Raw genomic sequence first — 230686 nt, forward strand, 5'->3', positions numbered from 1 at the left:
GATAGGGAAGCTCTCTATCAGTATTCAAAAAACTATCTTAATACATATGCCAAATCTGGTGTTAATTTAATCCATTACATTGATCCCGATATGAAATCATTCTTGAGAACCCACCAGCCGGATAAATTTGGAGATGATCTTTCATATAGAAAACTTGTTAAGAAAGTAGCAACAACAAGACAAGAAGTGGCTGGCTACGAGGCTGGTAAATTTGGTGTTGCGATGAGATACATCGTACCCGTAATTTCCGAAGGTGAATTCGTTGGTATTGTAGAGATTGGAATATTGCTTGATAAGGCTTTCCTCGAATCGTTAATCGGTGAGAATGAGGTTGTCATTTTCTACGGTGAGGGTGGTAAGTTGTCAACACCGATGATTGTGAAAGAAAACGAAAATATAGAAATTTCAGGCGAGATGAACATAGAAAAGTGTTTAAGAACCGAGGGGTATTGCGAAGTTAAAAGCGGGTATCAGTACTTGTCTTATCCTATTAAAGATCCAGATGGAGAGACGATAGCGGTTATACTAACGCGAGTTTCAATTAAAGACGTTGAAGAACTTAGCAAACGTTCCATCACGATTGCTTCAGTATCGCAGGTTGCTGGTATTGTAGCACTGTTAACATTGGTGATTTGGCTCACAAGAAGTGTCATAGTACAGCTTTCCAAAGTACGTGAAGGAATTTCCAAATTTGAAACCGGCGATTTAACTGTCCAATTTGATGTCACTTCGAGTAACGAGATTGGCGACCTTGTAAAAGCTATATCTCAGGCAGTTGAGAAATTACGCAATGCTTTCTTAAATATCGAAAACACCTTTGGGACGATGAGGAAAGTTATCGAAAATTACAGCAGCTTGGTAGATAATCTAAGTAATGTTATTGAGCGTGCGGATAAGGTTTCTGAACAAGTTTACACGACTGCAGAAAATATTTCTTCAGCGTTTAAAGAAACGAACATGGCCGTTGCTGAAGTTGCCGAAGCAGCCCAAAACGTTGCTAATACAGCTCAGCAAATATCAGCATTTACGAATTCCGCATTCGATGAAATATCCAACTCGGTGGAGCTTGTAAAGGAACTCGTTGGAAAGATAGAAGAAACGATAAAGACATCAGAACGTTCTATGATGGTTACCGATTCACTTGTAAGTTATTCATCGCAGATACAAAACATAGTTGACACCATAAACTCGATAGCAGAGCAAACGAACCTACTCGCACTCAACGCGGCGATAGAAGCAGCAAGGGCAGGGGAAGCGGGAAGAGGTTTTGCTGTGGTCGCAGATGAAATAAGAAAACTTGCAGAAGAGAGTAAGAGGTCAACAAGTGATATACAAAAGATCCTAAGGAATATCAAAGATGGAGTGGAGCAAGTCGACCAGACCGTGAAGCAGAACGCAGAAGTACTGGGGACATCACGCGAGAGTGTGGTGAATGTACAGAAAGCGTTTGAGAGGATATACAAAATTATGGAAGACATCAATTCAAAAACTCAATCATTCGCAGCCGCAAGTCAAGAACAGAGTGCTTCAAGCGAAGAAATTAGTGCGGCAGTCCAAAGTGTTGCAGATAATGTAAATGAATTGGTTGGAATACTAAGAAATATGATGAACGAAATGGAAAAAACAAGGGAAATGATACCGGAAGTAGACATAGGTCAGGAAGCTCTCAAATTAGAAATAAAGATGTTTGAAGAGACGATGAAATTCTTTAAACTGCGTTAGTAGAATTAAAAACCTGCCAGTGTTGAGCTGGCAGGTTTTTTTGTTATCCTATTTCAACGTTCTTTGTCTCGATTGCTAAAAGAAGAACTATTACGGCTGCTAAAATCGACAATCCAGCGAGCCACGAGAAGATTTCAAGAAGGGATTTGTTCATCGAGAACATATATCCTGCGAATTGTGGGGCTAATATGCCTGCTATCCTTGCGACAACACCTGCCATTCCGTTGCCCGTTCCTCTCATTGTAGTTGGATACAACTCTGGAGTGTAAGCATACACAAGTCCCCATACGCCAAGTGTGAAGAACGATAGCAGTAAAGCGACGATTATCAACTGAACTGTATTTCCCACAAATGCCCAAAGTATTGCACTAACAGACATGCCTATAAAGTACATCGCAAGGGATTTCTTGCGCCCGAGCTTTTCGATGAAGTACGCAGCCGACAAGTATCCCGGCAGTTGTGCAACCATCATGAAAAATGTGAACCAGAGCGATTTTGTTGCATTCAGGCCTTGCTGAGCGAATATCTTTGGTGCCCATGAAAAGAGCGTGTAGTAAACAAAACTCACAACAAACCAGCTTGCCCAAATCATTATCGTTCTTGATAGATACGGACTTTTTAGTAATTCGATAACAGCAACTTTGCTCTCTGGTATAGGTGCGACATCGTAATGTATTTTCGCCTTTAAAACCTTTTCCAAACCGTCTTTCCCGTGCTTTTTGAATGCGAACTTTGGTGACTCTGGTAATTTGAGTAAAATCGGTAAGAGCACTAATCCCACAGCAAATGCCCAGTATGTTATTCTCCAGCTTATCTGCACTGTTGTCACCGAAACAAGACCTATAAGGATACTTCCTATCGCCCAGCTTGCTTCAAGAAGGACAAGGTAAGCACCGCGTAGCCCTTTTCCTAAGAATTCTGCAAGGTAAGCATTCACGGATGGCATCAAGCCGCCGTATCCGATACCAGCAAGCAAACGCAAGAAAAGGAACGTGGCTGCAGAGTTGGTGAATCCAAGAAAGAGCGAAAATACCACGGTGAAAAGGAAATACACAATATTTGAAATCTTTCTACCCAGAAAGTCAGCGACGAATCCTACACTCAGTGCTCCGATGAGCATTCCAATGAAAGTCGCACTCAAGATGTTGGCAGATTGTTGCACAGTCAGTGCCCACTCTTTACTTATCGCTGGGAGTGTAAAAGAAAGTGCGAGCACGCCTGCAGCGTCAAAAGACCACATCAGTGATGTAATGAAAAGCAGCAGTTTTCTTGTCTTGGAGTTTACATACGTCTCGACTATCTCATCAACGGAGAGTAGTTTTCTACTCGAGCCATGTGCCAGTTTTTCAACCATTTGCCGGCCTCCCTTCGCCTGATATGTCTTAACTACATTTTACCTTCGATGTAAAACATTGTCAATTTTTCTGATTTATCATCGATTGCAGGAGGCTGGTTTATGAAGGTTATAAAGCTGAGGAACGTACCACTTTTACTTACGGTTATATTGACATGTGCTTTCACGGTTATGTATTTTGTGAACCAACACTTTTCGAATCAGATTATAAAAGGATGGTCGGAGAAGTATAACGAAGCGATTGTAAAGATTTTGAAAGAGAAAGTGGAGAGCAAGGTTCCGATTTTTTCGATACTAACAGAAATGATACTAACAGAAATATTGCAAAACGATCCGAACTTGATAAATATTATACAAACAGACGATAAGGATTCGCTGCACTATTATCTGGAGTATACCTTTGATACTTATAAACAATACGGGCTTAGTATTCTGCAATTCAACAGACCTGATTTGAAGCTAAAGACACTCTCGTGTCTTCAGACATGAGTAACAGTTAGTATGTCAGACAGTTGTGCTATCATAATCATTGTTCTGACTTGACTCACAAGACAACAGATGTTGTAATATACGTACCATGTTAATCTCGCGAAGGGGTGTTGCTAGTGGCTCATCTTCATAGAGGCAGAGGTTACGTTTATTCCATTCAATACCATATCGTCTGGTCCGTTAAGGACAGACTTAAAATCCTTACCGGCGAAATAGAACGCAAGCTAATCGACATCCTCTACGAAATTGCAAAAGAGCAGGGTGTAAATGTACTAGCTTTACAGGTCAACTTAGACCATGTGCACATATTAGTTGACGCATCGCCCCAGGTCTATATACCAAACCTTGTGAAGGCTCTGAAAGGTGTAAGCGCATGGAGATTGTTCCAAGCTTTTGCTGAACTGAAAACTCGTCTCTGGGGTGGCCATCTTTGGAATCCGAGTTACTTTGTGGCAAGTGTTGGCAACAACGTAGAAGAAAAAGTCAGACAGTATATTCTCTCACAAAAGGAGAGAAGTTAAGTTGATAGTCACGTACAGATACAGGATATATCCAAACAAGCAACAAAAACTGCAACTTTCCAAAACATTCGGCTGCACAAGATTTGTGTGGAACTATTTTCTTGCTTGGAGAGAGGAAAGATACGGAGAACAAAAACTCGCAACCACTGAGGCTGAGTGTAGAAAACACCTAAATAGCGTGCTCAAAGAGCAGTATCCTTGGCTTAGGGAAGTTGATAAGTTTGCTCTGGAAGATGCATTGATAAGATTGGATAATGCATATAACAGATTCTTCAAGGGTCTAAACCTCGTTTTAAGAAGAAAAAATCACACAGGTTTTCATACACAACGTATTCTACAAACAACAACATCCAGATTGATTTCGGAGTTATGGCAAAAGATAAGACCAAGAACCGCTGTTGGGGAAAAATAAGACTACCAAAACTTGGTTGGATTAAGGCACGAATACACAGAACGTTCAACGGTAAGATAAAGACTGCAACAGTTACGTTACTTCCCAGTGGACATTACTATGTTTCAATCGCTGTTGAGGTTGATAAAGTTAACAACAAAACCAAACACCAGAGCCAATCAACTATGCAGTTGCACTTGACCTTGGGCTTAAAAGTTTCTACGTGGATAGCAACGGTAATCGTGTCGAAGCACCGAAGGTGCTTGCTAAATATGAGAAAAAACTAAAGAAACTGCAAAAAGATTTATCAAGAAAGAAAGTAAAAAGCAAGAACTTTGAGAAAGCCAGAATCAAACTTGCTAGGTTGTATCAGAAAATATCAAATATCAGGAATGATTTTCTGGAGAAATTAACCTCGCAGGTGATTAACGAAAACCAAGTTATCATCTGCGAGGATTTGCGTGTTAAAAACCTGGTAAAGAACGGACGACTTGCAAAGAGCATACTTGATGCATCATGGTCGAAATTTTTGCAAATGCTCAAACACAAAGCCGAGAGACGAGGTAGGATATTCATACAGGTATCGCCAAACTTTCCATCATCACAAATATGCAGTGATTGTGGATACAAGAATGAAGAAGTAAAAGACCTGAGTGTGAGAGATTGGGAGTGTCCAAGCTGTGGTAGTGTACACGATAGAGATTTCAACGCGGCGAGGAATATACTTGCAGAAGGTCTAAAGCTGCTTAGCGAGATTAATAAACCCGTAGGGCTGGGACGGCCCGAGCTGAAAGGCGATGCCTGTGGAGGCAAGACCTCTACTATCGGTGGTACGTCACTGGTAGCAAGTCTTGTCTATGAAGCAGGAAGCTCGTGACTTCAGTCATGAGCGGTTCATATTTTCCCTCATCTGCGCGAAGCTGATAGAAAGGTTAAAGAGACTGTTCAAAACTTTTCGGAAGACTTGACGAAAAAAATTCCGGCTGGGAAACGATGTCTTGGTTCAAGAGTTAGAATTTTAAAAATCTAAAAAGTCGAAGAAATGGAAAACTCACACTAAACGGTTATGTTAATACGAAATTGATGATTTGAGAGATGCAAAACTCTTTTTTAAAAAAGTTTGTGCTATAATTATTTAAAAAAATCTGTCACCTCTACGGTCGTCTTTTAGTTTAAGAGTGAGTAGGAGGTGAAGAGCATGAGTGAGAGCAAGAACAATAGTAAAGAAATTTTTTCGGAGATTAAATTCATAAGAATCAGCTTGTTGTTTCTAACCTTCTTCGTTTTGTTTGCTGAGGTTTTTCTGGGATATATGATTTATAAAAAACGAACAGAATACTTTCAAATAAAAGTGGTGTTCGATAAAATTAATTCAGTCTTCCTCGATCATTCAAAGGCCGAAGGTCTCATTGAGGTGATGGAACGCTACGGTTTTGAAACTTCTGAGTTCATAAAAGCGATCAATTCAAACGATTCCCAGACTATAGCAAAGCAATTAAGAGACTTTGCCTCATTTATGCGCGAGTATGAAGCAAAGAGTATGCAAAGTGGATTTAAGTTCTTTACGTGGGTTATAACTGTTATTCTCATATCGATGTTTCTGATTCTCTTAAACTTTAGAAGTAGATACAATTTCGTACAATCATTTTCGACCAAATTGTACGAAATATTAAAGAAAATTTCTGAATCTTTGTATATCGAGAATATACCAATTATACAGTCCGAAACATTTAAAGAAGAGTCGATCATAAACGCTTTGATAAAGGAAGCCAACATGAGGAACGGGATAGTTAGTTATTTTAGAGAACTTCCATATGTTGATACAATTGAAGAATATATCAAACTCGTTGGTGAACAAGTTTGTAGCTTTTTTGAAGTGGAGAGGTTCTCACTTGCTTTGATATCAGATGATGAAGTGATTGCAGAAGAGGCGTACTTTTCAGAACCGGGACAGAGAGCTTTTTTGCATAAAGGTTTCAGACAAAAGCTCGGTGAGACATCACTTGGGAAAATTGCGAAAGAAGGGCTTAAGTATCGTATCATTAACGATTTGAGAGCTGTTAATTCCAAGAGTGCAGAACTCATAGTCAAGGAAGGATTTTTGTCCAATTTAACAGTTCCAGCAGTTGTTGGTGGGGAAGTAATAGGGTTTTTCTTTTTGACATCGAAAGAGGTTAACCATTTTACTGAAGAAGACGGAAAGCTATTCCATATAATTTCTTTGATACTTTCACCTAAGTTGTTTTACGCGTTGGCAATTCAGAACGTAGTGGCGAATTTTGGTGAATCCCTGGTAAAACTCTCAGAGTACAGAGACAACGAAACAGGCAATCACATTAGGAGGGTTTCAACTTATTCGAAGATACTAGCAGAGGCTATGAAGCTTGAGCCAAGGCTAGTCAGGGAAATATATGAGTTTGCTCCATTGCATGACATTGGAAAAATAAGTATACCTGACAGCATACTACTCAAACCAGGCAAGCTTGATGACGACGAATGGAAGGTTATGAAAACACACGTGATGATAGGTGTAAGAATTATCGAAGATTTTGTTGAGAACAGTCGGAAAATCATGTCTGGCAACTCGCTCAAGACGGCGATAAATTTGATTAGAGACCACCACGAGAAATGGGATGGAAGCGGGTATCCGTTTGGAAAGAAGGGAGAGGAGATAAGTATCGAAGGGAGGATACTGGCAGTTGCCGATGTGTTCGATGCTTTGACATCGAAAAGGCCGTACAAAAAGCCATTCTCGTTTGAGAAAGCGGTTGAGATAATAGGTAGAGGGACGCATTTTGATCCAAGAGTAGTCGATGCGTTTGTTGAGAATATAGAAAAAATAAAGGCAATTTACAACGAGCTTAAAGACGTTGAGAGCAACGAAATTTCCGAGCCAGACAAAGAAAAGGCAGGTAACTAAGCTGGATGGGTGATTGGTGAGTTATGGCTGATAGATTTAACAAAATAGAAAGTTCGAGAACAACTCGTAGCAAGAAGGTAGCTTTTCTTGGAATCTTTCTTGGGTTTCTTTTTGTTTTTCTTTATATCGGCAGTCTAACACCGAGTAAGTGGACTTTCCTTATCGTTGCATCGTATTTGCTCTATGGCCCGTATTTGATATTCGATTCATTTTTTATGGGGCTTTTGGAAGTGTTTGGTTTAAATGTGTTGGCCTATTTGTTCATACCAAGAATTGGATATGTGACCACCTTTGCTTTCATATCTTTTTACATTCCTATCAGGTATCTTTTAGAAAGGCATGGAAAGGTACTTTCGTGGGTTGGCAAGTATGTGTATTTCAACTGTGCGTTTTTTATTTGGCTTTTTGTTCAAGGCGTCGTATTGGACATCGACATACTCTCACAGACAGCTCAAGCAATTCAAAAAGTTGTGATTATTGATGAAAAGCTTGTTATGTACGGCATAGTTATTTTTGCTAACGTGTTTTTTGCTGGCTATGAGATTCTGTTTGAAAAGGTTGTTTTGGAAATGAAGAAATGGATTGAAAAATTTCTCGATGTTAAATGATAGAGCGAAAATTCTCGTACCGTGGAGGTGTATTTTGTGCGAAGTATATATGAGATACTTAACATTCCAGAAGATGCAACACACAGTGAGGTTGAAAAGTTGTATAATGAATACCTTGAAAAGTACAATCCAAAAAGGTACGAAAACAGCCATTTAAAACCTATTGCAATTGCAAAGTACAATGAGCTTGTGGAAGCCTATAGCGAGTATTTGGAGAAAAGAAAGCTTGAACAACCTCTTGTAAACAATTCTTCGGTCGACAATTCAGAATTTTTAGGTCAGCATGTTTTAAGGGGATATCGTCCTGGCTATTACAGAAGAAGTAATGGTTGCTGCGATGACGTGTGTAGATGTATTGGATGCATGTGGGTTGGCGATACGTGTTGTGAATGTATGGGTGGAGATTGTATTTCATGTATGTGAGATTTTCTTTTTAAGTAGGTGCTGGGATGTTTGGGTATGTAAGACCTGTTAAAGATGAGCTGAAAGTTAGAGAATTAAACGAATTTCGTGCTTTTTATTGTGGCGTGTGCACGAGTTTGCACAAAGCAAGATACCTTGCAAAATTCTTTTTAAGTTATGATTCTGTGTTCTTTGCACTGCTTTTGACTTCACTCAGGGGTAAGGAGTTAGAGTACAAGAGAAGGTTTTGCGGTATTGAGTTGAGAAATATCAGTTATTTTGAAGGTGAGGAAATACAACTTGCCGCAGGTAATTTTCTGTTGCTTTTGAAGTACAAACTTTTTGATGATGTTGAAGATGAAAGGAACTTTGCTAAAGCTCTGCTTTTGAAAGTTTTCAAGAATATTCCTCCAGTTCAACCTTCCGTGGAGTTTCGTCTCCAAGCTCTTCTGAAAGAGCTTAATGAATTGGAGAAAAGAAGAGAACCATCTATCGATAAAACTGCAGAGGTGTTTGGTGATATCGTGTCTTTGTTCTTTGAGAATTTCCAAGGCCTGCCTTCTGAACAAATAACTGTTTTGGTGCATTTGGCAAAGCATCTCGGAAAGTGGATATACGCGCTTGATGCGTTTGATGATCTGCGAAGAGATTTAAAGAAAGGGAACTACAATCCTTTCGTTACCCAGTATGGTTTTAGTTCAGGTATGGACGTTGAAGAATTTGTAGACAGCATAAGGCCAGAGGTTAGGAAATATCTCTTCAGAGTTTTGGATGAAGTTGTCCTTGCCTATAATTTGCTTGAGTTGAAAACGTACAAGGGAATTTTGGACAATATAGTCTATCTAGGACTGTTTGATGAAACAGAACGTGTTCTAAGTGGAAGAAAGACATGTGGAAAGGTTCATAGAGCTTGATTTTCCTTAATTCTTTCTTTTGCTATGTTGTTTCATACTTTAAAAATATGGACAAATATGTTAAAATATTTAGGTCGTTTGAAAATAAAAGCGCTTGAAACTTGCTCAGCTTTAGGAGGTTTTTTGCATGATAAGATGGAACCTTTATTCTTTTGGAGAGTTTATCCCACATTGGTATAAGTGGGAAGACGGGACGAAGTTTGTAGCTGTTTATGGAACGTACGAAATCGGAGATTGGGTCTTCCAGGATTCAAAACTGGAGATTGAATTAATCGAAGTACCTGATGAAATCAGAGATATGAGGGAAATATATGAATTCCCATGGGAAAGGTTCAAGATACTACCAACAGAAAAGACGGTAGTCGTTAGTCAAGGGAATTTGGAAGATATCGCGGAAACCGAATTCGAAAAATTCGTTTTGGGACTACATGAGCAAAATTGAGATTCATTTTCAATGAAAGCTGAGGGTGATATCACCAAAAAAGCGGGCGTACATCTGCCCGCTTTTTGTTTTACTGTAGTGGTCTAATTATTTTCCTGTCGTGATTTCCATGAAGAATTTTGTAGTCTTTCTGAGTATTTCATCCTCAATTTGCTCTATTTCTTCATTTGACGGTTGGTATCCGACCGCTTTGAATAGGTTGATTGCGAATGTTTCATAGTCGGCACAATCGACATCGAAGAAGTCGTCTAAGGGAGACTCAAGTAGTGAAGTCAGCCTTGTTGAGAATAGGAAGTGGATTTCTTCAATTTCACCACGTATATCTTCGATGATATGGTCTATGTTCTTGTCACCAGATAGTATGTGTTGGTACAATCTCAATATCGCTGTTGAACATGCAAGGGGTAGCCCTGCGCCCATTGTTAATAGTGTGAGTTTGGTGGTGTTTTTCTCCATGATTATTGGATCTGTGCCTGCGATGTACATTCCGGCTAAGATATATGGGAAGTTATTCGTATCCGCAATGGTAACATCTTTTAAGATCGGCTCTATTTTAGTTAATCCCAAAAAGTCTTCAACGATGAGTTCTCCATCATCGTTGGTGGATTGTACGATAGTTTCGAGGGCATCTTGAAATGGGAATTCTATTTTTTCCAAGAGCTCTTCAGATCCTTTCATTTCATTTTCAAACTCATCGTCGTATTTTCTCTTGCCTACGAAGAACTGGATTCTCTCAAAATTTTCGCGAAAATCGTCCTGTACTTTCTCAAAAGTTTGGTAAGCTTCCTCGTAAAGTCCCAACCTGCGCTGGAGTATGCCCAGTTCGTTTAGCACTTCCGGTGTTTCGTACTGTTTGGAAAGTTCGAGCAATAGTCCGTAAGCTTGAAAGTGTTTTCCAAGTCTTGTTAAAGTGTAGGCAAGGTTATACATGATCTCGGGTTTTTTGGCAATTTCGAGGCCTTTTTTGAAAATCTCTTCGGCTTTTTCGTACTGCTGACGGAGGTTATAAACAACTCCAAGTCTCAAGTAGGCTTCGGGCATTGGTTCGAATTTTATCCCTTCAGCAGATAATTCGCTTGATTCGAGTTTTTGCACTATAGAGCGGTATATAACTTCTGCATCGCTTAGTTGTCCCAGCTCCATGTAGATGTCCCCGATTTTCAAAAGCGGGAGCAAGAAGTTTGGGTCTGTTTGATACGCTTTTGTGTAAGCTTCCATCGCTTCATCGTAATCCTTTTTGGCAAACAGCACATTGCCAAGTTCATAGTAAGCAAGTGAAAAGTTTGGATTCAGAGCTAAGGATTGCTTGAATTCAATTTCTGCAAGCTCATAATTTCCAAGTTTAGCTTGCAAGATAGCATTGTAAAAATAATAGCGGTAGTCTTCCTGAAGGTCTCGAGCTCTTTTTAGAACCTGCTGTACCTCGTCGAATTTGCCTTCGTTGATAAGTATTTTGAATTTTTCATAAAGAAAGTAAAGTAAATAGGATTTCCAGTATTCACTCTTTTCTATCGAATATTGCTCTTCAAGCCCTCTTAGTATCACATCGATTGGGATGCTGTTTTGATCTGTTATGAGCAACAGGTCCTCGGCAAGAACGGGTAACTTCACTGGTAAGTTCAGCCTTTTTGCGACTTCCGGCTTAATTGGAAGGTACACTATCGCCTTTATTTTCTCCACCTCGCTTTTTGAAAGCTAATTATCCAAGAGGTCCCAGTTTCCTTCCACCGATTATGTGGAAGTGTATGTGGTGCACTTCCTGACCGGCATCTTTACCGTTGTTTTGAACGATTCTGTAACTTTCCAAACCATTTATTTTCGTCACCATCTTAATTACTTCAAATAATTTCCACATCTTTTGGCTGTCTTCCAGAGAAAGCTCACTAACTGTTGGAACATGCTTTTTGTAGATAGCCAGCAAGTGAACGGGTGCCACAGGTTTTATGTCTTTTATGACTATGAAATCGTCATCTTCGTATACTTTTTCTGAAGGTATCTCTCCGTTTAAGATCTTACAAAATACACAATCAGCCATATCCAGCCCCCCTCGAACGAATCATTCTTCTGAGATTTTTACAACTTTCTTTACGTTGCTCTCAATTTGATAGTATTTCCCATTTCCGACATTTAATTGGTCGATGGTTGTTTTAAAAAGGTAAAGCACAGCGTAGTTTTCAACTTTTGCACTTTTTAAGGAAGAGCTTTTGAATTTCAACACGCTACCTTTCGATGTATTTAATGTTGATACTTTCGATGATATGAGTGATACGGAAGATAAGTCAGAAACTAAGAGTTTATCGAACTGTGAGTTGTAGGAAATTACTTTGGAGAGAAGTCCCACATTAAAAATGTTCGCAGCTGAATTGTTTATCACGACATGGCCACAGTTCTGGATTTGAAGTTCGTCGATTGTGGAGTCAATAATGTAGACAGCGTATGCGCCGTTGATCGAAACTTTGCTAAGCGATGTTTTTCTAATTACTACGAAGTTCGTTAAGTTAGCATCAATGCTCCTGAAGTTCGAAGCATCTACAAAAATCAGAGCCCCTCTATCTGAAGTTATGTCCATCTCAGGACCGATAGCGCTAATGTATGCAGAACCATTTTCAGAAACATTCAACCTTCCGCTTCCAAGAAAACTCACAAGACCAGTTGTGACTAACGTACCTTTGATGTTTAGTTCTGCGTTGAGTGCGCTTATCACTGTGACACCGGATTCTAATATAAGGGCACTTTTTTCTGGGAGCACAGTCTTGCTGATTATCCTGTAAGGTGACTTGGACGAAAGTAGGAACTTTCTGCCAGAGATGTTTGTAATCGGGTTCTGTGAGTCGAGTATGTCGAGTTTTTCGAGTGTTGGAGGTACAAATGCCACATCAGCGACGTTACCGAATTCATCACTGGCAACAGCAAGATAAAACTTGTCGGAAAGTTTGATCTCGTTAGATCTACTTAGAGGTTTTAGGGCTCTTACGTTTGGATCAAGGAAAGTGACCGTGCTGTCAAAAACGTACGTATAAACTTCCGTTGAACCGTTCAGACGAATTTGGTCAGGCACTGTCTTTACCTCTACAGTGAATTTCTGTCCGTTATATGTGATATTTCTCTTACCATCATCCAGAAGCATTCCGTCGATAAACTTGAATGGATAGTTTTTACCATCGACTTTGATTTCACCAGTTAGTTCTATCCGTTCAATCCCCAGTCTCGTAGGAATAACAGTCCCGGCAATCGATGTGACCACCGGGAGAATTAATAACATAAGCGCTATTAAAGATATTGAAGCATTTAGACCAAGCGCATGGGTGTGCAAAGTTTTGATTCTCTTCATCTTATCATCTCTTCTGCCCTTTTTAAATTTTATATCCTTTCACCTCTGAGCACAGCGGAGCATCGTGGACACGTTTCTGGGTGCTGCTCATCTTTTCCAGTGTCTGGATGGTATTTCCAGCAGCGTTGACATTTTTGGCCTTCTGCTCTCTGAACCATTACATTTGCAAACTGGCCATTCAGTCCTGAGACGTTATCAGATAGTGTTACTTTTGAAACTATGAAGAATTCTTCAAGTAAAGGTTCGTACTTTTTGAGCAGAGCCTTTAGCTCATCGTTCTTCGCTTCGATAATTACGTGTGCATCAAGCGAGTGGCCTATCACATCCGACGACCTGGCGCTTTCAAGTGCTTTCAGTACGTCATCGCGTATGAGTAGTAAGTGGTTGAGCTCCTCAAGAAGGTTCTCATCAATAAATTCTTTCCTAAACTCTGGCCAGTATTCAAGGTGCACACTTTCGTATTTCTTCAAGTGACTTTCTTGATAAGCCTCTTCCGCTGTGAAAGGAATGATGGGCGCAAGAATCTTTATCAGTGCTTCAAGTATGTAGTGCAAGACGGTCTGCGCGGACCTTCTGTATATCGAATCTTTTGCCTCTACGTATAGTCTGTCTTTGAGTATGTCCAGATAGATTGCGCTTAGCTCTGTTGTACAGTATTTGACGGTTGCGTTGTAGACTTTGGAGTATTCGAATTCGTCGTAGTATTGCGTTACTTGTTCAATGAATTTCTGGAGTCTGCCAAGTGCCCACTTGTCTAGTGGGAGCAGTTTTTCATACGGTAGTAAATCAGCCTCTGTGAAGTCGTACAAATTACTGAGTAGGTATCTGATCGTGTTTCGCAACTTCCTGTAAACTTCAACCTGCTGTTCGATAATGTTCTTTCCAACTCTGATGTTATCGAAAAAGTCCGTACTCGCAACCCACAATCTCAGTATATCTGCACCGTACTTGTTCACTATCTCCATAGGGTCTATTACATTACCCAGTGATTTACTCATTTTTCTGCCTTGTTCGTCTTTGATGAATCCGTGAGTTACAACCGCTTTGAATGGTGCTGTTCCCGCCTTTGCAGTTGAAAGGAATATCGAGCTCTGGAACCAACCCCTGTGCTGGTCATCACCTTCAAGGTAAAGGTCAACGGGGAACTTTTCACCTTTTGAGCGTATCACTGCTTCCCAAGAGCATCCAGAATCGATCCAGACATCCAGTGTATCGTGAGTTTTTTCAAAATTTTTGCTCTTGCATGATGGACAATGGAAATCTGCAGGAACCAGTTCGTTGACATCGAGCTCAAACCATGCATCTGTTCCTTTTTCTTTAACTATGTTCGCAAAATGTTCGATTACTTTTGGATCAAGTATTACTTCGCCGCAGTCCTTACACTTGACCGCCGGAATGGGCACACCCCAGACTCTCTGACGGGAGATAGTCCAATCTGGCCTTTCTTGCACCATAGCTGTGATACGATTTTCGCCCCATGAAGGATACCACTTAACCTTCTTAATCTCTTCCAGCACTTTGCCACGAAGGTTATTCTTATCAACTGAGATGAACCACTGAGGCGTTGCGCGGAACATAACTGGTCCTTTACAGCGCCAGCAGTGTGGGTAGCTGTGGCTGATCTTTCCCACTTTTATCAAAGCACCGTTGTTTTTCAAATCATCTACTATGACTTTGTTAGCATCCCATATTTTCAAACCTTCGTATTTGCCTGCTTCTTTTGTGAACCTTCCCTCATCATCTACGGGTGAAAGCACGGGAAGGTTGTATTTTAAGCCCGTTTGGTAGTCCTCTTCACCATGTCCCGGTGCCGTGTGGACACAACCAGTACCGTCTTCGAGTGTCACGTAATCTGCAAGAACGATAACCGAAGTTCTGTCGTAAAGCGGGTGCTTTGTGAGTCTTCCTTCAAGTTTTTTTCCTACAAATTTTTCAACGATTTCAAAATCAACGCCCACATCTGCAGCGAATTTCTGGAGAAGTCCTTCGGCAACTATCCAGTATTCTCCGTCGACCTTTATTTTGACGTACGTATAATCCGGATGGAGTGCAATGGCAACGTTTGCGGGAATAGTCCAAGGTGTTGTAGTCCAGATAACAACAAAGGTATTTGGCTCGTCAATTATCTGGAATTTCACGTAAATAGATGGTGACTCGTGGTCGTGGTATTCTATCTCCGCTTCTGCAAGTGCGGTTCTACATGTTGGACACCAATAGACTGGTTTGTTACCGCGGTAGACATTACCGTTTTCTACCAGTGTTTTGAATACATCAAGGATGTGATATTCATAATCTGGGTCGAGCGTTATGTAAGGATGTTCCCAGTCACCCTTAACACCAAGCCTCTTGAATTCTTCTCTTTGAATGTCGACGTATTTCAGTGCAAATTCCTTACATAGTTTTCTAATCTCAACCGGCGTTTTGTTCTTTGCTTCTTCACCAAGCGAGGTTGTAACCCTGTGTTCAATGGGCAATCCATGAGTATCCCAGCCCGGAACGTACGGTACTCGATAGCCACGCATCGTCTTGTATCTTGTAACGAAATCTTTTAGGACCTTATTCATGGCGGTTCCAAGATGGATATCTCCGTTTGCGTACGGAGGACCATCGTGAAGCAGATACGTTGGTGCACCTTCTCTTGTTTCTAATGTTTTCTTGTAAATCTCTTTCTCTTCCCAAAACCTCAGCATCTCTGGTTCCTTGTTCACAAGGTTTGCTTTCATCTGAAAGTTCGTTTGCGGCAGGTTCAATGTAGCTTTATAGTCCAATTTGAGCACCTCCTATGACCATTCTATCGATTTTCACCGATTACACAATACAAAAAAAGGGGTGATGCCCACCCCTTTTCTAAAAGGTGTGGGCATCATTCACATGTTAATCAAACGGCTAATTACTTCTTTTAGTTCTGTTAAATCCGATGACTTTACGATGTAGGCATCTGCAGCCCAAGAGGCCATGTCGCTTTTGTAATGTGAATACGCTGTCAATAAAACGAGTTTCGCTTCACGCCTTATTTCTCTTAACTTACCTGCAAGTTCCAATCCGTTCATGCTACCGGGCATTTCTATGTCGATAGTAACAAGGTCGTAGGGCTTTTCCGAGAATTTTTTCAGTGCTTCGTCAGCATTTTCTGCCTCATCTACTTCGTAACCTGCATCCATTAATTCTTCAGCTATCAAGAGTCTCATGTTTGGTTCGTCTTCAACAACAAGAATTCTTTTGGGCATAATTTTACCCCCTTTCTCGGGGATATTATACCACAAGCATTGTTAATATTTCAACTCACTTTTGACAAACTTAGATTAATTCTTGTTAATGTGCCTTGTACATCACCATAGCGGATATCGAACCAACGTCTATCTTGCCACTAACTTGATACAGTACATTGTTCCCTGCTTTGCGCTTGTCCACAACAACATTCCATGTGCCTTCAGGAAGCGTGAATTGTTGGTCCTTTGTATCACCGTTGTAGATCACGAGTATCTCTTTCCATGGGTCGTTTTCGTCTCTGATTACAAACGCTACCATCTTCCTTGGAGCAGGCAAGAACGTGATTTTCTTTCTTATGTCTTCAGCTGTTCTCTGTCTGAACGCAATGTGTGATTTTCTCATTTCGATGAGCCCTTTGTAATAATTGAAGACATCAATAAATTCTGCCTTTCTCGCGTAATCAAAGCCGTTGATTGATATTGGTGAACTATATGAGTTTTCATCGAATTTCTTCGTTCTTGCGAAGTCTTGACCGCCGTGCAAAAATGTTACGCCTTGAGATGTAAGAAGTATAGCACCTGCGAGCTTTTGTGCATCTTTAAGCATTTCTTCTGTCCATTTCACAGTTGTATCGGCCTGTGCTGCTAAATAATTCTTGTCCCAGAGTGTATGGTTGTCGTGGCATTCGACGTAATTTATCGTTTCTTGCGGGTCTTTTGTGAAGCTTTTGATAATTTCGTCGTATTCGATGCTGCCCACAACACCACGCTTTACACCAGTTTCTTTTGCAAGAGCGCCCATGAGGAAACCTTTCACTGTTGCGTTGAAAACGGAACCGCGCAGTGCATCCCTGAATTCGTCGTTGAACGCTGCGATGCCTGTTCCTCCAACATCTGCTTTTCCAAACCTAACAGGTGCACCCCAACCGCCCCAAGGTTCACCATACAGAAGAACAGTCGGTTCTATCTTTTCAAGCTCTGATTTTATAACGAGCATTGTTGTTTTATCCATCAAGCCCATTTGGTCGAACCTAAAGCCATCAACTTTGTATTCTGTGACCCACCATTTCAACGTATCGATTATGTATTTTCTCATCATCGGTCTTTCGCTTGCAATAACGTTTCCACAACCGCTTTCGTTCAAATACGCACCCGTTTTATCGATCCTGTAGAAGTAGTACGGAACAGCTTGATCGAATGGGGACATCACACCAACGCCCCAAGTGTGCGGGAAGACCATGTCAAGGATTACCCTTATGCCGTTTTCGTGGAGTGCCTTTACCATCTGCTTCACTTCAATTATCCTCGTATAAGGATTGATTGGATCTGTTGAATATCGACCTTCTGGTACAGTAAACAGGTACGGGTCGTAGCCCCAGTTGTAGCTCTTTTCGAAGTCCTTGTCAGCTTCATCACCTGTCCAGAAGTCGAACATCGGCAGGATGTGGACATGTGTGACACCGAGTTCAACAAGATGATCAAGTCCTGTGGTTACTCCATTGGGACCCCTTGTGCCTTTTTCAGTAAGGCCCAAGTACGTTGCTTTGTTCTTAACTCCAGAATTATCGAGCCCTGTTATATCTGCGATGTGGATTTCGTAAATTATCGCATCTTCTGGTGCTGCCAAAGGTGGTCTTGCGACCTTTTCCCAATCTTGCGGATTTGTTTTGCTGAAGTCGATTATTGCACTCTTAGCTGAATTCTTAGTGACCGCTTTTGAGAAGTAGTCAACGGCTTCTCTGTATTCTCCGTAGCTGAAGTACCTAATTTTGTAGAACCAACCATCCCAGTTACCTTCAAGAACAACTTCCCATGCCCCATTTCCTATGTATTTCATCGGAACAACTTTCGTTGGTTCTTTGTCATCCCAGTTCTTGTAAAGCAACAAATCAACAGTCTTTGAAACAGGTGACCAAACTCTGATCGTTGTCTTTGTAGGTGTGTATTCGAAACCAAGAGGTCCATCGTAGTAGATTTTATCGAGTATCTCCATCATCACGACTCTTGCAGCCTTGTAACCTTCGATTTCTACTTGCACATCTTTGTTGACATCTTCGAGTTTGATAGGTTCTGCAAGCACAACCTTGACGTGGTTTGTTTTTGAAATATCGGTAGGATTAGCCTTCTCAACGCGTGCGATCTTGAGAGGTTTCCCATCTACCGTTACTTTTGCACCTACTTTTGTTGTGTCCACCTGGCCTGTTAAGTATGCTTCGATCGTATTTTGGTCTCTTGCCTGTGCAAAGAGAACCCTTGGACTTGTGTCTGGTTTTGTTGTGTAAATCTGTTCAATTCCTTGCAAGAGCCACACCTCCGCCTTTCCGTCTTTGATTGTTATAAACCTATCCATTGCAACGTCTTTTTCTTTCCACTCTCCAAGTCTAACTATAATTCCTACTTTCGTCAATGTTTCTTGGAATTTTACCTTTGCCACCACTCCGAAATCGTCTCTTTCGGTGAATTGATAAGCGGCTCCATCTTTTGAGATAGGTTCTACCCACCAAATCCACAAGTTCCAACCGTCGTAGTTACCGTCCCATCTGTGGTAATGGATGATGAGCTCTGTTTCAGCAAAACCTACTGACAATGAAAGCAAAACAAGAAAAATCACAGAAAGTTTTTTCAGCATACCTATCCTTGGATCGTTGAACATACCCGCGCACCTCCCTAAGTAGGGTTTTTAATCTGATAAGAAAACGCCAAGATCCATAACCGAAAGTATTATACATGATTATATGATTATTTTCTACCTATTCTTGGAACTATTTCCAGAAGAATCGGTTATGGCAATGTGCGTTCTTAAAAATTCTTAATATACCAAAAATCTTCCTTAATTAATTGCTGAGAAAATTAGAGCGAACTTTAAAAATTGGAGGTGTTATGTATGAGAAAGTTCTTCTTAACTGTATTACTTGTTTCGCTCTTTGCGGTATTTGGTTTTTCAAACACGTTAGTTATCAAAGGTTCAAACACACTCCTTGACGTTGCACAGTTGTGGGTTGAAGAATTCAGCAAAATGAATCCCGGTATCAAGATCACACTTGAAGGTGCTGGAAGTTCAACAGGAATTGCAGCACTCTTCAACGGGACGACAGACATAGCAAATTCTAGCAGATGGCTTAAAGACTCCGAAGTTCAGAAGATGCTTGAATTGAAAAAATGGTTTGCTCCAGTTCTTGTTGCATGGGACGGTATTGCGATTGTTGTTCACAAGAACTTACCTATTAATAACATCACCATCGACCAGTTAAGGGATATCTACACTGGTAAGATCACAAGGTGGAATCAGTTGAATCCTAACTTGCCAAACGCTGAAATAGTCCCATTCTCAAGAAACACTGCATCAGGAACATTTGAAGTCTTTAAAGAAAAAGTCCTCGGCGATGAAAAAATGTCACCAAGAGTTAGAATGCTTGAATCATCGATGGCAGAACTTGAGACCGTTGCAAAGACACCTTACTCAATTGCTTACTTTGGAGTGGGGTATGTTGATCAGAGCGTTAAAGTAATCTCTGTGAACGGAGTAATGCCAACAAAACAAAATATCCTCTCTTACAAGTATCCACTCTCAAGACCATTGTTCGTCTTTGTGGATGTAACGAAGGGATGGCCAGAAGAAGGACCAGTTGCCGATTTCCTGAGGTTCATAGTATCAAAGAGAGGTCAGGAACTTGTAGAAAAGGCAGGATTTGTTGCAGCTCTTGGTCAGTAAGAATTGCTAAAATACATAGTCAAAGAACGTTTTGAAGATTTGTTGAGGAAAGGGGATGCGATGTGCACAGAGAGATAAAGGACAAGACGCGTAAAGCATTGATGGGAATATCTTCAATTACAGCGATCGCTGCTCTCTTTGGGATATATTACTACCTTGTGAAAGAATCTTTACCAGCTATCCGCTCCGTTGGAGCGGAGCTCTTTTTGTCTGATCAATGGTACCCGGTATGGGAGCCTGCAGAATTTGGAATGCGCACACTTATCATCAATTCAATCATTGTAACCGCTTTAGGAACACTTATAGTTGTACCTATAGCGTACTTTATGGCAATATATTTGCACGGATTTGCTTCTAAGAAGGAAAAGTCTGTGATAAGGCGATTAATCGAGTACCTTTCTGGTATTCCATCGGTGATCATTGCTTTCGTATTCTTGACCTATCTAAGCCCAGTTTTCCCTAAATTGGGTATATACTCACCGCAGAACTTGCTACTTGCACTGATAGGATTGTTCTTTTTAACGATACCGATAAGCACGGTTTTGATATTGGAGTCTTTGGATAATGTTCCAAGGGAATTGGAGGAAGCAAGTGCAGCACTTGGGGCATTGCCGTTGAAAACATATACGAGAATTACAACAAAGGCGGCCTTACCTGGTGTTTTGAATGCTATCGTTCTTACAGCTAACCGAATCGTTGGTGAAACTATCGTCGTGCTGCTTCTTGGTGGTGGAGCTGCGATGGTACCCAGAAAATTGACCGACCCGATGAAGACGTTAACGGCTGCTATAGCGAGCGAAATGCCCGAGGCAGCAAGGTTCTCTTTGCACTACAGTGCGTTGTTCTTCGCTGGATTAGTTTTGATAATCTTTTCAACGATATTTGAACTAACCTCTGTTGCGCTGCTAAGGAGGAGTCGCAAATGAGCCCTGATAAAAAGAAACTCAGATCAAAGGCCTCGGAAAACAAGAAGGCACGTATTGTTTTAAGAACACTGACGTACGTAATTTCGGTTCTTATCGTTCTTGTCTTTTTACTAGCGTTCGTTCCAGGTTTTAAATACTGGTCTTGGGAGTTCTTCTCTCAATTTCCTAAAAACCAGATGACGGATGGTGGGATATTCCCAGCGATTTTGGGTTCGGTACTGTTGACAGCTGTGTCGTTGGTGGTTGCCGTTCCACTGGGAGTATTACTTGGTATTGTGCTATCTGAATACAATTTAACCTACATAAAATTCGCGGTGACGGTCCTAAGTGGTGTTCCATCGATCGTGTACGGACTTTTTGGATTGGGGTTGTTCTGCATAACCATGAATATGCGCACTTCGATACTTGCAGGTGCGTTGACTTTATCACTTATGGTTCTACCCGTTATTTCGTCTTCGGTTTACGAAGTTATGCAATCCATACCAAGAGAGCTCAGAGAAGCTGCGTATGCTCTTGGTGCAAGAAAGAGTGAAGTAATATTCGACATGTTGGTTCCTTCTGTAAGAAACAGTATTTTAACTGTATCGTTCGTGAGTGCCGGTCGTGTTATTGGTGAAACCGCACCGTTGATCTTAACTGCTGCGGTTTTCTATTCACCACAGCTACCGAGAAATTTACTTTCCCCTGTTATGACACTACCAACACACGTATATTACTTGGCTGCTGCATACGGTAGTAAAGCACGCTGGATGGCGGAAGGTACAGCGTCTGTTTTGATACTATTCGTGATACTTGTTTATACAATAGCATTCATGTTCAGGAGGGAAAAGAAATGACAGATTATGTAATTGAAGTGAGGAATTTCAACGCATACTACGGTGAAAAACTTGCAGTTAAAGATGCTAATTTGAAAGTTCAAAAAAATAAGATCACAGCTATCATGGGGCCATCGGGTTGCGGTAAGTCAACGTTGTTAAGAAGCATGAACAGGATAAACGACTTGATTCCAGAATTTAAAGTTCAAGGTGAAATACTCTTTCACGATAAGAACATATATGATCCCGAGGTTGATGTTTACACACTAAGAAGAAGGATAGGAATGGTCTTTCAAAAGCCAACACCGTTCCCTATGTCCATCTTTGAAAATATCGCGTACGGTTTGAGATTGATAGGTGTTACGGATAGAAGGGAGTTAAAAGAAAAGGTAAGGACCGCACTTGAGATGGCTGCATTGTGGGACGAGGTCAAAGATGACCTTGAAAAGAGCGCGTTAAAATTATCAGGTGGTCAGCAGCAAAGACTTTGTATAGCAAGAACCATTGCAATTGAGCCAGAAGTGATACTCTTTGATGAACCAACAAGTGCCCTTGATCCCGTTGCCACGCAAAAAATAGAAGCTTTGATTGAAGAATTAGCAGAGAAATTTACAATTGTGATCGTTACGCACAACATAGGACAAGCTTCAAGAATTTCAGATTACGTCGTTTTCATGTACCGTGGAGAGATAATTGAACAAAACGAAACCTCAAAACTGCTAACAAATCCGCAAAACGAAATCACACAGCAGTTCTTAAGTGGTAAAATAGGATAATGGAAAGTACAAAATAGAAGGAGGAATACATATGACCGATGAAAGACACCATTTCGAGAAAGAGTTTTCAATGCTCAGGGCAGAGCTTTCAAAGATGGTTTCACTTGTAACTGACTCCATAGAAATGGCCTCCGTAGCTTTCGAAAACCTAGATGCTGTTAACTAAAAGTATTGAAAATTTCCAAAAACCGTATTATCTTCTTATTAGTGGAACACCCCCCACCATCAATTCTCACAAAAAGGAGGTACTCCACTATGCAAAATTCTGTAGTCTCTTGCCCCAAATGCGGCTCTACCAACATCTACAAAAACGGTCATGATAAGTACGGTAACCAACAATACTTTTGCAAAGACTGTAAGCGCACTTTCAGACTTGTTCATTCAAAAAAACACAAGCTCTTCTCTTTCCCTTATCCTAAATGCCCTGTCTGTGGAAAAACTATGCAAATCCACAAAATCAAAAAAGCCTTCGTTAAGTTCCGTTGCCGTTCTTGCCATACCAGAGACGAAATCCCAACTAACTTACCTCAATTTGTCCCTCTTCCTTTCGACTCTTTCAAGTTCTTCCGTTTCCCTATCTTTATTGTCCTTAAAGCCTTCGTCCTTTATTTCAAAGCTGTGTCCTTGCGTTCCATCAGAGACTCACTTAATATCAAAGTCTCTCATGTCGCTATCTACAAGTGGATCCTTAAGTTGTCTTGTTTCTTTTCCATCCTCGTTCCTGTAGATGCTTTCAAAGTCCATGGTGATGAAACTGTCGTTTTGTTTAAATCCAAAAAGTACTACGTTTGGTTCTTAGTTGAGCACGATTCGAATCTTATTGTTGCTTGGCATGTATCCAAATATCGCGATATGGGTCAAGTGAAGATATTGTTAGAGAAGTTCTTTGGTAACAACGAAAGAACAATCGAACTAATTACAGATGGACTTGGTGCATATGGTGCAGTGAAGATACTATACAAGAATATCAATCATATTGTTGTGAGACTTGGGCAAAACAATCAATGTGAATCGAAGTTTTCGTTATTCCAAGACTTTGTACGAGCCAAGCGTGGATTTAAGAATATTGACAATCTTCCAATGTACGTGAACAGCTTTTGTGTAGTGAGAAATCTCTTGAAACTGAACAACAATGATATTGCGCGTGTTATCTGTGTTCTATTGTCTTCCATCACTACAAGTTAACAGCATCGGTTGTGATTGAAATCGCGATTTAACAGACTTTTGGATTACTTGTATGTTAACACCAGCTATATTATACCACCAAGTTCTTCAAATTTTGCAATACTTTTTTGAAGATTTTCAATTTTTGACTCAAGAGACTTGAATTTAATAAGGGCTGTTCGCCTAAATGTCTATTTTCTATGCTTTCGCATCTTCAAGAAGCAACTCTTGATTTTTTAACCGAAAACTTCTGGAATGAAAATGCGAATATTTTCAGCAAAAATTTATTTAAGAATGACTCTTTAATTCTTTTTTCACAAAGCCAAAATTTGATTGGTTATTACAGTTATGACTGTAAATATTTACATAGCTAAAATACGAACGAATCATAAGCCCGCCCTGATGGGCAAATCACTTAGGTAGGAGGGGTCGTTATGAGAAGGTTTTTCCTGCTGGTGTTTCTGGCGGTTTTTCTTACAACAGCTTTATTTGCTGATGTTGTCTACAAACGTGATGAAACGTTGTACGCAGGTGGTGGTATGTGGTCTCCACCATCCAACTGGAACCCGATCACACCATGGAACGCAGTAACGGGGACTGTAGGATTGATTTACGAAACGTTGTATGGTTACGATCCTCTCAAAGACGAACTCATACCGTGGCTTGCCGAAAGTGGAAGATGGCTTCAAAAGAACGCCTTTGAAATTAAGCTGAGAAAGGGTGTAACTTGGCACGATGGTACACCGTTTACATCAAAAGACGTGAAATTCACACTGGAACTTGCAAAACAAATCCCCGAAATTTCCTACAGCTATTTGTGGAACTGGATTGCAAAGGTAGAAACTCCGGACGATTATACGGTTGTTTTTACTTTCACAGTTCCAAGGTATCACGAATGGAACTACCAACTTTACCAGTTACCGATTATACCACAGCACATCTGGTCGAAAAGGTCAAAAGATGAAATTCTTTCCGGCGCAAATGAGAAGCCAATTGGAACAGGACCTTACATGGCCGAAACATACTCAGATGATCGTATGATTTACCTGAGAAACGATAGCTGGTGGGGAAACAAGGTTTTCGGACAGCCAAAGCCAAAGAGGATTGTATACTTAAGAGTGCTCAGCAACAACGTGGCAGTCGGAATGATACTCAAAGGTGAACTCGACATTTCCAATTTCTTCCTGCCAGGTATCCCAACATTAAAGAAGAGTTATTCTCAAATTCATACGTGGTTTGATAAAGAACCCTACATGCTTTCCGACAACACAGCGTATTTGTTTATCAACACAACAAAGAAGCCCCTAAATGATCCAAACCTTAGAAGAGCTTTGGCTTTCGCAATTGATCCGAACGTCATTGCCAGAACAGTATTCGAAGGACAAGTTGTGCCAAGTAACCCTGTTGGATTCCTCCCAATCAAAGGTTGGATGAAGTACTATCCTGAAAATGCTGTCAAACAACTTGGATTTAAGTATGACCCGAAGACAGCAAGAGAATTACTTGATAAAGCAGGATACAAGGATGTAAACAAAGATGGCTACAGAGAAGCACCGGACGGAAGTAAGTTCAAAGTCTCTATAATTGTTCCGTTCGGATGGACCGACTGGATGGAATCCGCTAAGCTTATCGCCTCACAGTTCAGAGCCGTCGGTATCAATGCAGAAGCTCAGTTCCCCGATTACAGTAAGTACTGGGAAGACTTAACAAGCGGAAAATTCGATATGGCGATCAACAACTTCAATTCCCAGATGAGCGTCTCTCCGTGGACGATGTTCAACTGGGTCTTTAATTCCAACATCGACGAATATATGTACAACGGTAATTTCGGAAGATACAACAATCCAAAACTCTTCGATTTAGTCACACAACTTAACATGACACCAATGGATGATATTGCTGCTAATAAACGTATTGTGGAACAAATAGCTGAGATCTTCCTCAAAGATATGCCGGCGATACCTCTATGGTACAATGGTATGTGGTTCCAGGCAAGTACGCAAGTTTGGAAGAATTGGCCAAGTGAAAAGAATCCATATGCTTATCCAGTTACCTGGGTCGGAAGATGGCAGACCGGAGGAATACTCATGCTGATAGGCATATCAAGTAAATAACCTAACAATGCAGGGGTGCTCTTGATGAAGAAATATCTGAGAACAAAGATATTTGTTTATATCCTTACGTTTATCTTCGCTGTTACTATCGATTGGTTGATTCCCAGGCTCATGCCTGGGAATCCTATACTTGTTTTAGTTTCAAGATTTGCAACTTTGCCAGAATCCTCGAAAATCGTTTATAGCTATCTCACAAAAGCATTTGGCTTGGACCTTCCAATGTGGAGGCAGTACCTGAATTTTTGGATCGCATTCTTTAAGGGCGACCTTGGAGTAAGTATCTATCTTTACCCAAAACCTGTCGTAGATGTTCTCAAAAGCGCTCTTCCGTACTCGCTTGGGATACTGATACCTTCCATACTGGCAAGCTGGTTCGTTGGTAACAATCTCGGTGCCATTGCAGCACGCCGAAAAAGATTGGATTCTATTATGTTACCTATCATGTATTTCATAACCGGAGCACCGTACCTTTGGATAGGAATCTTGCTTGCATACTTTCTTGGTGTTGTGCTCAGGATTTTCCCAATAGCCGGAGCTTACAGTTTTGCTCTAAGACCACACTGGTCTTGGCTTTTTGTCGGAGATTTTCTGAAACATTGGATTCTACCATTCCTTTCGCTTTTTATAATTCAACTTGGCGGATGGGCAATAGGTATGAGAAATATGATTATCTACGAACTTGAGAGTAACTACGCAAGGTATCTGGAAACTTTGGGTGTGAAAAGAAAACTTATCAGAAAATACACATTCAGGAACGCTATATTGCCCCAGATTACTGGTCTTGCTCTCCAGCTTGGAACGGTAATCGCTGGTCAAGTAACCACGGAAGTTGTCTTTTCATATCCAGGGATAGGATATATACTAACTCAGGCGATACTAAACCAAGATTATTTTTTAATTCAGGGCTGTTTCTTGTTCATCATAATCGGAGTGCTCGTAGCAAACTTCACCGTTGACCTTGTATACCTGGCGCTCGATCCACGGGTCAGATTTTCTTACGGTGGTGAGATTTGATGAGGGAAATTTTGTTTTTCGCATTGAGAAACAAAAAACTCAGAATAGGGCTGTCCATTGTTGTCTTCTTTCTTGTATTAGCTATAATAGGTCCGTACATTTCCAAGTACAAAGATCCGTTAGAGTACGTAGGTCCCGGCTATCAACCACCAAGTAGAAATTACTGGTTGGGTACAACCACGTTTGGGCAAGATGTGTTCACGCAGCTGGTTTTTGGACTGAGGTCTTCGTTCTTCATAGGGTTTCTTGGTGGGGGATTGGCCACTTTGATTGGTTTAATTATAGGATTTTTCGCAGGTTACGAAGGTGGTTGGATCGATGAGTTGCTGATGATGGTTACTAATATACTTCTTGTTGTACCGACCCTTGCGTTGTTGATTATCATTGCTTCCTATCTTCCGTACAGGGGTATATTCATCCAAAGTGTTATCATCGGTTTCACCGCATGGCCATGGACCGCCCGAGCCGTGAGAGCGCAAACTTTGTCATTAAAGGTACGCGAGTACGTGAACCTTGCCAGGATAACTGGTCGGAGTCATTTGAAAATCATTCTCTACGAGATAATGCCCAACATGATGTCGTACGTGTTTATGGTCTTCATACTTCAATTTGGCGGTGCGATACTTGCCGCTGTGGGTCTTGATTTCATAGGACTGGGGCCAACAAAGGGTATTTCGATAGGATTGATGCTCCAGAACGCTGTGCTTTGGAATGCTATTCAGTTAGGTATGTGGTGGTGGGCGATAACTCCCGGATTGGTGATAACCTTGATCGTTGGTGCTCTGTACTTTATGAACACCGGACTGGATGAAGTGTTCAATCCAAGACTTAGAGAGATGTAGTCGCTTAAAGGGGTCGTGATGTAGATGCTAAGAGTTGATAATCTCAAATTGTACTACAAGACATTGAGAGGGTTTGTTAAAGCTGTTGACGATGTGAGCTTCGAGGTAAGGGATGAAGAGTTGCTTGGTCTTGCAGGTGAGTCAGGATGCGGGAAATCAACACTTGGAAATGGCTTAATATTGCTCAAGCCACCGTTGAATTATTTCGGTGGGGACGTCCAACTTGACGGTGAAAAACTTCCGATAGATGATTTCGAGAAAATGAACGACTTTCGGTTCAAGAAAATCTCTATAATTCCACAATACGCGATGGATGCACTGAATCCTACCAAAAAGCTTGGAACTTACGTAAGTGACGTTCTAATTAGTAAAGGTATAGAACCTGAAAGTGTTTGGGATAGGCTAATTGAAAGGCTAAAGTACGTCAATTTGTCCGAAAAGGTTTTGAAAATGTATCCAATAGAACTTTCAGGAGGTATGAAACAACGTGCGGTTATGGTTATCTCTACTTTGCTTAATCCATCCTTGCTGATAGCTGATGAAATAACTTCAGCGCTCGATGTATCGACGCAAAAAGCGGTTTGTCTTATGATTAAGGGTTTTAAAGACGATGGGATAGTCAAATCAATGATATTTATAACTCATGACCTCTCGGTGTTATACCAAATTGCCGATAGGATAATGGTCATGTACGCCGGTAAGGTAGCTGAAATAGGCAGAACTCGTCAACTTATCGAGAATCCCGCACATCCCTACACAAGGATGCTTCTGAATTCATTACCAGAGGTGGGAGTGCGCTATACGGAAAAACTCCTGACCGGTATAGCAGGGCAACCACCACAGCTTTTAAATCCACCTACCGGTTGCCGATTCAAAGAACGATGTCCGTTGAGGGGGAAAGAATGTGACGAAGAGCCTCCAAAAGTTCAGATAGAAGAAGATCACGTTGCGTACTGCTGGAAGGTGAACGCGAATGCTTGAGATAGTGAATTTGACGAAAGCCTATCCAATCGGTCCATTTGGAAGGGAAAAGTTTTACGCAGTTGACAATGTGAGCTTTAAAATAGAAGATCAGGAAATAGTCTCCCTTATAGGGGAAAGCGGCAGCGGAAAGACGACCATTGGAAAACTTATACTGAGATTGATCAAACCAACTTCTGGAAAGATATTTTACAATGCTTTTGACATATCATCCTTCAAAAACCTAAAGGAATACTACCGCCATGTGCAGGGGGTGTTCCAAGATCCTTTTAGCTCGTACAATCCGATTTTCAAGGTAGACAGGGTCTTTGAGATGGTTAGGGAGGAATTCTATCCGGATGTCAAGCGCAGCAGTTGGCAAGAGCGATTGCAAAAAGTCATCGAAGATATCGGTTTGAATCCGAAAGAAGTTTTGGGTAAATTTCCGCACCAGCTAAGCGGTGGACAACTTCAGAGACTTCTTATAGCGCGTGCTTTGCTTATGGAAACGAAATTTTTGGTAGCTGATGAGATAATAAGTATGCTTGATGCTTCTACCAGAATCGATGTATTGAACACTCTGATAAAGTTGAAGGAAAAAGGACTTTCAGTTCTGTTCATTACTCACGATCTTTCACTTGGTTACTATACAAGCGACAAGACTATAATTCTTTATCGAGGAAGTATAATGGAGCACGGCGAGACTGAAAAAGTCTTCAATAACCCGCTCCATCCGTACACAAAAATGCTCCTGGAATCCGTTCCCACACTTCACAAGAAATGGGAAAAAAGCAGTATTGCTCTTGAAGGGAAAAACGTGCCAAAAGGATACTGCAAGTTCTACGACAGGTGCCCACTTGGAGATACCAACTGCAAGAATGTGGAACTAAGAGAAGTAGAGAATGGTCATTTCGTAGCATGCACGAAAGTCTGAAATGAAGTCCGGTCTAAATACTACAAACTTTAGGGAGGGATCTTTGTGTTTCCAAATTCATTCATGTTCGGTGCTTCGCTTTCGGGTTTCCAGTTCGAAATGGGAAATCCTAACGACCCAAGTGAGCTTGATACTCAAACCGACTGGTTCGTTTGGGTCAGGGACCTTGAGAATCTTTTAAACGGCATCGTGAGTGGTGATTTGCCAGAAAGCGGTGCAGGTTATTGGAAAAGTTATGAAAAGATACATCAGCTCGCAGTTGATTTCGGGATGGATACTCTCAGGATAGGTATCGAATGGTCACGAATATTCCCAAGTTCAACAAGGGAAATTCCTTTTGGTGAGGGGATGCTCGAAAAGCTTGATAGTATCGCAAATAAAGACGCAGTTGAACATTACAGAAAGATCATGGAGGATATGAAATCAAAGGGATTAAAGGTTTTCGTAAACTTGAATCATTTCACGCTACCGTTGTGGTTACACGATCCATTGGCGGTTAGGAAAGGTAAACCTACGGATAAGCTCGGTTGGGTAAGTGATGATGCGCCGGTTGAGTTTGCAAAGTACGCCGAATACATCGCATGGAAATTTGGTGATATTGTCGATTACTGGTCAAGCATGAATGAACCGCATGTTGTTGCTCAGCTCGGTTATTTCCAAATACTGGCAGGCTTCCCACCAAGCTATTTCAATCCTGAATGGTACATCAAGAGTCTCAGAAATGAAGCAACTGCACATAATTTGACTTACGATGCTATTAAAAGACACACTGATAAACCCGTTGGTGTTATCTATTCTTTCACCTGGTACGATACACTCAAGCCAAACAACAGTGAAATATTTGAGAACGCTATGTGGCTTGCGAATTGGAATTTCATGGATCAAGTAAAAGATAAAGTCGACTACATCGGTGTCAACTATTACACCCGCGCCATGATTGATAAACTACCTAAGCCTATCGAGATTCAAGATTTCGAACTCAACTGGTACGTTGTGAGAGGATACGGTTATGCATGTCAAGAAGGTGGCTTTGCACTCTCAGGTAGACCAGCAAGTGAATTTGGTTGGGAGATCTATCCTGAAGGACTTTATTACTTACTCAAGGCGATATACGAAAGGTACAACAAACCTTTGATTGTAACGGAAAATGGTATTGCCGACCAAAACGATAAATACCGTGCACAGGTGCTCATATCGCATCTATACGCTGTAGAAAAGGCGATGAACGAGGGTGTTGATGTCCGAGGATACCTGCATTGGTCGATAGTTGATAATTACGAATGGGCAAAGGGATACAGCAAGCGATTTGGCCTTGCCTACACGGATTTCGAAAAGAAGTTATACATACCAAGACCTTCTATGTACGTCTTTAGAGAAATTGCCAAGACAAGGAGTATTGACCAATTCAAGGGGTATGATCCGTACGGACTCATGAAATTTTGATAAAATAAACAAGGGGTGTTCCAATGCCCAATATTTACGATGTTGCGAGAGCGGCGGGCGTGTCGATCGCAACAGTCTCAAGGGTATTGAACGGTGCAAAAAACGTCAGTGAAGAGACGCGAATAAAAGTCCTCCGTGCAGTCAAACATCTTGGTTACAAGCCGATGCCTTCTTTAAGGAAGGCATCGGAGTTACTTTACACAATAGGCGTTTTATTACCAGATTTAAGGGGATACCACTACAACGAAATCGCTATGGCAATTGAAGATTACGCAAGCAAGCATGGTTTTGAAGTGATGGTATCCGTTCCAAAGATGATGCCAGAAGCAGAGAAACACGTACTGGATCAGTTCTTCAAAAGGAAAATCGACGGAGTCATATTATGCGAACTTTTTGGTGGTGTAAATTACATAGAACCTTTCATCAAGAGCGGTGTCCCGATAGTGACATTGGACTACTACATCGAAGAAATCTTGTGCGATTCCGTGAACATAGATAATTTTTCTGGAGCAAAAATTGCACTGAAATATCTATATCAAAACGGCCATAAGAAGATCCTGTTCCTGAGAGGTCCACATTACTCACCCGCAGCTGTGCAAAGAGAGAAAGGTATACGAAAGTTCTTGGATAAACACAAGGATGTGGAAATCTATCTCAGCGAGAATGAAGGGTATGAGCCGGAACACGGGTACGAAGCGGTTGCGACACACCTGAAAAAATTCGGCAAAAACTTCACAGCCGTCTTTTCTATAAACGATTGGTCAGCTATAGGTGCCATGCGCGCGCTCAGGGAATCGGGCCTTTCGATTCCGGATGATGTTTCTATAATTGGATTCGACAACGCTCCTTATTCGGAATTCTTGTATCCACCGCTTACAACCATTCACCAGCCGAGATGGGAGATGGGTCAAACCGCAGCACAGTTGCTAATTGAGAGAATTCTAAAGACTGGACCAAACATCCACCGAAACGTCGTACTTCCAACAAACCTCGTAGAACGTGCTTCTGTAAGGAATATCATGCAGAAGTAAAATCGTTTTCGATTTTTTATCAAACCGAGAGGTGATCGATATGAAAAGGCGTAACTGGAATTATCTTCTGATTATTTTATTGGTCATTTCCGCATTCACTTTGATATCGGCCCAGTGCGATAAAGATAAAACTAAAGAAGGAGAGAAGAATATGGTTCAATCAACCAAAGGCAAGTCTGTCTTTGAATTGAATAAAATGATTGGGAAAGGAGTAAATATAGGAAATGCTTTGGAAGCACCGGTTGAAGGTGCATGGGGAGTTAGAATAGAGGACGAATACTTCGAAGTCATAAAGAAAAGGGGATTTGACTCTGTAAGGATTCCCATAAGATGGTCGGCGCACATTTCCGATAAACCGCCGTACAAAATCGAAGAATATTTTCTCGAAAGGGTTAAACATGTAGTAGATAAGGCACTTGAGAATAACCTTACTGTGATTATCAACACCCATCATTTCGAAGAACTCTACCAAGACCCAGACAAATATGGTGGAGTGCTGGTTGAAATCTGGCGCCAAGTTGCCAGTTTCTTCAAAGACTATCCTGAAACGTTATTCTTCGAAATCTACAATGAACCTGCGCAGAACTTAACAGGCGATAAGTGGAACAAGCTCTATCCAAAGGTGCTTGAGGTTATTAGAGAGAGCAATCCGGACAGAGTAGTTATCATCGACGTTCCGAACTGGGCTCATTACAGTGCGATAAGCAGTTTGAAATTAGTGAACGATAAACGTATCATCGTTTCATTTCACTACTACGAACCTTTCAATTTCACACATCAGGGTGCTGAATGGGTCAATCCTGTTCCACCAGTTGGTGTGAAGTGGAACGGGGAGGATTGGGAAGTAAATCAGATCAAAAATCATTTCAGATACGTTAGTGACTGGGCAAAAAAGAATAACGTGCCTATCTTTCTTGGCGAATTTGGTGCTTATTCGAAGGCGGACATGGATTCAAGAGTCAAATGGACGGAAACTGTGAGAAAAACCGCTGAAGAGTTTGGTTTTTCCTATGCGTATTGGGAATTCTGTGCAGGGTTTGGCATATACGATAGGTGGGCTGAAAAATGGATCGAACCGCTGGCAACCGCTGTGGTTGGGAATAATTAATAATTAATCCTTAACAATTAAGGAACTGGAGGGATTTAGATGAAAATACACGCGACAAGTCTTCCAAACATTCCATGGGAAGATAGGCCTGAAGGTTGTAGTGACGTTATGTGGAGGTACTCGAAAAATCCAATTATACGCAGAGACCAAGCCAAAGATTCGAACAGTATTTTCAACAGTGCAGTTGTTCCTTTTAAAGATGGATTTGCCGGAGTTTTTAGAGTGGACGACAGGCAAAGGAGGATGAATATTAGAAGAGGATTCAGCAATGATGGGATTCATTGGAAGATAGACGATAAGCCTATTGAGTTCATTCAAGAAACTCAAGACGAGATAGAAAGCGAATATAAATACGATCCGCGTGTGGTTTTTATCGATGACCGTTACTGGATAACGTGGTGCAATGGATATCATGGACCAACGATAGGTGTGGGATACACTTTCGATTTTGAGAAATTCTATCAAATAGAAAATGCCTTTCTTCCATACAACAGAAACGGTGTTCTTTTCCCACGGAAGATTAACGGAAAATACGCAATGCTCAGCAGGCCTTCCGATAAAGGCCACACACCTTTCGGAGATATTTTCTACAGCGAAAGCCCTGACATGGTGCACTGGGGGGTTCACAGGTTTGTTATGGCTGCTGGCTATACACCTTGGCAGTCTTTAAAAATCGGAGCTGGACCTGTGCCAATAGAAACCGACGAAGGATGGCTGCTCATCTATCACGGCGTACTTCTATCCTGCAATGGATATGTTTACAGTTTTGGAGCTGCTTTGCTGGACCTTGATAAACCCTGGAAGGTGATAAAACGCTCGAAATCGTATCTCTTATCGCCTCAAACGCTCTATGAATGCGTCGGCGATGTGCCAAACGTCGTATTCCCTGTCGCTGCATTGGTCGATGCGGATACCGGTAGGCTTGCGGTATATTACGGTGGGGCAGACACGGTTGTTGCACTGGCATTTGGATATGTTCACGAAATAATCGATTGGCTGAAGTGTCAACCACCCACCACTGAAGTGGCGGGCTTGTAAAAGCCCTGGTTGACTACCCTCAGCTTTTCGGCTACGTTAGGCTGGTCACGGCACCATGGAATGCTGCTCAAGTTCCATGCCCTGCCGTCTGCTACTAAACAGTCCTAATGGGTAGGGACAGTGTGGCAGACACGACAAGCCAGCCTAACTTTGGGGATGAGCACCTAACTCCGATAGGAGGCTTACCGCATGGTATTCGTGATTTCAAAAGATGGAAAACCGCTCATGCCAACCAAAAGACATGGAAAGGTTAGAAGGCTCTTGAAACAAGGACTGGCAAAGGTGGTAAACAGAGAACCATTTACCATCCAGCTTTTGTACGAAACAACAAGCTATACACAACCTGTCACAGTTGGGATAGACATAGGTTCTAAGACTGTAGGTGTGTCTGCTGTTACTGACAAAGAAGAAATATTCTCTGCAGAAGTCCAGCTTAGACAAGATATCAAAAAGTTACTACTTGAGCGCAGGCAACATAGAAGGTTCAGAAGATACAGAAAAACAAGATATCGCAAACCCAGATTTCTAAACAGACGAAAGGAAGATGGTTGGTTGCCTCCAAGTTTGCAGTGGAAAGTAGATGCTCATGTGAGAATCATCAACAAACTTGCTAAGATGATACCAATAACAAAAGTCGTTGTGGAAGTTGCACCATTTGATATCCAGAAAGTACAAAATCCAGACATAGAAGGAGAAGATTACCAAAACGGTCCGCAGAAAGGATTTGCTGATGTAAGAGAGTACTGCCTTTGGAGAGCTGGATACAAGTCTGAACTGTCTGGTAAAACTGGAATACTGGAAGTCCACCACATTATTCCAAGAAGCGAAGGTGGGACTGATACGCCAAGCAACTTAATAGTGCTAACGGTGGAAGAACACAAGATGTTGCACGAAGGCAAGATAAAGATACCTAAATCAAGATTAGAGCAAATAAAGGTGTTTAAGCACGCAGCACACGTTTCAACGATTGGATGGCACATAGTCAACAAACTCAGGCAAAACTACCATGTCGAAATCACGTATGGTAGTATTACAAAAGAAAGACGGGACATGTATGGACTTGAGAAGTCGCACAGAGATGATGCATTTGTGATAGCTGGCGGGAGTATTCAAAGAAGAGCAAGCGAATGGTATTTTGGTAAATTCTTCAGAAGGCAAAACAGGTTGCTGCATAAAGCTAACCCAATTAAAGGTGGGAAAAGGCCGGTAAACACAATTAAACAAGTGAGAGGGTTTAGAAGGTTTGATAAAGTTGAGTGTGAAGGCAAAATAGGGATTGTAACAGGTCTAAGGAGTAGCGGATACTTTTCGATTAGTGAGCTTAGTGGTGAAAAGATAAGCGATAGTGTAAAGTATACGAAGCTAAGGGTTATTGAGAGAAGTAAGACACTGATGTTTGAAAGGATGGTAGAGGCTGCTTGGTCGTGACTAAAGTCGTGTGTGTCCGCAGCCAAAATTCCTATGAAAATTGAAGTCGAATATCAATGAACAAAAAAGTGGCGGTCTCCCGCCACTTTTTCATTATCTTTTTCAATCATCCAAGCGCTCTTGGGTCGAATGCATCTCTGAGTCCGTCACCGACGAAGTTAAATGCAAGAACGACTACAAATATGAATGCGCCTGGAATCAGTAACCACGGAACCTTTTCAAGTATGTAAACATCCTGAGCTGCGGTTAGCATGTTACCCCAAGATGCAGACGGCTCTCTTATACCAAGCCCAAGGTACGAAAGTCCGGCCTCACCAAGTATGTATCCCGGAATTGACAGCGTTGAGCTCACGATAATGTACGTTGCGAGGTTTGGTATGATGTGTCTCCACATGATCCTTGTGTCTGGAAAACCGAGAGCGATAGCTGCCTCGACGTATTCTCTCTGTCTTTCCGCAAGTATCTGTCCTCTGATGATCCTTGCCCTACCTGGCCAACCAAGGAACGCAAGGATGAATATCAAAAGCATGTACGTTTGTGAACTTGGAAGGTCTATGGGCAACACAGCTCTCAGCAGGAGCAACAGATAGAATCCTGGGATTGCCATTAAGATTTCACAGAATCTCATTATGACTTCGTCAACAATTCCTCCATAGAAACCTGCGAGAGCACCGAAGAAGAGTGAAAGCACCAGTGTAACAAACAAGCCTATGAATCCAATCGTCAGTGAAACCCTTGATGCGAATATGATTCTGCTCCAGACATCTCGACCGTATCTGTCTGCACCAAATATGTTGATAGAAACATATTCGTTGTTATCGTAGTTGTCTACGCCGAAGAGGTGATAGTGAAGTGGGATGATCCAGAATAGATATCCAACACGTTCCGGATCAGTACTATCAGGACCCCATGATTTGACAAACCATTTAACTGGATAGAATTTGTAGTCGTAGGAAACAATCTGTGCTTCATCGAGTGATATTTCATGTTCGTTGAAATCTGCATCGTAATACTTGATACCAACAAGGTCTTGTTCGAGCTTAACAGCCGTTAAGCGGTTCATTGCTTCTTGTTCGTTCATGGCATAGAACCCAAACTTCCAACCCTCGTTTTGAGCGACGAATGACCTTGCTGTTCTTGATTCAGTTATTCTTTCGTTCTTGCCTTTTTCCAGGATGCTGTTATCCACACCAAAGACAAGAGCATCGACATCCTCAGTTTCGTCTTTGTACTGCACCCATTGACCATCGACTTGTGCATAAGCAATGGTTCTGACAACGAGCTTTATAGATTCAGCAAGGACAAATTTTTCATCAAGTTTTCTACCTTTTGGAAGGTACTTTGGAACAATCGTTCCGTCTTCCTTAATTTCAACCACATGCTTGTCAATCACTGCAAGCTCTGTCCCGTCTTTGAGTTTCAACTTAATCCTGCTTGGGAAAAGCATTGTCTTGAAGTTCTGTGTGTAGTCAAGCTTGTCAATATAGCTGACCTCAGGTAAAACATACGGCGACATTGTTGTCTTGAGGTCCGCTACGTTGTATTTCATCATTACTGTTGTTGGCTTCTTCAAAGAATGGTTGAGATTCTGTTTAAATGGATCATACGGTGCCAAAAAGTCTGCAAAAATCATTGCGATGTACATGATTATGAGAACCCACATACCAAACATCGCTAGCTTGTTCTTCTTGAAAGCTCGCCACATCAGTTGCCCACGCGTAAGGTAGACTTCTTCGAAGTCAATACTTTCCGTACTATCAGCTACATTTTCTCCAGTAACTTCTTGCTGAGGAACCTGATTGATGTTCTTCTTTTTATCTTCAGCCATATCTCAAAGCCTCCCTCACTACTTACTCGTATCTTATGCGCGGGTCAACCGCGGCAAGTAAGATGTCACCAACTAAGTTTCCTAAGACAAGCAATACTGTTCCGATAACTGTACTTGCCATAACAACATAGTAGTCTTTTTGCAGCAAGGCTTGATAAGTCAACCTACCAAGTCCTGGCCATGAGAAGATTGTCTCAGTTATAACGGCTCCACTCAACAAACCTGAAAGACTGTAACCGAACATAGTGATTAACGGGTTGATGGCATTTCTTAAAGCGTGCTTGTATATAACAACCCTTTCGGGCATTCCTTTCGCTCTTGCAAATTCAACGTAATCTTCGTTGAGAACATCAAGCAACGAACCCCTCATGTACCTCATCAAACCGGCAAAACCACCGAAAGTCAAAGTAAAGGCTGGTAATTGCATCCTCCGAAAGATGTCTTTAAACGCATTCCATACGTCGAGTCGGGATGTTTCCGGACTGTACATACCACCGATTGGAAACCAACCGGTCCGCGCAGCCATGTACAAAAGCACAAGCGCAAGGAAGAAACCGGGGAGTGCAAGACCACTAAATGCAACAACTGTAAGAATCTTATCGGTAAGCGTGTACTTTTTTAATGCGGATACAATACCTAAAACAACGCCGATGATCCAAGAAAGGACAAAAGAATAAAGTGACAAAACAAACGTTCCAAGCAAACGTTCACCGATAAGCGAAGCAACAGGTCTTCGGTAGTAGAAAGAGTAACCGAAGTCACCTCTAACTACCTTACCAAGCCAGTAGAAATATTGAACTATAGCCGGTTTGTCCAATCCAAGCTCTTTTTCCATAGCCTTCAATGTTTCTTGCGAAATAGAGGGATCAAGTTTGTACTGATCCAAAAATGTTCCAGGTGATAACTGAATGAGTGCAAAAACGATAATAGTTATTATCCACAACTCTGGCAGCATTATAATAAGTCTACGTGCGATATATTTTATCAACCCAGTTCACCTCTCCCTTTGTTTATCTAATGGTTACTCGACATACTTTGTTAATTTAACTTTCTTACTTTCCAAAAAGCCTAAAATCTAATAATGGGCGGGCGAGGCCCGCCCTCTCAACACAATCAGCTTAAATTATTGTTCTTTCCAGAGCCAGTCAAGGTTCCATGTTGTTCCGCCAAGCATTGTTATCTTAACGTTCTTAATGGTGTTCCTCCATGCAAAGAGCCTGAGTGAGTTGACTGTGTAAATAAGTGGGAGATTTTCAGATGCGAGTTTCTGGAATTTCGCCCAGTAGTCTTTCACGACGTTGTCATCAAGTATTCTAACGTTTTCAGCAAATATCTTGTCGATTTCCTTTTCAAAGTCTGGTAGCCAATAAGCATTTGGATCAACCCAGTCTGCTACCTTCGGTGAGAGGTTCCAGAAGTGGAGTGAACCGTCAATTGCCCAAACGTTCCCACCACCCTGTGGTTCATCGGAACCTGTCAAACCAATGATGATGGCATCCCAGTCACCTACGTTGAGCATTCTGTTAACAAGTGTGTTGAAGTCGCCAGGAACGAATGTTATATCCATACCGAGTTGTTTAAGAGCTGCTGTTATGATGTTACCCATACCTTCCCTGACCGTGTTACCGGCGTTTGTTTCAATAATGAATTTAACTGGTCTACCTTTGCTGTCGATAAGTCTTCCGTTCTTGTCCCAGCTAAATCCACCAAGTCTGAGCTCTGCTCTTGCTTTGTTGAGGTCGTATGGGTATTTCACAGTAACTTTATCGTTGTAGTATGGCGATGCCATAGAAACTGGTGACCATTGTTCAACTGCAAGTCCGTTGAAGAGAGTATCTATCATCTTTTTCTTGTCCATCGCGTACGCAACTGCTTTTCTGAAGTGGACATTTCTGAACCATTCTCTCTTGGCAGCATCTTTGTTGTTCCAGTTGAATGTTATGAACTGCGTACCGTAAGCTGGACCGTATGCCAAAACCGTGATGTTGAACTTCTTTTCATTTTCTTTGAAGTAGTTGAATTCTGTTCCCCTTGGCGAGTAGATGTCAACTTCACCTTTTTCAAATGCGAGTTTCTGAGCATCTTGTGTGGAGATTATCTTGTAAACAACTTCGTTCAAGAATGGAAGTTGCACGCCGTCCTTTGTCTTTTTCCAGTAGTTTGGGTTAGCAACAAATCTGACGTACTGGTCTGGAACGTATTCAACGGGAATGAATGGCCCCAAGCCAACGATTTCTTTCTTGTTGATTGCATCGACTGTCCAGAATTCTGCAAATTTCTTTTCCTTAACCCATTTTTCTGCTATATGTTTCGGGAATATGTACATTCCACCAAGGTACCTAAGAGCAAGCCTGAATGGTTCTGGATAGTACATTCTGACGGTGTAATCGTTGATCTTCGTTGCTTTTGGTAGATAACCATTTGTGCTCTTTATAACGTCTTTAAACGAGCTTGGAATATCTGGGTTTGTGTAGATGTCGTTAAGTGTGAAGACAACGTCATCTGCTGTGAATGGTCTTCCATCACTCCACTTTACACCTTTCCTGAGGTACCAAATGATTTCCATGCCGCCATCTTTTGTTAGCCTTGGACCATCCCATTTCTCAGCAAGTGCTGGGTAGAATTTACCATCGATGGCTGACCTTTCAATAAGTGTTCCACCCCAGCTCATGAACATAGCAATAACATCCGAAGAACTTGTTTCCTTGGAAACTGTGTCGTTGACGGTCCTTGGACCGCTGAGTGTTGGAATAATGAGTGTTCCACCCTTTTTACCTGTTGCGTCATAACCAAGGTAGTTCGCAAATGCAAAGAAAACAACAAGCGTCAACAAAAGCGCTACGAGAACCTTCCTCATACCTACACCTCCCTTTTATCTACCAGGTGACAACTAACCTGGTGGTTTGAAGAAACGGATTTCATCTCTGGGTATTCTTTCTCGCATATAGGCATCCTAAATGGACACCTCGGGTGGAAGAAACAACCACTTGGCCTTGCTATCGGGCTTGGAACGTTTCCTGTAAGTATTATCCTCTTTCTCTTCTTCTCAATCGCTGGATCTGGAATTGGTGAAGCAGAGAGCAAGGCTTTTGTGTATGGGTGGACAGGATTATCGAAAACTTCGTTAACATCCCCCATCTCCACGATCTTTCCTAGGTACATAACAGCAACCTGATGGCTGATGAACCTGACAAGTGCGAGGTTGTGGGAAATAAAAACGTACGTCAGGCCAAGCTCTTCTTGGAATTTTAAAAGCAGATTCACTATCTGAGCTTGAACAGAAACGTCGAGTGCTGACGTTGGCTCATCTAAATATATAATCTCTGGATCAACACTAAGTGCCCTTGCAATAGCTATTCTTTGCTTCTGACCTCCACTGAACTGGTGTGGGTACCTGTCCATGTGAAACGGTTTTAAACCAACCATGCGTAAGAGTTCTATTGCTCTTTTGTCCGCTTCATCTTTACTGCTTGCGATCTTATGGAAGAGCATGGGTTCTGTCAAAATCTGGCCGACCGTCATCCTTGGGTTCAGCGAACCAATTGGATTCTGAAAGACTATCTGCATTTTTCTTCTGAAAGGCAGGAGTTCTTCTCTTGATAGTTTGGAAATATCTGTCCCCATAACTTCGATTTTTCCATCTGTTGGATCTATGAGCCTCAACATAACCCTCGCAGTTGTTGTTTTTCCACAGCCGGATTCACCGACAAGTGCATATGTTTCTCCTCTTTTGACTTCAAAAGAAATATCATCAACGGCCTTAACATCAGCAACGTGCTTCTTCACAAGGAAGCCTTTGTATATAGGAAAGTATTTTTTTAGGTTCTGTACTCTTATGATAACTTCATTACTTGGCATTTATATCCCCTCCGACTTCTACTGGGTTGAAGCATCTAACGAAGTGTCCAGGTTCGAGTTCTGTGAATGGTGGCAGCTCTTTTGCGCACATGTCAAGCCTTCTTGGACACCTTGGGGCAAACGGACAGACGTCGGGCACATCTATCATCCTTGGTGGCTGCCCTGGTATTGATTCAAGTTTATCCTGTTTTATATCAACCCTCGGGATGGATTTCAAGAGCATATTGGTGTATGGGTGCATCGGTTTGTGGAAGAGGTCCTCAGCCGGGGCTAATTCCATCTGTCTTCCACCGTACATGACCATGACCCTATCAGCCATAGCTGAAATAACGCCAAGGTCGTGTGTGATAAAAATCGTTCCAGTTTTCAATTCTTTTTGTAAGTCTTTCATCAATTCGAGAACTTGGGCTTGTATAGTAACATCGAGTGCTGTTGTTGGCTCGTCGGCTATGAGTATCTTTGGGTTACATGATAGTGCAATAGCTATTACCACCCTTTGCTTCATTCCGCCGCTGAATTCAAATGGGTACGAGTTCATTCTCTTTTCCGGTTCCGGGATTTGTACCTTCTTCAACATCTCAACAGCAAGTTTCCAAGCCGTTGCCCTATCTACATCTTGGTGCTGCATAATCGTTTCCATGAGCTGGTCCCCGATGGTGTAAAGTGGATTCAACGAAGTGAGCGGGTCTTGGAAAATCATGGATATCTCTTTACCTCGGATCTGTGTAAGCTCGTCTTCATCCATCTTGACGATATCTTCCTCTTTCCCACGACCCCTGTATATAATCTGACCGTTAACTATTTTTCCAGGGTGGTGGATAAGCCTCATAATACTTCGAACGGTGATACTCTTGCCAGAACCTGTTTCACCGACAATTCCAAGAACTTCGTTTTGGGACAGTTCAAACGACACATCGTTAACCGCTTTTAGTACACCTTCTTCGAGATAAAACCAAGTGCTCAAGTTTCTAACGCTGAGAATGGGGTCCAAATCTACCAGTCCTCCTTCAATGCTGTATCTTTAGAATTCGATTTACTTTTTTAATTAAGAGTTTTAGCCCTGAATTTTCTCAGTTACACTTTAGGCGACAATAATGCATGTAGAAAGTCGACTAACATGTATTATACCACAATTTGGTTGTAACTTACAAGTTTCTTAGAATTGATTTTTTAGACAAATGGGAACATTTTGCAATAGTTTTTTTCAAAAAATGGCACTTATTCTTTATCAAAAACAAGTATGCTTGTTGTCTGCTCATCTATTAGAAGAACTATTAACTTGATTTTTGTTGTGTAAGAAGCTGCACAGTTAGTGTAAGTTTTCTGAAAACATCGTCACGAATATCCCTGATATCACCAAATTTGCTACTGATTTCCTCCTCGAAGACGGGGATTCTAACAACTCCGCCAATAGTTCTTACTTCCAAGAAATACGTAGTTGCTGCATCCTCGCCTGAAAGTGTTGAAAAGAGGATTCTGTCTTGGACTACGCCTGCAGAAATAATCGATTTCAACGGCAAAATATTGTATCCAACCATATGAAAACTCTTATTGAGTATATTAAGCCTGACCTCAGTAACATAAAGTACGTTGTTAGCGGTTGAAAGTACAACGTAGTAAACAGGATAGAAATACTTTGTTACTCCGCGCCTTGATTTTGCATAGTATTCACTTTCCATCCATGGCCGGAATGAAAGAAATTCACCAAGAACAGAATGTCCCTTCTCTCTGATTTGGTTTACAACAATTGTCTTCAATTCTTCGATGTTTTTATCGTATCTGGAAGTTGGAACAAAACTAAAAAGATAAGCGATGATTTCAAAAATACCGGACGCAATTAAGATGATGCTGAGACCTATTCTCGTAAAATCAACGATCGTCATGTAGTCTTTGAGTATCGATACAAAAGAAAAATCCAAGTAAAGAAGAGCAACCCCCACAGCAAGCGTTAAAGCGTAACCAATTGGGAACTTTTTGAAGAAACTCTTGTCCGTCTTTTCGAGCATATGTATCCCCCTACTTTTAGTTTTTTCGGCTTGTTTACTCTTCTACATTCTTCAAAAATTCTTCGTACTTTCTATCGATTTCTTCTTTCTGTTTTTTGATCGTTATAAGCTTTTCCCTGGCTTTCGTGAGTAGAAGTATGGCCTTCGCGTAAAGTTCTATCTGTTTTTCAATATCGAGTTCTGAAGAGATAAAGTAGTTCTTAATTGTATCAATAAGTTCCATGAGTTCTTTGAAAGTGAGTTTGTTGATCTCTTCTTCAGCCAACGATAATATTTTTTCAATGTCGTACGTTTCCGCTACTTTCATGTTTATATGCCCTCCTAACAAAGTTTTGGGATTTAAAATATCAAATCACTCTTGAAGTTACCTGACCATCTACAAAATTGACCTTCACAATGTCTTTACTTTTTATTTGCTTAACGCTGCTAACTATCTCGCCATCTTTTGTAACTAACGCTCCACCTACAGACAGTGCTCTCAAAGGGCCTCCCATAGTCTCAAGCTCCGCTCTAACTCCTTCCGTTTTGTTGTAAAAAGCTATGTAGCTTTTGTCCATAAGGGTAGATATGTTTTCAAAGGTTTTCACTTCGTTAATCTTTCTTTCTAAGTTCACTGTTAGTTGTTTGCTAATCGTACTAAACGAATTGTCTACAAATTGCCCAAATTCAGAGAGTCTCGAGTCCAAGTTCCTCGAAACATTGGTTGCAAATTCTACTGAAAGCCTCTTCTCCAAGTCGGAGATATTTATCTTGCTTACAAAATACTTAGCGTATTCTTTTATATCACGAACCGATCTTACTAAATTATTTTTGAAAGAATCACTCAGGAAACCAAACGTTCCAGACTGCAACTTGCTTTCTGTTATATCAACAATAGCTCCCAGTTTTTGACTTAGTTCGTTATAACTCCTCTCCATGTTGTCAATGTAAGTTTTCAACTGGTTGGAAATTTCTTTTGCAACAGCTGTCGGAGTTGGGAAGCGTCTCCAGGCAACGTAATCGGCAACAGTCTCGTCCTTTTCATGCCCAATTCCTGTTAAGACAGGTATGTACTTGTTCATGTACGCTATTCGAACAGCGAGTTCGTAGTCGTCGAAGAACATCAAGTCACTTGGTCCCCCACCACCTCTGATTATCGCTATCACATCGTACCTCACGTTGTTGGTCCTACAGAAAAGCTCGATCCTGTTCATCGCTGCAATGACTTCCTGCGCTGTCGATACACCTTGCATTGAAGATTCGTAAAGGTGTATCACAGGCCGATAGGTTTCTGGAACCAAAAGGTTCGAAAGAAAGTCGAAGTACCCCTGAGCGGTTTTTGAAGTAATCACAGCAATCAATTTGATGGGTTCGAGTTCTGAAAGTTCGTGAGTCACTTCCATGAGCAATCCTTGCTTTCTCAACTCTTCTCTTATCTTTTGTCTTCTTCTTAATATATCCGACTCACCTTGCGGTGCAATGGAATCAGCCCAAAAGCTGAACTGAAACCTGTCTGGATAAAAAGAAAGCCTGCCTTGGAACTCCCATTTTTTGTGCTCCAAATCGTTTATACTTTTAACTCCAAAAGCATAAAGGTATGACATTATGCCTTTCAAAAGGTGTTTCCATACAACAACGGTGAGCTCAAACTTCTTCCCATCTTCACCTTCTTGTGAAACAGTGATATACAAAGTACCATTGTACGGTTTCACCTTTACAACATCGGCAACGAATCTGTACCTTTGCGAAAGAATGTTCGTTTCTTTGAGCCTGCTATGGATATATTCAACAAAATCCCTAAGTGTTTCGAAATTCAAAGATTCATTGGATTGGAATCTTAAGTTCTCCATCGCTTCCCACCACGACACTCAACTTTTTCATCTGTCCTTTGGAATCCAAGATTTCAAATTTCCACTCACGTTCTCTTGTCACGTACTTACTATTCAAGGTCTTGACTTCTACATATCCTTCCTTCACTGTGACCTGTTTTAAGTTATAGACACCTTTCTTGTAATCAAACGTGCTACCATCATCTTCGTAGAGGTATCCAGTTACCTTTGCGCGCTCCGATGTCCTGAAAACTTTCCAGACTATCTTATCCACTTTAGATAAGTCAACGTACTGCGTTGGTTCAATCGTAGGAATGGCTGAATTCACTATTTGAAACGCCGGTATATATTCAATAGGAGTATCTACAACATTCCAACCCTTTTTGTAGACTTTGTTATCGAAAATTCCTATACTTGTTTTTGGTAACCAAACGACACGCTTTTGAACGTTTGGTCTGTACACTGGAGCAACCAAGATGCTATCATCAAATAGGTACTCATCCTCTATTCCGAACGACTCTGGTTGTTCAAAATCGTAGAACAGAGGTCTCATGAGTGGTTTGTCTTTAAGAACACCAATCATGTACTGTGTGTAGATGTACGGAATCAGCCTATATCTCCAGTTTATTACTTCTTTGAGAATTGATTCGGTTTCAGGTCCAAATTCCCAAGGTTCTTGCCTTCTTGTTCCGATAGCTGAGTGATTTCTGAACATCGGCGTGAACAAACCGAATTGCATGAATCTGATAAGCAATTGTGCATTCACATCCCCACCAAAACCACCAACATCACATCCGCTATAAAACACGCCAGCAAGGCTTAGAGAATTGAGCCTCACTATTTCCTGAAGGATGTGTTCCCACCAACTGTGGTTATCTCCAGTCCACACTCCTCCAAATCTCTGGATACCGGAGTAAGCTGAGCGTGTTAATAAGAAAGGCCTTTTGTTTTCTTTTTGAAGCATTTCGGACGTAGCACGCACCATGTTGAGACCGTACACATTTTTCACTTTCCAGTGCGGAGTTCCATCAAGGTGTACAATGTCATCGCCATGTCCCCTGCGCCCTATTTCACCTATTGTTCCCAGTAAACCAGCAAGGTTGATGCCGTCCTCTAACTTCGCTTCTTTCAGTTTTTCTCTGGCCTCTTGTAAATCCTTTTCCGTTGCGAATATCGCAATTTCGTTCATATCGTTCCAAAAACCATCTACGCCATCGTCCAAGTATTTCTTTGCATTCTTTGCCCACCAATTTCGAACGTTCTTATTTAAAAAGTCAGGGAACCTAACCCTACCAGGCCAAACCGCACCTTCAAAATCTTTCCCCGAAGGATCCTTTAAAAAGTACTTGTTCTTTCCTTCTTCGAACACAAAATACCCTTCTTCCACCCTCACTCCGGGATCGAGGATCGATACCACCTTAAATCCGTCTTTGTGTAGTGATTCTAGCATCTTTTTGTAATTTGGGAAGTTCTTTTTGTTCCAAGTGAACACTTTGTACTTTTCCATATAGTCTATATCAAGATAAATCACGTCGCAAGGGATTTTTTTCGCTCTAAACTTCCGAGCGATATCTAAAACTTCCTTTTCACTGAAGTAGCTCCATCTGGATTGCTGGTAACCGAAAGCCCAAACCGGGAAGGCTATATTCTTTCCGGTCAATTTAAGATACTGCTCCACGATTTTTCTCACTGAATTTTCGATAATTATGTACTGAACAAACCCCTTACCTTTTGATCTGAAGGTTAGAGTATTATCGTTATTCGAGTTTACGTCTATTTCTAAATATCCCGGGAAGTCCGTGAAACAGCCATATTTGGTTTTCAGATCCTTTGAGACGTATATATAAAACGGGAAGGATTTGTAAAGAGGGTCTGCACTCGGATGGTGTGTGAAATTATCGGTATTCCAGAACGTGTACTTGCGCCCATTCCTATCAAGGGGACCGACCTTATCACCAAATCCGAAGAAGTACCCGTCTGAGTCGTACTGCCTTTTTAGAACAAAAAATACCTGACTGTTGTACTCTTCAATTTGTGCTTGAAAATCTCTGAATAATGAAATAAATTCATCGGATTTTGACAAAGGTATTTTGTTAGTGAACCTACTCAGCACCGCACCACTTTCGATGTCTGGTTCTCCGTATACGAGTTTGTATATCAATTTCAAAACCTCCCACTTTTCGTCTGTTTACCTGATGCCTTATATTCCCCGATACTCAAACCTCAAAAATCATGTTGTCTATCAACCTTGCCTTACCAACAAAAACGGCAAGTGCCACAATTACTTTTTTCTCTATTCTTTCAACAGGTCGCAAAGTCTCTTCATCGACTATTTCCACATAGTCAACCTTTAACAGCGGGTGGTCAAGGATACAGAGCATTTCACTCTTGATTTTTTGCACGTCGCGTTCTCCAGATTCAATAAGCTCTTTTGCTTTCAAAAGCGATTTGTACAGTCTTGTTGCTTCTTTTCTTTCCTCAGGATTCAGGTACACATTCCTTGAAGACATAGCCAACCCATCTTCTTCTCGAACAATGGGCATCTCTACCATTTCAACATCCATATTCAGATCCCGAACCATCCTTCTCAAAACCCTGAACTGCTGGGCATCTTTTTGCCCGAAATAAGCCCTTGTTGGCTTAACTATATTGAAGAGCTTTGTCACAACGGTGCACACACCTCTGAAATGCCCGGGTCTGCTTGCACCACAGAGGTACTTTGAAAGCTCAATTTCTTCAACGTACGTTGAATACATGGGTGGATACATTTCTTCAACAGCTGGATTGAACACATAGTCTACACCTAGTGGTTCCAATAACCTCAAGTCCCTTTCAAGGTCTCGAGGATACCTATTGTAATCTTCGTTTGGACCGAATTGAGTAGGATTAACAAAGATGCTTACAACTACAACGTCATTTTCTTTACGAGCAGCTTCGACCAAGCTTAAATGTCCCTTGTGTAAATAACCCATTGTTGGAACAAAGCCTATGCTCTTTCCTTCTTCAAGTAGTTCTTTTGTTATTCTCTTCATTTCTGCTACAGTGTGAACAAGGCGCATTTTTTCGCCTCCTTTCTGAATCCTAACACGTCACGCAGCACGTATCTGTATCACAGTCCGCAAGTGCCTACCGCACAACACACATAGCCCGATCTACTCATTAAATCTGTATAGACTTTGAGTACGTATTGCGTTCTGTTCGGTAAACAAGGCCTTTGAGTTCCAAGGTAGTCAAAACCAGCATAACATGTGAAAGGGGTACATTTAACCTTTCCGAAATATCTTCTATTGTCGTTTCATCATCAAGAACGTTAAGAACTTGCGTTTCATCATCGGTCAGTTCGGCTATTATCCTGTGTTCCTTAAATCCGTAGTATTCAAGTATATCATTTGGATCCGTCACAAGAAATGCACCACTTTTGATCAAGTAATTCGTTCCATGAGAAGTTGTTCTAAAGATGTCGCCCGGAACTGCGAAAATGTCTCTGCCTTGTTCGAGTGCGTACTTTGCTGTGATAAGCGCTCCACTATCTATTCCCGCTTCTGTGACCAGAACACCTGCAGAAAGTCCAGATATTATCCTGTTTCTTTCAACAAAAGTGAACTTCTGTGGTGTTTGCCATGGTAAATACTCGCTAACTACACAACCATTCTCAATTATCTGCTCGTAGAGTACCTTATTCGATTTCGGATAAACAACATCAACACCGCAACCGAGCACAGCAATGGTAGGCTTGTTCGACTTTAGAGCACTTGAGTGTGCTATCGTATCAACACCGTAAGCCATACCACTAACGATTACAAAATGTTTAGAGAGCTCGCTGGAAAATTTTTCGGTCACCTGCTTCCCGTAGTTGGTCATCCTGCGTGTTCCGACAACTGCAAAAAGGTTATACGCTAAATATTCCCATTTACCTTTAACAAATAAACATACCGGTGGGTCCGGTATGTTCTTGAGCAAATCTGGATATTCATCATCCCAGTAAGTCATCAGCCTAACGTCCGATTTTTTCAGGTAACTTTTCAATTTCCCTACCAAGTCGAGTAAAACAGAGGAAGAGTTTGCCGACTCTTCGAAAAGTTTTGTGTCGTATTGCAGGTATTCTTCTATCTCGGATACTTTTTTTCTAAATACTTTCGAGAACGCAACAATATTTACCGAAGTATCAAAATCTAGCCGCATTCCCTATCCCCCGAGTTATCCACGCGTTACTAAAACGCGTTACTAAAATAAGTAGAAATTAAACTCATCTTAAAATACAGAAGCATACTAATTGCCATTGGCACGCTGGCTAAGTATCTCTTTAATTCTTTCTTCCACACCTGATTTTTTACCTGGCAAACATTTATCTGGTTTGTCACCTTTCACTATGGCTTTTGCATATCCTTCACATCCAGGGTAGCCACAAGCACCGCAATTTATCCCTGGCAACGCTTCTAAAATAAGCTTGACCGTTGGGTCTTCTTCAACTTTGAACTTCTCTGAAACGTACGACAGAAACAAACCGAATGCAAAACCGAGTCCTCCAAGCAGGACTGCTGAGTAAACAACCACCACACCGTTCACCTCCGAAAGTATGTGAAATAAAAATCATAACCATTCAAAAATGAAAGAAAAACAAGAAAATTAATGAAAGCGCCACACAAACCAAATATTAAATACAAGCTCGTTGTTTTATATTATTATACACCAAAACGATACGTGATGCAAATCTGAGCTAAGTACTATTTCTTTTCTTCTTTCTTTGCTTTATATATTTACGGATTCAATGCCCTCGTACGCTCTAACTTCCCAGTGAAGCTGCAAAATATCCAAGTGTTTAGTGATGAGCTAAACACAAATTTGAGCCAATCGTATCATTTCATTAACACTTGGATACTTGAAACTTTACGTTGGATATAGCAAAATATATGTGCAGCGACCCCCCTATCCCCCCTTGGAAGAGTTGAAAAACTTTTTCAAGACCCCCCGGATTGATAGACCGGGGGTATTTTTTTATTTCACTCTCCTGTGTGGTATAATTTCTTTGTGTTGGTCAAATAACATTGGAAAGGTGTTAATATGGCGGGGATAGGTTTCGAACTCAACAAATTACTGAGCAGGAATTCGTTCTTCTCTGACATATTTGGTTTTTTCTATTCAGCAAATGTAAGTGCTGGACCTTGGATAATGTCCTCAATTACTCTTGTTGTCATACAATTACTCATCCCTCAAAACGAAATCCCATTCTTCATCTCTGCAATTATATACACGTTCATTTTCTCCACAATACTCTTTGGAAGCGTATCCACTTCTGTAACAAGGTATCTGGCCGACTTGATATACAAAAAGGAATTTGAAAAGATTTACGAACTGTACGTTTCATCTCTGACGTATGCGGTTATTTCCTCTGCAACTTTCTTACTTGTTTTTTTCTTGCTCAACAAAATCACTGAGATTTGGAAGATATTTCTTTTTTCTTACTCTTTAACTGTTCTGACTATCATCTGGGTCCAAGTCATTTTCATAACAACGATAAGGGTTTTTACCCCTGTTGTCGTAAGTTTTCTCGTTGGTAGCTTACTAAGTTTACTGGGAAGTGTTTACCTTTTTAGGCTGAAAGGTGAATACTTTGCTTATCTGGGCTACAACTTAGGATTGATGTTAATAGCCTCTATGCTGCAGCCGTTTGTAAAACGCTACTTGTTTGTCAAAAATCCTGTCAACCACCCACCACTGAAGTGGCGGGCTTGTAAAAAGCCCTGGTTGACTACCCTCAGCCTTTCGGCTACGTTAGGCTGGTCATGGCACCATGGAATGCTGCTCAAGTTCCATGCTCTGCCGTCTGCCATTAAACAGTCCTGATGGGTAGGGACAGTGTGGCAAGACGTTAAAGCCAGCCTAACTTTGGGGATGAGCACCTAACTCCGATAGGAGGCTTACCGCATGGTATTCGTGATTTCAAAAGACGGAAAACCACTCATGCCAACCAAAAGACACGGTAGGGTTAGAAGACTATTAAGGCAGGGCCTGGCAAAGGTAGTGAACAGAGAACCATTTACCATCCAGCTTTTGTACGAAACAACAAACTACACACAACCTGTTACCGTTGGAATAGACATAGGCTCTAAGATTGTAGGCATATCTGCTGTCACAGACAAAATGGAAATATTCTCTGCAGAAATCCAGCTCAGGCAAGACATCAGTAAATTATTGCCTGAGCGCAGGCAGCATAGAAGGTTCAGAAGATACAGAAAAACAAGATATCGCAAACCCAGATTTCTAAACAGACGAAAGGAAAATGGTTGGTTGCCTCCAAGTTTGCAGTGGAAGGTAGATGCGCACGTCAGGATAGTAAACAAGCTCAGCAAAATAATACCGATAACAAAAGTCGTTGTGGAAGTTGCACCATTTGATATTCAGAAAGTATTAAATCCAGACATAGAAGCAAAAGACTATCAAAACGGTCCGCAGAAAGGATTTGCTGATGTGAGAGAGTACTGCCTTTGGAGAGCTGGATATAAATCTGAGCTATCTGGAAAAACAGGGGTGTTAGAAGTCCACCATATCATTCCAAGAAGCAAAGGTGGCACTGATACACCAAGCAACTTAATAGTGCTAACGGTGGAAGAACACAAGATGCTGCACGAAGGCAAGATAAAGATACCTAAATCTAGATTAGAACAAGTAAAGGTGCTTAAGGATGCAGCTCACGTTTCAGCAATTGGATGGTACATAGTTAACAAACTAAAGCAAAACTATCAAGTAGCAATTACTTATGGTAGCATTACGAAAGCAAGACGTGCCACGTATGGGCTTGAGAAGTCGCACAGAGATGACGCATTTGTAATAGCTGGTGGGAATATTCAAGAAAGAGCAAACGAGTGGTATTTTGGTAAACTCTTGAGAAGGCAAAACAGGTCGCTGCATAAAGCTAACCCAATTAAAGGTGGCAAACGGCCATTAAACACAATAAAACAAGTGAAGGGGTTTAGAAGGTTTGATAGAGTTGAGTGTGAAGGCAAAATAGGAATCATATCAGGTTTAAGGAGTAGCGGATACTTTTCGATAAGTAGTCTTAATGGAGAAAAAATAAGCGATAGCGTAAAGTATACAAAGTTAAGGCTACTTGAGAGAGCCAAGACACTGATGTTCGAAAGGAGGGAAAGGGCTACTTGTTCATGGCTGAAGCCACGTGTGTCCGTAGCCAGACGTTATGAAATACCTCAGAATTTTGCAAAAAGATCCACACATGGACGTAGCACTTTACGTAGGTCAAGCGCTCGAAGATATAGAAAACTATTTTGAAGAAAAGATTGCGAAATCCAAATCCGCGTACGATATAGAATCTTGTCTGATAATTTACAACTACCTAAGAACAGGTATTCCAAAAGGTGTTGTTAGAAAAGATCTGGAGGAACTTCTACGAAAGAAAATGGAAAACATAAGCGATCGGTTAGCTGAGTACTATGAAATCATGTATTATTTAACAAGCGACGAAAACTATTTTGTCAAAGGCTATGAAAAAACAAAAGACCCAAGGCTTTTGAGAAAATACCTTTTAGAAAAGCTTAGAAAAAGGGAATATTCTATCGTTAAAGCGTACCTTTCGGAATCAACCAGAAAACTCGTCTGCGAAGGGTAAGATGCGCCGTTTCCACCATCTTTCAGTATACAGGGAGGTGCTCCCAATGAATGAAATAAATAGAGAAGATTTTTTTGAAAATCGTTTTATCTTAGAAACACTCCCGCCGAGGGGAACGAACCCCGATAAGTACATCGCATTTTGCAAAGAAGCTGTGGATTACGGTGCACAAGTGATCGCAGTTACAGACCTACCAATGGGCAGTGCGAGGGTCTCGCCTATAGCACCTGCACACATGCTATCGGAATTGGGTTTCAATGTGTTAATGCATTTTTCAAGGACTACGAGAAATGCGATTCGAATAGAAGGAGACTTAATTGCTGCCCACATGCTTGGGATTAAGAACCTCTTGATTCTTTCAGGTGATGATCCAAGGGTTGGAACCTACCCGTTCTCATCGAGTATTGAAGACTTCAGCATATACGACGTGTTCAAATTAACTAAATTGCTCAACGAAAAGGGAGAAGACCTTGCAGGATTGAAGATCTATGGTTCTTTTTCATTTAACCCGGGTGGTGTTTTCAGTCCATTTGAAAAAGACTTGAACCAAACATTGGAAAGAATGGAGCTTAAAATACAAAACGGTTGCAGCTTCTTCGTCTCGCAACCCATTTTCAACGCCGATACTATAATCAAATTCCTCGAAAAGTCTGAAGCTGAGGAAATCTTTAAGAAAACCAAAATCTACATCGCCCTAATGGTCTTTGAATCGTTCCAGCAACTCGAACACTTCTCAAAGGTCCCAGGTGTCTACGTTCCGAAGGAATACTTCAGGCAAAAAGATGATTCGCACTTGGAAGAGTACTCAAAACACCAGTGTGTTTCCATTATCGAAAAACTTGCCCCATACGTTCATGGCTTTTATCTCACCTCAACAACAAGAAAGATGGAAACGATAAAAGTCGTCTCAGATGCTGTAATGTCGCAATATTAAGGACCAGAAGAGAGTGGAATAAAGAAGGAGTAGATACGAATGTACTACGCAGTGGCAATATCCAACTACTCTGAGAACAAACTCTTCGTATATGCCTCTTCAGAAGATATAGCCCTTGGTGAAAGGGTTGTTGTACCTTTTAGAAATAAAAAAAACCTAGCGTATGTAGTTCAGAAATTTGAAGGTATCGAAGAAATAACAGAAAGCAATTTAGAAGAACTTATAGACTTGGAAAGAACACACGTTGTTCCGTCCAAAATTCCCAAAATAACTGAACGATGTGATTACATCTCCTTCATCGACAATCAGCGCACAGCTACTTTTGTCAACTGCGCTCTGGGTTTAGGATATCCCATTGGTCGTCTATTCGACTTATCCTTCCCCCCTAGCTTTGACAAGTATTTCTCTCTTTTCGTCGAAAGCAACAGTCCACTGATCAACATACCTAAGATGAGATACGACGATTTCAAGAAAATGAGTAAAGCCAAAGAATACATCGAAAGCGGACTGGTCAGGATATACCGTGATTTTGAGTCTAAAAAACCCAGACCAAGAAGTAAGGAAGAATATGTGAGAATTATTATTCCGCCAGACGAATTGCCAAGACTTCGCCTGACGTCAAAACAATCGATAGTGGTCAATTATTTGCTTTTAAAAGGCACTGCAAAAGTTGATGAATTGCTCAACGATTTGGAAGATGAAAATGTCGAGAGGAGTGTTTTGGTACAACTGAAAAACAAGGGCATTGTTAAGATAAACGATGAACCAATCGCTGATGAAGAAAGCGGACAGTTGGTCAGAAAATTGACAGAAGAACAATCAAAGATTGTAAAGAGCATTTTAGAGGAAATTGATGGCATTACCATGCGTTCAGAAAGCCTAAAACACATGGTTTTCGGACCAACAGGAAGTGGAAAAACGGAAGTTTATTTGGATGTGATCAAACATGCTCTGAACTTTGGTAGTGTGATCTATCTAGTTCCGGAGATTTCACTAACCGAACAAACCATTGCAAGACTAAGGAAACACTTTCCAGATGTTCCGATAGGAGTTTACCACAGCTATCAAACGGATGCGAAGAGGGTAGAAATTTGGGCTAAGGCGGTAAAAGGCGAGCTCGGTATCCTCGTTGGTCCCAGAAGTGCGTTTTTTGTTCCAATGAGAAATTTGAAACTCGTCATAGTTGACGAAGAACACGACGAAGGTTATTACAACAACAGCGAACCTTTTTACGATGTCAGAAAACTGCTCCAGTATTTTCCAATCCCAGTTATATTTGGCTCTGCAACTCCTCACCTTGAGACATACAAACTTGCAAAAGATGGTATCTACCAATTCCATGTGCTAACAAAAAGGTTCAACGTAGAACTACCTGAAGTTGAAATCATCGACATGAGAAAAGAGAAGAAATCGACACCATCTATATCGAAAACGTTGCGCGAAGAGATCGAAAGCGTTTTGAACGACGGTATGTCTGCCTTAATATTCACACGAAGGAAGGGGTTTTCAAGGGTCCAATGTGCTGTATGTGGTTACATAGCAAAGTGCGATAACTGTGACGTATCGATGACGTACCACTCAGATGCGGGAAAACTAAAATGCCATATATGTGGTTCAGAAAAACCTGTTCCGAGCGTGTGCCCTGTCTGTGGTTCGCAAGTATTCACCGATAAAGGTACCGGGACCGAAAAGGTCGAAAGAGAACTCAGAGAACTCTTCCCGGGGAAAAACATCGGTCGCATAGATGCAGAAATAATCGATACACCTGAGAAATTGAAAAAGGTTCTGGAAGACCTCCGAGAAGGAAAGTTGGAAATCGTTACGGGAACGAAGATGATAACAAAGGGGCTTGACATCTACCGCATAGGTCTTGTCGGAATCATCGACGTCGATGCACTGATATTTTATCCTGATATAAATGCGCCTTTGCGAACATTTCAACTACTTGTCCAAGTAATCGGCAGAGCAGGAAGAAAACAAAAAGGGAAAGCGGTTATACAAACCTACGATCCGAGCAATCCGGTCATCATTTACGCGAGTGCGCAAGACGTTACGGGATATTACGAACGAGAATTGGCGCTAAGAAAAGAACTAAGCTATCCACCTTTTGCCGATGTCGTTCATGTCATGTACTCAAACCAGTCGGAAGAAATAGCCAGAGAAACGATAGATGCTGTCTACAAAGATATTTCAAATGCTGAAGGACTGTATATTGAAATACTTGGTCCATCGGAACATCCGATATTTAAAGTGGCGAATAAATATCGCTACCAGTTTTTTGTCAAAACTGTGCATTCGTCAAGAATAGTCCGGTTACTGAACGAAATTAAGACCAAATACCCAGGTGATTGGATTGTAAGGCTCAATCCTCCGGAAATTTAATCGAACCAATGTCGAAAGGGAATGCCTGAATTAAATCAAAAAGCCGCCCTTCTCGAAGGCGGCTTTTTCCTTCACTTTCTTGATTTGCTCAAAATCGTCCCAACTGAAATCGCGGTCAGGATAATTATAACCCCCCAGCTTGAAAGCATGAATGCCAACGCTTGGGTACTCATCATTTCTCACCTGCCCTGTCTACTTGCATATTTTTTAACGCGTTGTAAATTGTGATGAAACATAGCACAAACAGGAAGACCATAACTGCCCTTGCAGCGAAAACCCAAGGAATCAAATTTGGATAATTCTTCGCAAAGTCAGGTACCAATTTTAGATAACCATTTCTGGCGTACTCAACGGTTGAGAATACAAGCAATATCACTATAAATGCAGGTGTGATTAGTTTCATGACTATGGAATAGAACCATCTCGGTATCTTCCAGTAGCTCCCCTTGTTGACCTCTTCCAATCCCTTCTCTTTGAAAAGCCAGACCGCCGTGATTATTTCTATAAGTCCCAAAAGAACTAACAAGTAAGAGCCAACCCAGTTATCCAGTTCCGTTAGATATAACAGTTCACTCGTTTTTGTGAGAATTGGCTCCAACGCTACAGGCAAACCGGCGATAACGTAGAGTGCAAATATCAACGTCGAACCTTTCTTTCTATCGATGTTAAATTGCTCTTCTAGGAAAGCGACCAGATAGTTGAACATCGCTATTGAACTTGTTATGCCAGCAAAGAAGAGCAACAAGAACCAAAATGTTCCAACGATGCTGCCTCCAACCATCGATCTGAATACATTAGGCAGAGCTATGAACGAAAGCCCCACACCACTTTTCAAACCATCCGGTCCAAGGAACGTGAACGCTATAGGTATCACTATCGTTCCGGCAAAGATTACCTCCGCAAACTCATTAAGCGAAGCAGTTGCAACAGCGGATGTTACGATATCATCCTCATCTTTCAGATAAGACGCGTAATTTTGTATTATTCCCATTCCAAGTGAAAGTGTGAAAAATATCTGACCAGCTGCCGCGAGTGTGGCCGACCAGTTCAGCTCATCCCAACGCGGTGACCATAAGAAGTCCAGCCCTTTAATCGGCGTCCATTCTGTTTTAACAGGTGTGCCGAGAGTGAGAGCTCTGATAAGAAGAATTAATGCAAAGATATATATTGAAGGCATCGCAATCTTTGCGAGCCTTTCCAAACCTTTTTGCACGCCACCGCGTGCTATGTACCACAGTATTGCTAAGGTTATGAGCCAAAAGGTGAATACAAGCCATGGACTTTGGATATAGTTTACAAAGTAAGCTCCTGTATCAACCGAAGGATCCATATACCCACCAGTTGCGGTCAACCAAGCATACCCAAGTGTCCAGCCAATAATATGGTTGTAGTACGAGTTCAAAAGCACAACAATCAAAAGTGCAAACGCACCAGCTAACGAACCAAGAAATAGAGCCACCTTTTTAGTAGTACCTTCTTTGGCTTGAAGATAAACCATCGGTCCTATCGTACCATAACCGTACCGGCCGCCGTAGCGCCCCATAGACCACTCTATAATCAGAAGAGGTATTCCCATGAACAACAGTGCAGCGAAATAGGGTATCATAAAAGCGCCACCGCCGTTCTTGGCTGCTTGGTACGGGAATCTCCAAAAATTCCCCAAACCTATGGCGTTACCAGCCATCGCAAGAATCAGTCCTAACTTACTGCCCCAGTGTTCTCTTTCGTGTGAGCTCAAGTTAGTAACCTCACCAGCTTTCTTTACCGACTTGTTCTTAGCCATAACTACCCACACTTGACTCCCAAAAGTCTTGAGGATTAACAAAACAGAGAAAACAAAACAAGAAAAGCAAATGGCTTCAAGTTTATATCATGAGGAATTACAAGAATATCTTATCTTAAGTATTACGAACTTTCAATTACAAAACAAAGTTTCAATCTCCTAAAAATCGACAATTTTGAAGTTGTTAAAAAGTAGTAATTTTCTTCACCAAAATTCTCATAAGTAGAAAAAAGCCACCTTTCACAAATTCTTTACAAAAGGTGGCTTTTCTAATTTATACTTGTGTTTGTTTAATTTTTTATTTTCTTTTCTTAAATGTCTAAACTAGTGACCTTCGAAACATGAATCAATAAATTCCTGTATTACTGATCAGTTCCGAAGATTTCATTCAAGTATTTCATAAGGTAGCCTCTGCGCTCTTTCGCAAATTCTTTCATCCACTCCACAGATTCTTCCCATGTATCCGTTTCTGGTTTTCCCCAACGTTTGGAATGAAAAGCTATCTCTGTGCTTATTCTCTTTGCATGTTCGTCTATAATATTAATCACCCTATTCTCATTAAACACTACATTGATTATATAATCAAACCGCTCGAGGAATTTCTTTTTAAATTCTTCGTTTTCAAGTATTTTTCTGAAAAGAATGGTTGAGGTTGCTCCGACTGTTAGTATATGTGGTGCATTCGGGTCACCATACATCGCAGCTTTTAATGTGTTGTGCGACGGTTCCCAAAAGGAAAGGTCCATATCGTACATCATCCATCTCCACTTTCCATCACCGAAAGTCCCATTCTCAGGCTTTAATACCCTCCAGAGCCTTTCGTTATTACCAGGCCAATCCATATTGCCTGCTATGATTTCGGCTATATAGTAATCAATATAGCTATCAATATCAATAACCTGAGAAATGAAAACGTAGTTTTCAGGTTTTGATAGATCGTTGTCTCGAACAAACTCCGCAAGTTTGACAAAGCTTTCTTGGCTGCCTTCCTTTCCATCCTGGATACTTAGATCACCGTTTATAATCACTGTGTTTTTTTCAGTCACACCATGTTTAACTTGCAAATACCTTTGGTCGTAGTATTCCATTAAATACGTTATGCCCCAGTATTCCCCGTTGATGTAATGTACAACAGGATAATTATCTTGTGTATCAAATTTCAGACCTTTGAAGATCTCTTGAATTGCCGAATCTCTGATATATGTGTCTTCCCAATCGTTGCCAGAATTCCTCAAGACCAATTTCTTGTAACCAGTTCTCCCGAAAAACGGATAAGTGAACTCCCCTTCCTTGTTCCTTGCATATAGTCTCAATGATTTTATCGGGAGGCTCCTTGTAAACTCACCGTGAATTCTCAAACCTATGTCAGTTCGATACAGGAGTTTGCCGTTTTCGAAATATTCCATAACAGCTGCTCGTTCCCATTCATTTCCTCTTTGATGATAGTTTCCAGTCCAATATGGATTGGTGGGATCAAAAAGTTTCCCTGGTACATAAATTCCTTTTTCCTCATCAAAAAGATTCGAAGGTTCTGTGATTATCGATACAACCGGCAAATCATGATGAATTCCGACGAAATAACTCCGTACTGCACTATCTGTGACCTTTCCGTCTACAACTTCGATAATCCTTAGAACCGTTGCCTTTTTGAAATCACCTTGTGGCTTTTGCCAAAGTGGCGAGGTCGGTATGTACATCAATGAGTTATCGTTACGTTCGGCTATAGGTATACCATTTCTATACCGAAATGTTCCTTCTTTTCCCGAGACCGGCTCACTGCCGTCGATAGTATAATAAATTAGCCCACCAACCGTAGATTTGATTTCTAACGTGAATGGATTATTGTAAAACCCCGACTCGTGAGAAATTACGAGTTGAGAATAACCCACCGATGAAATTACTGCGGTAAAGAAAAGTATAGCGATCAAACAACTAAAGATGTTGAGTTTACCAAGCATATCATCACCCCCCGGGCACGATTTTTGATACCACAGAACCTATCAAAAGAGCTTATCTGTATGCCCTTATCCAAAACTCGTAGACAACGGCTGTTCCGTCTAACCGAATTTTCGGTTGCTTCGAGATTTCCTCTAAAATAACCGCAGGAATTTCGTACTTTGGTTTAATGAATATCGTGTACCCTTCGCCAGAAACCTTGTATCCCACCTCATATCTTTCAGCCAGGTCTTTCTCCATGAATCCTTTGGAATAAATCGACTCAGAGTTCAAAGTCGATATTTTGAAGCCACCACTTATGTAGCTTCTGGCAGCTTGTTCAACAGCCTTAAGCTCGTTGTATATCTCTTGAGCACTCAATCCTGAAGTTTGTAAAGAAGTGGCGTCCGATTGCGTTGTGGTTGCAAGTGACATCAACAATATGCCGGTTGTTCCCTCGGTTTCAAGTACCTTCGTTGTGGTTGTAGTAGTTCTTATCTCTTCCGCACTTCTGGGAACAGTTTGAGTATAGGTTTCTTGTGAGGAACTCTCTTGGTAAGTGGAAAGAGGAACACTCGAGAAAGTTTCCGTTTGCGTATGAGGTTCTGCGAAGGCTCTGGTTTCGCTAACTTCTGCAGGCTGTTGAGAAAATTGCCAATCCCATTTTATTTGTCTTTTGGAAGACACTGAAATGATAAATACTAAACCGATCAGTAGGAAAACGATAACTAACTTTGCAACCTCTTCCAAACCAATCCCTCCAACATCTTCTGAATTATCATCATGCGTTTTATTACTTTGAGAGTTCAGATTTTGGCAGGAATTCTCTTATAATAAATGCGTTTGTTAAAGCAATAAAGACAGAAGTACCAGTTATAGAAAAAAGAACATTCTTAGCTAGCAGGATGTCGAAATCACTGTCTCTAGAGAAAAGCTGTGCCATACGAAGTAAATACACAGATTTATAGATCGGAATCACGTTCAAAATCCTCTTACCGAACTCTGGTAAAGACGAGACGGATGTCAAAGAGCCACTTGAAAAAAGCAGAAGAATACTGAAGATCGTTGAGATGAGATTTGACGTCATCGAGCTTTTAGAAAGTACCGATATTGTGATTCCAAGTGATGTGTGGAAAAGGGCGTTTATCAGGATGATTATTAGGACCATAGTCCAATCCACCGAAAAACCGTTTACAAAAAAGATCGCGTATGAAATTAAACCGGCAACAAAAGATATTACGAAAGTAGTCGTGAACTTTGCGAAACAATAACCTAAAGGCTTCACCTTCCCAAGCGAACAATAAAGAAGCAAACCCCGTTCTTTGTCGTTCACAACACTTCCTGCTCCTATAAGCATGCCTGCAAACATCGTTATTAGAAGCATCAAACTCGGTGCAAATACTTGGCTGAAGTTCACTTCCCTATCCGTTACAAGACTTGGAGCAGGTACATTCGAAGAAGTGTACATCTGTTGCAACACCTTCGGATTAAAGAAAGGGCCTCCACTTAAATCTTCAAAAAGTTTCTTAAAAACGAGGTACGCCGCTGCTGACAGTTGTGTGTCTACAGGACTTGGAACGTACTTGATTTGTGTTTGTCTTGCCGAAAATAGAGATGTGGTAAAATCTCTTGGAATAATGACAACCGCATGAAGTTCACCACTTTTTAATTTCTCTACATAATCTGCACCAACGTATTGTATTGTTTGACCATGAAATAGGGACATAACTACACCAACTGTGAATTTCGAAAGTGGAGACTTATCCTCGCTGTACACCCCTATCTTCAAGTTATTGGCACCGAACGAATTAAAAAACACACTACCAAGCAGGACAAAAAGAACCGGCAATGCTAGCAACATCACATAAGTCATGGGACGGGAAAAGATCCTCTTAAATTCCAATTTCAGTAGTACCATTCTTAGCCACCTTTCTTAAAAATTCTGGCAGACAACCTTAGAGACTAAAACTTGTATCTCAAAGCTAATCCCAGTTCAATGTTTGTGAACGTTCTTTCATAATCTCCTTCAATGTACTGAAGATCAGGTGTGAAAGGTCCAAACAAGGAAATGCCAATGTTGTAGCTAACAAATAAAAGCATATCTGGAAAGTTTCTCAAATCGATCGGTAATTGGGCAAAAAGTCCTAAGGAACCTATCAAATTCACGTTTGATACACTATTATAATGCCTGAAATCGTTGGTTGTAAAATCGGCAAAGTTTGAAGAACTTCCAACAAGCAAACTCACCGTTTCCAGTTCAGCTCCTATCTTTCCGGAAAGACCAAAAACAATACCCCTTTTCATTCCACCGATAATCGTCTCGATTAACTTCGCACTAATATCGTAACTTCCGCCGATAGCGCCGTACCTGAGCTCCGAAAATGGAAGATAATTAAGAACTGTACTTTTCAATGTAAAACCATTAGAAAGCAAAAAAGGATTTCTTGGGTTTGCATTCGACTCGAATGAATAAAAAACAGCGACACTATCAAAAAATGACAATTCATGTCCAGAATTTTTGATAAATTTCTGTGCCATAGGAGAAGGTTGAATGTAACCCAGTCCGTACCAGTCAGCAAACGAATTCGTGTACGAAAATACAAAAATAGAACATAGAAAAATGGAAGTCATAAGAACCAGCATAAGAATGTGCTTTGAAAAAGTGTTGTGCTTTATACCCATACTTTTTCCCTCCTGTACCAATAAAATGCAAAACTTGGGATGCACCAATTTTTAATTATATCATAATTTGCGCTGAGTACTTTCCCCCTTGAAATTTTTCGAGTATATGGTACAATCTTAACGCAAAGACAGAAAAAAGAGTTTTAACGTTCGCTTAATTTTTGAAGATGTAATTGATCGCTGATGATTATGCGGAGAGATGGCCGAGTGGTCGAAGGCGCTTGCCTGCTAAGCAAGTGTGGAGGTTTCTCCACCGAGGGTTCGAATCCCTCTCTCTCCGCCAAAACCGGGAGGTTTTGGGTGATGAGCTTGACTTATCTCATCACCCATTTTTGAATGCTTAGAAATAAGACGTGCCCGTAGCTCAACTGGATAGAGCGTCAGACTGCGGATCTGGAGGTTGTGGGTTCAAGTCCCGCCGGGCACGCCAAATATGGCAAATACAAAGGTATTCCAAAAGCTACACCTTCTGTGGTGTAGCTTTTTTCTTTTTATGGTATAATCTTTATGGTTCTTTGTCATTTCTTCATAAAATGATTCAAAGAGGGGGATGGTTCTGAAGAACGCAATAATATTTTCGATAGGCAACGAACTTGTTGAGGGGCTTATCTTAGATACAAATTCAAAATACTTAAGCGAAAAGTTGAAAAAACTAGGATATTACGTTATTCGCATAGAGACCTTACCAGACAGATTCGATGTTCTAGTCGAAAGGTTCAAAACAGGCCTTCTTGAAGTTGATTTACTCATAACAACCGGCGGTTTGGGACCTACAGAAGATGATTTGACAAGAGAGGCGCTAGCAGAAGCACTTGGACGAAAGCTCATTTTGGACGAAAATATAGCACAAGAGCTGATAGAACGGGCCTTAAAATACTACGGAAAAGCCCCAGAGAGTGTAAAAAAGCAAGCCATGGTTATCGAAGGAGCGAAGGTACTGGATAATCCTGTCGGAACTGCTCCTGGTCAAATGATTGAGTTTGATGGAAAAGCTGTTGTTATCTTGCCCGGTCCTCCCGCTGAAATGATACCGATCTTTGAAAACATCACCGAGAAATTAAAAGCCGATGATGCGCTGTACACAAGAAGAATAAAAACGATAGGCATTCCCGAAGCTGTATTGATGGATGATTTCAAGGATGTAATCTACTCCAACCCAAATATTACCGTGGCAACTATGGCTTCGTATGAAAGAGGGGTCGAGGTCAGGCTTACCGGAAGTAAATCTTTGAAGGAAGAAATAGATAAAATCGCCCTCAAACTGATAGAAGCCTTGGGCGAGAACGTCTATGCAACTGACGACGATAACATCGAGGATGTTGTGTATAAGCTCTTAAGTGAGAATGGTTTGACAATTTCTTTTGCCGAGTCTTGTACTGGTGGTATGATTTCTTCAAAGTTTGTTGATATTCCGGGAGTTTCAAAGGTGTACAACGGTTCTGTTGTGGCCTACTCGAATGAAGTTAAAATATCCCTCTTAAACGTTCCAGAAACCATAATTAGCACTTATGGAGCTGTTAGTGAAGAGTGTGTCAAGTTCATGGCTGAGAACGTTAGAAGAATCCTTAAAAGTGATTTTGCCGTTGCGGTTTCAGGCATAGCAGGTCCTACTGGCGGCTCTGAAGCAAAACCTGTGGGGACCGTTTGTTTTGCTTTTTCGTCTGATTCGTTCACACACACGGTAACACACAATTTGAGAGGCAATCGAGAGATGGTGAGAAAAAGGAGTACACTTCTTGCATTTGATATAGCGAGGAGAGGGATTTTAAGATGGCTAAGACAAAGAGAAACTTCCAAAGAGTAACCATTAAAGACGTGGCTCAGTATGCTAAAGTTGGTGTTGGAACTGTTTCAAGAGTTCTCAACAACAGTCCACACGTTGACCAATTCACAAGACAGCGGGTATTGGAAGCGATAAAGACTTTAGGATACGTTCCTAATCCCCATGCAAGGCGATTATCCACGGGTTCAAGTGAGCTTATAACCGTCATCACTCCCGAAATGAAGGGAGACTTTTATCAAATCCTGATGTCTGCGATAGATGAAGTGCTCTTCAAATACGGTTACTCTTCGCTTTTGTATCCACTCTACAACGAAAAAAAGTACGAAGCGTTGAAGAAATCTTCCGATATAATCCTCTCCACTGATGGCCTGATAGTTGATGCAGTAAGCGTTGACAGAGTGTTAAGTAACATCATTAATCCTCAAACTCCTGTTGTCTGCATCGAACAAGATTCAGAAGACTACGATTCGATAATGGTGGACAATTATTACGGTGGCGTTATAGCAGGAGATTACTTTGCGGACTTAGATATGGATATCTTTGTGGTAACTCACAGGAAAAGTCATGAACTCGAAAGCACGGTTTTCGACGAGCGACTCGAAGGTTTCCAAGAATCGCTTGAAAAAAAGGGTAGAAGTATAGACAAAGTTTACTACGTCCCACTTGACTGGGAAAGCACTTTCGAAGTTGCTCGCCGGATATTCTACAGGTTCAAGCGGTGTGCCATCTTTACAACAACAGACTATCTGGCCGTTCCAATAATAGAAGTCGCAAGAACAATGGGATTAAAAGTTGGCGAGGATGTTCGGGTGTGCGGGTTCGATGATCTACCCATCGCTCAAATTCTCGAAATCACCACGGTTAAACAGCCAATCGCAGAAATGGGACGATTGGCAGCAGAAACTGTTGTAAAGCGCATTGCCGGAAAGTTGAAAGAAAAACCAAAGAAATACATCTTAAAACCCGAGCTTGTAGTAAGAGCTACGTAGAGTATTTCTTGGACAAAACAAGAATTGGAGGTTGAAAGAAATTGAAAATAGCAGTGCTACTTGGTGGAATATCAAGGGAACGGGAAATTTCTATCAGAAGTGGAAAGAGAATAGCTCAAGCGTTGAAAAAGTTTGGACATGAAGTGGATGAGATAGATTTCACTTTGGCGTATATGGAAAACCTAAAACAACTGAAGAACTACGACGCTATTTTCAATATTTTGCACGGCACATTTGGTGAGGATGGGCACCTTCAGGCTATTCTCGACGCGCTTGAGGTACCTTACACAGGTTCTGGAATGGAAACGAGTATGATTGCATTTGATAAATACATCTGCAATCTATACGTCCAAGATGTAGCACACGTGCCGAAGTTTTTACTGCTAACTCGACAAGAATTCACCCAACATGGAATTGAAAAGGTAAAGCAACAGATAGGACTCCCATGTGTAATAAAGCCAAGGAAAGAAGGTTCGAGCATAGGGACTCATATATGCTTTTCAGAAGCAGAACTATTGAGTAACTTGAATTGTGAATTTCAAAACTACGAGGAAATGATAGTTCAAGAATATGTGAAAGGTACTGAAATCACCGTTTCAATAATAGATATCGACGGTGTCCCGTCCGTCCTACCAATTTTAGAACTCCGCCCAAAAAAACTTTTCTACGACTACGAAGCCAAATACACAGATGGGATGACGGAATTTGTAATTCCCGCACAAATCGGTGAAGAAATGACAAAAACCGTCGAGAATATCGCGCTGAGAATCTACAATAAACTCGGTTGCAAACACTTTGCTAGGGTTGATGGTATCATCAGCAACGGCACATTTTATTTCCTAGAAGTTAACACCTTACCAGGCATGACTGAACTGAGTGATTTACCCATGTCCGCAAAGGCCTATGGCCTGAGTTTCGAAGAATTGGTAAATACTATCATCAATGAAGCATACAAAAATCCACCTTTCGAACATTGGATAAGGAAAAAATAATAGAAGGGATGGAAAAATGCGCAATTCATTCATTGTGAAAAAATCCAAATTTGACCGTAAGCTATCAAACAAGATTTCAATGTACATCGTGATGGTAATTTTTTTAATGTTGAGCCTCTTGCTCGGACTTATTTTGGACACTTTACTTGGGACCATAGTGCTTTTCACTATCATTTTTGGTCTCTTTTCCTTGTTCCAAGTGATCTTTGGCTTATCGGTTGTCGGAAAGATAATCGTGAGGCTTATGAGCTTGAGAAACAACAACAAAACCCAAGACATCGAAATTGAAACCGCTGGGCACATATTAAGTGAGATAAAGGAGTCTTTGAATTTGAAATCTGACGTTGATTTAATGCTAATAGAATCTTCCTGTATAAATGCTCTTTCTGTTGGGCGCGGAGAACACACTCATACGGTGTGCATCACGAAAGGAGCTTTGGAGAAACTTGAAATAGATGAATTGAAGGCATTACTTCTTCACGAGTTGTACCACATAACCCAAAAAGACACGGATTACCTAACAACGGTCAGTGGAACTTTTGGAAGTCCGATGCTTATCTATAAGCTTTCACGCGAGAAGTTATTAAAGCTGAAAAGGAATTGGAATGATAATAAAATTAGCACAAAAGAATTTATAAATAGCTTGCTTTTACATTCCTTAATAATAGGATTTTCTATTCTCTTTATACCACTAAGTTTTCTCTCTAATGTCTTTGTAAGCGTAAGAAAAGAATTCGATGCTGACCTTTTTGCCTCAGAATTGGCTGGAAAAGATGCCGTGATCAGCTTGCTTTCCAAAGCAAAAGAAAACTGCCAGAAGTTCGATACAGAATTTTCTTTCATAAGGTATCACTTCTTCGTTCATCCACACTGTGCAGATGCAAAAGGTAAGGTGAATTTCATATCGGGCACATATCCTTCAATTGACGAGAGAATAAAGAAATTACAAGACATCTGAAGAAAGAGAGGTTTGAGATAATGCCAAATTTAGTAGCTCACCTAAGGATAGGTATGATTTCCTACCCCATTTTTTTGTTAATCTACGGCATAGTAGCAAAACTTTTGGGCTACGAATTTTCTCCAGCACCTGTTGAAATTGCTATCAGCTACGCTGTGTTTATCTTGGGAAGCGATCTGCCGGACTTGGATAGTTCGAATGCACCACTTAGGAATTTCACAAAATCAATTTCTTTGGCCTTTGCTATATACGTCTTCACAGCTTTTATATACGATAAATTAGGCGCAATTGAACAATTGTCAGTAGTTCCGAAAGAAATTGTATTAGCATTTTCTGTTGCAATATCCATGCTCATAGGCCTTGGGCTTATTAACCTATTTCTCTCATTACCAATATTTTCGCACAGGGGTTTTGCACACTCAGTTACATTTGCAGCAATCTATGGTTTTCTTGTGTACCTTTTCGCATCACCGAAAAGCAGCTCAGCTATATTCTTCGGTATCAGCGCATTTTCAGGAGTTATGGTCCACATGATAGCCGATTACATAGGCAACCCAGCAAAGATTTTCAAACTGTACTAAAAAAGGAGGAAAGAGAAAATGAAATTCTTAGACGGTGTGAATGTTACGTACGTACACAAAAATGAGAAAAGCAACCTCAGTAAATTACTCAACCAGATAACAAAGTCCGAAACAAAAATCGAGTTGAAACCTGTGAACGGTAAGTACTACGGCAATTTCCGAATAGAATTTTACGCACCGATTGAATCCATCCCAACGATAAAACTCACAGGTTTTCTTACGTCAGATAACCCTATCGAATGGCTTATGGAAAAAGACGACCAATCGGCAATCGTTATCGACAAGATCTTCCACGTGGTCGATACCGAAATAATCGAAATCGACGAGTCGAAACCCGTGGTTGCCGTTATCCTTGACCAATACAAAGTCTACGCACTTGTGAACAGCGAGCTCACAAAGGATTTTACACTTAATCAACTCGTAGAAGCTGCGCTCAAAAGACTATTTGAAGTATATTTCGACGATGAGTTTAGACCTGAAGAATACGATGTGGAGGTCCATCCAGAACTGACAGACTACTTCTTGTGATTTATCGGGCAAAACTGTGAGAAAAAGCAACCAACAAGTCACAATTTAAAGTACAACATTTCTATTTACTCTGAAATAGATACAATTTGACTTTTTTTGGTTTTTGGTGTAAACTTTATCCTGGAATTTTTGTTTTTTATCCCATATATTGGAACCGGTTCAAACAATTGGACAAAATTAACAGCGAAAGAGCATCAAAGAACAAAGAACCTTTGAAAAAGGGGTGCGAAACTGTGCCGAAGGCGGTGAGGTCAAAAGCTATGAATTCTTTAAATGCGATCGATGTGAAAATTCCGAAACAGTTTGAATATCATTTGAATCATACACTTGCAGAGCGCAACGAATATTCTACAGTTCTACAAAAATTTTTTGCGCTGTCCTATTCAATCAGGGATTTGGTAGTAGAAAAGTGGCTGAATACAGAGGATATAATTTTTAAAAGAAAAGACCTGCGCATTGTGAACTACCTTTCTATGGAATTTCTTATAGGAAGGCTTCTTTACAACAACATCCTAAACTTACAAGTCGAAGACGAAGTAAAAAAGCTGCTTGAATTTCACGGTCTTTCGCTCGATGAAATAGCCCCACTCGAGGAAGATGCCGCACTAGGTAATGGCGGGCTTGGTAGACTTGCAGCATGTTTCCTTGATTCTTTAGCAACGCTGGGTTATCTCTCTTATGGTTACACAATAAGGTACCAGTATGGACTTTTTAAACAGGAGATCGAAAGCGGATACCAGAAAGAACTACCTGACGACTGGCAAAAGAACGGCTATCCATGGGAATTTCCAAAACCTGAAGAGGCCGTCAAAGTTCGGTTCTTCGGCAGAAGTGAATCGTACGTTGATGAGAACGGACATCTAAGATTCAGATGGGTAGACACGTACGATGTCTTGGCTGTTCCGTACGATATATACATAACAGGTTACAACAGCGATATCGTTTCTGTTCTCAGACTGTGGCAGCCAAAGGCAATTAATGAATTCAACTTCACGGAGTTTGAAAAAGGCAACTACGAAAAGGCGGTTCAGGAGAAAAACCTTGCTGAAACGCTATCAAAAGTACTGTATCCAAACGATGCGTTCTTCCAAGGAAGAGAACTAAGACTTAAACAAGAGTATTTCTTCGTAAGTGCCGCCCTACAAGATATTATCAGAAGGCACAAGAAAAGGTTTGGAAATGATTTGAGAAGTCTTGCGCGAGCAGAAGTTATCCAACTCAACGACACACACCCAACGCTCGCTATACCAGAGCTGATGCGTATACTCCTTGATGAAGAAGGATATGGTTGGGAAGAAGCATGGGAGATAGTCAAAAACACGATCGCCTACACAAACCATACGGTCATGCCAGAAGCACTGGAAAAATGGGAAGCTCCGTTACTTCAAAACATGTTGCCAAGGCACTATCAAATCATAGAGGAAATAAACGCGAGGTTTTTGAAAGAAGTTGCTGAAAAGTTCAATGGAGATTTGCATAAAATCATCAATATGTCGGTTTTTGAAGAAGGCCACGTAAAGAAGGTCAGAATGGCAAACCTTTGCTCAATTGCCTCGTTCTCAATTAACGGTGTTTCTGAACTGCACACCGAAATACTGAAAAAAACGGTACTGAGAGACTTTTATGAGATGTACCCAGAGAAGTTCAATAACAAAACAAATGGTGTAACGCAAAGAAGATGGCTACTCGAATGTAACCCACCTCTTGCAAAACTAATTACAGAATCGATAGGAGATAAGTGGATCGTAGACCTATACGAACTTAGAAAACTGGAAGTTTTCCTTGACGATTCCGAATTTTTGGAAAAACTCGATCAAGCAAAGATGTGGAACAAAGAAAGGCTTGCAAGGTATGTGAAAGAAAAAATCAACGTGAACTTAGACCCGGCATCCATTTTCGATATCCAAGTTAAAAGAATTCATGAATACAAAAGGCAACTTCTCAACATCTTGCACGTCATACACCTTTACAACGAAATCAAAGAAGGTAAACATCTGAAAGTCCCAAGAACGTTCATTTTCGCTGGAAAAGCGGCACCTGGGTACAAGATGGCAAAACTGATAATCAAGCTAATCAACAGTGTTGCAGACGTTGTAAACAATGATCCAGTAGTTAGCAAAGAGCTACGAGTGGTATTTATCCCAAACTACAACGTATCGGCAGCGCAAATAATAATTCCAGCTGCTAATGTGAGTGAGCAAATCTCAACAGCTGGCTTTGAGGCATCAGGAACAGGAAACATGAAATTCATGATAAACGGGGCATTAACAGTTGGAACACTCGATGGTGCAAACGTTGAAATGCTTGAAGAGGTTGGAGAAGAAAACATCTTTATATTCGGTTTGAAAGCAGAAGAGATAGAAGAAGCAAGAAAGAAAGGAATATACAACCCATTCGGGATCTACTTAGAAAACGAGAAGATACGCGAAGTACTCGATATGCTTAAAAACGGCTACTTCAACAAAGACAACCCTGAACTTTTCGTAGACATATACGAAAACCTGCTATATGGTAAATACGCGCCAATGCCAGATCAATACTTTGTTTTAGCTGATTTCGAAGCATACGAACAAACACACAAAAAAGTTGAAGAACTTTTCTTGAACAAAGTGGAATGGAACAAAAAATCACTGCTAAACATCGCAAGAAGTGGAAAGTTCTCAAGCGACAGGACGATTGAAGAATACGTTAGGGATATCTGGAAAACACAAAGAGTATAAGTTCATGAGTTATAAAAAATAAAAACGCGGGGACCGAAATCCCCGCATTTCTTATTCAGTAGATTACTTGAGCTTACTTCAGTTTCTTGTGGCAGAACCACCAGTCGTAACATTCGTATTCTTGGAGCCTTTTTGCAGCGGTCGCACAATCTGATGCTGGTGGAACGATTACTTCATCGCCAACTAATTCGTTATTTGGCCAGTTCGCTGGTATTGCAACACCGTTTGCGTCGCTAACCTGCAATCCTTTCACCATTCTGAGAATCTCATCCATGTTTCTTCCAAGTTCCTGTGGATAGTACAATACGGCTCTGAGAATTCCTTTCGGATCGATAATAAAGACCGCTCTAACTGTGTTTGTCCCCTTACCCGGATGTATCATTCCAAAGAGTTCGGAAATCTGACCTCTGTCATCAGCAATAACTGGGAATTTAATCTCGATTCCGAGCTTTTCCTTGATCCATTCGACCCACTTGATGTGTGAGAAAACCTGGTCGATGCTCAGCCCAATAAGTTCTGTGTTGAGTGCTTTGAACTCGTCGTACCTTTTCTGAAATGCAACAAATTCCGTTGTACAAACCGGCGTAAAGTCTGCTGGATGGCTGAAGAGCACAACCCATTTGCCTTCGTAGTCTTTCGGGAAGTTAATAACACCGTGCGTTGTCTTTGCCGTAAATTCAGGAACCTTATCACCTATGAGTGGTAAACCCATAACAACACCTCCTCTTTCACTTTTGCTTTTTCGCTTTTTGTTGGCCCTCTTTCAAGGGCCCTTGACCTACCTATGTTCTTATATCGATTCTTATTTTATACCTTGTCTAAATAATTTCAACGTCTTTAATATTTCTTTTTTGTAACTGCAATATTATGGTGACTTGGATTATTTTAAATTACGTCACAGATGAGATATCAAATCCAGAATAGAACGTTTGCATTCTTCGGGTAACCTGTCGTATCCCTGGCTTTCTATATCTTTCGATTTTAGGAAATCTAGCCTTTTTTCGAGCGAAATCTTAAGTAGCTCCCTGTATTCGTAATCAGAGGTTCTCACCTCAAAACCTGAAATTTCCATTATCTTTAGCCCACCAAACCATTCAACAAAATTCGCTTTTCGTTCAACAATGTGCTCGAGAATTTCCAAGGTGAGTTCCTTTGGAACCTTCTTATTTAAATAGAATCCTGTGTTGATTATGTAGCACTCCACACCTTTTTCAAACAGTGCTTTGAACTTTTGGTAGTCTTCCGAGAGCGGATAAGTTCTAAATGGGTTGGCGTATGGTTCGAAAACCAGCGCTTCAGGATCGACTCCTGGAAGTAGTTTTTCTGCGGATGTTCGTTTCGTTGCAAGCGTGGCTCCCATCGTGGAAGCAAGCACAGGGTCTTCTATTTTGACAATCGGTGGCAATACAGGGTCTTTCATTATCCAAAATATCGCATTAACAGGCTCTTGAATCTTGTCAACCCTGTTTGGTGACCAAAGTTTTGATTTTATTGCTCTTCCGTTACCATTCCTGATATCCTCCATAACGGGAACGACCCTTCCTAGTTCGTCGATTGTGGCGCCACAGTTTTGAATGGTTAGAAGGTATTTGTTATCATCACTTGTCAATGGATAGTCGGAGGTTTTATCAAAGTACGAAGGCTCAAGCGCTATGGATGAAAGGTCTTGTAGGTTTATAACCAACGCGTCATCGTGAACAATCGTGATCTTGTATTTCCCGTTGTGCTTTGCATGTGTCAGCGTGGATTTCCCTGAACCGGATAACCCAAAGAACGCGGCAACATACTTGCTGTTATCGAATTCGTACTTCTTCAAACCACCGTGGCAAGCCACGTACCCTTGTCTATTCCCAACAGACCAGCCAAGTGTGAGAGTGCCCTTTTTAAACTCCCCGAAATACCTTAAACCTAAAAGGGCAGCGCAGTTGTTGTTAGGATCAAAGAGCGCAAGTCCACCAGGAAAATCGGGATGAGACCAATCAGGATCCGCGAAGATATAAATGTCAGGTTCTTTAATCAGCTTAGACCTTTCGTACATCGCAGCGTATTCTGGTGTTAAGTCCTGGAAATTCAGCAACCAATTATAAACAGTGTTCTCGAAACCTTCCGGAATAAGTATGTGGTTTTTCACAATGAAGTCTTCGTGCAACCCCGTATAGCTAATGGCATGGTACATCTTTCTATACCTAGTTCCATAGACAGCCTCCCTAAGCACTTCTGCAAGTACATCTTCATTAACACCTGGCATACCTATAATCTTCCTTGCCCCTGCGAACCTTCCAACCGTTGCACCATCGTTGAAAAGAAGAATGCGCGTTCCTTCATCCAAATTCAACAGTTCTGGTTTGTAAACAGGCAGGTCTGTGACTATCGTTCCAGGCGATTTCATAGCCTTTTTGTAAGCTTCTCTTCTTGACGTAAGAAGCTCAACATTATTCCCATAGAAAGCTGCCTCAATCGTTGTTCTAATCTTAGAAAAATTTGACTTGTTTACCTCTGCCCACTGCCATCGTCCCTTGGTCGCCACCGAAAAACCCTCCCCTCTGAGATCTACAAAGACATGTGAATTAACTCTATTAAAAAATTTTCTAACACCGCATATAAATTTTAGTACTGTTTTGTTGAAACTATAAACATCGCATACTCGAAAATCAGCAAGATAAAACGAGCATACACACATTTAAGCCATTTAAATTAAATCGTCAAACATTTTCATCGAAAGGATGAACTTATCAGGTGTATATTTGTTCGGAAAGTTGTCAAAAAAATTAGTTAAATAGCTAAACGATTTAAAAAATTAACAGTCTAAATATATAGAAGGCAAAGACAAGGGGGTGCTGTGAGATGGTGTGTGCAGATTACTCTTATAGCATGTCTGGGTCAAGTAAAAACGATCTTGGCAATTTGAATATTAGCACTGAGGATATCTTAAAAAGTGTTGTCGAGATAGTAACCGGAATGGTCGCTCTTATTCCGGAAATCCCGGAATTGGAAGATATGAGTACAACGGAGCTATATGTTTTCTTGTTCTCCGCAGTTTCTGACAAGGTTTCAAATGGGATTTTGGCAAAACAACTGAATATTTCGAAAGCCGCGGTTAGTATAGCAACCAAATCACTTCTAAAAAAGGGACTTATTAAAACCGTTCAATCGCAAGAAGACAGAAGGCACTTTCACATTGTCCTGTCGCAAGAAGGCAAGAATGTTTACAATAAACTGCTTGAGGCTTTTGGTCGTATCTTTGAGCAGCTCTTAGTATCACTTCCTAAAGAGGAGATAATGAAACTACAGATTGGTTTTGAAACAATGGTTAGGTTTTCAAGAATGATAACCGAATTCAAAAGCAAAGCTAATAACAACGATTAAATGCATAGGAGGGATTAATTATGCTCTTAATAACAGGTGCAACAGGACACCTTGGAAATGTCTTGGTTAAGAAGTTCATAGGGAAAGGTGAAAAGGTAAGGATTCTCGTCCATCCGAGTGATAGCCTTCTTCCATTGCAGCTTGTTCCGGTTGAGGTTTTCTACTCAGACGTTCGTGCTGATTTTTCAAGTGCTCTGAATGGCATTGAAGCAATTTTCCACCTTGCTTCCGTGATATCAATAACACCCTCTAGGAAAAAAATTGTCTATTCGGTAAACGTGGAAGGCACGAGGAATGTTATTACGCTTGCAAAGAAAAAGAAAGTACCGCTGATATACATCAGCAGTGTCCACGCATTCGCAGAAGTTGAGAAAGGAAGTATGATCACTGAAGAAACACCTGTCGATGAAAATCTTGTCGTTGGGGATTACGCAAAATCAAAAGCGATTGCAACTAAAGAGGTTGAGAAGGCGTTCAGCGAAGGCCTTGATGGGTTTATTGTCTTCCCCACGGGGATATTTGGACCGTACGATTATAAGTTCTCCCACTTTTCTCGAGTTCTGATAAAGTACAAAACTGGAAAGCTGCGCTATACGATAAATGGAAAATTTGATTTCGTTGATGTTCGGGATTTGGCTGAAGCAATTGTCAAGTTGTATGAACTACTAAAGTCTTATAGCAACTGTAAAGTTTCAAAGCAACGTTTCATAGTTTCAGGAAATGATATCGATTTTGCGCAGCTGCCAAAATTGTGTGGTCTTGAGACATTTAAAGTGTTGGACGATACTTCAGGGGATATCCTCAGTACACTTTCCCTAATTGCTAATGTACTTTTCTCCATCCCAACGGAATTCGTGCCCTATGCACTCCATACGTTACGCTTGAACTACGCGTTTTCAAAAGCGAAACTTTCATCCACAATTCCGTATAGACTTAGAAAAGTTGAAGATTCAATACACGATTTTTTCAATTGGTTGAACGAATTGAACAATCCAAAGAATATGTGTTATAATATAGTTTGAGCTATACGGGAGGTGGATTTTTTGGCACGATTAAGGGTTTACGAACTCGCAAAACAGCTGGATATGGATACAAAAGAATTACTCCATGAATTGGAAGAGCTCGGCATTGAAGTGAAGAGCCACATGAGTTATATAGATGAAGAAACAGTGAATATCCTCCTCGAGATATACAAAGAAACACTCGACGAGGAGGAAGATGTGACGTTAACCAAATCAAAGGAACCCACGAAGGAAAAAGTAGAGGCTAAAAAGCCTCCCGTCCATATAACCGAGGAAGACTTAAAGCTGGACAAATTCGCGGAAAAGATAAAGGTTCCGCAGAATAGAATCATCCAAGACTTCTTCATGAAAGGTGAAGTCCTCAGACCCGGACAACAGATCTCCGTTTCACTTGCAAAGAAGATTGCAAAAATGTATGACGTGCGTCTCACGTTCGAAGAAGAGGAAGGTAAAGAAGAACAAGTCAAGTTAGAAAATCCTCTTGATGAGCTTAAGAGGCAATTTGAAATACTCTATCAGGATAAAGAGAAGCTCATTCCAAGGCCACCAGTTGTCACAGTAATGGGACACGTCGACCACGGTAAGACAACGCTTTTGGATTACATAAGAAAGACAAGAGTGGCAGAGAAAGAAGAGGGTGGAATCACCCAGAGTATAGGTGCTTACCAAGTTGTCGTCAACGGAAAGAAGATCACGTTCATCGACACACCTGGGCACGAAGTCTTCACAGAAATGCGTGCAAGAGGTGCACAAGCAACGGATATTGTTGTCCTCGTAGTTGCAGCAGACGACGGTGTTATGCCACAGACGATAGAGGCCTATAACCACGCAAAGTCTGCTAATGTGCCAATAATTGTGGCCATCAATAAAATAGATAAACCAAATGCGAACGTAGAACTCACAAAACAAGATTTGGTCACAAAGCTGAACCTCATACCAGAAGAATGGGGTGGCGATACGATCGTTGTCCCCATATCTGCAAGGAATGGTACAAACGTCGATACTTTGCTTGAAATGATTCTTCTAGTTGCTGAGATGCAGGATATAAGGTGCATACCTGAATGGCCTGTGAGGGCAGTCACGATAGAGACTCGGCTCGACAAAGGCTACGGACCTGTTGCGAACGCAATAGTAAAAGATGGTGTACTCAAGGTTGGAGACTACGTCGTGGCTGGAAAAGTTTACGGAAAGGTGAAGGCACTCATAGACGACAAGGGAAAACGTATCAACAGTGCCGAACCGTCAACTCCTGTTATGATAGTTGGCTTTGAAGAGTTACCAGACCCGCACAGCATCATTTACGTTGTAGAATCAAAAGAAAAGGCCGTAGAGACCGTTGAAAAGGTCAGGGAAATTGAGGCACGAGAACTGAGAAAAAAGAGACAAATAAAGCTCGAAGAGATCCTTAAAAAGATGCAGGAAGGCGAAAAGAAAGAATTAAGGCTCATATTGAAAGCTGATACCGTAGGTTCACTCCAGGCTCTGCAGAACGCGATATCTAAGCTTAGGACAAATGAAATCGACATCGACATCGTCCACGCTGCAGTTGGTGCCATAAACACAAGCGACGTCATGCTTGCCTCGGCCTCCGAAGCTATCATACTTGGTTTTAGAGTGAAAGCTGATTCACAAGCTTCGAAGTTGGCCGAATCGGAAGGCGTTCAGATAAAGACATACACGATAATCTATAAACTTCTCGAAGACTTAAAAGCCGCACTTGAAGGTATGCTTGAGCCTGAGGAAGTTGAAGAAAAAACAGGAACTGGGGAAATCAAGAAAGTGTTCAAGATCCACAAGTACGGAAATGTAGCAGGTGTTCAAGTTTACGACGGATATGTTGAAAAAAGTGGTTTTGTGAGAATATACAGAAATGGTGCGCTTGTTTTTGAAGGAAAGATAGAAAGTTTGAAACATTACCAGCAAGATGTTAGCAAAGTCAGCGCACCGCAAGAATGCGGTATCAAATTCCAGAACTTTGACGATATAAAGGAAGGCGACGAACTGGAATTCTACATCATAAAGAAAGTCCCAAGGAAATTAACTGCGCTCGTTGAAGATTCCGAAAGTTCGACTCAAGAATAATCAAAAAATCGAACGCCACCTGTGAAAGGTGGCGTTTTAACATTTAAATTTTAAGTAAATACACACATTTTCCTCTAAGAGGTTTGCACAATTAAGTTTTAAATTTTCCGATGTCTTCTCTTACTTTAGTAAATGCTTCGCTAACGGATACAGAAGATAATTCTATCTTCTTAAATGAACTTCTAACAAAATCTACCGATTCTTCAAAGGTATGAACCAGTTTAGCGATCTCTTCTATAGAAGTTACCAATCCATTTATCGCATCAGCTATCTCTCCGACAGTCTCCCCCTGGCCGCGTCCTTCAACTGTCAAGTTGTCGAGTACGGTTGAAATTTTCTCCGCTTCTTCAATTATCAAATTATAGCTTTCTGAAGCAGAAGTAATCTTGTTTGCACTATCAGTTATTTTCTTGAGTGTTTCCGAATAATCCGAGTTTATGTTCCTTATATCCTCAAATATACTCTCAAGTATACCTTTCGCTTGCTCTACGAACACTTTACTTTGCTCTGCGAGTTTCCTTATCTCATCAGCAACTACCGCAAAGCCTCGTCCTGCTTCACCTGCCCTTGCTGCCTCTATCGCAGCATTTAGTGCAAGTAGGTTAGTCTGCTCTGCTATGCCCGTTATACCTTTCAAAACATCATCTATCTTTACATTCTTCCCAGAAATCTCACGCACCAGTTTTGAAATCTCTTCGCTCGATGCTCTTGCGCTTTCAAGAGCGGAAACACTTTCGGTCATCATTTCCTTCGATTTGACAGCATTTCTTGCCATCAATTCTAAGGATTTTGCAGCACTTTCCAAATCACCAATGAATCTATGGATGCTTTCGATCATCGAAGAAGCGGAGGCACCAATCTCTTCTGTACTGGCAGTGACATTGTTTATCGCTGCGGATATATTTTGGAAAATATTCCTGAGTTCTTCTATATTGCTTTGGAAATTTTGTGAAACGGTTTCGATCACACTTTGATTTGCTCGTATCTCCGAATCGGCCAGCTCTATGCTATTTTTTACGTCACTGATCAGTTTTACCAAACTCATTCGCAGAACTTCAAATAACTTTAGCATTTCTGAGACCTCATTTTTCCCTTTGACAGCAACTGCTTTCGTCAAATCTCCCTGGGACAATGTTTTCGATACTTCTGACACTAACTTAATTTTTCGTAGTATATAGACTATGAAGAAAACAAAGATGACCTCGAATACAGTAATTATGAGTGAGATTTTTAATGAATTAGAAATTGCGAGCTTTCTAATAAAATCGGCATCGTAATCAGCTCCAAGATAGACCGTCTTTCCTGCGAAATTGCGAAGCCTATAAAAGACACTTTTCAGATATCCCCACTGCTGGTAGTAAGCTATATTTGTAAACACATAGTCTCTTGTTCCAAAATCCTTCTCAGAAACGGCTGGTTCATCATCTTTGCTACCTATCTCTGAGAAAAATTCCGAATTCTTTGGATAGCCATCTACTAAGTACGTGATACTACCGTCTGGATTAAAGAAAAAAGTGTAAAGGTATTTCAAACCTGTTTTTACCCTAACTTTGTTTAAATAGGAGTGGATTTCTTCGTACTCAGGTATTTCATCGGACATCGTTGTAACTACACGCTCCATATCAGACGGTCTTATACCAACGCTAACTGCTCGCAGAGTTGTAATCCCGTCTTCACCAAGTTGTTTTTCTACAAGATGATATGAGACGTAATAGCTGAGCAAGAAACCTAAAAATGAAATAAAAAAGCCAGAATTATCTGGCTTTTTTCAAGTGTCAAAATCATTCTTTGTGAAAATACTATCTCAGATAAACGATAAACTCCGTTCCTATCATGCGCTGAGACTTAACTTCTATTCTGTAATCGGCAATGTTCGCAAGATGTTTCACTACAGCAAGCCCAAGGCCAGAGCCCGAAGCCATTTTGACAGCTGTAGACGTGCGGTAAAATCTATTGAAAATTTTCGGAATATCCTCATCGGGGATACCGACACCGAAATCACGCACTGAAATGTAATCTTGCGTAATCTTCACAATAACTCTTGAGTTTTCGAATGAGTATTTAACGGCATTTGAAATAAGATTTCTCAGTATGGTTCTAATTATGAACTCATCAGCTACGAGAGTATCAATACTAATTTGCTTTTCTATAGTGATTGACTTTTTTTGTGCAAGTTCGATGATATCATCGAGAACGCTATCAAGCAATCTTTTCACATTAATAAAAACTGGTTTGGGCGTGTACAAACCCAACTGCGCCATGGTTATATACTCAATCTGCTCTACGATTCTTTTAAGTCTGAGTGCCTGCTTTTCCACGGCAAGAAGCTTTCTTAGATTTTCTTCATCATCTTCATCTTCTATCATCTCAGATATAGTACTGAGCAACACACTAAGTGGATTTTTCAGCTCGTGCGCAACGAGAACTGACATGTTATCTTTTGCTTCTTGAAGAATTCTTTCCTGAGTTATATCTCGAAGGATTATAGCAGAAAGCTGCTTAACATACGTGATGTGGAAATGAATCCATCCGCCCTTCTTTCCTGAAAACACCTTATCCTCAAATTCCAAGTTGCCTTCCAAACCATCGGAATGAATAACATCAACGAGCAAAGTTCCTTTTTCTAAAATGAGAAGTTCGAACAGATCAGTACCTTCACACTCTCCAAAGAACTCTTTTGCCTTTTTGTTTGCGTACGCGATTTTCGAACCATCTAAGACAAGAAGCGCTTCTTGTACGTGATCCAAAAGCTTCAACGTAGTTTCACAACTCACTGATTTAGTGACTTGTTGATTCATTTGATTCGTTGATTCTCTCGGTTCCATCTGATTCAACGGAGGTATCCCCTTTCTTTGAGAATTTGTATCCAACTCCACGAACCGTTACGATCCAATTTTTACCAAGTTTTTTCCTCAAGCTGTTTATATGCACATCAATGACCCTATCGTAGACTTCGAACTCATCCTTCCACAACTCCTCAAGGATCTGCTCTCTGGAGTAAACTCTATCTGGTCTCTGAGCAAGTAGTCTTAATATTTCAAATTCCTTCGATGTCAGTTCTATCTTTTTTCCATCGTAGAACACAGTGTAATCTTCCGGAAATATCTCTAACTTACCGTAGCGTATAACCTCTTTAAGTCCTTTAGTTCTTCTGAAAAACGCCTTAACTCGTGCGACGAGTTCTCTCGTGTTGAAAGGTTTGCCGACATAGTCGTCGGCACCGAGTTCGATGCCTATTATCTTATCCAGATCAGTGTTCTTTGCGGATATAACGATAATACCGACATCCGGGAGCTCGGCCTTTATCTCCTGTATTTCGTTCAACGCGTTTCCGTCAGGCAACATGAGGTCCAGAACTATCAATTCCGGACTGAACTTTTCAACCTTTCTGTACATCTCACCGATGTTGTAAGCGACCTCTACCTCAAATCCTTCATTTTTCAGCATCCTACTTATATTTTCAGCAAGTAGACGTTCATCCTCAACAACGAGCACCCTCATAGCAGGTTCTTTAGCTCCTTTCCGGTTTCTATAAACACAATCTCTTCGCATATATTTGTCAAATGGTCAGCGACACGTTCTAAATCCCTGGCAAAAAGCACGTTCAAAACCAACGTATGGGGCTCAAACCCTTCAACGTCGTTGGTAACTTTTTTATCCAAATCATCGATGATGTCATCCATTTTCCACGTTTCCTTGGCAAGCTCTATGTCCCTTCTGGAAAAGGCCAACACGGTTTTCTGGAGCATATTGATAACCTCTCCGAACATCTGTTTAACCAAGTTCGAAGGTTTAAACTCCGGTAGATTCTCAGAAATCCAGAGCGTCTTTTCAGCAAAGTTGCACGCGTGGTCGCCTATTCTCTCAAGGTTGTTGGCCAGTTTCATTGCTGCAATCGTGTATCTCAAATCTTTACCAAGGGGATTGAACCTTGCGATTATATCTAAGACGAGATTTTCTATTTCTCTGTTGATATTATCTATTTCATCATCAAGGTCCAAAATCTTCTTAGACATCGACCGATCTAGGTTTTCGAAAGCTACGGATGCTGTTAACTTGTAGTGATGGAAGACAATAGAACACTCATAACACGCGCAATATCATTCCCGTTCAGTTTCAAGAGATTTCTCACTACACAAAAGCTATTTACGTACATTGGAAGATTCTCAATATTCTTAAATCCACGCTTGGCTCGTACAAAGTCTTGGAATAAGGAAAACTTCGATTCACATTGATTGTTTTGCCCAAGTCTCACAACAATATGATTGATATTCTTGTATAGTATCTTCACTGCACCATATGCACCAAGTCCATCTGTAATTAGTTCGATTGTTCTTTCGTTGTTACCAAAGAACTTCTCTAACAATATCTTCACTTGACCCATATCGCGATATTTGGATACATGCCAAGCAACAATAAGATTCGAATCGTGCTCAACTAAGAACCAAACGTAGTACTTTTTGGATTTAAACAAAACGACAGTTTCATCACCATGGACTTTGAAAGCATCTACAGGAACGAGGATGGAAAAGAAACAAGACAACTTAAGGATCCACTTGTAGATAGCGACATGAGAGACTTTGATATTAAGTGAGTCTCTGATGGAACGCAAGGACACAGCTTTGAAATAAAGGACGAAGGCTTTAAGGACAATAAAGATAGGGAAACGGAAGAACTTGAAAGAGTCGAAAGGAAGAGGGACAAATTGAGGTAAGTTAGTTGGGATTTCGTCTCTGGTATGGCAAGAACGGCAACGGAACTTAACGAAGGCTTTTTTGATTTTGTGGATTTGCATAGTTTTTCCACAGACAGGGCATTTAGGATAAGGGAAAGAGAAGAGCTTGTGTTTTTTTGAATGAACAAGTCTGAAAGTGCGCTTACAGTCTTTGCAAAAGTATTGTTGGTTACCGTACTTATCATGACCGTTTTTGTAGATGTTGGTAGAGCCGCATTTGGGGCAAGAGACTACAGAATTTTGCATAGTGGAGTACCTCCTTTTTGTGAGAATTGATGGTGGGGGGTGTTCCACTAATAAGAAGATAATACGGTTTTTGGAAATTTTCAATACTTTTAGTTAACAGCATCCACCTATGATGCTGTTAACTTGTAGTGATGGAAGACAATAGAACACAGATAACACGCGCAATATCATTGCCATTCAGTTTCAAGAGATTTCTCACTACACAAAAACTGTTCACGTACATTGGAAGATTGTCAATATTCTTAAATCCACGCTTGGCTCGTACAAAGTCTTGGAATAACGAAAATTTAGATTCACATTGATTGTTCTGCCCAAGTCTCACAACTATATGGTTGATATTCTTGTATAGTATCTTCACTGCACCATATGCACCAAGTCCATCTGTAATTAGTTCGATTGTTCTTTCGTTGTTACCAAAGAACTTCTCTAACAATATCTTCACTTGACCCATATCGCGATATTTGGATACATGCCAAGCAACAATAAGATTCGTCTCATGGTCAACTAAGAACCAAACATAGTACTTTTTGGATTTAAACAAAACGACAGTTTCATCACCATGGACTTTGAAAGCATCTACAGGAACGAGGATGGAAAAGAAACAAGACAACTTAAGGATCCACTTGTAGATAGCGACATGAGAGACTTTGATATTAAGTGAGTCTCTGATGGAACGCAAGGACACAGCTTTGAAATAAAGGACGAAGGCTTTAAGGACAATAAAGATAGGGAAACGGAAGAACTTGAAAGAGTCGAAAGGAAGAGGGACAAATTGAGGTAAGTTAGTTGGGATTTCGTCTCTGGTATGGCAAGAACGGCAACGGAACTTAACGAAGGCTTTTTTGATTTTGTGGATTTGCATAGTTTTTCCACAGACAGGGCATTTAGGATAAGGGAAAGAGAAGAGCTTGTGTTTTTTTGAATGAACAAGTCTGAAAGTGCGCTTACAGTCTTTGCAAAAGTATTGTTGGTTACCGTACTTATCATGACCGTTTTTGTAGATGTTGGTAGAGCCGCATTTGGGGCAAGAGACTACAGAATTTTGCATAGTGGAGTACCTCCTTTTTGTGAGAATTGATGGTGGGGGGTGTTCCACTAATAAGAAGATAATACGGTTTTTGGAAATTTTCAATACTTTTAGTTAACAGCATCTCACAACCAAAGGGGGGAGATTTCATGAGGAAAGTATTCCTATGGTTTTTTGTTCTTCTCGCACTTGTATCTACTATAGCGTTTTCGCAAGTGACACAAACAACGCCTTTAGCAAGGTTGTATTACGAGCTGAAAGCACTTCTTGAAAACCCGAACGTTGATCTCAAAGAAGCACTCGACACGTTACTTCAAAAGTACGCCCCCATCGTTGAACCAATCTTACCTCCAGGTGAATACGAAGAGTACAGCCTTGGACTTTCAGAACTCGACAAGGCACTATTAGAAAACGGTATTTGGATTACGAGAGCTACTGTCGAAATATTCAATCAGGAAGTTGTAGAAGGTCCGTTCCTTTTGAACTACGATAGAGAAACTGGTCAGGCAACCGGATTAATTACAAAGCTCAAAGCAGGTAAATACAACGTGATCGTCAAAGTCCTCGGTTTAATCGACAAAAAGGACGAAAGAGTGGTTGCATACGGTCGAAGAGACGGAGTAGAAGTTGTGAGAGATAGGATATCTCTCGCAAACATTCCATTAACGGTTTTAATAGGTTCCGGTGGAGTGCTCATCAACGCGTTGATCGATTTCCAAAATACTGAGTTTGTGCCTGGAGAATTCGAAGGAATTGAACCAACAGACGGTGCTACTGACGTGCTTCCAACAGTTACTTTGGAATGGCAATCGAAACGCGCAAAAACGTACGACATTTACTTTGGAGAAGAAGGTAACCTACAACTGTTGGAAAAGAACTACTTTGATAACAAATACGAAGTCAAAGGTTTGAAACCTTCAACAACATATGAATGGAAAATAGTTGCCAGAAATGCTTTCGGAGAAACAGAAAGCAAAGTCTTTAAGTTCAGAATTGGCGATGCTCCAACTGTTCCAGATAACCCCGTTCCGTACGACGGTGCACAGAAGGTATGGATTGAGCCTCGTCTGATGTGGCAATCAGAAAGAGCTTCGAGTTTTGATGTGTACCTTGGAAAATCTCCTGATGAGTTGCAACTTGTTGCTACCGTTGATGAACCGGAATATGACACCGAAAGGCTTGATCTCGGAACGGTTTACTACTGGAAAGTTGTTGCGAAAAACGCGTATGGTGAGACCGAAGGACCTGTTTGGATCTTCTCAACCGGTGATGTTCCAACCAAACCAGAATTAATTGAACCGAAAGGTGAAAAAGTTTGGATACAGCCAACATTTAAGTGGATAAGCGAGGATGCGAACGAATATGAATTGTACCTCGGAACAGATGCGAGTAGCTTAGAGCTTATAGCTACAACCACGGAACCCGAATTCACATTACCATATGAACTTGAAATGGACACTGCATTTGCTTGGAAAGTAGTTGCCAAGAATGATTTTGGCGCAAGTGAAAGCGAAATTGAAACATTTAAAACTGGTAAGGCTCCAGTCTTCTTGAACATTTTGAGCCCGGCTGATGGTGAAGAAGATGTCTGGAAAGACCCAGAACTTGCATGGGAATTCGACTGCGCAGATACCTACGATGTGTACCTTGGAAAATCCGAAGAAGGCTTAGAACTTATTGCGGAAGATATTAAAGATAGCAAATTGGTTGTGAACGACCTTGAACTTGGTACAACGTACTATTGGAAAGTTGTTGGGAAGAATAGATTTGGCGAGGCCGAAAGTCCAGTTGTTAAGTTCACCGTTGGAAATGTTCCAGCACAGCCGTTTAATCCATATCCTGAAGACGGTGCAGTCGATCAATTCAACAACCTGGTGCTCAGATGGGAAAGTGCAAAAGCGGATTCGTATGATCTATACATAGGATTCTCACCAGACGAGCTCGAATTGTTTGCTTCAGACATGTTAGAAAGCGCAGTGGAAGTTACAGACTTACTATTTGGTACAACGTATTATTGGAAAGTTGTTGCAAAGAACAGATTTGGAAGCACGGAAGGACCTGTTTGGAAATTCACAACAGGTCAAGTACCAGAACAACCGAGAGCAATTTATCCAAAAAATGGTGCAATAGAAATCCCCGTTGATGTAACCCTCAAGTGGGAAAGTGAAAGAGCGGAAGAATTTGAGCTCTACTTTGGAACGGTATCGCTGGAATTAATTGCTCAACTCAAGGAAGCACAGGCAGAATACGAACTTCCAACACTTCACTTTGGAACGGAGTACAAATGGAAGGTCATAGCCAGAAACAAATTCGGAGAAGTTGAAAGCGAAGTATTCTCATTCAGGACGAAACTCCCGACAATCCAAAAACAAACTTTGCTTGGTCACTCAGGTCAAGATACGGCAAGAAAAGTTGTCAAGACAAGCGATGGCGGTTACATACTGGTTGCAAGCACACAATCGAGCAAACTCGAAGGTTTCAAAGGTGAGTCTGATATACTCGTTATAAAGCTGAACAAAGAACTTGAAATTCAGTGGATGAAACTACTTGGTGGTACTGGCTGGGATGAAGCTGCGGATGTCAAAGAGGTAGCAGACGGATACGTTGTGCTTGGGTACACATTGTCGAAAGAAGTTGATGGTCAAGTTAACAAAGGTGGATGGGAATACCTGCTTGCCAAACTTGATAAAGAAGGAAATACTAAATGGCTAAAACTCTACGGTGGAACGGGTAACGACATACCATCCAAAGTCATCGTAACATCCGACGGCGGTTTCTTAATCGTTGGTACAACCAACTCAGTCAACGGTGATACTCGCGGAAACATCGGAACATGGGACAGCTGGCTACTCAAACTTGATTCACAAGGAAACATCGTTGTAAGTAAGACATTCGGCGGTTTGGATAGAGATAAGGCTATAGATGTAATTGAACTCGAAGACGGTTATCTTGTTGCAAACGTTACATACTCGCTCGAAGGAAACATTCCATACAACCATGGAACATCTGACATCTGGATATTCAAAGTGAGCAAAGACTTAAGCGCAATAAGCATAAATATTGCAATTGGAGGAACAGATCAAGACGAGGTCTCGAGAATAATCAAAACAAGGGATGGTAACTTCTTAATTGTAGGTTACACAACATCTGTTGATGGAGACGTGCAACAAAACGCTGGCTACTGGGATGTACTTGTTGCGAAGATTAACCCAGAAGGTAAAATCCTGTGGCTCAAGACGTTTGGTGGTGCTGAAGAAGACATCGCTTATGCTGGTGCGGAATTCGTAGATGGAGGCTTTGCAATTGTTGGATACACGTTCTCAAAAGTCGATGGTCAAAAAGGTGCCGCAGACGTTTGGTTGATTGATATTGATAACGATGGCAACCTAAGATGGTCAAAGACATACGGTGGAAGCTTGGCAGATTACGGATATGACGTATTTATCGAAGAAGACGGCACAATACTCGTGGTTGGCACCTCGTTCTCCAGGAATGGGGATCTTGGAATCAACCTTGGTGGTAGCGATATTTGGCTGTTTAAAGTAAAATAAGTAATCTTAACAGCAATCGGCGCTCGAAAGGGCGCCGATTTTTTCTATAGCAAACTCAAAATCTATCTTGAAAAATTCCTGTACAAATGATAAAATAACTTACGCCCAAGGTAACGTGCCGAGGTGGCGGAATTGGCAGACGCGGTTGACTCAAAATCAACAGGGGTTCAAACCCCGTGCGGGTTCAAGTCCCGCCCTCGGCACCAAAAATAAAAAACAAAAAAGCGGTGGAGCAATCCACCGCTTTTTTCTTGTTTCCGGTCGGAGTTATGGCTATCCAAGTAACCTTAGAACATTCAAGGCGTTCACGTTAGATTGACCAAGTATACCCGCAGTTGCCTGCTGCTGCAATCTTGTCCTTATCAAATCCATCATACCACGTGCCATATCTGTGTCTGTCAAAACACTCACGGAGGAGGTGAGGTTTATCATCGTGTTGCTCAGTTCCCTTGCTGCACCTTCAAGCCGGTTTGTTACACCGCCAACGTAACTTCTCGTTCGCGAAACATTCTCTATTGCTGAATCGAGTGCTCTAAGGGCATTTTGAGCATTTTCAGTACTGTTAAGATTCACATTTTCAAGTCCTAAAGACCTAATGTCCATGCCTGGGAGGGTGATCCTCATTCTCTGTCCTTCATTTGGACCAAGTTGCACTTGCATGTCCTTAATATCACCACCAAGAACTCTTCTGTTGTTATATGTAGTCTGATCGACCACCTTGTCTATACCTTGTGCCAACTGTGAAAATTCCTGCTGTAAAGCCGCACGCTCATTTTCCGAAAGGGTCCCATTCGAAGCTTGAACTGCTAACTCCCTCATTCTTTGGAGGTTGTTTGAAATGCTTTGAAGACCGCCTTCTGCAACGTTCATAACGCCGATTGCATTGTACGTACTCATCATAGCTTCGCGATAGCCGTTGATTTGCGAACGTATGCGCTCGGCTATCGCTCCAAAAGCCACGTTCTGTTGAATTGGTACAGTTGCCTGTGTTAAACTCTGCATCTGGCTATTGTGATGCGTTTGCAAATTTTGAAGGTACCTAATAGCCCACATTCCTACGTTGTTATTAATCCTCATGACCATCCCTCCCTACCGGCATGGACGGGGAACAAATGGAGCAAAAATCTAATAAACTTTATCTAGCCATTTCTTGTGCTCTAATATATTAGACCATCGATGGGTGAAAATCGTTCAAAAATTTTTTGGAATAGTAACAGCCGAAAAAACACGCTTAGTTTATGGGGAAACATTAGGAACTATCACTCTATGATATGGGACGTAGATATCCCGATTGTAAGATTGGAATCGGCAGAGGTTAGAATTCAGCAATAAGCATATTCAAATTGGCAGTTTCGAATTGATTTGTGGCGAAATGTGTGAAGTGAAGAGCTTGTACCAAGGTATAAGGTACTGTGGATAAATTCCTATATTTTGGTAATTTATTGGCGATAAGATGAGAAAGACATTGCCTGCAGAGAAATCCTATCTCGTTCAATGAGTAGAAAAGTCAGGAAGACTGCTAATAGGATTCGGTATGAACATTGGAGAAACATATAATTGTAACCTATCCGCTATGAATAGAGGCAGGGATGTTTTTTTATGGGTGAAAACAATCTGGAGAAAGCAAAACTCACGATACGAAAGCTAATCGATCTCAAAGAGCTAAGTGATGCAAAAGCTCTTGCAATTGACTATGTTAGGATTAATCAAGAAGATCCGGATGGTTATTTACTGCTTGGGGAGATCCTTGCTCTACAACAAAAATATAGTGAAGCTTCAGAAATACTAGAGAAAGGCGTAATAAGGGACTTCAAGAATTCATATATTCACAACGGATTAGGGGTTGTTTACAGGCAACTTGGAGATTATATTAGTTCACTAATTCACTTTTATCAAGCAAAAAGATACTCGAATGATTTGGAACTTACAGAGTTTGCAGAAGAGAATATCAATGAGGTCAGCAAATTCCTGAGCAACGAGGAAAAAACGAATATAATTCAGGCTCTGGAGAACATAAGAAAGGTTTTGTTTATTCAGGATATCCCTTGTATCCGCACCAAAAAAGTTGCAAAAGTGTTGGCGTCGAAAGGAATACAAACGGACCTATTATATCTCTCAGCTCATCCATCGCAGCTTTACCGAGACTATGATATACCATATAAGAACATTTATCGCATCGGTGACTTGCATAAAACTGTAGAATTTATCAATAAAAGTGATTATGATGTCCTATACAGTTCCAACGAACCAGATTACCTAACTGTGCTATTCCTCTCTACGAACAAGCCTGTTGTTCACGATACACACGATATGATGTCACTAAGAGGTAAGCTTAGTAACGAACAAATAGTTCTTGAGTATATAGCAAATACTATGGCATCAGGTAACATATACACACACGAACTTGTGAGAGACATAGCCCTAAATAGATTTCCCATTGAAGGTAAGCCGATATTAGTAATTGAAAACTACGTTGAAAAGTCGATGATTCCACAACAAAGAAAACAAAAACTAAGTGTTAATGACGGTGAAATCCATTGTGTTTACGAGGGTGGCCTTGCTAGCGTTCCAGGGCACCATAGGTTCTTAGAAGAATACTTTTTGAAAATCGCCAGAGAAAGAGTACATATTCACATCTATGGAAATGTTGATCAAAATTACATCAGGAGCCTGATCAAAAAATCAGAGTACATTCATTACGAAGGAACGCTAGCACCAAATGACCTTTTAAGTGAACTTACAAAATATGACATAGGACTAGCAATTTTCAATGTTAACGATACCAATAGGGCGTTTTTAGATAGCGCCTCACCGAACAAGGTTTTTGATTACTTAGCTGCTGGACTCCCCATTGGGTTCAGTAATTTGACCTCTTTTAAACTGTTTAATGATAGGTACAAGGTAGGAAAAATTCTAGATTTTAAAAAGCCGTTATTGCCACAGCTAAGGAAGATCCTAGAGATTAAGATACCTGAAGATTTTCTAGTCAAAAACAAGCTTACCTTCAATGATCAAGCTTGTAAGATTTTGAATTTCCTAAAGGATGTGAAACATAAGTATAAAAGTAGTACTACACGATAGGTATTTGAGAGTATCAAGAGTTTTACTGGAACCTGAAAGTATATTTTAACTAAGAACTGCAAAAAAAGTATATTTTAACTAAGAACTATAAAGAACTGCAAATCGAGCGAAACTTTCCTTGGTAGAAAAGAAGTTTGCCTTTCATAACATGTAGTTTTTGGAAGGGAACAACTACAAATGGCTAACTAATAGATAAAATTCCCAGAACTATGACGTAAGAGTTTCTAAAACTCCTTACTCAACCTAAGTATTTCGGCCTGACAAGTTCTCGGTTTTGTAGGCCATATAGTGTGCAAAACAGTAGTCTTGCTTCCTAAAACCGTGCACAAAAAGGAGGCTAATGATATGTATTTGCATCTTATCTGTACGAATCCTAATTCTGTTTACATAAGAGCATTTGTTGAGTTCATTTCTAAAAACTTTAATGTTAACGAACACCTCTTTTTAACTAGTTCTCCTACGAATAATTATCAAACTGAAGAATTCAGAAAACTTGGAATTCGGATAAGCAACATCAAATTCTCATCGTCTATTGATGTAGAATATTTATCGATGCTTGCAAAAGATTCTGACAAAATACTTATACACTCAATGTTTGCTACTGACTGGCTTTCTTGGCTGTATAATAAACAAGAGATCCTTAAGAAGTCGATATGGGTTGCTTGGGGAGGAGATATCTACAATTTTTGGTTGAAAGGAAGAAAATATCACTCCTTCGAACTATTGATTGAATATTTCAAGACGGAAATAATAAAGAATATACATGGTATTGCTTGTTTAGTTCAAGAAGATTATAACTTTGTTAAAGAAATGTATATAACGAATGCCATTTACTATTACGTTTTCTATCCGAATCCGGTAAACTTCTACACACTTGACGAAGCAACCAGTAAGATAGGTACTAAGCAAAATAATGGAAGGCGAATGCTTCTTGGCAATTCCGCAACATGGACTAACAATCACATGGAAGTACTAAAAGCTCTGGCAGAATTTCTGGATGAGGACTATGAAATAATATGTCCTCTCTCTTATGGTGATTTACAATACGCAAACCAAGTCATTCAATTCGGTAAAAGATTATTTGGTGAACGGTTCATCCCACTTACAGACTATATGAAACCGGAAGATTATGCTGTGCTTCTTTCTACTGTTGATGTAGGAGTTTTTAATCATAATAGGCAGCAGGGATTGGGTAATATCCTGGCTCTTTTATACTTGATGAAAAAGGTTTATATTCGTAGTGATGTGACTACTTGGGCATTTCTTAATAGGCTGGGAATAAAAGTCTTTGATACAAAGGAGATACTCAACGGTAGCGTAACAAACCTGTTTGATTTTGATAAAGACATAGGCTTGGAAAACAGAGAAATAGTAAGCAAAGAATTCTCCGAACAAAAAGCGGTCGAAGTTTGGCAAAAATTGTTGGAGTAAAAAATTGCTGCATCGTTTTTTTGAGAGGTGACTGCCTGAGATGAAGGGGATAGTCTTAGCGGGAGGTTCAGGAACGCGCTTTTATCCTGCCACAATAGCGGTAAACAAGCAACTCCTACCATTGTACGACAAACCACTGGTATACTATCCGCTCTCTGTGTTAATGCTCGCAGGAATTCGAGAGATTCTCGTTATTTCAAGTGCTGAGTACCTGCTACTTTACCAAAAACTCCTTGGTGACGGTTCGCATATAGGCGTTCGTTTCGAGTACAAAGTTCAGCAACAACCAAGAGGCATTGCTGAAGCTTTTCTGATTGGAGAAGATTTCATCGAGGATGATCCAGTGTGCCTTGTGCTTGGAGATAATGTGTTTTTCGGTCAAGCTTTTACACCGATACTGCAACGGGCAGCGAGATTAAAAGAAGGTGCGATAATTTTTGCCTACCCTGTGCGAAATCCAAAAGACTTTGGCGTAGTTGAGTTCGATGAGAATTTCAATGCGATAAGTATTGAAGAAAAGCCAGCAAATCCAAAATCAAACTACGCGGTGCCAGGATTGTACTTCTACGATAACAATGTCGTGGAAGTAGCAAAGACAATAAAGCCATCATGGCGAGGGGAACTGGAGATTACGGATGTGAATAAGGAGTACTTAAGGATGGGGAAGTTGAAGGTAATTCCATTGGGCCGAGGCTTTGCGTGGCTTGATACAGGCACACCGGAAAGTTTTCTTGAAGCAGCGAATTTCGTTGCAACGATACAAAAACGTCAAGGATTATACATTGCTTGCTTAGAAGAGATAGCATACCGAATGGGGTTCATATCAAGAGAGCAATTAATTGAGCTTGGAAAAAGGATGGAGAAAACGGAGTATGGTAGGTATCTATTAGAAATAGGGAGAGAAGAACGATGATAAATGTGACAAGAAGTGTAATGCCGAGTTTGGAGAAATACGAGGAAAAGATAGAAAAGCTTTGGGAAACGCGGTGGCTGACGAACAATGGAAGCTATCTACAAGAACTTGAGCAGAAATTGTCAGAGAGGTTTGGGACAAATTGTGTGGTGGTCTCAAACGGAACGCTCGCACTTTTGATTGCACTTGAGCTTTTTGAATTTCCGAAAGGCTCAGAGATTATTGTAACACCATTCACATTTGCAGCGACTGTTGAGGCTATAATCTGGCAAGGATATGTTCCTGTGTTTGCTGACATTGATCCGCAGACGTTCAATATTTCACCATCCGAAATAGAAAAAAAGATAACAGAAAAGACAGTGGCGGTCATGCCGGTGCACGTGTTCGGAAATCCATGCGAAGTTGAACGAATCGAAGAAATAGCTAAGAAGCATAACTTGAAAGTAATATACGATGCTGCACACTGCTTTGATGTGTATTACAAGGGTAATTCGATATACAAATACGGTGATGTTTCAATAGCGAGTTTTCATGCAACAAAGGTGTTCCACACAATAGAAGGTGGAGCGATAATGTCTGATAATAGTGAATTAATAAGAAAAGTAAAGAGATTAAGGAATTTTGGATTTGATGAGAATATAAACATAGTTGAAGCGGGAATAAATGCGAAGATGAATGAGTTTCAAGCCGTGATGGGGCTTTTGAACCTTGAAATTGTTGACGAAGAGATAGCAAAAAGAAAGATGGTTTTTGAAAAGTACAAAGAGCTGCTTTCAAAAGCTCGAGTGGAGTTTCAGAAAATGAATCCATTCACCACAAAGTACAACTATATATACATGCCCGTTTTGTTTGAGACCGAGCAGGTAAGGGACTTGGTCTTTGAGGAGCTTAAAGTGGCAGGGTACAACACGCGAAAGTACTTTTATCCTTCGCTGAATAAGGTATTTTCAAATCAGTCATGTCCTAACGCTGAGGATATAGCTTCACGGATACTACACTTGCCTTTGTACGGTGATTTGGAGGGTGAACACGTTGAGAACGTATGCAACATCATCATGAAAATAGCGGGGGTGAAGTGAAGATGGCTGTCAGAACGTCATTCTATACAAGGGAAGAGCTGGAAGAAATAGGATTTGCAAAGCTTGGGCAGAATGTTCTGATAAGCAGAAAGGCTTCTATATATTCACCTGAGTTGATGGAAATCGGGGATAACGTAAGGATAGATGATTTCTGTATAATTTCTGGAAAGATAAGATTGGGCAATTATATCCATATTGCATCTGGATGCTATCTTTTTGCTGGAGAGTATGGTATAGAAATGGAAAACTTTTCTGGTCTGTCAAGTAGGGTTACAATATATGCTGTGACTGATGACTACAGCGGTAAATATTTGACAAATCCTACTGTACCTGAAGAATACAGAAATGTGATTGGGGGTAAGGTTCACATTGGAAGACATGTAATTATAGGTACTGGGGCAACCGTGCTCCCAGGTGTGGATATTGGAGAAGGTGCGGCCATAGGTGCTATGAGCTTGGTTACGAAATCTATACAACCATGGAAAATAGCGTTTGGTATACCTGCGAAAGAAGTTCGTGAGAGAAGCAAAGAACTGCTTAAACTAGAGCAGGAGTTTTTGAAGGGTAGGTCGGACGCAAAATGAAATACCTAATCACCGGGGGAGCAGGTTTTATCGGAACGAATTTTATCTATTACATGCTTGAGAAACATCCCGAGAATGAGTATGTGTGTTTGGACAAACTGACGTACGCAGGTAATTTGGCTAATTTGAAGAAAGCAATGGAATACAAGAACTTTCAGTTCGTTAAAGGTGATATAACAGACAGGGAATTTGTGTTTAACCTGTTTGAGCAAGAAAAGTTCGATGTTGTTGTGAACTTAGCAGCAGAATCGCACGTTGATAGGTCCATAGAAAATCCAGGCCCTTTTCTTACTACGAACGTGCTTGGAACACAAGTGTTGCTTGATGCGTGCAGAAAGTACGGTGTGGTAAGATTTCATCAGATTTCAACCGACGAAGTTTATGGGGATTTGCCACTTGACAGGCCTGAGTTGAAATTCAAAGAAAGTGATCCTTTGAAACCATCTTCACCGTACTCAGCTTCAAAAGCGTCAGCTGATTTGCTCGTGCTTGCATATCACAGAACGTACGGTTTGCCTGTTACCATCTCAAGGTGTTCAAACAACTACGGACCGTACCAGTTTCCAGAAAAACTAATTCCCCTGATGATAATAAATGCGATGAACGAAAAAGAGCTACCGGTTTATGGAACAGGGCAGAATGTGAGGGATTGGATATACGTAACAGACCACTGCGAAGCGATAGAATTGATACTTGAGAAAGGCAGAGTGGGGGAAGTGTATAACATAGGGGGAAATTGTGAGAAGAGAAATATAGACGTTGTGAAGATGATAGTTCAAAAGTTAGGTAAGTCAGAAGAACTGATAAGGTTTGTGAAGGACAGGCCAGGGCATGATTTGAGGTATGCGATGGATATTAGCAAGATGAAAGAGGAATTCGGATGGGAGCCGAAGGTTGGATTTGAGGAAGGAATTGAGAGGACGATAGAGTGGTATAAAGCTAATAAAGAATGGTGGAAGGAAATCATTAACGGGGAGTACATGGAGTATTATAATAGAACATATGGACACATGTATTAAGAAATTTGAGTCGAATTACTGAAACTTCAAAATTATTCTTCCGGCGCATTTGTTTTAGATCGTTCTAAACAAATTATTGGTATGTGATCTGTTTTGAGCAGGAAGACCAAGGGTTCCAAAGTTAACTAAATTATTGAATGTCTTTTACCTATTTCTTCGGTTATCGAAATATCCTAATAAGAATAACCTTGTCTCCGAATGCCATGTACCTATTCTCTGTCTAAACTACGCTGCTTAAAATCACACGTTCTAAAAGATATCTTCTACTTTTGTTTTTTCTCTTTGTGCAAAGCTACCTTGCGTCAGAAGCTCGACTTCTTAAGCGCAGTCTCATTTTCTTTAGGAGATTTGGATAAGGGCTTCTATCTAATCTCTCACTGGGCGTTTTGCTAAAAAAACTTCTTTGTTTTCCGATAATACTATCGGAAGCTTCAAAGGGCGCTAAGGAAAGTATGTAACCATTTTTAGGAAAACCACACATGGAGGTGGAGAGATATGAGGATTAACCACAACATTAACGCTTTGAACAGCTGGAGAAACATCACGATGACCAACATGGATATGGGAAAGACACTTGAAAGGCTCTCATCAGGTTTGAGGATCAACAGAGCAGGAGACGACGCAGCAGGTTTGGCAATCAGTGAAAAGATGAGAGGACAAATCAAAGGTCTTGAGATGGCAGTAAAGAACGCACAGGATGCCATTTCATTGATCCAGACAGCAGAAGGAGCACTGACAGAAGTACACTCGATACTCCAAAGGATGAGAGAACTTGCAGTACAGGCATCAAGTGATACAAACACAAATGTTGATAGGAATCAAATTCAAGCAGAGCTTGACCAATTAAGAGAAGAGATTGATAGAATATCAAGAACAACTGAATTCAACACAAAGAAATTGCTTGACGGAAAGCTTGAAGGATTCAGGTTCACACCGGATGCAAAGGTCGTTACTGGCGGAAACGTTGATGTTAAACTTGGAACAGTAAGTTCTGCGGCTTCTGAGGGTACATATATAATCGAGGTAGGACAGCTTAGCGGAACTGTCGATAGCGCAATAGATGTTAGGATTACTTATATTGGAAAAAATAGGGTTGAATCAACTACTACAGTGATAGGTGCTGGAAGTGTTGTTGTGAATGGTATAACATTCAAGTGGGACAAGAACGCTTTTGATATTTCTAAATTTGGTGGAGCATTGCCACTTAACGAAGTCACTGATAGTGCGGTTGTAAGAGTTGAAGGGATGTACACAGCGAATAATCAACTTGTCTTCCAGATAGGTTCAAACGAAGGACACAACATGATAGCTGGCATAGATGACATGAGTGCAACAGCACTTGGATTGACAACAGCAACGCTAAAGGTTACTGACCAAGACAGTGCGGAAAGAACGATAATGGTAGTAGACGCAGCGATACACAAGGTAAGTACAGCAAGGGCAGCGCTTGGTGCTATCCAGAACAGGTTAGAACACACGATAGCGAACCTTGGAGTAGCGGCAGAGAACCTGACAGCAGCAGAGAGCCGAATCAGAGACGCAGATATGGCAAAAGAGATGATGCAATTCACAAAACAGCAAATCTTGCTCCAGTCGAGTATGTCGATGCTTGCACAGGCAAATGCTCAACCACAACAGGTGCTTCAATTGATGAGGTAATTCCAAATGCAATAAACCAAAAAGCGGGTTTCCCAACCCGCTTTTTGGCTTTATAAGTAAGCATATTGATTAAAGAAAAGAATTTCTTTGCCGATAAAAATAACGGATGAGGTTTTAAAGCGCCCTTTGAAGCTTCGGAATGTCTAAGGAAAACCACACATGGAGGTGGAGAGGTATGAGGATTAACCACAACATTAACGCTTTGAACAGCTGGAGAAACATCACGATGACCAACATGGATATGGGAAAGACACTTGAAAGGCTCTCATCAGGTTTGAGGATCAACAGAGCAGGAGACGACGCAGCAGGTTTGGCAATCAGTGAAAAGATGAGAGGACAAATCAAAGGTCTTGAGATGGCAGTAAAGAACGCACAGGATGCCATTTCATTGATCCAGACAGCAGAAGGAGCACTGACAGAAGTACACTCGATACTCCAAAGGATGAGAGAACTTGCAGTACAGGCATCAAGTGATACAAACACAAATGTTGATAGGAATCAAATTCAAGCAGAGCTTGACCAATTAAGAGAAGAGATAGACAGAATAGCAAGGACAACGGAATTCAACACAAAGAAATTGCTTGACGGAAAGCTTGAAGGATTCAGGTTTAATGCAGATATAAAAGTTGTGACTGGTGGAAATATTGACGTTATTGCAGAACGTAATGGAACCTCAAACGTTGTTGAAGGAACATATGTTGTTGAAGTTGGACAGCTTGCTGGTGGTGTTTCAAGTGAAATAGACGTAAAAGTTATTCAAATAGGTCAAGATGGTACTATACTTGGTTCTGTTGTGGCAAACATAACTGCAGGTGAGGCAACCATTGGCGGTATAAGGTTTACTTGGTCAACAGCAGGCATAGCTACCATTGGGAAATTCGGAGCTCTTCCATTGAACGAAGTAATTGACAGTGCAGTTGTAAGGGTAGAAGGAGTATACACAGCGAATAATCAACTTGTCTTCCAGATAGGTTCAAACGAAGGACACAACATGATCGCTGGTATAGACAACATGAGTGCAGCAGCACTTGGTTTGTCGACGCAAACACTCAAAGTTACGGACCAAGACAGTGCCGAAAGAACGATAATGATTGTTGACGCAGCGATACACAGGGTAAGTACAGCAAGGGCAGCGCTTGGTGCTATCCAAAACAGGCTCGAACACACGATAGCGAACCTCGGTGTAGCGGCAGAGAACCTGACAGCAGCGGAAAGCCGAATCAGAGACGCCGACATGGCAAAAGAGATGATGCAATTCACCAAGCAGCAAATCTTGCTCCAGTCGAGTATGTCGATGCTTGCACAAGCGAATGCTCAGCCACAACAAGTGCTTCAATTGATGAGGTAATTTAGAATTAATGTTTATCGTTTTTAGGAAAACCGCACATGGAGGTGGAGAGATATGAGGATTAACCACAACATTAACGCTTTGAACAGCTGGAGAAACATCACGATGACCAACATGGATATGGGAAAGACACTTGAAAGGCTCTCATCAGGTTTGAGGATCAACAGAGCAGGAGACGACGCAGCAGGTTTGGCAATCAGTGAAAAGATGAGAGGACAAATCAAAGGTCTTGAGATGGCAGTAAAGAACGCGCAGGATGCCATTTCATTAATCCAGACAGCAGAAGGAGCACTGACAGAAGTACACTCGATACTCCAAAGGATGAGAGAACTTGCAGTACAGGCATCAAGTGATACAAACACAAATGTTGATAGGAATCAAATTCAAGCAGAGCTTGACCAATTAAGAGAAGAGATAGACAGAATAGCAAGGACAACGGAATTCAACACAAAGAAATTGCTTGATGGAAAGCTTGAAGGATTCAGGTTCACACCAGATGCAAAGGTTGTTACCGGTGGAAATATTAATGTTGATATAACCCCAACAACTACTGCAATTGAGGGAACATATGTCATTGAAGTTGGACAGTTCAGTTCAACTGTCAACGCAGAAATTCAGGTAAGAATAACTCACATAGGTAGTAACGGAGCTATTTCTCAATCTAATTCAACTATCGTAGATATAACAGCTGGAGCTGTTACTATTGGAAATATTAGATTCACTTGGAATCCTTCAACATTCAAGATCGATAATTTTGGAGGTGCCTTACCACAGAACGAAGTCATTGATAGTGCAGTTGTAAGAGTTGAAGGAGTATACACAGCGAATAATCAACTAGTCTTCCAGATAGGTTCAAACGAAGGTCACAACATGATCGCTGGTATTGATAATATGAGTGCAGCAGCACTTGGTTTGTCAACGCAAACACTCAAAGTTACGGACCAAGACAGTGCGGAAAGAACGATAATGGTAGTAGACGCAGCAATACACAGGGTAAGTACAGCAAGGGCAGCGCTTGGTGCTATCCAGAACAGGTTAGAACACACGATAGCGAACCTTGGAGTAGCGGCAGAGAACCTGACAGCAGCAGAGAGCCGAATCAGAGACGCAGATATGGCAAAAGAGATGATGCAATTCACAAAACAGCAAATCTTGCTCCAGTCGAGTATGTCGATGCTTGCACAGGCAAATGCTCAACCACAACAGGTGCTTCAATTGATGAGGTAATTCTAAACCTGATTAGTGAAAAGCTAATAATCAATAAGATTTGGGAAAGCGGGCGAAAGCCCGCTTTCTTGCTTTTGTATAAAGTTTTAGGAATGTTCTTAGTGTAAAATGAATAATATGTTAGAAAAGTTATATCAAGAATTGGGGGTTTGGAAATGTCTGAGAAGAAGCGTTGTCTACTGAGTGTTGCAATGATTATGAAAAACGAAGAGCACAATCTCGACAGGGCTCTTGGAAGTATTAAGCCGTATGTTGATGAGATTATAGTCGTTGATACGGGCTCAACTGATAACAGCGTTGAGGTCGCTAAGAAATATACAGACAAGATATATTTCCATGAATGGAAAGATGATTTTTCTGAAGCACGTAATTATTCCCTGCAGTTTCCGACGTGCGAATGGGTGCTCATTTACGATGCCGATGAGGAGGTAAAAGAAGATTTTGCAGGAATTAGGGAGTTTCTTGAAAATCTTCCAGCCGACGTGAACACGGTATATCTTCCAACACTGAGTTATCTGGACTGGGATTTGAAAAAAACAGAAATTGCTTCTACGGCAAGGATTTTTAGAAATGGTACGGTAAGGTATGAAAACATAGTTCACAATCAGCCAATTTATAAAGGAAAAGTCGTAGAGGCACCGTTTACGATATATCACTACGGATATATATGGACAAGAAAACTCCGAAGGAAAAAGTACGAAAGAACGAGGAATTTGATCATTAGACTTTTGGAAGAAGGAAAGGATATGCCCAGCCAAGAAAGGGCGTATTATTTGTGCCAGCTTTATAAAACAGAACTGATTGGTGGGAATAAATACGAGCTTTATCCTATCGTTGAGGAAGTTATGAACATTATTCAAAAAGACCAAAAGATGCCCGCTATAGCTTTTGAGGTCCTGTTCATGCATGCACTCGATTTAAATGCAAAAGGCTTTCGTCATAAATCCAGGGAGTTGTTGAAGTTTTTACTGAAAGTTGAACCAAAAAACCCAGATCCATACTACGGCCTTTTAGCTGTTGAAGAAGCAGAAAAGAGTTATGACAAGATAATAGAATACGGCGAGGAATTCCTCAAAAGAATAGAATATGTTGAGAAGAACCCTCAAGAATTCTCATGGACTATAACTGCAATAAAGTATACCCCCATGGCTCATACACTTCTTGCTTTGGCTTATCTTAGGAAGAAGGATTTAAAGAATTTCAGAAGGCACTTTGAGAAAATATTCGATAGGTCTAAGCTTACCTCAGGTGAAGTTGAAAGGTTGGCAAATGCTATTTTGAAAACGGTTGTTGAGGTTGACGATGAGGTTTTCGCTGAGATTGTTGGCGAGTTAGAAGCCCTGCTTGCCATTTTGAAAGAGTTTGGGGTAGCCATCAATGTTATAGACATTGTAGAGCGAATCGTCAAGCTAAACTTAAAATTCAACGTGGACCTACTGAGGCCGTTCTTGAAAGGTCATTTTGGTGAGCTACTTTTTGAAAGACTTAAGGATGGAAAAGATAAATTAATAGAATACATCTTTGGAAAGAATGAAGAAGAATGGGGCCAAAAAATTGAACAATTAGGTTTGGAAGCACTTATTTTCTTCTATGAAAATGTACCGGATGACAATGTTTCAAAGCTCCGAGTATTAAGCAAACTAAGGAAATCGGAGAACCAAGTTATCAAAGGTATTACTCACGGACTTATTGCTGACACATATCTCGCAAAAGCTAATTTCAAACTTGCGTTAGAGTACTACAAGAGCGCAGCGGAAGTTTTACCGGAAATATCAAGGTTTATCAAACCAATACTTGATGATTTGAAAACAAAACTTGATCCTACTGTAGAAGGTGTATTCCACGAATTAAAGAGGTTCTATTTGGAAAACAAAGAACTGATGATGGAAGTTCTCAAGCAGTTTTCGAAAGAGGAACTATCGAAGTTGTATCTCATATCGGATACTGATTTTGCAAAATATGTGAGTGCAGTGAATATTTGGAAAGCGGATAAGAAGAAGTCTGCTGAGCTGTTAGAAAGTATTATGAATAAGGATGAGTTTCCGTTCCTCGAGCACAGATATGCGAAGTTATTTGAGGATTCGAGTGACCAAACTGATTTGGCAAAAGCATACGAATATCACTTAAAGGCTTTGAAGAAAAATGCTGCACTGGGCGATATTGCGTTAGGAATTTTTAAGTTCGATAACTTCTATCCAGCCGAGAATTTCGGGAACAAAAGCGACGAAATAGTGTGGGTGGGAAATATATCTGAGAAACACTCTGGACTTGGTGTTATATCACCGCTGAGGGTTTGGAGAAAGACGGAAGAGTACTACTACGTTCAGCCGTTCCACATAGATGAGGCGATAAGTGTATATAAAGAACGTTCGAAGAACTACAATTTACCTGTTTTGGAAATCAAGAAAGAGGATATTTTAAAAGTTCTGAGCGATGTTAGCTTTAGCGATACAAAGCTTTTGGAAAATGATGAGAGATATCGTAATTTACTGAGAAGTGTTGCGGTAGAGCTTGAAATTAATCAGGTTGAGGATTCAAGGAATGTTGTTAGTTTTGAATTTGTAAACATCTCTCAGGATTTCTCAAGTCTTGTGAAGAATTTTGAAAGTGGAGTGTTGTTCTATTTTGTTCCAGAATTTGGTAATCATGATGACTTGGTTTGGCACTATCCTATTTTCAGATTCATCAGAACGAAGAAGCAAATCGAAAGTGAGTTAAAGAGGCTTGGTGTGAAGACGGTAAAACACTACATGTTGACAGGACCATTGAGGGCAGTGATATACGAAAAATAATAGGATTATTTTACTTTCCATGGAGGTGAGGTTATGCGTATTAACTACAACTTGTCGGCACTTAACGCATGGAGGCAGATAACACTCACGGACTCAGACATGAAAAAGGTGCTCGAAAGACTTTCGTCCGGTTTGAAGATCAACAGGGCAAGCGATGATGCGGCTGGTTTGGCGATCAGTGAAAAGATGAGAGGCCAGATCAAGGGTCTCGAGATGGCGGTAAAGAACGCACAAGACGCGATTTCACTCATCCAAACAGCGGAAGGAGCACTCAACGAAGTTCACTCTATCCTCCAACGTATGAGGGAACTCGCAGTTCAGGCGGCAAGCGATACAAACACGGATGTCGATAGGTCGAGTATACAAGCCGAACTTGATCAACTCCGTGAGGAAATTGACAGGATCGCTCGTTCAACTGAGTTCAACACCAAAAAGCTTTTGAACGGTAACCTTGAGAGCTTTAGATTTACGCCCGATGCAAAAGTTGTTTCCCAAGGAAACATTGACCTTAACGTGACTGCGGTCAGTTCTGCAGCAAGTGTAGTTGAGGGAACATTTGTTGTTGAAGTGGGACAGTTCAAAGGAAACGTAACCAGTGCTTTGGATGTTAGGGTTGTGCTTGTTCAATCAACGGGAGTAACTACTGTTGTAATCGACTACTCACAAGCTTCTGTCGTTGTTGGCGGAGTTAAAATCAGCTGGAACACTTCAAGATTTGATATCAAGCAATTTGGTGGTGGATTACCTCTGGAAGAGGTAATAGACACTGGAGTTGCAAGAGTTGAGAAAATCAACACGACAGGTAATCAGCTTGTGTTCCAGATTGGTGCAAACGAAGGTGCTAACATGGTAGCTGGTATTGATGCAATGAATGCGAAAGACCTTGGACTTCTGACCTCTACACTCAAAGTTACGACGCAAAATGACGCTGAAAGAACCATCAGCGTTATTGATGCGGCTATTCACAAAGTTAGTTCCGTGAGGTCACAGCTTGGTGCAATCCAAAACAGACTCGAACACACGATAGCGAACCTCGGCGTAGCAGCGGAGAACCTGACGGCAGCGGAAAGCCGAATCAGAGATGCCGATATGGCAAAAGAGATGATGCAATTCACAAAGGCGCAGATTTTGATGCAATCTGGTATGTCGATGCTTGCGCAGGCCAACACGCTACCACAGAACGTGCTTCAATTGATGAGAGGATAATAACAGTCTTAATACTTAACATGCGGCGGGGCGATATGCCCCGCTTTGTTTTGGTGGTATAATAGTTTTTGATATTCGTTAACAATGGAGTGAATGAGATGAGGTGAATTTCATGGGATTACTTGAGGTTTCCGGTCCGGTTATGATCGGTCCATCGAGTTCACATACACTCGGTGCGCTCAGAATTGCACGGTTTGTGTACAAGTTGATGGGGATTCCAGAAAGTGTAGTGTTTGTATTGCACGGTTCGTTTGCCTTAACGTACAAGGGACACGGCACGGACAGGGCATTGCTTGCAGGTATTCTTGGGCTTAAGCCGGATGACCCCAAAGTCAAGGATGCCTACAAACTTGCCGAGCAAAAAGGCTTGAGGTTCGAATTCGAGTTTGCCGACCTTGGTGATGTTCATCCGAACACCGTATTGATTAAAGCGCAGAAAGGCAATCTTTACAACGAGGTTGAAGGTTCTTCCATCGGCGGTGGTGCGATAAGGATTACAAAAATAAACGGTGTTGAATGTTCACTCGCTGGAGACTATCCGGCGTTGGTTATAGTCAATAAAGATAAGCCTGGTGCTTTAAAGGGAATTTTGGATTGTATAAGTGTGAATATAGCGAATGTTTATCTGCGCAGAGTTAATGCGCTTGAGGGAATTGCACTGACAATTATCGAGCTTGATGAAAATCCAAGCAACGATGTTTTGGAATGCATAAGAACTCTTAAGAACGTCATTGAGGTGTACGCTGTGCGACTTGAAGAGGGTGAGCAGATATGAAGTTTTCTGAGCTTGTTGAGATTTGGAAAAATACTAACCTTGAGTTTAGTGAAATCATCTTGGCTCAGGATATGATAGACACCGGCAGAGACCCGGAAAAGGTGAAAAAGCAGCTGGGGAAATTGCTTGAGGTAATGCTTGAAGAAGCAGAAAAGAACTTTGGTAAGAAATTTGAAACGCTCACAGGTTTAACGGGAGAGAATGCGCACAAGCTTGCGAGTGCAAAACCTAGGATGATGAGTGAGTTCAACTACGTGGCAACGGTGGTTGCTCTTTCTATGGGCGAATCAAATGCATCCATGGGACGAATCGTTGCGTGTCCGACGGCGGGTTCATGCGGTGTTGTTCCGGGGGTTGCGTACGCACTGTGGAAGGTGAAAAACACAGAATTTGACGAGCTTTTAAAAGCTTACATCGTTGCCTCTGGAATAGGCAACGTGGTGGCAAAGAAGGCAACACTCTCAGGTGCAGCAGGTGGCTGTCAGGCTGAGATTGGTACGGCAACGGCTATGGCATCCGGGTTGTTGACTTACTATTTTTCAAAAGATGCAATTAAGGTAGGACATGCGGCTGCGCTTGCTTTAAAGGCACTCATGGGGCTTGTGTGCGACCCTGTCGGCGGATTTGTCGAAGTGCCTTGTGTCAAAAGAAATGCAAATGCGGTGAACGTTGCGATCGCGTCAGCGGAAATGGCGTTAGCTGGTATAGAGAGTGTCATTCCATTTGATGAGGTTGTTGAGGCGATGTACGAGGTTGGGAAATCATTACCCGAGTCGTTACGAGAAACAGGTCTTGGTGGTATTGCTGCCACAAAAACGGCACGGGAGATTGTTGAAAGACTCAGAGAGAACTGGAATGGAAAAGAATAAGGGAAATATACTGAAATATATTGAAATGCTTTGAAAACGTTGTGAAATGCTTTGCTTTCTTGTGTATGGTTATTTTTGAAATAATTGAGAAAGCAGTCTTTCAGAGTTAAAATAAATTGTAAGTTCGGACATCTTTTGAAGGGGGTATTCGGTATGGCTGAAGTGATTAGAGCTCCAAGGGGAACGACGCTGACTTGCAAGTCATGGCTCACAGAAGCAGCAATGCGTATGCTAATGAATAACCTCGATCCAGAGGTTGCACGTGATCCTGCAAATTTGATAGTCTACGGTGGCAAGGGTAAAGCGGCAAGAAATTGGGAATGCTATTACAAAATAGTCGAAACGCTAAAAGAATTGGAAGATGATGAGACGCTGATTGTTCAAAGCGGAAAGCCTGTAGCGGTTTGGAAGACACATGAATGGGCACCAAGGGTACTTATCGCCAATTCAAACCTTGTCCCAAAATGGGCAACTTGGGAGTACTTCAATGAGCTTGAGGAACGCGGACTGATAATGTACGGTCAGATGACGGCTGGTAGCTGGATATACATCGGAACACAGGGCATACTGCAAGGCACGTATGAGACTTTTTATGCAGTTGCGAAGAAGTATTTCGGTGGTACACTGAAAGGAAAGCTTGTATTAACTGCTGGGCTTGGTGAGATGGGCGGTGCCCAGCCACTTGCGGTGACGATGAACGATGGTGTCGTGATCGCTGTTGAAGTCGATAAGCGAATGATCGACAGAAGATTGCAGACAGGTTACCTCGACACCTGGACAGACAGCCTCGATGAAGCATTGAAGATGGCCAAAGAGGCGATGAAGGAAGGAAGGCCTTTGTCCATAGGGTTACTTGCCAATGCTGCAGAGGTGCACCCAGAATTAGTGCGAAGGGGAATAATTCCGGACGTTGTAACTGACCAAACGGCAGCGCACGACCCACTCAACGGGTATGTACCAGCCGGTATTTCGTTCGATGAAGCCCTTAAACTCAGAAAAGAAAATCCGCAGAAGTATTTGGAAATGGTGTACGATAGCGTTGTGAAGCATGTAAATGCGATATTAGAGATGCAAAGGCAAGGTGCGAAGGTCTTCGAATATGGTAACAACATTCGAAGACTTGCGTTCGACCACGGAGTTAAGGAAGCGTTCAATATCCCCGGTTATGTGCCAGAGTATATAAGAGACCTTTTCAGCGAGGGTAAAGGACCGTTCAGGTGGGTTGCATTATCGGGTAATCCGGAAGATATTTACAAGACAGACCAAAAGGTGCTGGAACTTTTTGGAGAAGATGAACATTTGAGAAAGTGGATAGAGATGGCGCAAAAGAAAGTGAAATGGCAAGGATTACCAGCGAGAATATGCTGGCTTGGTATGGGGCAGAGGGCAGAGATGGGACTTGCGATGAACGAGATGGTGAGGAAAGGTGAGTTGGAAGCTCCAATCGTAATTGGTAGAGACCACCACGACACAGGTTCGGTTGCAAGTCCGTACAGGGAAACGGAAGCGATGAAGGATGGAAGCGATGCGATAGCCGACTGGCCGATTCTTAATGCGATGCTCAATGTGGCAAGCGGTGCGACTTGGGTATCGTTCCACCACGGTGGTGGAGTAGGTATTGGGTACTCACTGCACGCAGGTGTTGTCATCGTTGCGGACGGAACTGAATTGTCCAGAAAGAAAATAGAAAGGGTACTAACAAACGATGTTGGAATGGGTGTTGTAAGGCATGCGGATGCCGGTTACGAAATAGCTATCCAGACAGCGAAAAAGCATGGAATTAAGATGCCGATGTTGAAGAACGAGGAAGGAAAGCAAGTTCATTAATTTGATAAGGAAGGTTGAGAACAAGCGATGTATGTAGGACCAGAAAAGTTCAAGAAATTGGAAAAGATAGACTTTGACGGCTCAGAGCTTATTGCATTTTTGGAGAGTAAAAAAGAAAGGCTCGATGTTTACCACCGCCATGTGGCGGTGGTAAGTTGTCATCTTAACCATACTGAACATTTTTCAAATTTCCCATTTTATTTCAATTTCATTGTCACACCTTCTAATGAAAAGGTTATCGGGATCTCAATTTCATTGCCGATGTCTTTTACTCCTGCGATTTACAAAATGAACGATTTTGGAAAAAAGGAAGAATTTATCAGACTTTGTGGGGAACTTATCGGCAACACGAATGAGCAGTGGATTTGCCAGTGTGGTATAATGAAATTGCCTTTGAAAACGAGGTTCGTAGCAGTCGCGGGCGACGAGACATTTTTGAACAAAGAGATGTTCAGTGAGAAAGTCTTTGGAGCAGAATCGTTTTCATTTGCTAAGCGAGTGAACGGGAGAGTATTGGAGTTTTTGGAAAAGTACAAAGATGGGCAGTACAAAATATGCAGAACGATAATAAACGATAAGGGTATCAACTTTTTTGTTGTAGATAAAAAGGTGCCTGATGAATTTCGTGCTTTGTACTCTGAGGTTATCTCGCTTCTAAGAAAAAAATACGGCCTATCACCAGCCAAGTACTATCCAATTTCAGAGCGCGTGATAGGTTCGTTTACGCTGGAATTTGAAACGATGTTTTCCAACGCACCTTTTGAAAGGGTCGACAGGTTGTTGGAAGATTATGAGAGAATTAAATCGGATATTGCGAAGTATTTTTAGATTACAAAGAGTGGAGTTGAGCAGATGAGAGTAAAGCGCATATTTTTGATTTTTTCTGTGATTTTTGTTTCAAGTATGCTTTTGGCTGTTGATTTTCCTACACCAACACCGTACAAATACATCAACGATTACGTTGGCGTTGTTGAGCAAGAATACGTTCAAAAAATCGTCTCTGTTGGGAAAGAACTCGAAGACAAAACAACTGCACAAGTTACAGCTGTTATCGTTGATTCATTGCAAGGAATGTCGATTGAAGAGTACGCTGTCGAGCTGTTCAGAAGGTGGGGAATCGGGCAGAAAGGAAAAGACAACGGCGTGTTGCTTTTGGTTGCGATTAAAGACCGAGAAATGCGCATCGAAGTTGGATACGGGCTTGAGGGTGCTATTCCTGATGGTAAGGCAGGAAGGATTAGGGATGAATACATAATCCCGTATTTTAAAGAAGGCGATTATTCAAAAGGTGTTTACTATGGATACCTTGCGCTTGCTCGAGAGGTTGCGAAAGAATACAATGTTGAATTGACGCTGGATGTTAACGCAGAACTACCGGAGAGTTCCTCAGATTCCGTAGGTATTGATGAAATTGTGTTCATAATCGTACTTATTGTTGTGTTGATTCTCATATTCTCACGAAATGGTGTAAGATATATTGGACCTCGTGGGCCTATGGGACCTGGTGGATTTGGTGGTTTTGGTGGCTCGGGAAGAAGTTCAGGCGGGTTTGGAGGTTTTGGTGGCGGCCGCAGTGGCGGTGGCGGAGCGAGTGGGAAGTGGTGAGGTGCTGAAAATAAATGGGCAGCATTCTCAAAGTTGAGAAAATAAATATACTCATATTAGAGGGGCTTGCGATATTCTTCGTCATGCTTGTACATTCCGGTACACCGAACCAAGTCTATGCTTTTTTTAGCTACGGGCTTGGCGCTCTTGTTTTTGCAAGGGGTTATCAGTGGAAAGAGCGCACAATAAAAGAAGTATTATCATCGAGGATTTTACTTGTTCAAACTTATTACTTTGCAGGTTTAATAAACACCATAGTCTTCTTACTTATCGCTCCACCAAGCGTTGTGAAGTACCCTAAATATGAGTACTTTTTGAATTTATTAATCGGAAGGATGGATAGACTTGATCAGGTGGCGGTTAACGCGATACCTCTTTGGTTTTTCTTAATGTTGTTTTTAGCTGAACTGATGTACTACTTTGTAAGCAAAAACAACGTTCTGTTAATTATTTCCATCGCCTTAGCGCTTGTTTTGAGGATGGTTCCTCACGAACCGCTCGTCTTTAAAATTGATGCTGCTATAGTTTCTCTGCCGTTCTTTTGGCTTGGGAAAATTTGGAAAAAATACAATGTTAAGGTGAGCCTCTTAGGTTTTGTTCTTACTACCGGTGGTTTGCTTCTTATAAGCCAAACGAACGGTGATATATCTTGGAACAACCAGTGGTTTGGCAAAAATGGTGTCATAGCGTTCTTTGGTGAGTTTTTTGCAATCATTGTGATAATATTCCTTTCTGAAGTGGTAAAAGTTCTAAAGGTCGATGGATTTTTCTACAAACTCGCCTTCAATGCACTCTTTGTAATTGCCTATCATATGTTGTTGGGAAGCCTACTGTACGTTATCCTTTCTGCATTTGGGATAGTTATTCCTGATGTTATGAAAGTTTTAAACAAAATGTGGTATATCTATTTTGCATTTGATTTGGCTGTTGTGTATTTGGCGATAAGATATATTCCAGCAAGAGTTAAATCATTTTTGATAGGGGACTTTAGGAGGGTTGTAAAGCGTGTCCGATGAAGCGCTTGTGTCAGTTATAATACCAGCGTACAACCTTGAAAGATACATAGAGCGTTCTTTGAAGAGTGTCTTAGACCAAACATATGAGAATATTGAAATTATATTAGTTGACGATGGCTCAACCGATAGGACAGTTGAAGTGGCGGAGAAAGTGCTCAAAAATTCTGGGAAACCATTCAAAATAATCAGTCAGAAAAATCAAGGTGTGAGTGTTGCAAGGAATACAGGTTTAGCTAACGCGAGAGGGAAGTATATAAAGTTCTTGGATGGAGATGATACGCTCTTTCCATATGCTATAGAAGAGCTTGTTGATGCTTTAGAGACAAATGATTGTCAGATGGCATTTGGAGGACAGGATGTGGTAAATATCGAAGGGAAACAACTTTATGCATACAACGAAACGTACACGTACAACGAGGGAATTTACAGTGGTAAAGAGGTGTTGAAAGATTTTATTACAAGTGTCACGTATGCACATTTAAATACATCTATATTTCGAAAAAACATCATCGAAAACTATACCCTTAGATTCACACAGGGTGCAAGGTATTCAGAAGATAACGAGTTCATAGCGAAATACCTTTATTATTCAAAACGGGTGTATGTCTTTGATAAGGCATTTGCGGAACTTCTTTACCGAACATCGTCAACTACCAAAAGGCCGACTTTAGCAGCATTTCATAACGTTGGTTCGTTGTTGAGGTTGAAAAAGTTTTTTGAGGAAAATGGAGAATCTGAGATTGTTGAAATACTTTTAACAAAAAGCATACCTATTGCTTATTCGTGGACACTTGGTAATCTTGCGTTTAACGGATATCCTTTGAAAGATTGGATGAAACTTGCTAGGAATGAATTAATACGTCAGCAGATAGTGAACGCGCTTCTTGAAGTGAATAAAACAAAAATGGGAAAACAATTAGCTTTCCTTAAAAACATATACAAGATTTCACCTTTTTTATGTTACAGCCTTTTGAGGTTAGCTGGCTGGATATTCAAACTGAATTCGAGACATTAGGATTCGAAGGTTCAATAGTGGATTGAGGTGATAAAAATTGGGCGGTAAGAAATATTTGATAGCTACTGCTTGCAATAAAAAATACGAGGATTTTCTTGTAAATCACTGGTTTAGCTCGTTGAAAGAGAATGTGAATCTGTCAGAAACCGATGTACTTGTAATGGACTACGGCTTATCTGACGAGGTTGTCCAGAAACTTTCTCAACAGGGAGCTATTGTCAGGAAAGCCAGACGGACAGACGGGCATATAAACAACACAAGGTTCTTAGAACTTGCGGACTTTCTTAAAGGAAACACTTTTTACAAAGGAATTGTTCTTTGCGACTCAGGTGATATAATCTTCCAAGATGATATATCAAACCTCTTTAAAGAGAACACGACGCAAATCAAAGCTGTTACAGAAGACATTTCTCCAAATATGGAAATGGTAATCAACGAAAAAAACGTTGATGGAGCTGATGACATAAAAAGAAAGCTTTGGAGAAAGAGATTAATAAATGCGGGTTTTGTTGTCTATCCAAGGAATGTTTACATCGACTTTGTTGAAAGAATGTTCTCTAAAGTGAAGGATATGTACGCTTGGGGAGTTGACATGATTCTTTTGAATTATTACGCCTACGAATCAGGTTTTCTCCAACTCCCTGTAATATACAACTTCATTCCAACAACGGCAAAGGTTAAGTACCTCGTTGAGGATGGTGTGTTCTATGTAGTTAACCATGGTAATAAGATCAAAGTCCGAGTTGTGCACAACGCTGGAGGACATAGGATTTTTAGGCCGATTTTAAACTTCGGATATGGAAAAGGTCACAATATACCAAGACCTGCTACTATATTTATGTTGAGAACTTTTTACGTCACTCTCTCAGCATTAAGAAGATTCGGTGCACTCTTTCAAAAGGAATAGCTCATCTAATTGATTAATTCTCTCAGCAGTTCTTCCAAGTTTTTCCCAGCTGCCAGCTTTTGTGCCAATCTGATTACGTTTCTTTTCCAGAAGTTGTATTCATCTTCTGTGATTTTTGAAAGTTTCTCGTCTAATTCCAACAAATTAGAAATTCCGAAACCGATGTTGTATTCTCTTACAAGCTCAAATATGGCAGCTTCTTTCCACACAATCAACGGCAATCCGCTCACGATGTAAAGTGAAGCTTTGTGAGGCGAATTATATTTTAGATACTCTCCGGTAGTCCCAGCTATCGTTTCTACTTCTTCCCCGTCCCACACTAATCCGAAATGCCCTTCGAGTTTGTAGGGAAGTTCATCGGGATGGAAAGCTCCTTTGAGTTCAAGGAAGCCTTCTTTCATTTGTCCTTGGTAGCCCTTGCCATAGAGATAAATAATATAGTTATTAAAAGACAACTTCTGAAGCATCTTTTCTATAAATTTTGATTTCGCAAGATTACCAGCGAATGCGATTGTGTACTTTCCGAGTGGCTTCTCGGGTATTGAAGAAAGTTTTTGCTGATCCAGGTGGTCAAGTAAATAATCAAAAAATCCAAGTATTAAGACTTCCCCCCTGAAACCCAATTCGTTTCTTAGGTAATCTGCCATGTTTTTAGAATGCACTATTGCGTGTGTAAATTTGTTAAACACTCTTCTTTCCCTTGTCTTATCCATTTTCCTCCCCAATCTTATACTTTCAACATCGTGAATCACAATTATTCTTTTTCCCTTTCGGAATGCAGATTTCAGAAAAGGGGTGATGAACCAATCTAAACCTGTTCCGTTTTGAAATACAACGGTCGATTCTGTGAGTTGCTTGTTGCCCCAAGAACGAATTAACAGGGAAAACAATTTGTGAGGCATAAACACCTTTTGGGTATCTTCTGTTTTCCCTTTGAATACGTCTATCCTTTCAAATCCCATATTCATTATTATTCTTTCAACATCCATCTTTGCTTTAAAACCTGCGTTGAATTTGCTTCCCCAGTGAAAATACGGGACATAGTAAACCAATTAGCTCACTCCTTCAACCATCGTTGAACTTTTTCTATACTTGCCTCAATGACTTGGTCCATATTGTAGTACTTGTATTCCGCAAGCCTACCTACAAACAAGTATTCTCCACTTTCTTCTAATTTCCTCACTTGTTCCATATATTTTTCTCGCTTTTCCATATTATCCTGCGTCATCACAATATAGTACGGCTCTCCACTTGCGAGTGGGTATTCAAAACATACTGTTGTCTTGTCGCTCTTTTCGTTTAGAAAGTGCTTGTACTCTGTTATCCTCGTCCAGTCGTAATCGTTTGGGTAATTCACAACCGCAACTGGTTGGTAATATTCTTGGTCGTAAGTCTTCAGCTCAAGCCTTAGTGAACGGTATTCAAGCTTTCCATATGCGTAATCGAAAAATCTATCAAGCTCGCCAGTGTACACCGTCAGTTCAGGTTTGAACAGTTCCCTCACTTCGAAGTAATCTACTCCCGTGAGCACGGCTATGTTTGGGTGATTCAGAATGTTTTCCACCATCTTCGTGTATCCAGCCTTTGGAATCCCCTGATATTTGTCCGAAAAGTATCTATCGTCTCTGTTTGTTCTTATCGGTATTCTCTTTGCCACTTCAGGCGACAATTCTTCAGGGTCTCTTTCCCACTGCTTTATCGTGTAGTTTTTGAAAAACAACTCGTACAGCCTTTCACCAACTTGCGAGACAACAACGTCTCTGAAATTTTTGGGAGGATTATTGAACTTTGATTTCTTTACTTCTTTCTCCAAAAATTCTTCCACTTCGTAGGTTGCTATGTTAACACCAAATACTTCGCATATGGTATCTCTGTTGATTGGAAATGGGATGAGTCTTCCTTCAACGTAGCTTAACACTTTGTGCTGATAGTAATGAAAATCACAGAACCGGTTCACGAAATCCCAGACTTTTTTATTATTTGTGTGAAATATGTGTGGGCCGTAGGTATGGATAGTGATTCCATTTTCGTCTTTGTAATCGTGGCAATGTCCAGCTATATGTCTGTGCTGTTCGATAACAAGAGCCTTTTTTCCTGCTTCAGCAAGCACTCTTGCGGCTGTTGCACCTGCAAGGCCTGCGCCTACTACAACTATCTCAAATTTCATCTTATCACTCCTACATAAAAATATGGTATAAATAATTTAGCTTAAAAAAATTGAGGGCAGGACAACTTATGTCACCTTGGCTTTTAAGCCATTTAAGGAGTCTGTTGCCTGCCTTTAACCATGATTAGTTGGTTGGGCTTTCAGCCCTCGTCAGCATGGAGGATTGGTTCAGCAGGCTCCCTGCCCTCATCATTCGAAAGGAGGATTTTTCATGGATAACTTCCCTGTTTTCGTCGGCATCGATGTTTCCAAGGATAAGTTCAACGTCTGCGCTATCTCTAATCCCAGTTCCATCATCTTCGAATCTTCTTTCGATATGTCCCAGCAAGGCTTTTCCTCCTTCGCAAACAAACTCTCTGCCTTCCCAAAACAATCCATCATCATCGCTATGGAATCTACTGGCTGTTATCATCTCAACCTTCTGGCTTTCCTTTCTTCCAACGACTTTGCTTGCGCTGTTTTTAATCCTCTAACTGTTAAAAACTTTGCTTCTCTTCGAAAGACCAAAACCGACAAAATCGATGCTCGCATTATCGCTACTGCTTTGTTTTACCTACAACATCAAATTCCTTCTTCTGCTTTTGTCAACTCTGAGCTTCGTGATATTGTCAGAGCACGCGAAAACATTATCCACCGCATCGCAAAAGTTAAAGACAATATCGAAAAACTGCTCAACGTTCTTTTCCCTGAACTCGAAAGAGTTACCAATATCTACAGTGACACTATCCTCAATCTTCTTTCTCATTTCCCTTCTGCCAAGGCTATTCAAAAGGCTCGTAATCTGGATGTGTTCTTTTCCAAAGACCGTGGCAGAAGTACAAAACTTAATGCTCAAAAACTTAAAGAACTCGCTAATAACTCGATTGCTCAATATTGGCCGATGAAAGAAAAGATTCTTGTGCAAAATATCAAAGAACTACAATTTTTACAGCAACAGCTTGAAGAATACGACAAGATGATGAAAGAATATTGCGAATGTAGTGCGATAAACCTTGATATCGAGATACTCACGTCAATACCAGGTATTGGTGAAAACAGCGCGATGCATTTCTTGGCAGAAGTTGGAGATATCTCAAGATTTAGTACATACAAAAAACTCATTGCGTATTGTGGACTCGATCCAAGCATTGCCCAATCAGGCAAAAGCAAAGTAGAAGGACACATATCGAAAAGGGGCAATGCCCACCTAAGACGAATACTATGGCTAATGGCAGTGAGTGTAGTGATTCACAACGAATATTTCCGAACATACTATGAACGAAAAAGGCAGCAAGGTATACCGTACAAAAAAGCGATAATGTCAGTAGTACACAAGTTATTGCGAACGTTGTACGCAATGTTGAGAAAGAAAGAGAAGTTCAATATTGATTATGCTATCTCACACTCAAAACAAAAATTTAATTTTGCATAGTTGACTCCTTATTTGAAATATCCGAATCGAACTTCTGCCATTGACAAGAAAGGTCAGTATGGTAAAATATATCTTGCGTTATATGAGTTGGGAGGTCGTCTAATGGCAGGACTGCGGACTCTGGATCCGCCAGTGGAGGTTCGAATCCTCCCCTCCCAGCCAACAAGTCAGTGAAGCTCCCGAAGGGGAGCTTTTTATTTTTTTATTCCAGTTCGGCCAACAAGTCTTTGATGCCGCTGACTACAAAGTCCTTTTCAAATTCTAATTGCTGGCCTGTCTCCATGTTTTTGACTAATACGATATCCTGTTCGATTTCGTTTTCACCGATGATTATACAAAGTTTAGCACCTGTTCTAGCTGCGTTTTTCAACTGAGCACTTAGTCCGCGTTCCATGATTTCCAAATTAACAGCGATACCTTCCCTGCGCAGTTGTTGTGCTAGCTTCATTGCTTCTATCTTGACTTCTTCACCACCGAAGTGTGCGATGTAAACTTCGTTTATCTTTACATCGTCAACATGTACATTCTCAGCCTTTATCGCAAGAATTAGCCTTTCCATACCCGCAGCAAAACCCAGCGCGGGAACATCTTTGCCGCCGATTTCCTTTATCAGGTTATCGTACCTTCCTCCACCTGCTATTGCGCTCATTGCACCGAGTCTGTGATGGTGCACTTCGAAGACTGTTCGGTTGTAATAATCAAGCCCTCGTACAAGTCTTGGGTCTTCCACGTACTTTATCCCAAGTGCATCAAGTAAGCTTTTCAGCTCTTCGTAGTGTTTTCTTGCGCTATCTCCAATGTAGTCTATGAGTTTTGGGGCTTGTTCTGCATACTGAACATCCACTTTACAATCGAGCAGTCTCAGAGGGTTGCGCTCGTATCTTGCCTTACAATCGTCGCAAAGGTTCTCAAGGTGCTGAGCATAGTATTCTCTGAGTGCTTGCCTGTAATTTGCTCTATCTTCTGCATCGCCAAGTGTGTTTATATGTATCTCAAAATCCACAAGTCCTATATCCCGCAGGAATCTATCCACAAAAGCTATCAATTCGGCATCGGCAAGAGCCGACGGACTTCCGAATATCTCAGCACCAAATTGGTGGAATTGTCTTTGCCTGCCCGATTGCGGGCGTTCGTATCGGAACATAGGGCCTATGTAGAAGTATTTTTGAGGAAAACCTTGAGTGATTAGACCGTTTTCAACAAACGCACGTACTACCGGTGCGGTTCCTTCCGGTCGCAACGTGATACTCCTACCACCTTTGTCTTCGAAGGTGTACATTTCCTTCTGAACTATATCCGTATCTTGTCCAACACTTCTGACGAACAATTTTGTATCTTCAAATATAGGTGTGCGGATTTCCGTAAATCCGTACAGTAAAGACAACTTCCTTGCCCTTTCTTCGATCCAGTACCAGTATTTCATCTCACCACCGTACAGGTCTTCTGTTCCCTTTATTTTTTGGTACACTTCTTTTCCACCTCCGAGAGTCTTTTAACTATCTCATTTTTTGCATCTTCGTCTACTACCTTCCATTCTGGTCTGACAGGTAACAGCAGTGCTGTTTCGTATATGTTCAGTGCATCGCAGAATTGCCCTTTCTTTTCAAGAAGTTTGCCATACATCAGATATGTAAAAATATGCTCTGGATTATTATTTAGTGCCTTTTTCAAATACTGCTCTGCAAGTGAGAGGTTTGGAAAAAGTGGAACTTCCAAGTTGCGCACACCTGCTAAGAAAAATGGTTCCCATTCATTTGGACCGAATTTCATAGCTTGTTCAAGGTGATAGTCGATCTTGTTGACAAGCGTGAGAGCAAGCAGGTTATTTTTTTGAACTCTATGAGATAGCACAACCGCCATTGCGTAGTGAAACTTCCAAAATTCTGGATATTTTTTGAGCATATCATCGGCCAATTTGTAGGCTTTCTCGGAGTAGCTGTAATCTACGCCAGCCCAGCTGTATAGTTCGCTTAGAGCGATTATATAATCGGCCTTCTCTATCAACGATAACTTTTCAAAATCCAACAAGCCAAGAAACTGTATAAGTTCCTTGGCTTGACGGTTGCCTATCATGTATTGAATTTTGTACGATACTTCACTCATCTGTTTTGAGTTCGAAAACAAAGAGCCGGAGAAAACTATCAAAAGTGCAAAGAAGATTAACAATTTGCGGTCTTTTACTATCTTCATCACCAGCTATCAATAGCTTTTTCAATCATCAATCCCCAGTGCCCATTTCTTTACCGCGTAAGCCACACCGGCTTCGTTGTTCGATTTCGTGATGTACCTTGCATATTGCTTCACTTCGTCGTGCCCGTTTTCCATTACGATGGGATATCCAACCATCTTCAAAAGGCCGATGTCGTTGAAGCTATCACCGAGGTACATAGTTTCTTCCGGTGCAACTTTAAAATACTCGAAAAGGTGTTTTATAGAAAGTTCTTTGGATGAATTTGGTCCGAAAATTTCGTAAAATGTTTCGTTTCCAATTGTGGTGTTCTTAACGACACTCGTTTGACTCTCAAGTCCATCAAGTGCCTCATTAATGGCTTGTCTAATTACCAGCTCTTCCCCAACGAGCGCAACTTCTGCAACAGCATCTTTTGTTTTTATGTATTTTAACACATCATCGACAATATTCAACCTCCATTGGTTTTGACCAAGGTAAAGAGAAAAGCTTCCAGTGTACGGCATATCAATGTACATGTCCTTTTCTTCAAGAAAGTCTCTGTAGAGTATGTAGAATAGCTTGTGCCTTCTCGCAGTTTCTATAACTTTAGTTGCAATTTCTGAGCCCAAGGCAGATTTGTATATAATTTTGTTTTCCATCCACTGGTAAATGAATGCACCATTTTGAAAGATAACAGGCACATCGAGTCCCAACTCTTCTACGTACGGTTTCGCCGAATAAAAGTTGCGACCTGTTGCGACACTTACGTGTATTCCTTTTTCCATGGCTGCTCTCAGTACTTCGATATTTTCCTTTGGTATATGCTTTTCATCGTTTAAAAGCGTACCATCAAGGTCTGTAACGATAAGTTTTACCATCCTTTAAACCTCCGGATTTTTCTTTAGCAACATAAGTTCATCTTGAAACAACAACTTTACTAAGGTCACCGACGATAATTTGTACGCCCTTCGGCTTACCGTCGTTTTCTACAATCTCGACCTTTTTGCCTATGAGAGAAGAGTCTATTCTGAAAGATAAGTTAGATATTTTGACTTCGTCCATGACGATAGAGTTCTCTATTTCACAGTTTTCGATCATTACACCGTTGCCTATCGATGTGTAGGGACCTATGTATGCATTTGAAATTGTACAATTATCTCCTATAATCACAGGTCCTCTAATAACGCTGTTGACAACTTCTGAATTCTTCCCTATACTGACCCTACCTTGAATGACAGAGGAGGCTTCAACTGTTCCTTCGATTTTAAATTCTTCGATGATATCGTCCAATATCTTGTGATTTGCTTCTATCAAATCCTCAGGCTTGCCCGTGTCTTTCCACCAACCGTAAATGATGTGTCCTTCAACTGTACCTTTGTTTTGAATAAGCCAATCTATTGCGTCTGTGATTTCGAGCTCTCCTCTCCAGGAAGGCTTGATGTTCGCTATGCCTTCGAAGATGTCTTTCCTGAACAAATAAAGCCCGATTATTGCGAGATTTGAAGGTGGTTCTTTTGGTTTCTCGATGGTTTTGACAATCCTGTTACCTTCCATTACTGCTATACCAAAGCGGGAAGGGTCTTGAACTGGGGAAAGCATGATCAATGCGCTGAGGTCTTTCTTCTCTTCGAATTCTTTTACAAAAGGTCTGATGTCGTCCATGATGAGGTTGTCGCCGAGGTACATCATGAAATCCTCGTCACCGAGGAAGTCCTTTGCCATGAGGACAGCATGCGCCAAACCCTTTGGCTCTTCTTGGAGGATGTAAGTTAATTTGACACCGTGCTGGGAACCGTCACCGAGCGCACTTATGAAATCCTCTCTGTTTTCGGGACTTACGATGATGCCGATGTTGGTGATCCCGGCGCTTTTTATTTTTTCAATCGTGTAGAGAATAACAGGTTTGTTTGCTACCGGAATGAGGTGCTTTGCTGTTGTATACGTGAGTGGTCGTAATCGCGTTCCTTTCCCTGCGCAAAGGATAATAGCCTTCACCTTTCTCACCCCTTATGATTTTTTGTAGATAAGTTTACTATTTTGAGAAGAGCTTGAGCAAAACTATTATATTACAAGAAGGCTGAAATTCAAACATTTCTAATTGAAAATGTGCGTGGTATTAGTGAGCATACTGAAGGATTTTTAAGAAAAGATGAGAAGTTCTGAGAATAGGTAAAGGTAAATCGTTTTTTGTACGCTCCATTGAACTGTTGTAATTTGTTTCTCTAAAAAAACCATGATAGCATTAGTATGGAAGAAAGTGCAGTGCATAAATCTTCGAATTCTGGGAGGGAACGAAATGACCAGTTCTCAGATTCTAAAGCTGGTAGAACAAGAGGGAATAAATTTTATCGACCTTAAAGTTGTCGACCTGTGGGGCAGATGGAGGCACGTGACGCTTGCGAAGACCAATTTTTCTGAAAAAACTTTTGTCGAAGGTGTAGGATTTGACGCTTCCAACCTCGGCTATGCTGAGGTCTTCAGTAGTGATATGGTTATAATCCCTGATCCGGAGACTGCGATAATAGAAGAATACGATGGTGAAAAAGTTCTCTCAATGATTTGCGATGTCTATGAAGTTGAGAATATGACACCATGTTCGCATGACCCAAGGACGATTTTGAAGAAGACTCTTGAATCAATAAAAGACATTGCAGATGAGGTTTACCTTGGACCAGAGTACGAGTTCCACATATTCGAAGATGTGAGATACGATGTAAAGCCGAACAGGATAATGGTCGAAATCGATAGTGGGGAAGGTTTTTGGAAGTCAGGTGAAACGGGTGAGTATTTTATTGGAAGAAAAAAAGGTTACCACAGAATTCCGCCGTTTGACAGGTTGATGGAAGTAAGGAATGCGATTGTTAAAAAGTTGCTTGAGTACGGTGTACCTGTGAAGTACCACCACCACGAGGTTGGAACGTGTCAGGTGGAAATTGAACTGACACTTGTTGACGCGTTGAAAGCGGCAGATTACACGATGCTTGTCAAACACGTTGCAAGAATGGTTGCGAAGCAATACGGTTACTTGGTGACGTTCATGCCCAAACCGTTGTACGATGAAGCGGGCAACGGTATGCACGTGCACCAATTCTTGAAAAAGAACGGTAAGAACATATTCAACGGAGACAAGCTTTACAACCTTTCGCAAGAGGCTCTCTGGTATATCGGTGGTGTGTTGAAGAACGCACCAGCACTCATGGCTTTCACCAATCCATCAACGAACTCGTATCGTCGCTTGGTTCCAGGATTTGAGGCACCAACGAACGCTGTGTTTGCACTTGCAAATAGAACATCAGCTATAAGAATTCCGGCGTACGTAAAAGATCCCGAAAAGCGCAGAATAGAGTTCAGAACGATAGATGCAACATGTAATCCGTACCTTGGCTTTGCTGCAATGATATTGGCAGGTGTCGATGGCATCAGAAAGCATACAGATCCAACAGCAGAAGGCTTTGGACCTTTCGAAGGGGATGTGTACGAAAAGGAACTGAAACCACTACCAAAGTCGCTAGAAGAAAGCTGCGTTGCTTTGAAAAACAACCATCAATTTCTAACCACATTCCCAAAAGAGCTAATCGAACATTGGGTAAAAACAAAGTTAATTGAAGAAAGACAGGTCAATTCCGTTCCACATCCGAAAGAATACGATTTGTATTTCGATGTGTAATGCGTTAAGATAGTTTTGTCCCAGAGAAGCTTCCTCATACCAGTACCCCCAGCCCTCGGCGCTTTCAGGCCCGAGGGTTTTGTTTTTACACAGTATTGACAATTTATCAGTAATGATATATAATCATTTTGGAAAGTGGAACACTCTTATCTTACTTATCTTAGACGTGTTAATGGAGGTGTGAGGTTTGCGTAGAAAATGTGGATGTAGTCACCAAGGGCATGGTCCTCACAGATGTGGAGAAATGGGATTTTCGGTTGGAGACTACTTAACGGCAGCTATTTTGAAAGAGCTATTGAAAAAACCAATGCACGGGTACGATTTGTACGAGAAGATAATCAATTCCGAGTATTATCCATTTAAACATGACCAAAGTGTTGTTTATAGCTTGTTGAGAAAACTTAATTCGCTCGGGTTTTTAAGGTACTCTCTTGAAGAGGGAAATGGTGGAGTGAGGAAAGTTTACGAAGTTACTGAAGAAGGTTCCAGATATCTAGAAGAACTTACTAACTATATAGCTGATCTAAAAGACGCTTTTGAGAAATTTCTCAATTATTAACAAAGATATTTTAGAATTCAGGAGGTGGCGTTATGAGGTTTGTTATTCCAACGGACGATGGTAACGTAGTTGCGGATCATTTCGGAAGAGCTATGTATTTCATGAAAGTGGAAATTAAAGATGGGAAAGAGATTTCAAGAATTTTGGTAGACAACCTCCATGCGAGAAGTCACGGAAACCATGGGCACCATGGACACTACGAACCCGGGCATCACGAACATGCACATGGATATGGACATGGACGCGAGTTCGGACATGAGCATGAACACGGACATGGACATGAAGAGGTTTTTGCCTCAACGGGAGAAATAGATGCGGTAGTTGCCGTGAGAATTGGTCCGCATATGTTTGAAGACCTTAAAGAAAGAGGCGTAGATATTTATCTTGTAAAGCCTCGCACTTCAATAAACGAAATTGTCTCTAAGATGCTCTCAGGTGAGTTAAAAAAGCTCGAATTAAGAAAATAAGAGCAACGAATCAATAGAAAAATCCTTGGCGGAAGCCAAGGATTTTTTTGGAGATTTTCAATAACTTAGAGAAAGGTTTAATCAACTGTTTCGTGTTTATCAGTGTTGATTGCTCTTGATTTGCTTTCGCTTCAAATAATCTTTGCCTAACATATCTGCAGTGATAATTGCCGCATAAACCATATCTGGTGTAACCTTAAACGGCATATTATGAATTGTTTCGCCTTCTGCGCACGCGGCTTGTGAAACAATTCGTATTTTCTCTTCTGTGCCATCTAAAATTCCCATTTGTTCCAAGGTTACTGGTAAGCCTACTTTAACACAAAAATCTAAAACTTCTTCTATTTCTTTCTCCGAACTATTTTGCAAAACTAGCTGGGCAAGTGTTCCAAATGCTACTTTTTCGCCGTGGTATAGATGATGGCAATCTTCAACCAACGTAAAGCCGTTATGAATTGCATGAGCGGCTGCTAAACCACCGCTTTCAAACCCAACACCGCTCAGATATATGTTAGCCTCAACAATTCTTTCGAGCGCTTCTGTAACAACTTTTGCCTCTGCAGATAATTTAGCCTTGTAACCTTCGTTTATTAAGGTTTCATAGCATAATCTGGCTATTGTAATAGCGGTGAGTGTTGGTTCCCCGCCAGCCATAGTAATCGCATGTGAATCATAACACGCTTTCGCTTCAAAGTATGTTGCAAGGGCATCACCCATACCTGCCACAAGTAATCTAACAGGTGCTTTTGAGATAATTTCCGTATCGACGATTACAATATCTGGGTTTTTGGGGAATAGTAAGTATTCCTCGAAAACACCATCGTCAGTATAAATCACCGATAGAGCACTACACGGTGCGTCGGTCGATGCAATTGTTGGAACAATAATGACAGGAGTGTTTCCATAATAGGCGACGGCCTTTGCTGTATCAAGAGCCTTTCCTCCACCTACTCCTATAACTCCCGAGCATTTATGTGTTCGTAACAAGCTCACCAATCTACTTATCTCGTTCTTTGAGCACTCTCCTTTGAATATTTCAAATACTCCTTCGATGCCGTGTTGGTTGAGACTTTTTTCGATAGTTTCTCTCGTCAAGTTCATCACAAACTCATCGGCAATGATGAAATATCTTTTTCCAAAAGGTTCCAGATACTTTCCGATGTAGTGTAAAGCACCAGCTCCTTGGATGTATTTCATAGGTGACTGGATAATTCTTAGCATACGCTTATTCCTCCTTCTCTTCAAAGTTATAAAGTTCTGTTGAAAAACGAAAATTACTATCTTCAAAATATCCTTCAGCTCGATGTTTTGGTGCTTTTTGAGAATTTAAAAGCATACGTACTTGATTGAGAAAAATTGGTTGACCAGATTAAAAATGGAAGCGGAATAATTGTGATATTTTTCACATTACATTCTTATTTTACCACTGCTGATAGCGTGTGTCAATAACTTTAGTGAAAAAAATCACTTATATGATAAACAAAGTAAATTATGTTGAATAAACAGCTTGAGTGAGACATTTGACAGACTTTGCAAAATTTTTTTGAATTTCTCACTCAGCATATAAGAAGTAGTTGGTAAAGTTTCGTAAGTTTCATGATAAAATTTTATTTGGATACACAAGTTATTAGACGAGAACTGAGCGTTATTTGTGATGAATTCTTATTATATGAGTATTTACAAGACATTGTGAGGGGCGATTTTTGTGCGGGTTTTCCTATTTTTGCAATTAATAGCGCTTGTTATCTTTGTGTATACTATGTATTTTCTCCCTTCTAATCTGTATTTTATTTCCGTCGTTTCTATATTCATCATTGTGAACACGGTCGGGCTCACCTACTATATTTTCAGAGCTTGGGCAAAGGAGTTGATTGCATCTTCTAAATCGAAATGGAGCAGATTTTTGTATTTTCTCTTAGTCGTAGTTGCTATCGTTGGCATTACTTTCTTGTTCTTGAACATATCTGGGATGTGGATTTCTAAGTATTCCGAAGATTCACTTGCAAACTTCACCAATTCGCTACTTGTCGTCTCAACATTTTTACTGGTTTCGTTTGGTATTGCTTACCTCACACTCAGGAGGGAATTAGAAAGACAGCTGCGAGAGTACGAAAAGCTTAAAGGTGCACAGCAGAAGTTGAGTATACAGGTTATCCGATACAAAACGAATCCACACTTTCTTTACAATTCGTTGAGTACAGCGATATCGATGCTGGATTTAGGTGAGGCACCAGAAGCTGTTAAAGAATATCTCTCAAATCTTGCGGAACTCTTCAGAACGGTCTTTCAAGCACCGGAGGTTTGGACGTTGAAAGATGAACTTGAGTTAGCAGCTCGGTACTTGGAAATTCAGAAGCTTCGGATAGAAGGGCTGAACTACGAAATCAAAGTCGATGCAGAATGCGACAAGGTTAGAATTCCATCATTGGTGCTCCAGCCTATCGTTGAGAACGCTGTAATCCACGGGATCGCTAAGTCTAAGGACGGAAGAAAAATACTTATCGAATGCTTTATTGAGAATGGTCGTGTCGTTATTAAGGTCATCGATGATGGGAAAGGTAGTGAAAACATAGTTCCCGGCACGGGTTTAAAACTTGTTGAGGAATTGCTGAAAGCGTTTGCAAGGAACGTTGAGCTAAAGGTTGAAAGCTACCCTGAAAAGGGTACCACAGTTATACTTTCTTGGCAAAGGGTTTAAAGTGTTTAGTGCTTTTTAGGGGGGAGCATATGACTTGCGTTATAGTCGAAGATGAGAAGCTTTTGGCATTGTTATTGGAAAAGATGGTGAAAGAGGAAGGATTAGATGTGCTTGGCGTTGCCAAAGATGCGGAGGAAGCGATAGCAATCATTAACGAGAAGAAGCCTGACATCGTATTTCTTGACATAAACTTAGGAGAACAAGATGGATTCTATGTACTTGAACATGTTAGCCACAGGCCATACGTGATATTTACAACAGCGTATTCCGAGTACGCTGTAAAGGCGTTTGAAGAGAATGCGGTAGATTACTTGTTGAAACCTATAAAGAAAGAAAGACTGCAAGAAGCCATTGAAAAAGTCAGAAAATTGAGCTCTTTAGAAAGAGTGGGTATTTCTCAGAGTATAGAAAAAGTGAAGGATTTGGCGCAGAAGGTAAAGAGTGGAAAGTTTATTGTGGAGGTTGGTGATGAGATTCTATTTTTGAACGTTGACGAGATAGTTTTTCTAACTTCTGAAGAAGGTGAAACGATAGTTGTTGCAGAGGACAGGAAACTGAAGACAAGAACTTCTCTCAAAGATTGCGAAGCCAAGCTTCCTGCGGAAAAGTTTTTAAGGGTACATAAGTCTTACATAATCAATGTTGAGAAGATAAAGAAGATAATCCGGAATTACTTTGGTACGATAGCACTCGAGCTCTCAAATGGAGAAATCATCCCAGTAGGTAGAAATTACAAAGATTCGATAAAAAAACTGCTCGAATGAATCGAGCAGTCTATATTGTTATCTGATTTTAGCTCTCGATATTTGACAACAACTTGATTAGACCTTTCATCTTTCCATCCTTCATGATAGTACCGGATAAAACAAAAACATTTCTTTTTTCGTCATACGATATCGAAAAGAGCATGCCGTAGTCTGTATCGATGGTTTTCTCAACGACCTGTAGCTTGCCTGAGCTTTTGTCGTATTCAAAAAGGCCGTACCAAGGGAGTTTCTTTTCGCCATCGTATTTATAACCTGCAAAGTAGAGCATATCTATTCCATTTTGTCCTTCACTTTGCAAACTGTTCAACACAGAATGGATTCTCACGTTCTCACCAAATGTTTTTATATACTCCACTTGACCGTTTATTGTAAGCTTTGCGATGAATGCACGTTCGGTTCCCAATCTTTCAGAGTTAGCATCATTGAAATTTTCGTACACGTATCCGGAAACAAAGATAGCTTTCTCTGTGATAGACAAGTCCATAGGCCAGAGAGTATGTGAATTGGTTAAGACGGTCTGCCAAATTAACTGCCCAGCCGAATTGTAGCTAACAACATACCCGTCGTACCTTGTTCCGTCTGTGAATGAATTACTTGATCCGGCAACGAGTATTTGACCTTTCATTGGATCATAGCCGACAGCGTAAGCTCTATCCCAGCGTGTACCACCGAAGCTTCTATCCCAGATGATTTTTCCATCACTTGAGAACATAACAGTCCAGTAATCATGTTCGCCGAAGTTCGCTGTTACGTCGTTACCCTTGGCATAGTTATCACCGACAAATACGAAGTTGTTCCCAGCTCTTACCATTCGATATGCCCTGTCCCAATCCGGCCCCCCGTAAGTTTTTTGCCAAATAGTGTTTCCATTCTTGTCTAAACGCAAAAGCAAAACATCATATCTTCCTCTGGTACCTAAGCTTTTCGAAGAGGTTGTTCCAAGAGCAAAAAAACCCTCATCGATTTGAACAATATCATATCCAAAGTCGTCATTCTCAGCACCGAAGGTTTTAACCCATACGATGTTACCGTCATCATCGACTTTGGTCAAAAGTATTTGATATTTTTCACTTTCGTCATCTATGGTGGAACCTATTCCTACAAACCCATCAGGCGTGCTAATAACTCTTGATATCCGTGATTCGAAACCTTTGTCGATTGTTATCTCTTTGTCAATCTTTGCGGTTAGCTGAGTTGAACTGGAAATACCTTTTAAAAAGGCCAAAAACGTCGAGCTGCGTGAGAAAATGAATCCAAAACTAAGAACGAAAATCCCCAGAATTAAAAATAGCAGAGTAATTGAAATAAAGGTTTTTGATTTAGCATGTCTTTGCGATTTTTTGAGCTCTGGCCCACTGGAATGGGTTGAAGAACCTAGCGGATTAAGAGCCTCTCGATTTCTGAACGCTTTGTTCCTACGTGATTTACTATATTTTAAAGCCTTTCTCGTAGTATTTAGTTTGTCTCTGTCAAGTCTCAAATTTCTATGCCCCTTTCTTTGGCTATTTCTTCAAGGAGTTTTCTCTCTTTTGATGAGACTTTCCTTGGGATTGAGACCTTCACTTCTACTATTAGATTGCCACGTCTACCTGTCCTTGCGTTTGGAATGCCCTTGCCTTTGATAACTATACGTTCGTTGGGCTGTGTCCCTGCAGGTATCTCCACTGGAACTCGTTCGCCGTTTGGCAATGTAACATATACGATGCCACCGAGTATAGCACTGATGTAATCAACGGGAACAGTTACTATTATATCATCACCTTCGCGTTTGTAGTCGCTTGTTTTTCTAACTTTAACGTGGACATACAAATCTCCGTAATCTCCACCGTTTGTTCCAGCATTCCCTTTTCTCGGAATTCTGATAACCGCTCCATCTTCTACACCTGCTGGGATGTTCACGACCGCGTTTGTTTTTCTTCTAATTCTTCCTGCTCCTTTACACACATGGCAGGTTTCTCCCGGAATTGTACCGCTACCACCGCAGACGTCACAGGTATATTGGTTAATAAACACACCGAACGGTGTTCTTCTCTCTTCCCGAACAACGCCAGTTCCATGGCACTTCGAACATGTCACCCATTTACTTCCAGGTTCTACTCCTTCTCCCTTACAGTTCTCGCACAATTCATACCTGTCGTACTCAACGGTTACATCTCTTCCAGTAAAGACGTCAGCTTCTGAAATGGTCACTTCAAGGTTTATATCCTCTCCTCTTTTGGCATACCTTCTACCACCTGTTGTTCGTTGCGTTTGCGATGTACTTGTTCTATGCCCTCCAAAGAATATGTTGAATATATCATCATTTAAGAAGTCCCTGAAGATATCACTTATATCTTCAAATCCAAATCCGTTGCCCCTACCGGACGGCTCGTAAACGTAGCCACCTTCACCTACGTATCCAAACTTATCGTACATTGCACGTTTCTGTGGGTCGCTCAGCACCTCGTAAGCTTCCTGTATCTCTTTAAATCTTTGCTCGGCTTCCTTTTTCTTATCTCCCGTATGCCTATCTGGATGCCACTCTTTAACAAGCTTCTTGTAAGCCGCCTTTATCTCATCTTCTGATGCATTTCTTGGCACGCCAAGTATTTCGTAGTAATCTTTTCTTGCTGGCATATTGTATCACCTCTGCTTGTCATTTTTTATTGCTCATTCTCTTGCTTGTTCTCTGTCATGTTCTCAGATGTTTTTGCCTTCTTCCTTGGTTTTACAGCAACGCGCACTTTCGTTGGTTTTACAACCTGTCCGTTGAATGTGTAACCGTCTTCAATAACTTCAAGGATTGTGTATTCTTCAACATCATCGCGTTCTTCTTTCTCAAAGGCTTCATGGTTGAACGGGTCGAATTTACCTGTTGCGTCTATAACCCTTAATCCTTCGTTCTCCAAGGTCTTCAAGAGTTTTTCATATATCTTCTCTACTCCAAGTTTGAACTTTTCCAGGTCATTATCGGATTCGTAGTACTTAAAAGCCCTCTTGAAGTCATCTAAAATTGGTATAAGTGCTTTGATGATGCGAAGTGCGGTTGACTTTGAGGCATCTTTCAGCTGCCTGTCGACGTCCAATTTGTAGTTTTCAAACGTTGCTTTGATTATGCGTGCTGCATTCTGGATTTCTTTTAGTTGGTTTTCAAGTTCGGCTATTTTCTCCTTTAACTGCTTGTTTTCCTCGAATAATCCGTTCTGATTCATCTCTTCGTTCTCCTTTATCTCATTTAAATTTTGCGAATTATTGTTTTGCATTTCTTTCATTTCGTTTATTTTCTTTTCTTCACACATGGTCTCAACCTCCTTCTTATCTGGATTGATTTTAGATATTTCTCGATACAACAGTGAAGTATTCACTCAATCTGTTGAGCATGAATTCAAAGCTGTCGATGACTAAGTCATATCTCCCGTATTTGTCAAAGATGACAGCAACGCGCCCAACAGGTGTATCTTCTGAATAAAACTGACCGAGCATTACCGAGAAGTCTTCCAAGAATCTAAGGCCGTGTTCTTTACCGATGAATATATCGTTTTCAAGCTCAAAGAGTTCTTTGTAGAATGTGTCCGACGCGACGTATGCAAGGATGTTCTGCAATTTCTTCAGGTTGATTCTTTCATTTGAAAGTAAGTTTGGTAGTCCCTCTGTTATGTAATCTTCGTAACTCTCAACTGATAGTCTTTCAGTTATTTCCAGGAAACCTCGGCTGAGCGTTCCGAAATCGTTCTCTTTGAAGTTGTTTAAATTGCTCAAGTTATTTATTCGAGCGAGAATATCCCTAAGCTTGGATCTGAATTCGTTCAAAGTTAGTCCTGTCATTACTTTGTTGAGCATTTCTTCTATTTTTTCCGTATCGTCGAGTTCACTGTGTTGGATCGGGATTGATGAGCTTAGACCAAGCGATGTTATTATATTCGCGATCGAAAAATTCTTGCTTACAGGTGTGACAACTATCCTTTTTATCCTTAAAGTTAACGGACTCGGTTTTTCGATGACAACCATACCTTTTGTTGAAGAACTTAAAAGTTTTGCGGCACCTGTAAGGACCTTTTCCATATCACCGATAGGGAAACGTGCCGCAACTTCGACGTGTGTGCTCTTTGATTTTATTTCTTCTCTAATTTTCCTAAGTTCGTTTACATAAAACCTGAGACCTTTGTCCGTTGGGACACGACCAGCTGATGTGTGCGGCTGGTATATATAGCCTGTTCTCATCAACCGATTCATGTCGTTTCTGATAGTGGCACCAGACCTTTCAATCGTAGCACTTTCCAAAACCCTTTTTGAACTCACTGGGGTTTTGGTATTGATGTACTCTTGAACGATACAATAGAGAACTTTCTTCTGCCTTTCGGTGATATCGTTTCCGAGCATACTTAACTATCACCTCGCTTTTTTGTATATCCATTCTTGCTGTTCTATTATTATCAAACTTATTAGCAATCAACATCCAAGTCTGCTAATATATTACCACAGATTTGTCGATTTGTCAATTTCTTGAGAGCTTACAATACGGTGTTGTTCGGATTTTTGTTACATAAAACTCTTCTTGATGAAAGGATTATTTTTGATAAAATAGAGACATAAAATTGTGCGGAATGCGAACTTTCTTATCGATGAAGATGAGGTGGTCCCTGTGAACTGGAAGGTTTATATATCTGGAGTAGCCGTTTCTACTATATTTGGATTGTCTTTTCTTTTTACCAAAAACAGCATACAGCACATCAACGTCTACACGTTTTTAGCTTACAGGTTTGCGGTGGCAAGTATCGTTATGCTTTTGCTCGTTGGTGTTGGAGTTATCAGGTTGTCAAAAAAGCCATATTGGAAATTGTGGAAGGTGGCTTTATTTCAGCCGATTCTGTACTTTGTTTTTGAAACAAACGGGTTAAGATTTGCGACTTCTTCGGAAGCAGGGATGTTGATCGCTTTGATTCCGATTGTAATTACCGTTCTGAGTCCTTTGCTATTGAAGGAAAGAATAAAATGGTACCAATTTCTGTTCGCTTTTCTGAGCTTTTTTGGTGTCTTTCTTATCGTTGCGAGTGGTGGTTTTGAGCAAGGAGCGCTTGTCGGAAAGCTCTTGATCTTAGGTGCTGTGCTTTCTGCAGCTCTTTACAATATCTTCTCGAGGAAGTTGTCTGCACAGTTCACACCTGTGGAGACGACGTTCTTCATGATGATAACGGGTTTTGTGTTCTTCTTTTTGGTGAGTATCTTCACAGGTCAGTTCAAGGTAACACTCCATCCGGCTGTTATAATGGGAGCATTGTACCTTGGTGTGCTTTCTTCAACAGTCGCGTTCTTTTTGGTGAATTTCATGCTCAGCAAAGTTCCGCCAACGGTCTCTTCGCTTTTTTCGAATTTGACAACGGTGATTTCAGTAATTGCTGGTAGTGTCATCAGACATGAGAAGATTGCGGCATTGCAGATACTTGGAATGGTTTTAATACTCGTATCACTTGTGGCTAACTCCTATTTGAAAAGTAAAGAAATGCACTGAAGACGGTATAAATCAAATGAATTAAAAAGCCCTCGGTTTTTTCCGAGGGCTTCGTTTTAAATTACAGCTCTTATATTTCTTCTTCGTCAAGGTTTTCTGGGATATTAATTTCGATTTCTTCTGTTTCAACTGTTGCAGGCATTGCTTCTTCTGTTGAGTACGGTACCCCTTCGCGACCTTCGAGGTATGCATCGGCTATTTTACCAGCGATGAGTGCAATAGCTCTTATTGCATCGTCATTCGATGGGATCACGTAGTCGATTGGATCAGGGTCGCAGTTGGTGTCAACCATTGCAACTATTGGAATTTTGAGGTGGTTGGCTTCCTCAACGGCGATCTTTTCTTTTCTCGGGTCGACTATGAAGATAACATCTGGTAAACTCTTCATGTTCTTCACGCCACCGAGGTTCTTTCTGAGTTTTTCGAGCTTTTTTCTGAGTTTACTCTGTTCCTTCTTTGGCAGCTTGTCGAGTTCACCGTTTGCTTCCATTTCCTCGAGTTCGATGAGTTTCTGAATTCTCGACTGGATTGTGGAGAAGTTTGTAAGAAGTCCGCCGAGCCATCTGTTGTTAACGTAGAATCCTCCGCATCTTTCGGCCTCGTTCTTAACTACTTGCTGTGCTTGTTTTTTCGTTCCGACAAAAAGGATCGTTCCACCCTTGCTCGCGACATCTCTTACAAAATCGTAAGCTTCGTCGAGTAGTTTAACTGTTTTCTGAAGGTCGATGATGTAAATACCTTTCCTTGCACCGTAAATGTACGGCTTCATCTTTGGGTTCCATCTTTGCGTCCTGTGTCCAAAGTGAACACCTGCTTCCAAGAGCTGTTTCATAGTTACCACTGGCATACCTACACCTCCATGATTTGGTTTTATCCTCCGCCCCCTTGACCCACCGACCTTGCACATGGTCTTTAAATTCTCAATTTTGCAAGGCACCGAGGTGGGAAACGGGTTGGCGTGTGGATTGGGGTACTTTTCCAAATTTACGCACTCGAATTTTATCATATATTTCCGTTTAGTCAAGAGTTGAGCGAAGTTAATTCCAATTAGTTGGAAAATGACTTTGCGGTTGTGGTATAATTGTGATAAAAGAGCCTACAAGTAAGAACTAATTTAACTTGTTCTTAGAAGTCGGAAGGAGTCAGAGGTGAACATGTGATAGCCGAAAGGAGAAAGTTCTTGGCAAAGTTGCTTATCGTTTTGGTATCGTTGTGTTTACTGCCATCGATTTTGTTCTCTGCGATAAAGATAGGTTACTACGATAACTATCCACTGACCTTCAACGACAACGGCAAACCAAAAGGATTGTTTATAGACGCACTTAGAAAGTCTGGTATTTTGAGTAGTTATGACGTAGAATTTATTTTTGGTGAATTTGCAGACCTTATGCAGCAGCTGAATAAAGGTTACATAGATATGGTGGTTTGCGTTGCGCATACTCCTGAGCGAGAAAAATTGTATTCGTTTAACAAAGAACCCGTGTTGATGAATTGGGGTGTGCTTGTTAGTTTTAAAACGCTCAGCGATATCAGCGAATTGGATGGGAAAACAGTAGCCGTTAATCGTGGCGATATATACTTTCAAAGATTTTTGGAAATCGCCCAGTCGTTTGATGTACGTCCAAATTACGCAGGATTCGATACATACGAGAGTGTAATAAAAGCTGTGAACGATGGTATCGCAATTGCTGGAGTGGTTAGCAGACTATCGTATCTTGTCAACAGCGATAAGTATCCCAGAGTGAGAGCCACATCTTTTGTTTTCAGCCCTGTTCAACTCAAATTTGCAATACGCAAAGGCTCGGAAATTGCCAGTAAGGATGTGTTAGAAAAGATCGACAAAACGATAGCGTTGATGAAATCGTCTGGTGAGTTGGATAATCTCTTTAACTCGTATTTTAGAACGCAAGTTAGCAGAACAACTTTAGGTTTACAAACATATATGATTTTCATCTTCGCTGGTATCTACATAATAACCATCTTGATTTTCAAAAGCATTTTGAACGCTCAAAAAGTACGCTACGAACAAGCACTTGAATTAAATAGGCAAGCGCTTGCACAGAAAGTAATCGATGAGACAAAAGGTGTCTATGCTTACAGTATAGGGACTGAGATACTAAAGAAATACATGGAACTTTCAAAAAGAGAAAATCATCTGCTCGGTGTTGTTTGTGTGGAATTTGAAGGAAAGACGTGCGAACAAGAAAAAGAAAAGCTGGAGAAGATACTAAACGAAGAGACAAAAATGGGAGATTTTGTGATCCATATAGCGGGGCCCACGTACGCTATTGTCCTATACGAGTACGGTGTGTTCTTCGCAGAGCACTTCAGAAGAAGGATAGTTGACTTAATAACAAATGAAGGACTCATGTGCAATGTTTATGTGGGTTTTGTCAAACACAACATAAATAGTGATTCGACCGCTGAATCACTTATATACGAAGCAGTTGCGGAAATGGAGAAAGAAAAAGATTTTTGGAAAAGGGTTAAAGAATAAACCGAAAGAAAACTATTTCAATTCCTCCCAAATTTTTCGAATCTCCTCATGGTGTTCTTTAAATATATCGAGCACTTTCGGTGAAAAGTGCTCTGGTGAAGTCCTTCCATCTCCTTCGAGAATGATCCTCAGTGCTTCTTCATGCGACATACCTTTTTTATACGGTCGATCGGAGCGCAGAGCATCGTATACGTCTACTATCTTGACAATTTGCGCTTCGATTGGTATTTCCTCTCCAACCAAACCAAATGGGTAACCAGAACCATCATGATTTTCGTGGTGGTACAGTGCAATGTTCAACGCGGTTTCAAATCCAGGTACATCCAATATCCTTTTTGCGTAAACAGTATGTTTTTTCATCTCTTCCCATTCTTCTGGTGTTAATTTTCCCGGTTTGAGCAGTATCTCTTTCGGTATGAAGATCTTACCAATATCGTGCAAGCTGGCAAACATATCCACATCTTCGATCTTCTCATCGGCTAAGCCTAATTTTTCTGCGAGCAATTTTGAGAGTCGCTTAACTCTATAGATGTGTTGACCAGTGTTTTCGTCGTATCCTTCAGCTATAACAGCTAGTTTTTCAGAAATGCTGACCAATAACCTTCTGAATTCTTCGCTCTTGAGCCTTAGCTCGTCGTAGGAACGCATTAGTTCTTCATTAGTTGCTTCGAGCTCTTCCATTGTTGCGCTAAGCTCTTGGAGTATCGCTGACAATGTTTCGTAAAACTCCTGTGTCTCAACCAGGTTAAAATTACCAGCTGGTGGTAGGGTACCCGTATTTCCAATTTCTCTTACGGCAATCGATAACTTACTCATATCTGAGGCAAATGGCTTTACGGTTGCGTTAGTGGAAAGGATCGTGAAAACAGTGACACTTACAACAAGTGTAAGCATGAATGTAAGAACATAAAACAAGATTTTTCTGAAATCAAAAACCACTTTTAGATAGATCGGAATTTTAATTTCTCCGTAAGAAGAGAAATCATATGCTTTATAATAAATATCTTGTAACCAACCTGCCTTGAAGTACTGTCGCGTAAATCCTCTCGCAATCACTTGATCGGGTGTCTTCTTAGAAGTGTCCAGTCTGTTCTCATAATCAACATATATCGCAATCTCCAAGATATTTCCAGCTGTAAGTCCTGACAAGCCCTTTATGAATCCATCGTACAACTTTTGATTTAAGTAGAAGGTGAAAAGCAGATATCTGTTGTCTGTCTCAGAAAGTTTTAGCCACACGTATTTTACCATACGAGCTGTACCGGGAACGAAACCGGTGATATGTGGCAACGAACCTGCAAGAAGAACGTTAGGTTTAAAACCGATGTTTTCTACGTTTGATAGGTAACCTGTAGCTCTTATAATGTCTCCCTTTTCATTTATCAAAGCTACGTTTAAGTCAACAAAAAGACTTGGTATGTTATTCAATACAACTCTTGAAAGTTGTTCGTTTATTTTTTCTAAAGCTTCATTTTCATTTAGATTCTCAATAAGCGTTTTAGCTATCTGAAGGTTGGCCTTGACGTAATTTTCTAACTCATCATCGTGATGGGAAATCACCGTATTGAGTGTTTCAAGGAAATTTCGAAGCGATAGGTCTATTTTTTCGAAATGCGCTTTTGAGTTTTCCATGCTGTAGAACTTTACCCAAAACAGCGCAATGGCCAAAACAAGGCCAGTGACTAAGAACGCAATTACAATATTACGAATAAGAATTTTCCTTTTCAACTGATCAACCCTGAGCATTCTCACACCTTCCCATCGCTTGTATCCATCTGATTCAAAATTTTCAATCTGTCGGGATTTTCGTAGTTCAAACAACATCCGCTTCCAAAGAGCCTAATTTCAAGTTTTTGAGCTTCTTCGTACGCGTTTATCTCTTCGAATTTACTGCAGAGGTTATCTTCCGTTAAGTATTTGCACTGGTTTTTCTCATAGTCCCATTCGCCGTAGTAACAAACGGTGTGCCTACAACACCAACCACACTTCACACACGGCGGGCACGCCGTTTGTTTTGCCTCATTCAGCATCTGTTCAAGTGCGCCTAAGAATTCGTCTGATAAAGGCTCAGAGTTACCCATAAGTTTATTCTCTCTCCTTGAATTTCAAAAATATCGGAGCACCAGTAAACGGATCGACCTGCTCTCTTATTGTTTTTCTTATCGCGTTTTGGAAACTCTCAGGCACTTCTAATTTATTCACAAAGAATAAAAACGTTGGTGGTCGAATATCTACTTGTAATCCGTAGTAGAGTTTCAGTCCATGAGGTGGTCGGGCTATCATCCTTTGAATGGCGGCATTCACAGCACTTGTTGGTACCCTTCTGTGTAGTGAATCGTAAGCGGTGTTTATAGACCTTACGAGTTCCTTGTAGCCCACGTGGTTTATCGCACTCGTAAAGACAACAGGTGCAAAGTCAACAAAATACAATTTTTCGCTGAACTGGTCCATAAAATCTTTGACCCTTTTATCCGCATGTTTGATCAAGTCCCACTTGTTGAAAACAACGACGATGCCTTTACCATTCTTCTCAGCAAGCCCTGCTATTCTCTGGTCTTGTCTTGTTATACCCTCCGTCGAGTCGATAACTAAAACTACCACATCGGAGCGTTCTATTGCGTCTATAGTTCTGAACGTGCTCACACGTTCTATGAAGTCTTCAATTCTACTCTTTTTCCTCAATCCAGCAGTATCAACAAAGAGGTAGTTTTTATCCCCGATTTTGACGATCTCATCTATTGTATCGCGTGTTGTTCCTGCTATCGGTGTTACAAGTGCACGCTCTTCCTTTACGATCATATTGAAAAGGGAAGACTTGCCAGCGTTTGGTCTACCAACGATTGCTACTCTTATGAGATTCTCCAACTTCGGTGCACTGCTCAAATCGTATCCTTTCTCTTCAAGCTTTGAGATGATCAATTCTACCAATTCGTCGAGGTTTTTGCTCTGTTCTGCGGAAACAGGGAAAGGTTCACCAAATCCCAAACTGAAAAGCTCGGGATAAACCTTTGAGTAGTTCTTTTCGCTCTCTGATTTGTTAGCTACTAAGATAACGTCTACCCCAGATTTTCTAAGCATATCGGCGATAGTATGATCTTCGGAAGAAAGTCCATTCTTTCCGTCTACCACAAAGAGTATCAAATCGCTTTCTTGCAGAGCCTTGAGCGTGAATTCTCTACTCTTTTCGTAGATCTCGTCTTCTTTTCCTTCAAAGATTCCGCACGTATCAACAAGCTGGAACGTTTTGTCAAAATAGACGACGCGGTCAACGACCGCGTCCCTGGTTGTTCCTCGCTCGTCCGCAACTATTGATTTCTTTTTGCCGATAAGCTTGTTGAAGAGCGTTGATTTTCCAACATTGCTTTTACCAACTATCAGCACCGTTGGTAACTTGTTTGTGGTGAACGATTTATTTGTCTGACCTTCAGTCTTTACTTGCTCCCCTTTCTGGTTCTTCGGATTCAACAGCATTCTCCAATTTTCCCTCCATACTCACTTGAGCTGTACCTTTTTGTTCTTCGTCTTTTGCTGTTTTCAAAGCAATTTCGTCATCGTGTGCTTTAGGACTTACAATGATTTTGTAAATATCTTTTTGTGGTTCAAGTTTGATGATTTTTCCGCTTACTTCGTCGCCTATGTTTAACGTTTCGTAGACTTGTGTTTTCGGTATGTACACTTCAACGCCTTCACAAAGACCGATGTAGCCTTTATCTAGGACTTTGATAATCTTTGCGCTTACCGTATCTCCTTCTTTGTGATTTTTGGCAAATTTCTCCCATGGGTTTTCTTTTGCTCTTCGGATGCTGACCTTGATCTTTTTATTTTCTTTGTCGATTGAGAGTATCTGGAATTTCACTTGTTCTCCTTCTTTTACAACCTCTTCTATTTTATCGACGAAGTTCCAGCATATTTCTGAAATGTTGCAAAAACCCGTTATATTTGGTTCAAGCTCGACGATAACTCCGTTTGGAAGTACCTTTACAACCTTACCAGTAGCAATGCTTCCTTCCGGATATTTTTCCGCAACCTTGTCCCACGGGTTTCCCTCAACGGATTTGTAGCTAAGCAGAATTCTTCTTTTCTCAGGAACGATTTCAAGTATTTGCAATTTAACCGCATCGCCAACGGCAACAACGTCAGTGACTTTTCCGGGTTTGCCCCAGAAGATTTCTGATATGGGCACGAGACCTTCAATACCATCATCAATCTTTGCAAAGAAACCGAACGGCTTTATCGATGTGACGATACCTGTAACTTGCTGTCCTACTTGGAATTTCTTAGTCACATTTTCCCATGGATCTGGCATCAGAGCTTTTAAACTTAGCGTTATTCTTTTTCTTGTTGGGTCGATTTCTTTGATTTGCAATTTTACGGTTTTACCAACTGAAAGTACGTCTGATGCCTTGGCATTCGTGTTGTAAGAAACTTCCTGATTTGGCAGGAAACCAGTCAAAACACCACCGATTTTGACAAATGCACCACGTTCATCGATGTTTTCAACAATACCTTCGACAACGTCACCTTGTTTTTTCGTTTGGAAGAATTCTTCAACAAGTTTTTGGAAAAGCTTTTTTCTTGAAACGACGATGTTGGTCTTTCTTCCGCGCTGCTCAAAATTAATGACTGCAAAGTGCATCTTTTCCCTTGGTAATTCTTCACCTTCCTTTAAATTAGATTCACTACCTGGAAGGAACGCTTCCACAACGTTTTCAAGAAGAACTCTGTATCCACCTTTTATCCTTTCAAGGATCCTACCTGTGACAGTCTTTCCCTCGTTGAATGCGTTTAATATATCTTCCATAACTTTTCTTTGCATCGGCTTTTTCTCAGAAAGAATGGCAGTTCCTTCTTCCTCGTTGAATTTTTCTATCCTAACAAGGATTTTCTGCCCCACTTTGTATTCAGAAAGGTCTCTGTAAAGCTCTTCAAGTGGTACAACACCTGTGCCCTTCCATCCAAAATCTACGTTTAATCCCGTTGGCGTAACCTCAGTCACGGTACCTTCAACTACGCGCCCCTTCCCCACGCGATTCTGTTCCATAGCCTTTTCAGATTCGTTGAGGAGTTCTTCAAAAGAAGGTTCTAAGTTTTCTTTTGACTCTTCAAAGTTTTCCTGCCCTTCCTGGACAGCGTTGTTGAGTTTCTCAAATTCCGCCATGAAAAGTTCCCTCCCACCGTATTTTTCAAGTATGTATTTGACGATGTTGCTAACATCGCTATTCGATGTTGAAGTACCACTTAAAATGCCAATCTTTGAACTGGAACTTGAAAGGGTCTCCAAAAGCTCAGCATCAGTAGAAATTACATGTTTAAATTCTTCAAGGTCTTCAATATGTATTGCTTTTGCATTGCCTTGCTGGTAAGCGATTTCGTAAAGCTTCTTTGTATTTGAACTGTTCTTTCCACCGACAACGATGACTAAGTCGCATTTTTCTCCAAAGACTTTGGCAAATTTTTCTCGCTCAATAGTGACATTGCATATGGTATTGTAACTGACAATTTGGCAATCCGGGTTTAGTGTTTTCATCAATTCTATGAATTTTTCATACCCTTCCTTTGAACTCGTTGTTTGACTAATAACTGCCCACTTTCCTGGTTCAAGGCGAACTGGGGTCTTGGTGATTATGGAATCCTCAACATGCCCTTTTAGTGCTACCATTTCCGCATGTTGCGGGTTACCATAGGCAACGATTCTAAATCCATCGCTTCTAAGCTTTTCAGCAAGCTTAAATACGTTTAAAACTATAGGACATGTTAAGTCTACTATCTTAAATTGCTGCGAAAGCTCTTTTATTGTCTTCGGAGGTAAGCCATGTGCTCTGACAGCAAAAATCTCACCAACGGAACTTACATTGTCCTGTGTTTTCAAACCAAGTTCCTTAAGGTGCAACATTACGTTCTTGTTGTGCACTATCTCGCCATCTGTGAGAACACTTCTTCCTTCCCGAAGTAGTTGTTCAACCTTCTCAACGGCTCTTTCAACACCAAAACAAAATCCAACAGGACCGATAAAAATTTCTGGCATGGAAATTTTTCTCCTTTGCCATTTTTTACCTTGTTAATTTACATCGCTCTTTAACGATTTCTAATATTTTCTCCACCACTTCCTCAACGCTCAGGTTCGAAGAATCGATCTCAATAGCATCCTCTGCTTTGACCAAAGGGGCTATCTCTCTGGAAGAATCTAGTTTGTCTCGTTCTATTATCTGTCGAAGGAGTTCGTCGTAACTCACTTCCAAACCTTTCATTTTGAGTTCTTCGTATCTTCTCTTTGCCCTAACTTCTGGCGAAGCGACTAGGAATATTTTAACTTGCGCATCCGGCATGACGACGGTACCGATATCACGACCTTCTGCAACGATGCTTCTGTTTGCACAGATCTCTTTTTGCAGCTTTGTCAAAAATTTCCTCACTACGGGGCTTGCCCCGTACTGGGAAGCGTAAACACCCGCTTGAGCAGTTCTGATCTCATCTCCTATTTTCTTGCCGTTCAAATAGTACTCCCCATCTTTGTATTCGATTGAAACTTCGTTAAGTATTTTTTCGATTTCTTCAGTTGAATCAGGATTTACACCGCAGTTATGTAAGTAAAGTCCAACGATACGATACATTGCCCCTGTATCAAGGTACTCAATTCCCAGCCTCTTGGCGAGTTCTCTTGCAACGGTAGTCTTTCCGGAGCCGGCTGGTCCGTCTATTGCTATCTTGCAGTGCAATTTATCATGCCTCCTCAACAGTTTGGACAATTTTGAAGACTCTATCAAGCCTTGTCATTTCAAATATTCTCATAACGGTTTGTTTCAGCGAAGCAAGAACGAGTTCTTTTTCAGCCATTCTGGCATCTTTGTAAAGCGCTACTAAACTACCAAGCCCTGCACTGTCGATGTAGTTAACCTCGGACATATCGAGTACAATCTTTGGTAACTTAGTCTCGGCAATGGCGTCTTTGATGAATTTCTTAACCTCTCCTGAATGATACGCATCTATTTCGCCATGTATAGAGATGATGAGTTTGTCACCTTGTTCCTTTTTCTCAAACTTAATAGCCATACGCACACCTCCCATTTACGCTGAATGTTGCGATATTTACTGCTTTAAGGAAATTCCTAACTCATCGAGTTGCCTTTGTGAAACTGGTGATGGTGCATTTGTTAACAAACACGTTCCGCTCGATGTTTTCGGGAATGCTATAACTTCCCTGATACTGTCAGCACCAGCGGCGATGGTAACCAGTCTGTCCAAACCAAACGCTATTCCACCGTGCGGTGGTACACCGTATTTGAGTGCTTCCAAGAAAAAGCCGAATTTCTCTTCCATTTCTTCTTTCGTCAAACCTATTATATCAAAAACTTTCTCTTGTATATCCTTCCTGTGTATCCTTATACTTCCACCACCGACTTCGAAGCCGTTGATAACCATATCGTACGCATGTGCCCTGATTTTTGAAAGTTCAACGCCGCTTTCTAAATCCTCGACATACGGCATTGTGAATGGATGGTGTCTTGCAACAAATCTGTTTTCTTCTTCACTCCACTCGAGGAATGGGAAGTCTATGATCCACATGGCATCGTAGCCTTCAACTTTGAAGTGTTCTTTTCCTATCTTAAGCCTCAGAGCACCTAATGCTTCGTTCAGTCTTTCCCTGTTGCTGTGGGCTGCAAGGATAAGAACATCCCCTTCTTTCATTTCAAAGGCTTTCGATATTTCAGTGTACTCTTTTTCTAAGTACTTCGCTGTGGTGGAGGTGATTTGACCATTTTCAATCTTAAACCACAGTACACCACCTAAGCCGAATGCTTTCACAAACTCCGAGTATTCGTCTGCTATCTTCCTACTCATCGGTATGTTAGTTTTAAAGCCTTTTACAAACCCTCCGTTATTCAATACATCTGCCACGATTTTGAATTGGGTGTTTGTAAAGTAGTTGGTTAAATCTTGGAGCTCCATCCCGTATCTTCTGTCAGGTTTATCTGAACCGTACTTCTCCATCGCTTCTTCGTATGGTATTCTGTCAAATTTCTCAGGTAGCTGTATCCCTACTTTGGAATATATGTACCGAATGAGGTTTTCCGCAAGTTCCAAGACATCTTCCATGTGGACAAACGACATTTCGATGTCAATTTGCGTGAATTCGGGTTGTCTATCAGCTCTTAGATCTTCATCACGAAAGCATCGTACGATTTGGAAGTATCTATCCATTCCACCGATCATGAGTATCTGCTTGAAAAGTTGTGGGCTCTGAGGGAGAGCGTAGAAGTTCCATTTTTTCAATCTTGAGGGCACGAGGAAATCCCTGGCACCTTCAGGCGTGCTTTTTGTTAAGTATGGCGTTTCGATTTCTAAAAAGCCTTGATTTGTGAGGAATTCTCTCGCATGGAATGCCATTTTGTGCCTGATTATAAGATTATTTGCCATCTTTGGATTTCTGAGGTCTAAGTATCTGTACTTCAAGCGCATTTCTTCAGAAACATCATCACCAGGATAGAACGGCGGAAGTTCAGATTTTGAAAGAATTTCTATCTTTTCAGCAAGAACTTCTATCTCACCTGTTGGATCGGAGGTCACGGCCTCTTTGGGTCTTGCACGGACGGTGCCTTCTACATTGATGACATCTTCTCTGGAAATAGAATTTACAATTGAATAGGCTGGTGAATCAGGGTTCACAACAACTTGCGTTTTACCGTACCTGTCCCTAAGAACGATGAATTTTACACCGCCAAGGTCTCTAATTCTATCAACCCAGCCCGCAAGTTTTACTTGTTTTCCTTCATCTCTTAAGCGAAGCTCCCCACAAGTATGCGAACGATACATCTATTTACCTCCCTTTGTTTTCCATTACTTTTACTTTTTCGAAGCTTTGTACGATTCCCAGTCTTGCAGGAACCGCTTTATTCCAACATCTGTAAGAGGATGTGTGAACATCTTTTTGAGTACTTCAAATGGTACAGTTGCTATGTCCACACCGATAAGTGCAGCCTCAACAACGTGCATCGGATGTCTGATGCTTGCAGCTATCACTTCCGTTTCAAATCCGTAGTTAACAAAAATCTGCATGATCTCTTCCAGTAATTTTATCCCGTCGTTTCCGTTGTCGTCTATTCTTCCAATAAAGGGACTGACGTACGTTGCACCGGCTTTTGCCGCAAGGAGTGCTTGGTTTGCACTGAACACGAGAGTCACATTCGTTCTAATTCCTTCGGCTGATAGGATTTTGACCGCTTTAATTCCGTCTGGTGTCATTGGGATTTTCACTACAACATGGTCATCGATGGAGGCAAGTTTTCTGGCTTCTTCGACCATACCTTCCCAGTTCAACGAGATGACTTCAGCGGAGACAGGCCCTTGAACAAGTTCGCAGATTTCCTTTATCCGCTTTTCAAAATCGGCTCCTTCTTTTGCGATAAGCGTTGGATTTGTTGTAACTCCATCGACAATACCCCATTCGACCCCTTGCCTTATCTCTTCAAGGTTGGCTGTATCAAGGAAAATCTTCATATCAGTTCACCTCCATCAATGCATTTTAGTGATTGCGAAACCTATGCTATGATTATACCACAGTTCTTTTAAGTTTTGAAAGACCAAAGTTATCCTTTTCTATTTTTGTTGATTTCATCGTAGACTTCCTCTTTTCCAAATTTCACACTCTCGCTATTAGCGAATGTGTATCTATCGTTACCGTGGTACAATAGCAATGATTTTGACAAGCCATTTTCGTAGTAAGACTTGTCGTAGTGTATTCCAAGTATTTCTCCAACATAGAGAATATGGTCGCCGTAGGTTCTTGAGTCAACGATTTTACATTCATAACAGGCTATGGCGTTTTCTAAAACAGGTACGGTAGCGACCTTTCCATCGAAATACTTCAAACCGAACGTTTTGACCTTGTCAAGCTCTCTACCCGAAGTTCTACCGACAAAACCAGCGGTCTTGTAGTCTTCGAATTTTAGAAAGTTAACCGAAAATGCGCTACTTTGCTTTAGAAGTTCGTTTGTATACCTTTTCGGTGAAATGAGCACTCCGTAAAGTGGTGGATCAAACGAAAGTTGCGTATGCCAGGCTGCGGACATGAAATTTACTTTCTCACCGGCTTTGACACCTACTATGGCAACGGGGAATGGGTAATGGTAGTAGTATTTACCGCTGCTTGGTTCGAAGATTAACGAGCTCATTAAGACTCCCTCCCGTCGTTTAATTGCCAGTATTTTTGCTTTATTATCAATTCTAACATACAACGGTGCATTTTGTTAAAGATGTGGTATAATTTCCTGAGAAAGCAAGGAGGTGTTCACTTTGGGAGAGAAATTTTTCAACACAGAAGAATTTAAAAAACTAACGCTCAGGCAAGCTTTTGAATTTGCAAAAGATAATCCAGACCTACTTGTGAAAACATCTCTGGAGGTTATCGAGAAAGAAGACAAAGTGCTGAATGCATTTATAAGTGTCAACAAAGAAGCTCCTAGAGGTGTTCCTATCGGAATAAAGGATAACATAAACGTTCAGGGGATAGAAACAACCTGTGCATCGAAAATACTGAAGGGCTACGTGGCTACTTACGATGCTACGGTTGTGAAAAAGCTCAAATCTACAGGTTTTTCTGTTGTCGGAAAGACCAATCTCGATGAATTTGCAATGGGAGCAAGTACCGAATATTCTTCGTTTGGACCAACAAGAAATCCGCATGACATAGAAAGAGTTGCTGGGGGAAGTAGTGGCGGTTCGGCTGCAGCTGTCGCTGCTGGCGAAGTAGTGGCAGCCCTTGGTAGTGATACGGGAGGTTCTATTAGACAGCCGGCAGCCTTTTGCGGTGTTGTCGGCTTTAAACCGTCGTACGGCTTAGTTTCACGTTACGGACTTGTTGCGTTTGCCTCCTCTTTGGACCAGATAGGACCTATCACAAAAACTGTTGAAGATAGCGCTATATTGATGAACATAATCGCTGGAAAAGATGAAAACGATTCTACCACGGTTGAGAGGCAGATAGATTTTACACAATTCATCGGCAAAGAATTGCCGAGGATGAAAATCGCCGTTGCGAAGCAGTCATTTGACGAAGGAGTAGAAGAAGGTGTCAAGCAAAAGCTTGAGGAGTTCGTTAGGTTTGTTGAAAATTTCGGACATTCTGTGGAGCTCGTCGATATAGACGAGATCAAATATTCCGTTGCGACGTATTACATAATCGCACCATCGGAAGTAAGCTCAAATTTATCTAGATTTGATGGGGTGAAATACGGTCTAAGAATATCAGCGGAAGGACTAAGGGAGATGTACGAAAAGACTAGAGGGATAGGCTTTGGGGATGAGGTTAAAAGGAGGATACTCATAGGAACGTTCACATTGAGCGCAGCCTATTACGATGCATATTTTGAAAAGGCCCAGAAGGTGCGAAGGAAAATAGCCATGAAGCTCAACAACGTCTTCGAACAGTACGATTTTATCGTTACTCCAACTTCCCCTATCGTTGCTTTCAAAATAGGTTCTGTAAGTGACCCGCTTGTTTATTATATGATGGACATATTCACAATTCCTGCGAATCTTGCAGGTTTACCTGCCATCAGCGTGCCATTTGGCAAGGTAGGACATCTTCCAGTGGGAATCCAAATAATGGGACCAAGGTTTTCCGATGCCAAGGTCTTAGGTTTCGCTGACCAGATTGAAAGGCATTTGAAGGATAAGTAATTATAACCGAGGAGGTTGAATGAGAGCATGGATAAACTAGATAGATATAAGCCCGTTATAGGTCTTGAGATACATGTTCAGTTAAGTACCAAGACGAAGGCATTCTGCAGTTGTAATGCAGATGTGTTCGATTTGGAACCGAACACTTCGATATGTCCGGTTTGTACAGGTCAACCTGGGGCATTGCCTGTGCCGTCTTTAGAGATGTTTGAATTGGGAGTTAAGCTGGGATTGGCTCTGAATTGCAAGATAAACAAATATTCGAGATTCGATAGAAAAAATTACTTCTATCCTGATTTGCCGAAAGGCTATCAGATTACGCAATTTTTCTACCCGCTTGCAGAATACGGATTTTTGGAAGTTGAAGGTAAAAAGGTCCGAATAAGAAGAATACACTTAGAGGAAGATGCAGGAAAGCTTATGCATGCTGGTGATAATATCACCGAAGCTGACTACTCACTCGTAGATATGAACAGGTGTGGTGTTCCGTTGGCTGAGATTGTCACAGAACCCGATATAGAATCGCCTGAGCAGGCAAGAATATTTATGGAAAAGCTTAGAAGTATCTTGAGGTACATCGGTGTCAGCAGTGGCGATATGGAAAAAGGTGCTATGCGCTGTGATGCAAACATCTCTGTATTAGACACCTTAACAGGAAGGCAGAGCAACAAAGTAGAAGTGAAGAACATGAACTCGTTTAGATTCGTTGAAAAGGCGCTTGAGTACGAATACGAACGCATCGTAGAGCTCATGGAAAAGGGTTTGGAAGTGGAGAGAGAAACAAGAGGATGGAATTTGAATACAAAGACAACGGTCAGCATGAGAAGTAAAGAAGAAGCGCACGATTACAGGTACTTTCCAGAACCAGATATACCTCCTGTATTACTTGAGGATGAATTCATTGAGCAAATTAAATCAACGATCGGTGAACTACCTGAACAAAGACTTCGCAGGTTCGTTGAAAATTATGGGCTGAACGCAAAAGAAGCGTGGGCATTGGTTGAGGATAAAGAGGTTGGTGATTTGTACGAAGAAGCAGTTAAAAAGAGTGGAGAGCCAAAGGAAGTTGCCAACTGGTTTTTAACTGAGCTCTTCAGACTGTACAGTGAGCACGAACCAGAAAAGCTACACGTAAACGCTGATACATTTGCGCAAATTATCGGCTTGGTGAAAGATGGCACTATTTCAAGAAACATGGCAAAAGAGGTGTTCCAAGAATCCGTTCTCACAGGTAAGATGCCAAAACAGATAGTTGAAGAAAAGGGTTTAAGACAAGTTGACGATGCATCGTTGATAGAAGAGATTGCAAAGAAGGTCATCGAAAGCCATCCAAAAGAGGTTGAAACCTTCAAAGCGGGAAAAGAGGGTCTCTTCGGTTTCTTTGTTGGACAAGTTATGAAGGAACTAAAAGGAAAGGCCAATCCTAAAACCGTAAACGAGGTACTGAACAGACTACTGAAAGGATGAGTCGGGAAGGGAACGCGTTTGACAAAGCTTGAGGGGGGAACTGGGATGTTTGGAAAGAGGCAGCTAAGGAAGTTGCTAACAGTTGGTGTATTCTTGTTTCTCTTTTTCACAGTAGCTTTTGGAGATTTAATGGAAGATATTACCAATATTGTGAAAGGCATAAGTCCTGAAATACATGGGATGTACAATGCACTTTCGCTGAATATGTGGAATGCATCACTAATTTACGAAGACTCCAAGCTGGCAATAGGATTAAGACTGCACGATGAAAGTACCAGAAGCGAATCGTACAAACTGGGATTCATAACGATGAAACGGCCGGTTGACAAAAGCTATTTCAACTTTATGGCTTTTGTCGGGCAAGTGCATGGTGTTGCACTAACGATTGGGTACGAGAGCTATTCGATACCTGTCACGGGATTTGAAAAAACGTACTACATCTCTACAAACCAAGTCCTGCAGTCAGAATACTCAAAGACTTGGTTGTCATTGCCAAGTATTCCATTAGGTGAAACGGTTATAGGGCCGTTTGCGTTAAACTATGAAGGCTTCTCACTTTCAAAACTGGGAAATGAAGAACCGAAAATTGAAATAAACATAAAGAGAGGTTATGCGTTGATCGATACGCTACCTCTTAGCTTTGTTCAAATTGGTGGTATATACTCATTTGGCATGTTCTTGTTTGCGGATAAGTCGCTTGAGCAGGGAGCAATCGTGAACTTAGGTTGGGATTTTGACGAGGGCAGATTGGTAGGTGTCCTTGGTGGGAGATTATTTATAGACTTCCAGGATTTCAGATTTTTCTTTGCAACGTTTGGAACGTACATCCCGTCGTCGCAAAACGTCAAATACGGTGTCTGGTTTAGGTTTCTCTCACCGATATCAGGAGATTTGATAATTCAGAATAACGTGGCTTACTTCAAATTAAGATTTTCTGAATGACTTGAATAAACAACTCGGAGAGGCTGAGTATACCGATGCATTTTAAGAAAGTTCAAGATGGTTTAGGTGTCTATATCCATATTCCATTTTGCAAAAGTCGCTGTGTATACTGTGATTTCGTGAGTTATCTGGATAAGAACTATGATGAATACACCGATTACCTGTTGAGAGAGATAGATATGTATAAAGAATACCTCGGTCAAGGTGTTGCGACTTTATACGTAGGTGGTGGTACTCCGAGTATCCTTCCGGTCCAGAACCTTGCAAGGATCGTCAAATCACTAATCGTTTATTCTAAAAACAATTCCTTTGAAGAGTTTACAATTGAAGTAAATCCCGATTCATTTGATGTAAACTTAGCAGTAGAGTATAAAGCGCTTGGCGTGAACAGATTGAGCATGGGATTGCAGAGCACGGATGATACGGTGCTTAAAAAATCAGGAAGACTGTACGATTTTGAGACTTTTTTAAGAAAGTACGACATAGCTCGAAGGTACTTTGACAATGTAAATGTGGATTTTATCGTTGGATTACCTGGAGAAACGTGGGGAACGATACAGGAAAATGTTCGTTTTGTCAGCGAGTTTGTACCTGACCACGTTTCGGTTTATATGTTGGAGGTCCATTCCGAGAATGGTGCTGGGATACTTAAAAAGCCAGATGAACAGGCATTTCAGAGGTATGACGAGTTCTTAAATTCACTGAAAGCTCTTGGATACGAACGATACGAGATTTCTAATTTCACTATCAACGGAAAATATTGCCTCCACAATTTAAAATACTGGTTCAATGTAGATTACATAGGTCTTGGCGTTGCGGCAGGTGGTCACATTGGTTTTCTGAGGTATAATAACTTCGAGCGGTTAAACGATTATTTTTTAGCTATTTCCGAGGGCCGACTACCGAGGTCCTACGAAGTATTCAATTCACCCGAGAGAGAGGCATTGGAAACGTTGTTTATGTCACTAAGAACGAAATGGGGTTCTGACATAGAGTATTTGAAACGTAAGACAGGTGTGGAATTTACAGATGTGTTGGAAGTCCTTAAGAGAAAATTTGATTTCTTCGATGGTCAAAAGCTTACCGAAAAAGGTATGGATTTTAGCAATCTTTTCTTTGTGACACTTCTTAGCGTGTGGGAGGAGTATTTCAAGTGAGGACAGAACTCAAAGTTACGATAGTTACCTATCTGATATTGTTCGTGGTTGGAGCAATTGCGATGTACAGTTTAGACATAGCAAAAGAGCAAGTTTTTAACACTTCAAGCAATTTTTTCGTGAAACATTTGGTTACAATGGGTGTTAGCTTGTTCCTCATGCTCCTTGTGAAGAATATACCATTTAGTTTTTACGAAAGGAACGATAAATGGCTTTATCTGGCGGGTATAATCTTGCTGGTTGCAGTCTTTGCATTTCCACCCATAAATGGTGCGCACAGGTGGTTACACATTGGCGGATTCACAGTTCAGCCCTCTGAGTTTGCTAAGATAATCCTCATATTGTACTTGTCAATTTACGTTAAGAAGCATAAAGGGAAGATGTCAGAGTTTTGGACAGGAATGGTTGTACCTATGCTATACGCAATAATATATGTAGGTTTGATTGTTCTTGAGCCGAATTTGAGTACCGCGATGTTCACGTTTTTGATAGCCGTAGTGACTTTATACTACGGAGGCACGAAGCTGAGGTATTTTGTTATCGCTGTTGTGCTAGTAATAGCGCTTGTCATAATAGGTTCTATAACGGGGTTGCTTCACTCTTATCAACTTGGCAGACTGCGTTATTTCTTCAGCGGGGAAATCGCACCGCAAGTTGATATAGCACTGAAAACTCTGAAAAACTCTGGCCCAACCGGTGTTGGAATTGGGAACAGCTGGTTGAAAGTGTACGTCCCTGAAGCGGAAAGTGATTTTGTACTGGCTGTTATTGGTGAAGATTTTGGATTTTTCGGAATACTTCTTGTTTGCATCACCTACTTGTTCCTGAGCTACTCACTTATGAGGTTAGGTAGTTACATCGAAGACATTGCAGTTCGTGTCTTTACTTGGTCTTATGCAACTGTTATACTTTTCCATGTGACAATAAACTTAGGCGTTTTCGCAGGATTCTTCCCTGTAACAGGAATTCCACTGCCGTTTATAAGCACTGGCGGAAGTTCAATGATGGCACTCTTAATTGGCTTTGGTATTATACTCTCGGGCTTGCTCAACACAGGGGAAGGTAAAGAGAATCAAAATAGTGCAAGGTCATCAATAGAAGGAGAGAGTTTGTGAAGTATGGAAAATACGTCTGCATCAAAAAGTAAAGTACTGAAAATCGCAGTAGCTGGTGGTGTTACCGGAGGTCATCTCTATCCGAACCTCGCTGTCTTGGAAGAATTCCAACGCAGAAGGAATATCGAAGTTCTGTATTTCTGCGTTCAGGGGAAGATAGAAGAACGGGTGCTTCCAAAATTTCACCCAGAGTTCAAAAGGTACAGTGTAAAAGTAAAAGGATTGAGAAGGCCTATATTCCATCCAGAAAACTTGGTAAGGTTTTCGAGATTGTTGATTAACTCGGTTAATATAAAAAGGGCTCTTGAGGAATTCGCCCCAGATTTTGTCTATGTATCTGGCGGATATGTAAGTTACCCAGTTGCTCTGGCTGGAAGAAAACTCGGTATTCCTGTTTACGTTCAAGAACAAAACACAATTCCAGGGAAGGCCAATATAACTATCTCAAAATTTGCCAAAAAGATCTTCGTTGCATTTGAGGAGTGTGTAACGAGATTTCCTGATGAGGTGAGGAAAAAGATAAAGGTTACCGGCAATCCCGTATGGACAAGGGAAGGGAGGGTTGAATTACCACGTCCAACAGTTCTTGTCATCGGTGGTAGTGGTGGTAGCGAGTTTCTCAACAAGATTACCTTGGAAGTTTCATGGTTGTTACCAGATGTGCACTTTATACTTTCAACTGGTGGGAAGAAGGTAGAAGGTGAAGTTCCAGCTAACGTTGAGATAGTGGATTACATAGAGAATATGTATGCCTACTGGCGCAGTGTGGACCTTGCGATTACCAGAGCTGGTGCAACGACTATATCAGAGCTCATTTATTTCAACGTCCCTGCAGTGGTGGTACCTTGGGAAGGTGCAACTGAATCGCACCAAGTTACAAACGCTAAGATTATCGAAAGACATGGGTTGGGAGTTATGATGAGAGAAATCGAATACGAACCAGAAAAACTGGCTGATATGATAAGAACATTGATGAAGAAAGGTAGGAATTTCAACGAGCGGGAAAACCCCGCAAAGATAATAGTAGATGAGATAGAAAGTAACATGTCCCTGTAATTCGCAAAAAATGAAATAATCTACAGCATGGAGGCATAGAAGATGGGTTTTGAGGAAAGTAAAAGAGAGAAAAAAGAAAAGATACACTTTATCGGTGTTGGCGGCATTGGGATGAGTGCACAAGCGATGCACGAACATTTCTGTGGAAAAGAAGTCTCAGGAAGCGACCCGTATAGCTCGGAAAGAACACAGTATTTGAGAACCTTGGGTATTAGAGTGTACGATAGACACGAAGAAGGTAACGTAAACGGTGTTGATGAAGTTGTGATGACGCCAGCAGTTTCCAAGGATAATCCTGAATACATTGCCGCAGTTAGAAATAACGTGAAGATAACGATGCGTATAGACCACTTCAGAAGGATCTTAGAACCGTTCAAGGGTTTTGCAGTGACTGGAACAGATGGGAAATCGACAACCACATCGATGCTCGCAAACAGTTTGATAAACCTTGGCGCTGATCCGTACGTTTTCTTAGGCGCACTGCACAATAAATTGGAACATGGGAATTACAGAAAGGGCTCTGAAAAAACAAAAATTGCGGTCTATGAACTCGATGAGAGTCAGCCAGGTTTTGAACAGTTCCGCCCGGAGTATCTTATAATCACAAACATACGTGAGGACCACTTAGAAAATTATCGAGATCTAGAACACTACTACAGTTCGTTTGAAACGCTTATCAAAAATTCAAAATTCGTCGTTACATTTGCAGACGAGGGCAAATACAAAGGTCATGCAACCTTTGGCATATACTCCGGTGATTTTAAGATGGTGGAGCGAAAACAGGAGGGCTTCAGGCAAGTTGTTACGATAATTACGCCTTGGGGTGAGAAGAAACTTTTCCTGCCTGTTCCCGGATATCACAACGCTCTGAACGCTCTTGCGGTTGTCACATTACTGGCGAGCACAGGTTATAACATTGATGATGTATTAAGTTCGTTCCATGATTTTGCACTTCCCGGTAGAAGGTTTAACGTGAGCTACGAAGATCCGAATAGAAGAATTACGGTCGTCGATGACTATGCTCACACGGCAGAGGAAGTTGAGGTGCTCTTGAAGACGGCTAAAGAGGTATATCCTGACAGAAAGGTTGTTGTGATTTTTCAACCACATCGCTACACACGACTGAAAAGGGAAGCCGACCGGTTCAGTAAGGTCCTGCAACTGGCTGATGAAATATACGTTACTGAAGTCTATGGGGCTTTCGAAAGCAAGAACGGAGCGAGTGCAAGGAAAATAGTGGAAGCTATACCAAGGGCTGTCTTTATTGAGCAATTAGACGAGCTAAAGAAGATGACGTTCGAAGACGGAGCGGTTTACATGTTCGTTGGTGCCGGGGATATTTACAACGTATCGCAAGAGATAATAAAGAATCTAAGCGTTCAATGATTCTGTAAGTCCGAATTTTTTGAGTTGGTCCCTGTAAATAATGGGGAGGGTGGTCGGTGGTTTTAAAGGAGATTTTTATCAAGGGATTCAAGTCTTTCGCAGACCCTGTTCGCATAGAGATATCCGATAGAGTAACAGTTGTCGTTGGACCCAATGGTTCCGGGAAGTCGAACGTAGTCGATGCTATCCGCTGGGTGCTCGGTGAACAATCGATGAAAGAAATACGCGCCCAAGAGCGTGAAGACGTAGTATTTTGGGGAAACGAAAAGAGACCACCTGCGCAGTATGCATACGTTGAACTGGTTTTTGAAGACAACGGGAATAAGGTCTCCATCGCAAGGGAACTTTCACGCGATGGAGTGAGTAAATACTTGCTCAATGGCGACGAAGTAAGACTCAAAGATTTAAGAGAACTCCTCATGTCTCACGGGTTTGGCAAAAACCCGTATTCTATTATTGGACAAGGGCAAATAGATAAGATAGTGTCTTCAACTCCCGAGAGTCTGCGTTCAATAATTGAGGAAATCGCAGGGATCGGTATATACAGAGAGAAAAAGAAGGAAGCACTCGCAAAACTCGATGCGACTCAAATAAATTTGAGCAGGATAACCGATGTGCTCTTTGAAGTGGACAAAAATAGAAAATCTCTTTACCTCAAAGCGAAAAGAGCAGAACGTTACCTTGAATATTCTCAGGAATTGGAAAATGTGAAGAGAGAATATTACGGTGGGGTTTATCAAATAGAGACACAAAGACTTGCAGATATGGAAAGCTACTTTAACGAGCTTAATGTTTTGTTAAAAGAAAAGCTGAAAAGGCTTGCTCAGCTGGAAATGAACTGGGCAACCTTACGCGAGGAGTTCAACCAGATAGACGTTGAAATGGAGAGCTACACGAAAACGTTGGAAGAATTTAAAACAAGGGAAGATCAACTAAGGGAGATTAGAGAAAAATTCAGCAAGAAGCTGAACGAATTGGAAAGTAGATACATTGAAACAACAACTCGACTCGATATGTTGACCGATGAAGCAAATTCGTTGAAGAACAGATACGAAGAAATAAAACTTATAGTTTCCAAGATAACAGAGGAACTGAATGAAAAAGAAGAAGAGCTTTCCAAACTCGAAAAAGAGAAAAGTGAAATATACACTCAGTATTCCGAACAGGAAAAAGAGATACTCAAGAAGAAGCAAGAGTACGAAGAAACAGAAAGAACGCTTTCAAGAATCCACAACGAGATAATTCGGTTGAATGAAAGTAACCAAGACATCAAGCATAGGCTTGAGATGATTCAGAGCCAAAGAACATCGAAGGAGACCAGAAAGCAGGAGTTAGAAGAAGAAATAAACGACCTTGAGAAGCATTTGCTTGAAATTGTGGAGAAAGAGAACGAACTTGTTAAGGAGTTAGAACTTGCTAAAAGTTCATTGGAAGAGTACAATCAAAGCAAAGAACAAAAGGTTCGACAGTTGGACGCAATTGTGCGAAGACAAAAAGAAGTCCAAGCGGAAATCGATGTGCTGAACAGACAGATTTCGGAATATCAAGGGTTTGGCTATTCGATCCGGAAGATTTTCGAAAATAAAGACGTGTTCAAAGGTTTAATCGACGTTGTTGCCAATCTCATTGACTTTGATAAATCGCTTTCTGTAGCGTATGAGACGCTTTTAGGAGGAGCTGTCCAGCACGTTGTTGTAAAAACGGCGGAAGATGCAAAACAGATAATCGAATTCTTGAAAGCCGGAGAATACGGACGTGCCACGTTCATACCTCTTGATCTGATCGATGCCTCGTTTTCACCTATAAACGGAATCGAACGTGAACCAGGATTCATCGGATATGCTGCAAATCTTGTGAGTGTATCAGCTGAGTATAAGAATTTGCCACTTTATCTTTTTGGTAACGATATCATCGTAAAGGATATCGATTGTGCCATAGAAATAAAGCGTAAATACGATATTAGGTCGAGAATCGTCACGTTAGATGGCGAGCTCATCTCTGGAAGAGGCTCAATCAGCGGTGGGAAGGCGAAAGAAGATTATTCAAATTCGCTCATAGCAAGAAAAGTAAGATTAAAAACGCTACAAGAGGAACTTGACGGGCTAGTTAGTGAGAAAGGAAAAATTGAAAAAGAAATTGATGCAATACAAAGTGAGATTAAACAACTTCAAGAGAGCATGGGAGTAATAAGGGAAGAACTGGCAAGTGTGTCGAGCAAATCACTTTCATCAAAGCGCGTGCTCGAAGAGCTTCAAAAGGCACTCAAAGACGTTTCGAACGAGCTTGCGGATTTGGTAAAGCTCGAAGCTGAATACAACGGGAAGTACGAAGGAAACCTCGCAAGAGTTGAGTACCTCGAACAGGAAAGTAAGAATTTAGAAGAGAAGCGGAAGGTTTTGCAAGCTGATGTCAGCGAATTTTCAAAAGAACTCGAAGAGCACAGGAAGAAGTTGGAGACACTGAACGAGCATATCGCTACACTGCGCGCTGAAATTAAGAATCTCGCTGAAAGGAAGCTCCAATACACCGCTGAAAACGACAGAATAAGTAGCAGGCTATATGAAATCGCCAAAGAAGTCGCCGACGCCAAATACAGTATATCTCAGCTCGAACAGGAGATAAACGAAACTAAGAACTTTCTTATAGAAAACGAAAGAGAACTTGAAAGTCTGAAAGCAACAGCCCAGGATATTTTCACAAGTATAAGGGAAAGGAAAACCGGAAAAGAAGAAAAACTTCAACAACTCCAGATATTAGAAGAAGACATTAGCAAGTTGAAAAACGAAATAGAATCCACAAGGGAAAGAATCCACGAAACTGATTTGAGATTGCAAGAGATCAGATTCAGGATTTCTAATGTTCCTGAGGAATACAGGAATCCTGTGGAAATTGAACCTGAGAAATTGGATGAACTTGCACAACAAATGAAAGAACTGGAAAACAAAATAAAAATGCTTGGCGCAGTCGACTTGAGCGCTATTGATGAGTACAAAGCGGTTGAAAACGAGTACAACGAACTTGTTAAGCAGAAATTGGACTTGGAAGAGGCGAAAAGGAAACTGGAAGAGCTCATTGAACAAACGGACATTCAAGCAAGGGAGCAGTTCTTAACTACCTACAACAGAATCAATGCAGCCTTCAAAAGTTACATAGAGAATCTCTTCTACGGTGGTACAGGGAGCATGAGATTAATAGACGATGGGAATATATTTGAATCAGGGATAGAAATTGTAGTTTCAAAAGCAGGTAAGAAAGTTCAAAAACTTCAACTGCTCTCTGGTGGGGAAAAAGCGCTCGTTGGCATTGCACTCATCATGGCGATGCTTGAGTCGAACAAGGGTGTTTTTTACGTGCTTGATGAAGTGGACGCACCGCTTGATGATTACAATTCTGAGAAATTCAGAAGGCTGTTACAGCAACAGAACTCACAGTTCATAGTTATAACTCACAATAAGTTGATTATGGAAGCTGGAGATATCGTGCATGGAGTAACCATGGTCGATGGGGTTTCAAAAATCATTCAAGTAAAGATGGAGGAGGTAACAGCATGAGGTACTTGTACTTCTTACAACAGTTTTTCGAAAGACTTCCAGCACCCGCGTTCATTAAAGACAATAAAGGACGTTACTTGTGGATAAATAAAGAACTTGAAAATGCTCTGGGGCTGCCGGAAGAGAAGATCGTTGGAAAGCTGGAAAGTGAAATTCTGGGAATTGAGGAGATTGAAGAAATTGACAGGAAGGTTAAAAGAACGAGAAGAAACCACTCGCACAAGATAGTCTACAACGGAAGGTACTATAACATTCAGCGAATGCCTATAAGACTTGGAGACGGTAATTATGGAGTTGCTGGTGTTATGTTTGACATCACTCAAAAAGTTCTTGAACAGACGCTTTATAAACTTCTCACTTTTGTCGAGGAGAAAATCATGGAAGCTTTAGGTGAGGCAGATGGAGACATAGTTACGTTTGTGACTTCTTTTTCCAGAAAGTTCCATGCGCAGTATCCACACATCGCTGTTGTTCTTTTAATGGACAACGAGTATCTTATTGGTACAAACGACGAAAAGCTCATAGAGAAAGCAAAAGAAATCGATGAGGTTAAGACTTTTGTTTACGACAAAAAAACTTATCAGGTCGTTCCTATCGACCGGTTTAAATTTGTTGTGCACGTACCAGAACATTACGTAAGCATGGCAAAGGCGTTAGCAGGATTCCTTGGTTCTTATGTGCTCGCAGCACTTAAAGTGCTAGAAAGCCAAAGGGTCTACAAGGATGTTATTGAAAAGTTAAACTCGATAACAAAGCTCATAGAACTCTGGAACGAAACACAGTCGCTGGAAGAATACCTCAAGATTATGCTTGATGAACTTGTGAAAGTCATTCCGGAAACCCAAAAAGCCTCAGTATGGCTTTTGGAAGGCGACGATTACAAATGCGTTGCCGTTTATAATTATGGCGACGAAGTCAAGAACCTTGTCATCAAGGCTTCGGAAGACAGCTACGGACCACGTATTGGTGAAAATAAAGTTGTGGAGTTTTTGGATGCTTACAAATTCAATAGAGAGAGTAAGTACAAAGACCTATGGGAAAAGTCGGGAGTTACCTCTCCAAACTTCATACCACTGGTTGGTAGTGTCAAAGTTGGAGATAAGAAAATAATTATAATATCGCTCGATAACTTTGAAGGCAAGCGGTTCTCTGAAGCAAGTAAAAAGATTTTGCAGATCTTTGTTGAACTGCTCTCGACATTTTTATCTTCTAAGGAAAAATAAAAGGAGAGCAGAGAGAATTGCCGTTCAGACTGGAAAAGTTACTTTCGTTAAGGCAAAAGGAAGAAGAAGCTCTAAAAAACGAGCTTAATAAAGTAAGAGTAGAGATAAGAAGGCTGGAAGAAGAAATAGAAGAAGTTAAGAATTCGAAAAGATTTACCGAAGAGCAACTTCGCACCGGCGTCCAAACTGGTGCGCAAGTTGCTTTTTTAATGTACTTGATACATATGTACGATGAGCATTTGAAAAAGCTCAATCTAAAGTTGTCTAACCTGCGTAAGATTGAGGAAGAGACTTTAAGAGCATATCTTGAGAAACGAACTGAGCGAAGGAGTTTTGAAAAGCTTAAGGAAAGGTATCTCAGGGCACAGCTGATAGAGGCTGACCGCAAGGAGAGGATTATCATAGATGAAGTTGCTCTTCAAAAATACATACGAAATTTGGAAGGGCAGGTGCGTGAGTGACGGAGAGGGGACTGGTTCTCAGATATGTTTGAACTTATGAAGATAATATCTGCCTTTCTAATCTTTCCTGGTATCTTCGTAACACTCTTCTCAGTTCTGACCGTTTATTTTTTTATAAAGGAAAAGAATTCAAAGTACAATAAAATCTGGATTTTATTTCTTCTTTTATCTATTTTCTTTTATCTAACTTCTTCGACTTGGTTTGTAAACCTATTTTCAAAGGTTTTGTACGTTCCGGACACATCCGATGGCGGAGATTACATCGTTGTTCTTGGCGGAGGAATCGACGAATACTCAGGAAATGTTGAGATAGGAAGACATACTTTGAGGAGGTTGTATAAAGGCTACTTGCTTTACAAATCAAAACCAAGAAAGATAATAGTTACAGGTGGGGTTGTTTCGAAGGGCATTCCGGAGGCACTTGTCATGAAAGATGTGCTCCTTTCTTTAGGCGTTCCAGAAGAAGATGTCGTAGTTGAAGACAAGGCGAGGAATACGTACCAGAATGCGAGATTCACACACGATATAGTTAAGGACAAATCCATAACCCTCGTAACAAGTACAACACATATGAGAAGAAGTTTGATGGTTTTTAAAAAGTTCTTCAAAGAAATTTACCATGTACAGAGTGATGTGCCTATCGATTTTCGAAATTCATTCCTTGACTATATTCCGACGTACGGAGCTTTTTACGGGTTCTGTAACATAGTGTATGAACTCATTGGACTTCTTCAGTACACGATTTTCAAACACTAGATGCCTTTTATTTTCTTACTAAGAGTAGAAAGGAGTGGGACCAATGTTCCCATTGTACGATACGATTCCCAGTTTGAGGAAACCTGTTGTGAATTATATGATAATCACCGTCAATGTGTTGGTCTTCTTGTATGAGCTGTCATTATTTTGGAACGAGGAACTACTCCAGGAGTTTTTTTACACCTTTGGTTTTGTTCCAGAACGTATGTTCTACGCGTTCCCAGTCTTACAAATCTTCACGCACATGTTTGTTCACGGCGGCTGGTCGCATATAATTGGAAACATGTGGTTTTTAAAGATCTTCGGTGATAATGTCGAAGATGCGATGGGGCATTTTAAATTTTTCGTGTTTTACATCACTGGTGGTATTTTTGCGCTCTTTTTCCACGTGGTTTTTAACCCGTTCTCCCCTTACCCGATGGTAGGCGCGTCTGGTGCAATATCCGCAGTCATGGGTGCTTATTTTGTTCTTTTTTACTATTCACGCATAGTCTCACTTGTATTTTTCATTCTGCCTTTCATAGTGGAAATCCCTGCGGTAGTGTACCTCTTTGTTTGGTTCTTGCTACAAGTGTTGAACGGCGTATTTGCCGATGTCACAGGAGCAGGAGTTGCTTATTGGGCGCATGCAGGAGGGTTTATCTACGGTGTGCTGGTTGGAATGAGGATCAGAAGGAAAAGATACTGGTACTGATTAATTAACACACTGAAAAAGGGGAGAGGAATGTATGGCTTTTAAAGACGGTAATTGGCTGACCAAAAGAAGGAAAAAGATAGTTATCGTCAGTACAGGCGGAACAATCGCTATGGTGAAGAAAGGCAGAACTGTTGTACCTTTCGATAAAGGGAACGCACTTGTTACGGACATCCCTGAGCTTTACGAAATAGCTGATGTTGAACTTTACGAATTTTCAAATATCCCAAGCCCACACATGACTCCTCGTTTAATGCTTGAACTTGCAAGAAAGATAGATGAATTCTTGGAAGAAAGAGGTTACGACGGCGCGGTTGTAACACACGGAACAGATACATTAGAGGAGACTGCTTACTTTCTTGACCTCGTTCTGAAAACAGAAAAACCCGTTGTTCTGACGGCTTCCATGAGAAACATCAGTGAGCTAAGTACAGACGGGCCGCGAAACGTTCTTTCATCGGTGCTTGTTGCTTCGTGCGATGATAGTTACGGAATGGGGGTTGTTGTCTGCTTGAACGACGAGATCCATGCAGCACGTGAAGTAACAAAAACATACACGAGCAACGTTGCAACATTCGATTCGCCTGGTTACGGTCCACTTGGCTTAGTTGATGAAAACAACGTCGTGTACTTTAGAAAGTCGCTTACAAGAGAGAAAATACCAACTGACAGAATAGAGGAGAAAGTGGCCGTTGTCAAAACCTTCACAGGTGATGACGGTACAATTCTGCGTGCCGTGTACGAGATGGGCTACAAAGGTATCGTATTGGAAGGATTTGGCCGTGGCAATGTGCCTCCGGAACTTGCAGATGTTGTCGAAAAGATAGTGAAAAACGGGATTCCCGTTGTTATCACGTCACGCTGTTTCAAGGGCAGGGTCTATCCAATTTACGGTTACACCGGCGGAGGCGCTGACTTAAGGAAACGCGGTGCCATACTCAGTGAGCACCCACTTGCGCAAAAGGCAAGGATAAAGTTGATGGTCGTTTTGGGAATTACGCAAGACATAGAAGAGATAAGGACATACTTTGAAAAACACATAGGAGGGGTGATAAGTGAAATTGAGCATTAGGCAACAGGCGTTGCTCATAGTACTTTTGTACGCCGCGATATTTTTCGTTGCATTCACACTCTCAAAGACGTTACTCTACGTCTTCGTCTTCTCGCTCATATCTATACTAGTTGTGAATTTCATTTACAAGAACATGATGAGATTGAGAATTCCACATCCGATTTCGGTTACTGCGGCATTGATTATCTATTTTGGCGTCCTAATTTATGCGTTCGTAAGAATCATCCCTCTAGTGGTTAATCAAATAGGCTCTTTCTACGAATTCATGAAGAATATTCTTGATTCAAAATACTGGGAGAACTATTTAGCTGATAATCCAGAACTATCAAAGGTTATAGGTAATTTAGCCGACTGGGCAAGTCCAAGGATCACAGAGTTGTTCAACAATTTCCTCTTGGAGTTCGCCAAGAAGCTTCCTGGTATTGGTGTCGTTATCTTTTACAGCGTCCTTTTCACAATTTACGTGACCATATATACAAAATGGACAACAAAGTCACTGCCGGGGCTTTTTCCAAAACGCGTACAACCATTGGTGGAAGATTTCCTGTCGAAGTTGGGAATGTCACTACAAAGCTACGTCGATGTGGTACTTCTTGGAGGCCTTATTGTGGGCCTGAGCTTTTATTTTCTCTTTTCAATTTTTCTGCCAGAATATACCGTCTTACTCTCTTTTTGGGGGTTTATAACCAACTTAATTCCCATAGTAGGAGTAGTTATCGAATGGATACCTATTCTAATAGTTACACTGGGATTGGGACTTAAAAACTTCATAGTTGTCAATCTAATTGTCGCAGCCGTTCATTTTGGAGCGTTTCTGTTCTTCATATTCATAATGAAGCACAAAGCTAACATCAACCCTGTTCTGATGTTGATATTCATCTTCTTGGTAGGCTTAGTCTACGGACTTGTTGGAACGTTTTTTGCCGTTCCCGTCGCCATATTTTTCGTCACGTTATGGAACGAATTCATTAAAACTGAACTGGATGAAACAAGGATATAATCACGGGTTATTCAAACACATGCGTTTGTTCTGGGAAGAGTTTTGACTTCACCTCTTCCCTATATTTTTTTACAGCGTCCAACATAACTTCATAGGTATTCGCGTAGCTCTTAGCAAATTTCAAATTCATCTGAGACAAGCCAACGACGTCGTGGAACACGAGAACTTGCCCATCACAAAACCTTCCAGCTCCAATGCCTATGGTTGGGATACCAACACTTTCCGTGATTTCCTTTGCTACACTTTCCACAACGAGTTCAAGAACGATTGCAAAACATCCGGCTTTTTCAAGGGCTTTTGCATCTCTTAGAAGCTTCTCCCTACTTTCAGGTGTTTTTCCCTGCACCCTGTGACCACCGAGCAGATTGACCGATTGAGGTGTGAAGCCAAGGTGCCCCATGACAGGTATTCCCGCTCGTATGATTTGCTTAATTGTTTCTACGTATTCTTCGCCACCCTCGAGTTTTACCGCATTGGCTCCGGCCTTGAGCATCAGTCCTGCGTTTTCGACAGCCTTTTCAATGCTCACTTCGTACGACAAAAAAGGCATATCTCCAACGATGAACGCATCGGATGCCCCTCTGCGCACAGCCTTTATGTGCATCAACATCTCTTCCATCGTTACTGGTATAGTGCTATCGTAACCAAGCACCACATTCCCCAGAGAGTCACCGACCAATATAATGTCAACACCTGATTCCGAGGCTATCTTAGCGGTTGGATAGTCGTAGGCGGTTAACATAACGATAGGTTCTTTGCCCTTCATATCTATAATCTTCTTGGTTGTCATCGCCATTTCTCCTCACCCCTTGAATTTTTGGAAAACAACTCCAACCAAGAAAATTATACCACTTCTGTGATATAATGGCTATATCGAACGTATAACAGCGGTTAAAGGGGTGAAAATCATGAGATGGAACTTAACGAACATCTATCCTTCGTTTGAGTCTGAAGAATTTAAATCCGATTTGGTGAGATTTGAGAAAGAAACTGCAGAATTCCTGAAGTGGATGGATGAAAACCTCAATTCAGCGGAAAATGCCGAGGAAAAGCTGGAGTATATCATCAGCAAACTGAACGAACTTTCTTTGATTGGTGGAAAATTGTACAACTTTGCCAGCCTAACGTTAAGTGCCGATGCAAATAACGAAACTGCTGCAAAGTACCTTGATGTTATCAGGAGTAAGTTCGTTGATCTTTCACTTGCGAGAACGAAATTTAGGAAGTTTTTGAAATCGGTGGAAATTGAAAAGCTTGAGGATACTCCTTCTGAGGTAATTAGATCCCACGTGTTTGTGATTAAAGAACAGAAGATACTTTCTAAATACATGCTTTCGGAGAATGAAGAGAAAATAATCAGTATGATGAGACTAACTGGTGGAAACGCTTGGAATAACTTGTACGAAAAGACCACGTCAAACTTACTGTGCGAAATGGAACTGAACGGTGAAAAGAAGAAATTACCGTTGATGAGAGTGAGAAACTTAGCGTACGATAAATCAGCTGAAGTGAGAAAAAAAGCGTACGAAGCCGAGATACGAGCTTGTGAAAGTGCTGCAGATGTTGTGGCTCAGTGCTTGAACAGCATAAAAGGGGAGTTTTTAACAGAAGTAAAACTGAGGGGATACACTTCTCCGCTTGAGCCTATGCTCTTTGAAAACCGGATAACTGAACAGACGTTCAATGCTATGATGGACGCAGTCAAAGAAAGTATGCCAAAGCTGAGGGAATACTTCAAAAAAAAGGCTAAGATCCTCGGACACGAAAAAGGTTTACCATGGTACGATTTATTTGCACCGCTTGGTGGATACGAACGTAAGTGGACCTACGAAGAAGCAAGAAGGTTCATAGTCGATAACCTGTCAGCATTTTCAAAAGAACTCGGTGATTTTATCGACAGTGCCTTTGAAAAGAGATGGATCGATGCAGAGACAAGGCCGGGAAAACGAGGAGGGGCATTCTGCTCTTCTGTGAAAGCACTAAAAGAGTCAAGAATACTCATGAGTTTTGACGGAACTCTTGACAACGTACTCACACTTGCGCATGAGCTTGGTCATGCATTCCACAACTACTGCTTGAAGGACGAAACACCACTGAACAGTACAACTCCAGCCACACTGGCTGAAACGGCTTCGATTTTTAATGAAACGCTGCTCTTAAACATGATAAAAGCAAGTGCAAAAAGTGAAGAAGAAAAACTCGCATTACTCGATAAAGAACTCTCCGATGCGGTACAGATAATCATAGATATTTACAGCCGGTTCTTGTTCGAAAAAACGGTCTTTGAAAAGCGTACGGCCGGTCCTCTCAGTGTCAAAGAACTCAAAGAAATAATGCTCAACGCACAAAAACAAGCATACGGTGATGGTTTGGACGAAGAGGTTCTCCACCCATTTATGTGGCTTGTAAAACCGCATTACTATTCACCAACGTTCCATTTTTACAACTTCCCATACACATTTGGTATGCTCTTTGCATTAGGCGTGTACGCAAAACGCGACGAACCTGGATTTTTTGGGACATACAAAAAACTGCTCTCTTCAACAGGAAAAGGCACAGCTGAAGAAGTCGCTGCGAGTGTGGGAATAGATATAACCAAAAAGGAATTCTGGCGCTCTTCGTTGGAGGTAATCGAAAAGGCTGTGGAAGAATTCCTCGAGCTCTAAATATAGCCTAATACACAATTAATAACGTGTGAGGTGGGGAAGTTGAACGCTCTGTCTGGTTATGGTTCGGTTGAGCAAAGGCTTTTTGGATATACTCAGGATGGCACACAGGTACACGAATACACACTCATCAACAAAAACGGGTTGATGATGAAAGTCCTCTCGCTCGGTGGCATTGTTCGGGAGTTATGGGTGCCCGATAAAGACGGAAGGTTCGTTGATATTGTTCTTGGATACAACAGTGTGGAAGAGTACGAACAAAACACGGGCTATCTGGGAGCTGTTATTGGTAGGTTTGCCAACCGGATAGCTTACGGAAGATTCCAAATCGATGGTGTTACTTATCAATTAGCGCTGAACGACGGTGGCGGGAAAAGGCCGAATGCACTACACGGTGGTTTTAAGGGATTTGACAAAAAAGTTTGGAAAGCCTTTGATGAAGTGACCCCTGAAGGTCCCAAACTTCAACTAAGACTAAGAAGTCACGATGGAGAAGAAGGTTACCCTGGAAATTTGGATGTTACGGTTATTTACACGCTAACAAACGAAAATGAATGGAAAATAGAATACACAGCGAAAACTGACAAGCCGACAATCGTCAATTTGACACAGCATACGTATTTCAACTTAAACGGCAGAGGCAAAATCTACGATCATAAAGTGTTTATTAACGCAGAGAAGTACACACCGGTCAATGAAAACCTGATACCTACTGGTGAAATTTCCACTGTCGAAGGTACTCCTTACGATTTGAGAAAGCAAACAACCATAGGAGAAGCAATAGAACGTTTGAAAAGCGTGTATCCGAACTTGAAAGGTTTTGACATCAACTACGTTCTTAGTGAAAGTGATGACAGATGTGAGAAATTTGTAGGAAAGGTATTAAGTGAAAAGAGTGGAATTTCAATTGAGGTTTACACAACGCAACCTGGAGTTCAGTTTTACACAGGGAACTACTTACAGGGGTTCCAAGGAAAGTACGGTCAGTATTACGACGAGCATACAGGCTTTTGCCTTGAGACACAGCACTTTCCAGACTCACCTAACCATAAAAACTTTCCAACAACGATCTTAAGATCAGGTGTGCTCTACCACCATATCACACACTTCAAATTTTCTGTAGCTTAAAACAACAAAGCCCCCAAATTTTTGTTTTTCGGGGGCTTTGTTTTAGTTTTTAATTTAAGTGCAAACTATCACGCGTTACCGGCTATATCGAGTGTACTTATCAGCACAGAAGGTGTTATTATTCCCATAAATGCGCGTATATCACTTCCTACTTCCTCGATGTTCTTTATCATCTCAAGGAAGTTCCCGGATATCGTTATCTGTTCAACTCCGTGCGTGATTTTCCCGCCTTCAACTTTGAAAGCTTTAGCACCAAGCGAGAAGTTACCTGATATTGGATTGGCTCCCGAATGCATACCTTCCACTTCGATTATCACAAGCCCATCATCCAAAGTCATCAGCAATTCTTCAAAGGATTTCTTGCCCGGTTCAATGTAAAGGTTTATCGGCTGTATACCGGTTCCCATTGCGTTACCTGTTGGCTCAACGCCATCTTTTTTTGCTGTTTTTAAATTGTGCAGGAATGTTTTGAAAACACCGTTTTCGATAATTGTCTTCTCTTTTGTAGGGACTCCTTGTGTATCAAACGGTGCACAGCTTATACTTAGTGGATGATACGGCAAGTCTTTAACCGTGAGTACCTCACTTCCAATCTTTTCACCAAGTTTTCCTTTAAGAGGTGACAAATTTTTCTGCGCATTTTCTGCGCTGATCATCGAAATAAGCATGCCAAGTATGTCTGAAAAAACGTCGTTTCTAAGAATCACTCTGTATTTCCCACTTTTGACTGATTTTGAGCCTACAAGTGCAAGTGCCTCATCGCGTGCTTTTGAACCCACCTGAATTGGATCAAGAGCTTCTGGTTTCCTTCCAAGTGCGAATTCGACTGCTGACCTGGGAGAGACATCTTTTGCAACGGCCATCGCGTACATGAATCCTCCACCGTTGACGTAAGACACGTCAAGTCCAAGGGTGTTAGCAAGTCGCATTTCGTTCATCTGTTGCCCGTAGACAGCCATATCGTTCATTATTTCCGCGCTTTTACGAATCTCTTCATGCGCCTTCTCAACGTACGACAGTCTTTCTTTCACAGACAATTTCTCAAAACTACCATCGTATGGTTCTATCTGTGGATATTCACCTTTTCCATCGTAGAAATATTCAACATCTTCTGTATCAATTATCGATATATTACTCAACGCGTCTTCGAATACTTTCTCTGGATCGTCCAAAGTTTCCGTGTAAGACATCCCAAGTTTACCATCTTTCAAAATTTGGAGTGTGATTTTGAATTTGCCTGCATCTGTGTACTGATCCATCTGACCATTTTGGTATCTTACTTGGAAGTTCTTATTTTGAGAGTAGCTTATCTGCGCCTCTACGCCATTTGCTTTTGCAAGCTTGAATATCTTTTCTTTGAATTGTTCGAACGTCATGCGTTTCGCCCCCCAACGATGATTTCTCTGACCTTAATCGTTGGTTGCCCAACGTCAGCTGGTATGGAACCACTGTAAGAACCACACATACCTTGTCCTCTTGCCACATCGTTTCCAACCATCTCGATCTTCTGGATGATTTCATAGCCCTTCCCTATCAACGTAGCACCTTTAACTGGTTTTGTTATCTTTCCATTTTCTATCAGATAGCCTTCGTTTACAGCGAAATTGAACTCTCCGGTTGCGGGGTTCACAGAACCTCCACCCATCGTCTTTGCATACAAACCATATTCAACAGAAGCGATTATTTCTTCAGGGTGGTAATCACCTGGGAGGATGAACGTGTTACTCATTCTCGATGTCGGTGCGAACGTGTAATCTTGCCTTCTACCACTGCCTGTTGATGGCATTCCCATCCTTCTTGAGCCGAGCTTATCGATCATGTAACCTTTCAGAATACCGTTTTCAATAAGCATAATTCTTTGCGTTGGTGTTCCTTCATCATCAACATTTGCACTACCCCATGCATTTGGAATCGTTGCATCGTCAACTGCGCTGACACATTCAGCTGCTACTTGTTGTCCAAGTTTGCCGGCAAAAACGGACATTCCGCGTGCCACAGAGGAGGCTTCCAGTGCGTGTCCGACAGCTTCATGGAAGATAACTCCACCGAATTCATTGGAAATTACCACGGTCATCTTACCTGCCGGAGCTGGTTGTGCATCCACCATCCTCACAGCAATCCTTGCCGCCCTAACACCTGCTTGTTCAACATCGATTTTTTCCAAAAACTCAGGTCCCATAGCTGCACCCGGACCGTAAAAGCCTGACTCCATCTGTCCATCCTTGACAGCTACGGCATTTATCATCAACCTGGTGCGCACCCTGTTGTCTGTTACGAATACGCCTTCGCTGTTTGCTATCAGCACATTCTGGTCGTAGTCCCAGTACCTTACGACAACTTGCGCTATCGTTGGTGAGTATCTCTTAGCTGCCTCGTATGCCCTTTTCATATAACCAACTTTTGCCTCTTTTTTGACTTGTTCTGGCTTCCACAAAACAAAATGCTTGTTCTCAAGTTCTTTCTTTCTCAAATCGATCGAGAAATCTTTGAGCTTGATTTCTCCAAGAGCTTCGCCAACGCGCTTGGCAACATTAAGAATATTTTCTTTAGACAGATCGTTTGTGTACGCATATATTGCCTTATCTCCGAGAAATCCCCTTATACCTACACCGAACATCCTGCCAGTTTGTGCAAGTTCTACTTTCCCGTTCTTCAGCTCAATGTTTGTAGAATATCTATCTTCGACAAAAACTTCCGCGAAATCTCCACCGTATCTCAGAACCGTTGCCAAAATCTCTTCAACAAAAGGCTTGTCAAATCTGTCCAACACAGTCTCACCCCTTTTTTCAGATAACAGATAGTTCGCTATTCGAACGAAACACATGTACAATTATACCACAAACGAAATTCATAAGTCAAAGCATATCAAGATATCGATTATGTTCATCTTCTTTCGAAATAACTATCCAGCTGGTCAAACGTGATTTTCATCATTATAGGTCTTCCATGAGGACATGTGAGGAGGTTTTTACCTTTTATCTCCTCGATAAGCATTCTTACTTCCTCTTCGCTCAGTTTATCACCTGTTTTCACGGCAGTTTTACAGGCCTTCGATGCAAGAACGTGCAGAATGCTCTGTGGTTTGTTGAACGGAAGCCTATATTCCTCGAGTACCTCCAGTAACGTCTCTTGAGCTTGTGTTATCTTTATCAACGAAGGGATGGATTTTAGAACAACCTTGGCACTATTTTCTGATTTTTCCATCTCTATGCTGAAGCCAAGCTCTTTCAATTCAGTTTCCAGACTTTCCAAAACATTCGCTAAGCTTTTCCCTATACTAAATTCCACAGGTATCAAAAGATCCACAGGCTGGAATTCATGCTCTTTGAGTTGTTCATAAATAACCCTTTCATGCGCGGCATGGAAGTCTATGATAACGATCCCATCGTTATCTTCAAAAAGGATGTACCTATTCTTTATTATTGTGAACGCTCCTGCTTTATCCAAACTCGTTGGACTGGCGAAATTTGGAAAGAGCGCAGGATGTGAGTTGGCGGTTTTGAAATCGACAGTTTTCTGATATTTTTCACCTGTTTGAATCATGTGCTGAGGAAACGAAAGGCTTTTTTCCTTCGTTTGGAATTTTTGAAATTCATCTGTCTGGTTGAACTTTCCTGCTGAATCTTTGCCTGACTCGGTCAAAATGTTTTTTGACTCGCTCTGTTCAACGTACGTTGAAACGAATTGATCAAGAGCACCTTTGTCAATTTTTTCAACAAACAACTGGAATCCTTCGAACTTTCTTAATGTATCCCTCACGCACCTTGCTATCGCGTCGTAGACAACACGTGGTTCAGAAAATTTCACCTGCAGCTTTTGCGGATGGATGTTCACATCGACTTCGTTTGGCGGAATATTTATGAAAATCACAGCGTATGGGTGCGTGCTTTCAACAAGTGACTCACCGTATCCGCGCTCTAAAGAAAGATGAAGCAAATTATCCAACACAAACCGGCCGTTGACAAAAAACAGCTGGCCAGAACGGTTCTTTCTGAAAAACTGAGGTGATGAGATTATCCCAGAAATCGAAACTGAACTATTAACATAATTATCAATAACTTCAAACGACTTCACCTCTGGGAAAATCAACTTGAACCTATCGGGCAAGCTTGAGGCAGGTGCATTGTAGACAATTTCTTCATCTACTTTGAAAAGGAACCGAATTTCTGGCTTTGTAAGTAAAAACCTCTCGATTACCTCAGTTACCATGCGCCTTTCGATCTTTTCTGAGGAAAGGAATTTTCTTCTTGCGGGGATGCTGAAGAATAAATCGTGCACTTCAACGGTCGTTCCCTTCTCCCTGAAAGTTTCTGCTACTTTGACAAGTTTTCCACCCACCATTTCGAGTTTGTGCGACTCAATGCCGTCAGAAGTTGTTATCACCAGTCTTGATACTTCACCAATTGAAGCGAGCGCTTCGCCCCTAAAACCGTAGCTCGTGATGTTGTAGATGTCTTCGAGCGAAGAAATCTTGCTTGTTGTATACCTTTGAACTGCAAGTACAAGGTCTTCCTTTGACATACCAGAACCGTTATCGACAACTTTGATATAGCTTTTGCCTCCGTCTTTTATCTGAACTTCTATATTAGAAGCACCGGCGTCAATGGAGTTTTCCACCAGTTCCTTAACAACGGACGCAGGGTTAACCACAACCTCACCGGCGGCTATTTTCGATACAACTTCTTCAGGCAGTTTGATTATCTTTGTCTTCTCACTCATGACCGATTCTTTCCTCCTTTGAACAGCTTTCCAAAACAATTATACCATCTTAAAAGAAAAAAGCCTGCCGATTTCGTAATTGAAAAACGGCAGGCTTACAGTACTGGTTTTCAAGCGACTGTACTATTTATCAATCGCGCTAACACGTATTACAACCCTCCGGATAGTGTTAATGCAACACCGAAACCTGGAGTTGAATTTTCACCTGGGAACAATGAGTTACTTGTCATGCTAAGCTTTAAATCTGCGTTGAGTATGAACAAATTCACTCCTGCTCCGATCGTATGAGAGTAGCTTACTGGATTGAAGCCTAGCATATAATAAAGTCTCGCGATCTCAAAGTTTATACCAGCGTATCCTTTTACAACCCAGTTGCCATCGAACCAATAACTGCCCATGATCCCCCACATCAAGAAGCCATCACTTTTCCAATAGCCGGTAATTTGAATTGGAGGAGCTACATCTACTGGAGTAAGTAACATGGCAACTATCGGCTCCGAAGTCGAGTTCGTTGCTTCGAGTGTTATATTTGTTCCTTCACCTGTATAGTTTATACTTGCATTGGTTATGAGCTCAAATGAATAGTACGCTTTTGCAGGCGTGAGCACTATATTTCTTACCGCGAAACCAAAGTTGTCGTTACCATAACCAAATTCAAAAGAAATACCTAAATCCTTAAACTCGTTCAATGAATTGATAATCTTTCCGATATCCAAATTAGAAAGATAATCGAAATGTACCCGACTGTACATTTTTACTGTAGCATCCAAATTAACGGAAGCCTGTGCTGGTGTTGCTGATGAGGTGTAAGAAACGTTCATAAAGGTTTGTGAAATGTCACTGTACAGTACGGGTACAAAAACGTTACCTGCTACATAGAAATCACCGAGTACAAGAGCAAGTCCGTTGTTTGCCGTGATGTTAGCAATAAGAAAACCAGAATAACTGCTCTCGTAGGTTGTATCTATCTGGGTATCGCCAACAAGTAGCTCAGCAAATGTCTTTGGCAGGTTCATTTTGATATTTCCATCAATTCGTGTGTAAGGAACAAGCCTCAAATCTCCCAGTTTCAGATGCACGTATGCTCCTAAACTAACTGGCAAAGAGAAGCTGAACCCATTTGAGAGTGCATCAGCGAGTGTTGTTGAATCTAATTTTAGTTCTTCTTCGTTCAAAAGTGCGTTGATGTTTTCCAAAGTGAGCACATTTTGCCCGAGCTCTATCTCGACAAACGGGGCAACCTTTAAGAGTGTTGTGAAATCGTTCCTCACAAGAGATGCATTTCCAAATAGTCCAAATGGTTGGATTACAACCGAAAAGCCAAATACAGAAATTAACAACCCAAAAATTACAAATGTTCTAATTCTTCTCATAGCTGCTCACCTGCCTTTAATTCCCGAGTTTGACTTCGGTTGCAACTTTCAAATCTACGGCGATGTACGGTGCAACGCTGAGCTTACCGGTGTAATTCAAAGCGATGTTTTTGTCTTTTGGTAACAGTATCTGGTACGGTGTGTTAGATTTTGCTATTGAAATAATTTTTGCTTTGTCTACTGTTACTGAAGTGACAGTATCCGTTAAGGTTACGTTCACTTCACCATTTGGCCCGAGCTTAAGCTGTGCTTTCAAGCCCGTTGTGTTATTGTAAGTCTTATACTTAACGCTGACGTTTTCTATAATGTCTTTCAAAGGTTCTAATGCACTTAGATCTATTGTGCCAGAATTAAGTATAACGTCCTGGCTATCAGGTGTTTTAGCGCTTATTGGGAATGAGAATTGGAATCGAACATTGATTTCACTGTCTTTGCTCAATTCGCCGGGGGCTGTTTTGATGGTTATGCCGAGTTCCAGAGGTGCTCCTTGTTTGATAAGCGATGTTATAGTATCACCTATATTTCTTTCCTCGCCTTTCCCTATTTCAACAGAAGTTCCAGAGATATTCAAAGTCAGCGTAGCCGGTATCGTTGAATTTGTTATATCGAAATATATCGGAGCGTTGATGTCCAATATTAAGTCTTTTATGAACGCGAACGCATCTTTGAAAATATCACCGAAGTTTATCAATCTTCCAATGTTTTGTGTGTAAGTCTGCCCTTTCAATTTCACCTTTGATATCTCGAAAACTTCGATGGAAGGCTCTACCCAGAGATTTACCCCGTCTCTTATATTAACATTTTCTACAACCACGGGATCCGGGACAGTTGGTTGTATAGTCATATTAAACGAAGTGAAGCTCGCGAAATCAAAGAGTTTATTTACTGCTCGTAGTTCTATGGAGCCTGCTCCTGAAAGTGTGTGTGTATCATTTCCTTCCTCGAAAATATTAGAACTTATGTTCAGCGAGATACCAGAAGTACCTGTGACGTTGTAATTAATTTTGGCTTTGATTGTCGCCGTTGCTTCGCTTATAAAGTCAAGTACCTCAGTTGGTACTTGTTGGCTAAAGGCGATCGGTGATATGTTAATACCAGAAATTTTTGCAGTTTGAATCTTTATAGTTTGATCCTCTGGCAAGTTAACAGTGTAAAACACCGTGTTGGAATTTACATTTCCGCTTATCAGCGCGTCAATTGTCGAGGGTAGGGAGATGTTTTTGAATGGTATCTTTATCCCCGCTGAAGTATCTTGAAGTTCATTGGCTCCAAAAGTACCTAAAGCCCTTACTTCTGAAAGTCCGGTAAACGTCAAAAGCATATAACCGCTATCTGAAGTGAATTTGAGCTCAGTTAGATTATTTGGAAGGGGAAGAGTCACAGTAATTGGGTAATTTTCTATCTTCTTTACCTGAACGTTGGGCTTGATTTCGATCTTTGGATTTGTTCTCAAGTCTGCACTAACTAACCCAGTTAGTTCGACTGTACCGGTTATACTTATCCCATCCCCGACTGTAAATAACTCTGTGTCATTGAGGTTGATTCTTGCTGTTGTTGAATTTGATGAACCACTTCCGATATTAACCGAACCTGATTTGGCATTGTACGATTGTGATATGTTTCCGCTGAAACCGGAAATTGTTAGCTTAACATCAACCGTTCCACCAAGAGCCATTTTCCACGTGCCTGTAGTAATTGGTATGTTTTGGGCAATACTAATAGAAATCTTTTGACTGCTGAGCTTTGAAGTATCCAAATCTTTGAAGTAATCTACCACTTGGTTTTTGAATGACAAAGAGATCGTTGCAATTCCAGAAGATGTGGATTCGAATCTTATCTTTACAGACGATGTCTTCTTTATTAGAACGTTGGCCAAGTTTTTCGTTCCGTTTGCCTGTAAAGGGTATGCAAAACCATCGATAATCAAAGCTGAATTGGAAACAACTACTGGAGAGATGTCGAAACGAACGTTTACGCTTTTTAGATTTGCTTCACTAAAGATTAGTTGAGATAAAACAGCTGATGGAACATCAAACGTGTTGACTCCATTAGTAACTGGTACGGAAAGGTTAGAGATTAGTTCAAGATCTCCTATTTCGACTTCGGATAAATTCACCTGCTGTTCGATGGAACTTATGGATGGTAGCTCGATTTGGCCGGAAAGTGACTGTATGAAATAATTGGTGTCGATCTTGTAGCTGAACCTGTTACCAAGTTCACCAAGCTTAGATTGGAGCTGTTTCTGAACATCTTGCAAAAGTGTCCCGGGGCTGTAGGTAATTTCCGTGGCGTACTTGAGTGTAACTGGATCGGTTTTTTCTAAAGTTAAATCTCTACCAAGTTCGTTTGCAAAGCTATCGACCAAATCTTTCACTTTAAAATCGAGAGTCGTCAGTGGAAATTCCAGATACTTAGTGTACTGCACCTTAACCTTTTCAGGGGATTTTGAAGGTAACTTCAAACCACAGGAAAACAAGATAAGAGCGATAACGACAATGGTGAATACCATGTAGAACTTCCTCATGAATGCCACCTCCTACATAAAAATATGGTATAAATAATTTAGCTTAAAAAAATTGAGGGCAGGACAACTTATGTCACCTTGGCTTTTAAGCCATTTTGGGAGTCTGTTGCCTGCCTTTAACCATGATAAGTTGGTTGGGCTTTCAGCCCTCGTCAGCATGGAGGATTGGTTCAGTAGGCTCCCTGCCCTCATCATTCGAAAGGAGGTTCTTGTATGAATAACTTCTCCATATTCGTCGGCATCGATGTTTCCAAGGATAAGTTCAACGTCTGCGCTATCTCTAATCCCAGTTCCATCATCTTCGAATCTTCTTTCGATATGTCCCAGCAAGGCTTTTCTTCCTTCGCAAACAAACTCTCTGCCTTCCCAAAACAATCCATCATCATCGCTATGGAATCTACTGGCTGTTATCATCTCAACCTTCTGGCTTTCCTTTCTTCCAACGACTTTGCTTGCGCTGTTTTTAATCCTCTAACTGTTAAAAACTTTGCTTCTCTTCGAAAGACCAAAACCGACAAAATCGATGCTCGCATTATCGCTACTGCTTTGTTTTACCTACAACATCAAATTCCTTCTTCTGCTTTTGTCAACTCTGAGCTTCGTGATATTGTCAGAGCACGCGAAAACATTATCCACCGCATCGCAAAAGTTAAAGGCAATATCGAAAAACTGCTCAACGTTCTTTTCCCTGAACTCGAAAGAGTTACCAATATCTACAGTGACACTATCCTCAATCTTCTTTCTCATTTCCCTTCTGCCAAGGCTATTCAAAAGGCTCGTAATCTGGATGTGTTCTTTTCCAAAGACCGTGGCAGAAGTACAAAACTTAATGCTCAAAAACTTAAAGAACTCGCTAATAACTCGATTGCTCAATATTGGCCGATGAAAGAAAAGATTCTTGTGCAAAATATCAAAGAACTACAATTTTTACAGCAACAGCTTGAAGAATACGACAAGATGATGAAAGAATATTGCGAATGTAGTGCGATAAACCTTGATATCGAGATACTCACGTCAATACCAGGTATTGGTGAAAACAGCGCGATGCATTTCTTGGCAGAAGTTGGAGATATCTCAAGATTTAGTACATACAAAAAACTCATTGCGTATTGTGGACTCGATCCAAGCATTGCCCAATCAGGCAAAAGCAAAGTAGAAGGACACATATCGAAAAGGGGCAATGCCCACCTAAGACGAATACTATGGCTAATGGCAGTGAGTGTAGTGATTCACAACGAATATTTCCGAACATACTATGAACGAAAAAGGCAGCAAGGTATACCGTACAAAAAAGCGATAATGTCAGTAGTACACAAGTTATTGCGAACGTTGTACGCAATGTTGAGAAAGAAAGAGAAGTTCAATATTGATTATGCTATCTCACACTCAAAACAAAAATTTAATTTTGCATAGTTGACTCCCAATATAGTTTCCGTACACAAAAAGCTCTTTCTAATAGTTTAGACAACCAATGTTGTAAAATAGTTCACTTCTATTTTAGCATGTTCGAAGTTCATTCTTGTAGGAATCGGAGAATTTGTGGTAGAATAGTAAATATGAAAACAGGACGACTTGCAACAGGGGGCTTAAAACATGGTAGGTATATTCAACTCGAATTTTGACACACTAAAGACAGCAATGGATGTTCAAATGAAACGGCAAGAACTCCACGCACAGAACATTGCGAATGCGGAAACGCCTGGCTACAAGAGAAAGTACGTAGCATTCGAAGAATACCTTCAGGAATCGAAGATGAAATTGCAGCTGAAAACGACAAATCAAAAACATCTTCCAACATCTCCGAAAGTTGTAACTGCAAAAGAGGTAGCTATGAAAAATACGTCTCTTACCAATGACCAGAACAATGTGGATATAGACATGGAAGTCACGGAAATGGTTAAAGACGCGCTCAGATATCAGGTTCTTTCAAGACTGATGAGTTCGAATATCGATAGGTACAACACAGTGATTAGGAATACAAGGTAGTTGTGTCGTAGAATAACCTGAGAGGTGATATGATGCAGAGTGAATTCAACATAATGAACATCTCGTCAACAGGATTGTCGGCGCAAAGGTTCAGAATAGAGCTCATCTCAACGAATATAGCGAATTCCGAGACAACGAGAACGGAAAACGGGGGACCTTACCGAAGGAAAGTTCCTGTTTTTCAGGAACTTGTCAGAAACATCCAAGGCAAGCGTGAAAACTCTGGTGTGATTGTAAAAAGTATCTACGAAGACCCTTCCGAATTCAGGGTAGTTTACGACCCGACACATCCAGATGCAGATGAGAACGGATATGTGAGACTTCCGAACGTGAACATAGTTCGTGAGATGGTGGATATGATAAACGCACAAAGAGCTTACGAAGCAAATGCTACAGCGATAAACACAACGAAAGCGATGATAACTTCCGCCCTTCAGATAGGGAGGTGAAGTGAATGGTAGATAAAATTGGTGGGGTTAATCCGTTAAGACCTAACGTAACGATGAACGTTAACAACAGCCAAAATCAGGGTGTAAGTGAATTCAGCAAAGTGCTTTCTGAAGCACTGAAAAATGTGAACGATCAGCAAAAGAACGTGGAAAAGTTGACCGATGACTTCGCCATGGGTAAAGTGAGCAACATTCACGAACTGATTGTAGAAGCAGAAAAAGCTTCAATATCGTTGAGGCTGACCGTTGAAGTGAGAAATAGGATAGTCGAAGCGTACAGAGAAATTATGAGGATGCAGTTTTAAATTAGTTTAATTGATAAAAAACAAGCGGGGCATTACGCCCCGCTTGTTTTACAAATATTTATTATTTTGGCATCACAAAAGGAAGAACGATTGCGACTGCTCCGAGAACTACTCCAAGCCATGCGATCATATTAACGTTGTTCACTTTTTCCTCAACGGCTTTTGCATCAGCTTTCGTATCGATCTTTGCTTGGAGGTCTTTTACAGCTGCATTGAGTTCTTCTTTGCTTGCCTTTGTGTCGATCTTTTCTGTGACGTCTGCTAATGCTATTTCAAAATCATCTATTGATACTTTTGTTCCAACCATATCGTAAATCATATTAGCGTACTCTTCAAGTAATTCTAGCCTGTTTGTGAGTATTTCAATTGCTTCGTTGTTTTTATCGATCTTTGCCTGGAGATCTTTTACAGCTGCATTGAGTTCTTCTGTGCTTGCCTTTGTGTCAATCTTCGCTTGCAAATCTTTTGCTGTGTCGTCAATCTGTTTCCTCAGCAAGTAGTCTGTATCTCCGATTTGTCCGGCAAGGCCTGTGATTATCTCGTTCAAACCCGCAATTTGTTCTTGCAGATCTACAATAGTTGCCTCAAGAGCATCAACCTGTTCCCTGTCGGCCTTCATGGAGAGGTTATCGTATATGTTGACAATGTCTTGGTCATGCATATCGAGTCTTAGAGCAAGTGATTCTACAATAGACGATGCTTCTTCCTGAGCAGCAAAGGCTTCTTGAATTTGTGCAATTTGCTCGGAGAGCATACCCAAGGTGTCGTATATCTTGAGGATGTCACTGTCGTGAATGTCAAGCGTTACTTTGAGGTCATCAAGTTGTGGTTGTAACTCATCCATGATCGCGGTTTTAACTTCTTCTTTAGCCGCATCAAGTGAAACTTCCACAAAAGATGTCAACCTTTCGTCAAGCGCTGCGAGGTTCGCAGAAAGTTCGTAGAGCATATCCCTTAGTGCTGGTAAACCCGTATCAATAGTGCTTTGAATGTTGAGAACTTTCGTTTCAAGTTCTGAAAGTCTTTCGTCGATTTCAGCAAGGGCTGTTTCGAAATCATCAACTGAGACTTTTGTTCCAACTGTGTCATAGATCATGTTGGTGTACTCTTCTAAAAGCTCAATCCTGTTGAGAAGTGCATCCATGTCAACTTGTTGAGCAAACGCAAATATCCCGAAAAGAACGACCGCAATAAGAATCCCCAGTTTCTTCATGCTTAATCCCTCCTTTTAAAAGTGTGATAATGTAGAACCCGAAAAACACCTGGTTTTTAACTAATAAAGAAGATTAACGTATCTCAAATATCGAACTGTCCAAATTGAGAAGTTCAACTAAATTATATTATAGCACCATTTTACAAAAATTTGTAAATAGCTATCTGCAAAAATTCCATAGAAATCCAGCGTTTTTCCATTGGAAAACTGAGAAATTGGCGCTATACGTTTTTTAATCAACTTTTTCCGAATGTTAAATAACACTTCTTCTCAAAATATAGATAAAACGTGGGCACGATTCTAAACTTGACACGACACTCATCATATTGTATCATATTAACGCCCTTGCTCGGTTGCGGGAATATTCCCCTACTTGGCAAGAGGACTTTGGACGGAGGTGTAGAAGATGGAGAAGCAGGACATCATTAAGGAATTTCAGATCCACGACACGGACACCGGAAGTACCGCAGTCCAGATAGCACTCTTAACCGCGCGCATAAGGCATCTGACAGAGCACCTTAAGAAGCACCCGAAAGATTACCACTCAAGACGCGGTCTTATGAAGATGGTTGGACGCAGAAGAAAGATGCTTAAGTACCTCATGAAGAAAGATCCAGAGCTTTACAAACAACTCCTTGAAAAGTTGTCACTAAGAAAGTAAAAAGCCAATTTTAAAATCTCAAAGGGCGGGGAACCGCCCTTTACTTTTGGATTTTGTGCAAAGAGGTGTGGTGTAATATGGGTTCAGTAGACCTTTTTAAATTGGAAGCGTACGACTACAATCTTCCAGAAGAACTTATCGCCCAAGAACCTGTCGAGCCGAGGGACCTTTCAAGGTTGATGGTTGTTGACAGACGAACAGGAGAGATCCAACACAAAATATTTAGAGATGTAATCGAACATTTAGACCCCGGTGACTTGTTAGTTTTCAATACATCAAAGGTCATTCCAGCAAGGCTGTTTGGAAGAAAAACAACAGGAGCAAAGGTTGAAATACTTTTGCTTGAGAAAATTGAACAGGGCGTGTGGAAGTGCCTTGTTAAGCCCGGCAAGGCGGTAAAAGAACGCACCGAGATTGTTTTTGACCTTTTTAACAAAGAATGTGGCATAACAGCCAAGTGTGTAGGAAGGGCAGAAGAGGGGACAAGGATTCTTGAATTTTCAACAAAAAGCGATAGCGAAATTTTTGCTATTGGGAAGGTGCCTCTGCCACATTATATAAAGAACGAAAATGTGGACTTCAACAGATATCAAACGGTGTATGCGAAATACGAAGGAAGTGTTGCAGCACCAACAGCCGGCCTGCATTTCACTACGGAATTGTTAGAAAAGATAAAAAATAAAGGAATTCTTACCGCCGAAGTTGTACTCCACGTTGGAATCGGCACATTTAGACCCGTTAAAGTGGAAGATATCAGACAACACAAAATGCATGAAGAATATTATGTTGTTCCAGAAGAAACCGTTCGGATAATAGATGAAGTAAAAATCAGAGGTGGAAGACTAATAGCGGTTGGCACAACGAGTGTGAGAACACTTGAGACGATTGCAAGACTTCCCAAAGCAACATCGTATTCCGGCAAAACAGATATATTCATATATCCACCATTTGAGTTCAAACTGGTCGATGCGTTAATCACTAATTTTCATCTCCCAAAATCATCTTTATTAATGCTCGTTAGTGCATTTACAGGGTACGAGTTAACAATGAAAGCTTACAAAATTGCTGTTGAAGAAAGGTATCGCTTTTTCTCATTCGGCGACGCTATGCTCATACTTTAATTTAACAAAAAGCAAAAATCAAATCGTAACATCCTAAGAAGTTGCAGCGGGTGTATAATTGGAAATCGAAAGATAAAAGAACAAACTCTAAATGGGTTAAATGATCTAAACACTTTGAAAAGAGGTTTTTCAATGCGGATACTTGGAATAGACCCAGGATATGGTATCGTTGGTTACGGAGTTGTGGAAAAGATCGGCAATCGCATAGCTCACGTGGTACACGGTGCCATAACAACGGGCAAAGAAGAACATTTCGAAGATAGACTCGACTACATTTATTCTGAAATCTTGCGCATTATTTCAAATTACACACCTTCACTTATAGCTGTCGAAAGCCTGTATTTTTACAAGAATGCTAAGACGGCTATCTTTGTCGGAGAAGCGCGAGGTGTTATCCTTCTTGCTATAAAGCATTCCGGTATTCCTTTTGTTGAATTTACCCCTCACCAAGTGAAACAGACCGTTACAGGGTACGGACGTGCCGAAAAGTCTCAAATTCAAAAGGTTATGAAAATACTTCTCAAACTCGATGAAATTCCTAAGCCCGACGATGCAGCCGATGCACTTGCTGTAGCTTGGTGCGCCGCCGTGACTCATTCAGGTTTGGCTCCGTCGAGTCGAAAGTAAAACAACCATTCAAAAATAGTACCGGGACCGTTCCGAGGTGGGCTATATGTATCACATATTTGAAGTCTCAAAGAACCTGAAGGATATATCAAAGAAAATAGGTATTGATGCAGAAGGAACAATAAAAAAGATTATTTACGACCGGAAAAGGGAATCGGTATCTTTTGTTATCCAAGATTTCAGAGGCGATGCGCGTTCATTCAAAAGAACGCTTGAGGATTTTATAGGTGTCCACATCGACTTGGTGTTTGAAACCGAAAACGGCAATCATATGGAAAGTTTAGAAACACTGCATAATAGGATCATGCAACTTCTCAACGGTTCGGGAAAATATATAGAAAAGATAGAAATAGAAGGAGAACATTTGAGAATCTATGCGCTTGGAGAATTTGGGAAGGCGCATGTCCTTACCCGTTTGAAAAAAATCGAACGCACCCTACCTTTCAAGAAGTACACCGTGGACGTAGTTGAGCCAACCAACGATACAACACCTGAAGACTTTCTTTTAAATGGAGCATCTCAAGCTTCTCAAAATTCTGTGCAGTTGCCACAAGAAAAACCAAGCAGAGAACTTGGAAAAGATAGTAAAGATGGCGATAAACATTCCATCTCAGAAGGTTTTAGCCCGTCCGTTCTGAAAACGCTCTACACCCCTTCAGAGCCTCCCGCTGTTAAAAAGAAGGCAAAGCTTTATGGCAAGATCTTCAAAATCGACAAAGTATCGGACGAAATACTCAATGTATATATAACAGACAAAAGAGATTCCATCCTTGGAAAAGTCTTCAATTCAAAAGTGAAAGAACTGGAAGAAAGCCTTGCCGAAAGCAATTGGTACATATTCACCGGTTCGATGAACTACGACAAAAACGGCAATCTCTTCTTCAAAATAGATTCCGCAACGTCGATTCCTTCACTCGACAGAATGGACAACGCAGTTGAAAAGCGAATAGAACTCCACGCTCACACGAAGATGAGCGATTTAGACAGCGTGCTTGATATTGCTGAATACGTCAAGACGGCCAAGAAATGGGGTTGGAATACCATCGCAGTAACGGACCATGGAAATGTACAGAGCATTCCCGAACTTTACGAGCTTGCAAAATCGGAAGGATTAAAACCAATTTTCGGTTGTGAACTTTACATTGCAAACGACCCGAAGAAAATAATGGTAAACGAAATAGACGGCTCAATAGAAAGTGCGACATATGTTGTGCTTGACTTAGAAACAACCGGCTTAAACCCTAGGCTTGACGAGATAATGGAAATCGGTGCTGTGAAGATCTTCGATGGAAGGGTTGCTGATGAGTTCCATACGCTTGTAAAACCCACATCTTTAAAAGAAAAGAGCTTGCAGATCACAGGGATTACCGAAGATATGTTGAAAGATGCGCCGGAGATCGCGGATGTTATCGATAAGCTCTGGGGATTTCTGAAAGGGGCTGTTCTTGTTGCCCATAACGCCGATTTCGACATTGGATTTTTGAAACACACGTTCGCAAGGTTTGGTAGAGAATTCAACCCGCCGTACATCGACACGCTTAGATTATCACAGGCTCTTTTAAGAAACCAGATGAAAGCCTTTTCTCTCGATAAACTCGTAGAACACTTCAAGCTCGGTAAGTTCCAACACCACCGTGCGTTGGATGACGCAAGGGTAACTGCAAGAGTATTTCTGCAGCTTGTTGAACTTCTGAAGAAAAAATCCATCACCACATTTGACAGAATAAACAAACTTGTTGAGCATATAAATCCGCTCTCCAAACACCCGCAACACTTGACCGTTTTGGTGCAGAACAAAACCGGTTTGAAAAACCTTTACAAACTGATCTCCAAATCCCACACAGAAACGTTCTTCACAGTTCCTCAGGTGTTGCGTTCTGATTTAGAAAAGCATAGGGAAGGATTGCTTATTGGAACTGGCTGCGCGAATTCTGAAATATTCGAAGCTGCCCTCGAAGGTGATAAAGATGCGCTCAACGAGATGTTGAAGTTCTACGATTACGTTGAAATCATGCCGCTCGATACAATTATTTCTGAAGAATTCACAAAAGATGAAGCGAAGCGTGCTTACAGGCTGTTGTACGAAGTTGCAAAAGAACTGAATATTCCAGTTGTAATGGTTTCGAACGCACATTTCTTGGATCCAGAAGACATAAAGGCGAGGAAAGTACTGTTGGCCCCGCAGAGTAACGTTGAGGATGTCGATGCGAATTATTACCTGCGCACAACGGAAGAAATGCTCCAAGCAGCAATGGAAATCTTTGAAGACGAAAAGGTTTCGAGGGAAATTGTGATCGAAAATCCCAGAAAGATAGCTCAGATGGTCGAAGAGATAAAGCCTTTAGAGAAAAAACTCCACCCACCGAAAATTGAAGGTGCCGAAGAAAAATTGAGAGAAATGACGCTCATGCGTGCGTACGAACTTTACGGAAATCCACTGCCAGAAATAGTTGAGAAAAGAATTGAAAAAGAGCTAAACAGCATAATAGGCCATGGATATGCGGTTCTCTACATGATAGCGCATCTGATTGTGAAAAAGGCAGGGGAAGATGGATACGTCGTCGGTTCGAGAGGGTCGGTTGGTTCATCACTTGTTGCACACCTTGTTGGGATAACCGAAGTCAACCCACTGCCAGCGCACTACAGATGCCCGGATTGTAAGTACTTTGAACTTCACGAAGAATACGGTTCCGGCTACGATCTACCAGACAAGCGCTGTCCAAAGTGCGGCGCAAAGTTGGAAAAGGCAGGGCAAGATATCCCGTTTGAAGTCTTCATGGGATTTGAAGGGGACAAGGTTCCGGATATAGACCTGAACTTTTCTGGCGAATATCAAGAACGAGCGCACAAGTTCATCGAAGAACTCTTTGGTAAATCGCATGTCTTCAGGGCAGGAACTATAAGCACGATAGCTGATAGAAGTGCTATTGGTTATGTCAAATCGTACATGGAGGACAAGAATGGAAACATTGTGAATCCACTGAATCCGGCCGAACAAGAGCGGCTAGCGATGTACGTTACCGGGGTTAAGCGCACAACCGGTCAGCACCCCGGCGGCCTGATGATAGTCCCGAGTGATTACGACATACACGACTTTACACCTTATCAACATCCAGCGAACGATAAAAAGTCAGGGGTTTACACCACACACTTTGCTTACGAAGCCATCCACGATGATTTGGTTAAGCTTGATGCACTCGGACACGATGATCCAACGATGATAAAACTGCTGTATGAATACAGCGGTGTGGATCCGATGAGCATCCCAATGGACGACAGAGCCACGATGAGTATCTTTTCATCGGTCAGAGCGCTCGGTGTGGATCCACAAGAGCTTGGAACAGATATTGGAACGATCGGTATACCGGAATTCGGAACTGATTTTGTTATGGGTATGCTTCGAGAAACAAGACCTAAAACGTTTGCTGAACTCGTGCGCATATCCGGATTGTCGCACGGAACTGATGTGTGGCTTGGCAATGCGCAGACGCTGATTGAAAAGAAAATTGCTACACTGTCCGAAGTTATCTCCTGTAGGGACGATATTATGATCTACCTCATCCACAAGGGAGTTCCACCATCAAATGCGTTCAAGATAATGGAGAACGTGCGTAAAGGTAAGGGGTTGAAAGAGGAAGAAGAAAAGTTGATGAAAGAACACAAAGTTCCCGAGTGGTTTATAGAATCGTGTAAGAAGATTAAGTACCTCTTCCCAAAAGCACATGCTGTTGCCTACGTAAGTATGGCATTCAGAATTGCGTACTTTAAAGTACACTATCCGCTGGCATTCTACGCTGCGTTCTTCTCAACAAAAGGTGACGAATTTGATGCGGAGTTAATTTTAAAGGGGAAAGAAGCTATCAAAAGAAGACTTATGGAACTCAACAACAATCCGAAAAAGGATGTTAAAGAAAAGAACGAAGAAAAGGTGCTTGAGGCTGCACTTGAGATGCTCTTGCGCGGGTTTGGATTCAAGAAACCTGATTTGAAAAAAAGCCACCATTCAAGGTTCATAATAGATGGTAAAGACCTACTCATACCGTTCAATAAAATACATGGTATAGGTGACAACGTGGCGAAATCGATAGTCCAGCAAAGAGAAATCAAGATGTTCACCTCTGTTGAAGACCTCATGAGTAGGGCGAAAGTGACGAAAGCGCAAGTAGAAGTTCTCAAAAGGTTGGGGGTGCTGGACGGACTACCGGAAACCGATCAAGCATCTTTGTTCTGAATTCTTGCTACATTTCCCAGCGGACAAGCAATTTGTTATGTTTTTTACGAGCTCGAAAAAATTCATGTTTACTATTGCAAATTTAAAAAAAAACATGTTATAATAAACACTGAATCAGATATAGTAAAAGCGAATAAAGTTTGCATGAAGATTTGGAGGTGTTAAGATGCTTGCGGTTGTTTTGCTAATTATCCACACAGTAATTGCAGCAGGTCTTATTTGGATGGTATTGCAAGAGATGAGCAAGTTCGCAGAACTCGGTGGAGCTTTTGGAAGTGGTATGGCTTACACTATGTTCGGTAGAAAAAAGGGATTGGATACATCAGGTAAAATAACAGTTGGATTAGCCGTTGCATTCTTTGTGATGTGCTTTTTAACTTCTTGGGTATTGTCGAGATAATTTAAGTATTTAAGTGGGGTGTATCGCTTGCCAACGACAAAGCTCCCTCCCGAAGAGCAACTGAAAATACTGAAGAGAAATTGCGTTGATTTAGTTTCTGAACAAGAGCTACTCGAACGTTTGAAATCTGGCAGGCCGCTGAGGGTAAAGCTCGGAGTAGATCCTTCAAGACCGGACCTGCACCTCGGTCATGCTGTGGTGTTGAGAAAACTCAAACAATTCCAAGACCTGGGGCACCAAGTGGTCTTGATCATAGGTGATTTCACCGCAATGATAGGTGATCCATCGGGGAGAAATACAACAAGGCCGATGCTTTCAAAAGAAGAAGTTCTCGAAAATGCAAAAACATATGCAGAGCAGGCCTTCATGATACTTGACAAAGACAAAACGGAAATCCGCTACAACGACGAATGGCTCGGCAAAATGACGTTTGCCGATGTTGTGAAGCTGGCATCAAAGTACACTGTTGCACGTATGCTGGAAAGAGAAGACTTCGCAAAAAGATATGCAGAAGGTTCACCGATCAGCATCTCCGAATTCTTGTACCCTCTTGCGCAGGCTTATGATTCCGTTGCAATAGAATCTGATGTTGAACTCGGTGGAACTGACCAGCTCTTCAACTTAATGGTTGGCAGAAAGATACAAGAAGAATACGGACAGCAACCCCAGATAGTTATGACAATGCCCATCATCGAAGGAACGGATGGGAAGCTGAAAATGAGCAAAAGTTATGGAAATTACATAGGCTTTACAGACGAACCAAAGGACATGTATGGTAAAATAATGTCGATACCTGACGAGCTCATTGTAAAATATGCAAGGTTGCTCACTGATGCACAAGAAGAATTCTTAGAAAAAATGGAAAGAGAAATTGACGAAAAGATTGTAAACCCGAGGGACTACAAGATGTGGCTCGCAAGAGAAATAGTGAAACAATTCCATGGTGAGCAAGCAGCAAGGGAAGCTGAAGAATACTTCGTGACAGTTTTTCAGAAAAAGGAACTGCCCGAAGAGATGCCGGAAAAAATTGTTAAACAAGGTGAATACAACATCGTAGAGTTACTCTTCAACTTAGGAATAGGCACAAAGAGTGAGATAAAAAGGTTGATAACGCAAGGTGGAGTCTACTGGGACAACAACCGAATCGACAACTTTAAGGCAACGGTTGCAGTTGTCGAAGAACATGTCCTAAGAGTCGGAAAGCGTTTATTTATCAAGATTATTGCTGATAAGACCAGATAACACCTTAAAGAAGTGCTGTTCTTTTCTGGTAAAAGATGAAGAAAAATTTGCAATACTAAGGATTATTGTGGTATAATATACGTGCAAAATGTTTTGCAAAATTCAGAAATCATCATGCATCATGGTATTATTTTAAAATCGACTCTTAATACGCAAGGTTGAACCAGAATCATTATAAAAGGGGGTAAGATTATGAGAAAAGTATTAGCGTTATTGGCGGTTATTGTTCTTGTCACATTCTCCATGGCAGCTTTTAGAGACATTCCGAAGGGGCATTGGGCGGAATCATTTGTGACAAGGCTGGAAGAGGCAGGAATTGCGACGGGGTTTCCCGATGGAACATACCGTGGTGATGAAGCGATAACGAGATACCAAATTGCGGTATTTTTGGTTAGAACTCTCGATTATGTTTTCCAGACTGTTGATTCCAGCTTGGTAAATTTAAAGTCACAGTTTGAAAGCGATGCCAAAAAGCTTGAAAACGATATAAATGCACAGTTTGCTGCGGTTAAACAAGACATAGAAGAACTCCAGATAGCGCTTGAGGATGCAAAGTTAGTTCTTGAACTTCACGACCAAGATATTATAAAGTTATATGACCTCGTCAATTCACTTCAGGATAAGTTCGTTTACACAGATGATGAAGGCAATCAGCAAGAAGTAGACCTTGCTGCGTTGAAGAGCGATGTACAAACGATCAGTGAAATCCTCAACGGTTTGGCTGCTCAGCTTGGCGATGTAGATTACCTTTTGAGAAAACAAATTGCCGACACAAATAAAGACCTTTCATCACAGATAGCAGAGGTCAAAACTAAGGTCGATGCAATAGACCTCGGAACAAAAGTAGACAAGGAAGTATTCGAAGGTTTGGTTTCAAGAGTTGAACTCTTGGAAGAATACGTAAATATGGTATACGAAACCCTTGGGACAAAAGTATCTTCTGATGAATTCGAAAGTGTAATCTCTGAATTAGATGCGAGGATTTCTGAGCTTGAAACACAGGTTCTGAACATTAAGAGCACGCTTGATACAGGATTGCCAGCGATTAGAGATATGGTTTACGAGCTATACAACAACATCGCAGCACTCGAAGAAAGGGTTACATCGTACACGGATGTCAGGATAGATGAACTGTACACAGAATTGCAAACACTGAAAGACGATATCGAACTCAATGCAGCAAAGCTTGCAGAACTTGAAGAAACTGTAGCGAATAATTATGCAACGCTAGAAGACGCGATCCTGGGACTTTACGAAGAACTGAACGCTGTTAACAATTCGTTATCGTCGAACGTTGAGAGAGTTGAAGTACTGGAGGAAAGGTTGAACTTAGTTGAAAATCAGGTAGCAAGTTTAGATCAGATTGTCAACGAAGTCAAAGCTGACAAGAGCGAAGTACAAGAAGTTAGCAAAAAAATTGACGACCTCAAGGCTGAAAAGGCTCAGGATGTTTCCCGCTTAGAGCAGATGGCCATGTGGGGCATTGGGCTTGGTGTAATTGGTGTTATAATAGGAATAATTGGTTGGTTCAGGCCGTAATCTAAGTAAACACTGTTTTTGAGCTCTTCGTTATATGCAGAATACTTCAATCATCCAAAAAGGGGGGATGGTAAAAGATAGTGAAGTTGAAAAAGCTATTTTCTTTAGGTTCATTTATAGACATTTTTCACACCTAAACTCACAGGAGGAGGGAGAAGATTATGAAGAAACTTTTAACGGTTTTTGTGGCACTTTTAGTAGTTGTTAGCTTGTTTGCGGCGGAAAAGCCATTCACACTGGGACCAAACGTAAAGTATGCGGGTTCTGTATCATTTTCACTTGTTGTGACTGCTGATGGTGCTGATATCAGCGGATCTTTAACCGTTGACAGTGCAGAACTTCCATTTGGCCCAAAAAGTGATACACAGGCTGGGGCAACGTTCGATATTACTTACAGTCCATTCGGTGGCGTTGGTTTGACACTTAAAAGCATCACGTTCAGCACACCGTATTTCGGAGCATTCTACAGCACAGGCAAGCAGTTCGTCAGCGATTACTTCACAGGTAAGAACTACTCAGCAAGTGGAAGCCCATTTACCACTGCTATGGCAGACTTTGCAGATTCGCTGAAACTCACATTCCCAGCAGTACAAGGGCTTGAGCTTTACATGCTTGACAAAACATCAGAAGGAACAGTAACATGGTTTGACGATATGCTGTTAGCAAAATACACAATCAGTGGATGGACAGTTGTCGGTGGTCTGTACAATGTTAAGGATACAAACACTCACGAATTTGGTGCAGCAGTTAACGGTTCTATCGGTTTGGGTGTCGTCACACCAACAGTTACGGTATTCGCCGGTATGGTTGCAAGTAGTACAATGGTACCAATGGTTGCAAGTAGTACAATGGTACCAGCGGTAGATGTTAACGTCAGTGCAAATCTCACAATGGCTGGTCTTACACTCGAACCCAAATTCAAATACGGGGAAAATCTTGATAGGCTTGAGTACAAGTCAAGCAATATAGTAAACGGTAAGTTTGTACAGCTTGGTGTAAAATATGTCTTAACAGTTGCACCAGTAACATTGACAGCACAAATAACACCAAAGTACGATTTTGCTCCAGCAACACCAACATTCACACTCCCACTCAATGAACTGTCAGCAAAGGTAGAAGTTACACCAGTAACATTGTTGGTAAAGACAACAAATGCTGATGTTCTTGACAAAAACAAGAAATACACACTCTACACAGAAGCCTCTTACAAAGACGCTATGCTCTCCGCGAGTGCAAAAGCTGAGTGGGCAGATATAACAGAGTTGGCAACATACACGTACATTCACCTCAACGGATCCGTCAATGCAACACCAGATCTCACACTTGAAGGAAACTTCAGGATGGTTACAACAGGTGATGACAAGATGGGTTACAACGCAATGTTCACATATAAATTCACACCAAACGTAAGCTTCACTGGATTCTATGGAACACTAACAAAAGACGCAGATGGTAATTACACTGTTATCAACGCAAAGCCAACATGGAACCTCAAACTCTCATACTCAGCAACCTTCTAATAGTTAACTAACCGAAAAAATCCCCGCCTGAAGAGGCGGGGATTTATTTTTGGGCCAAGGTTACGGCTACTATTCTCAAACGTAAAACTCAAACTACGCAAGGATGTTGTCTACTTAGTTTGATACTAAGCGCGAGCTTCTGTTTTGAACAAGCCTTGTTCTGAAATCCAGTGAAAGCTTAGAAGGCCTTAGCATTCGATTATTAACCAATTTTGCATCACACGGATGGCTTTTGAATAGTTCAGGTAGGACTTTTATTCCAGTGCTTGCCATCTTTGTACTCTCTGTACATTTCCCAGCAAAAAACAAAAAGCTCCCCGTTCATCAGGGGAGCTTTTTTTCATTGATGTTTGCTTATCTTTTAATCGAATAAAACGCCCCTACACCTTTGTAGATGGCAGCATCGCCGAGTTCTTCTTCGATTCTGAGCAGTCTGTTGTACTTTGCAATCCTTTCGCTTCTTGAAAGTGACCCGGTTTTAATCATACCAACATTCGTTGCAACTGCAAGGTCTGCGATGAACGTATCTTCCGTTTCTCCGCTTCTGTGCGAGATAACGTTTGTCATACCAGCGGTCTTTGCCATTTCTATTGCATCGAGCGTCTCTGTGACCGAGCCAATCTGGTTGAGCTTTATGAGGATTGAATTTGTGGCGAAGAGTTCAATTCCTTTGGCAAGTCTTTTGACGTTAGTGACATACAAATCATCACCAACGATTTGCACCTTTCCACCGACTTTCTGTGTGAATTTCACGTAGCTGTCCCAATCTTCTTGTTCGAATGGATCTTCGATGGAGATGATAACGGGCCAGTATTTGTCGACGAGCATGGAGTAGTACTCAATAAGTTCATCACCAGTCTTTTCCGTTCCATCGATGTTGTATTTTCCTGTCTCTTCATTGTAGAACTCACTTGCTGCGCAGTCGAGTGCGATGAATATGTCTTTTCCAGGTTCATAGCCGGCTTGCTCAATTGCCTTTATGAGCACTTGTATCGCTTCTTCGTTCGATGAGAGATTTGGTGCGAATCCGCCTTCATCTCCAACGGATGTGACATGTCCTGCTTCTTTGAGTATCTTTTTGAGTGTGTGGAATACTTCTGCACCGTACCTGAGGGCTTCTCTGAACGATGGTGCGCCCGCTGGAACGAGCATGAATTCTTGAATGTCTAAGCTGTTATCCGCGTGCGCTCCTCCGTTGATGACGTTCATGAACGGAACAGGGAGTACTTTTGCATTTGCACCGCCGAGGTATTTGTAAAGTGGCAGGCCGGCGCTTTCTGCCGCTGCTCTTGCAACTGCCATCGATACTCCGAGAATTGCATTGGCTCCGAGCTTTGATTTGTTCTCGGTGCCATCGAGTTCAAGAAGGACTTTATCGAGGTACACTTGGTCGAATGCATTCAAACCAACCACTCTCGGTGCGATGATTTCGTTTACGTGTTCCACTGCTTTGAGTACGCCTTTTCCTTGGTATCTCTTCTTGTCCCCATCCCTCAGTTCGAGTGCTTCGAACTTACCTGTGGAAGCACCACTTGGAACTATAGCACTGCCAAAGCTACCATCCTCAAGCAAGACCTCAACCTCAACTGTCGGATTTCCGCGGGAATCGAGCACTTCTCTCGCCCTTACATCGATAATCTCTACGTACATACCTACACCTCCTGAATAAGTTGATATGATGGAACGTAAGCCAAGAATATTATACCACACATCACACTTCGTGACAATTTTCACCAATGTAAATATTAAACTATGAATTCTGAATCAGACGATTCACGTGAACCTGTGTTATACAATTTTGACCTCGTACGGTTTCAAATGAACTCCTTCGAACGTTTCGTTGTGTCCAGCGATGTTTGCGTAAACTCTGAATCCGTAGTTCCCATCGGTTACGGTATAGGCCACAACAAATGTGTTGTGGCCAACGTTTTCAACCCAAGCATTCGTGAGCCATTCGTTTTCTTTTCTAAAGTTCGTCCATGCCATAACCTCTCTGAGCAAACTTCCTTCCCTGTTCAATTGTTCTTCAACCGAGACGCCGGTAAATGCTCTGTTGAATCTGACGGCCTTCCAAAACGTCTGGTTTTCGCCAGAGAGTGAAGCGTGCCACGGGAATGGCTCGATAACATCTTCGGTGAATGTGGAGTCGTAGACACCTTTCATGCCAAGTTCATCACCGTAGTAGATGAATGGAACGCCCGGTGTTGTCATGAGTAAGCCGAAGAAAACTTTCCTTTGGTCTTCTTGCTGGATGAGGCTTGCGAGCCTATGCATGTCGTGGTTACCTGTGAAGTTGCTTGGTAGGTATGGTTTTTTTGTTAGTGTCCTTTGGAAGCAATCGACGATTTTGTAAACGGCTCCATGTTGCATAGACTCTCTAATTGCTTCTGTGAAATAGAAGTTGAACGAACAACCAATTGTCTTTGCGTATCTGTCAACTATCTCTGGGTCGTCCCAGACCTCCGTAACGGCAAATATGTCTGAACCTTTTACCTGTCTTGCTTTGTCCATAACAAGTTTCCAGTATGCAACATTTTTTTCGTGGTCGTATCTAAATCTACCTTCTTTAATATCGTAATCGTATATGTGTTTTGCTGCATCGAATCTGAAACCATCAACACCTTGATTGAGCCAAAATTCAACGATTTCAAGTGATTTTTGGACAACTTCTGGATTTTCGTAGTTCAAATCAGGTGAAGAGCCACCGAAAACGCCGTAGTACCACTTTCCGTTCCTGTTGTGCCAGAGCAGTTCTTCATCCCAGTGCCTTTTTTCGCTCAAATTGAAGTGAGGTTGTGCCCACAAGAAGTAATCCACGTACGGCTTTTCTCCGTTCATGGCGGCTTTGAACCAAGGGTGCCTGTCAGAAACGTGGTTGAGCGGAAGGTCTATTACCATCTTTATCCCTTTTTCATGCAGTGCATCGACCATCGCTTTGAAGTCGGAAAGTGAACCGAAGGAAGAGTTCGTATCGAAATAGTCGATGATATCGTATCCGTGATAGCTCGGTGATTTGAAATGTGGTGTGAGCCAGACGAGGTTTACCCCAAGCGTTTTCAAGTAATCCGCCTTTTGTGCAATGCCTCTGAAATCGCCTATCCCATCCTCGTTTGAATCTGCAAACGACCTTACGAAAATCTCGTAACCTATCATGTCAGCTTTTCCCTCCAATTCTCAAGTTTGAAGTCTTTGAGCTTAATTTGACATTGGTTTGATATTATGAATTTATCAGCCTCTTCACTATCGCTTTGAAATGTTCGCCGCGCTCTTCGAAATTTTTGTACGCATCGTAGCTCGCACCGGCCGGTCCCAAAAGCACGTAATCTCCCTCGCCTGCCATCTTCGATATTTCAACAACCGCCTCTTCGATGTCTTTGTAACGTCTGTAGTTAATTTCCCGTTCTTTCAAGTACGGTTCGATCTGGTCTGCGATGGGACCAACGATGGCAACGTGTTTGCATTTTTTCTTTATTTCGTCAGCTAGTTGTGTGTAGTCTTCGTTTTTGCCCTTACCTGCGATTATCAAAAAGAGGTTCCCGTCGAAATTTTCGAGTGCTTTTAGCACGGCTGCTGCGTTTGTTGCCTTCGAATCGTTGTAGTAGTGTGCACCGTTTATCGTGCCGCAGTACTCCATCCTGTGCGGAAGCGGGACGAAATCTTCAAGCATACTCATCGAGAAAGGGAGGTTCAGAACTTTCAAAACGGTCTTCGCAGCGGCAATGTTTTCCACATTTTGCTTTGTGCGTATGTGGAATGGGATCTGGTCGAATTTGAAATCAGCGGTGAACGGTACTCGTTTGGCTTGGACGAGTGATAGCCTTCTGAACGTTTCCATATCCTTTGGATTGTAAATGAAATGGTCTTCGTTGTCTTGGAATTTTGTTATTTTGAACTTCGATTCAACGTAGTGTTCCATCGATGGATGCCAATCGAGGTGGTTGGGGTAGATGTTGGTGATGACTGCAACGTGCGGTTTGAAGTACTCAGCCCAATAAAGCTGGAAACTGCTGATTTCTATAACAAGATATTCAGGCTTTTTCCCTTCAAGGAGCACCTGCGCAATAGGTATGCCTATATTTCCAGACAGCTGAGAACTTGCGGATTTTGAGATGAGGTGGTGTATCATGGAGACTGTGGTGCTTTTTCCCACCGAGCCGGTCACCGCAATGATTGTAGGTTTCCATTCAAGGTCTTTTGTGAAGTAGGTTATCTCTGTATCAACGTGCTTTCCCATTTCCTTAGCTTTTGTAAGTATCGGGTGGTTGTATGGAACGCTCGGGCTTGTGAGTATGATGTCCGCTTCGAGTATCCGTTCGCTGTTTGTTCCTTCTTCGTACGGTATGTTAGCTTGCTGCAGGTAGGCTTTGTCTTCATCTGAAAGCCTTCCCGATTCACTTACAAAGACCTCTTCTCCAAGTGATTTCAAATACCGTGCTGCGTATTTGTTGCTTAATCCAAATCCCAAGAGTGCGAATTTCAAACCAACCACTCCTTTGAAACTTAATTTTTTTTCTGGATATATTTTACCACACTGAATAGTTATAAACCGATTTTTGTGGAAATGTTCAAGGAATTTTCATATATTTCTTCAACGTTTGACTTTCACCGTTCTATTGTGGTATACTATACCTTAGTAAACTATACAAATGTATAATATATGTTGTCGAACATAACAAAGAGCGATATATGGTCTATTTGGTTCACTATAACAAGTGGACAGACGAAAGGGGGCAAGGATATGCTTTACAAGAGTGTTGCTTTGTTGGATATGGATTCTTATTTTGCCTCCGTTGAGGAATCGAAAAACCCTTCGCTGAGAGGAAAGCCTTTTGCGGTGATTGGAAATGGTGAAAGGCCCATCGTGATAAGTGCAAATTATGTGGCAAAAAGTTTCGGTGTGAAGACTGGGATGGTCATCACAGAGGCAAAGAAACTGTGCCCGAAAATCATATTCGTGAAAGCGGATTTTTCGCAGTACGAATTCACAACGCTTAAGATTATCCAACTTGTCGAGAAATATTTCCCTGTTTACAAGGAGGCGAGTATAGACGAAGTGTATATAGCAGTCGATGTGGTCGGTAATGTGTCTGAAGGTTTGGCAAGGCTCAGGGAGTTAAAAGAAGAGATAAAAGAGAGGCTCAACCTTACTTGCACGGTGGGTGTGGGGAAAAATCCGATCATTGCAAAGAGTGCCTGCGAGGTGGCAAAGCCTGATGGATTTTTCGTCGTCGAGGACTTTGAAAGTTTTGCCAAGGAGTTGCCGATAAAGAATGTGGTGGGTGTTGGTAAAGAGAGTGCGAAGGTCTTGGAAGAATTCGGTATAGAAACTCTTGGGCAGTTTTTAGATGAAAAAAGACTTGAAGGGTTGAGTGGTTTCCAAAAGCTGAAGGCGTTGATTTTGAAAGAGTATACGGAACCTGAATTTTTCAAATTCGTTCCCCCAAAAAGTGTTGGACATTCGCTTTCTTTAGATAGACATGTGGACAATTTAGATGAATTGCTCGAGGTGTATAAGTACCTTACTTTTGGGCTGTACTCGAAGTTATTGAGGGGAAAGATGGGCACAAAGAGTGTGAGTTTGTATTTAAAAGACAGGTTCGGTTCGTTCTCAATTTCCCGCTCGTTTGTTTTCCACACGAACGATTTCCTGCTCATTTCAAAGGTGATCGAAAGCCTGGCTGAGAGGTTGTTCAGAGGCTATCCTGTTTCAAAGGTTGGGATTTCGCTGAATAATCTGAAAGTGATCAACGGTATTCAGGATTCTCTGTTCTGGGCAGAAGAGCAAAGGAAATTCGAAAAATTATCGGAACTTGATAATGTCTTTTTCGGTGGCTATTTTGTACTGCGCGGAAAGAAGATAGTGTAGATTAGGTAACTTCGATGGATTTTGGAAGTGGTATAATTGATTTGAAAGTTTTCAGTTAAGAGAGAGTAAAAGAACATAAGGAGTGAGAGCATGTACGAGATAGTTGAAATAACCAAATCAGTCAAAGTGCTGAGAGCACCTGTTAACGTGGGTTTTTTCTTTAGAGATGAATGCGTGGTGATAGACTCTGGAAGCAGTGCAGAATACGGTAAAAAGATATTGAAATTTTTGGAAAGCGAAAGTGTGAAAAACTTTACTATAGTCAATACTCACTCGCACGCCGACCACATCGGTGGAAATAGCTTATTACAGCAAAAAAGCAAGTGTAAGATCTACGCAGCGGATTTTGAGAGTGCTTTTATCGAACATACCCAGCTTGAACCCATGTATCTTTGGGGCGGACCGATTTTTGATGGTATAGACAACAAATTCTTGATGGCAACACCATCGATTGTGACGAACATTCTTGAATACGGCTGGTCTGATGAGCTCGGAGTAGAGACTATACCACTGCCCGGACATTCGTTCGATATGATTGGTGTGCTGATCAAGGATGGAGGTAAGAGGATATTCTTCATAGCTGATGCGGTTGTTTCAAAGCAGACAATAGAGAAGTACAAGGTGTATTTTCTATGCGATGTGGCTGAACACCTCAAAACTTTGGCAGGTCTAAATAAATGGGTTGAGAGTGTTGATTTCATCGTACCAAGTCACGGTGAGATCTTCGATTTTGGAACTGATAACGGAGAACTGTTAAAGAAAGAATTTCTTAGTCTTGTTGAGGAGAACAAGAAGGTCCTTGAATACGTTGCAGGATTTATCGCTGGAGTTGTTTTAGAGCCAAAGACAATCGACCAGATTTTAAGCGAGGTGGTTCGTGAATTTTCGATCCCACTCGATGCAACAGCGTACGTATTGTTGCTCCAAACGTTGAAGGCGTATTGCAAATATTTGATTGATATAGGGGAAGTTGGTATCACTTTTGAAAGAGGAAAGCTGGAATATTTCAGAAAGCTCTGAGCTGAGAAATTCAGGAGTTGAGGATAGATGGCAAAACTCTATAAGCAGTTCGGGAAAAGTTCTGAGAGAGTACGAAGGATCGTTTCGTTGATATTATTCAGCGTTGTATTGCTCTGGATTGGAGTTATATTTTACTTTTCTACCAGACCGCCTGATGAATCTCACAAACAGTCGCATTTTGTGTACCGAGTGATAAAGAAAATTGATAGTGTTTTGGATTTTTCTAACACAGAGCTTTTCAAGAAGATGGAAAGAAGAGTGAAGATACTTTGGTTTGGCACGGAATACGTACCTGCCGAGATGGTGATAAGAAAGACGGCACACTTTGGATTGTATCTTGTGTTCGGATTTTTGACGGCCTTAACATTTTTTTGGTGGAAAGGGGATATAATAATAGCGGCGGTTGTGGGTGTCACTCTGCCTTCAACGTATGCTATATTCGATGAGTACAACCAGATATTCTACAGACGGGGCGCTTCATTGAACGATGTGGTAATCGATTCTTCTGGAGCGTTAACGGGAACGCTGTTTTTCCTCGTGTTATTAAGTGTTGTTTTGTTTATCAAGGAATTGAAACATGCGAAAAGCCGTCTGAAAGAGGTGGAAAGATGAAGGAAGTTTTGAATAGAAGGAACACAAACCCTTTTTGGGCTAAGAGATCGTCATTAATTGTGTTATTTTTAGTGCCTTTGGTTTGGAGCTTGGGATTCGGCCAGACGGTGCTTTACACGTACGCTCAAGATGTTGCGCCAAAGTTCATGCTAAAGGGTAACTCGCTTACAGGTTTTTGCCACGACATCGTTGTTGAGCTGAACAAGGAGCTCAAATCTTCTGGAATTAGAATCGAATACAAATCGAATCAGTTAAAAACGATTTCTGAAATCTTCAGCGCACTTTCAAAGGGAGAAATTCAGGTGTTCATAGGTGCTGCGTACGACAAGCAGCGCGGAGAGTCTGCTAATTATCTCCAGCCACCACTGTACGGTTTAAGGGAGATGTTCCTTGTAAGTGCAAAGGAAAAGGAAAAGTTCAACGAAAAGTTGCAAGTGAAAATAGGCGTGATAGGTGGAACGGTAACTTCAGAAAGTGTGCCAAGTATCAAAGTCAGGCAAGAGACAGTGGCTTTCAAAAATCTCGATGAAGCTTTAAGAGCACTCGATGAGAGGCGTATAGATGCGATTTTCTATTCCAGTTTGATACTCGGATACACGATAAGTGCTTCTAAGGGAAAGTACGATTACTTAACTGTTCCTTCCGAAAAATATTATCATTACATCGTTTACTCGAAAAATCTGGACAAGACAGTAGTGGAAAAGTTGGAGAACGTCGTCAAAAGATTGCACTCAGAAGGAGTTATTGAAAAGTTGATAAAGAAATACAGCCTCGAGCAGTATGTTTCACCTGGTAACACAGTAGAGATTCTTACCATTGACTGGAAACCGTACGAATGGTACGATCCCGTTAAGAAAGATTGGGTAGGTGTGGACGTGGACGTTGTCCGAGCAGTTTTAAATAAGATGGGATATAAACCAGTTTTTATAACGTTCCCGTGGCCAAGGTGCGTTGAACTGATGAAGGTCGGGGCGTACGATGGTATAATGAGTTTGAGAATCAGTGATGAGCGAAAAGGGTTTCTAAGCTTTCCAGAAGAGCCATTAAGCACTGGAAAAGATGTGCTTTTTAAGTTGAAGGGCTCAAAGGTCAGTATAAACAGCCTTGAAGGAGTACCGCCTGAAACGCTGTGCGGTTATACGGATGGATATGCCTACGGCGATTGGTTCTGGAATTCGAGGTTCAGAAAAATCGCGGTACCAACTGACGAGGTAGGATTTAAGCTTTTGCAAGGTGGCAGAATAGAGCTTTTTGTGTGTAATTTACTTGTGGGCAGACAGCTTGCAAAGGAACTGGGCATTAATGTTGAGTGGTCTCCAACTTTTGGAGAGAAGATGATTTACTACTTGGCATTCTCAAATAATTACCAAGGAACTCTGTTGTCAGAGAATTTTTCACAAGTTTTGCGCCAGTTTAAATCAACAAAGGAGTATTTGCAGATCCTAAGCAAGTATGGGATAACCTATGAAGATTTTTGGAAGTAAGGTTGCTTGTGGTATAATAAAAAAGAGCATATTTTAAGAACTCTTTTCGAGTTTTGGTATTTTAACACACTTGTCGTACTTGACAAATCTTGTAGAAGGTGAAAATGTGGTTGGAAAATATAAAGAACGAAAGTCGGAGAGAATATATCTTGCTCTAAATCTTGTTATACTTGTTATCGTCGCTTTTATATTCTCATGGTATGCAAAAACCTTCTACGAAAACTGGCAAAAAGAAATTGATACCTTCATGAAAAACATGGCTGCCAGCCTCTCTTATCCAGCTTGGACTTACGATAGAAGGGTTATTGAAGAACTCGTAAAAGTTATGATTGAAAAAAGGGATATCTTTTCAGTTGCGGTTTACGATGATAAAGGCAGTAAACTTGCCATTAAAGAGAAAAAATTGGAACTAACACTCTTCGACCAGATTTTCGGAACAAGACGATTGGCAAAATCACTTAACCTCACGTTTGCAGATACATTTGTAGGTAGCATAAGCTTTGGTTACACGGACAGGCAAGCCAGAATGTTTTTAGTCACTACGGGTTTCGTTGCTACGCTGTTCTATATAGTTCTTGTACTTCTGATTTTGAATCTAAAAAAGAACAAACAGCTTGCCTTGATGGTCAATGAACTTAACGAGATGAACTCTGAACTTGAAACGGCTTTCAACGAGCTTGAAGAAGCGCAAAACAAAGTCATCAACGCTGAAAAGATGGCTGCACTTGGCAAATTGATGGTGAACATCGCGCATGATATTAACACACCTACAGGGATAATTTATTCGTCTTTGACTGAACAGATGAACAGATTGGAAAGTGTGAGGGAAAAGTTCGAAGCCGATGAACTTACGGAAGAGGATTTCAAAGATTGCTTGAACACTGTGCGTGAGTTAACTGATATTATGATTCGGAATGCCAGAAAAATAACAGAACTTGTGCAGAGTTTGAAGCGTGTGGCACTGAACGAGATGACTCAAACTTGGGCTGAGGTTAATATAAAATCTGTGGTAAACGATGTTCTTAACGCAATGCATCCTAAGTTGAGAAAGACGAAGATCGAAGTTGTTACAGAAGTAGACGACAACCTGGTGGCGTATACTATCCCAGGTGTAATTGCCCAGATTTTGATGAATTTGATAGACAACGCCATAGTTCACGCATTCGACTACGACAATCCTGGGAAAATTGTGATAAAGTTTGAAAAAGTTAAAAGCCGCAATGATGGTGAATTTCTGCTTTTTACTTTTTCTGACAATGGGAAGGGAATGGACGAAGAGACCAAAAAACGTGCTTTCGAACCGTTTTACACAACCGATAAGGAATCTGGCACAGGGTTGGGACTGAGCATCGTGTACAACCTTGTTGTAGATATACTTGGTGGAGAAATCGAACTTGAAAGCATGCCTGGAAAAGGGACAACTTTCCATATTAAGATCCCCTTGATGAAAAAAGAACGGTAAGAAAACGTTTAAAATTCCTCAAAGGCTTTTTTGATGAAGTCACTTGCTCTGAGAAGGTTGAGAGTCAACTATGCAAAATTAAATTTTTGTTTTGAGTGTGAGATAGCATAATCAATATTGAACTTCTCTTTCTTTCTCAACATTGCGTACAACGTTCGCAATAACTTGTGTACTACTGACATTATCGCTTTTTTGTACGGTATACCTTGCTGCCTTTTTCGTTCATAGTATGTTCGGAAATATTCGTTGTGAATCACTACACTCACTGCCATTAGCCATAGTATTCGTCTTAGGTGGGCATTGCCCCTTTTCGATATGTGTCCTTCTACTTTGCTTTTGCCTGATTGGGCAATGCTTGGATCGAGTCCACAATACGCAATGAGTTTTTTGTATGTACTAAATCTTGAGATATCTCCAACTTCTGCCAAGAAATGCATCGCGCTGTTTTCACCAATACCTGGTATTGACGTGAGTATCTCGATATCAAGGTTTATCGCACTACATTCGCAATATTCTTTCATCATCTTGTCGTATTCTTCAAGCTGTTGCTGTAAAAATTGTAGTTCTTTGATATTTTGCACAAGAATCTTTTCTTTCATCGGCCAATATTGAGCAATCGAGTTATTAGCGAGTTCTTTAAGTTTTTGAGCATTAAGTTTTGTACTTCTGCCACGGTCTTTGGAAAAGAACACATCCAGATTACGAGCCTTTTGAATAGCCTTGGCAGAAGGGAAATGAGAAAGAAGATTGAGGATAGTGTCACTGTAGATATTGGTAACTCTTTCGAGTTCAGGGAAAAGAACGTTGAGCAGTTTTTCGATATTGTCTTTAACTTTTGCGATGCGGTGGATAATGTTTTCGCGTGCTCTGACAATATCACGAAGCTCAGAGTTGACAAAAGCAGAAGAAGGAATTTGATGTTGTAGGTAAAACAAAGCAGTAGCGATAATGCGAGCATCGATTTTGTCGGTTTTGGTCTTTCGAAGAGAAGCAAAGTTTTTAACAGTTAGAGGATTAAAAACAGCGCAAGCAAAGTCGTTGGAAGAAAGGAAAGCCAGAAGGTTGAGATGATAACAGCCAGTAGATTCCATAGCGATGATGATGGATTGTTTTGGGAAGGCAGAGAGTTTGTTTGCGAAGGAGGAAAAGCCTTGCTGGGACATATCGAAAGAAGATTCGAAGATGATGGAACTGGGATTAGAGATAGCGCAGACGTTGAACTTATCCTTGGAAACATCGATGCCGACGAAAACAGGGAAGTTATCCATGAAAAATCCTCCTTTCGAATGATGAGGGCAGGGAGCCTGCTGAACCAATCCTCCATGCTGACGAGGGCTGAAAGCCCAACCAACTAATCATGGTTAAAGGCAGGCAACAGACTCCTTAAATGGCTTAAAAGCCAAGGTGACATAAGTTGTCCTGCCCTCAATTTTTTTAAGCTAAATTATTTATACCATATTTTTATGTAGGAGGTGACATAGAATGCCAGAGTTTTTGAAAAAATCAGGAATAAAAGATAGCAATGGAGAATTTTGGAAAATTTTAGTTGTAGACGACGAACCTGATGTTCATGCTATCACGTCGGTCGTTGCAAGGGATATTGAGTTCGAAGGAAAGAAGGTAAAACTATACAGTGCTTTTTCTGCCGATGAGGCCAAAAAGATACTTACGCAAGTGCCAGACATAGCCCTTGCTATGATCGACGTTGTCATGGAAAAGGATACCTCAGGGCTTGATTTGGTCAGATACATCAGGGAGGAATTGAAGAATCCATATATAAGGCTTGTCATTAGAACCGGGCAGCCTGGATTTGCACCGCCAAGGGAGATTGTTTTGAAGTACGATATAAATGATTACAGAGAGAAGGCGGAACTTTCCAGTAACGGATTGTATACGATGATAATTGCAAGGTTGAGAGAGTACAGAGATATCATTGAGCTCGACACACAAAGGAAACTTTTGGAGCGGAGTGCGTTTTATTCTTCCGTAGTGCTCAACTCAAACGTCGAAGATTTCGACGACGTCTTAACGGAAGCGTTCGACAGCTTTTCTAAGATTTTGGGATTGACCGTCAGAATCGAGAAGCTTAGTGAGGTCAGAGCTGACAAGTTCAATGGTAACGCTTATTCTACCAACGTGTCTTGGAATGAAAGTAAGAGTGTAGAGTTCGTCTTGAGAAAAGAAATAGGCTTAGGTGAGAGGATAAGAGTAGATTTTTCTAAACCTTTGACACGTCATCAGTCCGAGCTAATGACCATGTTCTTGGAACGTTACCTTTCGGCTGTGAATAATTATGTTTTGTCGAAAGACTTGGTAGAAACTCTATACAAGATAATTTATATAATTTCTGAAGTTACCGAAACTAGGTCACTGGAAACAGGCGAGCATGTGAGGAGAGTCGGAAAACTTTCAAGGTTAATCGCTTCGAAATTGGGATACGAAGGTGAATATCTCGAGTTTTTCGAAATCGCCGCGATGTTGCACGATGTTGGGAAGATAGGTATACCGGACGCTATCTTGAATAAACCGGCCAAGTTGTCAGATGAAGAATTCGAAATTATGAAGCGACACACTATCATCGGCTACAATATACTCGCCAGTGTTGAACACCCGCTCTTTAAGTTGGCAGCAAATATAGCACTTTACCATCATGAGAACTGGGACGGAACAGGTTATCCGAAGGGATTGAAAGGTGAACATATACCGCTTGAAGGAAGGATCGTCAGTATAGTCGATGTGTACGATGCTTTACTTTCTGACCGAATTTACAGGCCTGCATGGAGTGAGGATGATACTATACGTTACATTAAAGATAGCTGCGGAAAGAAGTTCGACTCAAAGGTGTGCGATGTATTTTTCAAAAACTACGATGAGGTTAGGGGTATTTATGGGCTCAAGAAATAAAGAATAAGGATTATAAAGAATTCCGGAATTTTTCTAACTTTCAGCGAACGGTTATCAGTTCCTTCAGTTTTTCGAAAGTTTTCTCACCAATTCCTTTTACGTTTCTGATCTCTTCAATGGTTTTAAATGGGCCGTTAGCTGTTCGGTAATCGATTATAGCTTGCGCTTTGGTAGGACCTATACCTGGAAGTTTTTGTAATTCTTCAGAAGTTGCTGTGTTGATGTTAATCTTAGCTTGTTCTTGTTTTTGTGCCGTCTGTGATTGGTTGAGTTTTGCTTGCTGGAGTGTCTGGTTATCATTTTCAATTTCTGGAACGGTTTGAGGTCTGCCGGCGGTGTTTTTCGCACCCGCGATTTCAACTCTTTCAACCTTTATTCTGTCTTTCAACTTTTCGTATGTTTTTTGCCCGATTCCAGGAACGCTCATTATATCCTCAGGCTTTGTGAACGCTTGATTTTCCCTGTATTCGATTATCGCTCGCGCTTTTGAGGGACCTATGCCGGGAAGTGTCTGGAGCTCCTCAAAAGAAGCGGTGTTTAGATCTATAACAGACGGTGCGTAATTTCGCTGAGCTTCTTGAAGCGTGCCCTGGGTTGTTTTGTTTTCGCCACCCATACCCTCTGCCTGCAATTTCAATCTATCGTAGCTGGGATTGAAGAGTACACCTGAGATAACTATCAGTGCTGAAAAAAGAAGGAAAAACGTCTTTTGTTCCTTCGAGAGCTTGGAGTGAAGTGATTTTAAAAACTCCAGAAATCTTGTAAGCAAGATTTCTGGAGAAAAACGTTCCGAGTCGCCCTGGTCTTCGTTTGGCTTGTATCCACCAACACGGTTCAATGGCAACATAAATACAATCCCCCTGAGATACACCCGTACGCCACGTTTGTTTCATATCTTTTTTACCGTTCTCATCTGAGTTGTCGAATTTACCCTCCTATTTTGGTTACCTTTGCCCCTTTTGTGTAGCCGTATTTTTCGAGCTCTACCCAATCCTGTGAGAAGTAGAAGTTCTTCGCCTGATTTTCGCTGGTGAATATTCCAAAACAGATGACGTACCCTGCGTTCGTAGAGACGCTGAAAGCACTTATGCCGAGTGTTCTAAGGTTGACAACGGATTTGAAAGCTTCTTTTGAGCTTGAAACTGGATCGGTCTTCACCGTCCAAAATCCTTTTGAGGGATTCAATTCAGGCATCACGTTCGTTGGTGTCACAACTACATACTTGCCTGAACCTGTACGGTCTAATACATAGTTCTGTGTTATCTTTGCTATCTTGAGGGCGGTCTCTCCATCAACAACGTACACGTACGCATTCGTTAAAATACTTCCGGGTAGATTCTCAGCCATCCTTGAAACTAAGAGGTTGTAGTCGAACTTTGTGATATCTTTGAGGAACTTGTTTTCTTCAATAACAGGTTTCGCCTGCCCGCCTTCTGCAGTCGTCATAGTTGCACTCTGGTTTACCTTAGTTCCTAAAGATTGGTCGGAAGATTGAGAAGATTGTGCGGCTGCGGTATCTGTAGTGCTTGTTGCTTGTATCAAAGGTATTAAATTCTCGGTTTGTTTGTTTTGTTTACCTTCTTCGCTCGAAGGCTTTATAACTTGTGATTGAGTAAGGGTGCTTTCATTAGCCACCGAAGGTAAGAGCACAGTTAATGTACTCTCCTGTGCAGGCTCGACTACAATAACGGTCTGCGTTGCTGTCGTTAACGTCTTTTCCACTGGTGGATTAGTGTTAGTCCCTATCTCCCGTATCACAACTTCGACTTTGGACTTCTGCATCTTCAGATAAAATGCGTAAAATGCCAGTGCTATTGTAACTAACGAAAGTGCTATGATGATAACTGATAGGATTTTTAAGTCAAAATCAGTAATTTCCCTCCACTTTCTCGAACCAATGGGTGTCCTCTGCTTCATTGCTGATTATAACCCCTCTTCGCAGTACTTTATGGTAAGTTCTATTGTAGCTTCCACATCAGGTTCGTACACCATTTCGCTCGGGGTGTGGATGTACCTTGTTGGTATAGATATCGTAGCGCTCGGTATACCTGCTTTCGTGGCTTGGTAACCCGCTGCATCGGTTCCTCCGAATATGAGTACTTCCATCTGATGCGGTATGTTGTACTTTTCAGCGAGTTCTTTTAGCTTGTCGACGATGTGTCTGTTGCTTATCGAAGCGGAATCCTTTACTTTTATACACGTACCTTTGCCAAGTTCCATCGGGACCCTCTTCAATCCTTTTGGCGTGTCTCCAACGCCTGTAACATCTAGTGCTATTGCAACGTCAGGCTCTATATCGTATCCCGCAACGTGTGCTCCGATGAGTCCCACTTCTTCTTGAACAGCGAATACGCCGTATACGGTGTTCGTAGGTTCCTTCAAACGTTTGAGTACTTCTATTATAACCGCGCATCCGATTCTATCATCCATCGATTTGCTTATCATGTATTCACCTTGTTTGATGAAATAGCTATCGAACGTTCCGAACGTGCCGATTGGACACAATTTTTCAGCCTCTTGCCTTGATTTTGCTCCGATATCGACGAAGAGTTTTTCAAACGACATCTTTTGGATGTTGGTTTGGAGTTCTTCTGGTGTTTCGCCCTCGATTCCCACAATGCCAACCACATCTCCAAATCTCAATCTTGATTGGTAAATCGTGTACGGAGAAACACCACCAACTCTGTCTATTTTGAGAAAGCCTTTGTCATCGATATTTGTAACAACAACACCGATTTCGTCCATGTGGGCGTCAAGAAGGACTTTTTTATCACTTTTGCCATTCTTCCAAACGATTAAATTACCAAGCTTGTCTATTCTGTAACCATCGATATGCCCTTCGAGTTCTTTGAGGATTACCTGAGTTATTTCCGATTCCCTCCCACTTGGACTTTTTGCCATCGTCAGTTTTTCAACCAATTTTTCCAACACAATGAACACCCCCGCTTTTTTGGTTTTTATGTATGTTGTTTTCGTACTGAATAAAATTATACCACAACTTACCTTTCGAACAAACAATTAATTAAGGTTTAAACAACACAATCTAAACATATTCTAAATCTATTCCATTGTTTTGCGTGGTATAATCAGAATTACCGAAAATTTCAAGCCAGTAGGAGGCATGTTCAAGAATATGGGAATTGGAATAGAAATCCTCCACGAATGTACGTTATGTCCGAGGATGTGTAAGGTGGATAGAAGTGTAACGAAAGGTGTCTGCACGGTTGGATATTTGCCTAAATTGTCGAATATCGTTCTTCACAAAGGTGAAGAACCACCATTGTCTGGGGAGAAAGGTGCAGCTGCGGTATTTTTCACGGGTTGTCAAATGAAATGTACTTATTGTCAGAACATGGGTTTTTCGCAGAAAGGCGTTGGGTTTGAGATAAGCGTAGAAGAGTTGGCTTGCGGGTTTTTGAAAGCGCAAGAGGCGGGTGCAAAAACGCTTGATTTGGTGACTCCAACACCGCATCTTCCTTGGATAATCAAGGCTTTGGACATGGCAAGGGAAAGAGGTTTTTCGTTGCCAGTTGTTTACAATACATCAAGTTACGAAAGAGTCGAAGTGTTGAGAGAAATCGAAGGCTACGTTGATGTGTACCTTGCCGATATAAGGTACACGGATAATGAATACGGAAAGGTTTATTCGAAAGTTCCGGATTATTGGGATGTTGCGCAGCAAGCGATTTTGGAAATGTACAGGCAAGTAGGCCCTTTCGATGAGGAAAGGATGAGAGGACTTATCGTGCGAATCCTTGTGCTGCCAAACAATGTGAGTGGTCATGAAAAAGCGTTTGAGTTCATAGCCAAGCTCGATAAGAGGATACCAGTTGCTCTTATGTCCCAATACATTCCACACTTTGGTGCGAAAAACGACCCACTGATAGGCAGGAAGATCACAAAGCAAGAGTACGAAAGCGCACTGGATAAGTTGATCGAGTTTGACCTTGATGGTTGGATGCAACTTGATGAGAAAGAGCGAGTCACAACCGCACCTATAGATTGGAGATGCAGGTTGTAGTTCGAGAGAAATTATTATGTTGAGAGAGGTTAGATATGGGCAAGCGTGAGTTTATCGGAATAGATCCATCCGCAACTTTATCGGTTAGCGTTACCAAAGGTTGTCCTCTTAATTGCGCACACTGCGGAGGACATTATTTAAAACACATGGTTCAAGTTGAGGACCTGGAAAAGTACGCAGAAAAGTACAAATCTTTCCTCATCAGTGGCGGGATGTTGCCAAACGGAGAGATACCTTTTGGAAAGTACATCAGCTTTCTTAAAGAGCTCAAAGAAAAATACGGTTTGAAATACAACTTTCACATAGGCTTTCCCCTCAATCCGCCTTATGAGATAGAAGAAGTTGCAGACGTGGTCAGCTTCGATTTCTACGCTGACAAAGATGTACTGAAGGAAATATACGGTATAGAAAGGGAACCAGAGCAGATATTAGATGCGGTTTTGCCTTTAAAAGTCCAAAAGGTGCCACATATAACAATCGGTGTTTTGTGTGGTAAAATATCTCATGAGGGAAAAGCTCTCGAAGTGCTTTCAGAATATTTTGAAAGCGTTGTCTTAAACGTTTTTATCCCAACTCCTTTGACGAGGTATGCGAATTGTCAGCCACCGGAAATAGACGAGGTGGAGAAGATATTTGAAAAAGCAAGCAAGTTGTTCAATAATGTCGTACTTGGTTGTATGCACCCACGAGGCGAATACAGAAAACAGCTGCAAGAAAGGATACAAAGGCACGCGGGCTTTATTGTGAAGCCTACAGATAGAACTTATGATTATCACGGCTGCTGCTCTTTTTATGTGAAATAACTAAAAATTGGAAACGAAGGTGATAGATATGGGAAGTGTTAAAAAGAACTTACTGGATTTTACTTACGAAGAACTGGTTGAAGAATTCGCAAAACTCGGACTTGAAAAATTCCGCGTTGATCAAGTGTGGGACTGGATATTCAAAAAGAAAATATTTGACTTCGGTGAGATGACAAATCTTTCAAAAGAGCACAGGCAAATTCTTGCCGAGAGGTTCTATATTGGTATCCCAAAACTTTTAGATATGCAAGTTTCAAAAATTGATAAGACGACGAAATTTCTTTGGGAACTGGATGATGGAAACACAATAGAATCCGTGCTGCTGTTCCACCCAGATAGGGTGACTGCGTGCATTTCATCGCAGGTTGGTTGTCCTGTTAAATGTGCGTTCTGTGCGACCGGCCAGAGTGGTTATGTAAGGAATCTTTCCGCAGGTGAAATCGTAGCTCAGGTTATCGCTATGGAAAAAGAAAGGCGTGTGAACATAGGAAACATCGTTTATATGGGTATGGGCGAGCCACTTTTGAATTACAACGAAGTCGTGAAGAGTGTGCGGATATTGAATCATAAAAAGGGTAAGAACATAAGTATGAGGAGAATTTCGATATCAACGGTAGGCTTACCGGAAAAAATAGTGCAGCTGGCAAATGACCTACCAGAAGTCAAACTTGCTATTTCACTGCACGCTCCGACGAATTACAAAAGGGACATGATAATTCCATTGAACAGAAGATACTCCGTCGAAGAAATAATCCACGCTGTGAAGGAATACCAGAAGATCACTAAGAATCGCGTCACATTTGAGTACATCTTGATTAGAGAATTCAACGACTTTCCGGATGATGCTGAAAAACTTGCCGAGCTCCTCAAAGGAATAGGAGCTTACGTAAATCTCATACCGGTTAATCCTGTCCAAACCGACAGTGAGATAAGGATGGAAAGACCGCATCACTGGGCTATTGAAAGGTTCAAGCAGATTCTCGATAAGCACAATATCGAAAACGAAATAAGGAAAGAAAAGGGAACCGATATAGATGCAGCTTGCGGTCAGCTCAGAAGAAGACATATATCTGGTGGTAAAGTAAACAAGGTGAAAGAAACAAAATAAGGGGATGGTACCGTTGATCGACAAAAGAGGGAAAAAAGTGAAAAATGACGCATCGAAGAAAGGAAAAAACATAGGCGTGTTGCTCGTTTCTGCTCCGGTTTTAGTCGTTATCGTGTTGATGTTGGCGGTAATTTCAGGACTCCTTTCGTTTTATTTGTTGATGTTCCTGGAAACGAAAAAGGGAACTGTGCTTCTTCCAAATTTCATAGGTACCGATGTCCGAACGGCAGAACAAAAACTGAGGAGTATGGGTTTCAAAATTGAAAAAGTGGGCGATTCTGGAAAGGTTATCAACATGGATCCTCCCGGCAATACGGTCGTGAAGAAGGGTAGAAAAGTAAAGCTGTTTGCTGAGAATGCAGTTCAGAAATCGCTGCTAATTCCAGATTTTAAAGGAACGTGGTATAAGAGCGTTCAGCAACTTTTCAACCTGATGGAAATACATTCCGTAATCAAAAAAGTGCCTGAGGGTGGGTTGGAGGGTACAGTTATCCAAACATCACCTACTCCCGGCAGTAAAGTTTTCACAGGAGACATTGTTACATTGTTTGTAAGTACGGGCACGGGCTCTGCAGGTACAAGTTCTTCCGAGAACGAGGAGCGTCCAATGGAAAGACTCGATAGCACTATAAGCGAGCCACAGCCGGGAGGGACGGAAAGTGCGCTGGAAGTTATTCCACCGTCAGTTCCGGTTGAATCTCGGAGTTCCCAGGAAACTAAAACTGAGCAAGAAACAAACGAAAGTTATCCTTTGAGCGAAGGCACTCCGCTTAATCAAGGGGGTCAGTTCTGAGAGATGAAGCAAGAAAGGAAATTGGGCAGGGTTATTAAGTTTTACTCTAATCTTCTCGTGGTTCAGGACCTCGAAAGTGGTGAAAGGTTTTTATGTAAGTTGCGAGGTAAGTTTAAGAAGCAAGGGATAAGACCCATCGTTGGTGATGTGGTTGAATACGTCAAAGTTGTTGGCAACGAAGGGGTAGTGGAGAATATTCTGAATAGGAACAACGAATTAAAAAAGCCGAGCGTTGCAAATGTGGATCAGGTTATAATCGTTACTACTCTTGAGAAACCACAAGTGCCTTACGATATTCTTGATAGGTTCATTGTTTTGGTAGAGTATGAAAAGTTGCCCATAGTCATCGCATTAAACAAAGTGGATTTACTTTCCGAGAAACAGATCATGCAATTTGAATCCATATACGGAAAACTTTACCCGATAGTTAAAACAAGTGCCGTCGAAAAGGTTGGTTTAGAGGAGCTAAAAAGACACCTGATGGGAAAGGTATCTGTCTTTGCAGGTATGTCGGGTGTCGGTAAGAGCAGCCTGTTGAACACTATAGAAAGTACACTTAAATTAAGAACCGGTGAGATTTCTGAAAAGTTGGAACGCGGTAAGCACACAACCACAGCTGCTGAACTGCTTTCGCTTTCGTTCGGAGGATGGGTAGTTGATACGCCAGGGTTTGCAAGTCTTGAGATTTCACACATCAAGCCTTTGGAGCTACGAGAGCTTTTCATCGAGTTCGAAAACGATAATTGCTTCTTCCCGGATTGTTTACATCTGAATGAACCCGAATGCTTTGTAAAAAAGTCTGTTGAGAAAGGGAAGATAAGTCCTTCAAGATACGACAGTTATGTGAAGTTCTTGAACGAACTGATTGAGAATCAAGAAATGCGAGCAAAGGAATAAAAAAGCGCTCCGTTTGTTTTTAAGGAGCGCTTTTTGTTTATTCAAACAGTTCTATGAGCCTTTTAAATATGGCGTTGAGTTTCAGTTGCAAGGAAGTGTTTATTATGGATGGCATATGGAAGTCTATAAACCCTTCTTTCAAAGCCCTTTGATAGATCACCTCTAACCTGTCAGCCATGGTGTTCATTGACCAGTGCTTTTCGACATATTCTATGCCTCTTTTTCGTAGTTCATCCTTCTTTTCAAGGGCAGTGATTATCGCATTGTAGAACTCTTCTTCATCGATACCCGTGGTTATGGCTCCTTCGCCATTTACAAGCACGTTTGCAATGCCTTTGTAAGCTATTGCGACGACGGGTATACCGCTTGCCAAAGCTTCTAAAACGACCAGACCTTGTGTTTCTGTAAGTGATGCAAATACGAATAGATCAGCGGCTTTGTAGTAATCTTTTATTTCCTTATGTGGAACGTATCCGGCAAAGACAACCCTTTCTGATAGCCCTTCGTCTTGGAAGAAGTTCTCAAGCTCTTTCCGTTCAGGTCCATCTCCAACGATTAAGAACCAAACATTGGGTTCATTGTGCATGTAGCGTGAAACCACTTTTGAAAGAAATCCCAGATTCTTTTCTTTTGCGAGCCTTCCTGCGTACATTAACAGTACAGCGTCCTGTGGTATGCTGTATCCTCTACGGATGTCCTTTTCAGGTGGCTTGGAAAACTCTATTGTATCGATGCCTGTCGGTACAACCTCGATAGGCCTTTGCACGCCGTACGATATGAGTTCACGTTTTATTTCTTCCGTTGGTGCTATAACGGTGTTGACCTTGTTGCAAAACCACTTAGAGAATTCCTCAACTGTCCGTCTGTCCGGTGTAAACGGCGGTGGTACGTAATGCCTATATTCGGTCAATAGTGTATGATAGGTATGAACATGGGGCAATTTCAAGTCTTTTTGCACTTTTAAAGCTCGCATACCGAGTGCCATAGGATCATGGCTGTGGATTATCTCTATCTTGTTCGCAAGCGCGAATTCTATTATCTTTATGTGGTTTGCAAAGACGACTTTGTGCTGCTTTTCTAGAAGAAAAGGAATACCTGGTACAACGAGGGCCTTGTCTTCTCCTTCCGGTTTAACGGGTGCTACAATGTAGACCTCATGCCCCCGCATTTCCAAATATTTTTTTGATAAATAAATCGAAGTCGCTACACCGTTAATTTGTGGTAGGTATGTGTCTGAAATCATAAGTATTCTCATTGTTTATCCCCCTGCTCATCATTAGAAGTTGATAGTTTACTCCTAGCTGCTTTCTGGTAAGACTTTTCTGCAGAATTTAGGTACCAGAAGAATGAAATAAGCAGGGCACCTATAAGACCTGCGGATGTGACAAAACCAAATTCCCTCAGCAGTTGCCCTTGCGCAAATATGAAGCTGCCAAAAGACGCAACAGTCGTGAGCACACTCATTATAATCGCTTTTTCCGTTTTTATAACACTCTCTTTTCCATACCGAATACTGTGGTCTAATTCTACAAAGCTATCAACACCTATCCCAAGAAAAATCGGCAAGACGATAAACGTGATGAAAGTTGTTTTTATACCCATAAGGTAAGAAATACCAAAGGCAGCAAGTGTGTTCAATATTGTCAGTGTCAATATACGTGATGCCTTCAAAGTGCTTCTAAAATCTATGTAAAGCACTATAAATTCTATCAAAAAAACTATGCCAAATACCCATACAGTGGACCTTAACAGCTCTTCGATGATACCATAAAAAAGGGCGGTGTAGCCGTACACCCTTATATCTCCAAGAACCTTAACTGACTCAAAGAACTTTTTGATATTATTGTTACTCCAGATGTCCATTGCAGGTGTTATGTGCGCAAGTAGATACTTCTTGCCTTGGATATCTTGGTAGAAAAGACTCGGGATGTCCTTTTCCATTAATTTGAAGAGGTCTTCGGTTGTGGTGATATTTTTTATCACATCCACTGTTGAAACGAAGCTTTCGTATAAGCCGTATTTTCTGAACAAAATCTCTAAAAATGGCGTGTTGGTTATCTCAAGTACCTGGACGTAGATATTCGATTTTTCCTCAGCTATTTTTTCTGGGTTTTGGATGAATGTTAATATAGAAAAGTCGGATGTTATCAAACCTGCGTCTTTGAGCTTTTGAATCGCGCTGTGCAGCTTTTCCGAAGTTTCTTCTGCTATTGCTATGTCACTTGAAGCAATGCTACCGAATTTTTTAGCTATAAGCTCGCTTGTGATATTTGTTTCTGACTTCTTAGGTATCAAGCTTGAAGTTGTGTATGAAAAGTTCAAAATGGAAAATACACCTATAGCTGCCAAGATAACAGTGAGAACCATGGTTGATACCATGAGTATCCGATTTTTTCTTATTATATCAACTATCCTCACGTACGTTTCCCTCTGTCTTCCCTTGAATTTCGAGATGAATCTATCATGGGCTATGGGGACCAGCGTGCTAAAGACGAAGAAATAAACTACTACGCCAAGAGCGATCGAAAAACCCATCTGTTTAATAGCATCGGAAGGACTTAAAAGCATTCCGAGAAATGCTAGTGCTGTTGTTATCATAGATATAAAAGACGGCCTAAAGTTCTCAATAAAGGCAGCAATAATACTCTGGCGTGAGATACCTTCAATGTTGAATCGTTCTTGTATTCTTGTAACGATATACATCGCGTAGTCTATACCCATTCCAAGTAACATGGCGTTGACAAAAGTGGTTACTATGTTCAGTTCTTTCAAAAACAAGGCTATAAGGCCAAGGGCTATACCCATTGCCATGAGAAGGCCTGTTGAGAGAATCAAAAGTTCGAGTAAGTTGCCAAAGCCAATGATTATTATAGCCACTATGGCCCCCAACGATATGAAAGTTGTTAGTGTGAAATCTTTCGAAGCTTGAACGTTTGCCTCGTAAGTAGACATGACTCCGCCGGTGAAATAAACCTTGACCTTGTTCTGAGCTTCGAAATTCTTGGACAATTTTTTCAACTCTTGTATAGCTCCTGTGACAAATTTTACATCGGACATTGGTTTTGTCATAGAGAAGTTCATAACCAACAGCTCTTTATCGGGAGAGATTAAGTAGTACTTTTTTATACCACTTTTTTGAACTATGTTTTCTATATAATTGTTCAAATCGTATAGGGCAGAACCAATGTTTCTCCAAAATCTGAAATCTACGAGTGTCTTTGGTTCCACATTGGTAAGGGAACGGTAGTACCTAACAGTGTCGCTTATTGTTCCTTCACCTAAAGAGAGCAGTCCATATTTTACCAAGGTTTCTGGGTTATCAAAAGGCTTTGCTTGGTTTATGTATGAAGTCTTTTCGAAAAGGTCTTTGAGTTTTTGTGCGACATCATCTGGATTGTGCTCTTTTAGACCATCGACAGCCACAATAAGGGTATTAGAAGTCAACTTTTCAGAAGTGTATTTCACAAGGTCTTGAAACCTTGGATCTTCTTTAGGTGCTAATCCCGTGATGTCCGCGTTTATTCTAAGACCGAGAACAGCGTACAGTCCGAGCGAAACCGAAATAATGAACAATGTGATTATGACTTGTTTTTGCTTATTTAGAATGGTTTCGATATACCACTTGGCAAACCTTTCCAATTCAGCTCGCCCTCCATGTTAACAGTAATAACAACGCTAATCCGTTGAATATAATTATGGGAAATCGTTTTTGGAATTTCGGTTTTACAAAATTACTAATGATGTAACATACCACATAACCATAATGGAATGAAAGTCCGTACCAACCAAGCCTGAACGCAAAGATGGGAGCGAAGGCGTATACAACCAGTCTTTGAACTTCCTGAAAAGTTTCCTCTAAGTTCAAAAACAAACTGGAAAAGAACACAAGTGTTGGAAGATATAAAAGAAAGAAGTTAAAGACCTCAGGGTCTAAGAGAAAGACTCCAAGGTGCAAATACTCGGCAGACCATGGGTAAAGGACGATTAAGAAAAAAAGAGCTACGAGAGACTTTATCATTTCTACAGTAGCTTTCGACTTCAACTTTGCCATTCAGAGTTTCTCCCCTTATCGTTAAGGCTTCAATTTACTTATCAGCAACGAATTCAACGTTGTATTTTTCTGTTATCAATCTTGCTATCTCTTCATCTGATTTTCCCAGACAAAAAGATGTATTCAAACCGTTAAGTGCGCTCCAAAATGCATCTCCAAAGGTTTTGTTGGCACAGTACTTGCTGTAAATTAAGTAAACTCTTGGATACCAGACTAAGTTAATATGTTTGATTTTGTACCTTATCCACTCGACGCCATACCCCCACCAGTAGTGCCAAACCTTTTTTGTAACATATCTTGCTGCACGTATATCTTGTACCATGAATATCTCGCGTTCAAGTACACGCGAATCATCGTATATATGAATCCTTCTGTTGTATTCTATGAAAAACAGTTGTTGGTTAACCTCGTTAGTCTTTCTCAAAATCGTGTATTTGTATGGATTTTTCAAAAAAAGAGACGGAGAAGGCAGAACCTCCTCCATCGTTACAGGCTTTTTTCCTGTGGTCAGAAAAGTAAACGTGATGACCGTGAATGCGAAGAAAACTAACGCATAAAATTCTACCCTCATCTTTTCATACTTCACTTTCTAAAGTGCGTGTATTCTGATTTAACGAATATCTTCATTGTTCATTTTTTATCTGTTTTACAAGGTAATCAAGTGCAACTTTGACAACGGGGTCATTTTGGTCTACTTCTATTTCGGTTAACGTGTATGTTTTCGCATCCATCTTTCTGACGGTCGTGTTTGTAGCTCCTTGAGTTTCTTCGACTTTGAGATTTGGTTCGATGCCAACTTTGTGTATATCCTTGCCGGATGGTGTTAAATAGTGAGCGATCATCAAAAAGACGGTCCCACCATTACTCAGAGGGAATCCTCTTTGCACGGAACCTTTTCCAAACGTCTTTTGACCGATAAGTACCGCCCTGTTGTTCTCTTTCAGAGCGCCAGCTACAATTTCTGAAGCGGAAGCAGAACCGTTATTTACAAGAACGGCCATCGGTACCTTTGGATAGTTGTTGCCTTCACTGATGTAACGCTCGGTGATTTTTCCATCCCTGTCTTTTACAGATACGATAATTTTACCTGCATCCAAAAATTGATTGGCCACGTTGATTGCTACGTCGAGTAATCCACCAGGGTTGTTGCGCAGGTCCAAAATCAAAGCATCGATCTTTTGATCGTAGAGTTTCCTGAGTGCTTTTTGAAGTTCTGAAGGGACAGGCTCGTTGAATTTAGTTATAAGTACGTAACCTATCTTGGTTTTGTTATACTCGGTTATACCGGATTTGACAGGGATTATCTGAATGATTTCACGAACTATAGTAACTTCAATAATGTTGTTTCCACGTTTTATGGTAAGTTTTACAGAAGTACCGGGTTTTCCTCTCATCTTATTTACAGCTTCCATGTATTCCATTTCACTCACAGGTTGGTCATCGATGCCTATGATAAGGTCTCCCGCCTGCAATCCCGCTCTCCAAGCCGGGGTTCCGTACATTGGGCTTACAACCTTAACAGCTCTGTTCTCACTGTCGTACGTAACTTCAATACCAAGTCCACCGTACTGACCTTCCATCTCTATCTGCTGCTCAGTCATCTGAGATGGAGGATAGTAGTAACTGAAGTCATCTCCGAGTCCTTTTACCATACCGTCTATTGCAGAATCGATGAGCTTGTCGAATTTTACATTCTTAATGTCGTAGTAAAAGTAATTAATTCTGTAAAGCGTCTCGTAGAGTGGAGAAATGTAATTGAGTAGTTCCTTGTCCGATGCTCCTGATAGTATCAAGCTCGATGCGATAACCACAACAGCCAAGAAAACGTAAGAAAGAAAACCCTTAAAAACGCTTTTCATACTTTTCACCTTCCTTTTCAACCACATTTTGATTAGGAACTCGCAATATCGTTTGTGTGTTCATGAAACCGGGCTACGGATACACGTGGCTTTAGCCATGAACAAGTAGCCCTTTCCCTCCTTTCGAACATCAACGTTTTAGCTCTCTCAATTAGCCTTAATTTTGTATACTTTACACTGTCACTTATCTTTTCTCCACTAAGACTACTTATCGAAAAATATCCGCTGCTTCTTAAACCTGTTATTATCCCTTTCTCACCTTCACACTCAACTTTATCAAACCTTCTAAACCCTCTCACTTGCTTAACTGTGTTAATTGGTCTTTTCCCGCCCTTAATCGGATTGGCTTTGTGAAGCGACCTGTTTTGTCGCCTGAAGAATTTACCGAAGTACCATTCGCTTGCTCTTTCTTGAATATTCCCACCAGCTATTACTAACGCGTCATCTCTGTGAGACTTCTCAAGTCCATACAGAATCCGTTTTTCTTTCGTAATACTACCATACGTGATTTCGACATGGTAGTTTTGCCTGAGTTTGTTGACTATGTGCCACCCAATCGTTGAAACGTGAGCTACGTGCTTAAACACCTTTATTTGCTCTAATCTTGATTTAGGTATCTTTATCTTGCCTTCGTGCAACATCTTGTGTTCTTGTGTTGTTAGCACTATTAAATTGTTCGGTGCATCTGTACCACCTTCGCTTCTTGGAATAATGTGGTGGATTTCCAGTATTCCAGTTTTACCAGACAGTTCAGACTTGTATCCAGCTCTCCAAAGGCAGTAATCTCTTACATCGCTAAATCCTTTCTGCGGACCATTTTGGTAGTCTTTTGCTTCTATGTCTGGATTTTGTACTTTCTGGATATCAAACGGTGCAACTTCCACAACGACTTTTGTTATCGGTATTATTTTGCTGAGCTTGTTTACTATCCTGACGTGCGCGTCTACTTTCCACTGCAAACTTGGAGGCAACCAACCATCTTCCTTTCGTCTGTTTAGAAATCTGGGTTTGCGATATCTTGTTTTTCTGTATCTTCTGAACCTTCTATGTTGCCTGCGCTCAAGTAGTAACTTTTTGATATCTTGTCTAAGCTGGACTTCTGCAGAGAATATCTCTTCTTTGTCAGTGACGGCAGATACACCTACAACCTTAGAGCCTGTGTCTATTCCAACGGTAACAGGTTGTGTGTAGTTTGTTGTTTCGTACAAAAGCTGGATGGTAAATGGTTCTCTGTTCACTACCTTCGCCAGTCCTTGTTTCAAGAGCCTTCTAACCTTTCCAAGCCTTTTTGTTGGCATTAGTGGTTTTCCATCTTTTGAAATCACGAATACCATGCGGTAAGCCTCCTATCGGAGTTAGGTGCTCATCCCCAAAGTTAGGCTGGCTTGTCGTGTCTGCCACACTGTCCCTACCCATTAGGACTGTTTAGTGGCAGACGGCAGGGCATGGAACTTGAGCAGTATTCCATGGTGCCGTGACCAGCCTAACGTAGCCGAAAAGGCTGAGGGTAGTCAACCAGGGCTTTTTCCAAGCCCGCCACTTAAGTGGTGGGTGGTTGACCTTTTGTTTCTGCTTTACCTTTTGCAAGTGCGTTCACCTTTCTGGCAAAGATCATATAAGTTGTGTGTGCGACCATCCTGTCGACTGGTCTTAATCTATTTGGATATGGTTTGAATTGTCTCATCAACGATTCCCACACTTCTACATCGATAAACGGTAGTTCGTACATCTTCTCAAGTACCATGGAGACCTGATTGACCGTTGGACAGATTACACCTATTCGACCACCGCCGGCAAGTGCCTCCCAGCACACCTGAATGTAGTTCTCTGGATCTGGTACGTCCAAAAGTAGAGCATCCACATTTGTTTCGTCAAATCCGAATGCGATATCACGGAGTTTCAATTCAACTCTGTTTACAAGTCCCCATTCTGTAAGGTTCTGGGTTGCGAGTTTGTAGAAGTCTTCGCGTCTTTCGTACGCGTAGACCTTCCCTTCTTCTCCAACAAGCCTTGCCATTGCAGCGCACATTGCACCGCTTCCAACGCCAGTATCAATAACCCTACTGCCTGGTTTGATATCTAATTTCATAACAATGTAGCTTGAATCCTTTGGATAAACTATTTGAGTCTTCCTTTTCATCGAGAATATGTCGTCGATATAGGTAGGTTGCAGGAGGTAGTAAGATTTGCTTGTCTTACCAATCGTAATTATATCGCCGTAATTTTTCCCGATTATCTTATCAAATTCAACAACACCAAGGTGCGTACCTTTTTTCTTCCCTGCTTCTACTCTCACAAGGAATTTTGTCCCATCTTCTCCATAGAGTAAGACTCTATCTCCGTCTTTTATCAATTCATCTACACCTACCTTCTTTTTTATTGTTGCTTATTTTCAATTTTAGCACGAGTGCTTGAAAGTTCAACAATCAGTGAAATCACAAGTAATAGTCCTAAGATGTAACTGGCCACAGCTGTTCCAAATATATCCATCAGAATTCCAGACAAAATGATGCTTGCGTAGACTGAAAAGGTCTCCCAAGGTCTTACTTCATTTATCTTCTGCACACTATCTTTGTAGATTTCTGGCAGGAATCTTTCCAAACCCAAGCAAATGGAACCAAGTGGCTTTTGTATTCGCGAGTAGATAAAGAAGCCGATTAAGAATGCAGATGTTAACATCCATCCTTTTATTGCAAGTAAGAAAGTCGTTGCGTAGATAAATAGCGCAAGCGCTGTATTAACGTGCCCTAAAAGACGGACCTTCTCTCCATAACTTTTGAAAAAAGCGCTTGAAAGAGCGTTTAGCGTAGCACCCAGAACGAAAAGCAACAGCATCTTAGGTGCTTCTAATTCAGGTGCGGTTTTGCGCGTAGTGAATGAGTACCATGCGTGTAAAGGTAGCAAGAATTCGATTTGATAAAAGAGTACGGTTTTTACAACGTCTAAGGATAGGTTGACTCTTTGAGCTTTGTTTTGGACTCCAGCCTTTGGAGTTTTCCCTATTTGGAATTTATCGTATATTTCAGCTTTCTCAGTTGTGCTCAGTTTGATTTTGTACTTCTTATCCTCAACTATCAAGAAAGCAACAGCAAAAACGGAGAAGAAAAACAAAAGACTCACGTGAGACACTATTTCACTGCACGTGTCGGTTTTGAATACTTTCAGAGAGTAAGTGTACGACCAGAGTGCTCCAAAGATACTCCAAAACACCGACTGAAAGTTTAAAAGCTTTTGGTTGAAATAAGTTTTCTTATCTTGCGCAAGTCCTATTAATGACAACGAGTAGACGAACAACGAGAAGTTAAAAGAGAGTAAAACAAGAAAAAGACTGAAGAGATTTGTCTCAGCTGTCATTAAATTTGGAATCGTTGAGAGTAAGAAAGCTGAGGTGGTTCCAAAGACGAGTATATAAGGAGTTCTTCGACCTATGGCACTCCTTGTCATTTCAAATAGGAAAAGTATTTTGTTCTTTAGTAAAGCAACAAAAAGCAACTCTGAGTAGAAAAGTGCAAGTGTAAGTGTCCTTGAAATTGTTGATTTCAATAAGAAGTTCAATGTTAGGTAAATGTAAGTTGGAACCACAAAACCAAGCCCAAAGAAACCAAAGGAAAGTACAATTATGTCTTTTATATCCTCTGTTCTTAACTTACCAAAGTTCATACCTTCGTTTCCCACCATTTTCACGCATAGACCACCTCTCTAAATTATGAAAACCAGGGAATTCTTTGAACACGATTATGGTTTATATCATCGGTATCTTTCAACCGTGAATTTGTATATCTCAAAATCATCGTCAAATATTCCTGCTTTGAGTTTAGCTATACGCATTTGTTCTTCAATCGTATCCACACCCTCTATATCTGGCAATAGTAATCCTCTTCTCCATCCTTTTTGGACGATTATTCCATACTTTTTCGGGTCAAGTTCAGCGATGCTTCTCACCGGTTCATATGGGCTAAGAACGTCAACATTAACGATGATGTTATCAAGCTCGTAAGGCTCGACAGGAGGAAACCTTGGGTCACGAGTTGCAGCTGCTATCGCGTTATCACGAATCTCATACGCGAGGTTTTCATGAACAGGCATAAATGTTCCAATACATCCTCTTAATGAGCCATCCAAGTTGTGCAAAGTTACAAAACATCCAGCCTTTCTTTCGAAAAGCTCTTTGGGTAAACCTTCGTATGGTTCTATAATCCTTCTGTACTTGACGTAATTTTCTATCACTTCTATAGCCCATTTTACATAAGGGTGCTCACCCACCATATTAATCCCCCCTCACCACACTAGATGCTGTTAACTAAAAGTATTGAAAATTTCCAAAAACCGTATTATCTTCTTATTAGTGGAACACCCCCCACCATCAATTCTCACAAAAAGGAGGTACTCCACTATGCAAAATTCTGTAGTCTCTTGCCCCAAATGCGGCTCTACCAACATCTACAAAAACGGTCATGATAAGTACGGTAACCAACAATACTTTTGCAAAGACTGTAAGCGCACTTTCAGACTTGTTCATTCAAAAAAACACAAGCTCTTCTCTTTCCCTTATCCTAAATGCCCTGTCTGTGGAAAAACTATGCAAATCCACAAAATCAAAAAAGCCTTCGTTAAGTTCCGTTGCCGTTCTTGCCATACCAGAGACGAAATCCCAACTAACTTACCTCAATTTGTCCCTCTTCCTTTCGACTCTTTCAAGTTCTTCCGTTTCCCTATCTTTATTGTCCTTAAAGCCTTCGTCCTTTATTTCAAAGCTGTGTCCTTGCGTTCCATCAGAGACTCACTTAATATCAAAGTCTCTCATGTCGCTATCTACAAGTGGATCCTTAAGTTGTCTTGTTTCTTTTCCATCCTCGTTCCTGTAGATGCTTTCAAAGTCCATGGTGATGAAACTGTCGTTTTGTTTAAATCCAAAAAGTACTATGTTTGGTTCTTAGTTGACCATGAGACGAATCTTATTGTTGCTTGGCATGTATCCAAATATCGCGATATGGGTCAAGTGAAGATATTGTTAGAGAAGTTCTTTGGTAACAACGAAAGAGAAATCGAACTAATCACTGATGGACTTGGTGCGTATGGTGCAGTGAAGATACTATACAAGAATATCAACCATATAGTTGTGAGACTTGGGCAGAACAATCAATGTGAATCGAAGTTTTCGTTATTCCAAGACTTTGTACGAGCCAAGCGTGGATTTAAGAATATTGACAATCTTCCAATGTACGTGAACAGCTTTTGTGTAGTGAGAAATCTCTTGAAACTGAACAACAATGATATTGCGCGTGTTATCTGTGTTCTATTGTCTTCCATCACTACAAGTTAACAGGATCTTACTCGCCCCCTTCTTTGGAAATTATACCACTTCTTTGGAAATTGTACCACACCTTCGTTTTTTATGCACTCCCCGTGGTAGAATAAGGAAAGCTTTGGGATAGCAATTCATTGGAGGTGGAAGGTATGAAAGGGAAAGCTTTTGCAAATTTCTTGAAATCTGTAGTAGGTTTGCTACTTTTTGGATTTATGTTCAGTTACGTTTTAGATGCTGTAGGCTTCTCTGATGTGTTAACTCAGTACAAGGGTGGATGGGCTGATAAGGTTTTGTACATGATAATGATTGACCGTTTTAACGATGGAGAACCTTCCAACAATAACCAGGGAAAAGGTGAATACAACCCTCGTGACGGAGCGAAATACAGCGGAGGAGATTTGAAGGGTATCATCGATAAAATCGACTATATAAAAGGTCTTGGTGTCGATGGAATTTGGATAACACCACCTGTGGCTAATCAGTGGTGGGATCCATGGGTAAATTACGGTGGATACCATGGCTACTGGGCAAGAGATTTTAAAAAGGTTGACGAGCACTTTGGAACACTTGAAGATTACAAAGCGCTTGCAGATGCACTACACAAGAATGGAATGAAGTTAATCCAGGACATTGTTGTTAACCATGTTGGAAACTACTTTAGATTCAGAAACGGGAAATTCGAACTGAACACTGGAAGTATACCAACGTCAGCACCAACTCAATACCCGTTCAGTTTGAACAATTACAACGACCCTGAACAGAGGCAGAGAGCTATATACCACTGGACACCTGATATCAACAACTACTCAGACCCTGAGCAAAAACTCAACTACCAAATGAGTGGTTTAGATGACCTTAACACTGAAAACCCAGAAGTTGTTGAAGCACTAAAAGATTCTTATGCTTATTGGATCAAGGAAATTGGCGTCGATGGTTTTAGAGTAGATACGGCAATGTACGTTCAAAAGTCGTTCTTCGATGAGTTCTTTAAAGGTAATAATGGGATGTTTTCATTAAAGCCAGATTTTATAGCTTTTGGAGAAACATGGCTATCTTCAAAGCCATATGAGAACACCTCAGACTTGGAAATAGCCTCTTATTTCGAACATGGATTTAACTCAATGCTGGATTTCACTTTGATGGAGGACATAAGGCGTGTGATTAAGGGTGGACAGCCCACGGATTTTCTTGCGTACAGGCTTACTACAAGAAATGAGATCTTGAAGAGAGGACTGTTGGTTACTTTTATCGACAATCACGATATGGAAAGATTTGGCAAAGGGGTAACTCCGAACATCACGATGCAAGCTTTGGGGCTTCTTTTAACTCTACCAGGTATGCCTGTTATATACTATGGAACTGAACAATACTTTGAAGAAACACGTGCCAGCATGTTTAACGGCGGATGGGGTTCTTTTGGAAAAAGTCACTTTAATCCAGACAGCGACATGTACAAATTCATAAAGAACGCTATAGAATTTAGAAAGTCGCATCCTGCAACAAGATACGGAGAAGTTGAGATTCTTTTGTCTGAAAAGAGAGGTTCTGGATTGCTCATTTATACACTGAAGTGTGAGGAAGAGGAACTGATGGTCGTTTTAAATACAGCGAACGATTCGCGAATAACGAACTTTAAGACAAAGTACGAACCAGGGACAACCTTAGAGCCTATCTACAACGCCGTGGGTGGTTTTGGAACTCCCGTTGTTGTAAGAACTGATGGCTACATAACTCTGAGGGTTCCACCAAGAACATTTACAGTCTTTGGTATCTCACAGGAAAAGTCAGAGGTCTATACTCCTACAACGACCGTGGGAATTGACTTGAAAGATGGTGATACTATAAAGGCACTACGAGAAGTTGTCGGTACAACGACTGGAAAAACCGTGTACGTGTATATTGATAGGAAGGCTGAAAATGAGATAAAAATAGAACCAAAAGAAGGAAAATTTACGTTCACCATTGATCCGTTCAAGCTCGACCCTGGAGAACATGTGCTGCTTGTCAGGGCTGTCGGGAGGAATGTTAGGGATACAGTTTACACAAGCGAAATAAGATTCGCAGTTGAGCTTGAAAAGAAGTTACTTGCCGAGGCAAAAGACCCACTTGGTGATGATATAGGTCCAAATGGAACTTACGTGTACCCGACCGATGCGACGTTTAAACGCCAGATGGATATTGTGGAGGCAAAGGTGGAAAGCATAGGTAGCACACTCGTGATCTCAATCAAACCGAGGGATTTAACAAAGAGCTGGGGGCCTCCTAACGGATTTGACCACGTAACGTACCAGATTTTCATAGACGATCCAAACAGGAAGGGCACAGGTGTTTTACCGCTCCAGAACTATGAATTCGACAACTGGGATTGGGACTGGGAAGTCTTTGCAACAGGCTGGTCGAGTGCCATATATACTTCGCAAAGTGCTACAAAGGACAAATTCGGTACGCAGATAGGTTCACCTGAAGTATTTGTTGAAGATGAGTGGGTAAAGATAATAATCAAAGGTGAATGGCTCGGAAATCCTTCATCCTTCGCAGGCTGGACGATATACATAACGAGTTGGGACTACGACGGGATAGAGAATAAATTCAGGCCACTTCAACAAGAGCCTAAAGCTTACATCATGGGTGGCGGTAATCCAACAGATCCGTTGATTATGGACGACGTGTGGCTGGAAATCGAAGGAGAGTAGTGGTTGAAGAACAATTAAAAAAGCCCGCCGATGGACCTATGGCGGGCTTTTTTATTACCTTTAGTTGCCTTTCCTTTTAAAGACCTTTGGGATGGTCGTTAGACTAAAGGAGTAGCCTTCCTTTAGAATTCTTAGTTCTACCAGCATCGCCAAGTTCTTGTCTGTGTTCTTTTCAAATTTGACTATCTTTTTACCGCATTCGTTTAACTGCACTTCTAAATCGATACTTTCCCACCGGGCTTTTCTGAAATCCAGCGTATCAGAAACAGCGTACCAGCCTTTTGCGTACTCTAACTCTTCAGGTGTTTCAACGATCATTCCACTTTCGTTTTCCTTCCACTGTATTTCTGGAAGGCTATTTGCTACAGCCAGCACAAAAAATGCCCTAAGTGTATTGAAAAATTCGGCTTGGTTAGTAATGTTATGTACTTCGTTTGGTATAACGTATGCGTACACTGGTGCTGGTAAATCGTAAAAGTACAGTTGAGAGGAGTCAACAACCCAGTAAGGATCGTTTGTACCTATCACTATGAGCTTTGGCATTGTTAAGCTTTCTTTGTAGTAGAAAGGATCGATGGCTTTAACGATTTCTGGGACTTTGTTGGGGTCGGTTTCGGCTATCATCTTTGTGAGACCGTACTTTGTGTAGTCTTTTATCTGCTCACTGAATGTTCCATAGTATTCGAGTTGTTTTTTCATCTGGAGTGGCATATTCAAGTTGTCGTACACGATGGGCGCAATTGCGAAGACCCTCGGGTCAATGGCAGCTGTAAGGTACGTTGTCCATCCTCTTTTTGACGCTCCTGTGACCAGAAACTTTTCAATCCGAAAGTTCTGTTCCTTTTCCAGTAGGTTTTGCACACAATCCATCGTTGAAATCACACCCTTAACCATGGGGAACAAGAGGGGCCAATTTTCTTCGCCGGTCTCAAGATATTTCGCCAAAGTGTAAGCTATCAGAGCGTCTTCTCTTAGGCCGAATATTGGCTGGTTAGGTATATCCCAGAGTATTATGAAAGGTGCACCGATACTTTCGATGACAAGAGCATAGTTGTTGATGTTGGACACCGGGTCTTTCGGCGCAGAACCTGTCACCATCAAAACGCCATGGTTTTTGTAGACCAATCTTCTTGGTACGTATATCCCCACTTTGTGGTTCCATTCGATACCACGCCACGTCTGGCTCTTTACATTCAATAAGTAAAACTTACCACCAAATATCGTATTTGCAGAACTTAAAACAGTGTAGGTCGGCTTTCCTGAGTTTAATATGTATTCACTTAAGGAAAGTGTCGCAATACTTGTCTGTGCTATCGCCAAAATAATGGCGATCGTGAAAAATAATAATAAACTCCGAGGTCTTAATCTTGACGATACCATTGAAATGGATACCTTCACAGTTATCATCCCCCTCAAGAATTGTAGACAAAGCTATTTTAACATATCTCAGCCTTTTTTCTGTTTTCGAAATGTACAATTTGTGATATAATTTGAACAGCTAACATTGTGTGAGAGAAAGACTCTGCCAGGCTTGGGCAAAGGAGGTGGGTAGGATGGAGAATTTCGTTTTTCACAATCCAACAAAACTGGTCTTTGGGAAAGGAACGGTCGAACACATAGGTGAATATCTCAAGAAGGATGGTATAAAGAAGGTCCTCATGCTCTACGGTGGTGGCTCGATTAAAAAGAACGGCGTTTACGAAAAAGTTGTTAGGTCGCTCCTTGAACATGGTATTGATAAGGTAGAAGTCTCAGGTGTAAGGCCGAATCCTGTTCTTTCGAAGGTCCATGAGGCTATCCACGTTGCACGCGAAAACAACGTAGAGGCAATTCTCGCAGTCGGTGGCGGGAGCGTTGTCGATAGTGCAAAAGCGGTTGCAGCGGGTTTTTACTACGATGGTGATATTTGGGATGCCTTTATAGGTAAGTACAATGTGAAGAAAGCACTTCCTTTGTACGTAATCCTCACGATGTCTGCAACTGGCACAGAGATGAACGGAAATGCCGTGGTGACGAACGAAAAGACACAAGAGAAATTCTACTTTGGCTCAAAACACGTGTACCCTGTTGTTTCGATAGTCGACCCGACAACTCAGTACAGCTTGCCTGCCAACCAAGTAGTCTACGGTGCTATCGATGCTATAAGCCACGTGATGGAATACTACTTTGACGTGGCTGGTAGCGACTTAATCGATAGAATAGACGAAGGGATAATCAGAACACTTATGGAAACCACAGAAGTTATACTCAAAGAGCCTGAAAACTACGAAGCAAGGGCGAACTTCTGCCTTGCCACTACGTTAGCACTCAATGGATTGACCGGCATGGGAACATCGGGAGGGGATTGGTCTTCGCACGAGCTTGAACATGCGGTAAGCGCACTTAATCCTGATATCGCCCACGGTGCAGGCCTTGCCATAGTCTTCCCCGCTTGGATGACCTACGTCAAGGACAAAATCTCTGGCAAACTCATCAAATTCGGCAAAAACATCCTTGGCATGTCTGGTGAGTTCTCACCGGAGGATGTTATCGAGCAGCTGAAAAATTGGTACAGGAAAATCGGTGCGCCTGTAACGCTGAAAGAAGTTGGCTTCACCAAAGAAGATATTGAAAGACTGACGCAGTTGGCGAATAAACATGCACCGTTTGGTAGTGTCAAGGAACTGAAAGTGGATGATATCAGGAAGATATACGAGATTGCTTTTGAATAAAACATTTTCAAGATTTAAAGACAGCAGAGACAGGAGGTATTGAGAGTGCGCAAGACGCTTGAGGAGCTTAAAAAACTGAGTATCCAGTGTCGTGGAGATATACTGAAAATGACTTACGTAGCAAACTCAGGACATCCGGGTGGTTCGATGTCCTCTATCGATATGCTCTTGGCCCTCTACTCATTTGCCAACGTTGATCCAAAAGATCCTTGGAATGAAGATAGAGACAGGATTGTAGTAAGCCACGGTCATATTTCACCTGGTGTGTATTCGACGCTGGCCGCGTATGGTTATGTTAATAGAGACGAAGTGATTGCCGGTTTCAGGCATCCTGCATCGATATTTGAGGGACATATCACCCGCGGTATCCCCGGTGTCGAATGGACAACCGGTAACTTGGGTCAAGGACTGTCGGCTGGTGTTGGTTTTGCCCTTGCGGCAAAGTACAAAAAGAAGAATTACCACGTATACGTCGTCATGAGCGATGGTGAGAGTGCAAAGGGACAGGTTCAAGAGGCGAGAAGAACTGCCAGAAAGTACAAACTCGATAACTTAACAGTGTTGGTGGACTACAACGATATTCAAATCAGTGGACACGCCCATGAAATCATGTATGTCGATATAAAATCGGAGTTTGAAGCAGCCGGTTGGAAGACGATAGAGATCAACGGTCATGATTTTGAACAGATACTTGCAGCGCTTAAAATCGCAAGAGACGACGGGTATCCAACGGCGATAATTGCACACACCGTCATTGGCAAAGGTGTGGATTTCATGGAAGACAAGCCCGATTACCATGGTAAAGCGTTAAGCAAAGAAGAGCTAGAAAGAGCATTGGCTCAACTTGGTGTGGAAAATGACGTTGAAAAATACATTGAGATGCGCAAGAAACTGCCCGTCAAAGCGCATGAGAAGGTAAAATTGACCTACGATGTACGTCTGGATACAGGCAAAGTCAGAGTATATGACAAGCCAACGGACAATAGAAGCGCACTCGGTAGGGCCATAGCAGACCTTGCTGTGGTAAACGACAACGTAGTCGCTGTCGATTGCGACCTCAAAGGCTCCGTGAAGTTGGATTTCTTAGATAAAGAAAGACCTGACAGGATAGTGGAAGTGGGTGTTCAGGAACACAACGCTGCGGCGTTAGCTGGTGCGATGTCGGCAGACGGTATTGTAACGTTCTTTGCAGATTTCGGAGTCTTCGGTGTCGATGAGACGTTCAATCAGCACAGATTAAATGCCATCAACAACACTAACCTTAAAGTTGTTGTTACACACTGTGGAATCGATGTTGGTGAAGATGGAAAAACACACCACGCACTCAATTACATCGGTGCACCGCTTGCTTGGTACGGGTTTAAGGTTATCGTTCCAGCGGATCCGAATCAAACAGATAGGGTGGTTAGGTACATTGCCAAAGAGTACGGGAATTTCGTTGTAGCTGTTGGGAGAAGTAAATTGGAACCAATAAGAAAAGAAGATGGAAGCTTGTACTTTGATGAAAACTACGAATTTGAATACGGGAAAATGGATATCTTACGAGATGGGACAGATGGTGCAATATATGCCATCGGTTCCGCGGTCCCGTACGCACTTAAAGCTTACGAGATACTGAAAAGCAAAGGTCTTAATTTCGCCGTGATCAACGTCAGCTGTCCGTACGCTTTGGATGAAGAAGTGCTCAAAAAGTACTCGAATTTCGTTGTCACCGTCGAAGACCACAATGTTTTGAATGGTCTTGGGAGCCTCATAGCTCAAAAGCTCTTTGAAATGCGCATAATTCCAGCTCAATTTATCAAGCTTGGACTGAGTGAATTCCCAGTTTCTGGTGATGCAAAGTTGTTATTTGAAATCTACGGACTGAGCGGTGAAAAGATTGCTGAAACGATCCTGTCAAACCTTCGATAGGGGTTTAAAAACCTTGTTGTAAGACCGTGAAATATGGTGCGGGAAGGGGGCTTCCCGCACTTATTTTTAATTTTTGGTGAAATACTTGGAATTTTTGGAAATTTAATGTATAATAATACCAGCAAGCTGTAGGAGTGGTTTAAATGCCAAGAAGTATGACAGGTTACGCAAAGGTTCAAAAGATACTCGACGATTACAAAATCACCTGTGAAGTGAAGACGTTGAATTCAAAGGGGCTTACAATCGACGTCTCGATGAACTATTTTCTCAACTCGAAAGAACTCGATGCGATGGCGAAGATAAAGGAGTACATATCCAGGGGAAAGGTCAGTGCAAGGATCTGGGTTAAGTTCATGAAACCCATACAAGTTTCCGTGGATTACTCCCTACTTAAAACCTATTACGACGCCTTATCCGACATCAGAGAGAACTTGAACATCCCAATCCCCGTTAGCTTGGAACACCTGCTTGCGTTTAGAGATGCGTTCCAGTTTGAGATCGGCAACGAAGAAATTGAAAATGCGTGGCAGTGTGCTAAAGCAGTCTTGGAAGAGGCACTTGCAGAAGTAGTGAGGGAGAGAAAAATAGAAGGTGAAAAGCTAACGAAGGATTTGGTAGAAATGGTTGAAATGATGCAATCAGTTGTGGATAGAATTAATGAGAAAGCTGAAGATATTCCGAAAGTTGTTGCACAAAGGATAAAGACGAACACTCGAGATCTGTTACCGGATGATATTGAACTGAACAAAGAGCTTTTCGAGAGTGCGGTTGCACTTATCGCCGACAGGGCGGATATACGTGAAGAACTTGTCAGGCTGGATAGCCATTTGAAAAGGACCCGAGAATTACTTTCAAAAGACGAGCCCGTTGGAGATATGCTGAATTTCATATCGCAAGAAATCTTGAGAGAATTCAACACAATACTCTCAAAGAGCAGGTTTACCGATATAACGAACTTGGCGCTCGAAGGGAAATACCTTGTTTCGCAATTCAAAGAGCAGGTAATGAATATCGAGTAACTTTACTTTGAGCAATTGAACAGAGGTTTTACCAATCTGGGAGGTGTAGATTATGTTTGGATTGATCAACATCGGTTTCGGTAATGTTATTGCTGGTGACAGGGTTATCGCCATAGTTAATCCTGAGAGCGCGCCACTTAAGAGGTTGAAAGAAGATGCAAAGAACGAAGGGAAACTCATAGATGCAACTTATGGAAGAAAGACCAGGTCGATTCTCATAACCGACTCAAACCACATTATACTTAGTGCTATCCAGCCTGAAACGATTGCGCAAAGGTTCATAGAATCGATGGTCGAAATTGAGAAACAGCTCGAAAAGATAAGAAAGGGCTAAGATAGGAATGGAGAGTAAGGAGAAAGACTTGGATTTAAAAAATGACCATGCTGAAGGTATACTATTTGTAATAAGTGGGCCGAGTGGTGTTGGTAAGACAAGCATCATCAGGTCTGTTCTTGAAAGAGTTGAACGAGTTGTATTCTCTGTCTCCTGCACAACTCGAAAGCAAAGACCTGGGGAGATACATGGTATTGATTATTTTTTCATTACGCACGAAGAATTCGAAAGAATGATAAAAGAGAACAAATTCATCGAATGGGCAAAAGTCCACGACAATTACTACGGAACACCAGCAGAGATGGTTTACGATAACATAAGAAAAGGTCTTGATGTTATACTTGATATAGATGTCCAAGGCGCTTTGACGGTTAAGAAGAATTTCCCCGGTGCCAAGTTTGTCTTTATCGCACCCCCAAGCTATGACGTTTTGAGAGAGAGACTCAAAAAAAGAGGTACAGAAACTGAAGATAAAATACAAAGAAGATTAGAGACTGCAAAAAGAGAACTCACATTCATTCCTGAATTTGAATACTTGTTAATCAATGAAGATTTAGAAGAATCGATAAGGAACTTGATGTCGATAATTTACGCAGAGAGACTGAAATTCGAAAGGGTTAAAAACACCACAAAGGTGAGACAGTTAATAGAGGAGGTGCAGTAAGTGAGCAGACTTGTTATACAGTACGACAAGTTGCTTGAGAAAATCCCCTACAAGTACGCAATACCAATAGTTATTGCAAAGAGGGCAGAGGCGATAAACGATTTTGCCAAACCGTTTGTCACGACCCCGGATGGCTATTCTGTCAGCATCGCTTTTAAAGAACTCCAGGAAGGGTACATAAGAATAAAGAACGAAGATATCTTAAAAATACTCTTACCTGATGTGAAATAAGGGATAAGTGTGCGCAGAGGAACCGGTTGGTTCCTCTGCGTATTTTAAATAGAATGGAATAACAGAAAATGGGAAAATATAGAATGTGAAGAGTCAGTCTCACGTGGGGGGAAAAAGATGTGTGGCATAGCCGGAGTATGGAACGTTGACGAGGCGTATAACGTCATACACGATGTTTTGCTCACACTCCAGCATAGAGGACAGCAGTCTGCTGGTGTGGTTGTGAACGGTTTTAAGTCGGTAAAAGGTGAAGGTTTGGTTGAAAACGTCCTAACCCCAGAACGCTACCTTCCTGGAAATAAAGGAATCGGTCACGTACGTTATTCCACTTACGGCTCACTCGATGAGATCCAGCCACTAACAGCTCACACACTCAAAGGAAGGATTTCCGTTGCCCACAACG

The 230686-nt window shown here is 41.2% G+C and carries 197 protein-coding genes and 4 tRNA genes (2 of these 201 cut by a window edge); 122 read left to right on the forward strand and 79 right to left on the reverse strand.

Translation table 11 applies throughout. The annotated features are described in order from the left end of the window. Positions 1-1722, forward strand: the 3' portion of a protein-coding gene (locus tag NA23_RS08980; RefSeq protein WP_033192280.1) for a methyl-accepting chemotaxis protein. The gene continues 246 nt to the left of window position 1, outside the view; 1722 of the gene's 1968 nt are visible here — the last part of the coding sequence; its start codon lies off the left edge, out of view; it ends in the stop codon at positions 1720-1722. Positions 1723-1765: 43 nt separating this feature from the next. Here NA23_RS08980 and NA23_RS08985 read toward each other — a convergent pair whose 3' ends face one another. After that, on the reverse strand, positions 1766-3076 hold the full coding sequence (locus NA23_RS08985; protein ID WP_052107229.1) for an MFS transporter: 1311 nt from the start codon (positions 3074-3076) through the stop codon (positions 1766-1768). 102 nt (positions 3077-3178) lie between these two features. Between NA23_RS08985 and NA23_RS08990 the strand changes: the two genes are divergently transcribed. From NA23_RS08990 to NA23_RS09035, 10 genes are all read left to right on the forward strand, one after another. After that, entirely contained in the window at positions 3179-3565 is a 387-nt protein-coding gene (locus NA23_RS08990) for a hypothetical protein (protein ID WP_033192281.1), read from the forward strand. A gap of 116 nt (positions 3566-3681) precedes the next feature. Beyond that, positions 3682-4086, forward strand: coding sequence for an IS200/IS605 family transposase (gene tnpA / locus NA23_RS08995; protein ID WP_033192282.1), 405 nt, complete (start codon positions 3682-3684; stop codon positions 4084-4086). Between the two features lies 1 nt (position 4087). After that, positions 4088-4498, forward strand: coding sequence for a helix-turn-helix domain-containing protein (locus NA23_RS09000; protein WP_052107230.1), 411 nt, complete (start codon positions 4088-4090; stop codon positions 4496-4498). Continuing rightward, positions 4456-4764: a hypothetical protein gene (locus NA23_RS09005; RefSeq protein WP_203225716.1), complete on the forward strand. Its 309-nt coding sequence runs from the start codon at positions 4456-4458 to the stop codon at positions 4762-4764. The genes NA23_RS09000 and NA23_RS09005 overlap by 43 nt, the downstream gene beginning before the upstream one ends. After that, the gene (locus NA23_RS09010; RefSeq protein ID WP_052107231.1) at positions 4701-5354 is read left to right on the forward strand and encodes an RNA-guided endonuclease TnpB family protein; all 654 of its coding nucleotides are present in this window, start codon (positions 4701-4703) and stop codon (positions 5352-5354) included. The genes NA23_RS09005 and NA23_RS09010 overlap by 64 nt, the downstream gene beginning before the upstream one ends. Before the next feature lie 321 nt (positions 5355-5675). Continuing rightward, positions 5676-7397, forward strand: a complete 1722-nt coding sequence (locus tag NA23_RS09015; protein ID WP_052107232.1) for an HD domain-containing phosphohydrolase — start codon at positions 5676-5678, stop codon at positions 7395-7397. 23 nt (positions 7398-7420) lie between these two features. Further along, complete coding sequence (locus NA23_RS09020) at positions 7421-8005, forward strand: hypothetical protein (RefSeq protein ID WP_033192283.1); 585 nt, start codon at positions 7421-7423, stop codon at positions 8003-8005. A 36-nt stretch (positions 8006-8041) separates the two neighbouring features. After that, positions 8042-8428, forward strand: a complete 387-nt coding sequence (locus NA23_RS09025; RefSeq protein ID WP_052107233.1) for a J domain-containing protein — start codon at positions 8042-8044, stop codon at positions 8426-8428. Between the two features lie 26 nt (positions 8429-8454). Then, positions 8455-9321: a DUF5685 family protein gene (locus tag NA23_RS09030; protein ID WP_033192284.1), complete on the forward strand. Its 867-nt coding sequence runs from the start codon at positions 8455-8457 to the stop codon at positions 9319-9321. Between the two features lie 127 nt (positions 9322-9448). Beyond that, the gene (locus tag NA23_RS09035; RefSeq protein WP_033192285.1) at positions 9449-9763 is read left to right on the forward strand and encodes a hypothetical protein; all 315 of its coding nucleotides are present in this window, start codon (positions 9449-9451) and stop codon (positions 9761-9763) included. A gap of 87 nt (positions 9764-9850) precedes the next feature. Here NA23_RS09035 and NA23_RS09040 read toward each other — a convergent pair whose 3' ends face one another. The 6 genes from NA23_RS09040 to pulA form a co-directional block, all read right to left on the reverse strand. Further along, a complete protein-coding gene (locus NA23_RS09040) occupies positions 9851-11443 on the reverse strand; it encodes a tetratricopeptide repeat protein (protein WP_052107234.1) in 1593 nt (530 codons plus the stop codon). Positions 11444-11462: 19 nt separating this feature from the next. After that, complete coding sequence (locus NA23_RS09045; RefSeq protein ID WP_033192286.1) at positions 11463-11798, reverse strand: histidine triad nucleotide-binding protein; 336 nt, start codon at positions 11796-11798, stop codon at positions 11463-11465. Positions 11799-11819: 21 nt separating this feature from the next. After that, the gene (locus tag NA23_RS09050) at positions 11820-13094 is read right to left on the reverse strand and encodes a hypothetical protein (protein ID WP_052107235.1); all 1275 of its coding nucleotides are present in this window, start codon (positions 13092-13094) and stop codon (positions 11820-11822) included. Positions 13095-13123: 29 nt separating this feature from the next. After that, positions 13124-15862 (reverse strand): isoleucine--tRNA ligase, encoded by a 2739-nt coding sequence (gene ileS, locus NA23_RS09055; protein WP_033192287.1) that lies wholly within the window; start codon positions 15860-15862, stop codon positions 13124-13126. A gap of 99 nt (positions 15863-15961) precedes the next feature. Continuing rightward, a complete protein-coding gene (locus tag NA23_RS09060; RefSeq protein ID WP_033192288.1) occupies positions 15962-16321 on the reverse strand; it encodes a response regulator in 360 nt (119 codons plus the stop codon). 85 nt (positions 16322-16406) lie between these two features. Next, the gene (gene pulA / locus NA23_RS09065) at positions 16407-18932 is read right to left on the reverse strand and encodes a type I pullulanase (RefSeq protein ID WP_033192748.1); all 2526 of its coding nucleotides are present in this window, start codon (positions 18930-18932) and stop codon (positions 16407-16409) included. Positions 18933-19187: 255 nt separating this feature from the next. Here pulA and NA23_RS09070 point away from each other — a divergent pair, with 255 nt between their 5' ends. The 16 genes from NA23_RS09070 (at position 19188) to iscB (NA23_RS09140) (ending at position 35608) form a co-directional block, all read left to right on the forward strand. Further along, the gene (locus tag NA23_RS09070) at positions 19188-20015 is read left to right on the forward strand and encodes a phosphate ABC transporter substrate-binding protein (protein ID WP_033192289.1); all 828 of its coding nucleotides are present in this window, start codon (positions 19188-19190) and stop codon (positions 20013-20015) included. A gap of 62 nt (positions 20016-20077) precedes the next feature. Next, positions 20078-20941: a PstC family ABC transporter permease gene (locus NA23_RS09075; RefSeq protein ID WP_052107236.1), complete on the forward strand. Its 864-nt coding sequence runs from the start codon at positions 20078-20080 to the stop codon at positions 20939-20941. Beyond that, complete coding sequence (gene pstA, locus NA23_RS09080) at positions 20938-21777, forward strand: phosphate ABC transporter permease PstA (protein WP_052107237.1); 840 nt, start codon at positions 20938-20940, stop codon at positions 21775-21777. The genes NA23_RS09075 and pstA overlap by 4 nt, the downstream gene beginning before the upstream one ends. Continuing rightward, entirely contained in the window at positions 21774-22532 is a 759-nt protein-coding gene (gene pstB / locus NA23_RS09085) for a phosphate ABC transporter ATP-binding protein PstB (protein WP_033192290.1), read from the forward strand. The genes pstA and pstB overlap by 4 nt, the downstream gene beginning before the upstream one ends. A 31-nt stretch (positions 22533-22563) precedes the next feature. Continuing rightward, complete coding sequence (locus tag NA23_RS10645; RefSeq protein WP_275060687.1) at positions 22564-22698, forward strand: hypothetical protein; 135 nt, start codon at positions 22564-22566, stop codon at positions 22696-22698. An 89-nt stretch (positions 22699-22787) separates the two neighbouring features. Next, positions 22788-23717, forward strand: a complete 930-nt coding sequence (locus NA23_RS09090) for a DDE-type integrase/transposase/recombinase (protein WP_033191365.1) — start codon at positions 22788-22790, stop codon at positions 23715-23717. A gap of 413 nt (positions 23718-24130) precedes the next feature. Further along, positions 24131-25810, forward strand: coding sequence for an ABC transporter substrate-binding protein (locus tag NA23_RS09095; protein ID WP_033192324.1), 1680 nt, complete (start codon positions 24131-24133; stop codon positions 25808-25810). A 24-nt stretch (positions 25811-25834) separates the two neighbouring features. Beyond that, positions 25835-26824: an ABC transporter permease gene (locus tag NA23_RS09100; RefSeq protein WP_033192323.1), complete on the forward strand. Its 990-nt coding sequence runs from the start codon at positions 25835-25837 to the stop codon at positions 26822-26824. Beyond that, a complete protein-coding gene (locus NA23_RS09105; RefSeq protein WP_033192322.1) occupies positions 26824-27666 on the forward strand; it encodes an ABC transporter permease in 843 nt (280 codons plus the stop codon). Before NA23_RS09100 ends, NA23_RS09105 begins: the two co-directional genes overlap by 1 nt. A 24-nt stretch (positions 27667-27690) precedes the next feature. Next, positions 27691-28647 carry an ABC transporter ATP-binding protein gene (locus NA23_RS09110; RefSeq protein WP_033192321.1) on the forward strand — a complete coding sequence of 319 codons (957 nt, stop codon included), beginning with the start codon at positions 27691-27693 and terminating at the stop codon, positions 28645-28647. Beyond that, positions 28640-29560, forward strand: coding sequence for an ABC transporter ATP-binding protein (locus NA23_RS09115; RefSeq protein WP_033192320.1), 921 nt, complete (start codon positions 28640-28642; stop codon positions 29558-29560). The genes NA23_RS09110 and NA23_RS09115 overlap by 8 nt, the downstream gene beginning before the upstream one ends. Positions 29561-29605: 45 nt before the next feature. Next, positions 29606-31003: a beta-galactosidase BgaS gene (bgaS, locus tag NA23_RS09120; protein WP_033192319.1), complete on the forward strand. Its 1398-nt coding sequence runs from the start codon at positions 29606-29608 to the stop codon at positions 31001-31003. Between the two features lie 23 nt (positions 31004-31026). After that, positions 31027-32034: a LacI family DNA-binding transcriptional regulator gene (locus tag NA23_RS09125; RefSeq protein WP_033192318.1), complete on the forward strand. Its 1008-nt coding sequence runs from the start codon at positions 31027-31029 to the stop codon at positions 32032-32034. A gap of 40 nt (positions 32035-32074) precedes the next feature. Continuing rightward, positions 32075-33142, forward strand: a complete 1068-nt coding sequence (locus tag NA23_RS09130) for a glycoside hydrolase family 5 protein (protein ID WP_052107242.1) — start codon at positions 32075-32077, stop codon at positions 33140-33142. A gap of 39 nt (positions 33143-33181) precedes the next feature. Then, positions 33182-34180, forward strand: coding sequence for a glycoside hydrolase family 130 protein (locus NA23_RS09135; protein WP_033192317.1), 999 nt, complete (start codon positions 33182-33184; stop codon positions 34178-34180). Between the two features lie 189 nt (positions 34181-34369). Continuing rightward, positions 34370-35608, forward strand: coding sequence for an RNA-guided endonuclease IscB (gene iscB / locus NA23_RS09140; RefSeq protein ID WP_033192316.1), 1239 nt, complete (start codon positions 34370-34372; stop codon positions 35606-35608). 106 nt (positions 35609-35714) lie between these two features. On the opposite strand, the gene NA23_RS09145 is transcribed toward iscB (NA23_RS09140), so the two are convergent. From NA23_RS09145 to NA23_RS09200, 12 genes are all read right to left on the reverse strand, one after another. Next, complete coding sequence (locus NA23_RS09145; protein ID WP_084384085.1) at positions 35715-37436, reverse strand: ABC transporter permease; 1722 nt, start codon at positions 37434-37436, stop codon at positions 35715-35717. Between the two features lie 22 nt (positions 37437-37458). After that, positions 37459-38424, reverse strand: a complete 966-nt coding sequence (locus tag NA23_RS09150) for an ABC transporter permease (RefSeq protein ID WP_033192315.1) — start codon at positions 38422-38424, stop codon at positions 37459-37461. 135 nt (positions 38425-38559) lie between these two features. Continuing rightward, the gene (locus NA23_RS09155) at positions 38560-40293 is read right to left on the reverse strand and encodes an ABC transporter substrate-binding protein (protein WP_033192314.1); all 1734 of its coding nucleotides are present in this window, start codon (positions 40291-40293) and stop codon (positions 38560-38562) included. A 2-nt stretch (positions 40294-40295) separates the two neighbouring features. After that, positions 40296-41294: an ABC transporter ATP-binding protein gene (locus tag NA23_RS09160; RefSeq protein ID WP_033192313.1), complete on the reverse strand. Its 999-nt coding sequence runs from the start codon at positions 41292-41294 to the stop codon at positions 40296-40298. Beyond that, on the reverse strand, positions 41284-42285 hold the full coding sequence (locus NA23_RS09165; RefSeq protein ID WP_033192312.1) for an ABC transporter ATP-binding protein: 1002 nt from the start codon (positions 42283-42285) through the stop codon (positions 41284-41286). Before NA23_RS09165 ends, NA23_RS09160 begins: the two co-directional genes overlap by 11 nt. Before the next feature lie 283 nt (positions 42286-42568). After that, positions 42569-43300, reverse strand: coding sequence for a hypothetical protein (locus NA23_RS09170; RefSeq protein WP_033192311.1), 732 nt, complete (start codon positions 43298-43300; stop codon positions 42569-42571). Positions 43301-43334: 34 nt separating this feature from the next. Then, positions 43335-43607, reverse strand: a complete 273-nt coding sequence (locus tag NA23_RS09175; protein ID WP_176759468.1) for an exodeoxyribonuclease VII — start codon at positions 43605-43607, stop codon at positions 43335-43337. Positions 43608-43647: 40 nt separating this feature from the next. After that, positions 43648-45129 carry an exodeoxyribonuclease VII large subunit gene (xseA, locus tag NA23_RS09180; RefSeq protein ID WP_033192310.1) on the reverse strand — a complete coding sequence of 494 codons (1482 nt, stop codon included), beginning with the start codon at positions 45127-45129 and terminating at the stop codon, positions 43648-43650. Further along, positions 45101-47269 carry a TIM-barrel domain-containing protein gene (locus NA23_RS09185; protein WP_033192309.1) on the reverse strand — a complete coding sequence of 723 codons (2169 nt, stop codon included), beginning with the start codon at positions 47267-47269 and terminating at the stop codon, positions 45101-45103. The genes xseA and NA23_RS09185 overlap by 29 nt, the downstream gene beginning before the upstream one ends. A gap of 55 nt (positions 47270-47324) precedes the next feature. Beyond that, on the reverse strand, positions 47325-48167 hold the full coding sequence (panC, locus tag NA23_RS09190; RefSeq protein ID WP_033192308.1) for a pantoate--beta-alanine ligase: 843 nt from the start codon (positions 48165-48167) through the stop codon (positions 47325-47327). Between the two features lie 100 nt (positions 48168-48267). Further along, entirely contained in the window at positions 48268-49290 is a 1023-nt protein-coding gene (dprA, locus tag NA23_RS09195; protein WP_033192307.1) for a DNA-processing protein DprA, read from the reverse strand. Positions 49291-49377: 87 nt separating this feature from the next. Next, positions 49378-49665, reverse strand: coding sequence for an RnfABCDGE type electron transport complex subunit B (locus NA23_RS09200; RefSeq protein ID WP_033192306.1), 288 nt, complete (start codon positions 49663-49665; stop codon positions 49378-49380). A 504-nt stretch (positions 49666-50169) separates the two neighbouring features. On the opposite strand from NA23_RS09200, the gene pelG reads away from it, so the two are divergent. The 5 genes from pelG to priA all read left to right on the forward strand — a co-directional run bounded on the left by pelG (position 50170) and on the right by priA (position 56048). Further along, positions 50170-50952, forward strand: coding sequence for an exopolysaccharide Pel transporter PelG (gene pelG, locus NA23_RS09205; RefSeq protein WP_236938363.1), 783 nt, complete (start codon positions 50170-50172; stop codon positions 50950-50952). 81 nt (positions 50953-51033) lie between these two features. Next, on the forward strand, positions 51034-52395 hold the full coding sequence (iscB, locus tag NA23_RS09210) for an RNA-guided endonuclease IscB (RefSeq protein ID WP_084384086.1): 1362 nt from the start codon (positions 51034-51036) through the stop codon (positions 52393-52395). Continuing rightward, a complete protein-coding gene (locus NA23_RS09215) occupies positions 52340-52732 on the forward strand; it encodes a hypothetical protein (protein ID WP_203225717.1) in 393 nt (130 codons plus the stop codon). Before iscB (NA23_RS09210) ends, NA23_RS09215 begins: the two co-directional genes overlap by 56 nt. Before the next feature lie 46 nt (positions 52733-52778). Further along, positions 52779-53666: a methylenetetrahydrofolate reductase gene (locus NA23_RS09220; protein ID WP_052107241.1), complete on the forward strand. Its 888-nt coding sequence runs from the start codon at positions 52779-52781 to the stop codon at positions 53664-53666. A 39-nt stretch (positions 53667-53705) separates the two neighbouring features. Then, positions 53706-56048, forward strand: a complete 2343-nt coding sequence (gene priA, locus NA23_RS09225) for a replication restart helicase PriA (RefSeq protein WP_052107240.1) — start codon at positions 53706-53708, stop codon at positions 56046-56048. A gap of 172 nt (positions 56049-56220) precedes the next feature. On the opposite strand, the gene NA23_RS09230 is transcribed toward priA, so the two are convergent. The 5 genes from NA23_RS09230 to NA23_RS09250 form a co-directional block, all read right to left on the reverse strand. Then, positions 56221-57831: a sodium:neurotransmitter symporter family protein gene (locus tag NA23_RS09230; RefSeq protein ID WP_052107239.1), complete on the reverse strand. Its 1611-nt coding sequence runs from the start codon at positions 57829-57831 to the stop codon at positions 56221-56223. A gap of 362 nt (positions 57832-58193) precedes the next feature. Continuing rightward, the gene (locus NA23_RS09235; protein WP_145974471.1) at positions 58194-59789 is read right to left on the reverse strand and encodes a CotH kinase family protein; all 1596 of its coding nucleotides are present in this window, start codon (positions 59787-59789) and stop codon (positions 58194-58196) included. Between the two features lie 52 nt (positions 59790-59841). Continuing rightward, positions 59842-60516 carry a hypothetical protein gene (locus NA23_RS09240; protein WP_033192305.1) on the reverse strand — a complete coding sequence of 225 codons (675 nt, stop codon included), beginning with the start codon at positions 60514-60516 and terminating at the stop codon, positions 59842-59844. A gap of 43 nt (positions 60517-60559) precedes the next feature. Next, positions 60560-61684, reverse strand: coding sequence for an ABC transporter permease (locus tag NA23_RS09245; protein ID WP_033192304.1), 1125 nt, complete (start codon positions 61682-61684; stop codon positions 60560-60562). A gap of 44 nt (positions 61685-61728) precedes the next feature. Then, the gene (locus tag NA23_RS09250) at positions 61729-62448 is read right to left on the reverse strand and encodes a hypothetical protein (RefSeq protein WP_033192303.1); all 720 of its coding nucleotides are present in this window, start codon (positions 62446-62448) and stop codon (positions 61729-61731) included. 193 nt (positions 62449-62641) lie between these two features. On the opposite strand from NA23_RS09250, the gene NA23_RS09255 reads away from it, so the two are divergent. The 9 genes from NA23_RS09255 to NA23_RS09295 all read left to right on the forward strand — a co-directional run bounded on the left by NA23_RS09255 (position 62642) and on the right by NA23_RS09295 (position 70999). Next, positions 62642-62731, forward strand: a tRNA-Ser gene (locus tag NA23_RS09255). Positions 62732-62801: 70 nt separating this feature from the next. After that, positions 62802-62878, forward strand: a tRNA-Arg gene (locus NA23_RS09260). A 120-nt stretch (positions 62879-62998) separates the two neighbouring features. Continuing rightward, positions 62999-64252 carry a competence/damage-inducible protein A gene (locus tag NA23_RS09265; protein WP_236938364.1) on the forward strand — a complete coding sequence of 418 codons (1254 nt, stop codon included), beginning with the start codon at positions 62999-63001 and terminating at the stop codon, positions 64250-64252. Then, entirely contained in the window at positions 64219-65220 is a 1002-nt protein-coding gene (locus NA23_RS09270; protein ID WP_033192302.1) for a LacI family DNA-binding transcriptional regulator, read from the forward strand. Before NA23_RS09265 ends, NA23_RS09270 begins: the two co-directional genes overlap by 34 nt. Before the next feature lie 41 nt (positions 65221-65261). Continuing rightward, positions 65262-66212, forward strand: coding sequence for a D-alanine--D-alanine ligase (locus NA23_RS09275; RefSeq protein WP_033192301.1), 951 nt, complete (start codon positions 65262-65264; stop codon positions 66210-66212). Positions 66213-66228: 16 nt separating this feature from the next. Beyond that, entirely contained in the window at positions 66229-67170 is a 942-nt protein-coding gene (locus tag NA23_RS09280) for a M48 family metallopeptidase (RefSeq protein WP_033192300.1), read from the forward strand. A gap of 20 nt (positions 67171-67190) precedes the next feature. Beyond that, positions 67191-67751 (forward strand): metal-dependent hydrolase, encoded by a 561-nt coding sequence (locus tag NA23_RS09285; RefSeq protein ID WP_033192299.1) that lies wholly within the window; start codon positions 67191-67193, stop codon positions 67749-67751. 18 nt (positions 67752-67769) lie between these two features. Then, complete coding sequence (locus NA23_RS09290) at positions 67770-68279, forward strand: hypothetical protein (protein WP_033192298.1); 510 nt, start codon at positions 67770-67772, stop codon at positions 68277-68279. A 167-nt stretch (positions 68280-68446) separates the two neighbouring features. Continuing rightward, positions 68447-70999, forward strand: coding sequence for a glycogen/starch/alpha-glucan phosphorylase (locus NA23_RS09295; RefSeq protein ID WP_249477054.1), 2553 nt, complete (start codon positions 68447-68449; stop codon positions 70997-70999). A 73-nt stretch (positions 71000-71072) separates the two neighbouring features. Here NA23_RS09295 and NA23_RS09300 read toward each other — a convergent pair whose 3' ends face one another. Then, positions 71073-71711 carry a peroxiredoxin gene (locus NA23_RS09300; RefSeq protein WP_033192297.1) on the reverse strand — a complete coding sequence of 213 codons (639 nt, stop codon included), beginning with the start codon at positions 71709-71711 and terminating at the stop codon, positions 71073-71075. A 183-nt stretch (positions 71712-71894) separates the two neighbouring features. Beyond that, the gene (locus NA23_RS09305) at positions 71895-73526 is read right to left on the reverse strand and encodes a phosphoenolpyruvate carboxykinase (ATP) (RefSeq protein WP_033192296.1); all 1632 of its coding nucleotides are present in this window, start codon (positions 73524-73526) and stop codon (positions 71895-71897) included. 317 nt (positions 73527-73843) lie between these two features. On the opposite strand from NA23_RS09305, the gene NA23_RS09310 reads away from it, so the two are divergent. The 3 genes from NA23_RS09310 to infB are packed head-to-tail and all read left to right on the forward strand — an operon-like array spanning position 73844 to position 77469. Beyond that, the gene (locus NA23_RS09310) at positions 73844-74365 is read left to right on the forward strand and encodes a MarR family transcriptional regulator (protein ID WP_052107238.1); all 522 of its coding nucleotides are present in this window, start codon (positions 73844-73846) and stop codon (positions 74363-74365) included. A 20-nt stretch (positions 74366-74385) separates the two neighbouring features. After that, entirely contained in the window at positions 74386-75387 is a 1002-nt protein-coding gene (locus NA23_RS09315) for an NAD-dependent epimerase/dehydratase family protein (RefSeq protein ID WP_033192295.1), read from the forward strand. 21 nt (positions 75388-75408) lie between these two features. Further along, on the forward strand, positions 75409-77469 hold the full coding sequence (gene infB / locus NA23_RS09320; RefSeq protein ID WP_033192294.1) for a translation initiation factor IF-2: 2061 nt from the start codon (positions 75409-75411) through the stop codon (positions 77467-77469). 91 nt (positions 77470-77560) lie between these two features. Here the strand turns inward: infB and NA23_RS09325 are convergent, their stop codons facing one another. From NA23_RS09325 to NA23_RS09350, 6 genes are all read right to left on the reverse strand, one after another. Beyond that, a complete protein-coding gene (locus NA23_RS09325; RefSeq protein WP_062946243.1) occupies positions 77561-79192 on the reverse strand; it encodes a methyl-accepting chemotaxis protein in 1632 nt (543 codons plus the stop codon). Positions 79193-79268: 76 nt separating this feature from the next. Continuing rightward, positions 79269-80294, reverse strand: a complete 1026-nt coding sequence (locus NA23_RS09330; RefSeq protein WP_236938703.1) for a sensor histidine kinase — start codon at positions 80292-80294, stop codon at positions 79269-79271. Continuing rightward, positions 80248-80970, reverse strand: a complete 723-nt coding sequence (locus tag NA23_RS09335; RefSeq protein WP_033192292.1) for a response regulator transcription factor — start codon at positions 80968-80970, stop codon at positions 80248-80250. Before NA23_RS09335 ends, NA23_RS09330 begins: the two co-directional genes overlap by 47 nt. Continuing rightward, on the reverse strand, positions 80967-81545 hold the full coding sequence (gene phoU / locus NA23_RS09340) for a phosphate signaling complex protein PhoU (RefSeq protein WP_427854523.1): 579 nt from the start codon (positions 81543-81545) through the stop codon (positions 80967-80969). Before phoU ends, NA23_RS09335 begins: the two co-directional genes overlap by 4 nt. Next, the gene (locus tag NA23_RS09345; protein ID WP_033191667.1) at positions 81521-82450 is read right to left on the reverse strand and encodes a DDE-type integrase/transposase/recombinase; all 930 of its coding nucleotides are present in this window, start codon (positions 82448-82450) and stop codon (positions 81521-81523) included. The genes phoU and NA23_RS09345 overlap by 25 nt, the downstream gene beginning before the upstream one ends. A gap of 118 nt (positions 82451-82568) precedes the next feature. Continuing rightward, positions 82569-83498, reverse strand: coding sequence for a DDE-type integrase/transposase/recombinase (locus tag NA23_RS09350; RefSeq protein ID WP_249477056.1), 930 nt, complete (start codon positions 83496-83498; stop codon positions 82569-82571). Positions 83499-83626: 128 nt separating this feature from the next. On the opposite strand from NA23_RS09350, the gene NA23_RS09355 reads away from it, so the two are divergent. Beyond that, complete coding sequence (locus NA23_RS09355; RefSeq protein WP_033192325.1) at positions 83627-87028, forward strand: fibronectin type III domain-containing protein; 3402 nt, start codon at positions 83627-83629, stop codon at positions 87026-87028. A gap of 117 nt (positions 87029-87145) precedes the next feature. Beyond that, positions 87146-87234 (forward strand) — tRNA-Leu (locus NA23_RS09360). Positions 87235-87301: 67 nt separating this feature from the next. Here NA23_RS09360 and NA23_RS09365 read toward each other — a convergent pair. Next, positions 87302-88105 carry a flagellin gene (locus tag NA23_RS09365; protein ID WP_033192326.1) on the reverse strand — a complete coding sequence of 268 codons (804 nt, stop codon included), beginning with the start codon at positions 88103-88105 and terminating at the stop codon, positions 87302-87304. Between the two features lie 522 nt (positions 88106-88627). On the opposite strand from NA23_RS09365, the gene NA23_RS09370 reads away from it, so the two are divergent. The 19 genes from NA23_RS09370 to NA23_RS09460 all read left to right on the forward strand — a co-directional run bounded on the left by NA23_RS09370 (position 88628) and on the right by NA23_RS09460 (position 111381). After that, a complete protein-coding gene (locus NA23_RS09370) occupies positions 88628-90109 on the forward strand; it encodes a hypothetical protein (protein WP_052107243.1) in 1482 nt (493 codons plus the stop codon). Between the two features lie 345 nt (positions 90110-90454). Next, positions 90455-91540 (forward strand): TDP-N-acetylfucosamine:lipid II N-acetylfucosaminyltransferase family protein, encoded by a 1086-nt coding sequence (locus NA23_RS09375; protein ID WP_033192327.1) that lies wholly within the window; start codon positions 90455-90457, stop codon positions 91538-91540. A gap of 40 nt (positions 91541-91580) precedes the next feature. Further along, complete coding sequence (gene rfbA / locus NA23_RS09380; protein WP_033192328.1) at positions 91581-92453, forward strand: glucose-1-phosphate thymidylyltransferase RfbA; 873 nt, start codon at positions 91581-91583, stop codon at positions 92451-92453. Beyond that, the gene (locus tag NA23_RS09385) at positions 92450-93532 is read left to right on the forward strand and encodes a DegT/DnrJ/EryC1/StrS family aminotransferase (RefSeq protein ID WP_033192329.1); all 1083 of its coding nucleotides are present in this window, start codon (positions 92450-92452) and stop codon (positions 93530-93532) included. Before rfbA ends, NA23_RS09385 begins: the two co-directional genes overlap by 4 nt. Positions 93533-93534: 2 nt before the next feature. Beyond that, positions 93535-94116 carry an acyltransferase gene (locus NA23_RS09390; protein ID WP_033192330.1) on the forward strand — a complete coding sequence of 194 codons (582 nt, stop codon included), beginning with the start codon at positions 93535-93537 and terminating at the stop codon, positions 94114-94116. Then, a complete protein-coding gene (gene rfbB, locus NA23_RS09395) occupies positions 94113-95135 on the forward strand; it encodes a dTDP-glucose 4,6-dehydratase (RefSeq protein ID WP_033192331.1) in 1023 nt (340 codons plus the stop codon). Before NA23_RS09390 ends, rfbB begins: the two co-directional genes overlap by 4 nt. Before the next feature lie 495 nt (positions 95136-95630). Next, positions 95631-96794, forward strand: coding sequence for a flagellin N-terminal helical domain-containing protein (locus NA23_RS09400; RefSeq protein WP_033192332.1), 1164 nt, complete (start codon positions 95631-95633; stop codon positions 96792-96794). Between the two features lie 175 nt (positions 96795-96969). Beyond that, the gene (locus NA23_RS09405; protein WP_033192333.1) at positions 96970-98142 is read left to right on the forward strand and encodes a flagellin N-terminal helical domain-containing protein; all 1173 of its coding nucleotides are present in this window, start codon (positions 96970-96972) and stop codon (positions 98140-98142) included. A 54-nt stretch (positions 98143-98196) separates the two neighbouring features. Beyond that, on the forward strand, positions 98197-99369 hold the full coding sequence (locus NA23_RS09410) for a flagellin N-terminal helical domain-containing protein (protein ID WP_033192334.1): 1173 nt from the start codon (positions 98197-98199) through the stop codon (positions 99367-99369). A gap of 155 nt (positions 99370-99524) precedes the next feature. After that, a complete protein-coding gene (locus NA23_RS09415) occupies positions 99525-102161 on the forward strand; it encodes a glycosyltransferase family 2 protein (protein WP_033192335.1) in 2637 nt (878 codons plus the stop codon). Between the two features lie 33 nt (positions 102162-102194). Further along, positions 102195-103367, forward strand: coding sequence for a flagellin N-terminal helical domain-containing protein (locus tag NA23_RS09420; protein ID WP_033192336.1), 1173 nt, complete (start codon positions 102195-102197; stop codon positions 103365-103367). Positions 103368-103479: 112 nt separating this feature from the next. Then, positions 103480-104142 carry an L-serine ammonia-lyase, iron-sulfur-dependent subunit beta gene (gene sdaAB / locus NA23_RS09425; RefSeq protein ID WP_033192337.1) on the forward strand — a complete coding sequence of 221 codons (663 nt, stop codon included), beginning with the start codon at positions 103480-103482 and terminating at the stop codon, positions 104140-104142. Further along, positions 104139-105011, forward strand: a complete 873-nt coding sequence (sdaAA, locus tag NA23_RS09430; protein WP_033192338.1) for an L-serine ammonia-lyase, iron-sulfur-dependent, subunit alpha — start codon at positions 104139-104141, stop codon at positions 105009-105011. Before sdaAB ends, sdaAA begins: the two co-directional genes overlap by 4 nt. Before the next feature lie 153 nt (positions 105012-105164). Beyond that, positions 105165-106838 carry a urocanate hydratase gene (gene hutU, locus NA23_RS09435; protein ID WP_033192339.1) on the forward strand — a complete coding sequence of 558 codons (1674 nt, stop codon included), beginning with the start codon at positions 105165-105167 and terminating at the stop codon, positions 106836-106838. 27 nt (positions 106839-106865) lie between these two features. Next, on the forward strand, positions 106866-107666 hold the full coding sequence (locus NA23_RS09440; protein WP_033192340.1) for a DUF4895 domain-containing protein: 801 nt from the start codon (positions 106866-106868) through the stop codon (positions 107664-107666). Positions 107667-107690: 24 nt separating this feature from the next. After that, positions 107691-108443: a TPM domain-containing protein gene (locus NA23_RS09445; protein WP_033192341.1), complete on the forward strand. Its 753-nt coding sequence runs from the start codon at positions 107691-107693 to the stop codon at positions 108441-108443. A gap of 14 nt (positions 108444-108457) precedes the next feature. Further along, on the forward strand, positions 108458-109459 hold the full coding sequence (locus NA23_RS09450; protein ID WP_033192342.1) for a hypothetical protein: 1002 nt from the start codon (positions 108458-108460) through the stop codon (positions 109457-109459). Beyond that, a complete protein-coding gene (locus NA23_RS09455) occupies positions 109449-110474 on the forward strand; it encodes a glycosyltransferase family 2 protein (RefSeq protein ID WP_033192343.1) in 1026 nt (341 codons plus the stop codon). Before NA23_RS09450 ends, NA23_RS09455 begins: the two co-directional genes overlap by 11 nt. A gap of 37 nt (positions 110475-110511) precedes the next feature. Continuing rightward, complete coding sequence (locus NA23_RS09460) at positions 110512-111381, forward strand: hypothetical protein (RefSeq protein ID WP_052107244.1); 870 nt, start codon at positions 110512-110514, stop codon at positions 111379-111381. A 5-nt stretch (positions 111382-111386) separates the two neighbouring features. On the opposite strand, the gene NA23_RS09465 is transcribed toward NA23_RS09460, so the two are convergent. Then, positions 111387-112433, reverse strand: coding sequence for a glycosyltransferase (locus tag NA23_RS09465; RefSeq protein ID WP_052107245.1), 1047 nt, complete (start codon positions 112431-112433; stop codon positions 111387-111389). A 5-nt stretch (positions 112434-112438) separates the two neighbouring features. Next, a complete protein-coding gene (gene glf, locus NA23_RS09470; RefSeq protein ID WP_033192344.1) occupies positions 112439-113548 on the reverse strand; it encodes a UDP-galactopyranose mutase in 1110 nt (369 codons plus the stop codon). A gap of 211 nt (positions 113549-113759) precedes the next feature. Between glf and NA23_RS09475 the strand changes: the two genes are divergently transcribed. Both NA23_RS09475 and NA23_RS09480 read left to right on the forward strand, forming a co-directional pair. After that, on the forward strand, positions 113760-114959 hold the full coding sequence (locus NA23_RS09475) for an IS110 family RNA-guided transposase (RefSeq protein ID WP_236938321.1): 1200 nt from the start codon (positions 113760-113762) through the stop codon (positions 114957-114959). Between the two features lie 88 nt (positions 114960-115047). Next, a tRNA-Gln gene (locus tag NA23_RS09480) sits at positions 115048-115121 on the forward strand. 40 nt (positions 115122-115161) lie between these two features. Here NA23_RS09480 and hisS read toward each other — a convergent pair. The 4 genes from hisS to NA23_RS09500 are packed head-to-tail and all read right to left on the reverse strand — an operon-like array spanning position 115162 to position 119124. Beyond that, positions 115162-116427: a histidine--tRNA ligase gene (gene hisS / locus NA23_RS09485; RefSeq protein ID WP_033192345.1), complete on the reverse strand. Its 1266-nt coding sequence runs from the start codon at positions 116425-116427 to the stop codon at positions 115162-115164. Next, positions 116412-117149, reverse strand: a complete 738-nt coding sequence (locus tag NA23_RS09490; protein WP_033191740.1) for a tetratricopeptide repeat protein — start codon at positions 117147-117149, stop codon at positions 116412-116414. The genes hisS and NA23_RS09490 overlap by 16 nt, the downstream gene beginning before the upstream one ends. A 21-nt stretch (positions 117150-117170) precedes the next feature. After that, positions 117171-118007 (reverse strand): Cof-type HAD-IIB family hydrolase, encoded by an 837-nt coding sequence (locus NA23_RS09495; RefSeq protein ID WP_033191739.1) that lies wholly within the window; start codon positions 118005-118007, stop codon positions 117171-117173. A gap of 37 nt (positions 118008-118044) precedes the next feature. Beyond that, complete coding sequence (locus NA23_RS09500) at positions 118045-119124, reverse strand: glucose-1-phosphate thymidylyltransferase (protein ID WP_033191738.1); 1080 nt, start codon at positions 119122-119124, stop codon at positions 118045-118047. Positions 119125-119425: 301 nt separating this feature from the next. Between NA23_RS09500 and glnA the strand changes: the two genes are divergently transcribed. The 3 genes from glnA to NA23_RS09515 all read left to right on the forward strand — a co-directional run bounded on the left by glnA (position 119426) and on the right by NA23_RS09515 (position 121822). Then, positions 119426-120796 carry a type I glutamate--ammonia ligase gene (glnA, locus tag NA23_RS09505; RefSeq protein WP_033191737.1) on the forward strand — a complete coding sequence of 457 codons (1371 nt, stop codon included), beginning with the start codon at positions 119426-119428 and terminating at the stop codon, positions 120794-120796. Between the two features lie 187 nt (positions 120797-120983). Beyond that, complete coding sequence (locus NA23_RS09510; RefSeq protein ID WP_033191736.1) at positions 120984-121355, forward strand: PadR family transcriptional regulator; 372 nt, start codon at positions 120984-120986, stop codon at positions 121353-121355. Positions 121356-121387: 32 nt separating this feature from the next. Next, positions 121388-121822: a NifB/NifX family molybdenum-iron cluster-binding protein gene (locus NA23_RS09515; protein ID WP_033191735.1), complete on the forward strand. Its 435-nt coding sequence runs from the start codon at positions 121388-121390 to the stop codon at positions 121820-121822. A gap of 99 nt (positions 121823-121921) precedes the next feature. Here NA23_RS09515 and NA23_RS09520 read toward each other — a convergent pair whose 3' ends face one another. Then, entirely contained in the window at positions 121922-123043 is a 1122-nt protein-coding gene (locus NA23_RS09520) for a glycerol dehydrogenase (RefSeq protein WP_033191734.1), read from the reverse strand. 682 nt (positions 123044-123725) lie between these two features. On the opposite strand from NA23_RS09520, the gene NA23_RS09525 reads away from it, so the two are divergent. After that, a complete protein-coding gene (locus NA23_RS09525; RefSeq protein WP_249477058.1) occupies positions 123726-124520 on the forward strand; it encodes a sensor histidine kinase in 795 nt (264 codons plus the stop codon). 29 nt (positions 124521-124549) lie between these two features. Then, positions 124550-125284, forward strand: a complete 735-nt coding sequence (locus NA23_RS09530) for a LytR/AlgR family response regulator transcription factor (RefSeq protein WP_033191732.1) — start codon at positions 124550-124552, stop codon at positions 125282-125284. A 28-nt stretch (positions 125285-125312) separates the two neighbouring features. Here the strand turns inward: NA23_RS09530 and NA23_RS09535 are convergent, their stop codons facing one another. From NA23_RS09535 to hrcA, 4 genes are all read right to left on the reverse strand, one after another. Then, entirely contained in the window at positions 125313-126512 is a 1200-nt protein-coding gene (locus NA23_RS09535) for a hypothetical protein (RefSeq protein WP_249477060.1), read from the reverse strand. A 251-nt stretch (positions 126513-126763) separates the two neighbouring features. Then, positions 126764-127903: a molecular chaperone DnaJ gene (gene dnaJ / locus NA23_RS09540; protein WP_033191730.1), complete on the reverse strand. Its 1140-nt coding sequence runs from the start codon at positions 127901-127903 to the stop codon at positions 126764-126766. Positions 127904-127929: 26 nt separating this feature from the next. After that, positions 127930-128565, reverse strand: coding sequence for a nucleotide exchange factor GrpE (locus NA23_RS09545; RefSeq protein WP_052107150.1), 636 nt, complete (start codon positions 128563-128565; stop codon positions 127930-127932). A gap of 31 nt (positions 128566-128596) precedes the next feature. Beyond that, positions 128597-129646 (reverse strand): heat-inducible transcriptional repressor HrcA, encoded by a 1050-nt coding sequence (gene hrcA, locus NA23_RS09550; RefSeq protein WP_033191729.1) that lies wholly within the window; start codon positions 129644-129646, stop codon positions 128597-128599. 262 nt (positions 129647-129908) lie between these two features. Between hrcA and NA23_RS09555 the strand changes: the two genes are divergently transcribed. Next, the gene (locus NA23_RS09555) at positions 129909-130775 is read left to right on the forward strand and encodes a DMT family transporter (protein WP_033191728.1); all 867 of its coding nucleotides are present in this window, start codon (positions 129909-129911) and stop codon (positions 130773-130775) included. A gap of 70 nt (positions 130776-130845) precedes the next feature. Here NA23_RS09555 and rpsB read toward each other — a convergent pair whose 3' ends face one another. Further along, complete coding sequence (gene rpsB, locus NA23_RS09560; RefSeq protein WP_033191727.1) at positions 130846-131622, reverse strand: 30S ribosomal protein S2; 777 nt, start codon at positions 131620-131622, stop codon at positions 130846-130848. A 309-nt stretch (positions 131623-131931) separates the two neighbouring features. Between rpsB and NA23_RS09565 the strand changes: the two genes are divergently transcribed. Further along, a complete protein-coding gene (locus NA23_RS09565) occupies positions 131932-133272 on the forward strand; it encodes a substrate-binding periplasmic protein (protein WP_033191726.1) in 1341 nt (446 codons plus the stop codon). 12 nt (positions 133273-133284) lie between these two features. Here the strand turns inward: NA23_RS09565 and NA23_RS09570 are convergent, their stop codons facing one another. The 9 genes from NA23_RS09570 to NA23_RS09610 form a co-directional block, all read right to left on the reverse strand. Continuing rightward, positions 133285-135018 carry an HD-GYP domain-containing protein gene (locus tag NA23_RS09570; RefSeq protein ID WP_033191725.1) on the reverse strand — a complete coding sequence of 578 codons (1734 nt, stop codon included), beginning with the start codon at positions 135016-135018 and terminating at the stop codon, positions 133285-133287. 2 nt (positions 135019-135020) lie between these two features. Next, entirely contained in the window at positions 135021-135353 is a 333-nt protein-coding gene (locus NA23_RS09575) for a hypothetical protein (RefSeq protein ID WP_033191724.1), read from the reverse strand. A gap of 4 nt (positions 135354-135357) precedes the next feature. Beyond that, a complete protein-coding gene (gene der, locus NA23_RS09580; RefSeq protein WP_090222195.1) occupies positions 135358-136743 on the reverse strand; it encodes a ribosome biogenesis GTPase Der in 1386 nt (461 codons plus the stop codon). Beyond that, entirely contained in the window at positions 136697-139297 is a 2601-nt protein-coding gene (ispH, locus tag NA23_RS09585) for a 4-hydroxy-3-methylbut-2-enyl diphosphate reductase (protein ID WP_033191723.1), read from the reverse strand. The genes der and ispH overlap by 47 nt, the downstream gene beginning before the upstream one ends. A gap of 25 nt (positions 139298-139322) precedes the next feature. Continuing rightward, a complete protein-coding gene (gene cmk, locus NA23_RS09590) occupies positions 139323-139988 on the reverse strand; it encodes a (d)CMP kinase (RefSeq protein WP_033191722.1) in 666 nt (221 codons plus the stop codon). 4 nt (positions 139989-139992) lie between these two features. After that, positions 139993-140322 (reverse strand): STAS domain-containing protein, encoded by a 330-nt coding sequence (locus NA23_RS09595; protein WP_090222193.1) that lies wholly within the window; start codon positions 140320-140322, stop codon positions 139993-139995. A 36-nt stretch (positions 140323-140358) separates the two neighbouring features. Next, positions 140359-142083, reverse strand: a complete 1725-nt coding sequence (aspS, locus tag NA23_RS09600) for an aspartate--tRNA ligase (RefSeq protein WP_033191720.1) — start codon at positions 142081-142083, stop codon at positions 140359-140361. Positions 142084-142113: 30 nt separating this feature from the next. After that, positions 142114-142767: a fructose-6-phosphate aldolase gene (gene fsa, locus NA23_RS09605; RefSeq protein WP_033191719.1), complete on the reverse strand. Its 654-nt coding sequence runs from the start codon at positions 142765-142767 to the stop codon at positions 142114-142116. Between the two features lie 89 nt (positions 142768-142856). Then, the gene (locus NA23_RS09610; RefSeq protein WP_052107149.1) at positions 142857-143441 is read right to left on the reverse strand and encodes a flavin reductase family protein; all 585 of its coding nucleotides are present in this window, start codon (positions 143439-143441) and stop codon (positions 142857-142859) included. A 121-nt stretch (positions 143442-143562) separates the two neighbouring features. On the opposite strand from NA23_RS09610, the gene gatA reads away from it, so the two are divergent. From gatA to NA23_RS09680, 14 genes are read left to right on the forward strand one after another with little or no spacing between them, the layout of a single operon-like run. Then, the gene (gene gatA, locus NA23_RS09615; protein ID WP_033191718.1) at positions 143563-144948 is read left to right on the forward strand and encodes an Asp-tRNA(Asn)/Glu-tRNA(Gln) amidotransferase subunit GatA; all 1386 of its coding nucleotides are present in this window, start codon (positions 143563-143565) and stop codon (positions 144946-144948) included. A gap of 27 nt (positions 144949-144975) precedes the next feature. Continuing rightward, positions 144976-146415 (forward strand): Asp-tRNA(Asn)/Glu-tRNA(Gln) amidotransferase subunit GatB, encoded by a 1440-nt coding sequence (gene gatB / locus NA23_RS09620; protein ID WP_033191717.1) that lies wholly within the window; start codon positions 144976-144978, stop codon positions 146413-146415. An 18-nt stretch (positions 146416-146433) separates the two neighbouring features. Further along, positions 146434-147357, forward strand: coding sequence for a hypothetical protein (locus tag NA23_RS09625; RefSeq protein WP_236938367.1), 924 nt, complete (start codon positions 146434-146436; stop codon positions 147355-147357). Positions 147358-147392: 35 nt separating this feature from the next. Continuing rightward, a complete protein-coding gene (gene hemW, locus NA23_RS09630; RefSeq protein WP_033191715.1) occupies positions 147393-148514 on the forward strand; it encodes a radical SAM family heme chaperone HemW in 1122 nt (373 codons plus the stop codon). Next, positions 148511-149629 carry an FtsW/RodA/SpoVE family cell cycle protein gene (locus tag NA23_RS09635; protein ID WP_052107148.1) on the forward strand — a complete coding sequence of 373 codons (1119 nt, stop codon included), beginning with the start codon at positions 148511-148513 and terminating at the stop codon, positions 149627-149629. Before hemW ends, NA23_RS09635 begins: the two co-directional genes overlap by 4 nt. 3 nt (positions 149630-149632) lie before the next feature. Then, a complete protein-coding gene (locus tag NA23_RS09640) occupies positions 149633-150685 on the forward strand; it encodes a UDP-N-acetylglucosamine--N-acetylmuramyl-(pentapeptide) pyrophosphoryl-undecaprenol N-acetylglucosamine transferase (RefSeq protein WP_033191714.1) in 1053 nt (350 codons plus the stop codon). Between the two features lie 42 nt (positions 150686-150727). Then, positions 150728-152071, forward strand: a complete 1344-nt coding sequence (gene murC / locus NA23_RS09645; RefSeq protein WP_052107147.1) for a UDP-N-acetylmuramate--L-alanine ligase — start codon at positions 150728-150730, stop codon at positions 152069-152071. A 56-nt stretch (positions 152072-152127) separates the two neighbouring features. Then, the gene (smc, locus tag NA23_RS09650; protein ID WP_033191713.1) at positions 152128-155622 is read left to right on the forward strand and encodes a chromosome segregation protein SMC; all 3495 of its coding nucleotides are present in this window, start codon (positions 152128-152130) and stop codon (positions 155620-155622) included. Then, positions 155619-156845: a PAS domain-containing protein gene (locus NA23_RS09655; RefSeq protein ID WP_033191712.1), complete on the forward strand. Its 1227-nt coding sequence runs from the start codon at positions 155619-155621 to the stop codon at positions 156843-156845. The genes smc and NA23_RS09655 overlap by 4 nt, the downstream gene beginning before the upstream one ends. Positions 156846-156862: 17 nt before the next feature. Beyond that, positions 156863-157306 (forward strand): flagellar export protein FliJ, encoded by a 444-nt coding sequence (gene fliJ, locus NA23_RS09660; protein ID WP_033191711.1) that lies wholly within the window; start codon positions 156863-156865, stop codon positions 157304-157306. A 24-nt stretch (positions 157307-157330) separates the two neighbouring features. Continuing rightward, complete coding sequence (locus tag NA23_RS09665; protein ID WP_033191710.1) at positions 157331-158062, forward strand: YdcF family protein; 732 nt, start codon at positions 157331-157333, stop codon at positions 158060-158062. Positions 158063-158105: 43 nt separating this feature from the next. Next, the gene (locus NA23_RS09670) at positions 158106-158756 is read left to right on the forward strand and encodes a rhomboid family intramembrane serine protease (protein WP_033191709.1); all 651 of its coding nucleotides are present in this window, start codon (positions 158106-158108) and stop codon (positions 158754-158756) included. Between the two features lie 34 nt (positions 158757-158790). Further along, positions 158791-159828, forward strand: coding sequence for an asparaginase (locus tag NA23_RS09675; protein WP_052107146.1), 1038 nt, complete (start codon positions 158791-158793; stop codon positions 159826-159828). Continuing rightward, on the forward strand, positions 159812-160828 hold the full coding sequence (locus NA23_RS09680; protein WP_052107145.1) for an AI-2E family transporter: 1017 nt from the start codon (positions 159812-159814) through the stop codon (positions 160826-160828). Before NA23_RS09675 ends, NA23_RS09680 begins: the two co-directional genes overlap by 17 nt. Positions 160829-160835: 7 nt before the next feature. Here NA23_RS09680 and panB read toward each other — a convergent pair whose 3' ends face one another. Next, positions 160836-161618, reverse strand: a complete 783-nt coding sequence (gene panB, locus NA23_RS09685) for a 3-methyl-2-oxobutanoate hydroxymethyltransferase (protein ID WP_033192589.1) — start codon at positions 161616-161618, stop codon at positions 160836-160838. Between the two features lie 118 nt (positions 161619-161736). Here panB and NA23_RS09690 point away from each other — a divergent pair, with 118 nt between their 5' ends. Further along, the gene (locus NA23_RS09690) at positions 161737-163494 is read left to right on the forward strand and encodes a M3 family oligoendopeptidase (protein WP_249477062.1); all 1758 of its coding nucleotides are present in this window, start codon (positions 161737-161739) and stop codon (positions 163492-163494) included. Between the two features lie 42 nt (positions 163495-163536). Beyond that, on the forward strand, positions 163537-164622 hold the full coding sequence (locus NA23_RS09695; protein WP_084384088.1) for an aldose epimerase family protein: 1086 nt from the start codon (positions 163537-163539) through the stop codon (positions 164620-164622). 68 nt (positions 164623-164690) lie between these two features. Here NA23_RS09695 and NA23_RS09700 read toward each other — a convergent pair whose 3' ends face one another. The 5 genes from NA23_RS09700 to NA23_RS09720 all read right to left on the reverse strand — a co-directional run bounded on the left by NA23_RS09700 (position 164691) and on the right by NA23_RS09720 (position 173238). Next, entirely contained in the window at positions 164691-165998 is a 1308-nt protein-coding gene (locus tag NA23_RS09700; RefSeq protein WP_033191707.1) for a TldD/PmbA family protein, read from the reverse strand. After that, on the reverse strand, positions 165995-167392 hold the full coding sequence (locus NA23_RS09705; RefSeq protein ID WP_033191706.1) for a TldD/PmbA family protein: 1398 nt from the start codon (positions 167390-167392) through the stop codon (positions 165995-165997). Before NA23_RS09705 ends, NA23_RS09700 begins: the two co-directional genes overlap by 4 nt. Before the next feature lie 113 nt (positions 167393-167505). Continuing rightward, positions 167506-169341, reverse strand: a complete 1836-nt coding sequence (mutL, locus tag NA23_RS09710; RefSeq protein ID WP_033191705.1) for a DNA mismatch repair endonuclease MutL — start codon at positions 169339-169341, stop codon at positions 167506-167508. A gap of 149 nt (positions 169342-169490) precedes the next feature. Beyond that, positions 169491-170714, reverse strand: a complete 1224-nt coding sequence (locus NA23_RS09715) for a hypothetical protein (RefSeq protein WP_033191704.1) — start codon at positions 170712-170714, stop codon at positions 169491-169493. A gap of 16 nt (positions 170715-170730) precedes the next feature. Further along, entirely contained in the window at positions 170731-173238 is a 2508-nt protein-coding gene (locus NA23_RS09720) for a hypothetical protein (RefSeq protein ID WP_033191703.1), read from the reverse strand. A 213-nt stretch (positions 173239-173451) separates the two neighbouring features. Between NA23_RS09720 and NA23_RS09725 the strand changes: the two genes are divergently transcribed. The 4 genes from NA23_RS09725 (at position 173452) to fliE (ending at position 175978) form a co-directional block, all read left to right on the forward strand. After that, the gene (locus tag NA23_RS09725; RefSeq protein WP_236938359.1) at positions 173452-174651 is read left to right on the forward strand and encodes an IS110 family RNA-guided transposase; all 1200 of its coding nucleotides are present in this window, start codon (positions 173452-173454) and stop codon (positions 174649-174651) included. A 189-nt stretch (positions 174652-174840) separates the two neighbouring features. Further along, entirely contained in the window at positions 174841-175224 is a 384-nt protein-coding gene (flgB, locus tag NA23_RS09730; protein ID WP_033192587.1) for a flagellar basal body rod protein FlgB, read from the forward strand. A gap of 32 nt (positions 175225-175256) precedes the next feature. Next, positions 175257-175673, forward strand: a complete 417-nt coding sequence (gene flgC, locus NA23_RS09735; protein WP_033191702.1) for a flagellar basal body rod protein FlgC — start codon at positions 175257-175259, stop codon at positions 175671-175673. A 5-nt stretch (positions 175674-175678) separates the two neighbouring features. Continuing rightward, positions 175679-175978: a flagellar hook-basal body complex protein FliE gene (fliE, locus tag NA23_RS09740; protein ID WP_033191701.1), complete on the forward strand. Its 300-nt coding sequence runs from the start codon at positions 175679-175681 to the stop codon at positions 175976-175978. Positions 175979-176039: 61 nt separating this feature from the next. Here the strand turns inward: fliE and NA23_RS09745 are convergent, their stop codons facing one another. Beyond that, entirely contained in the window at positions 176040-177191 is a 1152-nt protein-coding gene (locus NA23_RS09745; protein WP_033191700.1) for a coiled-coil domain-containing protein, read from the reverse strand. Positions 177192-177597: 406 nt separating this feature from the next. Between NA23_RS09745 and rpsO the strand changes: the two genes are divergently transcribed. The 8 genes from rpsO to NA23_RS09785 all read left to right on the forward strand — a co-directional run bounded on the left by rpsO (position 177598) and on the right by NA23_RS09785 (position 188532). Beyond that, positions 177598-177852 carry a 30S ribosomal protein S15 gene (gene rpsO / locus NA23_RS09750; protein WP_014452393.1) on the forward strand — a complete coding sequence of 85 codons (255 nt, stop codon included), beginning with the start codon at positions 177598-177600 and terminating at the stop codon, positions 177850-177852. 77 nt (positions 177853-177929) lie between these two features. Continuing rightward, on the forward strand, positions 177930-178973 hold the full coding sequence (queA, locus tag NA23_RS09755) for a tRNA preQ1(34) S-adenosylmethionine ribosyltransferase-isomerase QueA (RefSeq protein ID WP_033191699.1): 1044 nt from the start codon (positions 177930-177932) through the stop codon (positions 178971-178973). A gap of 132 nt (positions 178974-179105) precedes the next feature. Next, positions 179106-179600, forward strand: coding sequence for a crossover junction endodeoxyribonuclease RuvC (gene ruvC, locus NA23_RS09760; protein ID WP_033191698.1), 495 nt, complete (start codon positions 179106-179108; stop codon positions 179598-179600). Positions 179601-179646: 46 nt separating this feature from the next. After that, a complete protein-coding gene (locus NA23_RS09765) occupies positions 179647-183831 on the forward strand; it encodes a PolC-type DNA polymerase III (RefSeq protein ID WP_033191697.1) in 4185 nt (1394 codons plus the stop codon). A 166-nt stretch (positions 183832-183997) separates the two neighbouring features. Further along, positions 183998-184231, forward strand: coding sequence for a preprotein translocase subunit SecG (gene secG / locus NA23_RS09770; protein ID WP_033191696.1), 234 nt, complete (start codon positions 183998-184000; stop codon positions 184229-184231). Positions 184232-184258: 27 nt separating this feature from the next. Next, positions 184259-185473: a tyrosine--tRNA ligase gene (gene tyrS, locus NA23_RS09775; RefSeq protein ID WP_033191695.1), complete on the forward strand. Its 1215-nt coding sequence runs from the start codon at positions 184259-184261 to the stop codon at positions 185471-185473. 192 nt (positions 185474-185665) lie between these two features. After that, a complete protein-coding gene (locus NA23_RS09780) occupies positions 185666-187012 on the forward strand; it encodes an S-layer homology domain-containing protein (RefSeq protein WP_033191694.1) in 1347 nt (448 codons plus the stop codon). Between the two features lie 161 nt (positions 187013-187173). After that, entirely contained in the window at positions 187174-188532 is a 1359-nt protein-coding gene (locus tag NA23_RS09785; RefSeq protein WP_033191693.1) for a hypothetical protein, read from the forward strand. A 114-nt stretch (positions 188533-188646) separates the two neighbouring features. On the opposite strand, the gene NA23_RS09790 is transcribed toward NA23_RS09785, so the two are convergent. The 4 genes from NA23_RS09790 to murD form a co-directional block, all read right to left on the reverse strand. Then, positions 188647-188805, reverse strand: a complete 159-nt coding sequence (locus NA23_RS09790) for a hypothetical protein (RefSeq protein ID WP_158510141.1) — start codon at positions 188803-188805, stop codon at positions 188647-188649. Positions 188806-188886: 81 nt separating this feature from the next. Continuing rightward, positions 188887-190182, reverse strand: coding sequence for a phosphopyruvate hydratase (eno, locus tag NA23_RS09795; protein ID WP_033191692.1), 1296 nt, complete (start codon positions 190180-190182; stop codon positions 188887-188889). Positions 190183-190320: 138 nt separating this feature from the next. Beyond that, on the reverse strand, positions 190321-191685 hold the full coding sequence (locus NA23_RS09800; protein ID WP_033191691.1) for an alpha-amylase family glycosyl hydrolase: 1365 nt from the start codon (positions 191683-191685) through the stop codon (positions 190321-190323). Between the two features lie 64 nt (positions 191686-191749). Then, on the reverse strand, positions 191750-193012 hold the full coding sequence (murD, locus tag NA23_RS09805) for a UDP-N-acetylmuramoyl-L-alanine--D-glutamate ligase (RefSeq protein ID WP_033191690.1): 1263 nt from the start codon (positions 193010-193012) through the stop codon (positions 191750-191752). Between the two features lie 177 nt (positions 193013-193189). Here murD and NA23_RS09810 point away from each other — a divergent pair, with 177 nt between their 5' ends. The 5 genes from NA23_RS09810 to NA23_RS09830 all read left to right on the forward strand — a co-directional run bounded on the left by NA23_RS09810 (position 193190) and on the right by NA23_RS09830 (position 198976). Next, positions 193190-194398 (forward strand): DNA polymerase Y family protein, encoded by a 1209-nt coding sequence (locus NA23_RS09810; RefSeq protein ID WP_084384089.1) that lies wholly within the window; start codon positions 193190-193192, stop codon positions 194396-194398. 90 nt (positions 194399-194488) lie between these two features. After that, positions 194489-195418, forward strand: coding sequence for an MBL fold metallo-hydrolase (locus tag NA23_RS09815; RefSeq protein WP_033191688.1), 930 nt, complete (start codon positions 194489-194491; stop codon positions 195416-195418). A gap of 27 nt (positions 195419-195445) precedes the next feature. Then, positions 195446-196030, forward strand: coding sequence for a VanZ family protein (locus NA23_RS09820; protein WP_052107144.1), 585 nt, complete (start codon positions 195446-195448; stop codon positions 196028-196030). Then, positions 196027-197514: a transporter substrate-binding domain-containing protein gene (locus NA23_RS09825; protein WP_052107143.1), complete on the forward strand. Its 1488-nt coding sequence runs from the start codon at positions 196027-196029 to the stop codon at positions 197512-197514. Before NA23_RS09820 ends, NA23_RS09825 begins: the two co-directional genes overlap by 4 nt. Positions 197515-197620: 106 nt before the next feature. After that, positions 197621-198976 carry a sensor histidine kinase gene (locus tag NA23_RS09830; protein WP_033191687.1) on the forward strand — a complete coding sequence of 452 codons (1356 nt, stop codon included), beginning with the start codon at positions 197621-197623 and terminating at the stop codon, positions 198974-198976. A gap of 68 nt (positions 198977-199044) precedes the next feature. Here the strand turns inward: NA23_RS09830 and NA23_RS09835 are convergent, their stop codons facing one another. Next, positions 199045-200244, reverse strand: coding sequence for an IS110 family RNA-guided transposase (locus NA23_RS09835; RefSeq protein ID WP_236938321.1), 1200 nt, complete (start codon positions 200242-200244; stop codon positions 199045-199047). A 214-nt stretch (positions 200245-200458) separates the two neighbouring features. Here NA23_RS09835 and NA23_RS09840 point away from each other — a divergent pair, with 214 nt between their 5' ends. Beyond that, complete coding sequence (locus NA23_RS09840) at positions 200459-201880, forward strand: HD domain-containing phosphohydrolase (protein WP_052107142.1); 1422 nt, start codon at positions 200459-200461, stop codon at positions 201878-201880. A 40-nt stretch (positions 201881-201920) separates the two neighbouring features. Here NA23_RS09840 and NA23_RS10650 read toward each other — a convergent pair whose 3' ends face one another. From NA23_RS10650 to NA23_RS09860, 3 genes are all read right to left on the reverse strand, one after another. Beyond that, positions 201921-202727 (reverse strand): ComEA family DNA-binding protein, encoded by an 807-nt coding sequence (locus tag NA23_RS10650; protein WP_275060688.1) that lies wholly within the window; start codon positions 202725-202727, stop codon positions 201921-201923. Between the two features lie 80 nt (positions 202728-202807). Then, on the reverse strand, positions 202808-203797 hold the full coding sequence (locus tag NA23_RS09855; protein WP_033191686.1) for a hypothetical protein: 990 nt from the start codon (positions 203795-203797) through the stop codon (positions 202808-202810). A gap of 6 nt (positions 203798-203803) precedes the next feature. After that, positions 203804-204808: a M42 family metallopeptidase gene (locus NA23_RS09860; protein WP_033192582.1), complete on the reverse strand. Its 1005-nt coding sequence runs from the start codon at positions 204806-204808 to the stop codon at positions 203804-203806. Between the two features lie 193 nt (positions 204809-205001). Between NA23_RS09860 and NA23_RS09865 the strand changes: the two genes are divergently transcribed. From NA23_RS09865 to rsgA, 5 genes are read left to right on the forward strand one after another with little or no spacing between them, the layout of a single operon-like run. Beyond that, entirely contained in the window at positions 205002-205901 is a 900-nt protein-coding gene (locus NA23_RS09865; protein WP_033191685.1) for a radical SAM protein, read from the forward strand. 35 nt (positions 205902-205936) lie between these two features. Then, a complete protein-coding gene (locus tag NA23_RS09870; protein ID WP_084384093.1) occupies positions 205937-206704 on the forward strand; it encodes a radical SAM protein in 768 nt (255 codons plus the stop codon). 28 nt (positions 206705-206732) lie between these two features. Then, a complete protein-coding gene (gene rlmN, locus NA23_RS09875; protein ID WP_033191684.1) occupies positions 206733-207812 on the forward strand; it encodes a dual-specificity RNA methyltransferase RlmN in 1080 nt (359 codons plus the stop codon). Positions 207813-207849: 37 nt separating this feature from the next. Further along, entirely contained in the window at positions 207850-208605 is a 756-nt protein-coding gene (locus NA23_RS09880) for a PASTA domain-containing protein (RefSeq protein ID WP_158510142.1), read from the forward strand. 3 nt (positions 208606-208608) lie between these two features. After that, a complete protein-coding gene (gene rsgA, locus NA23_RS09885) occupies positions 208609-209502 on the forward strand; it encodes a ribosome small subunit-dependent GTPase A (protein ID WP_033191682.1) in 894 nt (297 codons plus the stop codon). A 37-nt stretch (positions 209503-209539) separates the two neighbouring features. Here the strand turns inward: rsgA and NA23_RS09890 are convergent, their stop codons facing one another. From NA23_RS09890 to amrA, 9 genes are all read right to left on the reverse strand, one after another. Further along, positions 209540-210757, reverse strand: coding sequence for a glycosyltransferase family 4 protein (locus tag NA23_RS09890; RefSeq protein ID WP_033191681.1), 1218 nt, complete (start codon positions 210755-210757; stop codon positions 209540-209542). After that, positions 210754-213141: an efflux RND transporter permease subunit gene (locus NA23_RS09895; protein WP_249477064.1), complete on the reverse strand. Its 2388-nt coding sequence runs from the start codon at positions 213139-213141 to the stop codon at positions 210754-210756. The genes NA23_RS09890 and NA23_RS09895 overlap by 4 nt, the downstream gene beginning before the upstream one ends. A 1-nt stretch (position 213142) precedes the next feature. Next, positions 213143-213553 (reverse strand): hypothetical protein, encoded by a 411-nt coding sequence (locus NA23_RS09900; protein ID WP_033191679.1) that lies wholly within the window; start codon positions 213551-213553, stop codon positions 213143-213145. Positions 213554-213587: 34 nt separating this feature from the next. Further along, complete coding sequence (locus NA23_RS09905) at positions 213588-214124, reverse strand: hypothetical protein (RefSeq protein ID WP_033191678.1); 537 nt, start codon at positions 214122-214124, stop codon at positions 213588-213590. A 52-nt stretch (positions 214125-214176) separates the two neighbouring features. Further along, the gene (locus tag NA23_RS09910) at positions 214177-215412 is read right to left on the reverse strand and encodes a S41 family peptidase (protein WP_033191677.1); all 1236 of its coding nucleotides are present in this window, start codon (positions 215410-215412) and stop codon (positions 214177-214179) included. Between the two features lie 32 nt (positions 215413-215444). Beyond that, positions 215445-216746 (reverse strand): RNA-guided endonuclease IscB, encoded by a 1302-nt coding sequence (gene iscB, locus NA23_RS09915; RefSeq protein WP_084384095.1) that lies wholly within the window; start codon positions 216744-216746, stop codon positions 215445-215447. 206 nt (positions 216747-216952) lie between these two features. Next, on the reverse strand, positions 216953-217765 hold the full coding sequence (locus tag NA23_RS09920) for a tRNA (adenine-N1)-methyltransferase (protein WP_052107141.1): 813 nt from the start codon (positions 217763-217765) through the stop codon (positions 216953-216955). Positions 217766-217788: 23 nt separating this feature from the next. Continuing rightward, a complete protein-coding gene (locus NA23_RS09925; protein ID WP_033191676.1) occupies positions 217789-219096 on the reverse strand; it encodes a hypothetical protein in 1308 nt (435 codons plus the stop codon). A gap of 63 nt (positions 219097-219159) precedes the next feature. Then, positions 219160-219678, reverse strand: a complete 519-nt coding sequence (gene amrA, locus NA23_RS09930) for an AmmeMemoRadiSam system protein A (protein WP_033191675.1) — start codon at positions 219676-219678, stop codon at positions 219160-219162. A 127-nt stretch (positions 219679-219805) separates the two neighbouring features. Between amrA and NA23_RS09935 the strand changes: the two genes are divergently transcribed. After that, a complete protein-coding gene (locus tag NA23_RS09935) occupies positions 219806-220735 on the forward strand; it encodes a DDE-type integrase/transposase/recombinase (RefSeq protein WP_249477070.1) in 930 nt (309 codons plus the stop codon). Between the two features lie 134 nt (positions 220736-220869). Next, positions 220870-223413, forward strand: coding sequence for an alpha-amylase family glycosyl hydrolase (locus NA23_RS09940; protein WP_033191674.1), 2544 nt, complete (start codon positions 220870-220872; stop codon positions 223411-223413). A 60-nt stretch (positions 223414-223473) separates the two neighbouring features. Here NA23_RS09940 and NA23_RS09945 read toward each other — a convergent pair whose 3' ends face one another. Then, positions 223474-224811, reverse strand: a complete 1338-nt coding sequence (locus tag NA23_RS09945) for a PhoPQ-activated protein PqaA family protein (RefSeq protein WP_052107140.1) — start codon at positions 224809-224811, stop codon at positions 223474-223476. Positions 224812-224966: 155 nt separating this feature from the next. Between NA23_RS09945 and NA23_RS09950 the strand changes: the two genes are divergently transcribed. The 7 genes from NA23_RS09950 to purF all read left to right on the forward strand — a co-directional run. Further along, a complete protein-coding gene (locus NA23_RS09950; protein WP_033191673.1) occupies positions 224967-226124 on the forward strand; it encodes an iron-containing alcohol dehydrogenase in 1158 nt (385 codons plus the stop codon). A 45-nt stretch (positions 226125-226169) separates the two neighbouring features. Beyond that, a complete protein-coding gene (locus tag NA23_RS09955) occupies positions 226170-228035 on the forward strand; it encodes a transketolase (protein ID WP_084384097.1) in 1866 nt (621 codons plus the stop codon). 143 nt (positions 228036-228178) lie between these two features. Then, positions 228179-229054 carry a YicC/YloC family endoribonuclease gene (locus NA23_RS09960; RefSeq protein ID WP_033191671.1) on the forward strand — a complete coding sequence of 292 codons (876 nt, stop codon included), beginning with the start codon at positions 228179-228181 and terminating at the stop codon, positions 229052-229054. A 52-nt stretch (positions 229055-229106) separates the two neighbouring features. After that, a complete protein-coding gene (locus NA23_RS09965) occupies positions 229107-229388 on the forward strand; it encodes a DUF370 domain-containing protein (protein ID WP_014452437.1) in 282 nt (93 codons plus the stop codon). 7 nt (positions 229389-229395) lie between these two features. Next, entirely contained in the window at positions 229396-230052 is a 657-nt protein-coding gene (gene gmk, locus NA23_RS09970) for a guanylate kinase (protein ID WP_052107139.1), read from the forward strand. Then, positions 230053-230283, forward strand: a complete 231-nt coding sequence (locus NA23_RS09975; RefSeq protein ID WP_033191670.1) for a DNA-directed RNA polymerase subunit omega — start codon at positions 230053-230055, stop codon at positions 230281-230283. 117 nt (positions 230284-230400) lie between these two features. After that, positions 230401-230686, forward strand: the 5' portion of a protein-coding gene (purF, locus tag NA23_RS09980; RefSeq protein WP_033191669.1) for an amidophosphoribosyltransferase. 1022 nt of this gene lie beyond the right edge of the window; only the first 286 of its 1308 coding nucleotides appear in the window; it begins with the start codon at positions 230401-230403; its stop codon lies beyond the right edge, outside the window.

It is taken from the genome of Fervidobacterium islandicum (genome assembly GCF_000767275.3).
Classification (GTDB): domain Bacteria; phylum Thermotogota; class Thermotogae; order Thermotogales; family Fervidobacteriaceae; genus Fervidobacterium; species Fervidobacterium islandicum.

Bases quoted from the DNA above. Each gene is read 5' to 3' on its own strand.
- NA23_RS09855 (WP_033191686.1), bottom strand. From the start codon at position 203,797: ATGAAGCAGAGGACACCCATTGGTTCGAGAAAGTGGAGGGAAATTACT.
- NA23_RS09960 (WP_033191671.1), top strand. From the start codon at position 228,179: ATGCCAAGAAGTATGACAGGTTACGCAAAGGTTCAAAAGATACTCGAC.
- rpsB (WP_033191727.1), bottom strand. From the start codon at position 131,622: ATGCCAGTGGTAACTATGAAACAGCTCTTGGAAGCAGGTGTTCACTTT.
- pulA (WP_033192748.1), bottom strand. From the start codon at position 18,932: ATGCTGAAAAAACTTTCTGTGATTTTTCTTGTTTTGCTTTCATTGTCA.
- NA23_RS09935 (WP_249477070.1), top strand. From the start codon at position 219,806: ATGCAAAATTCTGTAGTCTCTTGCCCCAAATGCGGCTCTACCAACATC.
- NA23_RS09250 (WP_033192303.1), bottom strand. From the start codon at position 62,448: ATGGGTATAAAGCACAACACTTTTTCAAAGCACATTCTTATGCTGGTT.
- fsa (WP_033191719.1), bottom strand. From the start codon at position 142,767: ATGAAGATTTTCCTTGATACAGCCAACCTTGAAGAGATAAGGCAAGGG.
- NA23_RS09145 (WP_084384085.1), bottom strand. From the start codon at position 37,436: ATGGCTGAAGATAAAAAGAAGAACATCAATCAGGTTCCTCAGCAAGAA.
- NA23_RS09300 (WP_033192297.1), bottom strand. From the start codon at position 71,711: ATGGGTTTACCACTCATAGGTGATAAGGTTCCTGAATTTACGGCAAAG.
- NA23_RS09110 (WP_033192321.1), top strand. From the start codon at position 27,691: ATGCTAAGAGTTGATAATCTCAAATTGTACTACAAGACATTGAGAGGG.
- NA23_RS09420 (WP_033192336.1), top strand. From the start codon at position 102,195: ATGCGTATTAACTACAACTTGTCGGCACTTAACGCATGGAGGCAGATA.
- NA23_RS09095 (WP_033192324.1), top strand. From the start codon at position 24,131: ATGAGAAGGTTTTTCCTGCTGGTGTTTCTGGCGGTTTTTCTTACAACA.
- NA23_RS09375 (WP_033192327.1), top strand. From the start codon at position 90,455: ATGTATTTGCATCTTATCTGTACGAATCCTAATTCTGTTTACATAAGA.
- rfbB (WP_033192331.1), top strand. From the start codon at position 94,113: ATGAAATACCTAATCACCGGGGGAGCAGGTTTTATCGGAACGAATTTT.
- ruvC (WP_033191698.1), top strand. From the start codon at position 179,106: ATGCGGATACTTGGAATAGACCCAGGATATGGTATCGTTGGTTACGGA.
- NA23_RS09950 (WP_033191673.1), top strand. From the start codon at position 224,967: ATGGAGAATTTCGTTTTTCACAATCCAACAAAACTGGTCTTTGGGAAA.
- NA23_RS09070 (WP_033192289.1), top strand. From the start codon at position 19,188: ATGAGAAAGTTCTTCTTAACTGTATTACTTGTTTCGCTCTTTGCGGTA.
- NA23_RS09270 (WP_033192302.1), top strand. From the start codon at position 64,219: ATGGCTAAGACAAAGAGAAACTTCCAAAGAGTAACCATTAAAGACGTG.
- NA23_RS09700 (WP_033191707.1), bottom strand. From the start codon at position 165,998: ATGACGTTCGAACAATTCAAAGAAAAGATATTCAAGCTTGCAAAAGCA.
- NA23_RS09545 (WP_052107150.1), bottom strand. From the start codon at position 128,565: ATGTGTGAAGAAAAGAAAATAAACGAAATGAAAGAAATGCAAAACAAT.
- priA (WP_052107240.1), top strand. From the start codon at position 53,706: ATGTACTACGCAGTGGCAATATCCAACTACTCTGAGAACAAACTCTTC.
- iscB (WP_084384095.1), bottom strand. From the start codon at position 216,746: ATGGTATTCGTGATTTCAAAAGATGGAAAACCACTAATGCCAACAAAA.
- NA23_RS09280 (WP_033192300.1), top strand. From the start codon at position 66,229: ATGCGCAATTCATTCATTGTGAAAAAATCCAAATTTGACCGTAAGCTA.
- NA23_RS09290 (WP_033192298.1), top strand. From the start codon at position 67,770: ATGAAATTCTTAGACGGTGTGAATGTTACGTACGTACACAAAAATGAG.
- NA23_RS09515 (WP_033191735.1), top strand. From the start codon at position 121,388: ATGAGGTTTGTTATTCCAACGGACGATGGTAACGTAGTTGCGGATCAT.
- iscB (WP_033192316.1), top strand. From the start codon at position 34,370: ATGGTATTCGTGATTTCAAAAGATGGAAAACCGCTCATGCCAACCAAA.
- NA23_RS09390 (WP_033192330.1), top strand. From the start codon at position 93,535: ATGGCTGTCAGAACGTCATTCTATACAAGGGAAGAGCTGGAAGAAATA.
- NA23_RS09820 (WP_052107144.1), top strand. From the start codon at position 195,446: ATGGCAAAACTCTATAAGCAGTTCGGGAAAAGTTCTGAGAGAGTACGA.
- queA (WP_033191699.1), top strand. From the start codon at position 177,930: ATGGGTTCAGTAGACCTTTTTAAATTGGAAGCGTACGACTACAATCTT.
- NA23_RS09175 (WP_176759468.1), bottom strand. From the start codon at position 43,607: ATGAAAGTAGCGGAAACGTACGACATTGAAAAAATATTATCGTTGGCT.
- NA23_RS09050 (WP_052107235.1), bottom strand. From the start codon at position 13,094: ATGAAGAGAATCAAAACTTTGCACACCCATGCGCTTGGTCTAAATGCT.
- eno (WP_033191692.1), bottom strand. From the start codon at position 190,182: ATGTACGTAGAGATTATCGATGTAAGGGCGAGAGAAGTGCTCGATTCC.
- NA23_RS09230 (WP_052107239.1), bottom strand. From the start codon at position 57,831: ATGGCTAAGAACAAGTCGGTAAAGAAAGCTGGTGAGGTTACTAACTTG.
- NA23_RS09910 (WP_033191677.1), bottom strand. From the start codon at position 215,412: ATGAAAAGCGTTTTTAAGGGTTTTCTTTCTTACGTTTTCTTGGCTGTT.
- pelG (WP_236938363.1), top strand. From the start codon at position 50,170: ATGGCGGGGATAGGTTTCGAACTCAACAAATTACTGAGCAGGAATTCG.
- NA23_RS09445 (WP_033192341.1), top strand. From the start codon at position 107,691: ATGAGAGTAAAGCGCATATTTTTGATTTTTTCTGTGATTTTTGTTTCA.
- NA23_RS09575 (WP_033191724.1), bottom strand. From the start codon at position 135,353: ATGGGTAACTCTGAGCCTTTATCAGACGAATTCTTAGGCGCACTTGAA.
- NA23_RS09310 (WP_052107238.1), top strand. From the start codon at position 73,844: ATGGTGTGTGCAGATTACTCTTATAGCATGTCTGGGTCAAGTAAAAAC.
- dnaJ (WP_033191730.1), bottom strand. From the start codon at position 127,903: ATGCCAGCAAGAAAAGATTACTACGAAATACTTGGCGTGCCAAGAAAT.
- NA23_RS10650 (WP_275060688.1), bottom strand. From the start codon at position 202,727: ATGTTGCCATTGAACCGTGTTGGTGGATACAAGCCAAACGAAGACCAG.
- glf (WP_033192344.1), bottom strand. From the start codon at position 113,548: ATGAAATTTGAGATAGTTGTAGTAGGCGCAGGCCTTGCAGGTGCAACA.
- dprA (WP_033192307.1), bottom strand. From the start codon at position 49,290: ATGCGGCTAGATTTTGATACTTCGGTAAATATTGTTGCGTTCTCGAAA.
- NA23_RS08985 (WP_052107229.1), bottom strand. From the start codon at position 3,076: ATGGTTGAAAAACTGGCACATGGCTCGAGTAGAAAACTACTCTCCGTT.
- NA23_RS09350 (WP_249477056.1), bottom strand. From the start codon at position 83,498: ATGCAAAATTCTGTAGTCTCTTGCCCCAAATGCGGCTCTACCAACATC.
- NA23_RS09785 (WP_033191693.1), top strand. From the start codon at position 187,174: ATGAAGAAACTTTTAACGGTTTTTGTGGCACTTTTAGTAGTTGTTAGC.
- NA23_RS09245 (WP_033192304.1), bottom strand. From the start codon at position 61,684: ATGGTACTACTGAAATTGGAATTTAAGAGGATCTTTTCCCGTCCCATG.
- murC (WP_052107147.1), top strand. From the start codon at position 150,728: ATGGGTTTTGAGGAAAGTAAAAGAGAGAAAAAAGAAAAGATACACTTT.
- NA23_RS09400 (WP_033192332.1), top strand. From the start codon at position 95,631: ATGAGGATTAACCACAACATTAACGCTTTGAACAGCTGGAGAAACATC.
- mutL (WP_033191705.1), bottom strand. From the start codon at position 169,341: ATGAGTGAGAAGACAAAGATAATCAAACTGCCTGAAGAAGTTGTATCG.
- NA23_RS09235 (WP_145974471.1), bottom strand. From the start codon at position 59,789: ATGCTTGGTAAACTCAACATCTTTAGTTGTTTGATCGCTATACTTTTC.
- NA23_RS08990 (WP_033192281.1), top strand. From the start codon at position 3,179: ATGAAGGTTATAAAGCTGAGGAACGTACCACTTTTACTTACGGTTATA.
- NA23_RS09940 (WP_033191674.1), top strand. From the start codon at position 220,870: ATGAAAGGGAAAGCTTTTGCAAATTTCTTGAAATCTGTAGTAGGTTTG.
- NA23_RS09725 (WP_236938359.1), top strand. From the start codon at position 173,452: ATGAATAACTTCTCCATATTCGTCGGCATCGATGTTTCCAAGGATAAG.
- gmk (WP_052107139.1), top strand. From the start codon at position 229,396: ATGGAGAGTAAGGAGAAAGACTTGGATTTAAAAAATGACCATGCTGAA.
- xseA (WP_033192310.1), bottom strand. From the start codon at position 45,129: ATGGAGAACTTAAGATTCCAATCCAATGAATCTTTGAATTTCGAAACA.
- NA23_RS09415 (WP_033192335.1), top strand. From the start codon at position 99,525: ATGTCTGAGAAGAAGCGTTGTCTACTGAGTGTTGCAATGATTATGAAA.
- aspS (WP_033191720.1), bottom strand. From the start codon at position 142,083: ATGTATCGTTCGCATACTTGTGGGGAGCTTCGCTTAAGAGATGAAGGA.
- NA23_RS09020 (WP_033192283.1), top strand. From the start codon at position 7,421: ATGGCTGATAGATTTAACAAAATAGAAAGTTCGAGAACAACTCGTAGC.
- NA23_RS09115 (WP_033192320.1), top strand. From the start codon at position 28,640: ATGCTTGAGATAGTGAATTTGACGAAAGCCTATCCAATCGGTCCATTT.
- NA23_RS09335 (WP_033192292.1), bottom strand. From the start codon at position 80,970: ATGAGGGTGCTCGTTGTTGAGGATGAACGTCTACTTGCTGAAAATATA.
- NA23_RS09495 (WP_033191739.1), bottom strand. From the start codon at position 118,007: ATGGTAAAACTTATCGTTACAGACCTTGATGGTACGCTTTTAAACGAT.
- NA23_RS09610 (WP_052107149.1), bottom strand. From the start codon at position 143,441: ATGAGCTCGTTAATCTTCGAACCAAGCAGCGGTAAATACTACTACCAT.
- NA23_RS09765 (WP_033191697.1), top strand. From the start codon at position 179,647: ATGTATCACATATTTGAAGTCTCAAAGAACCTGAAGGATATATCAAAG.
- NA23_RS09130 (WP_052107242.1), top strand. From the start codon at position 32,075: ATGAAAAGGCGTAACTGGAATTATCTTCTGATTATTTTATTGGTCATT.
- NA23_RS09670 (WP_033191709.1), top strand. From the start codon at position 158,106: ATGTTCCCATTGTACGATACGATTCCCAGTTTGAGGAAACCTGTTGTG.
- NA23_RS09690 (WP_249477062.1), top strand. From the start codon at position 161,737: ATGAGATGGAACTTAACGAACATCTATCCTTCGTTTGAGTCTGAAGAA.
- pstB (WP_033192290.1), top strand. From the start codon at position 21,774: ATGACAGATTATGTAATTGAAGTGAGGAATTTCAACGCATACTACGGT.
- iscB (WP_084384086.1), top strand. From the start codon at position 51,034: ATGGTATTCGTGATTTCAAAAGACGGAAAACCACTCATGCCAACCAAA.
- NA23_RS09900 (WP_033191679.1), bottom strand. From the start codon at position 213,553: ATGGCAAAGTTGAAGTCGAAAGCTACTGTAGAAATGATAAAGTCTCTC.
- NA23_RS09905 (WP_033191678.1), bottom strand. From the start codon at position 214,124: ATGAGGGTAGAATTTTATGCGTTAGTTTTCTTCGCATTCACGGTCATC.
- der (WP_090222195.1), bottom strand. From the start codon at position 136,743: ATGCTGTTGAATCCGAAGAACCAGAAAGGGGAGCAAGTAAAGACTGAA.
- rfbA (WP_033192328.1), top strand. From the start codon at position 91,581: ATGAAGGGGATAGTCTTAGCGGGAGGTTCAGGAACGCGCTTTTATCCT.
- NA23_RS09105 (WP_033192322.1), top strand. From the start codon at position 26,824: ATGAGGGAAATTTTGTTTTTCGCATTGAGAAACAAAAAACTCAGAATA.
- NA23_RS09965 (WP_014452437.1), top strand. From the start codon at position 229,107: ATGTTTGGATTGATCAACATCGGTTTCGGTAATGTTATTGCTGGTGAC.
- NA23_RS09890 (WP_033191681.1), bottom strand. From the start codon at position 210,757: ATGAGAATACTTATGATTTCAGACACATACCTACCACAAATTAACGGT.
- NA23_RS09090 (WP_033191365.1), top strand. From the start codon at position 22,788: ATGCAAAATTCTGTAGTCTCTTGCCCCAAATGCGGCTCTACCAACATC.
- NA23_RS09780 (WP_033191694.1), top strand. From the start codon at position 185,666: ATGAGAAAAGTATTAGCGTTATTGGCGGTTATTGTTCTTGTCACATTC.
- NA23_RS09215 (WP_203225717.1), top strand. From the start codon at position 52,340: ATGGACGTAGCACTTTACGTAGGTCAAGCGCTCGAAGATATAGAAAAC.
- NA23_RS09530 (WP_033191732.1), top strand. From the start codon at position 124,550: ATGACTTGCGTTATAGTCGAAGATGAGAAGCTTTTGGCATTGTTATTG.
- NA23_RS09570 (WP_033191725.1), bottom strand. From the start codon at position 135,018: ATGCTCAGGGTTGATCAGTTGAAAAGGAAAATTCTTATTCGTAATATT.
- NA23_RS09745 (WP_033191700.1), bottom strand. From the start codon at position 177,191: ATGAAGAAACTGGGGATTCTTATTGCGGTCGTTCTTTTCGGGATATTT.
- NA23_RS09125 (WP_033192318.1), top strand. From the start codon at position 31,027: ATGCCCAATATTTACGATGTTGCGAGAGCGGCGGGCGTGTCGATCGCA.
- rsgA (WP_033191682.1), top strand. From the start codon at position 208,609: ATGAAGCAAGAAAGGAAATTGGGCAGGGTTATTAAGTTTTACTCTAAT.
- rlmN (WP_033191684.1), top strand. From the start codon at position 206,733: ATGGGAAGTGTTAAAAAGAACTTACTGGATTTTACTTACGAAGAACTG.
- NA23_RS09715 (WP_033191704.1), bottom strand. From the start codon at position 170,714: ATGAGAAGAATTAGAACATTTGTAATTTTTGGGTTGTTAATTTCTGTA.
- sdaAB (WP_033192337.1), top strand. From the start codon at position 103,480: ATGGGATTACTTGAGGTTTCCGGTCCGGTTATGATCGGTCCATCGAGT.
- NA23_RS09790 (WP_158510141.1), bottom strand. From the start codon at position 188,805: ATGGCAAGCACTGGAATAAAAGTCCTACCTGAACTATTCAAAAGCCAT.
- NA23_RS09370 (WP_052107243.1), top strand. From the start codon at position 88,628: ATGGGTGAAAACAATCTGGAGAAAGCAAAACTCACGATACGAAAGCTA.
- hutU (WP_033192339.1), top strand. From the start codon at position 105,165: ATGGCTGAAGTGATTAGAGCTCCAAGGGGAACGACGCTGACTTGCAAG.
- NA23_RS09665 (WP_033191710.1), top strand. From the start codon at position 157,331: ATGTTTGAACTTATGAAGATAATATCTGCCTTTCTAATCTTTCCTGGT.
- ispH (WP_033191723.1), bottom strand. From the start codon at position 139,297: ATGCCAGAAATTTTTATCGGTCCTGTTGGATTTTGTTTTGGTGTTGAA.
- NA23_RS09330 (WP_236938703.1), bottom strand. From the start codon at position 80,294: ATGGAACCGAGAGAATCAACGAATCAAATGAATCAACAAGTCACTAAA.
- NA23_RS09355 (WP_033192325.1), top strand. From the start codon at position 83,627: ATGAGGAAAGTATTCCTATGGTTTTTTGTTCTTCTCGCACTTGTATCT.
- NA23_RS09475 (WP_236938321.1), top strand. From the start codon at position 113,760: ATGGATAACTTCCCTGTTTTCGTCGGCATCGATGTTTCCAAGGATAAG.
- NA23_RS09405 (WP_033192333.1), top strand. From the start codon at position 96,970: ATGAGGATTAACCACAACATTAACGCTTTGAACAGCTGGAGAAACATC.
- sdaAA (WP_033192338.1), top strand. From the start codon at position 104,139: ATGAAGTTTTCTGAGCTTGTTGAGATTTGGAAAAATACTAACCTTGAG.
- hemW (WP_033191715.1), top strand. From the start codon at position 147,393: ATGCATTTTAAGAAAGTTCAAGATGGTTTAGGTGTCTATATCCATATT.
- NA23_RS09640 (WP_033191714.1), top strand. From the start codon at position 149,633: ATGGAAAATACGTCTGCATCAAAAAGTAAAGTACTGAAAATCGCAGTA.
- NA23_RS09835 (WP_236938321.1), bottom strand. From the start codon at position 200,244: ATGGATAACTTCCCTGTTTTCGTCGGCATCGATGTTTCCAAGGATAAG.
- NA23_RS09030 (WP_033192284.1), top strand. From the start codon at position 8,455: ATGTTTGGGTATGTAAGACCTGTTAAAGATGAGCTGAAAGTTAGAGAA.
- NA23_RS09265 (WP_236938364.1), top strand. From the start codon at position 62,999: ATGGTTCTGAAGAACGCAATAATATTTTCGATAGGCAACGAACTTGTT.
- NA23_RS09825 (WP_052107143.1), top strand. From the start codon at position 196,027: ATGAAGGAAGTTTTGAATAGAAGGAACACAAACCCTTTTTGGGCTAAG.
- NA23_RS09815 (WP_033191688.1), top strand. From the start codon at position 194,489: ATGTACGAGATAGTTGAAATAACCAAATCAGTCAAAGTGCTGAGAGCA.
- NA23_RS09840 (WP_052107142.1), top strand. From the start codon at position 200,459: ATGCCAGAGTTTTTGAAAAAATCAGGAATAAAAGATAGCAATGGAGAA.
- flgC (WP_033191702.1), top strand. From the start codon at position 175,257: ATGCAGAGTGAATTCAACATAATGAACATCTCGTCAACAGGATTGTCG.
- NA23_RS09490 (WP_033191740.1), bottom strand. From the start codon at position 117,149: ATGAAGATAGTAAAAGACCGCAAATTGTTAATCTTCTTTGCACTTTTG.
- NA23_RS09655 (WP_033191712.1), top strand. From the start codon at position 155,619: ATGAGGTACTTGTACTTCTTACAACAGTTTTTCGAAAGACTTCCAGCA.
- NA23_RS09345 (WP_033191667.1), bottom strand. From the start codon at position 82,450: ATGCAAAATTCTGTAGTCTCTTGCCCCAAATGCGGCTCTACCAACATC.
- NA23_RS09675 (WP_052107146.1), top strand. From the start codon at position 158,791: ATGGCTTTTAAAGACGGTAATTGGCTGACCAAAAGAAGGAAAAAGATA.
- NA23_RS09520 (WP_033191734.1), bottom strand. From the start codon at position 123,043: ATGCTAAGAATTATCCAGTCACCTATGAAATACATCCAAGGAGCTGGT.
- NA23_RS09015 (WP_052107232.1), top strand. From the start codon at position 5,676: ATGAGTGAGAGCAAGAACAATAGTAAAGAAATTTTTTCGGAGATTAAA.
- hrcA (WP_033191729.1), bottom strand. From the start codon at position 129,646: ATGCTCGGAAACGATATCACCGAAAGGCAGAAGAAAGTTCTCTATTGT.
- NA23_RS09135 (WP_033192317.1), top strand. From the start codon at position 33,182: ATGAAAATACACGCGACAAGTCTTCCAAACATTCCATGGGAAGATAGG.
- NA23_RS09005 (WP_203225716.1), top strand. From the start codon at position 4,456: ATGGCAAAAGATAAGACCAAGAACCGCTGTTGGGGAAAAATAAGACTA.
- NA23_RS09365 (WP_033192326.1), bottom strand. From the start codon at position 88,105: ATGAGGATTAATAACAACGTAGGAATGTGGGCTATTAGGTACCTTCAA.
- NA23_RS09045 (WP_033192286.1), bottom strand. From the start codon at position 11,798: ATGGCTGATTGTGTATTTTGTAAGATCTTAAACGGAGAGATACCTTCA.
- NA23_RS10645 (WP_275060687.1), top strand. From the start codon at position 22,564: ATGACCGATGAAAGACACCATTTCGAGAAAGAGTTTTCAATGCTCAGG.
- NA23_RS09385 (WP_033192329.1), top strand. From the start codon at position 92,450: ATGATAAATGTGACAAGAAGTGTAATGCCGAGTTTGGAGAAATACGAG.
- NA23_RS09035 (WP_033192285.1), top strand. From the start codon at position 9,449: ATGATAAGATGGAACCTTTATTCTTTTGGAGAGTTTATCCCACATTGG.
- NA23_RS09170 (WP_033192311.1), bottom strand. From the start codon at position 43,300: ATGCTCGAAAAGACGGACAAGAGTTTCTTCAAAAAGTTCCCAATTGGT.
- gatB (WP_033191717.1), top strand. From the start codon at position 144,976: ATGGATAAACTAGATAGATATAAGCCCGTTATAGGTCTTGAGATACAT.
- NA23_RS09410 (WP_033192334.1), top strand. From the start codon at position 98,197: ATGAGGATTAACCACAACATTAACGCTTTGAACAGCTGGAGAAACATC.
- glnA (WP_033191737.1), top strand. From the start codon at position 119,426: ATGACCAGTTCTCAGATTCTAAAGCTGGTAGAACAAGAGGGAATAAAT.
- NA23_RS09220 (WP_052107241.1), top strand. From the start codon at position 52,779: ATGAATGAAATAAATAGAGAAGATTTTTTTGAAAATCGTTTTATCTTA.
- NA23_RS09285 (WP_033192299.1), top strand. From the start codon at position 67,191: ATGCCAAATTTAGTAGCTCACCTAAGGATAGGTATGATTTCCTACCCC.
- NA23_RS09450 (WP_033192342.1), top strand. From the start codon at position 108,458: ATGGGCAGCATTCTCAAAGTTGAGAAAATAAATATACTCATATTAGAG.
- NA23_RS09155 (WP_033192314.1), bottom strand. From the start codon at position 40,293: ATGAGGAAGGTTCTCGTAGCGCTTTTGTTGACGCTTGTTGTTTTCTTT.
- NA23_RS09315 (WP_033192295.1), top strand. From the start codon at position 74,386: ATGCTCTTAATAACAGGTGCAACAGGACACCTTGGAAATGTCTTGGTT.
- amrA (WP_033191675.1), bottom strand. From the start codon at position 219,678: ATGGTGGGTGAGCACCCTTATGTAAAATGGGCTATAGAAGTGATAGAA.
- panC (WP_033192308.1), bottom strand. From the start codon at position 48,167: ATGCGCCTTGTTCACACTGTAGCAGAAATGAAGAGAATAACAAAAGAA.
- pstA (WP_052107237.1), top strand. From the start codon at position 20,938: ATGAGCCCTGATAAAAAGAAACTCAGATCAAAGGCCTCGGAAAACAAG.
- NA23_RS09865 (WP_033191685.1), top strand. From the start codon at position 205,002: ATGTTCAAGAATATGGGAATTGGAATAGAAATCCTCCACGAATGTACG.
- NA23_RS09060 (WP_033192288.1), bottom strand. From the start codon at position 16,321: ATGCCCAAAAGAATTCTTGTTGTTGAAGACGAACCAAACATGAGACTC.
- NA23_RS09870 (WP_084384093.1), top strand. From the start codon at position 205,937: ATGGGCAAGCGTGAGTTTATCGGAATAGATCCATCCGCAACTTTATCG.
- NA23_RS09160 (WP_033192313.1), bottom strand. From the start codon at position 41,294: ATGCCAAGTAATGAAGTTATCATAAGAGTACAGAACCTAAAAAAATAC.
- NA23_RS09595 (WP_090222193.1), bottom strand. From the start codon at position 140,322: ATGGCTATTAAGTTTGAGAAAAAGGAACAAGGTGACAAACTCATCATC.
- rpsO (WP_014452393.1), top strand. From the start codon at position 177,598: ATGGAGAAGCAGGACATCATTAAGGAATTTCAGATCCACGACACGGAC.
- panB (WP_033192589.1), bottom strand. From the start codon at position 161,618: ATGACAACCAAGAAGATTATAGATATGAAGGGCAAAGAACCTATCGTT.
- NA23_RS09720 (WP_033191703.1), bottom strand. From the start codon at position 173,238: ATGAGGAAGTTCTACATGGTATTCACCATTGTCGTTATCGCTCTTATC.
- NA23_RS09100 (WP_033192323.1), top strand. From the start codon at position 25,835: ATGAAGAAATATCTGAGAACAAAGATATTTGTTTATATCCTTACGTTT.
- secG (WP_033191696.1), top strand. From the start codon at position 183,998: ATGCTTGCGGTTGTTTTGCTAATTATCCACACAGTAATTGCAGCAGGT.
- NA23_RS09800 (WP_033191691.1), bottom strand. From the start codon at position 191,685: ATGATAGGTTACGAGATTTTCGTAAGGTCGTTTGCAGATTCAAACGAG.
- NA23_RS09810 (WP_084384089.1), top strand. From the start codon at position 193,190: ATGTTGTCGAACATAACAAAGAGCGATATATGGTCTATTTGGTTCACT.
- NA23_RS09440 (WP_033192340.1), top strand. From the start codon at position 106,866: ATGTATGTAGGACCAGAAAAGTTCAAGAAATTGGAAAAGATAGACTTT.
- fliE (WP_033191701.1), top strand. From the start codon at position 175,679: ATGGTAGATAAAATTGGTGGGGTTAATCCGTTAAGACCTAACGTAACG.